The organism is Lentzea nigeriaca (assembly GCF_016907955.1).
Taxonomy (GTDB): Bacteria; Actinomycetota; Actinomycetes; order Mycobacteriales; family Pseudonocardiaceae; genus Lentzea; species Lentzea nigeriaca.
Map to the genome: position 1 here is coordinate 1 of NZ_JAFBCX010000014.1, position 177,908 is coordinate 177,908.

Consider the following 177,908-nt stretch of genomic DNA (forward strand, 5'->3'; position numbering starts at 1 on the left):
TCCTCGCCGTCGCCGGACGCATCATCCACAGCGGACGCCGACATCGACTCCGGCTTCCTCGCGACTGGCCCTACAACCACCTCATCCACACCGCCCACACCGCGCTACAGACCTGACCCAGCACCCCCGACCCCACGACAAGGAACCGGAGAACCGGCGGCCCCAGCGCCGGGAATCACCCCTGCCCAACACAAACGAGCACACCAAACCGACCACCGGCATCTCATCCCGGCGCCAAGTGAAAGATCGAGGCTAGTCCTCCGGGGAGAGGGGAACCGTGCCCGTCCCACGTCGCGAGTCATGACCCCCGCGCGGCGTGGGACGGGCACGGGTTCATCCCGTACCCAGCCGCAGAACCATCTGCGGCACCAGCGTGTTGCCGAGGCACGGGCGCAGGTCCGCGCGCAACGCGGACAGGCCGGCCGGGTCCAGTGCCGGGGTGACGGCGATCCCCATCGTTGCCGCCGTCAACGCCACGCGCTGCATCGCTTGTCCCGCACGGATTTCCGCCGCGGCCCCCTGGTTGAACGTGCACAGCACCACCTCGGCGCCGTCCTTCACGTGCAGCCAGGCGCGTTCCACCTCGGCCGCGCGCGACAGAAGTCCGCGCCAGCAAGCCGCTTCGGGGAACGCCGTCCACGTGCGACGGTTCGTGCGCAACGCGCGCAGCAACGCGAGTACGCCCGGATCGGGCTCCTGGTAGCCGCCGAGCCGCACGGCCGCGGCGGCGTCGTCGGCGCTCGGACCGGGCAGCAGCGTCACCAGCGGACGGATCCCGTGGCCCTGCAACGCAAGCCGCAGGTTGAGCAGGGCGACACCGCAGGCGATCCGGGTGTCCCTGGTGTGCGGGGCGGCGGTGTGCAGCTCTATCTGCTCGGGACGGACCTCGAACCGCACGGCCGGCGCGGAGGCTCTCGCGAGGGTGAGGACGCCGTGAACGTCCTCACCCGCGAGTCCGAGCGAGTCGGGCACGGCGATCGTCATGTTCACACTGTCGGGTCGGGCGCGGGGAACCGTCCACGGCCGAAGGTCCCCACTTCATAGGGCCGTGCGATGGGCGGTCGTCACGGCGCGATGGGCGGTCAGTTCCGTGCGACGGACGAAAATGTGCGAGTCTAGTCTGCGTGTCTGACGCGCTTGGTCGCCGAGGCCTCGACGAGCTGCTCGACGAGGTCCGGGACCGCATGGACGAGATCGTGACCACGCGCGACCACATGCAGGAACTGCTGGGGGCCGTGCTCGCGGTCGCGTCGGGTCTGGAGCTCGATTCGACGTTGCAGCGCATCGTCCAGGCCGCCGTCGACCTCGTCGGCGCCCGCTACGGCGCGCTCGGCGTCCTCGGCACGCGTGACGACCTGGCCGCGTTCGTCTACGTCGGCGTGGACGAGAAGACGCGCGCGGCGATGGGCCACCTGCCGGAGGGCAAGGGCCTGCTCGGACTGCTGATCAAGGACCCCACCCCGCTGCGGCTGCGCGACCTGGCGAAGCACGACATGTCCGTCGGCTTCCCGCCGAACCACCCGCCGATGCACAGCTTCCTGGGCGTGCCCGTACGCGTGCGCGACGAGGTGTTCGGCAACCTCTACATGACCGAGAAGATCGACGCCGCCGAGTTCACCGCGGACGACGAGGCCGTGCTGCAGGCGCTGGCGGCGGCCGCGGGCATCGCGATCGAGAACGCCCGGCTGTTCGAGAAGTCGCGGATGCGCGAGCGGTGGCTCGAGGCCATCGGCGAGGTCAACTCCGAACTGCTGGGCGGCGCGTCCGGCGAGTACGCGCTGCGCCTGATCACCCAGCGCACCGTCGAGCTCGCCAACGCCGACTCGGCGCTCGTCGTGCTCGGCGACGGCCAGCACGAGCCGTTGACGGTGGCGGCGAGCGCGGGCACCAAGATCGACGACTTCAACGCCTCCGACCACGCGGTGGCCGAGGTGATCCGGTCCGGCGTCCCGCTGCTGGTCGACGACCTGGGGTCGGGCTTCGGGCCGGCGCTCGCCGTCCCGCTGCGGTCGGGTCCCGTCGTCACGGGCGCGCTGGTCGTGCTGCGCAGGGGCGGTGAGACGCAGTTCCTGCCCGACCAGGTGCCGGTGCTGGCGTCGTTCGCCGACCAGGCGGCGGTCGCGCTGGAGTTCGCCGAGCAGCAACGCTCGCAGCGCCTGCTCGACGTGCTGGAGGACCGCGACCGCATCGCCCGCGACCTGCACGACCACGTCATCCAGCGACTGTTCGTCACCGGCCTCACGCTGCAGGCGACGATGCGGCGCATCACCGAGCCCGAGATCGCCGCACGCCTGCAGACCGCCGTCGAACAGCTCGACGAGACCGTGCGGGAGATCCGCACGTCCATCTTCGACCTGCACTCGACCGACAACACGTCACTGCGCCGCCGCCTGCTCGACCTCGTGGCGGGCCTGACCGAGTCGACGCACCTGTCGCCGTCCGTGCGGATGTCCGGCACCGTCGACAACTCGGTGCCACCGGAGCTCGCCGAACACGTCGAGGCTGTGGTGCGCGAGGCCGTCACGAACGCCGTCCGGCACGCCGCCGCCACCGAGCTGTCCGTGCTGATCGACGCCGGTGAGGACGTCGTGATCACCGTGCAGGACAACGGGATGGGGATCCCGCCCGACGCGGCGCGCAGCGGCCTGCGCAACCTGGCCCGCCGCGCGGAGAAGTTCGGCGGCACGTTCGCGGTGCGCGGGACCGACGGCGGCGGTGCCTGCGTGGTCTGGCGCGTCCCCCTGAACTGACAGCGCTGAACTAGCGGGGCTTCTCACCGTCCTTGCGGAACTGCGACGCGAACACGGCGGCCTGGGTACGGCGCTGCATGCCGAGCTTCGCGAGCAGGTGCGAGACGTAGTTCTTGACGGTCTTCTCCGCGAGGAACATGCGTTCGGCGATCTGCCGGTTCGTGAGGCCCTCGCCGATGAGGTCGAGGACCGTGCGCTCCTGCTCGCTGAGCATGCGCAGCGGGTCGCCCTCCTCGCGTTCGCGGCGGATGCGGTTCAGCAGGGCCGAGGTCGTGCGGGCGTCGAGCAGCGACTGTCCAGCTGCGACGGTGCGCACGGCGTTGACCAGGTCGGCGCCCAGGATCTGCTTCAGCACGAAGCCGGACGCACCGGCCATGATCGCGTCGAACAGGGCCTCGTCGTCGGCGAAGCTCGTGAGCATCAGGCACTGCAGGCCGGGGATGCGACTACGCAGTTCACGGCACAGCTCGATGCCGTTGCCGTCGGGGAGCCGGATGTCGAGGACCGCCACGTCGGCCTGGGCCGCCGGCACCTTGGCCAGCGCCTCCGTGACCGACGCCGCGTCACCGACCACCTCGAGATCGGACTCCTCGCCGAGCAGGTCCGCGATGCCGCGGCGGACGATCTCGTGGTCGTCGACGAGGAAAACGCGCGTCGCCATTCGGTCACGGTAGCCCAAAGACCCTGACCCGAGGGGACCAACGGCACGCGGCGCGCTACGACGATCGGGCTCACTTTCGCGGAGACGCGAGCGGGGCGCGGCGAAGTCGCCGCGCCCCGTGCCCAGTGGTGTCGTTCAGCCCTGCTTGATGGCCGAGATCTCGAACTCGAGGACGACCTTCTCGCTCACCAGGACGCCGCCGGTCTCCAGCGCGGCGTTCCACGTCACGCCGTAGTCCTTGCGGTTGATGGTGTGCGAGCCCTCGAAGCCCACGCGGGTGTTGCCGAACGGGTCGACGGCCACGCCCTCGAAGGCGAACGGGATGGTGATGCTCTTGGTGACGTCCTTGATGGTGAGGTCACCGGTGATCTCGAAGTTGTCCTCGTCGATCTGCTTCGCGGAGGTCGAGACGAACTTGATCTCCGGGTAGGTCTCGACGTCGAGGAAGTCGTTGGTGGTCAGGTGACCGTCGCGCTGCGCGTTGCGGGTGTCGATGCTCGCGACCTTCAGGGTCACCTCGGCGGTGGTGTTCTCCGGCTTGTCACCGTCGATGTTGATCTTGCCGTCGAACTCGTTGAACGCACCGCGAACCTTGGTGACCATCGCGTGGCGTGCGACGAAACCGATGCGGGAGTGCGAGGCGTCGATGACGTAGGCGCCGGTCAGCTCGGAGAGGTTGGTGGCGGTGGTCATGGTGGTCAGTCCTTCGGTCGGTCGATTTGGTTGAGGTGTCACCTACCCTGCATGAACCTGGATGATGTGTCAACTATTCCCGTATGCTGAACACGTGACACGATGGCTGGAACCTGAGCAGCAGCGGGCGTGGCGGGCCTACGTCCGCATGCAGGGGGAGCTCAACGCGCACTTGAGCAGGCAGATGTCGGTCGACTCGGAGATCTCGATGGCCGACTTCGCCGTGCTGGTGCAGCTCACGGACACGCCGGACGAACGCGTCCGCGTGCTGGAGCTCGCACGGTCCCTGCACTGGGAGAAGAGTCGCATCTCACATCACGTGGCCCGGATGGAGAAGCGCGGTCTGGTGCGCAGGGAGAACTGCCGCAGCGACGGGCGCGGGTCGTTCGTCGTGCTGACCGACCTGGGCCGTTCGGCGATCGAGGCGGCCGCGCCCGCGCACGCCGAGACGGTGCGCGCGCTGGTGTTCGACCAGCTCTCCGACGCCGAGGTCGAGACGTTGCGGGAGATCTCCGAGAAGGTCTTCACCCGCCTAACGACAGGCGAATGTGCGTCGGTAATCGCTCGGTGCGACGCCGACGACCCGATGGAAGTGGTGCCGGAGGAGAGCGGCTGTCCCGAAGCCTGACCTGGCGGCGACGGCGTCGACGTCCAGGTCGGTCTCCTCGAGCAGCCTGCGCGCGTGCAGCACCCGTTGGAGTGAGAGCCACTTGTTCGGGGTGGTGCCGGTCTCCGCGACGAACTTGCGCGCGAACGTCCGTTCGGACATGACGGCGAGCTTCGCCATGGACGCCACGGTGTGGTTGTCTGCGATCGTGTCGAGCACCCGCTCCAGCACCGGTTCGAGGCTGTCGGCGCTGCATTCGGGGATGGGCAGCTCCACGAACTGCCGCTGACCGCCGTCGCGCTGCGGCGCCACGACCATCCTGCGCGCGATCGTGTTGGCGACCTTGGTGCCGAGCTCACGCCGGACGAGGTGCAGGCACGCGTCGATGCCCGCGGCGGTGCCTGCGCTGGTGATGATGTTGCCGTCGTCCACGAACAGCACGTCCGGGTCGAGCTGCGCCTTCGGGAAGCGCTCCCGGAACAGTCGCACCTCACGCCAGTGCGTGGTGCAGCGCCGGTCGTCGAGCAGTCCGGCCGCGCCCAGGATGAACGCCCCGCTGCACACGCTGAGCAGCGTCGCGTCGGTCTCCCGCAGCGCCTTGACCAGCTTCTCCGGGTAGTGGTCGCGGACACGTGCGGCGGGTAGCGCGACGAGGTCGACGCTCTGCAGCGCGTCGAACCCGTGCTCCGGCGTGATCGAGACCCCGCGGATGCTCGTCGTCACCGGCTGGTTCGGGTACTCGCCGCACACGCGGAAGTCGACGAGCGGCACGCCCTCCTCGGTGCGGTCGACGCCGAACACCTCGCAGAGCAGGCCGAACTCGAACGGCGCGACGCCGTCGATCAGGGGAACCGCGACCGATTGCAGCATGGCAGGATTTTAGCTCTCATCGTCAGATCTGCCACTGTTGGCAGGATCTGGCTGGTCGCAAACTTAGTGCCATGACTCTTGCAGTGATCGTCCTAGTCCTCGCAGGCATCTCCGTCTGGCTCGACCGGCACCGCGACCGCAATGCCGGCCTGGCCGGCTCGACCGACGTGACCGACCGCGACCGCATCCGCGTGCGCAACGACCTGCGGTACCTCACTTGAACCGTGTCGGATCAATTTGGGGCTGCGGGCCCGTGTAGCGGGCGACCGGGCGGATGATCTTCGTGTCCTCGGACTGCTCGAGCGCGTTGGCGCACCACCCGATCACCCGGCTGCACGCGAACGTCGGCGTGAACATCTCGCGCGGGATCCCGCACAGCTCCATCACCACGCCGGCGTAGAACTCCACGTTCGCGTACAGCTGCCGGCCGGGCTTGAGCTCGGCCAGCAGTTCGGTGACCCGGCGCTCGACCGTCACGGCGAAGTTCGTCAGCTCGGTGGGGCGTTCGAGCGCGATCTCCTTGAGCAGGCGGGCCCGCGGGTCTTCCGTCTTGTAGACGGCGTGGCCGAACCCCATGATCCGGTCGCCCTGCTCGATGCGCTCCCTGACCCAGGCGTCGATGTTGTCAGGAGAGCCGATGAGGTCGAGCGCCTCCAGCGCCCGGTCCGGTGCGCCGCCGTGCAACGGCCCGGAGAACGTCCCGATCGCCGCCGTCACGGCCGACACGACGTCCGCACCCGCGCTGGCGACGACGCGCGCGGTGAACGTGGACGCGTTGAACCCGTGGTCGATCGTGGCGATCAGGTACTGCTCGACAGCACGGCTCGTCCATGTTGACGGTTCCTGTCCAGTCAACATGTACAACCAGTTCGCCGACGTTGACAAATCAACCCTGGGGCTGACCGGATCAAGTCCGAGCTTGAGCCTGTGCAGCGCCGCGAGGATCGTCGGCGTCATCGCGCTGACCCGGAGCGCGTCCGCCTTCCTGTCGCTCATCGGCGCGTCCCACATCGGCGGCGACGGCAGCATCGACAACGCCGTCCGCAGCCCGGCCAGCGCTGTACAGCCGGAGCGAGCGATCGCGGGCAGCACCTCGCTGATCGTCGCCGGCAGCTGCCGGAGCTCGGCGGTCTGCGCCGCGAACCGGGCGGACTCGTCGGGACCGGGCAGCCGTCCCTCGACGAAGAGGAACCACACGTCCTCGAACGACCGCGTCCTGGCCAGCTCGATCGCGTCGTGCTCGCGGTAGTGGTAGTAGCCCGCGGCACCGTTCACGTCCCCGATCAGGGTCGTGGTGACGACGACGTCCTTAAGCCCTTTGGGTGCATCAATCAACATGTACAACAGGCTCCGTCAACATGTCATGTACAGTCAATGTTGATGGAATCAATGTTGACGACGAATCAAGCTGCCCGTCGCCTGGGCGTCAAACCGGCGACGGTGTACGCCTACGTCAGTCGCGGTCTCCTGACCAGCAAGAAGGTCAACCGCCAGAGCATGTTCGGCGTCGCCGAGGTGGAAGCCCTGGCCCAGCGCACTGGTGCGCGCGGAGCAGTGGCCGCTGTGACCGATCGCATCCGCACGCGCATCTCCCTGCTGGAGGGCGACCGCCTCTACTACCGCGGCCGCTCGGTTCCCCAGCTCTCGAGCACCAAGCGCTTCGAGGACGTTGCCCACTGGCTGTGGACGGAGATCGACACAGTCGGCCTGGAGTTCCCCGAGGGGCAGGAGATCTGGATGGCCCTCCCGGAGAGCGCCACCCTGACCGACCGCATCCGCGTGGCCGTGGCCCTCGCGAGCGCCGGCGACCCGCTCCGCTTCGACCTCGACCGGTCCGTCTCCACGGCCAAGGCCCTGATCGCCGACGTGGTCGAGTCGCTGCCGCTGCTCGGCAAGCCACAGGGCACCGACATCGCCGACCGCCTGTGGGCCCGCCTGTCGCCCCTGCCGCCGGTCCCCGAGGTGCTGAACGCGGCCCTGATCCTGCTGGCCGACCACGACCTGGCCATCTCGACGATGGCCGCCCGCGTGGCCGCCTCCGCCCACGCCCACCCGTACGCGGTGGTGTCGGCAGGCCTGGGCGCCATGGAGGGCCAGCGCCACGGCGCCGCCACGACCATCGCCTACCGCTTCCTGGCACAGGCCGAATCCGACCCGATGGGCGCCGTGGCGGAGCACCTGCGCTCTGGCCAGCCGATCCCGGGGTTCGGCCACCGCGTCTACGAGACGCGCGACCCGCGAGCCGACCACCTGCTGGCGTTGCTGCGCAGCCACGGCGACCTGGTGGCGGACAAGATCATCGCGACGCAGCCGCAGTCGTTTCCGAACATCGACCTGGCGCTCGCGCAGCTGGGGCTGACGTTCAAGATGCCGCCGGACGGGGGCGAGGCGATCTTCTCGATCGCGCGGATCGTGGGGTGGATCGCGCACGCGATGGAGGAGTACCAGGAGCCGGGCCTGCGGTTCCGCGCGCTGGGCGTGTACACGGGCGATCGCCCGTAGCGGACTGCTCCGGCGTCGCTGGCGGGCCACCTGCCCGCACGGTGAGTTCGGGCTGGGCCCGGTTCAGGCTCTGGCCGGCGAGATCGACGACGGCCATCTGCTCGTCGAACAGGGTTTGTCGCAGCCGCAGCCACTTCTCCTGCTGCGGTTCGGTGGCGTTCCGACTTTCGGAAGCGGACCATGGAACGCGTGAGATTGTCCGCTGTGGACAACCTGAAGGTGATCCTCGTGGCGTGGGTCATCGGCGGCCATGCGCTGCTGGGCTACGCCGCCGTCGGTGGCTGGCCCTACGACGAGGTCAACGAGGTCACGTTCCACCCCGGCGTGGAGACCGTGCTGGCGGTGTTGATCGGGCCGTCCGGGTTGTTCTTCATGGGCACGTTCTACTTCATGGCCGGGATCTTCACGCCCGGCTCGATCGAACGCAAAGGGCGTCAGCGGTTCGTCGCGGAGCGGCTGGTGCGGCTGGGCACTCCGTGGGTGGTCAGCGCCGTCGTCATCTGGCCGACGTTCGTGTGGATCGCCTACAACGGGGCCGGGCAGGACGTGAGCTGGTGGGAGGCGTTCACGCACCGGGATCCGTTCCTGGACAGCGGATCGCTGTGGTTCGTGGGCGTGTTGCTGGTGTTCAGCATCGCGATGGCATTTCTGCCGCCCATCAAGGAGCGTGCCATCACCACCGGAACCGTGGTCGGCATGACGGTGCTCGTGGCGGGGACGACTTTCCTGACGCGGCTGGTCTTTCCGGCGCGCAGCGGGCAGGTGGGCGACCTGCACCTGTGGTGGTGGCCGCAGTGTCTCGGCATGTTCCTGCTCGGCGCGATCGGTGGGCGGAAGCTGGCGGAGAGGGTGCCGGACGACATCTACAAGGCGTGTCGCAACGTCGTCATCGCCACGATCGCCGTGTTGCCCTTCGCGGCGGCGTTGCTGGGGGTGCTGGACCTCGCGAAGAACGCCGAGCCGTTCCTCGGGGGCTGGCGGTGGCAGGCGCTGTCGTTGGCGCTCACCGAGGGAATTCTGGTGGTGGCGGGGAGTTTGTGGCTCATCGGGCTCGCGCAGCGCAGGATGACCGGCCAGGGGCCTTTCACCGAGGGGCTGGCGCGGTCCGCGTACGCCGCGTTCATCGTGCAGGGGCCGATTCTGCTCAGCCTCGCGACGGCCGTGCGGCCGCTCGACCTGCCGGCCGAGGTCAAGGCGCCGGTGGTCGGTGGGGGAGCGATCGTCCTGGCGTTCGCGATCGGCTGGGCCGTCACTTCACGCCGAGGCGCTTCAGCACGCTCGTCGTGATGCCCGCCGCGTCGAGGCCGTGGGCGCGCAGGATGCGGGCCCGTGAGTCGTGCGGCAGGAAGCGTGCGGGCAACGCGAAGGTCGCCACGCAGGTGGAACTGCCGGTCAGGGCCTGACCCAGGCGGGAGCCCAGAGCACCTGTCGACGTCGTGTCCTCCACGGCGAGAACCAGGCGGTGCCGGCTGCTGTACTTGACGAGGTGCGGGTCCACGGGAGCGATCCACCGCGGGTCGACCACGTTGACCCGGATGTCGTGCGATTCCAGCTCGACGGCCGCAGCCAGGCACGGACCCGCCAGTGGGCCGACCGCGACCAGCAGCACGTCGGCGTCCGGCACCTCGCGCAGCACGTCGAAGTGGCTCACCCGGCGCAACGCCGGTACGTCGGGGCCGGCCGTGGACTTGGGATAACGCACGACGGTCGGGCCGTCGGACACCGCGACGGCCTCGCGCAGCAACACGGCCAGCGAGGCTGGGTCGCGCGGCGCGGCCAGGCGCAGTCCGGGCACCACGGGAAGGATGGAGGCATCCCACATGCCGTGGTGCGAAGCGCCGTCCGGGCCGGTGACACCAGCTCGGTCCAGCACGAACGTCACGGGTAACCGGTGCAGTGCCACGTCCATCAACAGCTGGTCGAAGGCGCGCGACAGGAACGTCGCGTAGATGGCGACGACCGGGTGCAGGCCGCCCATCGCCATGCCGGCGGCGGACGTCACGGCGTGCTGCTCGGCGATGCCCACGTCGAAGACGCGCGTGGGAAAGCGCTGCGAGAACGGCCGCAACCCCACCGGTTCCAGCATCGCCGCGGTCAGGCAGACGACGTCCGGGCGCTCCGAGCCGATGGCGACGATCCCGTCGGAGAACGCATCGGTCCACGTGCGGTCGCTGGAGGCCCCGGACGCGCCGACCGCGTGCATGCGGTCGGCCTCGTCGGATTCCGCAGGCTCGTAACCCCTGCCCTTCACGGTCTTGCAGTGCACGACGACCGGGCGCCCGAGAGCCTTGGCCTCCCACAGGGCGTTCTCGACGGCGTGCACGTCGTGGCCGTCGACCTCACCGACGTAGGCGAGACCGAGGGCCTCGAACAGACCCCGTGCGGTGCCGGAGAGCAACGAGGCCGCGAAGCCGCCCGCGGTCGGGTCGTAGGAGCGGCCGTTGTCGTTCAGCACCACCACGACCGGCCGGGCGGACCCGCCGATGTTGTTCAACGCCTCCCAGCACATCCCACCGGTCAGGGCGCCGTCGCCGACGATCGCCACGACGCGGCGATCGGCACCGGACAGCTCGAACGCCTTGGCCAGACCGTCCGCATAGGACAGTGCGGTCGAGGCGTGCGAGTTCTCGATGACGTCGTGCGCGGACTCGGCCGCGGACGGGTAGCCGGACAGACCACCGGCCTGGCGTAGCGAGTCGAAGTCGGTGCACCGGCCGGTCAGCATCTTGTGCACGTACGACTGATGACCGGTGTCGAACAGCACGACGTCGACAGGCGAGGAGAACACCCGGTGCACCGCGATCGTCAGCTCGACGACACCCAGGTTCGGGCCGAGGTGCCCGCCGGTCCGGTGCACCCTGGAGATCAGGAACGACCGGATCTCCTCGGCCAGGGGACGCAGTGCCGAGGACGGCAGCGCCCGGACGTCCGCGGGCGAGGTGATGTCAGCCAGCATGGCGCACCGCCGGCGGCAGCGTGAAGGAGATCGTCTCGGTCGCCGTGGTGTACGTGGAGACCGTGATGGAACCCAAGGCCCGCAAGGCGGACACGACCTCGTCCACCAGTTCGGGCGGCGCCGAGGCACCGGCCGACAGGCCGACCGTCGACACCCCGGTGAGCCACGCCGGGTCGATCTCCGACGCGTCGTCGATCAGGTAGGCCGGTGTGCCGCCCCGCGCGGCCAGCTCGACCATCCGCACCGAGTTCGACGAGTTCTTCGAGCCCACCACGAGGACCAGGTCCGACTGCGCCGCGACGTCCCGGATCGCGATCTGCCGGTTCGTCGTCGCGTAACAGATGTCGTCCGACCCCGGCCCGCGCAGCTGGGGGAACTTGCGCCGCAACGCCTCGATCACGTCGGCCGTCTCGTCCACGGCCAGCGTCGTCTGCGTCAGGTACGAGACGGGACCCGTGATGTCGAGGGCCTCGACGTCGGCGACGGTCTCGACGAGCACCATCTGGTCGGGCGCTTCTCCCAGCGTCCCATCGACTTCCTCGTGCCCGGCGTGTCCGATGAGGACGATCGTGTCGCCGCGCTCGGCGAACCTCCTGGCCTCGGCGTGCACCTTCGCCACGAGAGGACAGGTCGCGTCCAGCACCTCCAACGACCTGGACACCGCCTCGGAACGGACAGCGGGAGAGACGCCGTGCGCGGAGAACACGACAGTGGCACCGGCGGGCACCTCGGACAGTTCCTCCACGAACACGGCGCCACGAGCCTCCAGCGACCGCACCACGTGGATGTTGTGCACGATCTGCTTGCGCACGTAGATGGGGCCGCCGCGCTGGTCGAGCAGCCGTTCCACGATCTCGATGGCGCGCTCCACCCCGGCGCAGAACGACCGGGGTGAGGCGAGCAGCACCGAACGCGGCGGGTGTTCCGTCATCAGGTGCCTTTCAGTGGTCTCGATGGGTCACCAGCTGGGCGAGCGTGCCGAGCTCCACCGCCGCACGTGCCGTCGGCGAGGCCTCGCCGAGGTGGACCAGTGCCCGTGTGTGCAGTTCGTCGGCCTGTTCCTGGCTCCACGCCCGCCCACCGGCCGCGTCGACCAGCGAAGCCGCCCGCGCGAGCGTCTCGCCGTTCATCTCGTGGGCGCCGAAGTACAGCGAGGCGAGCTCGGCGGAGGCTGGGACTCCCGCGGTGAGCGCGTGCACGACCGGCAGGGACTTCTTGCGGTTGGCCAGATCCGAGTGGGCGGCCTTGCCGGTCACCAACGGATCACCCCAGATGCCGAGCAGATCGTCCACGTGCTGGAACGCCAGACCCAGCTCGGCACCGTAGCCGCGCATCGCTTCTACCTGCTCGTCGGTGCCGCCGCCGTACAACGCGCCCAGCGCGGCGGAAGCACCCAGCAGCGCGCCGGTCTTGCCGCGCGCCATCTGCTCCACCTCGGACACCTTCACGTCCGACCGCGTCTCGAAGTCGAGATCGAACGCCTGCCCGTCGAGCAACGCCACCACGGCGTCAGCCAGCGTACGGATCGCCTCCAGCGCGCGTGGATGTCCTGATCCGGCCAGGACGTCCACGGCCAACGCCTGCAGCGCGTCGCCGGCCAGGATCGCCGGGCTGACGCCGAACACCGTCCACGCCGTGGCACGGTGTCGCCGGGTCGTGTCGCCGTCCATCACGTCGTCGTGCAGCAACGAGAAGTTGTGGATGAGCTCCACCGCGACCGCCGCAGGGACAGCCGCGGAGGGGGTGCCGCCGACGGCCTCGGCCGCCAGCAGCACCAACGCCGGCCGGATGGCCTTGCCGCCGTTCTCCAGCACCGGGTTGCCGTACTCGTCGCGCCAACCGTGGTGGTACTCGGCGACCGTACGCATCGACAGGGGCAGCTGTTCGACGGCCTTGCGCAGAGCAGGGAGCACCAGGCCCCGGCTCCACGCGAGCACCTCGGCCGCCGGTCTGCCCGCGGCAAGAGGTTCAGTCATCTCCGCGGTCATGGCTTAGAGACCGATCTCCACGTTCTCCAGCACGCCCAGCGCGTCCGGTACCAGCACCGCCGCCGAGTAGTACGTCGACACCAGGTACTTGAGCATCGCGTGCTCGTCGATGCCCATGAACCGCACGTTCAGGCCGGGCTCGTACTCGTCCGGGATGCCGGTCTGGCGCAGGCCGACGACACCCTGCTTCTCCTCGCCCAGGCGCATCGCGAGGATCGACGTGGTGCCGTTCTTGTTGACCGGGATCTTGTCGCACGGCGCGATCGGGACGCCGCGCCACGACTGCAGCGGCTTGCCCTCGACCTCGACCGTCGGCGCGTACAGGCCGCGTGAGTTCAGCTGCCGGCCGAACGCCGCGATCGCCCTGGGGTGCGCCAGGATGAGCTTCGTGTTGCGGCGCCGCGAGATCAGCTCGTCCATGTCGTCCGGCGTCACCGGGCCCGACCTGGTGCTGACCCGCTGCTTGAGGTCGGCGTTGGCGATGAGGCCGAACTCCTTGTTGTTGACGAGCTCGAACTCCTGGCGTTCGCGCAGGGCCTCTATTGTGAGCCGCAACTGGTGTTCAACCTGGTCCATCGGCTGGCTGTAGAGGTCGGCCACGCGTGTGTGGACGCGCAGGATCGTCTGCGCCACCGAGAGTTCGTACTCGCGCGGCCGCAGCTCGTAGTCGACGAACGTGCCGGGCAGCACCGGTTCGCCGTCGTGGCCGGACGCGAGGTGGATCTCCGCCTCGCCGTGCTTGTTCGACGCGGCCGTCGGGTTCGCCAGCTGCTGCGCGATGTGCTCGCGCAGCAGCTCGATCTGCCCGTTGAGCTGCGCGAAGGCCGCCCGCGACAGCACGACGGCCGTCGTCGGGGTCAACGCGCGCGCGGTGAAGCTCCAGTTCTTCTCGGCACCGGACAGGACCGGCTCGTCGCCGATGTACTCGCCGTCCGCGATCGTTCCGAGCGCCACCTCGCCGCCGTACTCGCCGAGGCCGGTCTTGGTGACCTTGCCGTGCGCGATGACGACGATCTGGTCGACGGACTCGCCGCGTTCCGCGATCACCTCGCCCGGCTCGTACTCGCGCTGCTCGAAGCGGTTCGCGACGGCGGTCAGCGCCTCCTCGTCCTCGAACCCGCGCAGCAGCACGAACTCGCACAGCTCCTGCGGCACGACGCGCACCTCGGAACCGACGCTCGTGAACGTGACACGGCCGTCACCGACCGCGTAGCTCAGGCGCCGGTTGACCCGGAACGCGCCACCCTTGGCCTCGACCCAGGGCAACAGTCGCAGCAGCCAGCGGGGCGAGATGCCCTGCATCTGCGGCGCGGACTTGGTGGTCGTCGAGAGGTTGCGGGCTGCGGCGGTGGAAAGGCTCAGCTGCTGCTCGTCCACCCCGGGACCCGGATCGGTAACAGTCACTGTGAATCACGCCAATCTGCTTCAGCGGACCAGGACTGCGGCAGTGCCGAGTCCTGAGGGGGAGTGGAGCGACTTGCGGGTGGGGGTTGGGGAGAAGCTGAACCTGCCGGATCGCTGCGTCCAGAGCAGTTCTCCGGCGAGCCACGACTTCAGCGCTTCGACGTACCGGTGCAGCCCGGCACGCGCCGCCTCGTCGAGGTCGTACTCGGCGGCGATGGACGGCAGCTCGCCGATGATCGAGACGATCTGCCGCAGTCGTGCCGCGATCAGGTCGGCGACGACCGACACCGCCTGCGGAAGCTCGCAGCCGAAGAACCGCTGAACGGCGAGCACCGCGCTGGTGGTACTGATACCGGTGGCGTAGGTGCGGTCGAAGCCGACGATCTCCTGGCGCAACGCGGGCACGTCACCGAACGAGTCGACGAGCGCCCGCATCGTGCTGTTGCGCAACAACTCCGCGGGCAGGTCGGCATCTACCGACTTGCGCACCAGCTTCGCGGACAGTTCTGTGGCGATCGACCGGCGCCGCATCTCCACGAGGTCGATCGGATCGGGCACCCGGCCCTGGGCGGTGTTGTGCAGCTCCCACAACAACGCGTCCAGGTACTCGCCGAGGTGTTCGACGTCATCCGAATCCACAGTGGACCGTGAGACCAGCTCGGCCAGGCCTTTCTCGGCGGGGTTCGGCGACGGGGCCGACCCGGCGGCCACCGACTTGAGCCGGGCGACGAAAGCCTTGCCGCCGCCGACGTCGCGCGTGCGCAGGAAGCCCTCGCGGAACGCGTCGCTCACGTAGAAACCCCACGTGTGCCAGTCGCTGATGTGCTTCAGGTCGTCCAGCGACGCCGTCGGATGGGTCAGCGACGCGAAGCCGCCGTAGTCTGCCGCGTCGTAGAACGCCTCGGTCCAGGGCGCGCCGTTCAGCATGCCCATGTCCCGCACCCACGTCTTGGTGTGCTGACGAATCCGGTCGACGTGCGGGGAGAGCCGCGCGGCGAACGGCATGTCGAACGCTGGAATCTCAGTCACGGGCCACTCCAAGCCACGCGCCGAACGTGCCCAGCCCGGTGGGCCCGCGCAGGATCGTGCGGAAGAACGCGGAGTTGCCCGCGCCACCGTCCACTTTGGTGTAGCGACCGGCGTGCAGGTGCCACTCGTGCCCGCCGGACTGCCAGTCCTGCAGCCCCTTCACGTACTTGAGCACCCGCGCCTGCTCCAGCGGGCCGACACCGCGCTCGGCGAACAACACCGGCAGCTCGGTGAAGACCGTGTTCTCGAACTGGTGCAACCGAGACGTCAGCAGGGTGTTCACGGCTTCGACCGCGGTCTGCGTGTCGTGGCCGAAGAACTTCTCGAACACGAGAACCCCGTTGGAGTTCTCGCCCTCGCGCTGGACCTCCCGCTCGTACGAGAAGATGTCGTTGCGCAGGTGGATGGCATCGGAGAACGTGTCGGAGAGCACCCGCAGCGGCCGGGCGCCCGCGATCGACGCGGGCACCTCCGCCGCTTCCGAGACCTCCACCAGGTTCGCCGACCACGGCGCACCACCGACCTTGCGGCGCATCTCGATGTACTCGATGGGGTTGGCGACGGTGCCCGACGCCATGTTCTTGATTTCCCACATGCACTCGAGCAGCAGGTTGTGGGTGCTCGTGGTGAACCGGCGCCGCCAGTCCTCCGACATCAGCGGAATCGTCCGCCGCCAGAGGTCGACGAGCCCGCGTTCGGTCGGGTTCCGCGGCTCCGGCGTCGGGTCCGTGCCGTTGACCGGCATGAACGCGGGCAACCGGTCGAGGTACGCCTTCGCACCTGTCACGTCCGTGTTCTGCTTGAACTGCGCGAAGAACTCGTCGTCGAAGTAGAAGACCCAGACGTACCAGTCCGTGATGAGGTCGAGGATCTCCGCGGGCGCGTCCGGGTGGGTCCACGCGCACATGAACCCGTAGTCGTCGCCCGCGAGGATCTCGGGAGTCCACACCCCGGTGTCGAGCATCCCCATGTCCCGCGCCCACTGTGTCGAGTGGACGCGGGCGCGCTCGAGGTTCGGGTTCATCCGCGCCGGGTGCGGCACGTAGAACTCCGGCATGGTGAAAGGTGCGGTGGCCATCCTTTCCGGCTAGCCTTCGCGGCCCAGCTCGACGTGCTCCAGCACACCGATCGCGTCCGGCACCATGATGGCGGCCGAGTAGTAGGCGCTGACCAGGTAGTTGATGATCGCCTGGTCGTTGATCCCCATGAACCGCACCGACAGGCCCGGCTGGTACTCGTCCGGGATGCCGGTCTGGTGCAGGCCGATGACGCCCTGGTCCTGCTCGCCGACGCGGATCAGCATGACCGACGACGTACGGGTGTCCGAGACTGGGATCTTGTTGCACGGCAGCACCGGGATGCCCCGCCACGCCGGCACGGACTGCCCGTTGAAGTCGATGTGCTGCGGGTAGATGCCGCGCTTGTTGCACTCGCGGCCGAACGCCGCGATCGTGCGCGGGTGGGCGAGGAAGTAGCCGGGGTCCTTCCACACCACCGAGAGCAGCTCGTCGAAGTCGTCCGGGGTGGGCGGGCCGGACCGGGTGTGGATGCGCTGCTTGAGGTCCGCGTTGTGCAGCAGGCCGAACGACCGGTTGTTGACGATCTCGTGCTCCTGGCGCTCGCGCAGGGCCTCGATCGTGAGCCGCAACTGCTGCTCGACCTGGTCCATCGGGTTGTTGTAGAGGTCCGCGACACGCGTGTGGACCTGCAGCACGGTCTGCGCGACGCTCAGCTCGTACTCGCGCGGCGAGAGCTCGTAGTCGACGAACGTGCCGGGCAGCACGGGCTCGCCGTCGTGGCCGGCCGCCAGACCGATCTCGGCCTCGCCGAAGTCGTTCTGCGGCCTGTTGCGGCTGTTGTAGGCCTGCTGGATGTGCGCGCGCAGGCCGCCGGCCTCGCCGTTGAGGGCCTGGAAGTCCTCCCAGGACAGCGTGAGGACGGTGACCGGGGTGACGGCCTTGGCCGAGTACTCCCACTCGCCCTGCGGCCCGGCCAGCACGGTCTCGCCGAAGTACTCGCCGTCGGCGAGGTTGCCGAGCACGGTCTCGCCGCCGTACTCACCGGTGCCGATCTTGTCGACCTTGCCGTGCGCGATCAGCACGACGGTGTCCTGCGGACGGCCCTTCTCGACGATGAGCTCGCCGATGCCGAACTCCCGCTGCTGGAAGCGCCCGGCCAGCGCGGCGAGGACGTCGTCGTCGTCAAAACCCTTCAGCAGCGACAGCTCGGTGAGCTCCTGGGGCACGACGCGGATGTCCGCGCCGATGTTGGTGAACGAAACGCGTCCGTCGCCCAACGTGTAGGTGAGACGGCGGTTGACGCGGTAGGCACCACCCGCGGCCTGCACCCAGGGCAGCACCTTGAGCAGCCAGCGGGAAGTGATTCCCTGCATCTGCGGCACGGACTTGGTGGTCGTGGCCAGATTACGTGCGGCGGCCGTGCCCAAACTCAGCTGCTGACGGCCCTCATTGAGGTCAGAATCCGTCACAGTCACAACCCACACCCACCAATCTCAATGCGTGCTAATGGACCAATCCGATAAGCCGGAATGGACGTTAGTTCTCGCGATTGAGGACTGTGAAGCGGCCAAAAAGGCGACATTCGGGTGGGTGCCTTACGCCTGCGGAAGCTACGGAGCGTACAACTCCTGCCGTATGCAACCACCTTCGTATTGGCAGGCGGGTGAGCGCATCATATTCGTATCAGTGTGGAATGGCCCACTCGTTTGGCCCAGTAGGATCACTCTTTTGTGGGCATTAGTGGGCCTTGTTCGGATGCTATACATCGCCACTCCGAGTGGATCTGAATCCACTCGAAGCGGTGTGTTTCAGTACCGCGCCACGCGTCTTGCCGCAGGGTGGAGCGAAAGTCCCGATTTTGTACCAAGGACTATTCGTGCTATTACGCGTCGCGGGAGTTCAGGAATGATTCCAGCTGAGTGACGACGAACGCGTGGTCCTCGGCCTGCGGCAGTCCGGAGACACCGACCGTGCCGACCGGCCCGGTACCGCGGACGATGATCGGGAAGACGCCACCGTGCGCCGCGTACAGGTCCGGGTCCAGGCGCGACTCCGCCTCGAACGTCGTGCCCTTCTCGCGGAACGTCTCGCCGACGTAGAACGAGCTGTGTCCGAACACCTCGACCACGCGGGCCTTGCGCTCCAGCCACCTGTCGTTGTTCGGCGCGGTGCCGGGCAGCGAGGCGTGGAAGAGCCTGTGTCCGTTGCGCTGCACCGAGATCGCGATCGGCAGGCCCTGCTCGCGGGCCGCGTCCAGCAGGTGCAGGCCGAGCTCGATCGCGACGTCGTTGCCGAAGCGCGTGAACTGCAGGCGCCGCTCCTGGGCGAGGAGTTCCTCCGAGCTCACAGGGTCACCACCCGGTTCTCGCGCGCGGACGTGAAAGCGGCCTCGATGACCTCGAGCGCGTGCACGCTGCCGTCGGGGTCGACGGGGATCCGGCCGGCCTGCAGCTCGGCGTAGAAGTGCTCGTAGGCGCCGAGCTCGACGGGCACCTCGATCGTCTCGCCGAGGACGCCGAGCTGGCCGCTGCGGGTCTCGTAACCCCAGTTGGGGTCGGTCGGACGGCGGCCCGCGTCGAGCGCGTCCTCCTGCTCGTCCATGCCGTGGATCACGAACGCGCCCTTGCTGCCCAGCACGCGGAACCGCGGTCCGTGGTGGGCGGCGTGCGCGCTGGCCCACAGGTGGGAGCGGACACCGTTGTCGTGCGTCAGCGCCACGAACACGTCGTCGTCCACCTGCACGCCGGGCCTGCGCAGGTCCAGCTCGGCATAGACGTTCGAGACCGGGCCGAAGAGCTGCAACGCCTGGTCGACGAGGTGCGCGCCGAGGTCGTACAGCAGGCCGCCGGCCTCCTCGGGGTCGCCGAACTCGCGCCAGTTGTCCCAGATCTCGGGCACCCAGCGCTCGTACCGAGACTCGAACCGCCGAACCTCGCCCAGGTGGCCGATGATCTTGCGGACGGTGAGGAAGTCGCTGTCCCAGCGGCGGTTCTGGAAGACCGTGAGCGGCACGTTCGCAGCCCGTGCCGCGGCCACGAGGCCCTTCGCCTCGGCGCTGGTGGGCGCGAACGGCTTGTCGACGACGACCGCGACACCCTTGTCGATCGCCCGGCGCGCGTACTCGACGTGCGTGCGGTTCGGCGTGCCGACGACGATCAGGTCGAGGTCCAGGTCGAACAGCTCGTCGGCCGTGACGATCTTCGCGTCCGGGTGCGCGGCACGGGCCTGTGCCTGCCGTTCCGGGTTCGCCGTGACGATCGCGACGAGGTCCATGCCGTCGGTCGAGGAGATGAGCGGGGCGTGGAAGACCCGTCCCGCGATGCCATAGCCCAGCAGTCCGACTCGTGTCATGTCCACGATTAAAGCAACGCTGTTGCATAATCGCCATGTGGACCTCACCTCGCTGCGTTCGCACAACGACCGGACGGTGCTCCGTCTCGTCCGCTCAGGGGCTCTGAGCAGGGCTTCCATCGCCGCCGAAGCCGGGCTGACCCCGCAGGCGGTGTCGAAGATCGTGGCGCGGCTCATCTCGGCAGGGCTGCTGGAGGAGACCGGCGCAGTCCGCGACGGCGGTCGTGGCAAGCCGCGCATGTCGCTCCAGCTGGCCGCGGACGGCGCCTGCGCGTACGGGGCGTACGTCGACCGGGACGAGCTACGGGTGGTGCGGCTCGACCTGACCGGTGAGGTGGTGTCGGCGTCGGTCGTGCCGCTGGCACCGATGTTCACGCCGTCCGACGTCCTGGACGCTCTGGCCGCGTTGGTCGAACCGGGGGAGAAGGTGCTCGGGGTCGGCATCGGGATCGCCGGTCCGCTGGACTTCCGCGACGGCGTGGTGTCACCCAACGGCCTGCCGGGGTGGTCGGCCGTTCCGCTGAAGGCGCTCGCCGAGGAACGGCTCGGGCTGCCGGTCGTGGTGGACAAGGACACCAACGTCGCCGTCCTCGCCGAGGCGTGGCGGGAGTCGTTGGAGGACGCGGCGCTGGTGTTCGTCGGCACCGGTCTGGGCGTCGGGTTGCTGCTGGGCGGGGAGGTGCACCGGGGCGCGCGGTCGGGCGCGGGCGAGTTCGGCCACACGACCATCCAGCTCGACGGGCCGTTGTGCGTGTGCGGGCGGCGCGGATGCGTCGAGGCGGTCCACGCCGCCGCGCACGGCGAGGAGGCCGCTCGGGTGCTCGCCACCGGCGTGCAGAACCTGGTGCAGTTGCTGGACCTGGACCAGATCGTCCTGAGTGGACGGAAGGTGCTCGAGTCGCCTGACCTGTACCTGCGTGCCATGCCCGACGTGCAGGTGAGCATCACGTCGTACGGCGCAGATCTGGTGCCGGTGGGCGCGGGGTTGCTGGTCCTGGGCGAGTTGTTCTAGCGCCTATCATCGGGACGTGGACGTCGAGCACGTCGTCGGAGCGCCGCATCCGAGGTTGCGGCCGTTCGTCACGCGGTACTCCGGGTATCGGATGCGCACCGAACCCGGTGTGCACCGCGGTCTGCCGTCGCGCTCGCTCACGCTCGTCGTCACGATGGACGGCACAGTCGACCTCCTTCAGGGCAAGTTCGCGACGCTGTGCGGCGGCCTGCACGACGAGGCCGTGCTGATCACCCACGACGGGTTCCAGCACGGCGTGCAGTGCTCGCTGACCCCGTTGGGCGCGCGGGCTTTCTTCGGTATGCCCGCCGGGGAACTGGCCGGCACGACCGTGGGCCTCGACGTGCTCGACGCTCCGGCCGGTGAGCTGCGCGAACGACTGCAGGAAGCCACGACGTGGACCGACAGGTTCGCGTGCCTGGACGAGGTGTTCGGCAGGCTGGTCCGGCCGGTGCGGCAGCAGGTCGAGATCGCATGGGCATGGCAGCGGATCGCCGAGGGAGCACCGGTCGGGGAGATCGCCGCCGAGGTCGGGTGGAGCCGCCAGCACCTGAGCGCGCGGTTCGCGGCGGAGTACGGCCTGACGCCCAAGGTGATGGGCCGGGTGATGCGGTTCGAGCGGGCGAACCGCATGCTGCGCGGTGAAACCAGGCCGACCCTGACCGAGGTGGCCGCTGCCTGCGGCTACACCGACCAGGCGCACTTCAACCGGGACTGGCGGGCGCTGTGCGGGGCCACGCCGACCGAGTGGATCGCGACCGAGCTTCCATTCGTACAAGGCGGCGAGGCGGGTGCCGTCGCAGAGTTGTGGCCATGACTACACCTGCACCAACCTGCTGGCCGGGACTGTCCTACGAGGACGCCCCGGCCGCGATCCGGTTCCTGGTAGAGGCTTTCGGCTTCTCCGAGCACCTCGTCGTGCCCGGTGAGGCCGACGGCGAGGTCGTGCACTGCGAGCTGGTCTGGCCGGAGGGCGGCGGCGTGATGCTCGGATCCGCCAAGCGTTCGGTCGGCGAAGTGCTCGCCACGGCTGTCGGCGCGGCGTCCGTGTACGTGGTGACGGATCGGCCGGACGAGATCTACGCGCAATGCATGGCGCGCGGTGCCACCGAGGTCCGTGGCCTGAAGGACGAGGACTACGGCTCGCGCGGCTTCACGGTCGCCGATCCCGAGGGCAACCGCTGGAGTTTCGGCACCTACCGCGGCGCCTGAGCGACGCAACCTTTTCCGAACGGCTGGAGTCTCCTCGGGTGGAGAGGTTCACATCCAGGGGAGGACAGGTGCGCCGAGCGCGCTGTTTGATGATCGCCGTCCTCGCCGCCGGACTGCTCGGTCCGGCGGCGACGGCACAGGTGGAACCGCCCAGAGCCCAGGTGGGGCCGAGCAGTGTCATCACGTTGATCAGCGGTGACAAGGTCGTCGTGAACGAGCGAGGCGAGCTGCTCGGCGTGCAGGGGCGGCCCGGCATGCGGTTCGCCCAGTACGTGCGGGACGGCGACCAGTACGTGGTGCCGGCTGACGCTGTGGACGCGGTGGGGCAGGATCGCGTCGACAAGCGCTTCTTCAACGTCACGGCACTGCACACGTTCGGCTACACCGACGACAAGATCGACAGGATTCCGGTGCTGGACAACGGTTTCCGCGCGGCTGCTGCCATACCGAAGAAGGAAGCCTCGCAGCGGTGGGCGCGGCGGGCGGCCGCGCGGAGTGCCGGAAAGCTGTGGCTGAACGGCAAGGCGAAGATCTCGCTCGACCAGAGCGTGCCGATGGTGGGGGCACCCGCGGCGTGGCAGTCCGGTTTCGACGGCACCGGCGTCACGGTCGCCGTGCTCGACACCGGCTACGACCAGAACCACCCCGAGCTCGCCGGTGCCGTGGCGGTGTCGAAGGACTTCACCCCGGCCGGCATCCAGGACAACATCGGCCACGGCACGCACGTGGCCGCGACGATCGCGGGACGCAGCGACAAGTACTCCGGTGTGGCCAAGGGCGCGAAGCTCGCGGTCGGCCGCGTCTGCGAGGCGGACTGGTGCGACGAGAGCGCGATCCTGGCGGGGATGGACTGGGCCGCGCGCGAGGTCAGGGCCAAGGTCGTCAACATGAGCCTCGGCAGCCGGATGGCGTCCGACGGCACGGATCCCATGTCGGTCAAGGCGAACGAGCTCACGGCCGAGACCGGTGCGCTGTTCGTGGCCGCGGCGGGCAACTCGGGTGACCGCGTCAAGGTCGGCGGACCGGCGGCCGCCGACGCGGCACTCGCGGTGGCGAACCTGACCAAGTCCGGCGTGGTGAACGAATGGTCGTCGCGCGGGCCCAGGGAGCGCGACTTCGCGGTCAAGCCGGACATCGCGGCGCCGGGCACGGACATCGTGGCCGCGCGAGCCGCGGGAACGCTGTGGGACTACTACGTCGACGACCTGCACGCACGGCTGACCGGCACGTCGATGGCCGCGCCGCACGTCGCCGGAGCGGCGGCGATCCTGGCTCAGCGCAACCCTTCCTGGACCGCGGCCGAGCTGAAGGCACACCTGATGGCGACGGTGAAGCCTGTCGCCGACACGCCATCGAGCGTCGGTAGCGGCCTCGTGGACGTGGGCCGTGCGGTGGCGCAGCAGGTGCGCGCGGACGTGGGCAGCCTGTCGTTCGGCTTGCTGGAATGGCCGCACACCAAGACGTTCACGAAGACGATCACCTACTCGAACCCCGGTTCCGAACCCGTTTCGCTTGCGCTGCAGCACAACCTGGGCGCCGACTTCACGGTTCCCGCCTCGGTGACGGTTCCCGCGGGCGGCACGGCGGCGGTCGACGTGGTGCTCGACCCGCGCAAGGGGAACGGCACGTTCTTCGGGCACATCAAGGCTTCCGGCGGCGGTGTCTCGCTGACGACCGCGGTCGGTGCGTACGTGCAGGAGGAGCGCGCCACGCTGACGGTGTCGATGATCGGCCGCGACGGCAAGCCGGTGCCCGACGAGTTCGTCGTGCTCGTCGACATGGCCACGCAGGAAGGGACGGTGCTCGACATCACCGACGGCGCCGGCTCGGCACGGGTCGCGGTGGGCGACTACGCGGTGATCGGCCGGATCGACGAGAAGACGGCGAACTACGCCTGGTTCACGCCGGTGTCGGCGACCGAGGTGGCCGGCCGCGTGTCGCTGACCGCGAACACCACCGTGACCCTGGATGCCAGGCAGGGCAAGGCGTTCGGCGTCGGTCTGCCCGACGACAGGTCCGAGGTGTGGTACCGCAACTCCGACCTGCGCGTGCCGTTGAAGCCCGGCAAGATCAACGGCGTCGCGAGCGTCATCGACGGCCGGGTGCCGATGTACGGCCTGTCGGTCGGCGCGGCGCTGCCTGAGCTGACCTACGACTCGAACCTCAAGGGCGGGCAGCCGCTGATCTCCGTCGCAGGAGGATTGCCGGTCCGGTACTGGGAAGCCAGCACCCGCCTGCCGGCGGGGGACCACCCGCTCGAGGTCGCCGAGCGCGGTTCGGACGTGCGCGGCAAGCTCGCGCTGGTCAGGACCGCGGGCGAGGACCCGTACGAGGTCGCTCGCGCCATGCAGGCAGCGGGCGCGGTCGCCGTGCTGTGGGCAGGTCCGGTGCCGTTCGGGTTCGACGAGCGGTCGGCGATCCCCGTGATCGCGGTGGCGGAACACCTTGTGACCACGACGCCGGCGCGGCTGACGTTGCGCGCCAGCGACGGATCGCCGGTGTCCTACACGTTGTACCAGCAGGACAAGGGCGCGTTTCCGGTCGGAACGCGGCCTATCCGCCGCTGGGAACTGGCCGAGGTCAAGGCGCGCTACTACACGTCGGGTTCCGGTGGCTGGGTCGGGCAACGCAACTACCCGGTCGTGAACGGCGAGGCCAAGCTGAACTCCGGTGCCCTCGACGAGGCCCTGACGGCTCCCGTGCAGCGCACCGAGTACTACTCGGCGGGCAACGGCCTCGGCTGGTTCCACGAGGGCTTCGACGGCGCCACGTCCTACGCGGACCTCAAGGCGGTCACCTACGCACCGGGCAGGAAGTACGAGCGGTCCAACCACCGCGCGGTCGCCTCACCCCGGTTCGGCCGTCCGTCGGAGGTGACCTGGTCGCTCGGTGGCGGCGTCGACAGGACCGGTGGCGTGATCAACGTGCGGATCTCACCGTTCGGTGGATCCACGTGGGTGGAGAACTGGCGGAACAGCGGCTACGGCTCAGTGGAACTGCGGCACAACGACGAGGTGGTGGGCAACGCTCCCTACCGGGAAGGCTCCCTCCCCGCCACCGCTCGGGACGGCCGCTACAAGCTGACGCTGAGCGCGGCTCGTGACACGCCGGAGTTGTCGAAGAACGTCTACGCCACGTGGGGTTTCTCCGGTGCCGCGGACGGCAAGCTGCCGTTGCTGGAAGTCGACTACGCACTGCCGGTCGACCTGCGCAACAGCTGGAAGGCCGGTGTGCCGATGCCGGTGAAGTTCGCCGCGTCGCGTCAGTCCGGTGCCGGCAAGGCAACCATTCGTGAACTGCGCGCGTACGCGTCGTTCGACGACGGTGCCAACTGGGTGCCGGTGAAGTCGATCGTGCCCCCTGGTGGGGCACCTGGGGGTTACGTGTCGCTACGAGTGGTGGCTGAGGACACCGACGGCAACACGGTCGACCAAACGGTCGTGCGGGCCTACCGCCTGCGGGCGTAACCGCACAGCCGATCGGTCGTTGTAACCCCCTGCGGCACCTGCCTTGCTGCGCGAGACGAAGAAGGACGCGGCGTCTCGCGGACCGAGGCAGGTGCTGCCTTTTTCGGTGGCCCGCGTGGCTGCCCTGTGATGGCATTCCGGCCATGGGGACTTTCGAAGATCTGGTGGCCGAGGGGGCCGCGGTACCGCTGGAGGGCTGGGACTTCTCGTGGTTCGCGGGCCGTGCCACCGAGGAGCGGCCGCCGTGGGGCTACGCGTCGTTGATCGCGTCGAGGCTGGCGGCGGTGGAGTCCGCTCTGGATCTGCAGACGGGCGGCGGCGAGGTGACGGCGTCCGCACCGGTCAAACCACCCCTGCTGGCGGCGACGGAGTCGTGGCCGCCGAACGCACTTGTCGCCGCGAGGAACCTGCCCGGCGCGCTCGTCGTGCAGGCACCGGACTCCGGGCCGCTGCCGTTCCACTCCTCGATGTTCGACCTGGTGATCAGCCGGCACCCGGTGGTGACGCCGTGGGCGGAGATCGCGCGGGTGCTCAAGCCCGGCGGGACGTACTTCTCACAGCAGATCGGGGCCGGGACGAACCGCGAGCTCACCGATTTCATGATGGGGCCGCAGCCGGTGAGCGACGCTCGCAGCACCGAGCGGGCGCGGGCGGGTGCCGTCGCCGCCGGGCTGGAGGTGCTGCGGCTGGAGTCCGTCGCGTTGCGGGTGGCGTTCTTCGACGTCGGCGCGGTGGTGCACTTCCTGCGCAAGGTGTTGTGGACCGTGCCTGGGTTCACCGTCGAGGCTTACCGGGACCGGCTCCTGGACCTGCACGAGCACATCCAGGAGCACGGCGAGTTCGTCTCCACCTCGACCCGGTTCCTGATCGAGGCCCGCAGGCCCTAGAGCCCGTTCAGTTGGCGGTAGTGGGAGTGATCTGTAGTCGCTTGGTAACCACAACCAACTCGCGAGCGCGGGACCGTGGGAGCGCGGCCGTCCGGGTGCAAGTACCACTCAGCTCTTGATCGACACGCCCCGACTGCCTCCAACGTGGTCGCCGTGTCGCGTCCACGGGAGGCCTGTTGGTAGTAGGAACATGCCTGTTGATGTTGAGTTGGTGGTACTTGCAGACGTCATCAGAGCCGACGCCGACTTCGATACAAGTGCTAGCGCGGCTGGCGCTCGCGGCGCACCGTGACGCGCTTGCCCTTGATGGTCGCGTCCCGCAGCGACATGATCACGTCGTTCGCCGCCGGGCCCGGCACCTCGACCAGCGAGAACCGGTCCGCGATCTCGATCGCGCCGATGTCGCGGCCCTTCAGCTTCGTCTCGCCGGTGATGGCGCCGACGATGTCCTGCGGGCGGATGCCCGACGAGCGGCCCGCGCCCAGGAACAGCCTCGTCATGCCCTCGGACGGGCCGCGGCGCTCGCGGCGCGGCCCGGCGGGGGCACCGTCGCGGCGCGGGCGGTCCTCGCGCGGACGGACCTCCGGAATCTCCTCCTCGTCCGCGGCGGCGCCGGAGGCCTCGTGGGCGAGCTTCACGGCGGCCAGTGCGATGTCCATGACGTCGAACTCGTCGGCCAGGGTCTCGACGACGACCCGGAAGCGGGAGAGGTCGTCCTCCATCAGCGATTCCTGCAGCGACGAGCGGGTCAGCTCCAGCTGGCGGGCGCGCAGGTCGGCGACCGTCGGCACCTTCTCCATCGGGATCTTGGTCTTGGTGACGCGCTCGATGGTCTTGAGCATCGAGTTCTCGCGCGGCTCGACCAGGGTGATCGCGACGCCCTCGCGGCCGGCGCGGCCGACGCGGCCGATGCGGTGCGTGTAGGCCTCGGGCGCGGACGGCACGTTGTAGTTGACGACGTGCGTGAGCTGCTCGATGTCGAGGCCTCGGGCGGCGACGTCGGTGGCCACCAGCAGATCGGCGGTGCCGCCGCGCAGGCGCGACATCACGCGGTCGCGCTGCTCCTGGCTGATGCCGCCGTGCAGCGACTCGGCGCGGTAGCCGCGGCCGTTCAGCGTCTCGGTGAGCTGGTCCACCTCGTCACGGGTGCGGCAGAAGACGACGGCGGCGGTCGGCGACTCGACGTCCAGCACGCGGCCGAGCGCCGCGGGCTTGTGCTCGCGGCGCACCAGGTACGCGGTCTGCCGGACGCGCGGGGCCTCGCCCGGCTCGGTCTTCTCGCGCTCGATCTGGATCAGCACCGGCTCGCGCAGGTGGCTCTTGGCCATGCGGTCGATGCGCGGCGGCATCGTGGCCGAGAACAGCACCGTCTGCCGCTCGGCCGGGGCCTCGGCGAGGATCGCGTCGATGTCCTCCGCGAAGCCCATGTCGAGCATCTCGTCGGCCTCGTCGAGCACGACGACCTGCAGGTCGCCCAGCGACAGCGTGCCGCGCTGCAGGTGGTCGATCGCGCGGCCGGGGGTCGCGACCACCACGTCGACGCCGCGGGACAGCTCACGCAGCTGACGGCCGATGGGCTGGCCGCCGTAGATCGGCAGCACGCGCGCGCCCATGTGCCTGCCGTAGCGGTGCACCGCCTCCGACACCTGCACCGCCAGCTCACGGGTCGGGGCGAGCACGAGGGCGAGCGGCTTCTCGCCCTTGCCGATCCGGTCGGCGATGCGCTCGAGCAGCGGCAGCGCGAACGCCGCCGTCTTGCCCGTGCCGGTGGCCGCCTGGCCCAGCAGGTCGTTGCCTGCGAGCAGCGGTGGGATCGCTTCGCTCTGGATCGGCGTCGGCTCCTCGTAGCCCAGCGTGGCGAGTGCGTTGAGGATGTCGGGCCGCAGCCCCAGGTCGGCGAAACCGTTGTCGGCGGTGGTCATGACGGATATCTTCCCTCACCGCCCGACATCGCACTCACTCAGACCGGGCTGACCCGCACGTCAGTGCTGCTCGTCACCCCGTTCACGGTCACCGAGAGCCCGATCTGACCTGGCCTGAGCGCGGTCAGCAGCCCCGTGCGGGGATCGAGCCACGCCACGTGCCACGGCCGCACCCGGACAACTCTCCCAACGTGCAGGCCGGGTGACCCACTCCACACCGCGCCCACCAGGTACTTCACCGGCAGCGTCCGCGAGCCATGTTTCAACGTCGCCGCAACCGTTTCCGGCCTGCCGAGCCGCGGGGTGGCCGGAGCGTGCAGCTGGAGCGAGTCCACCTGCGGCCGGATCTCCGCGCCTTCAGACCGCAGCCGGTAACGCCGACGAGGGTCCAGCCGGTGAAGCCTCCTGCTCGACTTGCGCCTTGCCCGAGTTGCCGTTGACCACGTACGGGATGCCGTCCACTGTGGACGCGAAGAAGTCGCCGACGTGACCGCCGATGAATGCCGTGGGTTTGTCGCGTTCGGACAGCAGCTTCTCGAAGTAGGCCGCTTCCATGTGGTTGGGCAGCTGGCTCGTGCACGCGGGAGTGGGGTCGCGCGGAGGGTGGTGCATCATCATGATGGCCTGGCCTTCGGCGGTCTGGAGTGTTTTTCGGAGCATCTCCATCTGGTCGAAGCGGCCGCCTCTGATCGTTCCGGTCGACGAGTGGGTGCCGGTGTGGCCGTTCGGTTCCGGCGAAGCCGAGCCGGTCGCGCGGGCCGAGCCGAAAGTCCACTGTGGAGCGTCCTGGTCGAAGGTGGCGATCAGGTCGTCGGTCACACCGACCGTGACGGCCACCAGGGTTTCCTTGGCCTGGGCTCGATCCCTGATCGTGGTCGCGCCGGGGCCGAGTGCTCTGACTCGCAGGTCCGGTGTGGCCTCGATGACCTGGCGGTGATGTCGGCGTGAGCAGGGGAAACGGGCGCAAGGAGGGCAGCGATGATGATCACCGCAAGTGCACGTCTCGTCACGCACGGGAACCTAGACTGACCTCGTGAAGAATCGCCTGACGGTCTGCTCCTCGCACCTGATCACCCTGCCGAGCGCGCCCCACGGCCCGGTGCGCGCGGCGATCGCGACGGCCCGCGAAGCCGTGGCGGCCTTCGACCCGGAGCTCGTGGTCTTCTTCGGCACCGATCACCGACGGGCGTTCCGCGCGGTCGTCCCCACCTTCGCGGTCGTCCTGGCGGCCACGGCCCAGGGTGACGTGGCCGGCCCCGTCGGCACCTACGACGTGCCCTCCGAACTGGGCCGCGCCCTGGTGGCCAACCTCGTGGCGCACGACTTCGACGTCGCCACGGCGTACGAGGCCGCGCTGGACCACGCGTTCGGCCACACGACCCGCGACCTGCTCGGCGAGATCGACGCCAGACCGGTGCTGCCGATCTTCATCAACTGCGCCTCGCCACCGCACGCGTCCTTCCGCCGCGCGGCGTCGCTGGGACGCCGCGTCGGCGAGTTCTTCGCTGACAAGCGAGTGCTGTACGTGGGCTCGGGCGGCCTGGCACACGACCTCCCCGGCTTCCGCGAGCCCGAGACGGGGGCGGTACTGACGGAAGAAGAGCGCCAGGCGTGGATCAAATCGGTCAACGAACGGGCGCGCGCCGAAGGCACGATCCGCGAACTCGTGCGCACATGGGACGAGTCCTTCCTGGCCGGTGTCGGCGGGACGTCGTGGGACTGGCTCGACGAGATCGGCACTGACCTGGTCGAGCGGGGAGGCAACGGCGCGGCCGAGTGCCTCACCTGGACGGCGGCGTGGGCCGCCGGTGGTCAGGCCCTGACGACCCTCGCGCACGAGTTCGACTCCAACGGCCGCGCCGTCGTGATGTCACAGGCCTTCAAGTAGGCGGCATCTCGACGGTGGAGAGCGCGTCGGCCTCGGCCAGGTACAGGCGGCCGAGGTCGATGAGCAGCGTGCCCAGCTCCCGGTAGCGCTCCGCGCGCTCGACGTCGGGAATCAGCCCGCACGTGCGCAACATATTTTGCGCGAGCACCTCCCCGAACTGTGGATAACTCTTCACCACCTCACGCGAGAGGCGTTGAAGAGATATGCGCAGCAGGTCCTCGGTCAGGATTTCCGCGGCCATGGCAGGATCCCCTCGCTCTCGCGCCAGACGCCGTCGCAGTCCCAGCAGGTCGGCCAGCAGATCTTGTCACGCCACAGGCTGAACTCCTGTGGCACAAAGGGATCGCCGCACAGTGTTTCGACGAGCTGTCCCCTGGTCAGCTCGTCGAGGATGGCATGACGCAGCCCCTCGTGGGGCATCCAACGAAACTTCACAGAATTATTGTGGAACTTGGCCGGCCTCCAAGCTAACGCCCTTTTGGGTCATGTTGCGGTCAAACGTTCTGGAGCACCTCGGAATGGGGCTAACGTCCTCTCCATGCCGAAAAGATTCTCCACTGTGAGGGGCCGTGAGTTCGGTGATGGTCTCCGCACTGCCATCGCCAATACGGGCATGACCTCGCGTGCGATCGCCGAGGTCGTCGGATGGCAAGAGGCAAAGATCTCCGACCTGGTGAACGGCAAGGGCGGCGCGACCGAGCTGGAGCTGGCACTCCTGCTGGGTGCCTGCCGGACACCACCCGCGGAACGCGACCACCTGCTCTCACTCTTTCCCCACGCCAACGCCAAGGGCTGGTGGCAGGAGCACGGCGCCTGCGCGCCGATCAGCCCCCGCACGCTGGTCGAGCACGAGCGCCTGGCCAAGAAGCTGTTCAGCTGGCAGACCATGTTGCTGCACGGCATGTTGCAGATCCCGGAGTACACGCGTGCGGTGATCACTGCGTGCGCGAACGTGTCGGACGACGAGGTCGAGGAGAGGGTCGCAGCGCGAGTCCTGCGGCAGGAGGCTCTCCGCAACAGGATGAAGGCGGTCTTCTACATCCCGGAGTCGGTGCTGGTGAATCCCGTCGGCGGGCCCGAGGTGATCCGAGAGCAGCTGGCTCACCTGGGGAAGCTGGCCACGCGGCCGAACGTCGTCGTCCGGATCGTGTCGCTCACCGCCGGCGCGCATGCAGGAATGGCCGGGTCTTTCGACATGTTGACGTTCGACAGGTACGAGGACGTCGTCTTCCTGGAAAGCGAGAACTCCAGCCTGATCATCGAGGCGCCAGAGCCGGTCAAGGCGTACGGACGCATCGTGGAAGGGCTCGGTCAGGTCGCCTTGAATGCGGAACAATCGAAGGAGCTGATCAAGAAGTTGCTGATGTGAGGAGAAGCCGGTGGCTGAGTGGCGCAAGAGCAGCCGTAGTGCGAACGCCAGTGCCTGCGTCGAGGTCGCTACCGGCATCGGTATCCGCGACAGCAAGGCGCCCGTCGCTCACGTCGAGGTGGGCGCCGCCGCCTGGACCGCCTTCCTGAGCGCGGTGAAGTCGGGCTGAACTACCCCAGGTACGGGGAGAAGTGATCGGCGACGACGTCCGCGATCGCCTCGGCGTCACGGGTGCCGTCGACCTCGATCACTCGGATTCCAACCGAGTGAGCGCTGCGCACCGCGTCCTCGGCGACGAGCCGGTCGCGTTCGAGGCGGTTTCGCTGCCCCAGCTCGGGATCGCTGACCGGAGTGCCCAGCGCTCCGGCTCTGGGCAGCACGCGGATCTGGTGTTCGCGGAACTCCCGCGTCGGCACCATGACGACCATCCGGCGCGGCGCGTCGATGAGCGGTGCCACCAGTTCGGGGCGCAGGCCCCAGCCCTCGGCGAGGATCGGGCGGCCGGACGTGAGGGCACGCAGATCGTCGAGCGCCCATTCGAAGCGGGCCGGGAAGCCGGCCAGGGTGCTCGCGGCCATGTCTTCGGGGGTCGCGAGCACCCACAGTTCGTCCGGTGACTCCGGTAACGGCTGGCCGCTCGCGATGCGGCGGTCGTTGTGGGCGCGGGCGTCGTGGTAGTCGTAGTGGTAGGCCGTGATGCCGTGGCGCAGAGCCAGGATCCGTGCCACCGTCGACTTGCCCGCCCACTGCGCGCCACCGATCCACAGTGCGTTGCGCACGGTCTCGATCATGCGCATCACATTAGGGCGCTGAGGTTCGTTCTGCGGGTGCCGCCGGTTTCGCGAGCCGGTTGCGGACGTGCGCGTCGACGACGTTTCGTTCGAACCATGCAACCGGGCCCCGGACCCCAGCCGGGTCCCGGTCGTTACCATCCGAACCATGACCATGCCCGCGGCGATCGAAGCCGTCCGCGCAGCGTTCGTCGGCCTGACCGCCGGGGAGTTCGAGCTGCCGCCGCGGCAGGCGTTCAGCGAGAGCCGGTCGCTCGTGATGACGGTGCACCACCTGCCGACGGCGTCCACGGCGGTGAAGGTGCTCAGCATCGAGGTCGAGCGCGACCCGGTGATCACCGGCACGGTCGTCTACTCGCACCCTGGCGGGCAGTTCGTCACGGACGCGGTGCCGCTCACGACGTTACGCACCGGCGCTGTCGTCGGTGTGGCAACGGATCTGCTGGCCGACGAGGACGCCTCGCACCTCGCGCTGCTCGGTGCCGGGGCGCAGGCCGCGGACCAGGTGCGGGCCGTGCACGCGGTGCGGCCGTTGAAGAAGCTCGTGGTGCACAACCGCAACGCCGGGAAGGCGGAGGCGTTGCTGGAGAGCCTGAAGGACGAGCTGCCGGACACCGTCATGGACGTGGCGCTGGACGCGGAGGAAGCCGTGCGGGACGCGGACGTCGTGTGCTGTGCGACGGCGTCGACCGTGCCGCTGTTCTCGTGCGACGCGCTGAAGGAACGGGTGCACGTCAACGCGATCGGCTCGTACCGGCCCGCGATGCGGGAGCTGCCGGAGGAGCTGCTCACGTGCGCGGGAGTCGTTGTGGTGGACCAGGTCGAGGCCGCGCTGAGCGAGGCGGGCGAGATCATCCGCGCGGTCAACTCGGGCGTGCTCCGGCTGGAGTCGCTCGTCGAACTCGGTGCGGCGCTGGGGAATCCGCCGTTGCGCGAGGGCCGGACCGTGTTCAAGTCGGTCGGTGTCGCGGTGCAGGACTGGGCGGTGGCAAGGCTTCTGGCGTAGTGCTGCGGCACTGAGCGCTGGACGTGAACCCTTCCGCCGCAGGGGTTCCCGTCCAGCGCCGTGATTCTCCCGGTCAGGCCGGGAGAGACCTCACACCTGCCACTTCTGGTTGGCCGTGCCGCCGCACTCCCAGATCTGGAGTCTCGTGCCGTTGGCCGAGGAGTTCCCCGTGGCGTCGAGGCACTTGTTGGCCTGCGGGTTCACGATGTCCTGAGCCCCGCTGACAGTCCACTTCTGCGCGCCGGTGCCGTTGCAGTCCCACAGCTGGACCTGCGTACCGTTCGCCGTGCCGCCGCCGGAGACGTCCATGCACTTGCCCAGCGCGCGGATCGTGCCGTCACCGGGACGGCTCCACTTCTGGGCCGCGTTGCCGTTGCAGTCGGTGATCTGGATGGGCGTGCCGTTGGCGGTGTTCGCCCCTGCCACGTCGACGCACTTGCCGCCGATGCCGCGGATCTCAGTGCCACCGCTGGGCGGTGGGCTGTCGCCTGAGACGCGGACCCAGTCGATCACGAGCTGCTGCGGGAACGTCGTGCTGCCGTCCGGGTAGCCCGGCCACTCACCACCGACCGCGAGGTTGATGATGATGAAGAACGGCTTGTTGAACACCCACGTCTTGCCGCCGAGGTCCTGCGGCGTCTTGCGGCCGTAGACCTGGCCGTCGACCGACCACACGATCTCACCTGGCCGCCAGTCCACGGCGTAGTTGTGGAAGCCGTCGGCGAGGTTCGGGCCGTTGTAGACCGACTGCAGGCCGCCCGCGCCGCTGTAGCCAGGGCCGTGGATCGTGCCGTACGCGGTGTTCTGCTGGTGTCCCAGGAACTCCATGATGTCGATCTCACCGGAACCCGGCCACGGGTTGCCGCTGTTGATGTCCGCACCCAGCATCCAGAAGGCCGGCCAGATGCCCTTGCCGCGCGGCATCTTCATCCGTGCTTCGAACCGGCCGTAGGTCTGGGTGAACTTGCCCGCGGTGTTGATGCGGGCGGACGTGTACTCGCAACGGCCGTTCCAGCACTGGTAGTTGCCGGGGTTCTCGCGCTTGGCGGTGATCACGAGATTGCCGTTGCCGTCGTGTGCCGCGTTGGAGGTACCCGCCTGGTACCACTGAGACTCGCGGTTGTTGCCGTTGTTGTTGCCCACTTCCATTTGCCACTTGCCGCCGTCGACACCCGTGCCGGCGGGGGCGTTGAACTCGTCGGCCCAGGTCACCGCCGCATTGGCAGGGGGAGCTTGGCTGGTGGTGGCGACGGTGATCCCCGCGGCCACCATCAAGGCAGCGGCGAGGGCCGTCCCGATGCGTCGCTGCATCGAACCGACCTTTCCTGGATCTAGTTGTGCGCCCAGTGGTTCGGAAGTGTTGTCACGCGGTGACTCTCGGTCAACGTGTAAACCTTTTCACGTTGTTGTCAGATGAGAGCGCTCTCATCCGCTGGAGGTTCCGGAAGGCCCAGCGACGGGCCTTCCGGAACATGGAACGTCAGCCCTGCGGCGTGGTGATCACGTTGAAGACCGAACCACCGCTCGCCTGGCGGGCGCTGAGGTCCTCGAGGATCGTCGAGATGGGCGAGTAGTTGTTCAGCTCGCCCGCCTGGCACGCGCCGCTGCGCGACTGCTGGCTGCCCTCGAGGATGCCGAGCGCGGCCTTGTCGACCTGGCTGAACAGCGGGCCACCGCTGTCGCCGGCCCTGGCACACAGGTCGGTGTTGATGCCGACGTCGGTCGAGAGGACCTTGCCACACCGGGTGCCGACGAGGTAGCCCGCACCGGCGCCGCTGTCAACGGAGTCCGGGTAGTTCGCCGCGCTGGAGCCGGAACCCGACGCGCACACGACCATGCCCGCCTTGATCTCGGACAGCGGGGTGACCTTGGTGATCTCCTGGTTCTGCGAGGTCGCCTCCGGACCGCACGGGGTGTCCGCGTCGCTGTCCAGACCGCCGTTGCGGCAGTACTTGAGCACGACGTTGCGGTTGGACTGGCTCTCCAGCCACCTGTTCGCCGTGGCCGCGTCGACGTACTGCACGGCCGCGTAGTCGTACGGGTACGCGTTCTTCTCGATGCCGTGCTGGTTCACGACAGGCTGACGGTTGTGCTGCGTCGGCACGTTGTTCGTCTTGGTCGCCATGCAGTGTCCCGCGGTCAGCACCCACGGCACGCCGGGGAACGCTCCGCCGGTCGTGCGCAGGTTGAAGCCGCTGGTGCAGCCGCCGACGGTGCCGTTGTCCCGCGTCAGGTCCAGCCGCAGGCCACCCCGCATGGGACCGTAGTTCGTGCAGTACAGCGGATGGCAGAAACCCCAGTCGACCGGGTCGGCCGAGTACGGGGTCGGCTTCGTCAGCGTGCGGGTCGTGACCACGCCGGGGTCGGCGTCGAAGGTCCGGTTCTCCGCCTGCGCCTCCGAGGCCACGCCGACCTTGCGCTCCTTGAGCCACGCGCGTTCCCAGACGACGACGCGGTTCTCGGTCTCGCTGACGGCGGGCAGCAGCACCGCGTCCGGTCCGGCACCGACCTGCTTGCTGATCCGGTCGTAGGCCGACCGGAGCGTGGCCAGCGAGTTCCGCACCGTGCGGACCTTGACGTTGGCGCGGTCGGGCATCGCGACGATGTGCCGCTGAGCGGCGGCGGGCTTCGTCATCGCCACGACGAGCTTGCCGCCTGCTTCCTGGTCGAGCCACATGCCGGCGTACTCACCGGCGGCTTCACGCTTCAGCGCCTGCTCGAGCTTGGCCGCGTCGTTCTGGAGCTCCAGCCGGCGCAGTGCCTCCTGCTCGCTGACGTGGTACGTCTTGACCAGGTACGCGATCGACTCCTTGACGGTGCTCGGGTCGATCTCGGTGTGTAACGACGGTCCGGCCGACGCCGGTACCGCTGTGATTGTCGCCGTGACCAGCAGGCCAGCGGCGACAACCCCCAGATTTCTGGCAAACCGCAACGGGTTCTCCTCGTTCGGAATGAGTGACTCGACGTCATTCAAACCCGCGGCGGCGTTTGCGCGTGGTGAGATCCACGAGATCTTCACAAAACCTTCGTCGAACAGCGTCGAACGCCCGCCGGGGGTTGTCTTCTCCTGTCCGGTTTGGACACCGAAATTCGATTGCGCCAGACGGTGCCGGCGGACAGCGTCGTGGTCATGACTCGGGGGATGCTCTGGCTGCTGGCGGTCGCCTGCGGTGCCGCGGTCGGCAACGTCTACTTCCCGCAGGCGGTCACACCGCTGGTGGCCGAGGGTCTGCGGATGGCACCGGACCAGGCGGCTCTGGTCGTCACGGCGGTCCAGATCGGGTACGCGAGCGGGATCTTCCTGCTGGTGCCGCTCGGCGACCGTGTGCCGTACCGGCCGTTGATCGCCACGCTGTTCGCGGTCACGGGTCTGGGCCTGGCGACAGCAGGGCTGGCGCCGTCGTTCGGACCGCTCTTCGCCGCCGGGGTCGCGGTCGGTGTGACCACGGTGATCGCGCCGATCGTCGGGCCGATGGTCGCCGGGATGGTCGCCCCCGACCGCAGGGGTGCGGCCAGCGGGACCATGCTCGCCGGCTCGATCGGCGGGATGCTGCTCGCGCGCACGTTCAGCGGAGTGCTTGGCGAGTGGCTCGACTGGCGGGCGCCGTACCTGGTGGCGTCGGGGCTCGCGGTCGTGATGGCGGTGGCGCTGTGGAGGGCGTTGCCGCGGACCGAGCCGCACACCCGGCAGTCCTATCCGGACTTGCTGCGGGAACCGTTGCGACTGCTGCGAAGTGAACCCGAGCTGCGGCGTTCCTGCTGGTACCAAGCCATGATCTTCGGGGCGTTCAGTGCGGTGTGGGGGAGCGTCGCGTTGCTGCTCACCGGGCCGACGTATGGCTATGGCGCGCAAGCCGTGGGGCTGCTGGCCTTGGTCAACGCCGCGACGATGATCGCGACGCCGATCGCGGGGCGGATCGTGGACCGGCGCGGGTCGGATCCGGTGAACCTCGTGTGCATGCTCGCCGTAATCGGCTCGGCGGCGGTGCTGGCCGTGGGAAACGCCGGTGGGATCGGCGGGCTGGTCGCGCTGGTCGTCGGCACGCTCGTGCTCGACGTCGCGATGCAGTGCGGGATGGTGGCGAACTCGATCCGCATGTACGCGTTGAGCGACACCCATCGCGGCCGCCTCAACACCGCCTACATGACGTGCGGGTATCTCGGTGGCGCGGTCGGGTCGTGGCTCGGCGTGCGCGCATACAGCGAGTTCGGCTGGCGGGGAGTTTGCGCGCTCGTCGCCCTCATGGCGTTCGCGGCCCTCGCGCGGCACGTCGTCAGGCAGCGTGTTGACACGAAGGGCTAATGGCATTAGCTTTTGAGCTATGCCTCCTCGCCCTGGACTCACCACCGCGAAAGTCGTGGACGCCGCGCTGGAGCTGGTCGACGAGCAGGGCGTCGAAGGACTGACGCTCGCCGCCGTCGCCGCTCGCACCGGTGTCGCCACGCCGTCGCTGTACAAGCACGTCGCGAACCTCCAGACCCTCCGCGGCCACGTCGGCGTGCGGGTGCTGGAGGACATGACGGACTGGTTCACGAAGGCCGTGCTCGGGCTGTCGGGCGACGAAGCCGTGGCAGCGCTCATGCACGCGTACCGCGCGTACGCGGCAGAACACCCGAACCGGTACGGGGCCGTGCCGATGGACCCGCTGCACGACGAACTGCAGAAGGCAGCGGGGACGAAGCTCATCGAGGTCATGCTCGCAACGTTGCGGAGCTACGGCCTGGAGGGCTCCGACGCCATCCACGCCACGCGTCGGCTGCGGGTGATCGTGCACGGCTTCGCGTCGATCGAGTCCGGCGGCGGGTTCGGCCTGCCGGAAGGCCTCGACGACACCTACGACCAGCTCGTCCGGATGTATCTCACCGATCTCAGGGGGCAATCATGAAGTGGACGCTCACCACCGCAGGCCTGCTGTTCCTGCTGTACCCGGTGTTCAGACCGTGGGAGGACGAGACGACGACGCAGGGCGCGGCCGCCGCGATGGGGTCGACCGCGTGGGTCGCGTCGCACCTGTTCGCGATGATCGGCTTCATCCTCGTGCCGATCGCGTTGCTGGAGATCCACCGGACGGCCGCGATCACGTTCTGGGTCGGCGCCGGGCTCACGCTGCCGTACTACGGCGCCGAGGACTTCGGCCTGCACGAGATCGCCGCGCAGCCGAACATCCTCGAGCTCGCCGAGGCCGTGCGCTACAACCCGGCCGCTGTCACGACTTTCGCGATCGGCCTGGTCACGATGGGCGTTGCGGCGATCATGGTCGCGATCAGGCTGCGCACGCTGCCCGCGATCCTGTTCGCGGCGGGCTTCGCGTTGTTCCTGCCGCAGTTCTTCACGCCGCCCGCGATCCGGATCGCGCACGGCGTGCTCATGATCGTCGGCTGCGTGTGGCTCGCGTGGGCATCAGCGCGGAGTCAGGCGGAAGACCCGCAGCTCGCGGCCGCCTGACCGCTCGACGTAGTCCTCGAACGCCGGCCAGGCCGCCACCATCTTGCGCCAGGCGGCCTCGCGCTCGGCACCGGCCAGCAGCGTCGCCCGCACGTCGCGGACGTCGCCGCGGACGTTCACCTGGATGTCCGGGTTCTTGAGCAGGTTCGCGGTCCAGGCCGGATGGTGCGGCTTGCCCCAGTTCGAGCCGACGACCAGCATGCCGTCGCCGTCGGCGACGTACTGGACCTGGTTCTCGCGCCGCTCACCGGACTTCGCGCCCGTGGAGATCAGCGTCAGCCCGGTCTGCTTGCTGAACGAGACGGTCATGACCTTGCCGCCGGTCAGCTTGTACAACAGGCGGTCGGTGCCGATCACGGCCTTCTCGAACCAGGACATTCAGAGCGCTCCCGTCGACCTCGCCGCGTGGACGGCGGCGGTTCTGTTGTGCACCCCCAGCTTGCGCATCGCGCCCCGGAGGTAGGCCTTGACGGTTTCGGTGCTCAACCCGAGCTCGGCGGCGATCTCCCGGTTGGACGCACCGACCGCGGCCAGCCGAAGCGTATCGAGTTCGCGTGGCGTCAGTCCCGTCGGGACGGTGACGGGCGCTTCGCCGCCGAGATCCTGGTGGACCTTGCGCAGGCGTTCGCGCAACGCCGGATCGCCGACGAGCCTGGTGACCTCGGCGAGTTCGCGCAGAGCGGCTTGGGTGTGAAGAGAAGGCATGTCCAGGTCCCCTGCGATGCCCTGCGCGACTGCGCCGGCCATCCTGATCGCCCGGTCGCCGACGGTCGTCTGCCCGCGCACGGCGCCGTAGAGCACGCCCTGCACGGTGCCGCGAACCACGACCGGGTAGGCGAACACCGAGGTCAGGCGCTCGTTCACGACCACCATCTGGTCGAACTCGTGGGTGATCGCGCGGGTGGAGGCGTAGTCGTTGACGCGGACCGGCGTGCCCATCGCGACCGCCGTCCCGCCCAGGCCGCGTCCGGCGCCGATCCTCAAGCCGTGCAACGACGTGCCGTGCGTGCCGTGGAAGCTGCTGAGCACCAGGTCGCGGCCGGGCGTGACGGCACCGCCGAACACGACGGGCAACCCGGTGGCACGGCGGAGCATGTCCAGGCGTTGCGGCAACAGCGCCTGAAAACGGTCTGGCAGCACGTGTGGCAGTGTCGCTGACGGGCGCACCCCCGAAAAGGGGTGCACCCCCGTACGGGGGTAGCCCGACGAGCCCCGGCCTCCGCACCCTCTGGGAATGTCCAGTCACGACACCTACCGCGCGGCCCGCGACCTGATGCTCGCCGACCCCGCGTCGTTCCGCTGGCCGAGCTTCGGCAGCAGCTTCAACTGGGCGCACGACTGGTTCGACGTCATCGCCGAGGGCAACACCGCGACGGCGTTGCACATCGTCGAGGAGGACGGGTCCGGGCGCGCCTACACGTTCGACGAGATGCGCCGGCGGTCGAACCGCGTCGCGCGGTGGCTCGCGTGGCACGGCGTCGGCAAGGGCGACAGCGTGATGATCATGCTGGGCAACCAGGTCGAGCTGTGGGAGTCGATGCTCGCGGTGATGAAGCTCGGCGCGGTGATCATGCCGACCACCACCGCGCTCGGGCCCGCGGACCTCGCGGACCGGCTGAAGCGCGGCAACGTCCGGCACGTCATCGCGCGCGCCGCCGACGCTGACAAGTTCGAGGACGGTCCTGTCCTGATCGCGGTCGGTGGCGCCGAGGCGGGCTGGCTGGACTACGCGGAGACCGGCGAGGCGCCCGACAACCCGTTGCCGCACCCGAAGACGAGGGCTGACGACCGGCTGCTGCTGTACTTCACGTCCGGCACGACCAGCCGTCCCAAGCTCGTCGAGCACACCCAGACGTCGTATCCGGTCGGCCACCTCACGACCATGCGCTGGATCGGCGTCAGGCCGGGCGACGTGCACCTCAACATCAGCTCGCCCGGCTGGGCCAAGCACGCCTGGAGTTGCTTCTTCGCGCCGTGGATCGCCGAAGCGACGATCTTCGTCTACAACTACTCGCGGTTCGACGCCGCCGCGTTGCTCGGCCAGATCCGCGACAAGGGCGTCACCACGTTCTGCGCGCCGCCGACCGTGTGGCGAATGCTGATCAAGGCCGACCTGAGCGGTGGACCAGGGGCGCTGCGGGAGGTCGTGGCCGCCGGTGAGCCGCTCAACCCCGAGGTGATCGAGCAGGTCCAGAAGCAGTGGGGCCTCACGCTGCGGGACGGTTTTGGCCAGACCGAGACCACGCTGTCGGTGGGCAACGTTCCTGGCGCACAGGTGAAACCCGGCTCGATGGGAACGCCGCTGCAGGGCGTCCCTGTCGTGCTCGTCGACCCGATCACGGGCGAACTGGCCGAGGAGGGCGAGATCTGCATCGACCTCGCGCAACGGCCGATGTCGCTCATGGTCGGCTACCACGGCGACGAGGAGCGCAACGCCGAGGCGATGGCCGGCGGTTACTACCACACGGGTGACATCGCCGCGCGCGACGAAGACGGCTATCTGTTCTACATAGGACGGACGGACGACGTGTTCAAGGCGTCGGACTACAAGATCTCGCCGTTCGAGCTGGAAAGCGTGCTGATCGAGCACCCGGCGGTGACGGAGGCGGCGGTCGTGCCGGCGCCGGATCCGTTGCGGCTCGCGGTGCCCAAGGCGTACGTGGCGTTGAGCGCCGGCTGGCAGGCGAATCGCGAGACAGCGCTGGCTATCCTGCGGCACGCGCGCGAGAACCTGGCCCCGTACCAGCGGATCCGGCGGCTGGAGTTCGCCGAGCTGCCCAAGACCGTGTCCGGCAAGATCCGCCGCGTCGACCTGCGCGCCCGCGAGGAAGCCGGTGCTCCGGGTGGCGAGTGGCGCGACGAGCAGTTCCCCGAACTGCGCCAGTAGGCCGCTTGCCCATGGTGATCTACTGGTCACATGGTGCGAAAGATCGCTGGTCGTCCGGCGGTGATCACCGGAGCTGCCTCGGGAATTGGCCGCAGCCTCGCGCAACGGCTGTCCCGGCACGGCTCACCGGTGGTCATCGCCGACGTGAACGAAGCAGGGCTGGAGGAGACAGCCAAGTCGCTGCACGGCCCGGTGCTGAGCCGCGTGCTCGACGTGCGGGACGCGGACGACGTGCACCGGTTCGCCGGAGAGGTCCACGACTGGCTGGACCTGCCGATCGCGGCGGTGTTCAACAACGCGGGCGTCGCCACGTCCACGACGGTGCTGAACTCGGTGCCGGAGGACGACTCCTGGCTGTTCGACATCAACTACTGGGGCGTGGTGAACGGCACGAGGGCGTTCCTGCCGCTGCTGCTCGAGCGCAACTACGGCGTCATCGTGAACACCTCCAGCGTGTACGGGCTGGTCGGCATGCCGAAGAACAGCGCGTACTGCGCCGCGAAGTTCGCCGTGCGCGGGTTCACCGACTCGCTGCGGCAGGAGCTGCGCGGCACCGGCGTCTCGGCGGTTACCGTCCACCCCGGCGGCATCAAGACCAACATCGTCCGCAACGCCCGCATCCACGGCGATCCCGACGGCAGGGGCCGATCGCTGGAGCAGATGGCGGAGGACTTCGACAAGGTCGCGCTGACCACATCCGAGAAGGCCGCCGAGATCATCCACCGCGGCGTCGAGGCAGGGAAGGCGCGGATCCTGGTCGGGCCGGACGCGTACCTGTTCGACGCGTTGGCCCGTATCGCCCCGACGCACTACTTCAGCGTGATGGCGCGCCTGTTCGAACGGTGAGGCATGATCTCCGCCGTGGCTTCCTCGGCGGCGGTGGTGCGACGCACTGAGCAGTGGTTCGTGCGGCAGGGTGCGCCGACGATGATCGAGGGCTACGGCTTCCGCTCGCACGTGCTGCCGCGGATGCTGCCCGCGCTGACGTTCGTCGCGGTCGGCAGCCTCGCGTGGCTGGTGCTGCTGCGCTCCACCGGGCTGTCGAAGTGGGTGCTGCTCGGAGTGATCGTCGCGGTGATGGTGTCCGCGTGGATCGTGCTGTCGCTGTTCGTGCGGCGGTTGCCGAGCTTCTCGCGCCAGACGACCGTCGTGCTCCTGGTCGTGTATGCGGCGATGCCGGTGATCGTGCCGTTGCTGCAGTACGTGGTCAACGACGAGATCATCACGCCGGGAGCCGAGAACCCCAAGGCCGAGCTGTGGATCAACGAGCTGTGGTTCATCGCCTTCTTCGGGGTGGCGTTCGTGGCGACGATGCTGGCCACCACCTACGGGCTGGGAGCGCTGCTGAAGGCAGCCATCCGGCACGTGATCGCCGACCTGCGCAACAGCGTGCACCTGCTCGGCCGGGCGTTGCCGCCGATGCTGTTCGTGACGCTGTTCCTGTTCTTCACCGGTGAGCTGTGGCAGGCGATGAACCAGCTGAGGTGGCCGCGGGTCTCGTTGATCGTGCTGATGTTCGCGGCGATCACGGTGCTGGCCGCGGCCGCCCGGCTGCGGGACGAGATCGGGCGGGTGGAACAGGATCTGCGTCCAGAGATCCTGAAGATCGCCTGCAAGGGCACGCCGCTGTCCGCCGTCGAGATCGCGGAACCGTTGCCGCCCAAGCGGTTGAACGGCCGCCAGCTGCGCAACCTGCTGATCATGCTCGCGATCCGGCAGCTCGTGCAGGCCGCGGTGGTCGGGCTCGCGCTCTACTCGTTCTTCGTCGTGCTCGGTCTGATCGTCGCCACGCCGGAGATCGCCGCGCAGTGGATCGGCGGGCAGGTGACGATGTCGGTGATCCCCGGTGTGCCGTCGGCGATGTTGCGCAACGCCACGCTGTTCGCGGCGTTCGGCAGCATGTACTTCTCGGTGATCTCGATGAGCGACGCCGAGCACCGCCAGCGGTTCTTCGCGCCCGTGCTCGAGAAGGTCGAACGGACGCTGGAGGTCCGCGCGGTGTACCTGGAGGTCAGAGAACGGGCTGGGATCTGAGCGCGGCGTCCCGAACGGGCTCAGAACGTCGACCGCGGCGATGAGGTGCTGGCCCGCCCGGTAGTCGTGGACGCGATCAGGCAAGCCCGTCGAGGTCGACGGCGTGTTCGTGGAGGACACGGCGCAGCTCGGCATCGGGCTCGTGCACGATCCGGCCGTACGCGGGCGGCAGCGTCGGGTGCAGGTCGCGCAGGTCGTGGTCGGCGTCCCAGCCCAGCCAGACCTTCTCGTACCAGTCCGGGACGATCTGATGGGCGTGCCCGAAGAGCCGCAGCTTCTCGCGCAGCTCGGCGTCGGTGCGCACGTAGGACAGGTGCCGTAGCCAGATGTCCGCGAGATGGGCCTCGGTGTCGAGGTGGCGCATGTTCGAGAACCGGACGCCCCTGCGGAGCGCGATCGGGGCGGTCAGCTTCTCCGGCGGCTCGACGCGGTGCTCGATCGTCTTCCAGTACGTGAGCAGCCGGACCTCGATCGCGGCGTGCTCGCCCGATTCGCAGAGCTTGGTGAGTTCGCGCAGGTCGTCGTCCAGCAGGATCTCGTCGGAGTCGACGCACAGCGCCCAGTCGCAGTCGTCCAGCGCGTCCAGTCCGGCGTTGCGGGTGTCCTGCTCGCTCTGCCACTCCGCCTCGATGATCTCGACGCGCGGGTCGAGCGGCGGGACGGGCGTGAGCGTCGTCGGTGCACCGGATTGCGCACGGGTGCCGCGCAGCAGCACGAGCCTGTCGACGACCTTCAGCAACTGGCCGATGACAGCGGGCAGGAACCGCCACTCGTTGAGGACCGGAATGGCGGCGCCGAGCTTCATGATGATCACCCTATCCACTGCTACGGTGCGGGAACGAGGTCGGCGCGGACCCGCCGGCCCAGCGTGAGAAGGGTTGGCTCGATGAGCTTGCTGCGCAGTTACGTGTCGGGTCGGTGGCACACGCCTTCCGCGGAAGGCGCGCCGTTGCACGACGCCGTGACGGGCGAGGAGATCGCCCGGATCTCGTCCGCGGGCATCGACATGGGGGCAGCGCTCGACTACGGGCGTTCGGTCGGCGGGCCCGCGCTGCGCGAGCTCACGTTCCACCAGCGCGCGCAGCTGCTGAAGGCTCTCGGCCTGTACCTCAAGGAGCACAAGGCCGAGCTGTACGCCCTGTCCGCGCGCACGGGCGCGACCCGCTCCGACTCGTGGATCGACATCGACGGCGGCTTCGGCGTCCTGCTCGGCTACGCGTCCAAGGCCAAGCGCGAGCTGCCGAACGACCACGTGTTCGTCGACGGCGCCGTGGAACCGTTGGGCCGCGGCGGCACGTTCGTCGGCCAGCACATCTGCACGCCGCTGCGCGGTGTCGCAGTGCAGATCAACGCCTTCAACTTCCCCATGTGGGGCCCTCTGGAGAAGTTCGCGCCCGCGTTCATCGCCGGCGTGCCGTCCCTGATCAAGCCCGCGTCCCAGACCGCCTACGTGACCGAGAAGCTGGTCGAGCTGATGCTCGCCTCCGGCCTGCTGCCCGAGGGCTCGCTGCAGCTGGTCTGCGGCTCGGCCGGTGACCTGCTGGACCACCTGACGCCCCAGGACCTGGTCGGCTTCACGGGTTCGGCCTCCACCGCCCAGCACCTGCGCACGCACCAGGCCGTGATCCGGTCGTCCGTGCGCTTCAACGCCGAGGCCGACTCGCTGAACTGCTCGATCCTCGGCCCGGACGCCGTAGCCGGAACGCCCGAGTTCGACCTGTTCGTCGATCAGTTGGTCACGGAGATGACCACGAAGGCCGGCCAGAAGTGCACGGCGATCCGGCGCGCGCTGGTGCCCGCGTCGCAGATGGACGCGGTCGCCGAGGCCACCGCCGCCCGCCTGGCCGAGGTGGTGATCGGCAACCCCGCCGACAAGTCGGTGAAGATGGGCGCGCTGGCCGGGCTGGAGCAGCGCGAGGAGGTCCTCCGGTCGCTCAAGGCGTTGCGGGAGAGCGCTTCAGTGGTCTACGGCGACGGCCCTCTCTCGCTTGTGGACGCTGACGCCTCGCGCGGCGCGTTCATGTCGCCGATGCTGTTGCGTGCTTCCGCCGATGCCGTGCAGCCGCACGAGGTCGAGGCTTTCGGGCCCGTGTCGACGCTGATGCCGTACTCGTCCGTCGATGACGCCGTTGCGCTGGCAGCTCGTGGGTCCGGGTCGCTGGTCGGGTCGATCGTGTCCGCGGACAGTTCCTTCGTTCGTGACGTCGTGATCGGTGTGGCGCCTTGGCACGGACGGTTGCTCGTGCTGGACCGCGACGACGCCGGTGAGTCGACCGGGCACGGCTCCCCGCTGCCGATGCTGGTGCACGGCGGGCCTGGCCGGGCCGGTGGAGGCGAGGAGATGGGTGGCATGCGCGGCGTGCTGCACCACATGCAGCGCACTGCCGTGCAGGGGTCTCCTCGCACGCTGGCCGCTGTCACGAACCGCTGGGTGACTGGGGCTCCTCGGAACGCGGAATCCGTGCACCCGTTCCGCAAGACGCTGGCCGAGCTGCGGCTGGGCGACACCGTCGTGGCTGGGCCTCGTGAGGTGACTCTCGCCGACATCGAGCACTTCGCGGAGTTCACCGGGGACACGTTCTACGCGCACATGGACGAGGAAGCCGCCGCTGCCAACCCGTTCTTCGGCGGCCGGGTCGCGCACGGGTACCTCGTGGTGTCGTTCGCCGCCGGCTTGTTCGTGTCGCCTGAGCCTGGGCCGGTGCTCGCCAACTACGGGCTCGAGAACCTGCGGTTCCTGACGCCTACTTTCCCGGGGGACTCGTTGACCGTGACGTTGACGGTCAAGCAGATCACACCTCGGGAAGATCAGGAGTACGGCGAGGTGCGGTGGGATGCGGACGTGGCCAACCAGAAGGGGGAGTCGGTGGCTCGGTACGACGTGTTGACGCTGGTGGCCAAGGGCTGAGGCTCGCGCTCGTGCGGGCCTTGCTCGGCTTTGTGCCGCCCGGTCGCGTTCCAGCGTGGTCGCTCGGCAAAAGGCCTATGCGACCACCTACGGAAGGCAACCGAACTAGTAGACCGTCGCCTCTAACCTTTGGTATGGGCGGGTCGTCCGCGTGTCGCGCGGCGTGTCGGCGATGTGATCGTGAGTTGGCGGTAGGTGGCGTGATCAGCAAACGTTTGCCTCGGCTCGCAACTACAACCAACTCAAGATCGCGGACCACACAACTAAGCCGCGACGGCCTACTAGTAGTGCGTCGCGGCTTGGTTGTGCTCCGTTGAGGCGGGCAGGGGGCGGTCTGGTGCTCGTCTCCGAAAGCCCGGATGGTCGCGTTCTCATGCACGTCGCTGCCGAGTTGGCGGTAGAGAAATGCTGACGCAAACGCTCGCTGATCACCCCAGCTGCTGCCAACCGTGCAGCTGGCAGCCATGAGAGCGCGATCTTCATGATCGAAGCGCGGCTGCCCGCCGGGCATCACTCTCACTGTCACACCCCAAGAGATAGCTGCGACACGCTCCTAGCACAAGCTGACCCCTCCGCTGGAACCGGCACCCAACCACCCCAACGGCACCAACAGAAGGCCCTAACGGGGGTCGCGTTTGGGGAGCGGACGGGTTGCTGGGCCTTCCAGGACCTCCCCGTCCACGTCGAAGCGGGAGCCGTGGCACGGGCAGTCCCAGCTGCGTTCGGCTGGGTTGAAGCGGACCAGGCAGCCCAGGTGGGTGCAGCGGAGGGAGACGGCGTGCAGCTGGCCTTCCGGGTCGCGGTAGACGCCGGTTTTGCCCAGGCCGTCGCGGATCACGTGGGCGTGGTCGGGTTGCAGGGACTCGCTGGACGTGGCGTCGGCTGGGAGGACGCGGTCGGCCACGAACTCGGCGGCCACCTCGGCGTTCTTCTTGAGCAGGGTTGGCAGGGAGGTCAGGGAGAGGCGGTGTGGGCTGAAGCGGTCGGCCAGGTCGTTGGGTTTGTCGGTGACCAGGTCGGCCAGCAGGGAGGCGGCGAACGTGCCTGAGGTCAGGCCCCACTTCATGTAGCCCGTGGCGGTGTACAGCGTGTTGTTGCCGGGGGTGTAGGTGCCGATCATCGGCAGGTGGTCGTAGGCCGTGGGGTCCTGGGCGGACCAGCGGTGGGTCACCTCGGCCACCGGCCAGTGGGTACGGGCGAAGTCTTCCAGTTTGCGGAACGGTTCCACCGCGGACTTGCCGGTGGGGTGGCTTTGGCCTGCGATGATCAGGTGGTCGTGGTGAGCGCTGATCGACCAGGACGGGCTGCCGGTGCTGATGGCCAGGGCGGTGGGTGGTGGGGCGGTCAGGCGGGCGGCTATGCAGTAGGCGCGGGTGATTTCCATGCGCGCGAAGTAGAAGCCTCGGTCCAGAACGGGGTAGTGGGTGGCGATGACGATGCGGTCGGCATCGACCTGACCGTCCTCTGTGTACACGTGGTTGCCGCTCACGTCCGTCACGCGGCGGTGTTCCCAGACTTTGCTGCCGTTGCCGTCGATCGCGGCGGCCAGGCCCTGGAGGTACTTCACCGGATGCAGGGCGAGTTGGTCGTCGAGCTTCACGGCGGCGTGCACTTCGAACGGGAGGTCGAGGTCGGTGCTCGCGTACGCGGGGAGGCCTGCGCGGCCGGCGGCTTGGAGTTCGTCCTCTACGGACTGCACTTCGGACTCGGTGTAGGCGTAGGTCACGCCTGGGGCGCGGCGCAGGTCGCAGTCGATGCCCTCCAGTTGCACGAGATCCGCCACCTGCGAGACGGCGCGCTGGGAGGCGGTGGCGTAGTCGGCCGCCGCGGACACGCCGTGGGCCTTGGTGATCTGGGAGTACACAGTGGACTGAAGGGCGGTCACCTTGGCGGTGTTGTTGCCGGAGACACCGGAGGCCACGCGGTCGGCCTCCAGCACCACAACCTTCAAGCCTCGGCGCTTCAACAACAGTGCGGTGGTCAGACCGGTGATGCCGCCGCCGACCACCGCCACGTCGCAGGTGTGCTTGCCGGTCAGCGGTGGACGCGGCGAAGCGGAGAGCGCGGAGAGCCAAAGTGACTGGTCAGCGGTCGTTGTCATGGCGGCTGGATACCCTGCGTCAGTAGCGGGTATGCGGACTGCATGGGTACGCACCGGGTAGTCGTTGTCGGTGGCGGGTTCGGCGGCCTCGGGGTCGTGCGCGGGCTCAAACGCGCGGACGTCGAGGTCACGCTGATCGACCGCACCAACCACCACCTGTTCCAGCCGTTGCTCTACCAGGTGGCGACCGCGTTGCTGCCCGCGGGCGACATCGCGCCGGCGTTCCGGGCGGTGCTGCGCAAGCAGCGCAACGCGAAGGTGCTGCTGGGTGAGGTGACCGGGTTCGACACGGAGAACAAGAGGGTGCACGTCGACCTGCCGGACGGGACCTCGCGGACGGTCGGGTACGACACGCTGGTCGTGGCGGCCGGGGCGCGGGACAGCTACTTCGGGCACGACGACTGGGCCGAGGCCGCGCCGCCGATGAAGACCCTCGAACAGGCCGTCGACCTGCGCTCGCGGCTGCTCAGGGCGTTCGAGACCGCAGCGGCGGCCGATGACGCGAAGGAGTGGCTGTCGTTCGCGATCGTCGGGGCCGGGCCGACCGGGGTCGAGCTGGCTGGGCAGCTCGCCGACCTGGCGCGCAGGGCGTTGAAGGGGCAGTTCCGGGAGATCGACCCGCGGGACATCCGGATCACGCTGCTGGACGCGGTGCCGCACGTGCTGCCGCCGTTCTCCGAGCCGTTGCGCGAGCACACCAGGAAGAAGCTGGAAAGCCTGGGCGTGACGGTCATGACCGGCGCCATGGTCGAGTCGATCGACGACGCCGGGCTCACCACCAAGGACGGCGACCGGGTCCAGGCGCGGACGATCATCTGGGCCGCCGGGGTGCAGGCCTCGCAGCTGGCGCGCAAGCTCGCCGACGCCACCGGGGCCGAGCTCGACCGCAAGGGCCGGATTCTGGTGAATCCCTCGGACTGCAGCGTCACGAACGACATCTACGCGATCGGCGACATGGTCAACCTCGACAACCTGCCGGGTATCGCCGAACCCGCGATCCAGCAGGGTCACCACGTCGCCCGCGTGATCAAGGCACGGCTGAAAGGGCAGCCCACCAAGCCGTTCAAATACCTCGACCTGGGCACGATGGCGACGATTTCGCCTGGTGACGCCGTTGCGGACATCAAGAAGCTGCGCCTGAAGGGCGTCATCGGCAAGGCGGCTTGGGCGGTCGTGCACATCGCGTTCCTCGTCGGCTGGCGCAACCGGGCCGCGGTGCTGGCGCAGTGGACGTGGAACCTCGCCACGGGGCGTCGGGCGCAGCCGATCATCCTGGAGCCGATGCACGCGATAGAGCGAAAATAACCGGCACGTTTAGCGTCCACGAAAGCCGAAGGCCGGGGAAGTGGGCGTATGTCGAACGTGGTGAACCAACTGCCCGTCGAGGTCGTGCGGTGGCCGGTGGACGCGGCGGCACGGGAGGCCTGCCAGCGCAGCGGGACGTTGTGCCTGCTGGTGCTGGAGAAGAACGTGCCGGCGCCCGTCCTCACGGACATGCGGGAGGACTGGGTCCGCGCGCCGGTGCCGCAGCAGGACCTCGCCGTGCGCATCGCGATGTTGCGGGCCCGCGCGGCCCGCTACGCGGTGCCGGAGCTGGACCTGTCCGGCATCCTGCGTTTCCGCACGCGTTCCGTGGTGCTCTCACCGACAGAGCGCGCGCTGGTCGCCGAATTGCTGCGACACTTCCGTTCGCTGACCTCGCGTGAGGACCTGCTGCTCTGCCTGCCCTCCAAGGACGGCGACACGAGCAACGCGCTGCACTTGCACATCATGCGGTTGCGGCGCCGCATCGCCCCGCTCGGCCTGGTGATCAAAACCTTGTGGAACCAGGGATATCAGCTGGGTCCGGCCGGTCCATAGGTTGCCGATGACGGCCGTGGGGTAACCGAGCGGCGTGAACAAGGAGCTGCTGGGCATCTACCTCAACGACCACCTGGCCGGGGCGATGGCGGGCACCGAGCTCGCCCGTCGCATCAGCCGCACGCACCCCGAACTGCGCGTGCTGGCCGACGACGTGGAATCGGACCGGCGCGAGCTGCTCGACGTGATGCGCTCGTTCGACGTCGAGCCGCGCCCGCACAAGGCCGCCATCGGCTGGCTGACCGAGAAGGCGGGCAGGCTGAAGCTCAACGGACGGCTGCTGGGCCGTTCCCCGCTCAGCGACGTCCTCGAGCTGGAGACGTTGCGCATGGGCATCGAGGGCAAGGCCGCGATGTGGCGTGCCCTGCGGACGTTGCCCGGTGCCGACGCCGAGCGCTTCGAGCGGTTGCTGCGCCGGGCGGAGGGCCAGGCCGATCTCGTCGACCAGCACCGCCTGCGCATCACGCCCGGTGCGTTCAACGCGCCGCACACGTCCGGTGTCGACGTCGAGCGCACCTTCACCGTCGCGTCCTCGCCGGAGGGCGTCGTCGAGTACCTGCGCGACTTCTCCCGCACCGAGCAGTGGGATCCGGGCACCGTGACCTGCACGCGTCTCGACGAGGGCCCGGTCGAGGTCGGCTCGCGCTGGCGCAACGTCTCGACGTTCCTCGGCCGCAAGACCGAGCTGGTCTACGAGCTGACCCGCGACGATCCGCAGGGGCTGCAGTTCGTCGGGCGCAACGACACCGCCACCGCGACCGACGACATCTCGATCACCGCGGGACCGGCTCCCGGCACGACCAAGATCGCCTACCACGCGCACCTGGAGTTCAACGGTCTCGCGAAGCTCGGGGCGCCGGTGGCGAAGCTCGCGCTGGAGAAGCTCGGCAACGACACCGAGAAGAGCTTGATCCGCGTACTGGGCGACGTGCGGTAAAGGAAGAGGAAAACCGCAGGTCAGAGTACGTTCCCCGGATCGAAGGCGATCCCTAGACTCCCTCGCGCCGGTTCGTGAGACAGGCATTCCTCCTGTCCGCACCGGCTAGGACACAGAGGGAGAACTGGGGTGTTCGAAAACAACGTCACCAGGCGCGGCTTCGTCACGGGCGCGGCGGCCGTGGCCGGTCTCGCCGGCCTGTCCACCATCGCTCCCGGGCTGGCAGGCGCCGACCCGAAGATCGGCGACCAGCACACCGAGGCGGAGCTGCGGGCCTCCGAGGCCGGCGCGCTGGCGATGATGACGTTCCAGAAGATCGACGGCACGCCGGTCTACTACTGGCGGTCCAACCGGGGCAACACCACCCTGCGCAACTGGCAGTGCACCGACGCGTTCTACAACGCGCTCGTGGCCTGGATCCGGGACCTGCGCTCGCTCTCGTCGAGCTACGGCTCGATCAGCTACATCGTCTCGGCCGGCTTCTACGTCGACAAGCCGGGGCAGCACGGCGCGGGCACCGCGATGGACCTCGACCACGTCCGCTGGTCCGGCGGCAACACCATCTCGCCGCTCGACCAGGCCCACGCGTCGAGCAACGCCGCGATCCGCAAGCGCTACCTCGCGACGGAAGCCGTGTGCCGCCGCCGGTTCCGCTACGTGCTCGACGGCTGGTACAACGCCGACCACCACGACCACATCCACTCCGACTTCGGTGGCATGCCGGTCCGCGTGCTCAAGGACTCCGAGTCCGACACCAAGTTCGTTCAGGCCGTGTGCAACAACTTCCGCGGCTCGGGTCTCGTGATCGACGGCGACTGGGGCACCAACACGCAGAACGCGTTCAACGGCCTCAAGTCGGCGCTCGGCGTGACCGGTGACCCGCACACCAGCTCGTCTGTATGGCAGGCCATGCTGTCGAAGATCGCGACCAAGGGCTTCGCGAACCAGAACATCTGAGTCGAAGCCGTCGAAGCTGTCGATCCAGGAATCCGGTTCCAAACCTGAGGTTCCGTACCCGAACGACGCGGGCGGCACGGACGTCGCTGATGCTGTCACCGAGCATCAGCGACGTCCGTGCTCTCGTTCATCACGCACACCAGCGCGTCGAAGCCCGCCAATGCTTGGAAAACTGCCGCGCCTTCGCATGAACGCCGACGCGGGGCAGGTGACGAGCCACGAAATACTCCTTCGGATGCACGTTCGGTCAAAAGGGAGGATCGCTCTTGCGTCTTCCCGTAAACCTTTACATTCCGTTGCCTTAAGGCTACTGAACATTCTCCTGCGGACGCACGGTTTGTGGGGAACAACCAGTTGTGGAGCCAGCGGAAGACCCCTTGGTCTCCTGTGATGGGGACCAAGGGGCCTCGGCGGCCTGGCTGGTGGGCTATTCGGTCACGGCTTCGGGCACTTCTTCCATGCGAAGTGGTACAGGGTCGAGAAGGAGACGTCCGTCGAGTCCATGGCCATGAAGCTGGTCTTCTTCGGGTCGGACGTGCCCTTGTCCACGCGCAGCTCGGTGTTGATGTTGAAGTTCCGCTTCTCGCCGCACGGGTGGTAGATGATGGAAGCGACATCGGTCTTGTGCGTGACCTGCCAGTTGTCGCTCAGCGCGCCGTTGAACGTCTTGGAGCGCTGGTCGGTGTCCGACATTCCCTGGAAGTAGTAGCTCGCTTTCGTGGTGCCCTTCGCTCCTTTCTGCAGATCGGCGAAGCCTCTGTAGTCGGCCTGCGCGATTCCGTAGGTGAATCCGCCCGGCACGTTGACCTTGAGGTTCAGCTGGCAGTTCTTGCGGAAATCTGTGGGCTTTGCCTGCGGGCCGACCTGGGCAAGGTACTCGCTGTAGGTGACCGTGAAAGCCTTGTTGTCCGGAGAGACGGCGATGGCGGCCGTGCCGAGGCGGCAGCCGGAGCCGTTGATCGTGACGATGTCGATGGTGATCTGTCCCGTCGGGGGCGGATCCGCGGGAGTGGGAATGACGATGGTGGACAGGGCCAGGGCGGCCGCGGCCAACGTGCTAATCATGGGACACCTTTCCGAATGTGCAGGACATGTCGGGCGGCGTGACGAGACCGTATCCGGAAAGGGTGTTAATGAACGTCCGCCAACCAGAGCAAATGTTGCCGCTCTGGCCGTTGTCACTTATTGTGGTCGATTGGTTACCGCATCAAAGGGCAAGTCGAAGCTGCCGTCGGTGAATTGCCACCCGTACCGGCGGAACGCTATTGGGAAACGTAATGGTCCGCGCGGCGGGCCGAATGTAACACGGCTCGAACGGAGTAACCGCAGTCTGGGATCCGGAACCCAATTCGTGAAGCGTCCACAGTTGTGAACCCACGGAAACCCCAAAGGCGCGTCCACCGACGGACGCGCCCTTGTGGGTGAAATTTGAACTGGAGCGGTTTACCTCGTGCCTACCGCTGCGGACCGCCGCCCATGGAGCCGCCGAGTCCGAAGAGAATCCGCTGGATGAGCTCGGGATCGACGTCCGGCTCGTCGCCCAGCGCCTCGGCCGCCGGCGAGCGGCGGGGTTCGCGCCGGGGCAGCGGCACCGCGTTGGCGTTCACGCCGGTGGGCAGCGGCAGCTCGCACCAGATCAGCTTCACGCCGCCACCGAGCTGCAGCTCGCCTGTGCGAAGGTCTGGGGAGGTGGGCGGCATCGTGAACCTGGCCGCTTCGAGCTCGACGACAAGGTAGTCGCCGCTCAATCGCAACCGAAGAGTGATCAACCGCGAGGTCTTGGGGTCCGCGGACTCGATGGCGGCCTCGACCAGGGCGCAGGCCACCGCGGAGCAGTCGTCGATCATGTTGCGCAGTCGCCACTCGCCGAGCGTGAAGCGCACGAACAGATCCGCGCAGTTCACCGCGGTGGGCAACGCGATGAGTGTCAGGTCGTCAACCTGTGCGGTCTGGGCGTTCACCTTTATGCAGCCTCCGTTCGCGTGCGGCGCGCGAGCCAACGACAGTCACCCGAATGGCCGTCGCGGTGAGCGGGAATCTACATGGGTATACGCGGGAAGCAATGCCCTGGTTGACTCACCCGTCAAAAGTCACGACCGGATCACGAGGATACGCCCCGGCGCTCACTGTGTGTAGAGCGCCGGGAGCGCTTGGTGATCAAACTCTGTCAGCATCGCTTCCAGGCGAACTGGTAGCGGGTGTTGACGCTGCCGTCGGTCGAGTCCATCGACACGAACGCCGACTCCTTCGCGGCGTTCGTGAACACGCGGACCTCTGTGTTCACGTTGAGGTTGCGCACCATGCCGCACGGTGCGAAGACGATCTCCGCGACGTCGGTGCTGTCGGTGAACTGCCAGTTGTCGGTCAAGGGGCTGGGGATGTTGTGCGTGCTCTTGCCGGTCGACGACGAGCCGGAGAAGTAGTAGCTGGCGAGTTGCGTGCCCTTCGCGCCTATGGGTAAGTACGCGAACCCACGGTAGTCGGCCTTCGCGATGCCGAAGGTGAACCCCTGCGGGTAGTGCACGCGCAGGTTCAGCTGGCAGTTCTTCCGGAAGTCGGTCGGTGCTGATCCGGCACCGGCCTGTGCGGTGTAGTCGCTGTACGTGACCGTGAATGCCGTGTTGTCGTCCGCCACCGCGACCGCCGCAGTTCCGGCGGGGCAGCCGGAACCGTTGACCGTCACGACGTCGACGGTGATTTTTCCGGGGGGAACGACATCGGCGGTGCTCGGCGCCTCGGGGGCGACGAGGAGCGACAGTGCCAAACTCGTTGCTGCCATCACACTGAGCATGAGGCGCCTTTCATTTCGGGGGATGGATGGCGGCGTGACGGAGACGTTATCTTAAATAGACTTAAGGCGTGGACAGCCGACCGGGCGAACTTAAATATATTTAAAACGGATTAATCGTCTGAACGGTGGATTGGCGACGGCGAGCCGTCGGCTAACTTCGTGTCAGATCGCAAAAACGATCACACAGACCACGTTGAATACGCCGGTCCCCACACCTGGCGCCGAGAGCCCCGGCAGATCCACCTCGTAACACCGGTGTGGGAAGGCGTGCGCGCACTGCTCATCGGGTTCCACCCTCCTGCTCGGAACTCGGTGGTGCGGCAGCGGTGCAGCGCAGCCGGCCGGTGCCCGCCGGCGGCGTCGGACCCGTCCCACGGTCCGCGCCGCCGGCGGTGTTCTTTCCCGGCCCTCACGAGGGCCCTAGTGCCTCCGGAGCCTCATTTGCACGCGTGCCCCGCCCAGTGGCCCGCGGTCGACGTGGAGAGAGCCACCCGTGCTTTCCGCGGCGCGGCGGGCGATGTCGAGCCCCAGCCCGGTGGATCCACCACCGCTGGCGCCGCGCTGCAGCGCGTGCTCGACGTTCGCGATGCCGGGTCCCGCGTCCTCGACGACGAGCGCCACCAGATCGGCCTGGTGCACGAGCGTGACGGCGAACCGCGTGCCCTCCGGGGTGTAGCGGAAGACGTTGCCCAGCAACGCGTCCAGCGCGGCGGTGAGATCCGTGCGGGAGAGCGGCACGTGGGCAGGCCGGTCGGCGCCGCGGATCGTCCACGGCCGTTCCTGGTCGTCGGCGAGCGCGGACCAGAACACCAGCCGGTCGCGCACGACGCCCGCCGCGTCCACACCGGTGTTGTCGGCCTGCAGACCGGACCGGGCGGCCTTGATGATCTCGTCGACCTCCCTCTCCAGCCCCTGGACGGCTTCACGGACCCGATCCGCACCCGGACCCCTTCCGAGGGTGTCCGCGTCCAGCAGCAGCGCTGTGAGGGGCGTTCTGAGGCGGTGCGAGAGATCGGCGACCACCTCGCGCTCGGCGGCGACGAGGTGACGGACGCGCTCGGCCATGGCGTTGAAGGCCTTGCCGACCTCCTTGAGCTCGGGCGGGCCCTTGATCGGCACGTGCACGGAGAGGTCGCCCTGACCCATCCGCCGTGCGCCCTCGGCCAACGTGCGGGTCGCTTTCACGGCCCGCGCACCCAGCCGGTCGGCCACGAGCACCGAGCCGGCGACGAGGCCGACGGCGACGCCCGCCAACGCCCACCACGTGCCGATGACGCCGTGGGTGAGCTGTTCGCGCGGCACGAACGCCTCGACGATCACGATGCCGTTCGCGCTGGTGGCCAGCGGCTGCAGGTAGGCGACGCCGTCGGGCCGTTCGAGAGTGGACGCCTTCGCGAGGTTCTGCGCGTCCTGCAGGTTGGCCGCGGTGATGTGCGAGGTGCCGTAGGTGTTGGGCGCCGGTGTGCTGATGTGCACGGCCAGCCGCTGCTGGCCGCCGTAGCGGGTGCTCCTGATCGCCTGCCGGATCTCCTGCGGTTTGCGGGTGATCAGCAGCGCGGGCGTGAGCGCGTTGGCCTGCTTCTCCGCCTCGCTGAGCGCGCTGTCGTACGCGGCCTTCTTCGTGACCATGGCGAGTGGGATGAGGAAAGCCAGCGCCACCATGCTGGTCGCCGCGAGAGCGACCAGTACCAGTGACCGCCTCATCTCGGCGCGACCAGACGCACGCCGACCCCGCGCACCGTGTGCAGGTAGCGGGGCTGCGCGGCCCGTTCACCGAGCTTGCGGCGCAGCCACGACAGGTGGACGTCGAGCGTCTGGTCGTCGCGGGTGGACGGCCACAGGTTCGCCAGGATCTCGGCGCGCGGAACCACCTCGCCCGATCGTGCGGCCAGATACGAGAGCAACTCGAACTCCTTGTGCGTCAACGTGAGTTCCCGACCGTCCACAGTGGCCCTGCGTTGCTCCACGTCGATCTCGAGGCCGCCGACCACGAGCTTCTTGCTCTCGCGCGCCCTTCTGAGCACGGCCTGGAGGCGCGCGCCGAGGTGCTCGCTGGAGAACGGTTTGACGAGGTAGTCGTCCGCGCCCGCGTTGAGCAGGCGGATGATCTCCTGCTCGTCGTCGCGGGCGGTCGCGATCACCACGGGCGTGTTCGTGACGCCCCGGATCATCCGCAGGGCGTCACCGCCGTCGAGGTCGGGCAGCCCGAGGTCGAGCACCACGACGTCGTAGTTGTTGGCGGTGACTTCGCGCAGAGCCTCGATCGCGAGCGCGACACCGTGCACCATGTGGCCCTGGCCGGTGAGAGCGCGCGTGATCGCCGCTCGCACCACCGGGTCGTCCTCGACCAGCAGTACTGATGCCATGAGCCGCTACAGGAGGGTCGTCGCAGTGAGACGGTCGGTCGGATACCTGGTCGCCTGGGCGTTGGTGACCACGGTCGCCATCGGCCTGTCGTGGTTCGGCCTCCGCACGGCGATGGAACCCGCGCCGGCGGCCGCTGTGGGTCCCACGACGGGGTCGGTTGTGTTGCCGCTGCCGACCGTCACGTTCTCCGTACCGGTGCCCACCACCGCGGCGAGCTCGCCGCCTGTCACGCCCTCGTCGTCCACCAGGCCTCCTGTGGTCAGCTCGTCCGTTCCGGCTCCTCCCAGTAGTACGGATGCGCGTCCCCCCTCGGCTCAACTCCAGGAGGGGGAATGGCAGTCGGACGGCTCCTACGTCCACGCCTTCCACCTGCGGGGCGGTGACGTGGTCGTCCGCTACCGCCCGTCCGGCGTGGAAGCGCTGTCGGCCACCCCTTCCGACGGCTGGTCGGTGGCCGTGGAACAGCCGGGCGGGCCGCTGGTGGTGAACTTCCGCACCACCGAGGGGCGGTTGTCCAGGTTGGAAGCGACCTGGTCCAACGGCCCCACGGCGCGCGTGATCGAGAAATGACCTACAGGCCGATGGCCTTGGCGATCTGCGCGGGCTTGAGCACCCGCAGGATCGCCTCGAACAGGTAGTAGTCGCCGTAGGGCAGCGAGACCTCGACACCGTCCTCGGACGGGCGGTTGCGGGTGCCGCGGGCCATGATCGCTTCGGCGCGCGTCGAGTTCGTGGTGAGGCAGGTGCTCACCAGACCGTCGAGGATCTTGAGTGCGCGCTCGCGGTAACGGCCGTTGCCGGTCGCCTTGGCCAGGTCGAGCAGGCCGCACGCCAGGATCGCGCCCGCGGACGAGTCCTTGACGTCGTTGGCGCCCAACGGAGAGCGGTAGTCCCATACCGGCACGTGGTCCGGTGTGAGAGCGCTCAACGCGAAGTCGGCCATCTTCCGGGCCGTGTCGCGGAACTCGCGCAGGCCCGTGCGGCGGTACATCGTCGTGAAGCCGTAGATGCCCCACGACTGGCCGCGCGACCAGCACGACGTCGGGCTGTAGCCCTGCACGGTGTTCTGGCCGATCGGCGCGCCGGTGTCCGGGTTGAAGTCGAACACGTGCGGGGTCGAGCCGTCCTGCCGCAGGAAGTTCGCCTGCGTCGTTCTGGCATGGGCGATCGCGATGTCGATGAACTTGCGGTCGCCGGTCTGCTCGGTGGCGAACGCGAGCAGGTCCAGGTTCATCATCGTGTCCATGATCACGCGGCCCGCGTTGCCGGGAGTGCCGAGCTTGCCCCACGCGCGGATGAACTTGCCCGTCGGATTCCAGCGCTGGACGAGCGTGTTCGCGGCGTCGATCGCGCCGTCACGCCACTTGGTGTCGCCGGTGAGCCGGTAGGCGGTGACCCAGGACGGGTAGAAGAGGAACCCCAGGTCGTGGTCACGCGGTTCGAGCCGGCGGGGTGCCAGCCTGTCGTTCGCGGCCTCTGCCAGCGTGCGGAACTGTGCGTCGCCGCCGTCGAGGTGCGCGAGCCACAGCGTTCCCGGCCAGAAACCGCCGATCCAGCCGCCGTCGGCGACGTAGGTCCACTTCTCGAACCGGGTGATCTCCGGGAACGACGTGATGCCCGGTGCGACCGCCTTCAGTTTCGCGAGACCGTAGTCCAGCGCTCCGCGGAGTTTGGCTGGGGTGGCCGCGGCTTCCCCCGTACCGATTCCCGCTCCGGTGAGCAGGGGAGTGGCAGCGGCAGACGCCAGAAGGGTGCGTCGAGACAGATTCACGAGACCGTCCAGTCCCTTTCGTGTCCTTGCGCCCGGCGACACCCTGCCAGACCCGATCAAGGCCTGTAAAGAGAAGTCAAAACGATTCTTCGTGATTCACAAGGATGAACAATTCGATAAATCACTGCTGCCAGATTGCGAAGGGCACGTCGATCTCGTCGCGGCTCGTGCCGCCGTGCTCGAACTTGGCGGACGGGTCCGCGATCGGGAACCGCGGCGACGCCGCCACGGCCACGACCGGGCCCGCCTCCGGCTGCGGTAGTCCGAGATCGGCGGCGTGGTGCACGGTTGCCGTGGCGCCCAGAGTCGTTGCCACGCGGTCGAAAACGGCCTCCGTGCGGTCGGCTTTCGGGTACAGCCAGCGCATCCTGCCCGCGCCGCCCGACGGGATCACGCACTCCTCGCGCACGATCTCGTCCCAGGCCAGGACGAGCTCCGGATCCGGATCGACGGGCACCTGGCCGTGATCCGAATGCGCCACCACGGTCCAACCCTGTGCGGCCCAACGGGACGCATGCGCGTCGAGCCGGAGCATGGCCTCGTGCACCGGTTCGTCGTAACCGTTCCGGCGCACGTGGTCGTCGACGTTCACGTACGTCCAGAGGAACCGCGCGTCGGGCAGCGCCCTGTCGAGATCGGCCACGACGTTGGCGACGAGCAGCGGCGGATCCTCCGCCTGGGCGGTGAGTTTGTGCCGAGGGGGCGCGGGTATCCGGTTGCAACCTCGCAGGAGGGCCTGGGCCCAGGTTCCTTCCAGCAGGTCGAGTTCGCGAGCGAGAACGGTGGCACCGTGCCGTTCCAGCACGGTCGGCAGGTCCGAGATCGCGGGCGCGCCGTTGATGGCGTGCACGAGACCGGATCCGTTGCGGTACACCGTTCCCGGCACGCGGTGCACGTCGGCCGGAACACCGGTCAGCGCGGTCAGCAAGGCCGTGGCCGAGGTGGACGGCACGGTGGAGGAGAGCGTGGAGAGGGAGGCCGACAGCCACGATTGTTTGGCCACGTCCGAGGACAGGCCGTCCACTGCCAGGACGATGACGCCACGATCTGCCGATGTGAGGGCGTCGTCGAGCCGGGAAGGGATCTCTGCCAAGGACATCGGGGCACTGTAACGCATCTCATCCGGCGAAGATGCCCTGATCGGGTGCCAAGACTCCCACAATGGTGGCCGATGCGGTAAAGAACTCTTGGTAGAAGGAAGGTGGCGGATGTCGGTCGGTGTTCTGGACGTCGGGTGCTTCAGCGCACACCTGGTGGTCGTGGAACGAGACCTGCTGCGTCCGCTGGTGTCCCACAAGGTCAGGCTGCGCCTGGACCGGGAGCTCGACTCGGAGGGGTTCATCAGCCGCGACGGCATCGCATCGTTGTGCGCCGCCGTGCTGACCGCCCGCAAGAAGGCCGGTGACACGCCCTTCCTCCCGTTCGCGACGTCCTCCGTTCGTGACAGCGCGAACGTCGACGAGGTGATGCGCAAGGTGTACAGACGCACCGGCGTCGAGCTGAAAGTGTTGTCGGGCAAGGAAGAAGCACGCCTTTCGTACACGGCGGCGCGGCACTGGTTCGGCTGGAGTGCCGGTCCGATGGTCGTGCTGGACGTCGGTGGCGGCACCGTCGAGCTGGCAGTGGGTTCAGGGGCAGAACCCGAGCGCGCGGTGTCTTTGCCTTTGGGGGCAAGGACTTTGACCCGCGCCGGGCTGACCGTGCAGGACATGCGCGCCGAGGTGCAGGACCGCATCGCCGAGGCTTTCCCGCGCGATGAGAGCGCTCGCGCCGTCGGCTGCTCGAAGGTGTTCGAGCAACTGGCCCGCCTCGCCGGCGCGCGCAGCGGAACGTACGCGCCGCGTCAGTTGCGGCTCAAGGACTTGGAGAAGTGGATTCCGCGGCTCGCGAAGCTGTCGGTGCGGGAACGGGCGGCACTGCCCGGGATTTCCCGCCACCGGGCCCAGCAGTCGTTGGCGGGCGCGGTGGTCGCGGAAGCGTTGATGCGGGTCTCCGGACACGACGTCGTGGACATCTCGCCGTGGTCCACCAAGGAAGGTCTGCTGCTCGACCTGGTGGAACGCTCGCGCGGCCGGCGAGAGTCAGCCGCCTAGCAGGCGCTCAGGGCCGTGACGGCGTCGTCGACGTCGTTGAACAGGAGCAGCAGCTGGTCGACGGCCGTCATTTCCAAGGGGCGCAACACAACTCTCGTGTCGCTGACGACGCCGAACTTGATGCCGAGCTCGTCGGCCTGGTGCTGGGTCTCGACCAGCGCGCGGATCCCCTCGGACCCGAAGAACCGGACCTCCCGCAGGTCGACGACCAGAGCGGGCGGCTTGCGGTCGAGCAGCTCGGCGAGCCTGTTCGACACCGGAGCGGACGACATCATGTCGATCTCGCCGGTGAGCGCGACGATCGGAATGGACTGGACGTAGGTCGTTCTCTGTCGAAGCTGGTTCATTAGGACTCCCGTCCGCACCGACCGTACGCGCCTTCGGGTGACGACCACAAGCCGGGACGGTTTTCCCCAGGCCATCGCGGGTACACGCCCAATGACCACAAATCCCCTGATAGACGAGGAGGGAACCGTGTCGACCACGGAAACCGGTCACGTCACAGGCACCAAGGACAAGGACTACAACATCCTCTGGTTCACCGAGGCGTGCCTCGACAACGCGCTGCGGCTGGAGACGTTCATCCAGGACGCGGAGCGCGAGGGCGACAACGAGCTCGCGGAGTTCTTCAAGAAGGCGCAGAACGACAGCCGCAAGGGCGCCGAGCAGGGCAAGCGCCTGCTGGCGTCGCGCCTGTCCGGCTGAATCGTCAGCTGAGCAGGAAAGCCTGGGTCAGCAGCATCGCGGCCACCAGCACGGCCAGGACCAGGATGAGCGCGATGAGAACGCGCCCGGTGGTCGCCTTCGGCGGTGTCGGCTCGCGATGCGAAAGACCTGAGGTTTGTCCGGATTCGGGCGGGGTGTCTCCTGGTCGCACCCCGCCACCGGGCTCGAGGCCGGGCGTGCGCTGCGGATCGGGATCAGGCGGTGTGGCTGTCATACGGGCTTAGATACCCGTTCTCAGGACTCCAACTCGGCCCACACGACTTTGCCCCGCGGATCCGGTGTCGTCCCCCAGCGCGCACTCAGCGCCTGCACGAGCTGCATCCCGCGCCCCCGCGCCGAACTCGGGTCCACCGGCCTCACCAGGGGCTGCTTCGACGACTCGTCGTGCACCTCGACCAGCATGCCGCTGTTCCTGCGACTGACGGTGAGTGTGATCAGTCCCTCACCGTGGTCGATCCCGTTCGACACGAGCTCGGTGACGACGAGCTGCGCGTCGTCGGCCAGATCCTCCGACAGCCCCCACGAGGTGGCGGCGTCGCGGACCACCTGACGTGCACGAGCGCACGATCCACCCTCGGCGGTCAAAGTCACCCGCACCTCGGCCAGTGGGTCGTTCAGCACAAGGCGCATCGTCGCACATCCGGCGCGTCGTTCGGATCTTTCAGCCCCCCGGTGGTCGCATGCTTAGACGTCGTGCTGCACGATTTGGGTCGCACGAGTCGGGCGTGGCGGAAGGAACGGCGACGATGGAGCTCAACGTCGGCAGCGAGGTCCAGCGGGGATGGCGAGTGCTCGTCGTCGCAGGTGAGCTGGACATCGACACCGTCCCCGTGCTGTCGGCACGACTGGATGCGGATGTGACCGGGGCGCACGCCGTGCTCGATTTGTCCGGTTTGCAGTTCATGGACTCGACTGGGCTCGCGTTGGTGCTCGACTGGCATCGGCGGTTGGCAGAGGCTGGCGGGCAGCTGCGGATCGCCGGCACTCAGGCGCCGGTCCGGCGGTTGTTCGACCTTGCCGATGTGGCTGGGGTGCTGAGCCTGCACGAGACCGTGGACGCTGCTGTCCAGGCTCCCGTGGACTCGCCTCGCTGACCTCGTCATAGCGTACGCGGGGAGCTTTCGTACGCTCCTGGAGTACGAAAGCTCCCCGCGTACTTTCGCAGCAGCGGCGTCAGGCCTCTGCGGACACCCCCAGGTAGTAGGCGATCAGCCTGATCAGGTGCTCGGTGTCCACCGGCTTGGTCACGTAGTCGGTCGCCCCTGACGCGAGCGACTTCTCGCGGTCGCCCTTCATCGCCTTCGCGGTCACGGCGATGACGGGCAGATCGGCATACCGTTCCATCGCCCGAATGGCTGAAATGGTCGCGTTGCCGTCCAATTCCGGCATCATGATGTCCATCAGGACGATGGCGACGTCGTCGTATTGTTCGAGCGCCCGTACGCCGGTGATTCCGTTGTCGGCGTAAATGGCTTCCAGGCCGTGCAGTTCGAGCACGCTGGTCAGGGCGAAGACGTTGCGCAGGTCGTCGTCGACCACCAGGACCTTTTCGCCGTGGAAGCGGATCGAGCCAGAGGCGGCGAGGACCGGGGCCGGGGTGACGATCGGGGTGGGCTCCGGCAGGACGACGGCGTCGCTCACGACCTTGCCCAGGGGCAGGCAGAGGGTGAAGGTCGAGCCGATGCCCGGTTCGGAGCGGACGCGCAGGGCGCCGTTGAGGAGCTGGGCCAGTTCACGGCTGATCGAGAGGCCCAGGCCGGTGCCGCCGTACTTGCGGGACGTGGTGCCGTCGGCCTGTTGGAAGGCTTCGAAGATGACGGCCAGTTTCTCGGCCGGAATGCCGATGCCCGTGTCGTGGACGTCGAAGGCCACTGTGGACGGATCGTCCATGCGCACGTGCAGGCGGATGCCGCCGTCGTGGGTGAACTTCACCGCGTTGGAGAGCAGGTTGCGCAGGATCTGCTGGAGGCGGTGTTCGTCGGTGCGGAGGGTTTCGGGGACGTTCGGGTCGACGCGGACGGAGAACTCGAGGTTCTTCTCCGCGGTCAGGGGCAGGCAGAGGGTCTCGACGTAGCGGACGAGCTCGTCCACGCGGACCGGGTCCTCGTGCAGGGTCATGTGGCCCGCCTCGACCTTGGTGAGGTCGAGGATGTCGTTGATCAGCTGGAGGAGGTCCGAGCCGGACGAGTGGATCGTGCGGGCGAACTCGACCTGCTTTGCGTTGAGGTTGCCGTCGAGGTTGTCGGCCAGGAGCTTGGCGAGGATCAGCAGGGAGTTCAGCGGGGTCCGCAGTTCGTGGGACATGTTGGCCATGAACTCGGACTTGTACTTCGACGCCGTCTGGAGCTGGCGGGCCCGGTCTTCCAGTTCCTCGGAGCCCGCGCGGAGTTCCGCGGTCAGGCGCTGGGACTCGACCAGCAGGGCGTCGGTGCGGGAGTTGGCGAGCATCGTGTTCACGTTGACGCCGATGGCTTCCTTGAGCTGGTCGAGGAGGTCCAGGTGGACGTCGGTGAAGACGTTCAGGGAGGCCAGCTCGATCACGCCCAGGGTCTCGCCCTGGAAGAGGATCGGCAGTATCACCAGGTTGACCGGGGACGACTCGCCCAGCGAGGACGACACGGTCAGGTAGCCGGGTGGGACCTGGGTGACCAGGATCGTCTTCTTCTCCAGCGCGGACTGGCCCACCAGCGACTCGCCCATGGCCACGCGGGTGGTGCGGGCGGCGTCCAGGCGGAAGCCGTAGGAGGCGGTGAGCTCCAGGGTCTGCTTGGAGTCGTCGTCTTCCTGGACCTGGAAGAACGCGCCGTGGTGAGCGCTGACCAGCGGCGTCAGCTCGCTCATGATCAACGAGGCGAGCGCGCGCAGGTCGCGGTGGCCCTGCATGAGGCCCGAGAGACGGGCCAGGTTGGTCTTGAGCCAGTACTGCTCGCGGTTGGCCCGGGTGGTCTCCTTGAGGTTGGCGATCATCTGGTTGACGTTGTCCTTGAGCTCGGCGAGCTCGCCGGACGCGTCGACGGTGATCTGCCTGGTCAGGTCGCCCGCGGTCACGGCGGTGGCGACGGCGGCGATGGCGCGGACCTGGGTGGTCAGGTTCGAGGCCAGCTGGTTGACGTTGTCGGTCAGCTTCGACCACGTGCCGGCCACACCGTCCACTTCGGCCTGACCACCGAGCTTGCCCTCGGTGCCGACCTCGCGGGCGACACGCGTGACCTCGTCGGCGAACGAGCTGAGTTGGTCGACCATCGTGTTGATCGTGGTCTTCAGCTCGAGGATCTCGCCGCGGGCCGAGACGTCGATCTTCTTCGTCAGGTCGCCCTGGGCCACCGCGGTGGTGACCTGGGCGATGTTGCGGACCTGGTTGGTCAGGTTGTCCGCCATGAAGTTCACCGAGTCGGTGAGGTCCTTCCACGTGCCCGCCACGCCGGACACGCGGGCCTGGCCGCCGAGGATGCCCTCGGTGCCGACCTCGCGGGCCACACGCGTGACCTCGTCACCGAACGCGCGCAGCGTGTCGACCATGCCGTTCAGCGTCTCGGCGAGCGCGGCGACCTCGCCCTTCGCCTCGACGGTGATCTTCTTCGAGAGGTCGCCGTTCGCGACGGCGGTGGCGACGGCGGCGATGTTGCGGACCTGGTTGGTCAGGTTGTCCGCCATCAGGTTGACGTTGTCGGTGAGGTCCTTCCACGTGCCGGCGACGCCCTGCACGCGGGCCTGACCGCCCAGGCGGCCGTCGGTGCCGACCTCGCGGGCGACGCGGGTGACCTCCTCCGCGAACGACGACAGCTGGTCGACCATCGTGTTCAAAGTGGACTTCAGCTCGAGGATCTCGCCACGCGCGTCGACGGTGATCTTCTGCGACAGGTCGCCGTTCGCGACGGCCGTGGCGACGTGGGCGATGTTGCGGACCTGGTTGGTCAGGTTGTTCGCCATGAAGTTGACGTTGTCGGTCAGGTCGCGCCACGTGCCCGCGACGCCGGGGACCTGCGCCTGGCCGCCGAGGCGGCCCTCGGTGCCGACCTCGCGGGCGACGCGGGTGACCTCGTCGGCGAACGACGAGAGCTGGTCGACCATGGTGTTGATGGTGGACTTGAGTTCGAGGATCTCGCCGCGGGCGTCGACGGTGATCTTCTGGGTCAGGTCGCCGCGCGCGACGGCGGTGGTGACCTGGGCGATGTTGCGGACCTGGGTCGTCAGGTTGTTCGCCATGACGTTGACCGACTCGGTCAGGTCGCGCCACGTGCCCGCGACGCCCGGCACCTGCGCCTGACCGCCCAGCCGGCCGTCCGAACCGACCTCGCGGGCGACGCGGGTGACCTCGTCGGCGAAGCTCGACAGCTGGTCGACCATGGTGTTGATGGTGGACTTGAGTTCGAGGATCTCGCCGCGGGCGTCGACGGTGATCTTCTGGGTCAGGTCGCCCTGCGCGACGGCGGTGGTGACCTGGGCGATGTTGCGGACCTGAGTGGTCAGGTTCTCCGCCATGAAGTTCACGTTGTCGGTCAGGTCGCGCCACGTGCCGCCGACGCCGGGCACCTTCGCCTGGCCGCCGAGCTTGCCGTCCGTGCCGACCTCGCGGGCGACGCGGGTCACCTCGTCTGCGAACGACGAGAGCTGGTCGACCATCGTGTTCAGCGTGTTCTTCAGCTCCAGCATCTCGCCGGAGACGTCGACCGTGATCTTCTGGGTGAGGTCGCCGTTCGCCACCGCGGTCGCGACCTGGGCGATGTTGCGGACCTGGTTGGTCAGGTTGTTCGCCATCGAGTTGACGTTGTCGGTCAGGTCGCGCCACGTGCCCGCGACGCCGGGCACCTTCGCCTGGCCGCCCAGGCGGCCGTCGGTGCCGACCTCGCGGGCGACGCGGGTGACCTCGTCGGCGAAGCTCGACAGCTGGTCCACCAGGCCGTTCACGGTCGAACCGAGCGTGGCGAACTCCCCACGCAGCGTCTGGTCCGACATGCGCTTGGTCAGGTCGCCCTCGGCGACGGCGGCGAGCACGCGGCTCAGCTCGGACGTCGGCCGCACCAGGTCCTCGACCAGGCCGTTCACCGAGTCGGCCATCAGCGACCAGCCACCGGCGGTGCCCGCGGGCGCCACCCGTTCGGTGAGCCTGCCCTCCTGGCCGACGGCCTGCCGGACCCGGCCCAGCTCACCGGCGAGCCACTGGTTGCGTTCCGCGATCTCGTTGAACACGTCAGCGAGCGCCGACAACGCCCCGTTCCCCGGCATCACCAACCTGCGGCGGAAGTTGCCGTCACGCAGGTCTCTCATCGCCGAGAGAACCCTTTCGAGGGTCGCGTCCGTCTCTTCGTTGGCCGTGGTCACTCCAAGCCTCCGTGCCTCGGTGGTCGCAGCCAAGCCTGCCACGTTAGGTTGGGAGCGAGGTAACTTGATGCCGCGATGCATGCCAACTACCCGCAGGAGGCCGTGATGATTCGGCCGGCTGCGCTGGACAACAGCGGATGAGCAGCGCCGTGGGCATCGACCTCGACGGCTGGCAGCGCCTGGTGGACGGGCTCCGCGAAGCCGTACTCGTCGTGGACCCGGCCGGACTGGTGCGCGTGCGCAACGCCGCCGCCGCCGACCGGTTCCCCAGGCTGTGTCTCGGCGAGCGCTTCGACGTGCATGTCGCGGGCCGTCAGCACGACCTCGGCGACGGCTGGAGTGCCTGGTACTTCACGGACTCCGCGCTCGACCACGCCCACCTGCGGCTCGCGGGCGGCAGTTCGCGCCAGGACACGCTGAAGACCATCGTGCAGCTCGCCGCCGAGCTGCTGGGCGAGCACTGCGTCGCCGTGGTGCCCGCCACGCGCGATCGCCTGGAGTGGTGGCGGTGCGATGGCGGCGAGCCCACCTTGGTGCGCACGCCGCGCCGGGCCAGCGTGCTGACTGAGGTCCTGACGGGCACTTCGACGCTGACCAGGATCACCTCTTTGGGTGAAGGTAGCTGGGGCGTGCCGGAGGACTTCGGCTGCGCGCTGGCCGTGCCGCTGGGCGTCGGCGGCGCCCTGGTCGTGTTGCGCAGGAGCGAGTTCGCGCCGAACGACGTCGAGCGCGTCCGGCTGTTCGGCAAGCACGCCGCCGTGGCGCTGGAGTCGGCGTCCCGACTTACCGAGCAGCAGCGAACCATCGAGGTGCTGCGCTCGGCGTTGCTGCCGCTGCCGCTGCCCGAGGTGCGCGGGGTGTCGCTGGCGTCGGTGTTCATCCCCGCCCACCAGCGCGCGCTGGTCGGCGGCGACTTCTACGACGTGCACCCGCGCACGGACGGCTCGGCGACGTTCGCCCTCGGCGACGTCTGCGGCCACGGCCTGGAAGCGGCGGTCCACAGTGGACGCGTGCGTCAGTCGCTTCAGGCGCTGTCGCTCGTCGAGACGAACCCGGTGCGGCTGCTGCACCTGCTGAACACCTCGTTGCGCGCCACCGGTTCCAAGCTCTTCACCACGATCGTCGTCGGTGAGCTGGTGCCGCTGTCGTCCGGTGGCGTCAGGCTCTCGCTCGCCTCCGGCGGGCACCCCGCGCCGCTGATCCTGCGCGCGGACGGCACGGTGCAGGACGTCAGCGCGCCGGGAGCGATCGTCGGCATCCTGTCCGACGTCCGGTTCCACGGCGAGCAGGTGACCCTCGCGCCCGGCGACACCCTGGTCCTGTACTCCGACGGCTTCACCGAGGCCCGCGCCCACGCCGACCGCACCGAACTGTTCGGCGAACAACGCCTGCGCGCCGTGCTGAAGGAGTGCAAGGGCCTGTCGGCGGAGGAGATCGCGCGGCACTGCGAGGAAGCCGTGCTGAAGTGGCTCGACCGCGACGACCACGACGACCTGGCGCTGCTGGCCGTTCAGGCGGTGTGAACGGCCGGCAGCGCTGGTTCCTCAGGTCACTGGGTCGGCTCGGCGTGCCAGTGCGAGGCGGAGCTGTTGCTGCAGAACTGGACCCCGATCGGGGTGCCGTTCTTCGACGTGTTGGGAATCAGCGCGACGCACAGGCCGCTGCGCGACTGCAGCCAGAGCCGCCCCGCCGCCGCGTCCGGCGCCCACCGCCAGAGCTCGCTCGACCGTCCGTCGCAGTTCTCCTGCGTGAGCTGGGCGTTCAGTCCGTGCTCCGCCATGCAGAACCCGTGCTCGTGAACCACGAGGGTGAAGAAGCCGTCCGCGGCGGGCCGGACTCCCCAGTGCTGGTTGTGGCTGTTGCTGTCGTGGCCGCAGTCCCACTCGTGCAGGACGCCGCCGGCGATGGCCGAGTGCCCGGCGACGTCGATGCACTTGTCGGTCCGGTCGTTGACGAGGATCTGAAAGTCGGGCTCGCTCGCGTAGGCCGTGGCGGCCAACGAGACGAGGCCGAGCGCCGTCGCCGCCAACGCACTGGCGAACCGAGGAATGGCGCGTCTGGTCATGGTCGTCTCCAAGATCTGATCAAGGTCACCGTGTCCGGTGCCCGCAATCACTGGTGTGGAGCCGACGCTGACAGGCGCCGTCGACAATTCGTCGACAAGCAGCTAGCGCACCCCGTGCGGCCGGAACTGGATGCTGATCCGCGGCCCCACGATCTTCGAGGTCTTCGGGACGGCGTGCTCCCACGTCCGCTGACACGACCCGCCCATCACGAGCAGATCGCCGTGCCCCAACGCGTACTTGTGCGTCTCCCCGCCACCACGCGGACGCAGCAACAACGCCCGTGGCGTGCCTACGGACAGGATGGCGACCATTGTGTCCTCGGTCTGACCACGGCCGATCGTGTCGCCGTGCCAAGCCACGCTGTCCCGCCCGTCGCGGTAGTAGCAAAGCCCCGCAGTGGTGAACGGCTCCTTCAGCTCAGGCAGGTAGTGGGCCGACAGCACGTCACGTGCCGTTGTGAGGACGTCGAACGGCAGCGCGTCCGCGTAGAAGCAGAGCAGGCGCGGCACGTCGACCATGTTGTCGTACATCTGGCGGCGCTCGGCGCTCCACGGCACCTCGGCCACGAGCTGGTCGAACAGGGCGTCCGCACCGGCGAGCCAACCCGGCTGGACGTCGATCCACGCGCCGTGGCCCAGCTCGGTGCGGCGTGGGGCCAGCGGGGCCAGTGCCGGCTCCGCCTCCAGGTCGAACAGTGAACCCTGGCGCATGCGACACAGAATAATCGAACAGGTGTTCTACGGCTACTCGGGTTTCAGGACGGCCCAGACAGCGTCCGCGATGATCTCGCGGGCCTCGTTCAGGTCGAACACGCCGAGCAAGAACCGGCGCACCGACTCGTGTGCCGGTCCCATCACCACGGGTTCCAGGGCCCACGGCGGCACGGAACGCAGCTCGCCGGACACCATGCGCGCGAGGAACCAGGTCAGCACGGGGGCGAACTCCGCCTGCTTGACCGACGGGTCGGCGTGGTCCGGTGCGGCGTAGAGGAAGCGGGCCCTGCTGGGGTTGGCCGTGACCCAGTCGAGGTAGCGCAGCGCCAGGTCGCGTACGACGGTGGAGGCCGGTCTGGAGTCCAGGGCGGGCAGCATCGCGGCCACGCAGCGGGCGTAGCTGTCGGCGTAGAGCTGGGCGAACACGCCCGCGCGGCTGCCGAAGTGGTGGTAGATGCTGCCGTTCGACATGCCGGATCGCTCGGTCAGTGCTGCGATCGTCACGGCGTCGAGGCCGCCCTCTTCGACGAGCTTCAGGGCCGCGTCGAGGAGGGACTGTCGTCGGTCAGCCATGAGGGTTAGAGTACCGCTCTGGAGCGACGCTCCAGAGAAGGGGAGAAGCAATGGCGCTGTCGATTCCCGACCTGCTGCGCGACCGGGTCGCCCGCACGCCCGATGCCGAGGCGATGCGGTATCGCGACGGCGGTGGCTGGGCCTCGCTTACGTGGGCTGAGCTGCAGGAACGTGTTGCGCGACACGCGTTCGGGCTGCGGGCCGCGGGGCTCGGGAAGGGCGATCGGGTCGCCCTGATGGGTGCCACGAACATCGAGTGGATCATCACCGACCTCGCCGTGCTGGCCGCCGGTGGTGCCACCACGACGATCTACCCGAACAGCACCAAGAGCGAGGTCGCGCACATCATCGGCGACTCCGGCAGCCGGATGGTGGTCGTCGGGACGGACGAGCACGCGGAGCTCATGCCGGACGACGTCGAGGTGCTGCGGTTCGGCGCGGTTCCCCAGGCCGACGGCGACTACGACGCGCTGATCGACGCGCTCGGCCCGGACGACCTGGCGACGTTGATCTACACCTCGGGCACGACCGGCACGCCCAAGGGTGTCGAACTCACCCACGACAACTGGCTGACGACGTCGGAAGCCATTGCGTCCCTTGGCATTCTGCAACCCACGGATCTGCACTTCCTGTGGCTGCCGCTGTCGCACGCGTTCGGCAAGGTGCTGACGATGGCCATGATCGCCGCGGGCGTGCCGACCGCTGTGGACGGAAATGTCGAGCGGATCGTGGACAACCTCGGCGAGCTGCGGCCGTCGATCGTGGCCGCCGCACCGCGCATCTTCGAGAAGATCCACGGGCGGATCGTCGCGGGGGCGCGGGAGAAGGGCGGGCTCACCGAGAAGATCTTCAACTGGGCCGACCGCGAGCATGGTCCCGCCACGCGCTGGCTCGCGGATCGCTTGGTGTACAGCAAGTTGCGTGAGCGCGTGGGTGGGCGGATCCGGTACTTCGTGTCGGGGTCGGCGCCGCTCGCGCCGGAGATCGCGGAGTTCTTCGAGCGCGCGGGCATCACGATCCTCGAGGGCTACGGCCTCACCGAGTCGTCGGCGGCGACGTTCTTCAACCGGCCGGGCATGATCAAGATCGGCACGGTCGGGCCGCCGATCCCCGGCATGTCGGTGAAGATCGCGGACGACGGCGAGGTCCTGCTCAAGGGGCCCGGTGTCATGCGCGGCTACCACAACCGGCCGGACGCCACGGCCGAGACGCTGGTCGACGGCTGGCTGCACACCGGCGACATCGGCGAGCTCGACGACGCCGGGCGGTTGAAGATCACCGACCGCAAGAAGGAACTGATCAAGACCTCGGGCGGCAAGTACGTGGCGCCGACCCGGATCGAGAGCATGATCAACGCGGCCTCGCCGTACATCAGCAACGTGATCGTGCACGGTGATCGTCGCAAGTACTGCGTGGCGCTCGTGACGCTCGACCCGGACACCGCCTCGGGTCTGGTCGACGCTGAATCCGAGGTCGGAAGCGCGATCAAGGCGGTCAACGCACAGCTCGCGCGGCACGAGACGATCAAGCGGTTCGCCGTGCTGGAGAAGGACTTCAGCGTCGAGGACGGGTTGCTGACCGCGTCGCTGAAGCCGCGCCGCCGGGAGATCGAGAAGCGCTACGCGGACGTGCTGGACAGCCTGTACTAGGTGGGGGATCGGGGTATCGCTCTGACCGCCCGCGTGCTGTACTCCGATGGTGCCCGGCCGACGTGGCGCAGGCCGGCCCTGCGGCCACGTCGGGCCGATTTCCGGCAGCCCGGGCAACTAGCCGCAGACCGCTCCGCGCGAAGCCGAGCCGACGAGCTTCGCGTACTTGGCGAGCACACCGCGTTCGTACCGCGGGGGCAGCGGCGCCCAGCCCTCGCGCCGGCTTTCCAGGTCCGCGTCGACGTCGAGCGTGCCCGCAGCGACGTTCAGCGTGATCTGGTCGCCGTCGCGCACGAACGCGATGGGGCCGCCGTCGACCGCTTCCGGTGCCACGTGGCCGACGCACAACCCCGTTGTGCCACCCGAGAAGCGGCCGTCGGTGAGCAGCAGGACGTCCTTGCCGAGGCCAGCGCCCTTGATCGCCGCGGTGATGGCGAGCATCTCGCGCATGCCCGGCCCGCCCTTGGGACCCTCGTAGCGGATCACCACGACGTCGCCCGCGGTGATCGTGCCGTCCTCCAGCGCGTCCATCGCGGCGCGCTCGCGGTCGAACACCCGCGCGGTGCCGGTGAAGACGTCCGAGTCGAAGCCGGCCGACTTCACGACGGCGCCGTCCGGGGCGAGGGTTCCGCGCAGGATCGTGATGCCGCCGGTGTGGTGGATGGGTTTGTCGAGCGCGCGCAGGACGAGGCCGTCGGGGTCGGGCGGCGCGATGTCGGCGAGGTTCTCGGCGACGGTGCGGCCGGTGACGGTGAGGCAGTCACCGTGCAGCAGGCCGGCGTCCAGCAGCGCCTTCATCACCACGGGCACGCCGCCGATGCGGTCGACGTCCGTCATCACGTGCCGCCCGAACGGTTTCACGTCCGCGAGGTGCGGCACCCGAGAGCCGATGCGGCTGAAGTCGTCCAGGCTGAGGTCGACACCGGCCTCGTGCGCGATGGCGAGCAGGTGCAGCACGGCGTTGGTGGAGCCGCCGAACGCCATGACGACGGCGATCGCGTTCTCGAACGCCTCGCGCGTCATGATCTGGCGCGCGGTGATGCCCTTGCGGAGCATCTCGACCACGGCCTGGCCCGACCTGCGCGCGAACCCGTCGCGACGGCGGTCCGTGGCCGGGGGAGCGGCGCTGCCCGGCAACGACATGCCCAGGGCCTCTGCCGCGCTGGCCATGGTGTTCGCGGTGTACATGCCACCGCACGCGCCCTCGCCGGGACAGATCGCGCGTTCGATCAGGTCGACGTCCTCGCGGCTCATCAGCCCGCGCGCACAGGCCCCGACCGCCTCGAACGCGTCGATGATCGTGACTTCCTTCTCGGTGCCGTCGGTCAGCGTGACCCGGCCCGGCAGGATCGACCCGGCGTAGAGGAACACGCTCGCGAGGTCGAGGCGCGCCGCCGCCATCAGCATGCCCGGCAACGACTTGTCGCACCCGGCCAGCAACACCGAGCCGTCGAGCCGCTCGGCCTGCATCACCGTCTCGACGCTGTCGGCGATCACCTCACGGGAGACCAGCGAGAAGTGCATGCCCTCGTGGCCCATCGAGATGCCGTCCGACACCGAGATCGTGCCGAACTCCAGCGGATACCCGCCCGCCGCGTGCACCCCGTCCTTCGACGCCTTCGCGAGGCGGTCGAGCGACAGGTTGCACGGTGTGATCTCGTTCCACGACGAGGCCACACCGATCTGCGGCTTCTCCCAGTCCTCGTCACCCATGCCGACGGCCCGGAGCATCCCGCGCGCGGCGGTGCGCTCCAGGCCGTCGGTCACGTCACGGCTGCGTGGCTTCACGTCCGGTGTCTCGGTCATGAACGCACGCTAGCTCTGGATCGACCCGATCACCTGCGGACGCGCGGAAATCGAGGCGGGCGGTGCTCGTCCGCCAGGCCAGACCGATGGGAATCAGCAGAGCCGCGTATGCCGCGATCGGCACCGCGGTCCAGAACGAGAGATGCCGGGCGGCCCTGACGAGCATGAGTGTGATGAAAGCGAGGTTGATGACGCCGACGCCGCCGTAAGCGATGATTATCGCCAAGCGCTGGGCCTTCGGTGCGGTGTGCACATTTGTGGCTCGTTCGCTCGCGGTGACGCCGATCGTGTTCACGTCTCCCGCTCGACGTCACGCGGGTGACCGACGCGCTGAAAGTACGGATGAGGTCAGTGGGTTCGAGTTCGGGAAAACAAGAACGCACCGGGCCCGTCGGGCTCGGTGCTCAGTCCTCGCGGCCACACCGCATCCGTGTCCGGCGCGAAGTCCCGGTACTCCGCCGCTCCACCAGGACCGGTCCACCGGCCATCCACGCCACCACGAGCGCGTGCGCGGGTCCGCCCGCGGTCGGCTCGAGCAGGACGATCACGTGCTGCCGGGGCCGTGGTGCGCTGATCCCCGTCGCCTGGTGGACCGCCTCGACGTCTGGATCGGGCACCGGCGCTACTCCGGTGAGCTGCGCGACGAGGCACGTCTTCTCGTCGCCGATGCCAGGACCCGTGTGGGTGGCCCCTGACGACGACCACCCACACGGCGCTGATCAGGCGGGATTCGCCGCGTGCGTCAGGGTCTCCCAGGCGACGAACAGGTTGTTCGTCCCTTGTGGACGCTGCGCCTCGGTGTAGCGCTGGGTGTTCGCCATCGCGATGCCCAGCCTGGTGTTCAGCGCGTTGAACGACACCTCCGACGTCGGCCCGAGGCTCTGGCTGTACGAGCCGCCGCACAGCCAGGACGGCACCGGTTCACCGTTCTGGTACTTGGTGTGCAGGCCCCACGCGTGCCGCATGCGGTCCTTGATCTCGCCCCAGATGTCCTGGCCCTGGTGCCGCGCGGTCTCGGCGAGGTGCGCGGCGGCGGCGAGGCCGTAGCCGGTGTGCGTGAAGTCCCGGCAGGTCTCCTGGCTGAGGCCGTCGACGAACGTGGACTGGCCCTGCCAGTACGAGATGATCTCGGACCTGGTGTCGATGCCGCTGCCCGGCGGCGTCTTCGGCAGCTCGCCGTCGGTGGAGAGGTAGACGTAGGCGGGGATGCGGGTGCGGAAGATGCTGATCGCCTTGTCGTAGGCGGTGCGGTCCTCCAGGAAGACCGCGATGCCGATCGACGCCTCCATCATGCTGAGTTCCCAGTTGCCGTTGGTGTTCGCGCGGCCGTTCTGGATCTCGGGCAGGTAGACGTTGCGCAGCATCGCGCCGAACCTCGCGCTGTTCGGCCAGTTCCCGTAGACGTGCTTGATGATCTCCGCCGCCTTGGGCCAGCTCGACGCCGACCACGCGGTCTGCAGCGGGGCGTTCGAGTTGGTGTGGTCGGTGATGGTGGCGGACCAGGCGTCCATGATCTGGATGGCCTTGGCCGCATACCTGCTGTCGCGCGTCACGTACCAGGCGAGAGACAGGGTGTAGGCGGCGATGGCGTCTTCGCGTTCGTCGGTGCAGCCGTAGTTCGGGTTGGAGTAGGGGCCGCACTCCACCACGGACCTGGGCTTCGGCGTGCGGTTCAGGTCGGCGTACTTGGACGTCATCATGCGGTCGTAGGCGAGCTTCCACGGCTGCGCGCCGGCCTGGACCTTGGCGCGCATGAAGTCCAGCTGTGGCCGGGACACGACGACTCCCGGGTGGACGAACGTCACCGGCGCTGCCGAGGCGGATCCGGTGACCGGTACGAGTAGCGATGCCAGCAGTGCGATCAGCACCGCGCAGGAACGGGTGACCATGCGGCCAGTGTCAGTGGTCTATACCTTTGCGGTCAATCGTTCCGGCACAAGATTCATGCTGGTGAACAACGAGAATCCCCGGTGCGCGGGAGGTGCACCGGGGATTCTCGCTCGTCAGAACTGGGTCACTCCTTGCACTTCTTGCCGGAGTTCACGCAGTTGACCAGGCGGTTCATGATCTGCTGCGACATCACGTTCGCGAAGTCGTCGTGGTCGGAGAAGGGGTTGTGCGCTTCCTCCGGGAACGAGTCGACCTTGTACTGGCCCTTCAGCTGGACGTCCCTGGGGATGTTGTAGGTCAGGGAGATCCGCAGCTGCGGCACGGCCTTGAAGCCCTTGGGGCACTTGCCGTTCCCGTCCGGGAAGACGATGTGCTCGCGGTGCTTCGCGGAGTCGATGTTCTTGCCGTCCCAGCAGCTCGGGAAGTCGTGGATACGCTTGACCTTGGAGCCCTGCGGGCAGATCGGGTACTTGTTGATCTGCACCTTGTCCTCGAAGCCGGTGCAGGTCCACGAGTCCTTGGCGTTCTTCTTGCCGTTGGCCGTGACCTTCGCGTCGCCGTAGAGGATGCGGAGGAACTTCGGCATCGCGACGACCTTGCCGACCGGGCTGCCGCGGAAGGTCAGGTCCGCGACCTCCGGGCGCTGGATCTCGCCGTCGTTGCCCTCGAGCTCGAGCTTGTCGTTCGCCTCGGGGTTGTTCTTCTTCGCCTTGTCCTCGGTGCCCTCGGCCTGAGCGTTGTCGCTGTTCTCGCTGCCGTTGTCGGCGGCGGACTTGTTGTTCTGCTCCTTGACCTTGCAGGCCGCGAGCGGGTTCAGGTCCGGAGCCTGCTTGCCCTGGCGGCTGAACGCCTGCATGATCCGGTCGAGGATGGCGGCGCGCTTGTCCTTCAGCGGGCCGATGACGGCGTTGTTGACGTCCTGGGCCTTGGTGTTCTCGAGCTTCTTCTCGGCCTCTTCGTCCACCTTGTCGATGTTCTGCAGCTCGCGGTCGATCTCGGCCTGGGCCTTGTCCGGCACGTCCTCCGGCAGCTTGGAGGCGACGTCGGGGCACTCCAGGCGGGCCGCGGCCTTGTCGGCCTTGTCCTTGTCCTTCTGGGCCTTGTCGTCCTTCTTCTTCGGCTGCTGGGCCGCCTTCTCGTCGTCCTTGTCGATGCGGACGACGGGCCAGAAGTACGCGGACTTGTCACCGTTCTTGCAGGTCGTGCCTGCCTTCTGCAGCGACTTGTTGTTGGAGTCCGCGTTCGTGGACAGGTTGCCGACGTAGTCGTGCAGGTGCTGGGCGCCGTTGCGGACGCCGGGCTGCGCGATGAAGTTGTCCGGGTTGAAGTGCTGGTTCTCGTTACGGCCGCAGTCGACCGTGAACGTACCCGTGGTGGCGCCTTGCTCCTGTTTTGGTTTCTTGACGTTCGGCTTCACCTTCGTGATGTCGACGAACTGCGATTTGTCCGCCCCGTCGGCGAGCGCGGCGCCATCAGAAGAACTGATGGCCACCACCGCGGCACCGCCAGCGACCAGGGCCATCGCCGCTGCTGCGGCGGTCAGCCAGATCGTGGATTTCCTACGGTGAAAAGCCATTTGCCACCTCGTGTAGTCCGATAAAACGGCATGGTGAAGCTGACGGCGGTTAGCCGTGTTGTTCGGTTGAACCTCGGTGTGCGGTCAGTACGAACGCGATTTCCGTCGAGTTTTCTGCTTGGATCGGGATATCATTCGCATTCCCACCAGCGCGAGCGCGAGCACCGCTATGGCGCCGAAGAAGACACCGTTGTTGTCACCGAAGACGCCCTGTTCGGAGGTCCGGGTGAACTTGGTGCCCTCCGGCACGGTCGGGATCACACCGTCGGTCGGGTTCGCGGACGCGTCCGCGTTGCTGTTGTTGTCCCCCGTGGGTTCCGGTGCCCCGGACGCCGCCGTCGGGGGAGCGAGCGGCTGTGGGGACTCCAGGCCGGCGAAGTCGACGCGACCGGTCTCCTCGAGCACCTTCATGTGGTCGAAGACGGTGATCATCGCCTGCGTGGAGAGGATGCGGACGAGCTCGTTCTTGGTGCCCGCCCGGATCTGCGCGGCATAGGCGTAGACCTTGCCGTGCGCCGCACGGAGCCGGTTGGCGAACACGGCGTCGAACTCGTCGCCGTTCGCCGCGTCCATCTCGGCCAGCCAGCCCTTTTGCTCGTCGGTCGCCTCGGTGGGCAACGTGTGGCCAAGCAGGACGCCCGCCCGGTTCACCACGTTGTCCAGCAGCGTGTGCCCCTCGATGAGGTGCTTGCAGGCTTCCTGGATCTTCGGCTGGTCGGCCCGCTTGGCCTGGCCCTTCTCGCCTGCGGGCTTCTCCCACAGTCCGGCCTGCTTGACCCGGTCCATGAAGTCCCGGTCGGCAGGTCCGAGCGGACCCCACTGGGTCTGCACGACCTCGTCGCCCGTCCCGCCACTACCGGGCGGCGGGGTCGAGATGGGGGTCGAGGGGTTGGCGGGCTGACCGATCGCGCTCCCGGTGTTGAGCAGCACGGCCAGCACACAGCCGGCCAACGCGACGAGGAGTCGCGTCGGCGTTGCCAAGTCCATGGGGAGTCGCACGATCGGGACTACGGCTCGCAACGGGAGCCCGCCTCAGTTCGAGACCCCGGCGTTATCGAAACGTTATCTAACCCCGCGCAACCTCGGCTCACGCGCGCGACCTAAAGTCCTGAGCATGAGCAAGCGTTTTGTGGCGTTGGGGGATTCGTTCACCGAGGGGGTCGGTGACGAAGACGCTGGTCGTCCCAACGGCGTCCGCGGATGGGCCGATCGCGTCGCCGAGGTCCTGGGTTCCGCCGACCCCGAGTTCACCTATGCCAACCTCGCGGTGCGCGGCCGGTTGCTGCCGCAGGTACTCGACGAGCAGCTGGAACGCGCACTCGACATGAAGCCCGACCTCGTCTCGCTCTATGCGGGCGGGAACGACCTCATGCGGCCGAAGGTGGACATCGACGCGTTGATGCGCCGTTACCGCGCTGCTATCGCACGCACGGTGAAGCAAGGTGCTCGCGTCATCCTCTTCACGGGTGTCGACGGGGTCGACGACCCGGTGTTCCGCAAGATGCGGGGTCGCGTGGCCATCTACAACGAGCATGTGCGGGCGATCGCCGCCGAGCACTCGTGCGTGCTCGTCGACATGTGGTCGATGCGGCAGCTGCGTGACCGTCGGATGTGGTCGCCGGACCGGTTGCACCTGAACGAGCTGGGGCACCACGAGGTCGCCATCTCGGTGCTCGAGGGTCTCGGCGTCGCGCACTCCCTGGAACGGACGGTGCTCGGTGTGGCGCCGCTGGTCGACAGGAAGATCCGGCGGGCGGAGGACTGGCGGTGGGCGCGCGAGCACGTCGTGCCGTGGGTGATGAGGCGGCTGCGCGGTGAGTCGTCCGGTGACGTGATCCGGCCGCGGCGACCGGAGCTGCTGCCGCCCTCCTGAGTAGAACGTGTTCCTCGACAGAGACCGGGCAAACGAGGTAACTGCGCTTTGGTGACGGTGTTCGTCGCTTTCCTTTGCAGATAGAACGTGTTCTAAAAATTGTGTAGGCCACCTGGGTGAATTCGCTGGTAGCAGGCTCGGGCTGAATTGATGCAGTGCCCTAGCGTTCCTCCGCATGCATCGCAGGGTTGCGCTGATCGCGTTCGTGGTCTGCGCGTTGGTCGCGGGGTGCGGAAGCAGGCTCACCGACGAGCAACGCGCGGCACTCGCCGTGCCTCTGGGCGGCGGAGCGGGCACCCAGCAGGGCACGGCGCCGGGTGAGGACGGTGCGGTCGCCGGCACCGACGGCACCGCGGGGCAGCCCGGCGCCACGAACCCGCAGCAGCCGAACCAGCAGCCGAACCCGCCCGGCAGCATCGCCGGCGGCTGTCAGGGCACCGGTGGCGCCACGGACAAGGGCGTCACCGCGGGCGAGATCACCATCGCCAACATCTCCGACATCAGCGGCCCGGTGCCCGGCCTCTTCCAGGCGGCGCAGCAGGGCACGAAGGCGTTCGTCGAGTACTTCAACGCCACGCAGGGCGCGATCTGCGGTCGCAAGCTCAAGCTCGTGTCGTTCGACTCGCGCACCGACAGCGGCGGCGACCAGCAGGCCACCTCCCAGGCGTGCGAGCAGGCGTTCGCGCTCGTCGGCTCGATGTCGGGCTTCGACCAGGGCGGTGGGCCGGCCGCCACCGGGTGCGGCATCCCGGATCTGCGCGCCTCCACGGTCACGGTGCAGCGGCAGCGCACGCCGGTGAGCTTCGGCGTCGCGTCCAACGTGGTGAACCTGGTGTCGTCGGCATACCCGGACCTGATCAAGTCGAGTTTCCCGAACGCCGCGAGCGCCGCGTCGTTCCTCTACCTCAACGTCGACGCGAGCTCCCAGAACGCCCGCAGCATGCAGAAGGCGGCCGAGCAGCGCGGCCTGAAGTTCGTGTACACGCAGGCGATCGACATCGCCGACGTCAACTACGCGCCCTACGTCGCGAAGCTCAAGGAGACGGGCGCGAAGATCGTGTACTGGATGGGGTCGGCGCAGTACGCGGTGCGGTTGCAACAGGCCATGCGGCAGCAGGGTTACACGCCGGAAGCGTTCATCACCGACCCGTCGGCCTACGACGCGCAGTACGTCCGGCAGGGCGGGGCAGCGGTCGACGGCACCGTCGTCTACACCAACGGCGGGATGTTCGAGGAGAACAACCCACAGGTGGCGCTGTACAAGCAGTGGCTGGCGCGGGTGGCGCCCGGCGCGGCGCCCTCCTACTTCGGGATGTTCGCGTGGGCGGCGGCGCGGTTGTTCGTCCAGCTCGCCGCGAAGATCGGGCCGCAGCTGACGCGCAAGGCGATGCTGGACCAGGTCCGCGGGGTGCACGACTTCACCGCGGAGGGAATGGTCGCGCCACAGGACGTCGGAGGTAAGCGGACGTCCGCGTGCATGTCGCTGGTCCGGTTGAAGGGCGGGACGTGGTCGCGGCTCGCACCCGCGTCCGGGTACTCGTGCGGTGCGTTGATCGACACCGGGGTGGGCGGATGACCGCCCTGCTGGCGTACACCATTTTCGGCCTGGTCACGGGAGGCGCGTACGCCGTCGTCGCCGGCGGGCTCGTGCTGACCTACAGCACGTCCAAGGTGTTCAACGTCGGTCACGGCGCGATCGGCATGGTCATGGCGTTCCTCTACTGGGAGCTCGCCGAGAACCGCGGCCTGCCGCAGTGGCTCGCCCTGCTGATCGTCGTCGGCGGGTGCGCGCCGCTGTTCGGGCTGCTGATCGAACGGTTCGTGATGCGCAGGCTAGCGGGAGCGCCGGTCGGCATCACGCTCGTCGCGGGCGTCGGCGTGCTGGTCGGGCTGATCGGTGCGGCGCAGGCGATCTGGCCTCCGCAGGCCCGGCCCGTGCGGCCGTTTCTCGACCAGTACGGCGTCCACATCGGACAGTCGTTCGTCAGCGGGCACGACCTGGTCACGCTGCTGTGCGCGGTGCTCGTCGCGGGCGGGCTGTACATCCTGCTGAACCGGACGCGGACCGGTCTCGCGATGCGGGCGTGCGTCGACGCGCCGGAACTCGCCGCGTTGTACGGCACGCGGCCGTACCGGCTGTCCGCGCTGAGCTGGGCCATCGGGTCGGCCTTGGCGGCGTTGGGCGGCATTCTGCTGACACCGGTGGTGCAGCTCGACTATGTGACGATGACCTTGCTGGTGATCACCGCCTACACCGCGGCGCTGGTCGGTCGGCTGCGCAGTCTGCCGTGGACGTTCGTGGGAGCGCTCGGGCTCGGCCTCGTGCAGTCCTACGCGGTGGCCTATCTGCCGTCCTCGCCGTTCTGGATCGCGTTCCGGGCGGCGATTCCGGCGTTGCTGCTGTTCGTCGTGCTGCTCGCGATGCCGCAGTCACCGTTGCGGATCGGTGGTGTGCGGGGATCGCGCGGGGTGGCGGTGCCGACGGGTCTCGCCACCGGTGTCGGTGCCGCGATTTTCCTGGGCGTGGTCCTCGCGCTGGCGTTGCTCGTGGACGGCGTCGTGGCGGGGCAGCTCGCGCTGGGACTGGTGTTCGGCATCGTGCTGCTGTCGATGGTGCTCCTCACCGGGTACGGCGGAGTGGTGTCGCTCGGGCAGTTCACGTTCGTCGGCGTGGGCGCGGTGACGGTGGCGCGGCTGGGCAGCTCCTCGCCGCTCGCGCTGCTGGCGGGTGCGGCGGTCGCGGCGGCGATCGGTGCGCTGATCGCGTTGACGGTGTTGCGGGTGAGCGGGCTGTACCTGGCGCTGGCCACGCTCGGGTTCGCGCAGCTGATGGACAAGCTCGTGCTGCAGTCGCCCATCGCGTTCGGGGTGCGCGGCAGCCTCCAGGTGCCGAAGCTGGTCGGTTCCCCTGCCGCGCAGCTGATCCTGGCCGCCGGAGTGTTCGCGGTGGTCGGAGCCGGTGTGCTGGCGGTTCGGCGTGGCCGGCTCGGGCGGCGCATGATCGCGGTCAAGGACAGTTCGGCGGCGTGCGCGACGCTCGGCATGAACGTGCGCTGGATCCGGGTCTGGGTGTTCTCGCTGTCGGCGGCGATCGCGGGGCTGGCGGGCGGGCTCTTCGCGCAGCTGCGGGAAACCGTTGCGGCGAGCGACTTCCAGCTGTTCAACAACCTGCCGCTGCTGCTGTTCGCGGTGATCGCAGGGGTCACGTCGGTGTCCGGCGCGGCGCTCGGCGGGCTGCTGCTGATGCTGCTGCCGGTGCTGCAGAGCGGTTTCCCGGCGTTCGCGGGCGCGGCGGTCGTGCTGCTCGGCGTCGCGGCGGCCGGGCTCGCGCGTGATCCCAACGGCCTGGTCAGCTGGTTCTTCCGAGCCTGGTCCTGGCGGCGCGCATGAGCATGTTGCGGGTGGAGGGCGTGACGGTCCGCTTCGGCGAGGTGACCGCGATCGACGACGTGACGCTGTCGGCCTCGCCCGGTGTCACCGGGTTGATCGGTCCCAACGGCGCGGGCAAGACGACGTTGTTCGACGTGATCAGCGGACTGCGCAAGCCCTCCGCTGGTCGGGTACTGCTGGACGACGCCGACATCACGGCGAAAGGGCCGCACCAGCGGTCCCGGCTGGGCGTGGCGCGGACGTTCCAGCGCCTCGAGGTGTTTGGGTCGCTGACCGTGTGGGAGAACGTCGTGGTGGCGCTGGAAAGCCGCCGCAGGTCGTCCCGGCTGGCGTCCGAGCTGCTGGACCGCGTCGGGATCGCGGAGTTCGCCGCGAACCAGGCCGACACCGTGCCGACGGGTGCCGCGCGGCTGCTGGAGCTGGCCCGCGCGCTGGCCACCGATCCTCAGCTGCTGTTGCTCGACGAGCCGTCGTCCGGGCTCGACCGCGCCGAGACCGACGCGTTCGGCGAGCTGCTGCAACAGCTCAGTGCCGAAGGACGCGCCGTCGTGCTGGTCGAGCACGACATGGACCTCGTCATGAACTACTGCGACCACGTGCACGTGCTGAACCTGGGACGGCTTCTCACGTCCGGCACCCCTTCCGAGATCCGCTCGCACGAAGGCGTTCGGGAGGCCTACCTCGGATGATCGACCTGATGGACGTCCACGCCGGGTACGGCAGGATCGAGGTGCTACGCGGAGTCACGCTGAACGTGACGCGCGGCACCGTCACGGCGTTGCTCGGCCCGAACGGCGCCGGCAAGTCGACGCTCGTCAAGGTCCTCAGTGGACAGTTGCGGGCCTCCAGCGGACACGTCCACCTGGGCGGCGTGCACGTCAACGACGCCGCTCCGGACGAGCTGGCCCGCGCGGGCCTGTGCACGATCCCCGAAGGCCGCGCGATCTTCCCGAACCTCACCGTCGCGGAGAACCTGAGACTCATGCGCGGCGACCCCGACGTGGTCTACGAGCGGTTCCCGAAGCTGAGGGCGCGGCACAAGCAGCTCGCGGGCTCGATGTCCGGCGGTGAGCAGCAGATGCTCGCGTTCTCCCGCGCACTGATCACCGACCCGGCGGTGCTGGTGATCGACGAGCTCTCGATGGGGCTCGCGCCGGTGATCGTCGCCGAGCTGTACGAGGTCGTGAAGGAACTGGCCGCGACCGGGGTCACGATGCTGATCGTCGAGCAGTTCGCGGAGACCGCGTCGGCCGTGGCCGACCAGGTCGTCGTGATGGCGCACGGCGAGATCGCCGCGGACGACGACCTCGCTTCCGTCTACTTCGGAGGGACATCGTGAGGTACGCGCTCGTTCTGCTGCTGCTCCTGCTGTCCCCGGCACCGGCTCGGGCAGCCGACATCGGGGGGTTCACGGTGTCGGCCCGCGCGGCACCCGTTTCCGTTCTGCTGCACACCGACCTGCTGCCGGTGCCCGCCGAACCGCAGGGCGAGGTGTACCTCTCGTACACCCAGACCGAGCTCGGTTCCGGCCCGATCGGCCGCTCGCTCGCGAGCTCGCTCTGGCCGGGCGCGGCCGTCGGCACCGGGCTGCCGCAGCTGCTCGGCTTCGCGTATCCGGTGCAGGCCAACGCGGCGCATCCGGGCGGTCCCGCCGACGAGTCGAAGTCGGGCATGCGGGCGTCGGCTGGAGCCGCGAAGGCCGAGTCCTCCGCGGGTGCCAAGCAGGAGGTGCCGTTCCTGCTCACCGCGGACGGCCTCTCCTCGAACAGCGTGAGCTCGGTGTCGGGCACCGAGGCGCGCTCGACCGCCGTGACGTCCGCGCACACGCTGTCGTTGCTCGCCGGGATGATCGTGCTGTCGGGCGTGCGGTTCGAGTCGGTCGCGGTCAGCGACGGCAGCAAGGGAAGCGGCACCAGCACGTTCTCCGTCGCCGAGTTCACCGTGCTGGGTCAGAAGTTCCCGGTGCGCTCACCCGCCGCACCGCCGGACGGCCTGCTGAAAGCGTTGGAACCGTTGGGGATCACGCTGACGTGGCCGACTTCCTCGACCAAGCTCGAAGGAACGTCCGCCACCTCCAGGAGCACCGGGCTGACGCTGACCGTCGACGTGCAGGCGTTGCGCACCAAGCTGGGGCTCGGCGGCATCCTGGACGGCGTCGTGGCACCGTTGCTGCCCAAGGAACTCGTGCCGCTGCTGAACCCGCTGCGCAAGATGGTGGTGATCGTCGGCGACACCGAGGCGGTCGCCAACGCTTCCGCCGCCGAGCCGTTGACGCCGCCGGATGTGCCTGCGCCGCAAGCGCCTCTCGCGCCGCCGCCCGCCGCGGGCGGTCAGTCCCCGCTGCCGGGGTCACCGCCGCTGGCCGGGGTCGTGCCGCCCAAGACCGTGACGCCGGTGGCGTCGGCTCGCGCGAAACCCCGCTCGTTGCTCGACTTCCCGGGCGTGCCGGCCCTGCTGGTGCTCGCCGGACTCGGTGTCGCCGCGGCGGGAGCGTTCGGCATGAAGTCGTTCGGGGCCTTCCTGCTCGGTGGCGCCCCTTGTCCCTCCGGACACCCGACCGGTGTCCCCGACCTGCGCAACGGGTGAAGCCATGACCATGCAGGACCGGCGCCGCGCACGGATGCGCAGCGGGCTCGGGTTCATCGGCACGATGCTGATGACGGCGGGGATCGCGGCGATCCTCTTCGCGTGGTGGGGTGTCGCCCACACCGGGTACGTGTGGGAGCAGATCCCGTACGTGGTCTCGGGCGGGATCCTCGGGGTCGGGCTGATCGGGATCGGTGGGTTCCTGTACTTCGGCTCTTGGCTGGTCAAGCTGCTGGAGGAGCAGCGGCAGACCACGTACGCGTTGCTCCAGCTGCTGGAGGAACGTGACGCGGAGCGGGTGAATCTGGGCTGACGGAAAGAGGGAGCGCTCCCACAACTCACGGTCTGTTCACGCACTTGAACGTGTGGTCCAGACCAGTTAGCGTGCTCGCCATCACGTTCCCCCTGCACGTGAATGGAGCACCATGAAGAGGTTCCGCTGGCAATTCCTGACCCTGGGTCTGGCGATGGCAACCGTGGTCGGAGGCGTTGTCGCCGCCCCAGCGAGCGGCGCGACGGGCGTGACGGCGACGTTCACCAAGACGTCGGAGTGGGGCAGCGGCTACGAGGCCAAGTACACGATCTCCAACGGCGGCTCGTCCGCACTCTCGTCGTGGACCGTCGAGTTCACGCTCCCGAGCGGACAGTCGATCGGGTCGCTGTGGGACGGCAGCTACACCGCGAGCGGACAGAACATCACGGTCCGCAGCACCTGGAACGGCAACGTGCCGGTGGGTGGTTCGGCCAGCTTCGGCTTCGTCGTGAGCGGTTCCGGCGGCAGCCCGTCCAACTGCAAGGTCAACGGCGGATCGTGCGACGGCACCGGGCAGCCCCCGACGACCACGACCACCACCACGACGACGACCACGTCGAACCCGCCGCTGCCCGGCACCGGACGCGGCGCGCCCTACCTGTACCTGGGCTGGGGCAACCCGCAGAGCGCCACGCAGGTCATGAGCTCGACCGGCGTCAAGTGGTTCACCCTCGCGTTCGTGCTGTCCGGCGGCGGATGCGCACCGGCGTGGGACGGCCAGCGTCCGCTCACCGGTGGCGTCGACCAGCAGACGATCAACTCGATCCGTGCGGCCGGCGGTGACATCGTGCCGTCGTTCGGCGGCTGGAGCGGCAACAAGCTCGGGCCGAACTGCTCGACGCCCGAAGCGCTGGCCGGGGCGTACCAGCAGGTGATCAACGCCTACGGGCTCAAGGCGATCGACATCGACATCGAGAACTCCGACGAGTTCGAGAACACGACGGTCCAGGACCGGATCATCACCGCGTTGAAGATCGTCAAGCAGAACAACCCCGGCATCCAGACGATCATCACGTTCGGCACCGGCACCACCGGCCCGAACTTCTACGGTGCCAGGCTGATCGACCAGTCGAAGGCGCTGGGCGCGAACATCGACATCTTCACGATCATGCCGTTCGACTTCGGCAGCTCCAACATCCGCACCGACACCATCGGCGCGGCCACGGGGCTGAAGAACAAGCTGAAGTCGACCTTCGGCTGGAGTGACGCCGAGGCGTTCAAACACGTCGGCATCTCCGGCATGAACGGTCTGTCCGACCAGCGCGAGCTCACCTCCGTGGACGACTGGACCGCGATCCGCGACTGGGCGAAGTCGAACGGCCTCGGCCGGCTCGCCTTCTGGTCGGTGAACCGCGACCGCGGCGGCTGCGACGGACAGGTCGCGGCCAACTGCTCGGGTATCCAGCAGGCGGATCTCGCGTTCACCCGCGTCACCGCCGGTTTCTGAGCGACTGCGAGCCGTCAGCGCCATTTATTCGGTGGCGCTGACGGCTTAGCCTTGTGCCATGCGTCGACGACATTGATCTTCATCTGATCTGACCCGAACCGCTACGGCGTGGGCGTGGTGCACGCACCTCGTGCCCATCTACGCGCTGTACGCGTTGCTCTTCGCCGACAGTGGACTGTCGGACGCGTCGATCTCCGTGCTGCTCGCGATCTGGTCGACCACGGCCGTCGTCTTCGAGGTGCCGTCCGGCGCGATCGCCGACCGATTCTCGCGGCGGAGCTCGTTGATCGCTTCCGGTGTGCTGCAAGCGTTCGCGTATGCCGACTGGGTGCTCTTCCGGTCGTTCTGGGGATTCGCGATCGGCTTCGTGCTGTGGGGTCTCGGCGGAACGCTCACCTCGGGCGCGTTCGAAGCCCTGCTCTACGACGGTTTGGCAGCCAACGGCGACGAGGCCGAGTACGGACGGCTCAACGCCCGTGTCGACACCATCGAGCTGATCGCCCAGGTTCCGGTGGCCGTGGTGGCCACGGCGCTGTTCGCGTTCGGCGGTTATCAGCTGGCCGGCTGGGCTTCCGTCGCGATGTGCCTGCTGTCGTCCGTGATCGCGTTGCGGTTCCCGGAACCTCCGCGCGAATCCGCGGAGCACGAGAGCTACTTCGCGACCCTGCGGACCGGCCTGTGCGCATCGGTGCCGATCAAACGCGCGGTGATCGCGGTGGCGCTGGTGTACGCGATCGACGCGTTCGAGGAGTACTTCACGCTGCTGGCCCAGGACTGGGACGTGCCGACGGTGTGGGTGCCGCTCGCGACGATCGGTGTGCCCTTGCTGGGTGCGGCCGGTGCGTCGCTCGGCGGCAGGTTGCCCTTCCGTGGCTGGGTGCTGTTCGCCTCGGGCGTCGTGCTGATCGTGGCCGCAGCGCTGGCCGTGCCGGTGGCGATCGTCCTGTTGGGACTGTTCTACGGGCTGTACCGGTTCGTGCTGGTGCAGATCGAGACCGAGCTGCAGCACCGGATCGAGTCGGAGGCCCGTGCCACGGTGACCTCGGTCGCGGCGATCGGGTCGGAGTTCGTGGCGTTCGCGGTCTACGGGCTGTGGGTGCTCGGGTCGGCCTTCGCGGTTGGTGCGCTGATCCTGGTGGTGGCGTTCGTGGTCCGGCGTCAATGAGTCAGGGCGCGCCGCAGCGCGAGCGTCCAGAGGCAACCCGCCGCGGCCAGCGCGCCGCCGGTGACGAGGGCGGCCGGGATGCTCGCGTTCGCGACGAGGCCGAGCAGGATCGGTCCACCACCGAGGCCGATGTCGATGAACGCGCTGGCGGTGCCGGACGCGGCACCGCGCTGGTGCGGTGCGGCCGTGGCGAAGACGGCGGCGAAGAACGCCGGGGTGCTGAACGTGACGCCGAGGCCCAGCACGACGCTGCCCGCGATGAGCGTGTGCGGCAGCGCGGTGAGGATCATGCCCAGCGTGATGACGGCCAGGGCGATGGCCCCGAGTTTCAGCGGTGGCAGGCGGTCCGGGATCTTGGCGAACGCCACTCGCGACACGACGACCGTGGTGCCGTAGAGGAACAGCGGGAGGCTGGTGTTCTCGAACCCCTCGTCCTGGGCCCTCAGCGCCGCGAACGCGAGAAAGCCGCCGATCGCCACCAACGAGGTGCAGAGCGCGATGCTCGGCGGGATGGCCGGGCGGTGGATCAGCTTGGTGTTCGTGGTGGTGGGTGTGCCGGTTTCACCCATGAACGCCGAGACGACCGTGGATGCCAGGCAGAGTGCGGCGGCGGCGAGCCAGGCGGTGGGGAACGACCGTTGCGTGAGGACTTCGCCCAGCGGCGGGCCGACGGCCAGGCCCAGGTAGAGGCCGAGCGAGTTGAGGCTGACGGCCTCGCCGAGGCGCTCGGGCGGGGCGATGTCGACGAGGGCGGCGAACCCGGCCACGAAGAACGCGGCCTCGGCGACGCCGAGCAGGAGACGCAGCGCGATGATCGCCGGGAGGTCGGTCGCCAGTGCGGTCAACGCGAGGCTGGTGGCGGCCAGCGCGGTGCCGCCCACGAGCAACGGTCTTCGTCCGATGCGGTCGGTCAGGCGGCCGGCGAACGGGCGCAGCGCCAGCGCGGAGATGGCGAAGGCGCCGAACGCGAGGCCCGCCGCGGCTTTGCTCTCGTGCAGCGGGCCCGTGACGTACAGCGGCAGTGCGTACACCGCGATGCCGATCGCGGTGAAGTAGCCCAGGTCAGCGGCGGTGAGCAGGGCGAAGCGCGGGGTCAGCAGGCGCGCCATCGCACCAGGGTGCGCCCGGACCGTTGATTTCGCTAGCCGGCCTCCGCGAGGAACGTGGCGAAGGACCGCAGACCGGGGTGCAGGACGCGCAGGCCCTCGATGTCGACCGGTGGTTCCGCGTGCCTGCCGAACACCTTGCGCAGCTCCGGATCGTCCACTTCGAACTGCTGGTACGGAACGCCGATCAGCCCGGCTATTTCCACCGGCGTCAGCGCGTCTCCCGCGAGGGACAGCGACGACCCGATGAACCGGCCGGGGTCGGCGAACACCCGAGCGGCGACGGCGCCGATGTCGTCCACCGCGATCAGGTGGTACCGCGCCTCGGGGTGCAGCAGGTGCGTCAGCTGTGTCATGCCGGGGGAGTACAGGCCGTCCATGAACGTCGTCGGCCGCAGCACTGTCGTGGGCACGCCGATGTCCTCGATGTGCCGCTCCACCTCCCACTTGCTGTCGAACGACGCGACGCCCGTCTCGGACGTCGCGGCCACCAGCGACGAGTACACGAGGTGCGGCACGCCCGCAGCGAGAGCGGCGTCGGCGACGTTGCGGCCCCAGCGCGTTTCCACGGCGGGGGAGTAGCCCTGCGGAGAGCGGGGATCGTGCGGCGCCGGCTGCACGCTGAACACGGCGTCGGCGCCGGAGAAGGCCTGGACGAGCGAGTCCCGGGAGTCCTGGTCGCCGACGACCACCGAGGCGCCGTGCACGTCCGCCGCCGGGTTGCGGGTCAGCGCGCGGACGGTCCATCCCGCTGCCACGAGGTGGCGCACGACCGCGCCACCCTGCTTGCCGGTCGCGCCGGTCACCACTGCCGTCTTCAATTCTGCCCCCAGAAGGTTTTCTACGAAACTACATGAAACCGGTTGCGCGCCCCGCTAGGTTGATCAACGACATGCGTTCAACCTCGACAACTCTGATCGCGGCCCTTCTCGTTGCCGCAACCGCTGTTCCCGCCCAGGCCGCGGGAACGACCGTCCGCACCGACACCGGATTCGTGTCGGGAACCGTCATCAACGCACAGCGCACGTTCCAGGGCATCCCGTTCGCCGCGCCGCCGACCGGGGAGAACCGCTGGCGTGACCCGCAGCCCGTGCGGCCCTGGCAGGGCGTTCTCGACGCGACGCGCCCAGGACCTCGCTGCGCGCAGGACGCCGGGCTCGGCAGTCCGGCCAGCGACGCCGAGGACTGCCTGTACCTCAACGTCACCACACCGGCGGGCGCCGTCGACCGGCCGGTCATGGTCTGGCTCCACGGCGGCAGCTTCACCAGCGGCGCCGGATCGGACTACGGCGTGGACCAGTTGGTGCGCAACGGTTCTGTCGTCGTCACCGTCAACTACCGCCTCGGCGCGTTCGGGTACTTCGGGTTCCCGGGGCTGCCCGGCTCCGGCGCGTTCGGGCTGAAGGACCAGCAGCAGGCGCTGGAGTGGGTGCAGCGCAACATCCGGCGGTTCGGCGGCAACCCGCACAACGTCACGCTGTTCGGCGCGTCCGCGGGCGGGCTGTCGACGTGCGCGCAGCTCACCTCACCGCGCACCAGGGACCTCTTCCACCGCGCCATCATCCAAAGTGGACCGTGCCGGCTCGGCATCCCGGTCGGGGAGAACCAGGTCCACCACACCTGGGCGAACCGCGCCGACGTCGAGCAGGCCGGGGCGAAGGCACCGCACGGGTGCGCCGACGTGCAGTGCCTTCGGCATCTGAGCGTCCAGCAGGTCAAGGCGTTGACACCGCTGTTCTCCGCTCCCGCCTACGACACCGACGCGTTGCCGGAGAACCCGATCACGGCACTCCGGGGAGGCCGCTTCCACCGCGTTCCCGTGCTCGCCGGCACCACGCGCGACGAGCTGACGGTGTTCGTGGCGATGTTCTACCCACCGCTCGACGCCAACGGCTACGAGCAGGCACTCACGCAGAGCTTCGGGGCTGCCAAGGCCAAGCAGATCCTCGGCGCCTACCCGGCGAAGGGCGGCGACGAGAGGAAGCAACTCTCGAACGTCCTCACCGCGATGACGTCGGCGTGCACAACGGATGAGCTCAGGACGCAGACCCACGCGTTCGGCTACGAGTTCGCCGAGCCTCGGCCGCCGATGATCTTCCCCGGCATGCCGGAGTTCGACTACGGCGCGTATCACGGGTCGGAGCTGCCGTTCGTGCTGCGGTACGGCGGCGTCACGCTAAGCGACGCGCAGCGGATGCTGTCGGACGAGATGGCGCGGGCGTGGAGCCGGTTCGCGAGGACCGGACAGCCCGGCTGGGCACGCCAGGACGTCCGGCTGTTCGCGACAGAGCCGGTCGCACCGGCGGATCACCGGTGCGACCTCTGGTCCTCTTAGGACAGCACACCCCGCGGCGGGCGCCCGTGCGACTTGCCGGGCGCTCGCACGCCGTTGACCGTCGAGGTGTCGAAGGCGAACGTGATCACCGCGGTGGCGATCGCGTCGGCGTTCACGTCCAGCGCGGTCAGGTTCAGGTTCGACCGGTTGTCGCACGGCTGGTGGTAGCACGAGTCGAACGCGACACCGGCGGTTCCGCCGTACCGTGCGGCCTGCCCAGCCGTCTTCACGCCCTCGGCGCCGGTGAACAGGCCGCCGGCGGGGATGTTGACCGCGATGAACGGGCCGTAGTCCGAACGTCCGGAGAACTCGGTGTCCTCCGACGGCAGCCCGCGGTCGGCGTAGAACTTCTCGAACACGTCCTCGATCTGCGCCGACCCCGGCGGGATGGCGACCGGGGCGGTATGGCTCGAGTCGTCACCGTCGTAGATGCCGTAGAAGTAGTTCGGCGACCCGACCATGTCGAAGTTCAGGTACAGGGCGATCCTGTCCCGCTCCGCCTGGGTCAGCGCGCCGACGTAGTGGTCGGATCCGAGCAGACCGGACTCCTCGGCGCCCCACCACGCGAAGCGGACCTTGGCGTTGGTCCTGACCTTCGACATCTGGATCGCGGTCTCCAGCAACGCCGCCGTGCCGCTGCCGTTGTCGTTGATGCCGGGCCCGTTCTGCACGCTGTCGAGGTGGGCACCGGCCATCACGACGTTGTTCGTGTCGCCGTACTGCGACTCGGCGAGCACGTTCCACGCGGTGCGCGTCTCGGTGGTGACGTCCACCTTCACCCGGACCGTCGGCGAGGGGAGGGCGGCGAGCTGGTTGCCGACGTCGAACGTCGCCGACACGACAGGGATGGTCAGGCCCGTCGCGTCGCCGATCGGGATCACGAGCCCGGTGCGGCCAGGCTGGCCTTCGTTGAACAGCACGACCGCCACCGCTCCCGCCGCCTGCGCGTTGGCCACCTTGATGGTGAAGTTGCAGGTGCCGCGCTGGATCAACGCGATCTTGCCGGGGACGAACCCGGCGAAGTCGGCCGCGTCGCAGCCGCTGGTGCTGCTGGGCGTCGGGGTGGGCGGCAGGACCAGGTCGACCGCCTGAAGGGCGCCGGTGACGTCACCTTCCGCTCTCGGCACGAAGTCGGTGTAGGTGAAGTCGAGATCCCTGCGGTACGACGTGAAGATCGGCGCGAGGACGTCGAGCACCGAGTTGTCCTCGACGTAGGTGAAGTCGAACGGCTGCACGGTCGGTGCGTAACCCGCCGCGTTCAGCCTGCCCACCACGTAGTCGACCGACGCGCGGAAGCCGGGACGTCCTGCCGCGCGGTCGCCGTGGGTGTTCGAGATGGACTGAAGTGCGTCGAGGTGGCGAAGCACGCTGTTCAGCGTGACAGCCTTGGTGAGCTTGGCCGGGGTGTTGTTGGTGGGATCAGCGAGTGCGTGGCCGGTCACGGCGAGTGGCAGTACCAGTGCCAGTGCCGACACGAACGCGAGACGCCTGCGCCGATAGCGTTGGGTCATCGGTATGCCTCCATGCGTACATCGCCGCCGAATGCATCCCCCGACGTACTTCGTCGTCCGATGTGTCCTGTGTTACACCATTTGCCACTGGAGGTGGTTGTTTGTTCCGGTTGCTGGAGACCGCCGTCCGCATCGAGCCGCTGGAGGGTGACGGGCTCACCAACGTCCTGCACCTCGTGACGCTCGCGGACGGGCGCAAAGCCGTGCTGCGGCAACCGAAAGTGGCCCGCGACCTGCCGAAGTTCGTGGTGCCGGGCGCACCGGCGATCCTCGCCCAGAACGCGCGCGGTGACGTGCTGGTCGAGTACGTCGAGGGCAGGACGCTCGCGGAGGCGCTGCCGGTGTCCGACGCGGTGTGGGCGCGCATCGGCAGGGCGTTCCGGGTGATCCACCAGATCGGCCTGCTGCACAACGACGTGAACCTCCACAACATCATCGTCAGCGACGATCGAGCCACGCTGATCGACTGGGACAACCCCGGTCAGGGCAACCCGCTCGACGAGCTCGCCGCGTTCGAGGAACACCTCTACCTGCACGGAGTCGAGCTGCCGCAGTCGTTCTGGACCGGCTACGGGCACAGGCCGGACCCGAACCTGCTGAGGACGCACCGGATCGCGGGGTGCATCGGCTGGCTCGCGAGCGAGGACTGGCAGGAGTGGGAGGACGACGGCACGTTGCCGGAGCGCAAGAAGGAGATGGTCCGGAACTGGCGGAAGCTGCTCGCGCACTGGCTCGCCGACCAGTTCCGGACCGTGTTCCTGGCAAGCGGCGGGTCAGCGGCTGAGGTTGCGGTACTTCAGCACCGACAGCGGCCAGAAGACCGCCACGAACACCGCGGGCCACAGCACGGCCAGTAGCAGCGAGTGCCGCGCCGCCCACGAGTCGCCGCCGACACCGGGGTTGCCGAACAGCTCCCGTGCCGCCGCCACCGTCGACGACAGCGGGTTCCACTCGGACACCGCCCGTAACCAGCCCGGCATCAGCTCCGGCGAGACGAACGTGTTCGCGAACATCGTCAGCGGGAACAGGAACATCCACGACGCCTGCGCCGCCTCCGGCTTGACCAGCAGGCCGAGGTAGATGCCGACCCACACCAGCGCGAACCGCAGCCAGAGGAACAGCGCGAACGCCAGCAGCGCGTCGAGCGGCCCGTCGTGGAACGACCAGCCGATCACCAGCCCGCACAACGCCAGCACCAGCAGTTCCAGCGACGAGTTGACCAGGTCGGCGATGCTGCGCCCGGCCACCACCCCGGTCTGCGACATCGGGGAGGCGCGGAAGCGGTCCGTCACGCCGCGGTCGGCGTCCATCGAGACCATCATCAGCGTGGTGCCGACGCCGAACGCGATGGTCTGGCCGAACATGCCCGGCAGCAGGAACTCGATGTAGTCGCCGCCGCCGAAGACGTTCATCGCGCTGCCGAACACCAGCCCGAAGATCAGCACCGAGATGATCGGGTAGGCCAGGTTCGCGAACACCCTGACCGGTTCGCGCAGCCAGTGGATCAGGTCGCGCTTGGCGACCACCCACGAGTCGATCACGGCGTACCTCATGCGCGCACCTCCGATGCCTTGTGCCCGGTGATGGCCAGGAAGACCTCGTCCAGCGTGGGGCGCCGCAACGCGATGTCCTCGACTTCCACGCCGTGCGAAGCCAGTGCCGACGTCACCCGCGTCAGTGCGGCCACCCGGTCGGTCACCGCCGCGCTCACCCGGAACCCGTCGGGATCCACCTCGGCGTCCGGCCCGAGCACGCCGCGCACGACCGGCAGTTCCTCGGAAGTCCTGACCACGACCTCGATCCGGTCGCCGCCGAGCTTGGACTTGAGCTGGTCCGGCGTTCCCTGCGCGGCCACGCGGCCCGTGTCCAGCACGACGATCTGGTCGGCCAGCTGGTCGGCCTCGTCCAGGTACTGCGTGGTGAGCAGGACCGTGGTGCCCTCGCCGACGACCCGCTTCACCTCGCGCCACACTTCGCCGCGGTTGCGCGGGTCGAGGCCCGTCGTCGGTTCGTCGAGGAACAGCACCGACGGCCGCATGATGAAGCTCGACGCCAGGTCCAGGCGCCGCCGCATGCCGCCCGAGTAGTGCTTGGCGCGCTTGTCCGCGGCGTCGGTGAGACCGAACTGCTCCAGCAGCTCGCCGGCTCGAACCGAGGCCTGGCGCTTCGAGAGGTGGTAGAGCCGCCCCCACATCACCAGGTTCTCCCTGCCGGTCAGCACGTCGTCGACGGTGGACTGCTGACCGTTCAACGCCACCTGGCGGCGCACCTGGGACGCCTCGCGGGCCACGTCGAAGCCCGCCACCTCCGCTCGGCCGCCGTCCAGGCGCAGCAACGTGGCCAGGATCCGCACCGCCGTCGTCTTGCCCGCGCCGTTCGGGCCGAGCAGCCCGCACACCGTTCCCGCCGGCACGGCCAGGTCGAACCGGTCCAGCGCCGCCTTCCTGTCGAACCTCTTCCGCAGGCCTTCCGCGAACACCGCGTGCCCCACGACGTCACCCCCGTGTGTACAAAGTAAGCAGAGTGTACGTTGTACACGGCACTAGGATTCACACGCAAGGAAGCTGTGAACGAGGGGGCTGGGTGAAGCAGGACGACCGGAACCGCAGCGTGCGCCTGTTGTGGGAGCCGGACGCGCAGGTCACGCGGGAGCCGAAAGGCGCCCTGAGCAGGGCGCGCGTGGTCGAGGCCGCCATCAAGGTCGCCGACGCCGAGGGCATCGGAGCGCTGACCATGCGCCGCGTCGCCGAGACCCTGGGCTTCACCACCATGTCGCTGTACCGGCACGTGCCCGGCAAGTCCGAGCTGCTGGACCTCATGGTCGACGCCGTGTGGGGCGAGACCGAGCACACGCCGAGGGGGCCGTGGCGCGCGGGCCTGGAGTTCTACGCGCGGCAGATGTGGTCGATGTACCGCGCCCATCCGTGGCTGCTGCAGCTCACCAACGCGCGGCGGATGCCGGGCCCGAACGCGATGACTCGCCAGGACGCGGCGTTCGCCGCGGTGTCCGAGCTCGGGTTGAAGCCGGAGGAGATCGTGGCCGTCGTGACGACGGTCGGCCAGTTCGTCGCCGGGGTCGGCAGGACGATGGCCGACAGGATCCTCGCCGAACGGGAGACCGGGGTGAGCGAGGAGGACTGGTGGAACGACCGGGACGAGCTCTGGGGGCACTTCACGCCCGAACGGCTGCCGATGATGACGCACATCTGGACCACAGGCGGGTACGAACGGCCGTTGGACGAGTTCGAGTTCGGTCTCGCGCGGGTGCTGGACGGGCTCGAGGTGTTCATCTCCTCCGAGGATCGACCGCTGGTTCGTCGAAAGACGTGTCTGTAGCCATACGAGACGACTTGAGCCGCCGATCGAGTGAAATGCCCAGCTCAGACAGCCCATGAAGGGTAGTTGCGCGGTTACGTAATGCCATTGTTATGAGCAAACAGAATGAACTCGTTCTCGGGCTGAACCAGACACTCCTATCTCCGCGTTTTCCCGTATGACACCGTTTCGCCGCGGGGGTCGAATCGGGACGACGAGGAGGTCGTATGACAGCTGGCGCGCACGACGCGGTCACCCTTGGCTGCTACGCGCTCGGCGTTCTGGACGCGCACGAGAGTCTCGGCGTGGAGCAGCATCTGAGGGGCTGTCCGCCCTGCCGTGCGCAGGTCGCCGACTTCCGCCGGATCCGCATGGTGCTCGACGAGGTGCCTCGTGAGGCATTCCTGCACGAGCTCGAAGCCGACCTGCCCAAGCCGTCGGACCTGGTGCTGCAGCGAGCGCTGCGGCAGATACGGAACGAGTCCGCCATCCCGCAGCCGCGGGTGGCGGATCCGCAGCCGAGAGCCAGCCCGCCGGCGGTGGAGGAGCATCCCGAACCGCAGCACGCCAGGTCCCGGCGCTGGCCGGGCTACCTCGCCGCCGCGGCTGTCGCCGCGGTGGTCGCGTTCGGGGGTGGTGCCGTGTTCATGCAGAACCAGTCACCTGGATCGAGCACGACGGCCACTCCCTACACGGGCGAGGCAACGGCAAGCGGGGGGATCAAGATGGTGGCGGAGATGACGCAGTCGTCGCAGGACCGCTACCTGGTCAAGGCCGAGGTCACCGGCTTGCCGGCCGCGCAGAAGTGCAAGCTGATCGTGGTCGGGGTGGACGGCTCGAAGGCCGAGGTCGACTCGTGGATCTCGTCCGAGAAGGCCAAGGTCGAGGGTGCCAACAGGTCGGGCATGGTGAGTGTCCCGCCGGAGAAGGTGAAGTCGGTCGTGGTCGAGAACGCCGAGGGCAAGACGTTCGTGGCGGCGAACCTGCAGAAGAAGTAGGGGCAGAACGGACAAGGGCCCGGATTTCCCCAAGATGACAGGGGGTAATCCGGGCCCTTCTTACATTGATGTGATTCAGACGCTCTGCAATGTGAGCCATGCTCCCACCACGATCACCATCGCGGCTGTGCCGACGGGTGCGTAATGGGATAGCGCGCGGGTGGCACGGCCGTCCAGGATTTTCTCGACGCGTTCGCGGGCTTTCACCAGCAGCAATCCGACAGCGGTGAGGGTCGCGGCCATGCCGAATCCGTAACCGAGGACCAGCAGGACACCGAACCACGTTCGGCCCAGCGCCATCGCCCCGAGGAGGACGACGAGCGCGGAGGGTGACGGAACCAGTCCATTGGCCGCGCCCATGCCGATCAGGCTTGCCCGGCTGTAGCCGTGCCCGTGCCCGTGCCCATGTCCGTGGCCATGCCCATGACCGTGGCCATGCCCATGACCGTGGCCATGCCCGTGCCCGTGCCCGTGGCCATGCCCGTGGCCGACGCCTGCGAGCGCGGGTTCCTTGGTCGTGGCCGAGCGGAGCAGCATCACGCCGATCACCGTGATCAGTACGCCGCTGACGAGCCCCAGCCAGCGCAGCACCTGCTCACCGGCGAGCGCCGACGATGCGCTGATGATCAGGCCGAGGATCAGTACGCCACCGGTGTGCGTGACGGTCACCGAGGCGCCGACGACGAACGCGTCCCTCGGCCTGCCCTGACGGCCGGCGAGGTACGCGGCGATGAGAGTCTTGCCGTGACCGGGCAACGCCGCGTGCGACGCGCCGAGCGCCAACGACAGCAACAAAGCCAGGAACCCGAGCCACGGAGTGAGCTCGTGGCTGCCCAGGATGTCGTTCAGGGCGGACGCGGTGACGCTCAACGACTGGATGGGGGAGCCCGCGGCCTGCTTCGGCTCGGACCCGCTGCCCGGTTCGGCGGTGAACGTGACCGACCTGACGTCCATCGGGTTGCTGAGCAGGTCTTCCGGGTACGTGCGGAGCTCGTTGCTGATGCTCTCGGTCGGCACCTTCGAGTCGGTCAGCCTGACACCGGTGCCGGCCGCGGTGATCTCCCGCCAGCCGACCCGGTCGACGTTCGACTCGTCGCGGAACTCGAGCCGCGCCGGCCGGTCGAGGTCGACCTTGGCGGTGAACTCGCAGACCAGCCTGGTCGTGCTGAGATCGGCCTGACCGGTCGGGTGCTCCTTGGTGGAACCGGCGAGCGTCCAGGTGATCTGCCGTCCGTCCACTGTGGATCGGTCGGTCCTGGCGACCTCGTCGCACCACTGCTTCGCGTCCCGCGTCTTCAGGTTCTCCTGCAGCGTCGGGATCTCCGCGACGTCGACCACGGATCTGAGATCGATGCGGTCGGGGTGCAGGTGCAGGCCGTGGTAGTGGTTGACGCTGAAGTTGCCCAGCGGGTGGGCGGACGCCTCGCCGTTGATGAAGAAGATGCCCGCCAGCAGCAGGGCCACGATCAGGACGGGACGCACGACCCAGCCCGACAGGCTCACCTGCCGCCTCGCAGCTCCGCGAGCTTGCGGCCGGCCTTCAGCGACTGCAGCGGCGAGAAGTTCGCGTTCAGCCGCAACGCCTGCACCAGCGCCTCCTGCGCCTCGGCCACCCGGCCGAGCGCGGCGAGGATCATGCCGCGGTGGTAGGAGAACGTGGCGTTCTGCCAGCCCAGCGCGTTGGCCTTGTCCGAGTACGCCAGCGCTTCGGCGTCACGGCCGTTCATGTGCAGCGCCCACGCCATCGCGTCGGCCACGAACACGCTCTGCCTGCGGCCCCACTCGGCTTCGGCGCGGCGCAGCGCCTGCATGCCGTCACCACGGTCGGCGGCCACGAGAGCCGCGGCGAGGTCGTCGGAGGCGCCCTGCGACTCCATCAGCCGCTGCTGCTCGGACAGCACGTCGTACTGCCGGGCCGCTTCCTCGGTCCTGCCGTTCGCTTCCAGCAGCTCCGCGTACTCCTGCAGGTACTGGGGCAGCGGTGCGCGGGCCACGAGCCTGCGGTAGGAGTCGAGCGCCACCGGGGCGTCACCCCGTGCCGCCGCGACCTTCGCCATTCCCTGAGTGAGAGTCATGTCGTCTCCTCTCGCCGCCAGTCCCTGCTCGTAGTGCTGTGCGGCTTCGTCGAGCCGGTTGTGGTCGAACGCGAGTTCGCCCAGCCGGTAGCGGCAGAACGCGATTTCCTCTGGTGTCGTGGCAGCGGTCAGCGCCCGCGTCATCGCGTCGCGGGCGCCGTTGACGTCGCCGTGGAGCTCGAGGTGGAAGGAAGCACGGGCGAAGGACGCCGTGTTGGGCTTGAGGTCCAGCATCTTCTGCACCGCGTCCTGGGCGCCCGCGTCGTCGCCGAGCTGCGTCAGCGCGTCGGCCAGAACGCCGTACGCCTCCGCGGACGAGGGCAGCGCGGCGAGGGCCTTCCGCGCCCAGTCGCGGGCGGCGTGGAAGTCGTGGCGAGCGTTGGCCAGCGTGCCCATGCCGACGGCGGCGAGGCCCGTGTCGCCCGCGTTCCTCAGCGCGCCCTCGGCCTTCGCGTAGTACGCGGGGTCGGCCGTGACGCGCGCCAGTTCCACATAGGACGCGCCGAGCTGCGCCCAGGAAGCCTTGTCCTCCGGCAGGGTGTGCAGTCGCTGCTGCAGCTGGTGCACCACGCGGTGCATCTGGTTCTGCTGCGCCACGGCCGGAACAGGTTGCTCGCCTCCGGCCCTGCTGTCGGCAGGACCGGAGGCGGCGAGGTGGACAAGCGCCGCGGTGGCCAGGAGACCCACCGCGACCGCTTGCCTCATCTGGTACTTCACTTCGAGTGCGACCCGTACTTGCGGATCTGCTGCTGACGCTTGCGCCACAACCAGAAGCCCGCGCCGAACACGAACGCCGAGCCCACCGCGGTGGTCATCGCCATCGGGTCCAGGCTGCCGATCTTGCCGACCGGGTTGACCGCGACGCTCGCCGTGGTGCCGGAGGCGTTGACGGCGGTGCCGTTGCGGGGCAGTGCCACGTACGGGAAGTTCGCCTCGAACGGCTGGTCGTTCGCGTCGACCTTGTCACCCGCGGCGAGCGCGTCGACGATCTTGCCGGACGCCGCGGCACCCTCCACCGCCTGCACGGCGATGTCCACCACGTCGTCGGCGAGCCGGCGGCCGTTGGGGAAGCCCTGCGTGTCACCGGCGAGCAGGCCGAGGCGGTTCGGGTTGGGGTTCGGGTCGATCATCAGGTTCAGCCGCAGCATCTCGGCCGGGCGGAACTTCCGCTGGTCGACGTCGGCGTTGTTGACCTGCGAGTTCAGGTCGGCGTTGATCTGGCCGCCCAGCTTCTTCGTGACACCGGTCAGGAAGATCTCGGCCAGGTCGTCGCGCTGGCCCTTCGGCGCCGGGATCTTGTAGATGGCCTCGATCAGCTTCGGCAGCTCCGGGTTCACCACCCGGTCGACGAGCTCCTTCACGCCGGCGTCCTGGTCGGGGCGCAGGCCGTTGAACGCGTCCTTGAGGCCCGCGGGGGCCACGACCTCGTTCACCAGCGGGTTGCCCAGGCGGGAGACCTGCACGAAGTCGCCCTGCGGCTCCGCCTTGCCCGGCGAGAGCTTCAGGCTGCGCCGCTGCGTGGTGCTCCAGATGCCGATGTTCGGGTTGCGGTGCACGTCGTTGCGCAACGCCAGCGCGTGCTTGGGCAGCTGGATCGCGATGGTGTTGACGTTGTAGCCGCGCAGCGTGTCCTGGCCGACCTCGCTCAGGTTGCCGCCGTAGAGCAGGTCGAACACCCGCAGGTCGGCGAAGAACGCGTCCTCGGACGGGCCGACGTAGACCTTGCCGCCACCGGGGATCTGCACGATGGCCTGGTCGCGCAGCTTCTTGAAGTCCGGCATCGACGCCGGCCCGTTGGGTGACGGCGCGACCGGGGCGTTGTTGACCAGCTTGACCTTCTGGCCGTTCTGGTAGATCGCCTCGAGGTCGTAGCGCTGGCGGAACAACAGGTTCTCGTCGTCCAGCGAGTCCACGACGCCGTTGGTGTACAGGAACGTGTTGTTCTTGCGCCGGTCGTCGTTGTGGAACATGAACCGCAGAGTGACGTCGGGCTTCGCGTCGCCGTCGTTGTCGACGTTGAAGTCGTACTGCGCGTCCTCGGCCCACGGGAAGAAGTTGGGGCCGCCGTTGGGTTCCTGGAACCCGGACCAGTTGCCGACCAGGGTCACGGTGTCCTTGTGATCAGGACTCACGAACGCGTAGAGGTCCGTGTTGTCCACGGCCGGGTCGCCCGCGATGAGTGGAGCCTCGCGGTGTGACGAAGCAGTGGCGTTCGTACCGCCGAACATGGCCGCGTTGAGCAGTGTGGCGGCCACCAGCGCGGCCGCAGCCACCTGGCCGCGCCGACCGCTGAGGACGTGCGGTGATGACATTTCCGGTTCTGCCTTTCGGTTTCTTGGACTCAGGCGCTGTGCATCAACAGCGACGGTTCGCTGGAGTGGCTGGGTTGTTCTGTGGTCCACCTCGCTTGGGTGAAGTCGCGGATGCCTTCGACCAACCGGTCGACGTCCCGCTCCGGCCGCACCACCAGGCGCGCGAAGCGGCTGCTCATGCCGAGCTTGTTGCCGCACTCGCGGATGAAGACCTGGTGACGGGACAGCAGGTGGTCGCGCAGCTCGCGGCCGTCCATGCCGCCGCCGAGCTTGACCAGCAGGAAGTTGGCCTGCGACGAGTACACGGTGAGATCGGGGATGCGCGAGAGCTCCATGCCCATGCGGTAGCGGTCGCGGCTCAGCAGACGCAGGCTCTCGGCGTACTCCGCCTCGTGCTCGGCCAGCATGAACACGACGGTTTCCGCCAGGGAGTTGAGATTCCACTTCGGCAGCGTCTGCCGCATCTTCCCGGCGAGACCGGGGTTCGCGACCAGGTAGCCGAACCGGATGCCGTGCAGGCCGAAGTTCTTGCCGAGGCTCTTCAGCACCACGACGTTGGGCCGGATGGACGCCTCGGCCGCGACCGAGGGATTGCGTTCGACCTCGACGAAGTCGACGAACGACTCGTCGACCACGATCAGGTCCAGGTCGGAGAGTTCGTCCATGAACCGGACGATCTCCCGGCGCGGCAGGTAGCCGCCGTCGGGGTTGTTCGGGTTGCAGATGACGGCTGCGCGCGACCCGCGGGTGCGGATGAACTTGATGTACTCGTCGATGTCGAGCTCGAAGTTGTCGCTCTCCTGGAGCAGGAACATGTCGACGCGCTTGTTGCTCTCCATCGGCTGGTCGGTCCACCTGCCGAAGGTGGGGATCGGGATGGCGATGCTCTCGTGGATCCACATGTGGTCCATCCACGTGATGAGCTCGGTCGATCCGTTCGACATGGCGATCGTGGCCGGGTTGAGCCCGAGCACGGCGGAGAGCTGCTGAGCGATCTTGGACGAGTCGCTGGGGTAGAACTTGAGGACCGACTCGAGGTTCTTCGACAGCTCGTCGAACATCTCAGGGGTGGGGAAGTACGGGTTGCACGGGATGCAGAAGTCGACGAGTTCGCCCGCACCGGTCCGCGTCAGCTCGAAATAGGACGGGCTGTGCGCGGTCTGCTGGAAAAGACCCGCCGAGTCCACACCATGGCGCACGCGCTCACTCCGTCCCATCGCTGGCGTTGTTGACACCGGGGCATACGTGCCGGTGTTCATCCCGGTTCACGGGTCAATTTCGGGAAGGTCTCGACGCGGTCACGCGCGCAACCTCGGGCTCGCCCGTCCGTCACGGGTCCTGACTGTCCACAAAGGATTCTTTGGGTCCGACGGCTTCCTGGCAGGTCCCGAGCGGTCGTTCACGGTCGAACGGAAGCGTGGGGTGCCCGGACACGTGAATTCGCCCTCAACGCGGGTTTTTGGACGTTGCCGCTGGTGGGCAGGGGTGTGAAGGTCGATTTCGCGTACCGAGACGGCCGCCACAGCGGCGTCCTGCAAATAATTGTCGGTGTGGCCGGATACCCTGCAGGCAGTCCGCACACGACCAGGGAGAAAGACCCGTGACCGCAGAGACCCTGTACGGGGCCGACGACCTGACGCATCTCGAGGGTCTCGAGGCCGTCCGCAAGCGGCCAGGCATGTACATCGGGTCGACCGACAGCCGGGGCATCAACCACCTCTTCAGCGAGATCGTCGACAACTCCACCGACGAGGGCGTGGCAGGCCACGCCTCGAAGATCGTGGTCACGCTGCACGCCGACGGCAGCGTCCAGGTCGACGACGACGGCCGGGGCATCCCGACCGACGTGCACGCGAAGTCCGGTCTGTCCGGTGTGGAACTCGTCCTCACCAAGCTCCACGCGGGCGGCAAGTTCGGCGGCTCCGGCTACAAGACCTCCGGCGGCCTGCACGGCGTCGGCGCCTCGGCCGTCAACGCCCTCTCCCACCGCTTCGACGTGACGGTGCGGCGTGGCGGCAAGGTGCACGAGATGTCGTTCGCCCACGGCGTGCCCGGCGTCTTCGACGGCCCCGGCCCGAAGGCGAAGTTCACGCGCCAGGGCGGCCTTCAGGTCACCGGCAAGATGAAGCGCAACGAGTCGACCGGCACCTCGATCCGCTACTGGTACGACGCGCGCTACTTCGAGAACGGCGCTTCGCTGGACGTGGAAGCCGTCCGCATGAAGATGCGCAACACGGCGTTCCTCGTGCCCGGCGTCACCTACGTGCTGCGCACAGCGCTGGAAGACACGATCTCCGAAGAGGTCTTCCACTACCCCAACGGCCTGACGGACATGGTCGACTTCCTCGCCCCGGCAGGCGACCGCGCCGTCTCGGGCACCCTGGTCATCACCGGCTCCGGCACCTACTTCGAGAACGCCGCCGACGAGAACGGCGTGATGCGGTCCAAAGTGGAGCGTCAGGCCGAGGTGGAGGTCGCCCTGCGCTGGGGCACCGGCTACGAACGCACCGTCGAGTGCTTCACCAACACCATCCGCAACATGCACGGCGGCACCCACCGCCGCGGCTTCGACCGCGCGGTGCTGAAGGCCGTGCAGGACGCGATCTCCAAGACCCGCGGGCTGCTCAAGCCCAAGGAGGACATGCCGACCCTGGACGACGTGCTGGAAGGCATGACGGCCGTCATCCACGTCCGCGTCCCGGAGCCGCAGTTCACCTCGCAGACCAAGGACGAGCTGTCCACCGCTGGCATCACCAAGGTGCTGCAGGGCATCGTCGACCAGCAGGTCCGGGCGTGGACCGAGGACCGCAAGACCAAGGTCGAAGCGAAGACCGTGCTGCAGAAGGTCGTCGACGCCTCGCGCGTCCGGCTCACGCAGAAGCAGCAGAAGGACGCGGCGCGGCGGAAGACGGCCCTTGAGGGCGCGGCGATGCCCGCCAAGCTCGTCGACTGCCGCACCACAGGTGTTTCGCGTAGCGAGTTGTTTCTCGTGGAAGGCGACAGTGCCCTCGGAAGTGCGAGAATGGCTCGCGTTTCGGAGTATCAGGCGCTGCTTCCGTTGCGCGGCAAGATTTTGAACGTCCAGAAGGCCTCGCTCGCCGACACCCTCCGCAACGCCGAGATCGCCTCCATCGTCCAGGTCCTGGGCGCCGGCACGGGCCGCACGTTCGACATCAGCCAGATGCGGTACGGCCGCGTGATCCTGATGGCCGACGCGGACGTCGACGGCAGCCACATCCGGACGTTGCTGATCACGTTGTTCGCCAAGTACATGCGCCCGGTGATCGAGGACGGCCGGCTTTACGCCGCGATGCCTCCGTTGCACAAGGTGATGACGCGGGGCCGCAACGCCGAGACGCACTTCACCTTCACCCAGCGCGAGATGGAGCAGAAGGTCGCGCAGCTGGAGAAGGCGGGCAAGCAGGTCGTCACGCCGGTGCCGCGGTTCAAGGGCCTGGGCGAGATGGACGCGGACGAGTTGTGGGAGACCACGATGAACCCGGCCACCCGCTCCGTCCGCCGTATCACCATGGACGACGTCGACGCCGCCGAGACCGCGCTGGAACTGCTGATGGGCGAGAAGGTCGAGCCGCGCCGCAACTGGCTCGTCGAGTCCGCCGCACGGGTCGACCAGTCGGCCATCGACCTCTGAGACAGAAAGAGTTACCACAGTGGCACGCCGCAAGGGACCCACGACCAAGGTCGACCCCGCCGCGTTCGACCGGGCCGGTGCGAAGGTTCTCGACAACTCGCTGAAGACCGAGATCGAGGACTCGTACCTGGAGTACGCGTACTCGGTCATCCACTCGCGGGCCCTGCCGGACGCGCGGGACGGCCTCAAGCCGGTGCATCGCCGCATCCTGTTCTCGATGCAGGAGAACGGTCAGCGCCCCAACACCCCGTACGTGAAGTCGTCCCGCGTGGTCGGCGACACAATGGGCAAGTTTCACCCTCACGGTGACACGGCGATCTACGACGCGTTGGTCCGCCTCGCGCAGGACTTCAGCCTCAACGAGCCGTTGATCGACGGGCATGGAAATTTTGGTTCCCCAGACGACGGACCGGCCGCGTCGAGGTACACCGAGTGCCGCATGTCCCCGGTCGCCATGCAGCTCGTCGGCGAGCTCAACGAGGAGACGGTCGACTTCCGGCCGAACTACGACGGCTCGCTCCAGGAGCCGTCGGTGCTTCCCGCGGCGTTCCCGAACCTGCTGGTCAACGGCACGTCCGGCATCGCGGTCGGCATGGCCACGAACATGATTCCGCACAACCTCCGCGAGGTGGTCGGGGCGGCGCGGTGGCTGATCACGCACCCGAACGCCGACCTCGACAAGCTCATGGAGTTCGTGCCGGGGCCCGACCTGCCGACCGGCGGCATCCTGCTGGGCCTCGACGAGGTGCGGAAGGCCTACGAGACCGGCCGCGGTGTGGTTCGCATGCGGGCGAAGGTCGAGATCGGGCCGTTGGAAGGGAGCCGAGGCCGGCAGGCCATCACGGTCACCGAGCTGCCGTACGGCGTGGGGGCCGAGCGGATCGTCGAGAAGATCACCGACGAGGTGAACAAGTCCAAGCGGCTCACCGGCATCGCCGACGTCAAGGACCTCACCGACCGCGAGAACGGCATCCGGCTCGTCATCGAGTGCAAGGTGGGGGTGAACCCGCAGGCGTTGCTCGCGGACCTCTACCGGCTCACGCCGATGGAGCAGTCGTTCGGCATCAACAACCTGGTGCTGGTGGACGGGCAGCCGCAGACGCTCGGCCTCAAGGAGTTGCTGGAGGTCTTCCTCAAGCACCGCTACGAGGTCGTCACGCGGCGCACGAAGTTCCGCCGGCGCAAGCGCGAGGAGCGGTTGCACCTCGTGGAGGGCTTGTTGAAGGCCCTGCTGGACATCGACAAGGTCATCAAGCTGATCCGGGGCAGCGAGAACGCCGCCGCCGCCAAGGACGGCCTGATGAAGCAGTTCAAGCTGTCGGAGATCCAGGCCTCCTACATCCTCGACACGCCGCTGCGCCGCCTCACCAAGTACGACAAGCTCGAGCTCGAGAACGAGCAGGACAAGCTGAACAAGGAGATCGCGGAGCTGACCGCGATCCTCGAGGACGAGGCCGTGCTGAAGAAGCTCGTCTCGACCGAGCTCGCGACCGTCGCCAAGGAACTGGGTGGCGACCGGCGGACGAGCCTCATCGATGGTGACCTCAAGGAGGTGCTGGCGGCGTCCAAGCCCGCCGGTCCGCTGGAGGTCGCGGACGACCCGTGTCAGGTCATCCTCAGCGCCACCGGTCTCGTCGCGCGCACCGCGGCCGAGTCGGAGGAGGTGTCGGAGGGCAAGCGCAGGGCCGGTCGGGTGAAGCACGACGCCGTCGCCGCGGTGGTCCACTCGACCGCGCGCGGGCAGGTCGTGCTGATCACGAACCTCGGCCGCGCGTTCAAGACCGACGTGCTGCCGCTGCCGGTCCTGCCCGAGCAGAGCGGGACGGTGAGTCTGCGCGGTGGCATGGCGGCGAGTGAGCTGGTGTCGCTGGAGAAGGGCGAGAAGGTCGTCGGCATCGCGCCGCTCGACCCGAAGGATTCACCCGGCCTCGCGCTCGGCACCAAGCTCGGCACCGTGAAGGTGTGCGTGCCGGAGTGGCCGGTGCGGTCGGACGAGTTCGAGGTCATCACGCTCAAGGACGGCGACGAGATCGTAGGCGCGACGTGGCTCACCGACGGCAGCGAGACGCTCGCGTTCATCAGCAGTGACTCCTCGCTACTGCGCTACGACGCGAAGCTGGTGCGCCCGCAGGGCCTCAAGGGCGGCGGCATGGCCGGCATCAACCTGGCCGGCGACGCGCACGTGGTGTTCTTCGGGGCCATTCGCACGGACGACGACGAGCACGGCGAGCCGATGGTCGTCACGTCGTCGGGGCAGAGCGTCAAGGTCACGCCGTTCAGCGAGTACCCGGCGAAGGGCCGCGCCACGGGCGGTGTGCGGTCGCAGCGGTTCCTCAAGGGCGAGTCGCACCTGGTGCTGGCGTGGATCGGCAGCAGGCCCGCGGGCGCGGACGACAAGGGCTCGCCGGTCGAGCTGCCCGACGTCGACCAGCGGCGCGACGGCTCCGGCCACGCGCATCCCGGTCCGGACGTCATCGGGCACCTGATCGAGCGCGACTAGGGCCTGTATCGAGGTCCCGTTCGCGCCTGAGGCGTGCCGCCAGGGGCCGCGTCAGGCCCGGCTATCGCGAACATGGACCTCGATACAGGCCCTAGTGCCGTTGGTTCGTCGCCGACGAGGGGCGAGGCTTGGTCTGCTTTCTCGTCGGCGAGCCGACGTCAGGTGGTCAGGCCGCGTGACTCGGTCCGGCGCAGGACTCGGTCGAGTTGCTCGGTGTCCTCGCGTCCTTCCTCGTCGGGGGACGTGAGGGCGAGCATGAAGATGATGATCACGCTGAACCCGGCGCCGCCGATGATCAACGACATGATCAGTTCCTCGGCGTTCTCCGGGATGAGCGCGGTGCTTTGGCTGACCTTGACGCTCATGGCGTGCATGCCGGTGTAATGCATGCCGGTGACGGCGAGTGCCATCACGAGGGAAGCGCCCAGGACGGTCAGTGGACCGCTGACCTCTTTCGTGAACCACAGTGCGGCGGTCGCGGCGACCACGGCGATCGCGATGGAGATCACCACTGTGGTGGTCTTGTAGCTGATTTCGGCGTTGATCACTATCGCCGACATGCCGGTGTAGTGCATACCGGCTACACCCAGCCCGGTGACCAGTCCGCCTGCCGCGAGTGGCCAGAAGCGCTCGTCGTCACGTCTGAGTGCTATGAGCAGGCCGATTCCGACGACCACGATGGCGACCACCATGCTCGACAACGTGATGAGGATGTCGTAGGCGACGTTCGTCCCCATCCAGGTACCGAGCATCGCGGTGAAGTGCATACCCCAGATTCCCAGTCCACCGATCGAGATCGCGGCCACCGTCAGCCACCAGTTCCGCAACGCCCCGCTCGTGTTTCGTGCGCGTTCGCTGCTCAACAGGCCGAGTGCCGAGCCGAGGAACGCAACGAGATACGCGATGATCGGTGTCACTGTCCCCATGTCCATGTGGCATGGAAACATTCCGAATCAATGGAACGCAATACTCATTTCCGGTGAATAGGGGCATTGGATAGATGAAGGTCGGCGGAGGATTTTCGCGTATCCCCGCTCAATGCAAAGGGAAATGGAACTTCGCCCAAATCGGGTGAAGTCCGGAGCGAATTCCAGTCGCCTGTATCTCCTCTGCCTCCCGCGCGTCGGTCCTACCAGGCGTACGTACGGGGCGCGGCATCGGTTTAACGGTTTGACCAGACGTAACCGCTCACGCGGTCGTGAGCTGCCTGCGCATGCGGCCGAAGAGCTTGGCGTTGTTCATGGCGAGCACACCGACGAGCAGGCCGGCCCTGCGGAACTCCGCCACGAACCTGCGGTCGTCAGGAGAGCCGTCGACCACGGTGATCTCGTCCGCGCCTGCCGTCTCGCCCGCGAGCTGCAGGCGCACGCCGTACTGGTCGGACCAGACGTAACCGGACGGCCGGAACGTGTCGAGGGTCGTGCCCGCGAGGAGGTTGCGGACCGCGACGGCCGGTTGTTCGGTGGCGTTGGTCCAGTGCTCGTGGCGGACGTGGCCCGCCGGAGTGCGGTACCTGGCGACATCGCCGACGGCGACCACCGAGGGGATCGCGGTGACGCAGCCGGGGTCGCACAGCACGCCGTTGTCGAGCGGGAGTCCCGAGCCGTGCAGCCAGTCGGTCGCCGGTTCGATGCCGATGCCGACCACCACGACGTCGGCGGGGAGCTGGGTGCCGTCGTCGAGCAGCACGCCGGTGACCTTGGTGCCGGTGTGGGCGAAGCCGGAGACGCCGGTTCCCAGGCGCAGGTCTACGCCGTGGTCGAGGTGCAGGTCGGTGCAGACGGAGGCGAGTTCGCTGCCGAGTGCGCGGGCCAGCGGGGTGGGGGAGGCCTCGACGACGGTCACCGCCAGGCCGAGGTCGCGGCAGGTGGAGGCGACCTCGGCGCCGATCCAGCCCGCGCCGATGACCACGACGCGGGCGCCTGGTCGAAGGTCTGCCCGCAACGCGACGGTGTCGTCGAGGGTGCGCAGGGTGTGCACGCCGGTGAGGTGCTCGGCGCCGGGCAGGGTTCTGGGGTGGCCGCCGGTGGCGATGACGAGGCCGTCGGTGCGGATCTTCTCGCCGGTCGACAGGTGGATCTCGGCGGCGGCGCGGTCGAGGCGTTCCGCGCGGACGCCCAGGCGCCATTCGGCTGACCACCCGTCGAGGTCGCTCTGCTCGGCGAGGGCGAGGTCTTCGGCCGCGAGCGTGCCCGCGAGGAACGCCTTGGACAGCGGCGGGCGGTCGTAGGGCGCGTGGTTCTCCGCGCCGATCACGACGATCCGGCCGTCGAACCCCTGGTTGCGGAGCTGCTGGACGGAGTGGAGGCCGGCCAGCGAGGCGCCTGCCACGACGATCGTTCTCACGCGACGGCCTCGTGGCTCTTGGTGTCGACGTAGATCATGCCGTCCTGGACGACGACCGGGTACGTGCGGACGGGCTTCTTGGCCGGCAGGCACGTCGGGATGCCGGTGCGGAGGTGGAAGCCGGCCGCATGCAGCGGGCATTCGACGAAGCAGCCCTCCAGCCAGCCTTCCGACAGGGAGGCGTCCTGGTGGCTGCAGGTGTCGTCGATGGCGTAGAACTCGCCGTCCGCGTTGAAGACGGCGATGGCCACATCGCCGGATATGCGCACGGACTCGCCGACCGGCAGGTCGTCCACGGCGCAGGCGGTGATCATCTCTAGCCCTCCGTTGCGTATTACGGAACACGGTGTGTAATGCGCAACAGCAGGATGGCTCACGGTGGCGAGGCGCGTCAAGAAGCGTTTCGGCTGATCAAGAAGGGGTGCGGCCGCCGAGCATGCTCCGCTTCGCCGGTGCCGTCACAGGTCAGCTCGACTACGTGCGCCTGGATGGCCCGGTCTGCGCCGAGCTCGCGGACAGACACCCTGCCTGCGGACCTCCACGAGTCTCCGGTGAACACCGGGGGCTCGTTCGCGTTCAGGGCTGTGACCACCCGGAACGTTGCGGTATCGGATGCCTCCGTCCGTGCGACAGGGGCTTGACAACGGCTTCCGCGAGACCCACTGTGATGCCCGCAGTTGCATAATGCGAACAACGTTGCGTATTACGGAACTCGCTCGGAAGGGTTGGCCCGTTGTCACTCTCCGTCTCCACCTCTGTCCTGGATCAGCACCTCGACGATCTCGACCCCGAGGTCGCCACCGCGATCCGTGCCGAGCTGCACCGCCAGCAGTCGACGCTCGAGATGATCGCGTCCGAGAACTTCGCCCCGGTCTCCGTGCTGCAGGCGCAGGGCTCGGTGCTGACGAACAAGTACGCCGAGGGCTATCCGGGACGCCGGTACTACGGCGGGTGCGAGCACGTCGACGTCATCGAGACGCTGGCGATCGAGCGGGTCAAGGCCCTGTTCGGCGCGGAACACGCGAACGTGCAGCCGCACTCGGGCGCGCAGGCCAACGCCGCGGCGATGGCGGCGGTGCTCCAGCCCGGCGACACGATCATGGGCCTCGACCTCGCGCACGGCGGTCACCTGACGCACGGCATGCGGATCAACTTCTCCGGCCGGCTCTACAACGTCGTCGCCTACCACGTGGACCGCGATTCCGGCCGCGTCGACATGGCCGAGGTGGAGCGGCTGGCCGGCGAGACCACCCCGAAGCTGATCATCGCGGGGTGGTCGGCCTACCCGCGGCAGCTGGACTTCGCCGAGTTCCGCCGGATCGCCGACGCGGTCGGCGCGAAGCTCATGGTGGACATGGCGCACTTCGCCGGTCTGGTCGCGGCGGGGCTGCACCCGAGCCCGATCCCGTACGCCGACCTCGTCACCACCACGACGCACAAGACCCTCGGCGGCCCGCGCGGCGGAGTGGTCTTCTGCAAGAAGGAGCTGGCCAAGAAGGTCGACTCCACCGTGTTTCCCGGTCAGCAGGGCGGGCCGTTGCAGCACGTCATCGCGGCCAAGGCGGTGGCGTTCAAGGTCGCGGCAGGCAGTGAGTTCCGCGAGCGGCAGCAGCGCGTTCTCGACGGTGCCAGGATCCTGGCCGAACGGCTGACGCGGCCCGACTGCGCCGCGGCCGGGGTGAAGGTGCTGTCCGGCGGCACCGACGTGCACCTGGTGCTGGTCGACCTGGTCGAATCCTCATTGGACGGACAGCAGGCCGAGGACCGCCTGCACCGCGTCGGGATCACGGTCAACCGCAACGCCGTCCCGTTCGACCCGCGTCCGCCGATGGTCACCTCCGGCCTGCGCGTCGGCACGCCAGCGCTGGCCGCCCGCGGTTTCACGGCCGAGGACTTCGCCGAGGTCGCCGACATCATCGCCGCCGCGCTCAAGCCGGCGTACGACGAGACCGATCTGGCCGCGCGCGTCGCGTCGCTGGCCGAGAAGCACCCCCTCTACCCACACCTCTGAACGAGTCAGGAGAAGCAAGTGGCACACGCGGTGAAAGGTGTCGTGGCGGCGGGGCGCGGAGCAGAGGTCTCGGTCGAGACCATCCTCGTGCCGGACCCCGGACCCGGCGAGGCGCTGGTGAAGGTGCAGGCCTGCGGGGTCTGCCACACCGACCTGCACTACCGGGAGGGCGGGATCAACGACGAGTTCCCGTTCCTGCTCGGGCACGAGGCGGCGGGAGTCGTGGAGGCCGTCGGTGACGGTGTGACCGACCTGGTGCCCGGTGACTTCGTCATTCTCAACTGGCGCGCGGTGTGCGGCTCGTGCCGCTCGTGCCTGCGCGGCCGGCCGCAGTACTGCTTTAACACCCACAACGCTTCCCAGCCCATGACGCTGGCCGACGGCACACCGTTGTCCCCGGCGCTCGGCATCGGCGCGTTCGCGGAGAAGACGCTCGTCCACAGTGGACAGTGCACGAAGGTGAACCCGAAGGCGGCGCCGGAGGTCGCGGGCCTGCTCGGCTGCGGTGTCATGGCGGGCATCGGCGCCGCGATCAACACCGGCGCGGTCACCCGCGGTGACAGCGTGGCGGTGCTCGGCTGCGGTGGTGTCGGTGACGCGGCCATCGCGGGCGCCCGGCTGGCGGGCGCGGGCACGATCATCGCCGTCGACCTGGACCCCGCGAAGCTCGACTGGGCGGAACGGTTCGGAGCCACGCACACCGTCAATGCCCGCGAGCAGGACGTCGTGGAGACGATCCGCGAGCTCACCGAGGGCAACGGTGCCGACGTCGTGATCGACGCGGTCGGCCGCCCCGAGACGTTCCGGCAGGCGTTCTACGCCCGTGACCACGCAGGAACCGCCGTGCTGGTGGGCGTGCCGACGCCGGACATGCAGTTCGAACTGCCGTTGATCGACGTGTTCTCCCGCGGTGGCGCGGTGAAGTCGTCCTGGTACGGCGACTGCCTGCCGAGCCGCGACTTCCCGATGCTCATCGACCTCTACCTGCAGGGCAGGCTCGACCTCGGCGCGTTCGTCTCGGAGACGATCGGTCTGGGGGACGTCGAGAAGGCGTTCGACGACATGCACCACGGCCGCGTGCTGCGTTCCGTGGTCGTGCTGTGAGCGCGCGGATCGAGCACGTCGTCACGTCCGGGACGTTCAGCCTCGACGGTGGAACGTGGGACGTCGACAACAACGTCTGGCTGGTCGGCGACGACTGCGAGGTGCTCGTGATCGACCCGTCGCACAACGCGGAGGCCGTTCTCGGAGTCATCGGCGACCGCGTGGTGACGGCGTTGGTCTGCACGCACGGCCACGACGACCACATCAACGCCGTCGCCGAGGTCGCGGACAAGGTCGGCGCGCCGATTCTGATCCACTCCGCCGACCGTGCACTGTGGACGGCCGTCTACCCGGACCGCGAGCCGGACGTGTGGCTGACCGACGGCGCGACCCTGACCGTCGCGGGCACGACCCTCGAAGTCATCAGCACGCCCGGCCACACCTACGGCGCGATCTCGTTGTACGCACCGGAGCTCGGCGCGGTCTTCACCGGCGACACCCTGTTCCAGGGCGGTCCGGGAGCCACGGGCAGGTCGTACTCGCACTTCCCGACGATCATCGAATCGATCCGCGAGCGGCTGCTGACGTTGCCGCCGGAGACGACCGTCCATACCGGACATGGCCCGACCACCACCATCGGCGCCGAGGTACCCCAGCTCGACGACTGGATCCGGCGCGGTGCCTGAGAAAAGTCACTGGCGGCCCACCGACCACACGGCAGGAGAACTTCCCATGGCAACGCAACCACGCGTTGTGCTCATCGGAGCGGGCATCGTCGGGTGCGCGCTGGCCGACGAGCTGACCGCGCGCGGGTGGACCGACATCACCGTGCTCGAACAGGGACCGCTGTTCGCGACGGGCGGATCCAGCTCGCACGCGCCTGGCCTGGTCTTCCAGACCACCGGCTGCAAGACCATGACGTCGTTCGCCAAGTACACCGTCGAGAAGTACACGGCGCTGACACTCGACGACCAGTGGTGCTTCCAGCAGCTCGGCGGCCTGGAGGTCGCCACCACGCCGGAACGCTGGACAGACCTCAAGCGGCGGCACGGCTGGGCCACGTCATGGGGCGTCGAGGCCTTCCTGCGCGATCCGGAGGAATGCGCGCGGCTGCACCCGTTGCTCGACCCGGCCAAGATCCTCGGCGGCTTCCACATCCCGACCGACGGCCTCGCCAAGCCGTTGCGCGCGGCCGAAGCGCAGGCCCGCCGGGCGATGGAACGCGGAGCGAAGTTCCTGGCACACCACAAGGTCACCGGCATCGAGCGCACCGGCCGCCGGGTGAAGGCCGTCGTCACCGAGCACGACACGTTCGCCGCCGACATCGTCGTGTCCTGCGTCGGCATGTGGGGCCAGCGGATCGGCCGGATGGTCGACCTCGACATCCCGCTGGTCCCGATGGCGCACCAGTACGCGAAGACCGCGCCGCTGCCCGCGCTGAAGGGCGTCAACGACGACCTGTACGAGATGTCGAAGCCGTTGCTGCGCCACCAGGACGCCGACCTCTACTTCCGCGAGCACGTCGACCGCATCGGCATCGGCGCGTACGGCCACCGGCCGATGCCGATCTCGGCGGACGACATCCTCGACTTCGACGTGGCGCCGACCATGCCGTCCGAGATCGCGTTCACCCCCGAGGACTTCGAGACGTCGTGGGACGCCGCCGTCGACCTGCTGCCCGCGCTCGGCGACTCGAAGGTCGAGGAGGGCATCAACGGCCTGTTCTCCTTCACCCCGGACGGCAACCCGCTGCTCGGCGAACATCCCGGCCTGGACGGGTTCTGGGTGGCCGAAGCCGTGTGGATCACGCACTCCGCCGGTGTGGCCAGGGCGATGGCGGAGTGGCTGGTGGACGGGCAGCCGGGCATCGACCTGCACGGTTGCGACCTCAACCGGTTCGAGGACGTGCAGCGCTCGCCCGGCTACGTCCACGAACGCAGCTGCCAGAGCTTCGTCGAGGTCTACGACATCCTGCACCCCCTGCAGCCCGCTCAACGGCCGCGGCCGTTGCGCACCAGCCCGTTCCACGAGCGGCAGGTCGAGCTCGGCGCGGTGTTCCTGGAGGCGTCGGGCTGGGAGCGGCCGCACTGGTACGAGGCCAACGCGAACCTGCCCGAGGTCGCGGAGATCCCGGAACGCAACGAGTGGGCGTCACGGTTCTGGTCGCCGATCGCCGGTGCCGAGGCGCTGGTGGCCCGCAAGCGCGTCGCCATGTTCGACATGACCCCGTTGAAGCGGCTGGAGGTCAGCGGCCCGGAGGCGTTGACGTTCCTGCAGACCATGACCACCAACCAGCTCGACCGCAAGCCGGGCGCGGTGGTCTACACGTTGCTGCTCGACGAGGACGGCGGCGTGCGCAGCGACCTCACGATCGCCCGGCTCGGCGAGAACCGCTTCCAGGTCGGCGCGAACGGGCCGCTCGACCTCGACTGGCTGCGCAGACGCCTGCCTCCCAACGGTGGCGTGCACATCGCCGACATCACACCTGGCACGTGCTGCATCGGCCTGTGGGGACCGGAAGCGCGCAATCTGTTGCAGCCGCTCACGAAGGACGACTTCTCGCACGAGGCGATGGGCTACTTCAAGGCGAAGCAGACCTTCATCGGCGACGTGCCGGTGACCGCGATGCGCCTGTCGTACGTCGGTGAGCTCGGCTGGGAGCTCTACACCACGGCCGACATGGGCCGCCGGTTGTGGGACACGCTCTGGGAAGCGGGCCAGGAGCACGGCGTCATCGCCGCCGGCCGCAGCGCCTTCACCAGCATGCGGCTGGAGAAGGGCTACCGCTCGTGGGGCGCCGACGTCACCACCGAGCACGACCCGTTCGAGGCGGGATTGGGTTTCGCGGTACGCATGAACAAGGGCTACTTCCACGGCCGCAAGGCGCTGGAGGGCCGCGCGGAGGACACGGTCACGCGCAAGCTGAGCTGCCTGACGATCGACGACGACTACCAGGTCGTCATGGGCTCCGAGCCGGTGTTCTTCGATGGCAACGCGGTCGGGTACGTCACCAGCGCGGCACGCGGCTACTCGATCGGCAAGAACATCGCCTATGCCTGGCTGCCCGCCGAGGTCGCGGTGGTGGGAACGCCGGTCGAGATCGAGTACTTCGGTGAGCGCGTCCAGGCCGTCGTGGCCGCCGAACCGCTCTTCGACCCCGAGATGAAGCGAATCCGGTCCTGACGCGCGAACCCTGCTTCTCTGCCGTTTCTCATCACCACGGAGCGACCATGACTGCGACCGAACTCCCGTCCAGCCTGATCCCCACCCTGCCCGGCCACACCTACACCGACCCGACGATCTTCGAGCTCGAGCAGGAGAAGATCTTCGAGGTGATGTGGTTCTGCGCCGTCCGCAGCGCAGATCTACCGGAGGCCGGCAACTTCCGGACCATCCAAATCGGACGCGAGAGCGTGCTCGTGACCCGCTCGCGCGACGGTTCGCTGCGCGCGTTCCTCAACATCTGCCGGCACCGCGGCGCCAAGCTGTGCGTCGAGGAGACCGGCACGGTCAAGCGCAACTTCCAGTGCCCGTACCACGCCTGGACCTACGGCCTGGACGGCAAGCTGGTGGCCGCGCCGAACCTGACCTCGATGCCGGACGTCGACCGTGTCGAGTACGGCCTGAAGACCGTGCACCTGCGAGAGTGGCTCGGTTACGCGTGGCTGTGCCTGGCCGAGGAGCCGCCCTCGTTCGAGGAGACCGTGCAGCGCGACGTCAGGGAGCGGCTCGGCAACCTCGACGCCATCGGCAACTACCAGGTGAGCGAGCTCGATCTCGGCCGGCGGATCACCTACGACGTCAAGGCCAACTGGAAGCTCATCATCGAGAACTTCATGGAGTGCTACCACTGCGCGACGATCCACCCCGAGCTCACCGAGGTCCTGCCGGAGTTCGCGGACGGGTACGCGGCGCAGTACTACGTCGGCCACGGCGCGGTGTTCGGTGAGGAGATCAAGGGCTTCACGATCGACGGCAGCGAGGGCTTCGACACACTGTCCGGAGTGGGCTCCGACCAGGAGCGCCGGTACTACGCGATCACGGTGCGGCCGCAGGTGTTCATCAACCTCGTGCCCGACCACGTGATCATCCACCGGATGTTCCCGCTGGCCGCGGATCGCACGATCGTCGAGTGCGACTGGCTCTACGCCAAGGACGTCGTCGCGACGGGCAAGGACGTCTCGCGGTCCGTGGAGCTCTTCCACCGCGTGAACGAGCAGGACTTCGAGGCGTGCGAACGGTGCCAGCCCGCGATGTCGTCGCGGGCCTACACGCAAGGGGGTGTGCTGGTTCCCTCCGAGCACCACATCGGGGAGTTCCACCGCTGGGTTCAGGAAGTCACCTCGACAAAGGGGTGGTAGCAGCCATGAACGGACGGCTCGCGCGTTCCGCGTCGTCGCGTTCCCAAGGCCTCGCGGCTGTGCGGCGGCCTACTACCTGGAGGCGAACACGTTGGTACCGCTGCGATCCGTGGCCGACGGCTCGAACACGCCGGTCGAGACGGTCGTGATCAGGCCGGAGCGGCCGGCATGAGCTCAGATCAGGGCGCGGATGGCCCGTTCGAACCCGATGACGTGCTGGGCCGCGAGCTCGCCGGCCTTCTTGCCGTCGGCCTCGATGATGGCGGTCAGCAGCGGAACGTGTTCGTCGACATGACCGGCCATTCCGGACAGCCGCGGCAGGAACACGCACCAGATGCGGGTGGCCAGGTTGTCGTAGGAGACCAGGGTGTCCTCGAGGAAGGGGTTGTGCACGCACCGGTAGATCGCGCGGTGCACACCGACGTCGACGCGCAGCAGTTCCGTGTTGTCGCCCGACGGCGTCGTCGTGTCGAGCCGGGAGCGCAGCTCGGTGAGCGAGGCGCGGTCTTCTGCTGTGGCCCGCTCGGCGGCCGCGGCGGCGGCGAGCGGCTCCAGGGTCCTGCGCACCTCGGAGATGTGCGAGAGGTCGGAGATGTTCACGTCGGTGGCGAACGTGCCGCGGCGCGGGAAGGCGACGACGAGCCGTTCCTGCTCCAGCCGTTTCAACGCCTCGCGGATGGGCGTGCGGCCGACGCCGAGCTCGGAGCGCAGGCGGTCCTCGTTGATCGGTTCGCCCGGCTTGATCTCCAGCATCACCAGGCGATCCCGCAGCATGACGTACGCCCGCTCGGTGAGTGAGGCGGCCGCGGGCTCGTCGTTGACCCGAGTGTTCATGTGACCTACTGTACAACGCAGACTGATATACCAGTAGTCGATCAGATGATTTCGCTGGAGGCGTCGCAATGAGCAGCCCGCCCGGAGCACATCTGCCCGAGCACCCGGATTTCCTGTGGGAGAACCCGGAACCGAAGGCCTCCTACGACGTCGTGGTCGTCGGCGGTGGAGGGCACGGCCTCGCCACCGCGTACTACCTCGCCAAGGTCCACGGCATCACGAACGTCGCGGTGCTGGAGAAGGGCTGGCTGGCCGGCGGCAACATGGCCCGCAACACCACGATCATCAGGTCCAACTACCTGTGGGACGAGAGCTCCGGCATCTACGAGCACTCGTTGAAGCTCTGGGAGGGCCTGGAAGAGGATCTGGGCTACCCGATCCTGTTCGACCAGCGCGGTGTGCTGAACCTCGCGCACAGCCTGCAGGACGTCCGTGACAGCGTGCGGCGGGTCAACGCCAACCGGCTCAACGGCATCGACGCCGAATGGGTGGATCCCGCCGGGGTCAAGGAGATCTGCCCGATCGTCAACATCTCGCAGGACGTCCGTTATCCCGTGCTGGGGGCGACGTATCAGCCGCGCGCGGGCATCGCCAAGCACGACTACGTGGCGTGGGGCTACGCGCGCGCCGCACACGCGATGGGTGTCGACCTGATCCAGAACTGCGAGGTCACCGGACTGGAGACCTCCGGCGGCCGGATCACGGCGGTCGAAACGTCACGTGGCCGCATCGCCGCGGGGAAGGTCGCGTTGTGCGCGGCCGGGCACAGCTCGGTGCTCGCGAAGATGGTCGGGCTCAGGCTGCCTTTGGCCTCGCACCCGTTGCAGGCCTTGGTCTCCGAACTGCTGGAGCCCGTGCACCCGACCGTCGTGATGTCCAACGCCGTGCACGTCTACGTCTCCCAGGCGCACAAGGGAGAACTCGTGATGGGCGCCGGGATCGACAGCTACAACGGTTACGGCCAGCGCGGTTCGTTCCACATCATCGAGCAGCAGATGTCGGCGGCGCTGGAGCTGTTCCCGATCTTCGCGCGGGCGCACCTGCTGCGGACGTGGGCGGGCATCGTGGACGTCTCGCCGGACGCGTCGCCGATCGTCGGGCTCACCCCGGTGGGCGGGCTGTATCTCAACTGCGGCTGGGGAACCGGCGGGTTCAAGGCCACGCCCGGTGTCGGCCACTGCTTCGCGCACACCATCGCGAACGACAAGCCGCACCCGTTCAACGAGCCGTTCACCCTCGAGCGCTTCACCACCGGCGCACTCGTCGACGAGCACGGCGCCGCCGCCGTGGCCCACTAGTAGGAGCAGACGATGCAACTCATCCCGTGTCCGTGGTGCGGGCCGCGCGAGGAAGCGGAGTTCCACTACGGCGGCCAGGCCCACGTCGCGTACCCCGAGGACCCGTCGGCGTTGTCGGACGAGGAATGGGCGCAGTACGTGTTCTTCCGCGAGAACCCGAGCGGTCCGTTCGCCGAGCGCTGGAGCCACAGCGCCGGGTGCAGGCGGTGGTTCAACGCCGTCCGCGACACCCGCACCCACGACCTGATCGCGGTATACCGCGCGGGTGAGCCGATGCCCGAGGTGATCTCGTGAACTTCCGCAAGCCCACCGGCGGCGCGATCGACCGGAACACCGTGCTGCGCTTCACCTTCAACGGCCAGTTGCTGACCGGGCACCCCGGCGACACGCTCGCGTCGGCGTTGCTCGCCAACGGCGTGCACGAGGTCGGCAGCAGCGTGAAGCTCGGGCGGCCGCGCGGCATCGTCGCGGCGGGGTCGGAGGACCCGACGTCGCTGGTGCAGATCGAGACGCCGTACTCCGAGCCCATGCTGCTCGCCACGACCGTCGAGCTGTTCGACGGTCTGGAGGCACGTGGTCTGGCAGGTCAGGGGCGACTGTCGCCCGAGCCCGACCCGGCGCGGTACGACGCCAAGCACGAGCACTGCGACGTGCTGGTGGTCGGTGCGGGTCCGGCCGGCCTGGTGGCCGCGCTGACAGCCGCTCGCAGCGGTGCGCGGGTCGTGCTGGTGGACGAGCAGAACCAGGCCGGTGGCGCGCTGCTGGGCGTGGACGAGTACCTCGACGACCGCCCGTCGGCGGAGTGGGTGGCCGACATCGTGGCGGAGCTCAAGACCACGCCGGGCGTGCTGGTGCTCGAGCGCACCACGGCGTTCGGCATGTACCAGGACGGGTTCGTGCTCGCGCTGCAGAAGCGCACCGACCACCTCGGGTTCGCGGCACCCGCTTCGGTTGCGCGGCAACGGGTCTGGCGGATCCGGACCAAGCAGACCGTGCTGGCCACCGGCGCCCACGAACGGCCAGTGGTGTTCGCGAACAACGACCGGCCCGGGATCATGCTGGCGTCTTCGGCTCGCACGTTCCTGCACCGCTACGGCGTGCTGCCGGGCTCGCGTGCGGTCGTGTTCACCACCAACGACAGCGCGTACTGCGCGGCGATCGACCTCGCCGAGTCCGGTGTGGACATTCCGCTGATCGTCGACGCCCGTCCCGAGGCGCCCGCGAGGCTCGCCACCGAGTGCGCGGCCCGTGGCATCGAGGTCCGCGCCGGGCACGTGGTGACCGGAACCGAGGGCTCTTCGCGCGTGACCGACGTGCACGTGGCCCCGCTCGGCGACGGGCACCCGGACACGGTCGTGTGCGACACCCTGCTGGTGTCGGGCGGCTGGAACCCCGTCGTGAGCCTGTTCAGCCAGGCACGCGGAAAGCTGCGCTACGACTCGAGTCTCGGCGCGTTCGTGCCGGGGGAGGAGCTCGCTTCGGTCCGGGTCGCCGGATCCGCCACCGGTGAGCTGGACCTGAACGCGTGTGCGCGGCAGGGCCGGGACGCCGGTGCCGCGGCTGTCGTCGCGGCAGGGTTCACGCCGGGCGGTCAGGTGCCGTTGCCCGTCTCCGACTCGCGGTGCACCCAGCGGACCGGTCTCGTGCTGTGGCGCGTTCCGGGTGATGAGGACGCCAGTTTCGTTGACCTGCAACGGGATGCGACCGTCACCGACGTGCTGCGTGCCACGGGTGCGGGTCTGCGGTCGTTGGAGCACATCAAGCGCTACACGACCATCGGCACCGCGCACGACCAGGGCAAGACGTCCGGCATGATCGCTGCGGGCATCGTCGCCGAGGCGCTGGGCGTCGAACTGGCGGACCAGCGGCCCACGACGTTCCGCCCGCCGTACACCTCGGTGTCCTTCGCGGCACTGGCCGGACGGGACCGCGGCGAGCTGCACGACCCGGTGCGCGTCACGGCGATCCACCGGTGGCACGTGGCGCACGGGGCGTTGTTCGAGAACGTCGCCCAGTGGAAGCGGCCCTGGTACTACCCGCGGGACGGCGAGGACCTGCACGCGGCCGTGCTGCGGGAATGCCGTGCCACGCGCGAGAGCGTCGGCATGATGGACGGCTCGACGCTGGGCAAGATCGACGTGCAGGGCCGTGATGCCGGCAAGTTCCTGGACATGCTCTACACCAACATGATGAGCACGTTGAAGGTCGGCCGGATCCGGTACGGCGTCATGTGCGGCGTCGACGGCATGGTGATCGACGACGGCACGGTGATCCGGGTCGGCGAGGAGCGGTTCCTGGTCACGACGACCACCGGCAACGCCGCCAAGATCCTCGACTGGATGGAGGAGTGGCTGCAGACGGAGTGGCCGCACCTCGACGTGCACTGCACGTCCGTCACCGAGCACTGGGCCACGATCCCGTTGGTGGGTCCGAAGTCCCGTGACGTGCTCGCCGCGGTCGCTCCTTCGCTCGACGTCAGCAACGAGGCGTTCGAGTTCATGACGTGGCACGACACCCGGGTGGCCGGTGTGCCCGCTCGGGTGTGCCGGATCAGCTTCTCCGGTGAGCTGGCGTACGAGATCAACGTGACCGCCTGGCACGGGCTCGCCGTGTGGGAGGCGTTGATGGAGGCGGGATCACCGTACGGGATCACGCCGTACGGCACCGAGACCATGCACGTGCTCCGCGCCGAGAAGGGCTACCCGATCATCGGGCAGGAGACCGACGCCACGGTCACGCCGCAGGACCTCGGCATGTCGTGGGCCGTGTCGAAGAAGAAGCCCGACTTCATCGGCAAGCGCTCGTTCAGCCGTGCGGAAAACCTGCGGACAGACCGCAAGCAGTTGGTGGGGCTTCTGCCGGTGGACCCGAACGTGCTGTTGCCGGAAGGTTCGCAGATCGTCGAGACGGACCGTCTGCCGGAACCGCCTGTGCGGATGCTCGGCCACGTGACGTCCAGCTACCCCAGCGCGGCGCTGGGCCGCACGTTCGCCCTCGCCCTGGTGCGGTCGGGCCACGAACGCGTCGGCGAGACCCTCTACGTGCCGGTCGAGGACGCGCTCGTGCCGGTCACCGTCACCGAATCCGTGCTGTACGACAAGGAAGGAGCCCGTCGTGACGGTTAGCCCCCTCTTCGCCTGGACCGACCGGCTGGCGGCGCTCCCGGTGAACGCCTCGGAGCGGCCGTTCCTCTCGCAGCTCACCGTGCGCGCGTCGGACCCGGCGGCGATCGCGGCGATGGGTGCGGTACTCGGCGTGGGGTTCCCCGCGGTTCCGTGCACTTTCACCGCCGGCTCCGGTGAGTTCGGGGACGTCGAGGTGTTGTGGCTGGGGCCGGACGAGTTCCTCGTCGTGGCGGCTCCCGATCTGCAGATCCCGATCGAGGAGGCGTTGCGTGGCGCGCTCGGCTCTGCACGTGGGTCCGTTGTGGACACTTCGGCTCAGCGGACGACCGTGGTCCTGGAAGGGCCGCACGTCCGGGACGTTCTCGCTCACGGATGTTCCGTGGACCTGCACCCGTCTGCGGCTCCCGCCGGCACTTGCGTGCAGACGCTGCTCGCCAGGACGGGAGTCATCCTGCTGGTGACGGGAGCGGACAGCGTCACGCTGCTGGTGCGGTCGTCGGTCGCCGAGTACCTCGCGGCCTGGCTGAGCGACGCGTGCGTGGAGTACCAGACGTGAGTCTCAGCGTGTTCGACCTGTTCAAGGTCGGAATCGGGCCGTCCAGCTCGCACACGGTCGGCCCGATGCGCGCGGCTTTGTCCTCTGTGGACCAGCCGGGCTCGCGGCACCGGTCGCAGCACTGGAGCTCAACGTCGCCATCCGCACGGTCGAGGTCACAGGGAAGGCGCGGCGCTGACGGGTCTCTGCCGCGGGCCGAAGCGCCGGTTTTCGTTGGCTGACAAGGACTTCAGTCCTTGACCCGCCGGTGGTGCACAGTTAGTGTGAGCTTAATATATCAGACGGCTACCAGGACGAGGAGACCGTCGTGGCGCGACACTTCACCCTGACCCTGAACTGTCCCGAGCGGACGGGCATCGTCCACGCGGTGACCTCGTTCCTGGTCGGCCACGGCTGCGACATCGTGGAGCACCAGCAGTTCGACGACGACGTGCGCAACAGGTTGTTCCTGCGCACCGCCTTCAAGTGCGGCTCCGCCGACGTCGACGACCTCGCCCGCGCGTTCGCCGCGGTGGCGAGCGAGTTCGAGATGGACTTCGACCTGTGGGACGAGCGCCAGCCGCGCGTGCTCGTCATGGTGTCGAAGGCCGGGCACTGCCTGAACGACCTGCTTTTCCGGTGGCGTGCCGGAAGTCTGGGCGGAGAGATCGCCGCGGTCGTGTCGAACCACGAGGACCTGCGGCCGATGGCGGAGGCGGCCGGGCTCGACTTCGTGCACGTGCCCAACACCGCGGACACCAAGCACATCGCCGAGCAGCGCCTGCTGGAGCTCGTCGAGGAGTACCAGATCGATCTGGTGGTGCTGGCGAGGTACATGCAGGTGCTGTCCAACGACCTGTGCGCCAAGCTCGCCGGCCGGGTGATCAACATCCACCACTCGTTCCTGCCGGGCTTCAAGGGCGCCAAGCCGTATCACCAGGCCTACGACCGTGGTGTGAAGTACGTGGGCGCCACGGCGCACTACGTCACGCCCGACCTCGACGAGGGGCCGATCATCGAGCAGGAGGTGCTGCGGGTCGACCACTCCTTCGACCCGCGGGCGCTCACCGCGGCCGGCCGCGACGCCGAGGCGCTCGCGCTGTCGCGTGCCGTGCGCTGGCACTGCGAGCACCGGGTGCTCCTCAACGGCAACAGCACCGTCGTCTTTCGATGACCACTCAAGGCGGAGAATCGCTGCGCGATCAGACCATCGTGGACTTTTCCGTCGGCCTAGCCGCACGAATCCCCGCACCCGGCGTGGCGCCCGCACTGCACGCCGCTCCCGTGCCCGGCGTCGGCCCGGTCACCACGGCGCTGCTGCTCGCCCGCACGATGGAGGCGGCAGGGTCCAGCGTGCTGTGTCCACAATAGACACAACAAGGGATTCTGTTGTGGCACAACGCTAATCTGCGAAAGTCGGGCTAGTGTTGAGCTATGTCATCCCTCACGAGTGAGACCAGGGTGAACCTGAAGTCGGTCACCCCGGACGTGTCCGCCGCGATGCGAGCGCTGCACGTCGCCGCCGCGGACTCGGCGGCCAAGGCCGGCTTGCCCGGTTCGTTGCTGGAGTTGCTGCGCCTGCGCGTCTCGCAGATCAACGGGTGCGAGTTCTGCATCGACCTGCACGCCCGCGACGCGAGGGCCGGTGGCGAGTCGCAGCAGCGCCTCGACGCGCTGGGCGCCTGGCAGGACTCCAGCCTCTTCGACGCGCGGGAGAAGGCCGCCTTCGCGCTGGCGGAGACGATCACCCTCGTGCACGACGACCGGGTGCCGGACGAGGTGTACCGGGCGGCCGCCGCGGAGTTCGGCGAGGCGGCGACGGCCGCGCTCATCTGGGTCTGCACGGTCATCAACGCCTACAACCGCATCGCGATCAGCACCCGCATGGTTCCTCAGCCTGCCCGCTGAGCCGGCGGGTCGAGCGGCGTGCGCAGCCGCTCGACCCGCTCCCGCCACGACGTGAAGTGCCTGCCGCTGCCGGGAGTGGTGCCGCAACCGATGAACGCGGTCACGAGTCGGATGCCGTGCAGTGCGTTGAGCAGCCACACCTCGCGGCCCGCCAGTTCGTCGACGCGACGGGCACGGTGTGCTGTGGGGATTTCCCGTTCGACGGCCAGGTCCAGCACGAGCGCGGCGGTCGTTCCCGGTAGCGCCGGAATGTCCGAGGGCGGTGCGCACAGCACGTCGTCCTCCCACCACAACACCGACGATGTCGCCGCTTCGATCACAACGCCGTCGGCCGTCCGCAACAGCGCCTCCTGCGCTCCGTGTGCCTCCGCTTCGGCACGCAGCCTGGTGAGTGACTGGAGGTCAGGTCCCTTGCAGTGCGGGCGAAGCCGGCGATCGGGCGCGTCCGGCACCCACACGCGCACGTGCTCGCCACGCGCCGGTGCCGGGCGAATCCGCAGCCGCAACGAGGGCGGATCGCCGACGAGTTCGACGCGCGGGAACCACGCGCCCGTGCGCGGCAGCGCGGAGATCGTGTCCCGCCAGAACCGGTCCAGTTCCAGCTGCGTGACGACACCGAGTTCCAGGCAGGACCGGCTGAACCTGCTGACGTGCCGGTCCAGCGACCGCACCGAACCGTCCAACACCAGCCACGAGTCGGCCACGAGCAGGGGAGCGTCTTCCATCTCAGTGCCTCACTTCGCTCAGCCTGGTGCCGTAGGGGGCGTGTTCCAGCCACTCTCCGAACCGGGGCACCACGGACGCCAGCCGTGCCGCCGCCCCGCGCCGCAGCCTGGCCGCCGCGGTGGGCGGTCGCAGGTGCCGCAGGGCCGCGCCCGCGGCGGCGCTGTTGGCCTCCGCCGCCGCATGCCGCGTCGTCGCGAACGCGGCAACGGCTTCCGCGTTCGCCGCGGGGGAATGCCGTCCGGTCGTGATGGCGTCCGCCGCCGCCTGCGCGTCGACGAAGCCGCTGTTCATGCCACGAGCGCCGAACGGCGGGAACAGGTGGGCGGCCTCGCCCACGAGCAGGATCCGGTGGTGCGGGTCGGTGAAGTCGTCGGCGATCAGCTGCAGGAACCGGTAGACGGAGATCGCGGTGATGCGCTCCGTCGGCGTCGGCCCGATCAACGCGGGCAGCCACCGCCGGACCTCCTGCCGTGAGGCGATGACGTCCGCCGAGTCGCCAGCCCTGCTCTGCACGTCGACCTGGAACCCGTTCGCGTAGGGCACGATGAGCACACCACGGCCTTCCGCGGCGGGATGCTCGTAGTGCATCACCCTCGCCAGGTCCGGTGTGCTGTCGGCGACGTCGACGACCACGTGGAAGCCTTCCGCGGCCGTGCCGTTCAACGAGGTTCCCGTGCACCTGCGGACGGTCGACCTCGCGCCGTCGGCTCCCACGACGTGGCTTCCGGACCAGGTCACGCCGTCCGCGGTGGCGACGGTGACGCCACCGGGATGCGTGACGACCTCGGTGACGGGGTGGTTCCACCGCACGTCCACGCCCGCGCGTTCACACGCGTCGAGCAGGACATGTTCGGTCTCGCTCTGCCGCAGGCTGGTGAACGGGGGCAGGCCGCTCGCGGGATCGTGCGGCGGGAACTCCTTCTCGTACACCTGTTTTCCGCGGTAGAGGGTGCGGCGGACGTTCCAGAGCACGCCGCGAGCCGCGAGCTCCGATCCCGCCCCTTGGCTGATGGATTCCAGCAGTGCCAACGACTTCCCGTGCACGTAGAGGGCGCGGCTGCCGGTGCGGTGCCGGTCGACGGGGTCGGCTTCGAGCAGGACGACGGGAACGTCGTGAGCGCGCAGTGCCAGCGCCGCGCAGAGACCGACCGGACCCGCGCCCACGACGATCACCGGGTCAGGCATGGGCCACCGCGCCGTCCCCGGCGGCGATCAACCGGGCGAGCGTCACGCGCTTGATCTTCCACGTCGACGTCCTGGGCAGGTCGTCGAACGCCCACTGCAGCGGTGCCGCCAGGGCGGGGAGATCGGCCGTCGCACGCTCCCAGCGCGTTGGTGCCAGCGGTGCGCCGGTGCGGGTGCACACCACGGGCACCGCGACGCCGTCCGCGCCGGGAACCACGACCACCTCGCGTAGTTCGTCCAGTCGGGACATCAGCACGTCCTCGATCCGCAGGTTGCTGTCCACGTCGTCGATCCGGTCGATCTCGCGGTCGATCAGGTGCAGGCCGCCCCACCAGCTGCGGGAGCCCATGTCGCCCATGCGCCACCAGCGCCCGTTGAGCTGAGCGTCGAACCTGTCCTGGGCGCCCTGGTAGGTGAGGATGCGGCCGCGGGTGTGCGCCTCGATGTGCCCGACCGTCCCGCTCGGCACCGGCACACCGGCGTCGTCGGTGATCCTTACCCTGGTGAAACCGGGAAGGCCGATGCCCACCAGCCGTCCGTTGCCGCGCGCAGCACCTCGTGCGGTGAACACGCGTGCGGCCACCGGGCCGGTCTCGCTCTGGCCGTAGAGCTGCATGAGGTACTTGCCGCGCCGGCGTGACGCGCCGAGCAACCGCTGCACGGTGCGCGGGTGGATGGCGTCGAAGGTGCTGCCGAAGCAGCGGACGTTGCGCAGCGGTGCGCCGGGGGCGTCCGCGAGGTCCTCCCACAGCACGAACGTGTTGGGGTGCGTCTCGACGACACCCGGCTGCCACCGCGCCAGCAGCGGGCCGACCGAGGCCGGTTCGTGGTCCACCAGCAGGAGCAGTCGGCTGCCACCGGAGAGGAATGTGCCGAGCGCGTGGTAGAAGCGCGAGTGGACGAACGACATGCAGAACGCCGCCGTCTCCCCGCGCAGGGGCACCGCCATGATCTTCTGCGGCACCAGCCTGTTCCACAGCGCCCGAGCGCAGTGCACGGCGAGCTTGGGCACGTCGGTGGTGCCGGAGCTGTGCGTGATCATCGCGGGCTCCTCGGGGTGCAGCCGGACCGGTTTCGCTCGTCCGGCCACCTCCAGGCCGTCGAGCGTGACGGCGCCGGGAAAGACCCCGGTGACGAGCACGCGCTTGCTGGTCAGCCCCGCGATGTCCGTGTGCGCCAGCCTTTCCAGCGTCACGTCGTCCGTGACCAGCAACGGCCGGTCGAGCCTGCTCAGCAGGATGCCGGCGGCGGTGGCGTCCAGGCCGGGGGACAGCAGGACGGGCACCGCGCCGATGAGGGACACGGCGCACGCGAGCAGAGCGATGTCCGCGTTGTCGCGCTTGTGGATCGCGACGTGGCTCGCGGGCCTGACCCCGGCGGTCCACAGCTGGTCGGCCAGCCGGTCCACCAGGTCGGCGAGTGAGCGGTAGGTGTGGTTCAGTCCGGCGTCGGGTGCCACGTCCAGCGGACGGTCCAGGACGACCGGCACGGCTCCGTGCCGCGTCGCCGCCTCCCGGAACATCTGTCCGATGTAGAATCCGTTGCCGGAGAAGAGCTTTTGCCGCACGGGAAACTCCTTACCAGGATCCGGTGCGCACGACGTGCCGGCGCAACTTGCCGGTGGCGGTCCTCGGCAGCTGCGGCACCAGCCGCACGGTGCGCGGAACCTTGAACGAGGGAAGCCGGGACCGGGTCCAGGTGATCAGTTCGTCCTCGAGCCCCGGTGTGTCCTGCGCGGGAACGACGAACGCACGCAGCCGTGACGCGTCGTGCTGGTCGAGCACCGCGGCCACGGCGGCCTCGCGCACCAGCGGATGCGCCGCCAGCACGCGCTCGATCTCCAGTGGTGACAGGGAGATCCCGCCGACCATCTCCATGTCGTCGGTGCGGCCGAGGTGGCTCAGCGTGCCGTCGTGGTTCTGCCGCACCCGGTCGTGGGTCGTCAGCCAGCCGTCGACCAGCGTGCTCCCGGTGAGCCCGGGTTGGTTGAGGTAGTGGGAGAACAACGTCGGTCCGCGCACCCACAACTCGCCCTCGTCGACCGGGAAGCCCTGCTCGTCGCGCACCTGGACCTCCCAGCCGGGCACAGGACGGCCCAGCGTGCCGGGCGTGTTGTCGCCGATCCCGTTGGCGCAGAAGGCATGCCCGGCCTCGGTGGAGCCGATCTGATCGAGCACCTCGATGCCCAGCTCGTCGCGCAGCAGTGCGCCGAGCGGCTCCGGCATCGGTTCGCCCGCGGACACCGCGGCGCGCAAGGAAGTCAGCTTCGTCGACGCCAGTGCCGCGTAGGAGGAGGGCACCGAGTAGAGGAGATTCACCCGGTGCCGGACGGTCAGCTCGGCGATTTCCTCCGCGCACGGCCGGTGCGGTGTGAGGACCGCGGACGAGCCCGAGTGCAGCGGGAACACCAGCGCGTTGCCGAACCCGTAGGCCCAGAACATCTTCGACACCGAGAGGGCGACGTCGCCGATGCCGATGCGCAGGACGTCACGTCCCACCGACGTGCCGTACAGCGCGAGGTCCTTGTGCGCGTGGACGACGCCTTTCGGCTGGCCGGTGGTGCCGGACGTGTACTGCACGTAGAGCGGGCTCGTCGGGGCGACGTCGGCGGCGGGTCCTGGCGCGGTCGTCCAGGCCTGGTCGAGCAGGTGGTCGACGTCGATCCAGTTCGGGAACCGTTCCTCCAGGGCCGCGTCCGTCACGCAGGCGCTGGCGTCGCAGTCCGCCAGCAGCAGGTGGTGGTCGGCCGCGGTGAGTTCGGGGTTCGCCAGCACGGCCACCGCGCCGAGGCGGGCGATCGCGAGGAACGCCACGACCCACGCCGGGCCGTCCGGGGCGGCCAGCAGCACGTGGTCGTCGGGCCTGATTCCCCTGTCGTGCAGGACTTTGGCGGCTCTGGCTGCCAGGTCGTGGATTTGGCCGTGCCGCCACACCTCGTCGCCGATCAGGTAGGCGGGGCGGGACGACCAGCCGGCGCGGTCGGCATGCCTCGCCAGGGTCAGGGCCGCGTTGCGGGATCGGGCGGTCGGCCGGTGTGCGGCTGGGTGGTGCGGGGCCGGAGTGTGGAGGTTGTTCATCAGCCCGCCTCCACCTCTGCCGTGCGCGTGACGGCACGGCGGCGGCGTGCGTGCCTGCCCCGCCGGTGGGCGCGTGGCTCCGCGGACAGCACGGCGGCCGGTCGGTGTGCGCCGGAGCTCCAGTACGCCCGCATCGGCGCGGCCAGTTTGAGCAGCATCTCCTGGTACTCCGCCTCGGGGTCGGAGGCCAGCACGATCGCGCCGCCCGCGCCGATGCGCACCCGTCCGGCCGCGAAGACCGCGGCGCGGATGACGATGCTCAGATCGGCGGATCCGTTGCAGCTCAAGAAACCCAGTGCGCCGGAGTACACGCCGCGGGCGGTCGGCTCCAGGTCGTCGATGATCTCCATCGTGCGTTCCTTGGGGGCACCGGTCATCGATCCGCCGGGGAAGCACGCCCGCACGCAGTCCAGCGCGTCGAGGCCCGGCTTCAGGTCGCCCCGGACGGTCGAGACGAGCTGGTGCACGGTTCGGTACGTGCGGGTGCCCATCAGCTCAGGCACCTGCACGGTGCCCACCTGGCACACGCGGCTCAGGTCGTTGCGCAGCAGGTCGACGATCATGAGGTTCTCCGCGCGGGTCTTCGGGTCCTCGGCGAGTGCGTCGCGCAGACCCGTGTCCTGCTCGGGGGTTGTGCCGCGGGCGGCCGTGCCTTTGATCGGTTCGGCCTGCACGACGCCGTCGGGGCTGACGCGCAGGAACCGCTCCGGCGACGAACTGGCCACATCGACCTCGCCGAAGCGCAGGTAGGCGGAGTACGGGGCCGGGTTCACCCTGCGCAGCACGCGGTAGTAGTCGGCCGACGTGCACGTCGCGGGCAGTTCCACCGCCGTCGTCAGGCAGATCTCGTAGCTCTCGCCCGCACGCAGTTGTTCCTGGCACGCAACGACGTCGAGGAGGTAGTCGGTTCCGGAGCGCATCAGCCAGCGCTCGGTGATCTCGACGGCGTCGTCCGCCTCCGGCCACGACCGGACGGGCGGGGTCTCGTGCGACGACAGCGAGGAGAGGAAGTCGGCCGTGGCGTCGAGCCAGGCATTGGCTTCCTTGGTGGACGAAGGCGTGTCCTCGGCCAGACACAGCAGATGTGTTGTGTGCTCCTGATGGTCGATGACGATGACACGGTCGGCGAACAACCACGCCGCGTCCGGGGTGGGACTGCGGTGGGCGGCTTTGCCTCCTAGAGTTGCCTTGAGCTCGTAGCCGAAGTAGCCGACCCACCCGCAGGTGAAGTCGAACGGCAGGTCGGGTTGCTCGTGTGCGCGCTCGGCCAGGCCGCGCCGCAGGTAGGTGAAGATGTCGTCGCGCTGCTTGGTCGTGGTCCGGCCGGGGCGTTCCGCGGTGATCACGCCCGTGCCCACGTCGTAGCTGCAGTACTCGGCGAGCGGGCCGGTGTCGTCGCCCAGGTACGAAAACCGCGCGCCGCGCTCGCTTGCTCCGGCGCCGTCCAGCCAGAACGCGCGGTCCGACGCCGAGTGCAGCTCCGCGAACACCTGCTCGGGATCGAGGACTCCGCGGTACACGGCGGTGTGCAGGCGATGGCCGGTGTGCTGAACAGGTTTGGTCTCGATGGGAGGCGACGGTTTCAGACGCACGGTGACGGACGGGCGGGCCACTTCGGACAGTCGGCGGAAGTTGGCCAGCAGCCGCGTTCCCCACTCGGTCAGGATCGACTCGGGGTGGAACTGCACGCCCCAGCGCGGCCGGGACCGATGTCGAAGCCCCATCAGCACACCGTCCTCGGCCCACGCGGTGGCCTCCAGTTCGGGCGGCAGCGGTTCGGGCACGTACAGCGAGTGGTAGCGCACGGCGGTGAACCCCTGAGGGATGCCGTCGAACAGATCACGGCCGTCGTGCGTGACCACAGTCGGGTGGCCGTGGCGGGCCTTGGGCGCCAACGCCACCCGTGCTCCCGCCTGGAACCCCAGCCCCTGATGACCGAGGCACACCCCGAGCACCGGCAGCACGTCCTGGCCGAGGAACCTGGTCGCCCCGGCGAGGTCCCGGCTCCTGCCCGGCCGTCCGGGGCCGGGCGAGATCACCACGTTGTCCACCTCGTCGAACGACAACCTCAGCAGTTCCGGGTCGTCGTTGCTCAGCACGAGCGGGTCTTGCCCGTTCACGCTCGCGACGAGGTGGAACAGGTTGTAGGTGTACGAGTCGTGGTTGTCGATCAGGAGTGTTCGCACTGAATACGCTCCGGGGTCAGCGGCGACGCGCGTGGGTCGCCGAGGCGGCGTGGTCTGGCAGCGATGCGCTGGGTGTCTTCGACGTCGGGACGTCAGCCCAGTCGGCGTCCGGCCTGGCACTGCTCGGCGCCTCGGTGCTCCCGCGCAGCCACGGGCCGAGCACCCTCATCACCTGCGGCATGAGCACCCAGGTCATCAGGCCCGTCACGCACACGCACAGGACCAACGTGCGCACCAACAGCGGCAGGCCCGTCACGCGCGGGATGACGGTGACGTTGACCAGCAAGACCGCGGGGAACACGCCGATCAACGTCACCAGCGCCGTCTTCCATCGCGGTGGAGGGCTCGGCGGTGCCTGTGCGGCGGGTCGTGGTGGCGGCTGCTCGACTCGGGTGGAGAAGCGCCCGACGTACTCGCGCCACGTCGCGTGAGACCGGGAGCGATCCCACTCCTCGGCGCTCTCCGCGCTGTCGAACCAGCAGATGACCAGCCAGGTCGCCGAATCGCCCGATGCTTTCTCCATTCTGCTGTCGAGATAGCCCTGTGATCTGGAAGCCGCGCTGAGCAGTCCTTTTACCGACGTGGTGAAACTCGCCATCCGGCCAGGTGTCACCCGGTGCGTACTGACAACCGCACATGCTTTTTCGTCGGGCATTGGACCAAATGCCTCCCAGCTGGAAAGCGGCATACACGGATTGATACGGGTGCATGGGAGGGCGGGTTCAACCGAAGTTGTGAACGTTAAACCTCACGCCGAGCACACATCGGTGGGCGCAGTATCGGCAGCCCGCGTGCTGGTGCACACGCTCAGTAGCGATCCGGCATCCGTTCGGGTCCTGTTCCGGAAACGCGGTAAATCAATTTCGGACGAATGCAGTCCGGCCGTGATCGAACTGGCGACGAGGGGTTTGGAGAATATGTGCCGAACGTCGCTTATCGGCCCGTGGATGTGCGACCACATGCGGGGCAACACGAGGATCCCCGGCACCTGGTGACCGCGGCTTCCGTACGCTGGGGCCGTGCGCTCTGACTCGCTGCCGGTCTTCCGGAGGTTCGACCCCGACAGCGAGGGTGCTGCCCTCGCCGACTTCCTCGCCGGCGATGTCTGGCCGTTCCACGCGATCTCGCAAGTGGACCGGTCCGACGTGTACCGCCCCGTCGAGGAAGGCCTCTACGACAACACGTACTGGATCGAGGTCGACGGGGAACGGGCCGGGATCGTCCGGCTCTTCGACCTCGACGACGACACGCCCATGTTCGACCTGAGGATCAGCGCCCCGCACCGCGGGAAGGGCCTCGGCCGGGCGGCCGTGCAATGGCTCACCGACCTGTTGTTCGGCGAGTACCCGCACGTCGAGCGCATCGAAGGCACGACCAGACAGGACAACCTGGCGATGCGGCGCGTGTTCCGGCGCTGCGGCTACGTCAAGGAAGCGCACTACCGGAGGGGGTGGCCGGACGCGTCGGGGCACCGGTACGACTCCGTGAGCTACGCGATCATCCGGCACGACTGGCAGACTGGCGAAACCACCGTGCCGGATTTTCACGACGAATAGCCGGAGCCGGGCTCCTAATCGATCTTGGCGCTCTGCACCTTGGCCTCCGCGATGATCCGCTCGGCCTCGTCCAGCGCCACGTTGCGCAGTTCCGCGAGGGCTCGCATCGCTTCCGCGCGGCGAGCCGACATGGCGAGCCGGAAGTCCTCGCGGATCTCCTCGCGCTTGGCCGCCGCCTCCTCGTCGAGCCTGCGGGCGCGTTGCTCCGCCTCGCCGACGATCATCAACGCCTTCAGCTGCGCGTCCCTGATGACCTCTCGGCGCTCTTCCTCGGCCAGGGCGACCATGCGGGCGAGCCGTTCCGGCAAGCCCTTCGGGTCGATCGGGGTCAGGCAGATGCGGTGCAGGCCGTCCTGCAGGGCGGCGTTCTCCTCCTGGACCGACATCAACCTGGCGGCCAGGGTGTCGGCACGGGCTTCTGACGCGTCCCGGTCCGCAGTCACCAGGCGAAGCTCGGCCTCCAGTTCGGCGACGTAGTCGTCCACCTCGTCGCGGTCGTAGCCGCGCCACCTCAGCCCGAACCACGTGCGCAGCGGTACGAGCTCAGTCCTGCTCTCCACACTCACTTGCCGTCTCCTCTGCCTCCCGCGAGTCAGTCTTGACAGGGTGTACGTACCAGGTGCGGCATCGGTTCTAATGGGTTCACCAGGCACAATGTGTGCGTGAACAACAAACTGTGCCCCTGTGGTACCGGTCAGTCCTATGTGGACTGTTGCGGTGCGCTGCACTCGGGAGCCCGCACCGCGGCCACCGCCGAGCAGCTGATGCGTTCGCGCTACAGCGCTTTCGCGGTGTCCGACGAGGACTACCTGCTGAGGACGTGGGCCGCGAAACACCGTCCCGCGAGCGCGGGGATCGACGCGACCGACCGCTGGTTGAAGCTCGAGATACTGGCGACCGAGAACGGCGGGCTGCTCCAGAACGAGGGTGTGGTCGAATTCCGCGCGCACTACGTCGGGGGCGTCGTGCACGAACGGAGCCGGTTCATCAGAGAGAACGGCCAGTGGGTCTACGCGGAGGCGCTGTGAAGGTCGAAAGCCGGTTCAACGGCCCGCCCGGGATGGGCAACGGCGGCTACTCGGCCGGTCTGCTCGCGGCGCACGTCGGCTCGCCGGTCGTGAGTGTCCGGTTGCGCAAGCCGGTGCCGCTCGACCGCGAGATGGAGGTCCGCGGCGGTGAGCTCTACGACGGCGACACGCTGATCGCGTCCGCCGAGCCGGCCGAGCTCGACCTCGACGTGCCCGCCGCTCCGACGCTGGAGGAGGCGCGGGCGGCCGCCGCGAAGGTGCCGTGGCGCGACAAGCACCCGTTCCCGACGTGCTTCGGGTGCGGTCCCGGCCGGGAGGACGGCATCGCCGCGCTGCTCGGCCCATTGGACGGCCGGAAGGAGTGGGCGGGCGTCTGGCGGCCGGCGGACGTGCTGCCGAACGACGGGACGAACGTCCTGCCGGAGATCGTCTGGGCGGCGTTGGACTGCCCTTCGGCACAGCCCGTAGCGCCCGACGGTGGTCCGGCGTTCGTGCTCGGCACTTTTGTCGCCCGAGTGGAGCAGCCGGTGGAACTGGGCGTGGACCACTTGCTCCTCGCGTGGGAACTTGGCCGGGAAGGTCGCAAGGCCTACTCGGCATCAGCGATCATCGGCCCTCACGGTGTGTGCGGACGAGCGCAGGCCGTGTGGGTATCAATCGGATGAGATCAAATAACCCGACTGGGTGACACGAGTGCGCCGCGTCTTGGTAGCGTGCACGACCGTTGCCCGATTAAGCCGAAAGGGCGAGTGAACGGGATGGCACGGAGGTGATCAGGCGCTTGATGGGCCGACGTGCCGCCGCCCATGGCGACCAGCAAACACAGACCCCCAGTTCGAGCCAGGGCACGAACACGGATCTGTACCCCGTCGAGCAGCCACCGGCAGCAGCGCCGCCGCCGGAGCCATTGCCGCAGAGGACGCCGTTCGCGGCGAACTTCGTCGGCGCGACGCTCGTTGTGTCCGCTCCGGACGGGCCTGGTCAGGCCGCGTCCGGCCTCGCCAGGACCCTTCCGGTCGACCGAGGCCGGACCGTGGTCGTGGTCGACTTCCCCGGAGGGGACCAGAGCACTTTCTGGCCCCATGTCGTGACCGCGCTGAGCGGCCGCGGCCCGATCCGGCTCGCGGTATCGCACGCGGGCACCATGCGTCCCACCGCGCCCGCGCAGTGGCTCGCCGAGCAGCTCCAGGCCGAGGTCGTCGCGCCGGACGGCGTGCTGACCACCGTGCCCGGTGCCGCGTTCGTCGTGGGCACCCAGGGCTACGGCAGCTGGGTGCGGTTCCAGCCGAACGCGTCGCCGATGCCGTTCGGCCGCCGCTTCCCGGTGCCGCAGTGGGAGGCGATGGACCCGAACTCGCCGTGGCCGACCGGCGAGATCGGCATCTCCGAGCCCATTCCGGCCGGGTTGTGGCTGCGCGCTCAGCAGCCGCCGTTCGACCCAGGAGCTCAGGACGCGCGGCCGATCGTGGCGCTGCCGTGCCGCGAGAACGTGCTGACCGTCGTCGTCGGTGGCCCCGGCCAGTCGGCGATCCCGACCGAAGAGGTCTGCCGGCTGCTCACGGCGTTGCCGCAGGCGGCCAGATCGCGCGTGCGGCTCGTTCCGTACGGCATCGACACCGCTCTCGGCCGGTTGGTCGCCGACGAGCTCAACGAGCCGATCGCGATGTTCACCGGCCTGCCGGTCGGCAATCTGCGCTCTGGTGGTCCCGCGGTGGTCGCCGTCGACCCGCGCGGCCAGCAGACGTGGCGGCCGTTCGTGACCGAGGTGCTGTGCACGCCGCACGAGCCCGTGCCCTCGGTGTCCGGCTATCGCGCGCCCGTGCAGGGACTCTCCGAGGTCGAGCCCGGTGTGTTCTCTCTCGGCGATGGTGTTGTGCTCGAGGTCGTGCCCTCGGGTCTGTGGGTGCGTGAGCACGATGAGCCGTACAACGCGTCCGAGGTCCGCTCTCAGCCCGTCGACCCCGAGTGGGCACGTCTGACCGTGGGCACGCCTGGCCGCACCACGCCCGGTGCGGTCGCGGTGCACGGCGCTGCCCTCGTGGAACGCCTCGAGCCCGAAGTGCGCAAGCTGCTGCGTGTGGTGTTCTGCGACGCCACGGTGTCGCCGCCCACCCCGCCGCCGCCTCCCGCTCCTCAGCACGCCGCACCAGCGCACGCCGCGCCTGCTCCGTCGTTCGGCACCCAGACGCCGGTCGCAGCCGCTTTGGGCGCGGCAGCACAGGCGTTGTCGGCGCGCGAGTCGTCCGGCAACGGCACCGGCTTCTTCACCGCCGTCACGCCGGTCGAGCCCGAACCCGCCTACGCCGTCATCCCGCCGTCGGAGACCGCGACCGTCACGGTGTCCGCGAGTGTCGTGGCAGAGGCCGAAGAGGCAGCGTTCCCGTCGTCGGACCCGGACGCGGCCGCCGTGCGGTTCCGCGTGGACGGTCCGTTGCCGACGCAGCCGCTGGCCTCGTGGGAGGTTCCCGCTCAGAGCGACGGTGAGCGCGAGACCATCCTCCCGGACCACACCAGCACGGACCTGGAGCGCGACGCCGTCCGCAGGGCACTGGGCGAGCGCTACGGCGTGCACGCGGCGACCGTCTGCCGTCTGCTCGCCCAGCGTCCCGACGCCGAGGAGGACCCGGCCGCGTTCGAGGCCATGGTCACCGACCTGACCGCGTTGCTGGCGTGCGTGTCGCAGGACGAGGAAATGGTCGTCGACACGCTGCGCATGGGCCGCCTCGGCCGCCTGCGCCCGTACGTCGCGTGCATCGTGTCGGGCCTGAACCGCCTGCCGGTGCACAGCGGCGTGGCCACGGTGTGGGGTGCCAGCGGCCCTACGGGTCCGCGTCGCTACCGCTCCGGCGACGTGCTGGTGGAGCACGGCCTGCTCGACGCCGTCGCCAACCCGAGCCAGCGCGTCGAGGGCGCCACCGAATACCTGCTGTGGTCGGTCACCGGCCGCCGGGTCGAGGTGGCCGACCGCGTCGCCGTGGCCACCGAGGAACGCGTGGTCTTCCCGCCCGGCACGGCGTTCCGCGTGCTGGCGGTCGCCGAGGCCGAGGGTGATCACCCGCAGCAGGTGCTGCTGCAGGAGATGGCCGGCGCCGCGGCGGACCAGGAGATCGCCTCGCTGCGGCCGAGCGTTCTCTCACAGCTCGAACGGGCGGCGGCGAACCTGCGGGTACTGCCGGTCCACCAGGTGTCGGTGGAGGCTTGAGCCCGTATCTCGGCATCCGGTACGCCGAACCCGCGACCGCCCAGTCGCGTTTCGAGTTGCCGGTGGACTCCGATGGCGAGCCCACCGGCGACTTCGGGGACTCGCACACGCTGAACGTGTGGTCCACAGTGGAATCCGGTGCTCCGGTTCTGCTGTGGATCCACGGCGGTGCGAACACCGTTGGCTCGTCGTCACAACCGGAGTACGCGGGTGACGTCCTCGCGAGCCACGGCATCGTGTTCGTCAGCTGCAACTACCGGCTCGCCGTCGACGGTTACGGTGCACTGGAAGGGTTTCCGCACAACCGCGGCCTGCTCGACGTCGTGTCCGCGCTGCGGTGGATCCGGCGCAACATCGCCCGGTACGGCGGAGATCCGGGCAACGTCACGGTCGCCGGGCAGTCGTCGGGAGCGCAGACGGTGGCGAGCCTGATGGTGATGCCCGCGGCGAAAGGCCTGTTCCACAAGGCGATCGCGCACAGCCTGGCCGGGTGTTTCTTCACACCGGAGGAAGCCGTCGAGGTGCAGCGCGCCGCGGAGCCGGACGTCGTGCTGTACCAGCCGATCGTCGACGGCGACTCGCTGCCGCGAACGCCACTGGAAGGCCCGTACGACGTCGACCTGATGGTGTGCCACGCGGCGGACGAGGACCCCGAGCTGTTCCAGAAGCCCACGATGCTGCTGGCGGACGAGCACGGGCGGGCGTTCCGGTCGATCTACGCGAGGACGCCGGCGCATCACGGCGCGGACGTCCCCGCCATGTTCCGCGGTGACATCGCTTCCGCGTGGGCCCGTTTCGCCCGCGACGGTGATCCGGGCTGGCCGCGGGCCGAGCTGAAGCGCTGGGTCAGCTCTGTGTCGTTCAGCTCTGGGTCGTGAGGCCGAGCGTGCCGTCGAGCCGCGGCACGCACGCGCCGTCCCGCTTGTCCACCGCCAGGAACTCGGTGAGGCACCGGCCGATCTGCTCGTGGCCGAGAGCGTTGGGGTGGAACGACTCCTGCAACGCGTGCGAGGCGCGCTTGTCGTTCTTCAAGCCGTCCCAGTCGACCGTCAGGCGGGTGAACCACTCGGTCTCCGGCTTGGCCGCACACGCCTCGTGGCCCTCACCGGCGCGGGACAGGTCGAGGAACCGGGCGTTGACCTTGCCCGCCGCGGTGCGCAGGCCGTTCGACAGCTCCGGCACCGCCTCCTCGACGACCCACTCGAGGTCGGTGGAGCGCAGCGGGCAGCCGGAGAGGTTCTGCAGCGAGCGCGGCATCTTCGGCGTGACCGGCGCCGCGTACGACTGCACGACGAGCTGGTAGTCGGAGTCGAGGTAGCTCGAGTCGCGCATGGTCTGGCGGATGGCGTTGAGGGTGTTCTCGACCTTGGGGATCATCCGCCGCACGCGCTTGGTCCACTCCGGAGCCACGGACGACGTGCAGTCGTTGCGCCTGCCCCACGCCTCGAAGCACTTGTTGAGGATCTCGGAGAAGCGCGGGTCGTCGTTCGCGCCGATCGCCACGACGACCGCCGTGACCCGGTTCGAGCCCGCGATCCTGCGGAGCTGGGGCAGCTGCTCGTTGCGCAGCTTGTCGGAGTTCGCGCCCGAGCACGCCAGGTTGATCTTCTGGTCGGCCTCGACCTGTGTCTTCGTGATCGACGCCACGGTCGAGCGGTGGCACCAGTTGCCGCCGTCCTCGCCGTTGGTGCCGGGCTCGTAGCTGCCGGCGCCCTCGCCGGACATCGTGCTGTCGCCGAGCGCCACGACCGCGGTCCTGGCCTCACGATCGGGCTCGGAGGGCGGCGGGAACGGGTGGTCGCTCACGATCAGCAGGATCGCGAGCAGTCCGATCGCCGCGAGGGTCAGCACTTTCCGCATCGCCGGGCAGTTTACCGATCCGCTCCACCCCGCCCTGGCTGCGCTTCGGGGTGGCCGGATCCGAGGGGGATATGGCGTTGCCGCCACCACCTCGGATGAGGACAGTGGAGGTGTGGGGAATCTGAGGGAAATAGTTGTGGTCGGTTACGACCGCACGGCGTTGCTGGATCTGGCGGGACCCATCGAGGTGTTCCAAGCAGCGAACCACCGGCAGGAGCGGTACCGGGTCACGCTGGCCACGCTCGGCGGCGGCCCGTTCACCGCGACCGCCGGTGTGCGGATCGAGGCAGGAGCGGACCTGCGCACGCTCGACCGCGACATCGACACGCTGCTGGTCGTCGGCGGCTGGGGGTACGACGAGGCCGCGGCCGACGCGGTGCTCACGACCAACCTGCGGCGGCTCGCGCTGCGGTCGCGGCGGGTCGCGGGCGTCTGCACGGGCGCCGTGGTGCTGGCGGGCGCGGGGTTGCTCAAGGGCAAGAAGGCGACCACGCACTGGGCGTTCACCGGCGAGCTGGAGAACCGCGGAGTCGAGGTCGAACCGGACGCGATCTTCGTGTGCGACGGGCAGGTCGCCACGTCCGCCGGCGTGACGGCGGGCATCGACCTCGCGCTCGCGATGGTCGAGCAGGACCACGGTCCCGCGCTCGCCCGCAGGATCGCGCAGTACCTGGTCGTCTTCCTGCAGCGGTCGGGTGGCCAGTCGCAGTTCAGCGTGCACACCCGCTCGAAGCCGGTGCCGGACGGCTCGCTGCGGGCGTTGCTCGACGACATCCACGCCGATCCGACCCGTGAGTGGACGGTGCCCGTGATGGCCCGCAAGGCGATGATGAGCGTGCGGCACTTCGCCCGCGTCTTCTCGCGCAACGTGGGCATCTCACCCGCTCAGTACGTCGAACGAGCCCGCGTCGAAGCCGCAGCCGACCGGCTGGCTTCGAGCGGCGACTCGTTGGAACTCGTGGCCCGCCAGTCGGGGTTCGGCTCGGCCGAGACCCTGCGGCGGGCCTTCCTGCGCGTGCTCGGCGTGTCGCCGGGCAGCTACCGCGCCCGTTTCCGGACCACTGGGGTCGCCTGATGGAAGCCACTTTCGTGCTCTACCCGAACATGACGGCGCTCGACTTCGTCGGCCCGTTCGAGGTGCTCGGCTCGGTGCCGGTCGTCTCGACGCGCTTCGTGGCTGCTTCCCTGGACCCGGTGAAGTCCGACAACGGGCTGTCCGTGGTGCCGACCGACACGTTCTCGTCGCTGAAGTCGACCGACATCGTCGTGGTGCCGGGGTCCGGGCATTGGAAGGAGCTGCTCGCGGACTCCGGCGGCGTCGTCGAATGGCTGCGGGAGGTGCACCCGACGACGAAGTGGACGACATCGGTCTGCACGGGGTCGACGCTGCTCGCGGAGGCCGGCCTGGTGTCGAAGGCGACGACGCACTGGGCGGCGCGCGAGGACCTGTCCGTGCGCGGCGTCGAGGTCTCTACCGATCGGGTCGTGTTCGACGGCAAGGTCGTCAGCGGGGCCGGTGTGTCGGCGGGCATCGACATGGCGTTGCGGCTCGTCGAGGCCGAGTTCGGCGAGATGGTCGCGCAGGCGGTGCAGCTGGGCATCGAGTACGACCCGCAGCCGCCGCGCGCCTACTCCTCGATCCCCTCGTCGGTGGCGGAGGGCCTCAAGGCCGCGTTCGAGTCACGTCAAAGCTGACTGCTTGTGGATGGCCTCGGCCTTCTCGCGTTCACGGGTGGCCCAGAACATCGCCTCGTGGAAGTGGCCGCGGTCGATCTCGGCGACGCGTTCGTAGACGGCTGCGCTGCGGCGGTAGTACGTGAGCCACGTCGTCGGGCTCGCGTCTGGCCGTGGCATCAGGCGGCTCAGCGCCTCGTGTGCCTGCATGAGGGTTTGTGCCGCGTTGGCCGTCTTCCAGTTCATGCGCCCTGTTGTAGGAGAACCGGCTGGTTTGAGGCCAGCCGGTTTCTCGAAATTTCTCGTGGTCTACCTGGTCGGATGGTCTTCGTCGACTTCAGCCGAAAGGTCGTCGATGGTCCGCTGGATGATCTGGCGCGCTGCCTCGCCGTAGCTCGCGATGCCGGCGAGCGAGTCGAACACTTTGCCGTAGAGCGCGATCTCGTGAGGTTCAGTGAGGTTGAGTTCCGCTGAGTACGTCTCGATGGCTACCGAACCCTCGTCGAAGATCCAGAAGCCGTGCCACGGACCGGTCCGGTACGTCGTGCCGAACCCGATGACACCGAGCCTCACGTTCGGCAGGTCGATCGACGACGCCAAGCGTTTGAGCTGGGCGAGCATGCCGCTCGGCGAGCACCAGCGATACAGCAGGGATGCTTCGGTGAGGACGAAATGGAACTGCTTGTCCTCGTGGTGAAGGATCTCCTGGCGTTCCATGCGCACCTGCACCGCAGCGCCCAAGTCGTCCATCGATCCGGCGGTCAGTTCGCCCTGCCCGAGGCATGCCGGCGCGTACTCGGGGACCTGAAGTAGCCCAGGCACGACATCCGGCTCGAAGGCTCGGAAGGAACGAACACCGGCTTGCCGCTCGAGCACCTTGTGCTGCATGCTCGCCATGCCGCCGCTGAGCAGGTCTTGCCAGCCAGCGAGCCGTTCGTCGGGTGCTCCCATACTGCTACTCCATCTCTTCCTCGGCTTCCGGGGTGAGGTCATCGATGACGCGCATGATGATCCGGCGGGCGGCACGGCCGTAGCTGGCGATGCCGGCGAGCGACTCGAAGATCTTGCCGTAGAGCTCGATCTCCTGTGGCTGCGCGAGGTTGAGCTCGGCGGAGAATGTCTCCGCAGTGACGAGATCCTCGTCCAGCAGCCAGAATCCGTGTTTGGGGAAGGCCACTCCATAGGGCGTCTCGAAGCCGATTACTCCGAGTTTCACCGTCGGCAACGTGGAGAGCGACATCAGGCGGTCCAGTTGGCCGAGCATGACCTCCGGCTCGCACAGGCGGTACCGAAGGGCGGCTTCGGTGATGACGAAGTGGAACCGCCGATAAGGCTGATAGAGCACTGCTTGGCGCTGCATGCGGACTTGTACTGCTTCGTCGATGTCGTGATGCAGGCCGAACAGGGGAGCGCCGTGACTGAGGCAAACCCTGGCGTACTCGGGTGTTTGCAGCAGTCCTGGGATGATCATCGACTCGAACACCCGATAGAACCGAACCTTGGCCTCGGTTTCGAGGATCGTGCGTTGGTGGGCGCGCATGCCAGTACCGAAAAGCCGCTGCCAGTCGGCGTGCTGCACTTCAAGCGTGTGCAGAGAAGCAAGTAGTGCCTCGGTCTCGCCCTCGCTTTCGGTGGCCCTTGTCCACTCGCGAACGTCGTGGTCGGTTGGAGTCTGCCTGCCGTTCTCAAGCTTGGAGATCTTTGAAGGTGGCCATGCCAACGACTCCGCGAGTTGCTTACCGCTCAGACCTGCCTGGCGGCGCAACTCGCGGAGTCGCTTGCCCAGCGCGATACGCGCTTCGTGGACGTTAGTCGCCGACGCCCCTGATGGCGTGTTCCGCGACAAAATCACCCCTTCTCCGGGCGTGATGCCACGCGACGTCACGCCAGTAGTTGTGCAAGACGATCTGCTCGTGCTCGTCTTCGATGACCTCAACACCCACGAGGCGATCGTCGGAGTCATCAAAGTGCATCCGCACAAGCCTGCGCGAGTCGAACAGCCAGTAGTCGTGACTGGGCAGGTCCAGTTCTTGCGCCGTGGTGCGGGCGAGGTACCGGATGTCTTCGCCCGCAGCGATGTTGTGCCGTGATGAGAACAGGCCATAGCGGCTGTAGTCGCTGGGCGGAATGCTCACCACGCGCACCCGTTCGAAACGGCGTCCTGCGGCGGTTGCCGTGCTGACGTTGGGCAGCCACCACCCCTCGCGCATCTTGTCGTCGTGTTCACCGGCGAGGAAGTCAGCCACGCGCTCGCCAGCGGCGTTGTACCGGTCTCGAACCTCCAGGCGAAATGCGGTGTGCTCGAAGGTCTTGAAGAGGTCGTCGAACTCCGGGCTGGGATAGCTGTAGTGGGTGCTCAGTGCGCCTCTCCCTGCTCGTTGCGCTGGTAGAAGCGCAGCACGTCTTCCGGTATCTCGATGATTGCCTCGCCGTCCGGGATTGGGCCGACGTCGGCAAGTACCTGAGGATCGGTGACGATCCACCCCTGCGCGATGTACGTCTGCCTGTCCGTGCGGTCTGTCGCGAAAAGTGTCGGCGAGGCACCCCCATCCGACTCGGGGTCCTTGCCGAGGAAGGTAGCGCGCATGATGCCTCCATTTCTCGAACTTGCTAGAAACGGTGGCAGGTTTGGCAACGAACGGTCAATGACCCGGTCAGGTGAGGCCCGACTGCACGGCGAACACGACGAGTTGTGCCCGATCCCGCGCCCCCAACTTGACCATCGCGCGAGAAACGTGCGTCCGCACCGTCGCGGGCGAGATCACCAGCCGCTCAGCGATCTCGTCGTTGGACGCGCCGGACGCGACGTGCCGCATGATCTCCCGTTCGCGCTCGGTCAGCTTGTCGAGGTGCGGCACGGGCCGGGCCGATGCCCCGGAGGCGAACCGGTCGATCACCCGGCGCGTGACGGACGGGGAGAGCAGCGAGCCTCCGTCGGCGACGACGTGGACGGCGCGCAGCAGGTCGGTCGGGTCGGAGTCCTTCACCAGGAAGCCGGACGCGCCGGTCCGCAGGGCCTCGAAGACGTACTCGTCGAGGTCGAACGTCGTGAGCATGACGATCTTCACATCGGCGCAGGCGGGGTCGGCGGAGACGCGGCGCAGCACTTCGAGGCCGTCGAGCAGCGGCATGCGGATGTCGAGGAACACCACGTCCGGCTTCACGGACTGGATCAGCGACAGGGCTTCGCGTCCGTCGGCGGCCTCGCCCGCGAACCGCACGCCGTCCTCGGTCTCGATCAACGTCCGCAGTCCCATCCGGACCAGCGGCTGGTCGTCGGCCACCACCACGCGAATCATGGGGGCAACGGTATCCGGGCGGTCACCTTGAAGCCGTGCGATCCGTCGACTTCGAGCGTGCCGCCCAGCGCCTCGGCCCGTGAGCGCATGCCGGTGATGCCGTGGCCCTCCAGGAACGCGCCCGGTGTGCCGGTGTCGGCGACCTCGACCACCAGCGAACCGCGCACAGTGTAGACGCGGACCGACGCCGTGACGCCGGGGGAGGAGTGGCGCAGCACGTTGGTCAGCGACTCCTGCACGATCCGGTAGACGGCCAGCTGGTGGTTGTCCGGCAGCTCGACCTCGTCGAGCTCGACCGACACCTCGAGCCCTGCCTCGCGCATCCGCGTCGCGAGCGCCGGGATGTCGGCGAGTGAGATCGAGGGCCGCAACGGCGCCGAACCGCGCAGAGTGTCCAATTCGGACCGAAGGCCATCCAGGGCCTCCTTGCTGGTGTCGCGGATCGCCTCCAGGGAGGCACGCGCTTTGGCGGGATCCTTGTCCAGCACATACAACGCGACGCCCGCCTGCATCGCGATCACGGACAGCCCGTGGCCGACGACGTCGTGCACCTCCTGGGCGAGCCGCAGCCGTTCGGAGACGACGGCGTGCTCGCGAGCGTCCACAACGGACCGTCGGCGCAGCTTCATCAGCACGCCGGCCGCGGCGGGCAGCAGGGTCCAGCTCGCCGACCAGGTGACCCACGACGTCAGCGAGTCGTGCCACCACGGGAGGATCACCAGCGCGTACAGCAGGGCGCAGCCGGCGGTCAGCTCGATGGTCGAGTAGGCGGCCATCGCGTACATGGCCGCGACGCCGCTCATCAGGATCGGCCCGAACGGGTAGCCCATGGCCAGGTACACCGCGACGGCGGTGATGGTGATCCCGAACGTCCACAGCGGACGGACCGAGCGGAACAGCAGGCCCGACGCCGCCACCGCGATGAGCAGGTAGGCGAGGACGTCCAGGTTTTCCGCGCCCTGGAAACGTGCGGCGAACCGCGTGCCGACCAGGCCGAAGAACAGCAGCGCCACCGTCAGCGCCACGTCCTGCCACTTAATCCGCATGCCGCTGACGATACGACCGGGGACGTACGCAGATGTGCGTATCTTCATGACGCTCCGCAGCGGACGACCGGGCCGGTCGGCGGGAACACGATTGGACCCATGATCGTGACGACGGAGAAGCTGACGAAGCGCTACGGCGACCGCGCCGTGGTGGACGAGGTCAGTCTGTCCGTGCGGCGGGGCGAGGTCTACGGGTTCCTCGGTCCCAACGGCGCGGGCAAGACGACCACGATCCGCATGCTGCTGGGGCTCGTGAAGCCCACGAGCGGCTCGGCCAGGGTGCTCGGCAAGGCACCGGGCACCCCCGAGGCGTTGCTGAAGGTCGGTTCCCTGATCGAGGGACCCGGTTTCTACCCGTACCTGTCCGGCCGGGACAACCTGCGCGTGCACGCGGCCCGCCGCGGGGTGGACAAGACGCACGTCGAGGCCGCCTTGGAGCAGGTCGACCTCGCGGGCGCCGCGAACGAGAAGTTCCGCCGGTACTCGCTCGGCATGAAGCAACGGCTCGGCGTCGCCGCGGCCCTGCTCGGCCAGCCGGAGCTGCTGATCCTGGACGAGCCGACCAACGGCCTCGACCCGGCGGGCATGGCCGACATGCGCGACCTGGTGCGGGCGCTCGCGGCCCAGGGGCAGACGGTGCTGCTGTCGAGCCACCTGCTCGGCGAGGTCGAGGAGATCTGCGACCGGGTCGGCGTGATCTCGCAGGGCCGGCTGGTCGCCGAGAGCACCGTCGAGCAGCTGCGGGGCGACACCGTGCTGTTGATTCGCGCCGACCCGATCGAGAAGGCGCACGTGCTGATCGAGGGCAGTTCGTTGCACGGCGACGTGCTGCACGTGCGTGAGACGGACGCGGGGTCCTTGGTACGCACGCTGGTCCACGCCGACGTGGACGTGCAGGAGGTCCGGCCGCTGCGCCGGACGTTGGAAGAGGTCTTCCTCGAGATGACGGGAGTGGCGTGATGGGCAGCGTCAAGGCGGAGCTGCTTCGCCTGTGGAAGTGGCCGGCGACGTGGGTGCTGATCGGCGTCTGGCTGGTGATGACGCTGACGTTCGGCTACGTGTTCAACTACCTGGCGTTGAACGGCGGCACCAACGCCCGTGGCGCGTCGCAGCAGCAACTGATCAGCGCGATGCAGCCGGAGAACGTCGGCGCGGCCGTCGTGCGCGGCCTGCCGATGTTCGGTGGCGCGATCATCCTCGTGCTGGCCGCGCTGGCGGTCGGCAGCGGTTACGGCTGGGGCACCTGGAAGACCACGCTCACCGCGGGCCCGCGCCGGGTCTCCGCGATGGCGGGAACGTTGGGAGCGCTCGCGGTCATCGTGGTGCTGCTGGTCGCGCTGACGTTCGTCGTGAACCTCGGCGCGGCGATCACGGTGGCGTCGCTGGAGGGCTGGGACTGGAACCTGCCGGGCATCGGCGTGCTGAAGCCACTGGCCGCGTCACTGCTGATCGCCGCCATGTGGACGGGGTTCGGCGTGTTCCTCGGCGTGATCACCAAGGGCCCCGCGCTGTCCGTCGGCCTCGGGCTGATGTGGGCGATCGTCACCGAGAACCTGTTGCGCGGCGTCGGTTCGCTGCTCGGGCCGGTGGAGGATCTCACCAAGATCCTGCCCGGCGGCTCGGCGGGCAACCTGGCCGGTGCGGTCGGTGGATCCGGTGCGCCCGGCGTCCTGAACGACCTCAGCGGAACCACCGCCGCCCTGTTCCTCGTTGGTTACATCGTGGTGTTCGTGGGGGCGGCGACGGCGTTGAAGGTGCGTCGCGACCTCGTATAGGGCCACGGCGGCCCAGGTGACGGCGAGCACGACCGTGACTCCGGTGGGGTAGTCGCGGTCGTGCAGCCCTGGGTTGACCGGGCCGCTGTGGTCGCGCCACAGCAACGGAACGGCGAGCAGCACGACGATGCCGGAGACCGTCAGGCCGATGCCGATCGAGGCTCGTCTGACGATGAGGCCGGACGCTCCGACGAGCGGGGCGATCAGGAAGTCGTGCAGGACGACACCGCCACCGAGCCACACCAGCAACTCGACGGTGATCTGCGGGAGCAGCAGCCAGGCTCCCCAAGCAGCAAGTCCAACGCCTACGGCTCCCAGGATGACTCTCACCGGACCTCCAGGGACGTGACCCACTTGGTCTGCAGCACACCCGGCCGGTTCGGCGCGATCAGCCGGCACGGATACCCGTGGTCCGGGGTGAGCTCCTCGCCGTCCAGCCGCAGCGCCAGCACCGTCAGCGGATCCCGCGCGAAGGCCTCTGGCAGCGTGGTCGCCCGGTACAGCCCGTCCTTCTCCAGCGACTCGACCCGCACGTCGCCGCCGCTCACCAACTCGGAGATCCGCACGCCGGTCCAGGTGGCGTTCTGGCTCCACCCCTCGACGCACGCGATGGGCAGCTCGACGGTCGTCTGCGGCATGGCTTTGAGCTCTGCCAACGAATAGCTCTTGTCTCCGACCGTCAGCCGCCAGTCCGGCGGCACCACGACGTTCGCGGCTTTCGCCGTCCTGTTCACCGGAAGGTCGCCGTCCGATCGCCATGCCAGCACCGAGATCTTGCGCAGCCACGGCACCGTGACCCCTGCTGTGGCGACGATCGCGACACCGGTCGTCAACGCGGTCGTGCGCAGGAATGCCCGCCGCGACAGGATGGTCTTCTCGGTCGACGCGGGTTCGAGCGAGCGCCGGATGAGCGGGATCTTCACGGCGATGTGCAGCAGCAGGGCGCCGATCGCGATCCACGCCACGGCGTAGTGCGCGGTGGGGAAGTAGAACGACCACGGGTAGTTCTGCGCCGCGTTGAACAGGCCGGTGACCAGCTCGAAGAACGACGCCGCGATCAGCACGAAGATCGAGCCGCGTTCCAGCGCGTGCGGGACGTTCCTGATCAGCGGCCGCTCGAACAGCTTCGGGTAGACGCTCCACAACTTGGCCAGCAGCAACGGGATCGACGCGACCCCGGAGATCACGTGCACCCCTTGGGTGATCCGGTAGAGATCGACCGGGCGGGTCGGCCACGGCCAGCCGTTCTGCACGCCGTGGCTGAGCAGACCGGTGACGAAGCACAGGCCGAACGTGATGCCCAGCCACGTGCCGACCCGGCTGGTCACGCCCTTGTGGTGGGCAGGCGCCCTGAACGTCTTCACAACCGTTCCCAGCAAGCGAACCAGCGACCGGCGCGTTCGGCCTGCCACAGCAGGAAGAACCCGTCCGCCGGCACGGACTCCGCGTCGCTCCACGCCCACGGGAACCACGTGCCCAGCGTGCCTTCCGTGCGCACGCGGGCCTGGCCGATCGTGAGGCCGGAGCCAGGTTGCTCGACCTCGACGACGACGGTTCCGCTGGGGCGCAACAACTGCCTGACGCGGCGCAGGAGTGCGGCCGGGTCGCCGCCGATGCCGATGTTGCCGTCGGCGAGCAGCACGTGGTGCCAGCGCCCTTCGCCGGGCAGCAGGTCGAACACGCTGCGGCGGATCGCGACGCCGCCGCGTTCGGTGGTGCGCCGGATCGCGACCGGGGAGACGTCGACGCCGAGAGCCTGGACGCCGCGGGCGAGGAGGGCGGCGACGAGACGGCCGGGGCCGCAGCCGACGTCGAGCGTGGGGCCGGTGCAGGCGTCGAGGAGGACCTCGTCGCCTCCGTCGGCGTCGGCCTGCCAGCGGGCCACGGAGAGCTCGCGGGGAGTGGTTCCGGCGAGGTCGAGCCAGCTGGGGGTGCCCTGGAGGGCGTGGTCGAACATCATCGGGTCACGGCCGCGATCTCGGTCAGCGTCGCGGCGAACCGTCCGCACGGCACCTGGGCCGCCACCGTGCGAGCATCCGTCATCGTGTCCACATCGGACAGAACCGGCAACCTCCGCGTCCTCAACCCCTGAAGCGCGTCCAACGTCCGCGCACCCGTGTCCGCCCGCGACATCGGCACGTCCCGCAACACCGAGGCGCGCAACGGATCGCGCAAGCCCAAAGCCCACCAGCCGCCGTCGAGCGCGAGCCCGAGCGCCGCCTCCTCGAACTCCGCGCAGGACGCCAGCAGCGAGGGCGTCACCTGCGGCGTGTCCATCCCGATCTGCAGCACCGGCATCCCGAACCGCGCGACGTCGGCGTGCGCGTGCGCCAGCCGGCCCGCGAACGTCTCGCCGCGCTGCGGGATCACGACGCACTGCGCCAGCGCGTTGCGCACGTCGTCGCGCCGCACCACACCGGCCAGCGCCACCACCGGCACCGCACCGGGCGTGGCCAGCGCGGCGTCGATCGTGTCGAGCAACGACGCCGCCGCCACGTCCGCGGCCTCCTCCGGTGTCAGCGGCGGGCACAGGCGCGTCTTCACCTGGCCGGGGACCGGTGACTTGGCCGTGATCAGCAGACAGAACCTCACCGCAGCACTCCCGCCATGTCCCGCGCCGCCCGCAACGTGCCGCGCACAGAACCCGACACCTTCGACCGCGTCCCCGCCGCCCGCGGCCCGTAGGTCACGTCGACCTCGCGCACCCGCCAGCCGGCCGACGCGGCGCGGACCAGGAGTTCCAGCGGATAGCCGAACGCGCGGTCCCGCACGTCCAGCGCCAGCAGGTCCGAGCGGCGGCACACCCGCAGCGGCGCGATGTCGTGCACGTCGAGGCCTCGGCGACGCAACAAAGAAGCGATCACGGCGTTGCCCGCCCGCGCGTGCCAGGGCCACACCCCGGAGCTGACCGGCACCCGGCGGCCCACCACCAGGTCGGCGTCGTCCAGCAGAGCCGCCATCGCGGGCAGTTCGGCGAGGCTCAACGAGCCGTCGGCGTCCGCGAACGCCACCAGGTCGGACGTGGCCGCGAGCAGACCGGTGTGCACGGCGGCGCCGTAGCCGCGGCGTGGCTCGTGCACGACCAGCGCGCCACAGGCCTCGGCCACGGCGGGGGAACCATCGACAGACCCGTTGTCCACGACGATCGCGCGGCAGCCGGGAGGCAGGGCGGCGAGGACCGCGGGCAGTGCGGCGGCCTCGTCCAGGCAGGGGAGCACTACATCCATGCGTCCACCCTGGACCATCGGAAAGTGTTGTGGTGCTTACGGAATTGTGACGCACGAAAGAGTTCTTACGATTGTCTTGCGTGGCCTGCGGACGCCCGCGAGACCCTCTAGGTTGGGCGCGGTGCGTATGGTGTCGCTTGCCCCGCGGTTCGCCGCGAGACGCCCTGCCGGGCCGGTCGCGGCGCTGACCGCCGCCGGGCTGCTCGTCACGGCCGCCGTCATCGTCGGGCTGATCGTCAACGCCCACGACCCAGGTCTCCTGTTCGCCTCCGCGGCACCACTTTTCGGTGACTGGAAGCCGCACGTCGGCCCTGGCACGCCCGCGGCGCTCCTGATCGCTTTCCTCGTCGTCGCCAAGGGACCCGAGCTCGCCCGGCACCGGTTCGCGCTGCCGATCGCCTACGTGACAGCGACGCTGTGGACGTTCTCGCTCGCGATGATCGACGGCTGGGACAGGTTCGTCACCAGGCTCACGACCGTGGACGAGTACCTGCACGAGGTTCCCGGCGTCACCGACATCCCCGCGATGCTCCGCGGGTTCACGGAACGAATCCTGGACTTCCAGCCGGACTCGTGGACCACGCACGTCTCCGGGCACCCACCGGGCGCACTGCTCACGTTCGTCGCACTGGACCGCATCGGGCTCGGCGGCGGCGCGGCGGCGTCGATCGTCTGCGTCCTGGTCGGGTCGCTCGCCGTCGTCGCGATTCCCAAGGCCCTCAACAACAACGCGGTGTTGCCGTTCCTCGTGCTGTTCCCCGGCGCGGTCTGGGTCGGGGCGTCGGCGGACGGCATGTTCATGGGCGTCGCGGCCGTTGGGATCTACCTGCTCACCAGGTGCCCGCTGCTGGGCGGCGTCGTGCTGGGCTGGTGCGTCTTCCTGTCGTACGGCCTGGTGCTGCTCGCCCCGCTCGCGATCGTCGCGGCCGGCAGGAGGATCGGCTGGGCCGTCGCGGGCGCGCTCGCGGTCGTGGTGGCGTTCGCGGTGAGCGGCTTCTGGTGGCTCGACGGCTACGAGCTCGTCAAAGTGCGCTACTACCAGGGCATCGGCGACATCAGGCCGTACTGGTACTGGGTGTGGGCCAACCTCGCGGCACTGGCGCTCGTCATCGGTCCGGCCGGAATCAGGGGCCTGCGCAAGGACAAGTGGGTCGTCGCGGCAGCGATCGCGATCCTGGTCGCCGACCTGTCCGGCCTGAGCAAGGCCGAGACCGAACGGATCTGGCTGCCGTTCGCCGTCTGGCTCCTCGCCGGCACCGCCAAGCTCGACAAGCGGTGGCTCACCGCCCAGGCCGTCACGGCCCTGGCGGTGAACCACCTGGTGCTCACGAACTGGTGACCGGCTCCCGCTGCTCCGCGAAGGCGAACTCCCGCACACCGTCGGCGAACCCGACCTGAGCCTCGAAACCCAGCACGTCCAACGCCTTCGCGGGCGACGCGACCACGTGCCGCACGTCGCCGGGCCGTGCCCCGCCGACGATCTCCGGCGTCGGCCCTTCACACGCGTCGGCCAGCGCGAACGCCAGCTCACCGATCGTGTGCGGCGAGCCGGAGCACACGTTCACCGCCTCGAACCCCGGCCGCGGCGACGCCAGCGCCAGCACGTTGGCCCGCGCCACGTCCGTCACGTGGACGAAGTCGCGCCGCTGCCTGCCGTCCTCCATCACGCGCGGAGCCACGCCGTTCTGCAGTGCCGAGCGGAAGATCGAGGCGACACCGGCGTACGGGGTGTCGCGGGGCATCCGCGGGCCGTAGACGTTGTGGTACCGCAACGCCCACACGCTGCCGCCCGTCTGCCGTGCCCACGCCGCCGCCAGGTGCTCCTGCGCCAGCTTCGTCGCGGCGTAGGTGCTGCGCGGCTCCAGCGGAGCGTCCTCGGGCACCAGCTCCGACACGACGAAGTCACCGCAGAAGCACCGCGGCTCGTAGATTCCCCCGGCAAGGTCGCCGGGTGACCGCTCGGCTCGCACGACGCCGTGCGACAGGCACCGGTACCGCCCTTCGCCGTAGACGACCATCGACGACGCGAGGACCAGCCGCGACACCCCGGCCCGGTACATCTCGGCCAGCAGCACGGCCGTGCCGAGGTCGTTGTGCCGCGCGTACGAAGGCGCGTCGAACGGGTCGACGCCGTGGCCGACCATCGCCGCCTGGTGGCACACAGCGTCCACAGTGGACAAAAGGGGGCGAAGCACGTCGGGTGACGTGACGTCGCCGATGACAAGTTTGTGGTCGAGTGTCGGAACCATGCCGTGCGCCTCGGGCAGCAACGCGTCGAGCAGCACGCAGTCGTGACCCTGTGCGGCCAGCTCGTCCGCGACGTGCGACCCGATGAACCCGGCCCCGCCGGTGATCAGTACTCGCATCCCTCGACCGTAGGACCGCACACGGCAAAGCCGCGCTCCCGCGGCCGATGACGTCAGGACTTCGTAATAGCCGGCAACTCGACCACGAACCGCGCCCCGCGCGGGAAACGGTCCTCCACCCATACCCGGCCGCGGTGGCGGTGCACGTGCTCGCGGACCAGCGCCAGCCCGAGCCCGCTACCCGTGTCGTCACCGCGGCTGCCGGGTCTCCCGCGCGCGAACCGTTCGAAGATCTGCTCCCGCAACGCCTCCGGCACTCCCGGACCGTCGTCCTCGACCTCGACGCGCGCCACCTCGCCGTCCTGCCGCACCGCCACGAAGATCGCGCCGCCCGCGTGCCGTTCGGCGTTCTCCATCAGGTTGGCCAGCACGCGGTCGAGTCGCCGCCGGTCGCCGCGCACCCGTACCGGGGTCGCCGACACCGGCACCGCCCGCCAGCGCGTGGCGATCACGTTGCGCACCAACGCGCTCAGCTCGAGCTCCTCGGGTTCGTAGTCGTCGGTCTGGTCGGCACGGGAGATCTCCAGCAGGTCCACGACCATTCGGGCGAACCTGTCCACCTCCGAGGTGAGCAGTTCCAGGGCGGTGCCGGCGGTTCCCGGCAGGTGCTCGCGACGCCGGCGGAGCACCGCGCCCGCGTTGACCATCGTCGTCAACGGCGAGCGCAGCTCGTGCGACACGTCCGAGGCGAACCGGGCGTCCCGCAACGCCCGTTGCTCCAACGCGTGCGCCGTCGAGTTGAACTTCGCCGCCAGCGCCGCCAGGTCCGGGTCGTCCTGGTCGGGCAACCGGGCGCCGAGATCACCGCCGGCGATCCTCCCGGCGGCGGAGCTGAGCTCCGCCAGGGGTTTCAGCGCGCGTTTCGACGCCCACGAACCCAGCGCGGCCCCGAGCAGCGCCGACGCGATCGTGCCCGCGATCAGCACCCCGCCGAGGAACCCGAACGTGCGATCGAGCTGCTGCAACGGGAACAGCTCCACGTAGACGGCATCACCCGCCACGCGCCGCGTCACGGCGATGACGGGCCGGCCGTCCACGGTGATCCGCTCCTGGCCGGGCGGGTGCCGCACGAGGTCCGGCGGCAGCTGCGACGGCTCGACCGCACGGCCCGCCGTCACCATGCCCGCGGGGCTGAGCACGAGGATCGACGAGTCGGGGCCGGTGGTGAGGCCGGTGAGCAGTTCGTCGAGTCCCGGTGAGGACAGCGACCTCTCGACCAGCCGCACGTTGACCTCGGCCTGCCGCGTCGCGCTCACCTCTCGCTGCCGCAGCATGTAGCCGGAGGCGAGGTTCCACGTCGCGATCGCCAGCACGCTCGTCACGACCAGCAGCCCGAAGCCGAACGACAGCGTCACCCGGCAGCGCAACGTGAGTCTCACGAGCGGATCCGATACCCGGCACCGCGCACGGTGAGCACCAGAACCGGGTCGTCCGGATTGGCCTCCACCTTGCGGCGCAGCCTCCTTATGTGCACGTCGAGCAGCCGGGTGTCACCAAAGTAGTCATATCCCCAAACCTTTTGCAGCAACTGTTCTCTGGTGACGATTCGGCCGCCCGCACCAGCGAGTTCCAGCAGCAGTCGGAATTCGGTGCGGGTGAGATGAACCCGTTCGCCCGCTCGGTGTACGAGCCCTTCCTGCGGACGGATTTCCAGATCGCCTATTCGAACCGTGTCCCGGGTGGGACCGCGTCTTCGCAACAACGCGCGGATCCGTGCCGCGAGAACGCTTGCCATCAACGGTTTCGTGACGTAGTCGTCCGCTCCCGCCTCGAGTCCGGCGATCACGTCGTGCGCGTCCGTTCGCGCTGTCACGACGATGATCGGCAGGTCACCGCGTGACCTGAGGGTCCGCACCACCTCCAGCCCGTCGATGCCGGGCAGCGTGAGGTCGACCAGGACCACGTCGAACCGTTCCGTCTCCAGACGCCGTAATGCCTCTTCACCCGAACCCGCCTCGTCAACCGTGAAATCCTCGTCGGACAACGCGAGGCTCAGCGCCTGCCGGATTCGCTCGTCGTCTTCGACCAGCAGGACCTGTACGCACACAACGACTCCACTGTGTGAGAGCCGCGGCGACGGCGCCTCACACAGTGGAGTGAAAGTCGATCAAAAGCAAGATTGCTTCGGTTCAGAATGCGGTCAGCGTGATTTTGGCCGAACGCGGGTTGGGTTCGTGGACAAGCGACTCGAAGGCGCCGACGTCATCGAACGCGAACCCGTACGCCTTCCCGTCGACCATGTTGGCGTGCACGATCTTCGAGTAGTGGTTGGTGGTCGAGCGGGTGTAGAACTGGCTCGCGTCGTAGGTCGGCTGGGTGTGCAGGTAGCCGAGCGTCGAGCGGTTGAGCGCGGCGCACAGCGACCGCGAGATCGCGCCGACGTCGTTGTTCGGCGCTGCGAGCCTGCCGTCGCAGTTGAGGACGTCCCGCGTCGACGGCTGCTGGAACGACGCGACCTGCTGGCCCGCGGTGTTGGTGAAGGTGAGGACGCCACCGCTGGTGCGGCCGGTGAACTTGCGGTTCGGCTCGTTCTGGTACGGGACAACGGTCAACGGCGTGTTCGCGTACGTCGACCACGCGCTGCTGACGTAGTTCTGGAAGTACGAGCTCGAGAACACGCCCGCGTCGAGCCCCTTGCTGGGGTTCAGGACGCGCAGCCGCGTGCCGTCGGACCGCGTGTGGACCAGCCGTGCCCAGTCGCCGCCGAGCTGCTGGTGCTGGTCGAAGACGCGGTTGCGGCCACCCGAGACGAGCTGGCCGGTCCGCTTGGTGGCGCCCGCCTGCGACGTCGCCTCGACCGCGTGCGGCACCGAGAACATGTCGACCTGGGAGCTGTTCAACCACAACCCGCCGCCGTTGTAGGTGAACTCGCTCCAGTCGAACAGGATGTCGCGGTTGGGATCGCCCGCCGCCCAGGGCGCGGGCTGCACGAGTCCGTTCGGCACCAGGCCGAACTTCAGCTTGTCCCGGAAGGACATGTAGAGCCGGCCGCCGGCGAGGTTGATCGGGATCTGCAGGGTCCGGCTGCCGCCGTTGCCGGGGCCGGGGATCGAGACGTCCGGCGCGGGCGACGGTGGGACCGTGCCGCCGGACCAGGGGGTGAACTGGCCGCTCGCGTTGACGTAGCCGAGCCTGCCGTTCATCTCGCCCGTGATGTACAGGAACACCGCGTCGCCACGGCCGGAGTTGTTCGTGACGGTGAGCGGGAGCAGGTTCGGTGGAGCCGCGTGTGCGGGTGGGGACAACGTTGTCAGCCCAAGCAGGGCCGATGTCGCGAGCAGCAGGAGCTTGCGCATCGACTATCTCCTCACTGAGACAGGGGTCGTGAGAGCGCTCTCATACTCGGCGTGATCGCGTTGATATGTCAAGAATGGTTCTCATGCGCGCGCTTACCGTGGATCTTGCACAACCCGGATCGCTGTCGTTGACCGAACTGCCCGATCCGGTGCCGGGACCGGAGGACCTGCTGGTGGAGGGGCTGGCCATCGGGATCTGCGGAACCGACCGCGAGATCGTGCGCGGCGAGTTCGGTACCGGCGGGACTCTCGTGATCGGACACGAGTCGCTGGGCAGGGTGATCAGCGGCCCCGGGTTCGAGCCGGGCTCGCTGGTGGCCGGCGTGGTGCGGCGTCCGGACCCGGTGCCGTGCGTGGCGTGCTCGCGTGGAGAGTTCGACCTGTGCCGCAACGGTCAGTACACCGAGCGCGGGATCACCGGCCTCGACGGCTACGGCTCGACGTTGTGGACAGTGCCTGCCACCTATGCCGTCGGTGTCAGCTCTTCGACGGGCGTGCTCGTGGAACCGGCCTCGGTGGTCGTGAAGGCGTGGGAGCGGCTGGATCAGCTGGCGTTGTTCCCGTTCGAGAGCGTGCTGATCACCGGTGCGGGGCCGATCGGGCTGCTGGCGGCCTTGATCGGGGTGCAGCGCGGGCTGGACGTCCACGTGTTCGACCTGGCGGTGGACGGCCCGAAGCCCGAGCTGGTGGAGTCGCTCGGCGCGACCTACCACCGCAAGCTGCCCGATCATCCGGTCGTGATCGAGGCGACCGGGGCGCCGTCGCTGGTGGCTCGGCTGCTCGGGCGTGATCTGGTGTGCCTGACCGGAGTGCCGTCCACTGAGGTCGTGCCGGTCGACCTCGGCCAGGCGAACCGGGATCTGGTGCTGCGCAACGGGATCGTGTTCGGAACGGTCAACTCCAACGTCCGGCACTACCGCGAGGCCGCGGCCGTGCTGGACCGGGCGGACGACGACTGGTTGTCCGCGATGATCACTCGGCGAGTTCCGCTGGAGTCCTATGTGGAGGCGTTCGAGCAGCGGCCGGGAGATGTGAAAGTGGTGCTCGAGCTGTGAGCACCGCGTGAGAGCCTCGGCCTCCTAGGATGCGAGGCGTGGAACTGCGTCAACTCCGGTACTTCCTCCCGGTCGCAGAAGAGCTGCACTTCGGCCGGGCGGCGGCGCGCCTGCTGATCGCGGGGCCGTCGTTGTCGCAGCAGATCAAAGCGCTGGAACGGGATCTCGGTGTGCCGCTGTTCGCCCGCGACCGCCGCACCGTCGCCCTCACCGCCGCCGGTGCCGCGCTGGTGCCGGAGGTGCGGGCGTTGCTGGAGCGGGCCGACGAGCTGCGGCGGCACGCGCGCCAGCTGTCCGGGTCGCGGCCGGTACGGATCGGGGCGAGATCCTGCACGTCGACGGCGGCCAGAGCGCGGGGCACTGACATGGCCCTCACCGACGTCATGAACCGGTGGAAGGACGCCGTGGACGCGCACGAACCGGAGCGCGTGGCCGCGAACTTCACCGAGGACGCGATTTTCCAGGGACTCAAGCCCTACGGAGTCGGGCGGGAAGCAATTGCCCGGTACTACGATTCTCAGCCCTTCGGACTGAAAGCGGAGTACGAGATTCTCGAAACGCGGCAGATCGCCGAGAACGTGGTGCTCGGCTATCTGGAGGTCGATTTCTCGTTTGTCGACCGGCCGACGATCACCGTGAACCTGAGCGTGCTGGTCAGGGGAGACCTGATAGCGCACTACCAGGTCTCCCGCCTCGGCTGGTAGAGCGTGGCAGTCGCGCTTCCCAACTGCACGGTTGGCAGCAGTTGGGTGATCAGAAAACGTTTGCGTCAGCATTTCTCTACCGCCATCTCGGCAGCGACGTGCATGAGCGCGACCATCCGGGCTTTCGGTGACGAGCACCCTGCCCGACTCAACGGAGCACAACCAAGCCGCGACACGCTACTGGTGCCTGCGCGGCTCCCGGCCGAACGGCGACTTCGGCCGTTCGAGCTCGGGAGCCGCCGGGATCGGCATGGTCACCGCGTTGCCCGCCGTGATCGTGATCGGCTCGCCGTGGTGCTTCGTCCTGAGCTCGGTGCCGTCCACGATCCGGTAGGTGGCCTCGGTCGCGCACACGTCGATGGCGATCCTGGTGCCCCGGAAGGCCATCCGGAACGAGAACCGGGTGAGCGACTCCGGCAGCCGCGGCGCGAAGGCCAGCTCGCCGCCGTGGTCGCGCATGCCGCCGAACCCGGCCACCAACGCCATCCACGCCCCCGCGAGCGATGCCATGTGCAGGCCGTTGTTGACGTTGCTGTGCAGGTCGTGCAGGTCGGTGAACGCGGCCTCGACGAGGTAGTCGAACGCCAGCCCGAGGTGGCCGACCTCCGCTGCCAGCACGGCCTGGGTGCCCGCCGACAACGACGAGTCCCGGACGGTCCTGGCCTCGTAGTAGGCGAAGTTGCGGGCCTTCTCCTCCGCCGTGAACGCGTCACCGCGCACGTGCATCGCGAGCACGAGGTCCGCCTGCTTCACCACCTGGCGGCGGTACAGGTCGAAGTACGGGAAGTGCAGCAGCAGTGGGTACTTCTCCTCCGGGGTGTTGTCGAAATCCCACTCCGCGTGCTTGGTCCAGTTGTCCGCCTGCGGATGCACCTCGAGCATCTCGTCGTAGGGAACCGCCATCTCGTCGGCGGCGCGGCGCCAGGCCGTGATCTCGTCCTCGGTGGCGTTCGCCTTGTCCGGGTGGCGTTCCGCCGCGTCGGCGGCGGCGCGCAGGTTCTGCTGGGCGATCAGGTTGGTGTAGACGTTGTTGTCGACGATCGCCGAGTACTCGTCCGGGCCCGTCACGCCGTCGATGCGGAAGCCGTCGTGCCGGTCGTGGTGGCCGAGCGAGCACCACAACCGCGCGGTCTCCACGAGGATCTCCGTCGCCTGGTCGCGGTCGAAGTCCTCGTCGTTGGTGGCGTTGAGGTACTGCTGGGTGGCGTAGGCGACGTCGCCGGAGACGTGGAACGCGGCCGTTCCCGCCGGCCAGTACGCGCTGCACTCGGCGCCGTTGATCGAACGCCACGGGAACGCGGCGCCCTTGAGCCCCAGCACCTGCGCGCGGTCCCTGGCCTTGTCCAATGTGGAGTGACGCCACCGCAGCGCGTCGCGGGCCGCGTCGGGCAGGGTGTAGGTGAGCACCGGCAGCACGAACATCTCGGTGTCCCAGAAGGCGTGGCCGTCGTAGCCGGGGCCGGTGAGACCTTTTCCCGGAATGGCACGGGTTTCGCCGCGGGCACCGGCCTGCAGGATGTGGAACAACGCGAACCTGATCGCCTGCTGCAGCTCGTCGTCGCCCTCGATCTCGATGTCGGCGACCTGCCAGAAGTCGTCGAGGAAGTCCCGCTGCTCCCGGAGAAGCCCCTCCCACCCGGTCTGCAGCGCCCCGGCCAGAGCCGCTTCGACCTGCGCGCGCAGTGCGGGCGTGGAGCGCTTGCCGGACCAGCCGTAACCGAGGTACTTGTTCATCTTCAGGCAGGAGCCCCCTGCGACGTCGACGGCCGCGGTGAAGCGCGCGAGATCGGCTTCGGCGCGGATGTCCGTGCGGACGTCGACACCTCCCTCGATGTCGATCTCGTGGTCCATCGCGGCGGCCATGCGCAGGCCGGACACCTTGGTGTGGTGGCACAGCACCGCCCGCGTCTTCTCGGCCATCGTGAAGTCGTCGACCAGCGGCGACTCCAGGGCTGCCGCGACGCGGGGGTCGTTGGTGCGGTGGATGGTCGGCTCGTTGGCCAGCAGGTCGGACTGGATGACGAGCTGCACGTCGTCCATCGGCTCGACCTCGTACCGGATGGCGGCGACCGCGCGCTGCGTGAACGACACGAGCCGCTCACTGCGCACGATCACCCGGCGGCCGGTCGGCGACTCCCAGAGCGTGCGGCGGCGCAGCGTGCCGGAGCGGAAGTCGAGAGCGCGTTCGTGCTCGATCGCGTTGCCGTAGCGCATGTCCAGCGGCTCGTCCTCGACCAGCAGCCGGATGATCTTGCCGTCGGTCACGTTCACGACGGTCTGGCCGGCCTCGGGATAGCCGTAGCCCGCTTCCCCGTACGGCAGCTGGTGTTCCTCGTAGTAGCCGTTGAGGTACGTGCCGGGAAGACCGCGCGGCTCGCCCTCGTCGAGGGTGCCGCGCATGCCGATGTGGCCGTTGGACAACGCGAACGTCGACTCGGTGCGGTGCAGCTGGTCCACGGCGAGGCCCTGCCAGCGCAGCTGCCACGGTTCGATCGCGTAGCTCATGAGAGCAGCTCGTCGAGCTCGTTGACGACCACGTCGGCGCCGTTCGTCCTGAGCGCCTCCGCCTGGTTGCCGCGGTCCACGCCGACGACGAACCCGAAGCCGCCCTTGTGCCCGGCCGCGACACCCGCGAGCGCGTCCTCGTAGACGGCGGCGTTGTCCGGTGCGGTCTTGAGCCTTCTGGCGCCCTCGATGAACGAGTCCGGTTCCGGCTTGCCGTGCAGGTTCGACGCGACGATCACGTTGCCGTCCACCAAAGCGTCGACGTAGTCCAGCAGGTTGCCCGCGCGCAGCACGCGCATGGCGTTGGCCGACGACGTGACCACGCCGATGGGCACACCGGCCTCGCGTGCGGCCTGGAGGTAGCGGACCGAACCGGGGTAGGGCGTGATGCCCTCCTCGTCGATGATCTGGTTGACCAGGTCGTTCTTCTGGTCGCCGATCCGGCGGATCTCGTCCTCCGGCGGCGTGAGGCCGCGGGAGGCGAGGAAGCTGCGGACGCCGTCGTAGCGCGGCTTGCCGTCGACGTAGGCGAGGTAGTCCTGCTCGTCGAACGGCTGGCCCATGCTCTCGAACGTCTGCTTCCACGCCTTGCGGTGCAGGACCGCCGTGCTGGTGAGCACGCCGTCGAGGTCGAACAGCAACGCCGTGATCTTCTCCGGGATGCCGAGGCTCATGCTTCGATCATGCACCCGACTCGTCGTCCTCGCCGCTCTCCGGCCGTTCCTCCTTGAGCCGGTCCTCGAGAGGCCGCGGGTGGGCCTGCTCGTACTCGGTCATCCCGTACTTGTCCGACTCCGCCCAGCCCTCCTCGGGCTCGGTCTCCAGCGGGTCGTGCTTGATGTTGTCCTCGTCGAGGGCCTCGAAGTCCTCGGTGTCCTCGGAGATGTACGCGCCACGTTCTTCGCTCATGTCCTGGGCAATACCCAGTTCGGCCCTATCCGATGCTTTGGCCGACGAGCGAGCCGATGCCGTACGTGACACCCATGGCGATCAGTCCACCCACGACGTTGCGGACGATCGCGCGCTTTGGGGGCGCTCCGCTCAGCCTGGCGCTGACGTAGCCGGTCAGCGCCAGGGTGGCGACCGCGGCGACGACGGTGATCGGGACGCGGAGGCTGGTGGGGCTCAGGATGATCGCGGCGAGCGGGAGCAGTGCGCCGACGGTGAACGAGATGAAGCTCGCGATGGCGGCGCCCCACGGGTCGGTGAGCTCGTCCGGGTCGATGCCGAGCTCCGCCTCGGCGTGCGCGGCCAGGGCGTCGTGCTGGGTGAGCTGCTGGGCGACCTCGTGCGCGGTCTCCGGGTCGAGGCCCTTCTCCTGGTAGATGTCGGCGAGCTCCTTGAGCTCCTCCTCCGGCATCTCCTTGAGCTCCTGACGTTCCTTGGCGAGCAGGGCGCGTTCTGCGTCGCGCTGGCTGCTGACGGAGACGTACTCGCCGGACGCCATGGACATCGCGCCCGCGAAGAGCCCCGCCAGTCCGGCGATGAGGATCTGGGCCTTGTCCGTGGTCGCACCGGCGACACCTACTACGAGGCTGGCCGTGGAGACGATGCCGTCGTTCGCGCCGAGAACACCCGCGCGCAGCCAGTTCATCCGATCGCCGGTGACGTCGTCGTGGGGCTCGTCGTGCGTCATTTCCGCAGGCTAACCTGGAGATCATGCTTTCGTGGCAGACCACGCCGCTGCGGTTGGTGGATGTCCCGGTGCCCTCACCCGCGCCGGGGGAGCTGCTGGTGCGGGTGCTCGCCTGCGGGGTGTGCCGGACCGATCTGCACGTGGTGGACGGGGATCTGCCCGTGCACCGGCCATCGGTCGTGCCGGGCCATCAGGTCGTGGGTGAGGTCGTGGTCGCGGCCGGCGACTTCGTCGTCGGTGAGCGCGTTGGAATCGCCTGGTTGCGGCACACGTGCGAGTCTTGCCGGTTCTGTTTGCGCGGTGACGAGAACCTGTGCCCGTCGTCGCTGTACACGGGTGGGACGCTGACGGTGGTTATGCGTCATTTGCGGTCGTTCCTGCTGCTTATGCGCTTCGGCTGCCTGCGGGATATTCGAACGAGACTTTGGCGCCGTTGTTGTGTGCGGGGATCATCGGATATCGGGCGTTGAAGCGTGCCTGTGTTCCTGACAGTGGGCGGTTGGGGATCTACGGGTTCGGCGGGTCTGCCCATCTGGCGGCGCAGGTGGCCATCGCCCGCGGGTACGAGGTGCACGTGGTGACCCGGTCCGCAGCCGCTCGTGAGCTGGCCATTTCTTTGGGGGCGGCCTCGGCTTCCGCTGACGTTCCTCCGGTGCTGCTGGACTCGGCGGTGCTGTTCGCGCCGGTCGGGACGCTGGTGCCGCCCGCATTGGAGGCGCTGGACCGGGGTGGGACGCTGGCGATCGCCGGGATCCACCTGTCCGACGTGCCGACGCTGTCGTACTCGCGGCACCTGTTCCAGGAGCGGCAGGTCCGGTCGATCACGGCGAACACGCGGGCCGACGCCGCCGAGTTCCTGTCGTTCTGCGACTCGCACCGGCTGTCGGTGGCCGTTCAGCCGTATCCCTTGGCCGAGGCGAACCTGGCCCTGTCGGACCTCCGCGCGGGCCGGGTAACGGGTGCGGCTGTGCTGGTCGGGTGATGTTTCGCCTGGTCAGGGCGTGAGTCTTCGGTTTTTGTCAGACCTGCGTGGCACCATGTCGAACAGATGTTCGTGCGTGCTATGGGAGGTCAGGTTCCGATGCAGATCGATCCGAGTCGCTGGCCGGGCCGCGTGGTGCCGTCGACCGACTCCGACGTGGACACCGCTGTCGAGTCCCTGTGCGTGCGAGCTTCGTGGCCGGACGCCGACCGCCGGTGGATCCGCCGCCTCCTGGAGCCGTGGTTCAAGGCGGGCTGGAGCGTCGATGCCCTGCTGGTGGCCGTCGACACCCGCCCGGATGGCACGCGCCAGGGCAGGCCTCGCTCGCGCGCGCAGGTGGCCCACGAGTTCCTGCGTGCCCGCCTGATGGTGTGGACGGCGGACGGTGCCCGCCTCGCCCGCCCACCCTTAACGGGCATGTCGCTCGGCGAGTGGTTCCGCGTGAACCGCCGCAACGCCGCCCTGAACGCCCCGCGCCGCGGCGGCGCCCTCGGCACCGAGGGTGAGCGCGCACGTGCGGAGTCGCGTGCCCTGGCCCACCGCCGGGACCCGGTCGAACGCAGCCGCGAGAAGGGCCGCCGCCGGCAGGAGGTGCTCGACAGCCTGCTGGTGCCGGGGCAGGAGGCGCCGTCGTTCGCGGACTCGTGGCGGCTGGTGGCGGAGCTCATTCCGGTGCCGCGGGTGTGTTCGGCGTGCGGTCACGTGCGGAACGAGGTGTCGCGGCCGGCGCATCGCGTCGCTTAGAGGCCTTCGATCAGCGACAGGGCTGCGCTCGGCGTGTGGTCACGACCGAACCGAGTTTCGCGTGCTGCTCATCGTGTGGCACATGCCGTCTTACCTGCGTCTTCGGTGAACGGTGATTGAACCGGGCACAGGGCGGGAACACGTGACGAGTTTCCCGTTGCCTGATGAAGGGCCCGACATGCTCGAAGTGACGCCGATGGCTGCCGAGGTCATCAACGAGCTGACGTCGCAGTCAGCCGCCACCGACGACGGCGTCGGCCTGCGCTTCGCACTGGCCGCCGACCACAACAGCCAAGCAGCCCTGGAACTGTCCCTCAGCGAAGCCGCCGACGGTGATCAGGTGGTCACGGCCGACGCGGGCGCCAAGGTCATCATGGAACCGGCCGCGGCGCAGTACCTGGACGACAAGGTGCTGGACGTGCGCCAGGACGCGGAGGGCAACCCGGCCTTCGCCATCGCGCGTCAGGATCCGGCGACGTAACCCGTGCCGCTTCCGGCGCGGACGGTGCGTCGCGCCGGAAGCACCACCGGTGCCCAGAACGCCCCCTCCCCGAACGGCGGGGAGAGGGCGTCGGAAGCGGGTGATCAGCCCTCGATGCGACGGATGGTGCTGATCGGGCCGATCGAGTCGATGTCGGCGATCCGAACCGGCACACCCTCGGTCGACGCGTGCACCGCGCGGATGCCGTCCACCGCCATGGCCACGTGGGACTGGCTGGAGTAGTAGACGATGATGTCGCCGGCCTTGACCTCGCTACGGCTGACAGGGCGACCGACGGCCGCCTGGGCGTAGCTGGTGCGGCCGATGGACACGCCCGCGTAGCGGTACGCGGCCTGGATCAGTGACGAGCAGTCCCAGCTGTCCGGGCCGTTGGAGCCGTAGACGTACGGCTTGCCGCGCTGTGCGAGGGCGAACTCCAGGGCCTTGCCCGCGGTGCCGGCCGGGACCGAGATGTTCGACATGTCGCCGTTCTGGGCGAGCTGGTTGCGGACCGACTGGCTCAGCGACCGGTACTGGGCCTGCGCGTCCGCGAGCTGCTTGTCGAGGTCGGCCTTCTTCTGCTCGATCTCGCCGAGCAGCTTCTTGGACGCCTCGGTGGCCTCGTTGGCCGTCTTCGTCGCGGCGTCCGCGGCGTTGACGGCGTCGGTGAGTCCCTTCAGGGCCTCTGCGTTGTCGGTCGCCAGGATGTTGATGGCCGACATGCGGTTGAGGAAGTCCTGCTGGGAGTCGCTGACGAGCAGCGCGGAGATCTGGTTGAAGCGTGCGCCCTGGAACGTGGACTCCGTGAGGACGTCCACCTGGCCGCGGAGGGAGTCCTCGGCCTTCTGCGCGTTGGCCAGGTCGGCCTTGGCCTTGTCCAGTTCAGCCTGCTTGGCCGCGAGGTCGCCCTGGGCCTTCAGGTGGTCCTGGTTGAGCTTGGACGCCTGCTCGGACAGCTCGTTGTACTTCTTGAGCGCGTCGGACGGCGAAGGCTGTGCGGTGGCCGGGGTCGTGGGCAGAGCAGCGGCGACGACGGCAGCCGTCGCGACGAACGCTCCACGCACTGCACGGCGTGAGGGTTGCGACACCACGTCGCGGGTCCTCCTTCTTCCTGGCAGCCGCCCTCGCGACAACTACTGCGCGTGGGCGGCAACCTTGGCGTGTGCCCCGAGTGGGTTAACTGCTGGGCCGAAGGTCTCGGACAGGTTACGGAATGACCTTGTGTTCGTCCACCACCGGATCCTCACCAGTTCACCGGACGCACGCTCTCACAGTCGTCTACGTCGGTTTATCGCGGGGTAGGAGAGAATGGTCACCCGACAACCCGGCGGATCACCGAAATAGGACCGATCGAATCGATGTTCGCAACCTTCACCGGGATGCCCTCGGTGGACGCGTGCACCGCACGAACGCTGTCCACGGCCATCGCGACGTGCGATTGTCCCGAGTAGTAAATGATCAGGTCACCGGGCGCGACCTCGTTGCGGCCCACCGCCCGGCCGATCTTCGCCTGGTCGTAGGTGACGCGGGGGATGGACACCCCGGCGGCCCGGTACGAGGCCTGCGTGAGCGACGAGCAGTCCCACGAGTCGGGCCCGTTCGAACCGAACACGTACGGCTTGCCCTGCTGGCTCAGCGCGAAGTCCAGCGCCTTTCCCGCCGCGCCGGCGGGCGCGTTCACGGTGACCTTGGGACCGGTGGTCGCGAGCGTCTGCTTCTGCGGCGCGGACAACGACTGGTACTTGGTGCGCGCGGCCGCCACCTGCTGGTCCATCTCCGCCTTGCGGGCGGACACGTCCGTGACGAGCTTCTCCGCCGCGGCGGCCGCGGCCGTGGCGTCCGAGCGGGCCTTCTGCGCGGCGTTCAGCTTGGCGTTCATGCGCGCCACAGCGGCGTTGTGGTCGGAGGCGATGATGTTCATCGCCTGCATCCGCTCCAGGAAGTCCTGCTGGGACGTCGAGGTCAGGAACGCCGACAGGTTGCCGAGACGAGCACCCTCGAACGAGGCCGTGGTCAGCACGTCGACCTGGCCGCGGTACTGCTCGGACTCGGCCAGCGCCTTCTTCTCCGCCTCCGTCGCGAGGCCCACGATGGTCTTGGCCTTCGTGAGGTCGCCCTGGGCCTTGAGGTGGTCCTGGGTGAGCTTCTCGGCGTGGTGCGTCAGCTCGGTGTACGTCTTGAGCGCCTCGTCGGCCGGTTGCGCGTGCGCCGTTGGCATCGATACCACCGTCGCGGCGACCACGGCGGCCATAGCGGTTGTCCTTGCAGCACGTCGGCCGGGCACGCGGCCTCCTCGGAGAGTCGGGAACAACTTCTGAGGAGGCGTACGGCCGAACAGCCGACGGGGTTCAGCGGCTGAGCAACCCGGTCGTCCTTGAGGTCGCGGGCCGAACCCGGCTTTCTCACCCGATCAGGCGGCCCGGCGTGCCTCGATCGAGGCACGGCAGGCGGCGATCAGCCGGGCGGTGGCGGCGCTGCCCCCGCGCCCACAGCGGGGGCAGCGCATCGCGACCTCACCGGAGAGCTCGTCGACCACCACGCCCAGCTCGGCGTCGCAGTCGCGACACCAGAATCCGGTCGCGCGGCGATGGCGATATCGCGTGACCGGGTTGACGTGCACGGGAGACGAGACGCACTGGTGGATCCATCTCCCGTGCACATGACAGGTCAGGCGGTCGTCGGGCGCCAGCACGCCGTCGTCCTCGGCGAGGTCTTCCTCGACCAGCGTCGCGATGAGGTTGGCGATCATGGCGTCCTCCGGTCCGAAGTCCTGTCTCTGCTAACTCGTCGAAGGAACGAGCTCGGAATCGACACGGGACGCCAGCTTCTTCAGCGCCCATGCGCACCCGAGTCCCACCGACGTGAGAGCGAGCCAAGGCACCCATGGCACACCCGCGCGCGCGGCGGCGTCGAACGCGATTCCGGTGAGCAGATTGCCGAGCAGGATCCCGACGCCCACGACCGTGTTGTAGAGGCCGTAGTGGGTGGCCACGAGCCGGTCACCCGACAGCGAGACGATCTTGTCCATCTCGAACGGGAACACCACCATCGTGCCCAGCGCGAGCAGCGCCGCGCACAGGATCAGCCCGGTCCAGCCGCCGAAAAGCGCAGGCAGGAACGCCAGGCCGAGCACCAGCATGCCGACCGCCAGCGACCGATCAGGGCCGAAGCGCGTCCGCGCCCACGCTGTGACCCGCAGCTGGCCGACGACCGCCAGCACGCCCGACACCGCGAACAACACGGCCGTCAGGACCGCCGACCCCGAGGCCAGCGGCAGCGCCAGGTAGACCTGGAACGACAGCACGTAGGACCCGGTCATGGCCAGCGCAAACAGCACGAACCGCCGGTTGCCCGCGACGACCCGCCAGTCCGCGAGCACGGAGTCCCCGGACGGTGTGCCGGTCCGCGTCGGCAACGACCGCCACTGCAGCACGGTCAGCACCAGGAACACGAAGGCCGCCACCAGGCATGTCAGCCGGAAGTCCACCGCGGTCAGCGCGAGCCCGATCAGCGGGCCCACCAGGATTCCGGTCTGGTAGAAGACGTTGAACAACGCGAACGCCTCGACCCGCCGTTCGCGCGCATCCGCCGCCACATACGCGCGCACGGCGGGGTTGAACAACGCCCCGGCGAACCCGGTGGCCGCCGAAGCGATCACCAGCGCGGGCAGTCCGTCGACGAGCCCGAGCAACGCGAACCCGCCGGTCCGCAGTGCGCAGCCCGCCACGATCAACGGCTTGTACCCCAGGCGGTCGGCCAGCGTGCCGCCGATCAGGAACATGCCCTGCTGCGCGAAGTTCCGCACTCCCAGCACGAGTCCGACGGCCCATCCGGCCAGCGCGAGCGTCACGGACAGGTGCGAGGCGAGGTACGGCATCAGCATGTAGAAGCCGACATTGATGGTGAACTGGTTGAGCAGCAACAACTGCACGCTGCGGTCGAACGAGCGGAACTGCGTGATCACGCCGTCACCGCCAGCGGGTCCACAATGGACCGACACCTGGTCCACGACAGGACTTCCCGCTCGCCCAACGAGGAGATCTCCAACGGGTCCGCCGCCGGAACCACGTCCAGCAACCCGTGCGCGGCGCAGTACTCGTCGCTGAACACCGTGTCGAAGTACCGCTGCGGCCCGTCCGGGAACACGGCGGCGATCCGCGTGCCGGCCGGAGAGGTCCGCGCCAGCCAGGACGCCACGAGCGCCACGGCACCGACACTCCAGCCACCGCTCGCGTAGTGCCGCGCGGCCAGCGTCCGGCACGCCCACACGGCCTCGCCGGGGTTCACCCAGTGCACCTGGTCGAACGCCGGGTAGTCCACGTTGCGCGGGAAGATGCTCGACCCGAGCCCTCTCATCAACCGGGTCCGCGCGGGCTGACCGAAGATCGTCGAGCCGATCGTGTCGACGCCGACCAGCCGCAACGACGGGAAGTGCCGGCGCAGCACCGACGCCACGCCTGCGGAGTGCCCGCCGGTGCCCACGGCGCACACCAGCACGTCGACATGGCCGAGTTGGGTGGCCAGCTCGTGCGCGAGAGGTGCGTATCCGGCCACGTTGTCCGGGTTGTTGTACTGGTCGGGGCAGTAGGCGCCGGGCAGGGAAGCCATCAGCTCCGCCACCCGGGAACGCCGCGCCTCCTGCCAGCCTCCGGTCGGATGCGGGCATTCGACGAGGTCCACGGTGGCGCCGTAGGCACGCAGCATCCGCCGGATGATCGGTTCGAGGCCGGGATCGGTCACCAGCGTGACGGGAATGCCGTGCACGACCCCGGCGAGCGCCAGGCCGAGGCCGAGCGTGCCGCTGGTCGACTCGACGATGTGGCCGCCGGGAAGGAGATCACCGCGTTCGAGTGCGCGGCCGATCATGTGCAGGGCGGCGCGGTCTTTCATGCCACCACCGGGATTGGCGCTCTCGAGCTTCGCCCAGAAACCGGACGAGGACGTGCGGGAGAGCTCGTCGATCCACAGCACGGGCGTGTTGCCGACGATGCCCGCGGGCGTGTTGCGGTCCAGAACGGGAACAGACATGGGGATTCCCTCGGTGAAGATGGGGGACAGGCCGGTTCGAAGGCGTGCGTCAGCGCGGCAGGACCGCGAGAGTCCTGCCACGGCACGCGAAAAGTCGATCGGCCTACGTTCGGGAGATGCCCAGGTCGTGCAGCAGTGTGCGTCCCGAGCGGGAGTGCTCGGTGCGTGCAGGACGCGACTGCGCGGTGGCGGTGGGACGCGGGACGACCGCGACGTCCACGTCGGGCGCGGTCAGCGAGGCGGCGTTCGCCTGAACGGCTGCCTGGGCGGGCACGGCCGCCGACAGGTGATGGGTGTCGCCGTGGTGGCAGAACTCCCCGGAGATGCCGGGCGTGAACGCGCCGTGGTGGGCGGGCTCCGGCGGGCAGGCCGGGTGAAGCGCCAAAACAGCGAACAGCGCGAGCGCGATGGCGACGGCAGTACGACGCACCGTCGTCAGTTCGTTCCGCACGGTGACCAACCTACCGGTGTGGCGGATCTTGTAAAGACTCCTGTTAGGTTAGGTAAGGCTAATCTCAGGAGGTGTACAGGTGCGCAGGACAGTCGCCGTGGTTCTGCTGCTCGGCCTTGTAGCCGGGTGCGGGGGGAACGCTCCAACCGGGCAGGCTGGTGGCCAGTGGTCGTTCAAGGACGACCGCGGCAAGGAGGTCACCGCGCCGAAGCGGCCGGAACGCGTTGTGGCGCAGGTGTCCGCGGCAGGTGCGCTCAAGGACTACGGGATCAACGTCGTCGGCACTTTCGGACCGCTCAAGCGGCAGGACGGGAGTACCGACCCCGAGGCGGGCAGCATCGACCCGAGTCAGGTCACCGACATCACCGGACCCGGTTACGGCGAGATCGACTTCGAGAAGTTCGCCGCGCTGAACGCCGACCTGGTCGTCGCGGGTTACTACCCGGAGGTCACCGGGCTCTGGCACCTCACGGCCGAGTTCGAGGAGAAGGTGCTCAAGATCGCCCCGACCGTCGGCATCGGGCAGTCGAAGATCCAGCTGCCGGACGGCATCAAGCGCTTCCGAGAGCTCGCGAAGGCACTCGGCGCCGACACCGAGTCGGCGAAGGTGAAGGCCGACGAGGAGGCGTTCACCAAGGCCGCCGAACGGCTCAAGGCCGTCGGCGCGAAGATGACGGCGGCGAACCAGAAGATCCAGGTCGTCGGCGCGGACCCCAAGCTCTTCTACGTCGCCGTGCCCGCCCGCAACCCGGATCTCGACTGGTACGCCAAGGAACTGGGGCTCCCGCTGCTCACGCCGGACAAGCCCGACACCGAGGGCGGCGGCTACTTCCAGTCGCTGTCGTGGGAGAACTCCGGCACCTACAAAGAGCACGTGATCATGTGGGACACGCGTCAGCACGTGCTCGACCCCGAGCAGATGAAGGAGGGCCACCCGGTCTTCCAGGCGCTGCCCGCCGTGCAGGCGGGCCGGTTCGTGCAGTGGAACGCGGTGGCACCGCTGAGCTTCGCCTCCTACGCCGAGATCATGAACAAATTGGCTGACCAGCTCGAACAGGTGTTGGCACGATGAGCGGGTGCTGACGCTCCTGAAGGAGAACGGCCCGTTGCGCGTGCTCAGCACCGCACGGGTCGTTTCCGTCGTGGGGGACGCGCTCAGCCTGGTCACGCTGATGCTGCACGTGCAGTCCGTGCTGGGGAAGGCCATCGCGGTGGCCGCGCTGCTGCTCGTGGGCGACTTCGCGCCGTCGTTGCTCAGCCCGCTGACCGGTGTCATCAGCGACAGGTTCGACCGGCGCACCGTCATGATCGCCTGCGAGATCGCGCAGGGCGTGCTGCTGGCCGTCATCGCGTTCACCCTGCCGCCGTTGCCGATCCTGCTCGCGCTGGTCGGCCTCCGCGCCGTGCTCGGGCAGATCTTCATCCCGGCCTCGCGGGCGGCCGTGCCGAGCCTCGTGGCCGAGAAGGACCTCGGGCAGGCGAACACCGTGCTTGGCCTCGGCACCAACAGCGCCGACGTGATCGGGCCGTTCCTCGCCGCCGCCCTGCTGACCTTCATGGACACCAGGGGTGTGCTGCTCGTCGACGCGGTGAGCTTCGGCCTGTCCGCGTTGTTGTTGCTGCGGCTGCCGAGACTGGTGGTGCCGGCCGAACCGGGGGAGTCCGTGTTCGCCGACGCGAAGGAAGGCCTGGGGGAGATCTGGCGTAACCGGGCACTGCGGATCATCTTCGTGGGCTTCTGCGGTGTCGTCGCGTGCACGGCGATCGACGACGTCGCGGTGCTGCAGCTGACCGTGGTGGTGTTCGGCGCGTCCGAGAGCGTGGCGGGCGTCATCCTCGGCGCGGTGGGCATCGGTCTGCTGACCGGGTACGCGTTGCTGGCCAGGGGATCCGCTCGGGTCGGCATGGTCGCGTTGCTCGTCGCCGGGTTCGCGATCAGCAGCGCCGGCAACCTGTTCACCGGTCTGGCGTGGGGCGTGGCATCGGCCTTCGCGTTGCAGGCGGTGCGCGGGCTGGGGATCGCGGCGATGGACGTCGCGCACAGCACGTTGATCCAGCGGCTCACCCCCGGTGATCGAACAGGCAGGGTGTTCGGCAACTTCTACGGCGGAATCGGTGTGGCGGCGGCGGTTTCGTACATCGGCGGCGGTCTGCTGCTGGACGCGGTGGGCCCGGAGCTGACGTTCGTCCTCAGCGGCGGTGCGGGTGTGCTGGTCGCGGGGTGGGTGGTTGCCGCTTCACGCGCAAGAGGTGTTGAGTGGGAATCAGCCTCTTGAGGGGAGAAGGCGATGTGGGGGAAACGCATTGCTGTTGTTGTCATCTCATTGTTGTTAGCCGGAACGATGCCGGCGGTCGCGTACGCGGCCACCGGGGTCGTGCCCGCGTCGACGTCGTGGGTGTCCGCTGACCGCGGCTGGGTGCTGGGCGTCGACACGCTCTGCCCGACCGCGAAGTGCACACAGCTCGTCCGCACGCTGGACGGCGGTAAGTCGTGGACCCGCGTGAAGACCCCGCCGCTGTCGGTTCCGGAGACCGAGCGGCTGCGGGTGCTGTTCGCGAACGACACCACGGGCATGGTGACCGATGGCGAGCAGCTGTTCGTCACCAGCAACGGCGGCACCCGCTGGGAACCGTCGGGGATCAAGGGAACCGTTGGGGCCCTGGGGTTCGACAGCTCCGGGTTTCTCGCGGTGATCTACGACGGCACGTCCAGCGGGCTGTTCCACCGCGAGCTGTGGTTCGGTTCCTGGCAGCCGGTGCCGGGCGTCGAGGTGAAGGGCCTGTCGTACGGGGAGATCGCCGCGGGCCAGGTCTCGTTGTCGCGGTTCGGTGAGCAGAACCGGTACTGGACCCGGTCACCGGCGGGCTGGACGGAGGAGCCTGCGCCGTGCGACGTCTTCTCGGCCACCCGGCTCGCCGTCGTCGGCACCGACCGGTACGCGTTGTGCAGCTTCGATCCAGGCTTCGGGAACATGACGAAGGAGCTGCGCAAGTCCGAGGGCGGGCAGTTCAAGACGATCAGCGTGCCGCCCAGCGCGGGCATCACGACGGGCTTCGCGATCTCACCGGAGGCTGCGCTCGTCGCCGCGACCGGGCGCGACTGGTCGTTCGTCCACCGCGGCCTCGGCGAGAAGTGGGACACGCCGCTCACGCTCGGCGGACCGCCGTTCGAGGACCTGGCGTTCTCCGACGCCCGGCACGCCACGCTGGTGCGCGGCGGTCCCGGCCAGGAGTTCGCCGAGGTGTATCGGACCGATGACGCAGGGTTGAACTGGAAGCTCCTGCGGATCTGGTTACTCTGAAGATCGTGGAGCCTTGGGAACACGGCATGCTCGACGTCGGGGACGGCAACCAGGTCTACTGGGAAGTCGTCGGCAACCCGGACGGCAAGCCTGCCGTGTTCCTCCACGGCGGTCCCGGTGCCCCGGCGAACGGTGCCCGCAGGGCGCTCGACACGGAGAAGTTCCGGCTGGTGATCTTCCACCAGCGCGGCTGCGGAAAGAGCACGCCGCACGCGAGCGACCCGGCCGCGGACATGAGCGTCAACACGACCGCCCACCTCATCGCCGACATGGAGAAGCTCCGCGAGCACCTCGGCATCGAGAAGTGGCTGGTGTTCGGCGGTTCCTGGGGCGTGACGCTCGGTGTCGCCTACGCGCTGCGCCACCCGGAGCGCGTCTCCGAGATGATCCTCATCTCGGTCACCCTCGCGTCCGCCCGTGAGATCGATTGGCTGTACAAGGGCGTTTCCCGGTTCTTCCCGGAGGCGTGGGAGAGGTTCAGCGCGCACGTCGGCCACGCGCCGGACGTGGTGCGCGCGTACGCCGACGTGATGGAGAACCCGGATCGCGCGGTCCGCGAGCAGGCCGCCGCCGAGTGGTGCCGGTGGGAGGACACCGTGCTGTCGCTGGAGGATTTCGGAAGGCCGAACCTGTTCAGCGACCGGGCGGACGACGACGCGATCGCCATGGTGCGCATCATCGCGCACTACTACGCGAACCTGGGTTTCCACGAGGACGGCCAACTGCTGCGCGACGCGGGCGAGCTCGCGGGCATCCCGGCCGCGCTGATCCACGGCCGACGGGACCTGAGCTGTCCTGCCGACACCGCCTACGCGCTGGCACAGGCGTGGCCGGACGCCGAACTGGCCCTGGTGGACGACAGCGGCCACAAGGGCAGCCCCGCGCTCACCGAGGCGGTGCAGGCCGCGATGAGGAGGTTCTCCCCGTGACGCAACGGAAACCGCCCGGCATGGGCTTCGAGTCGTGGATCGACAAGCAGATCCGCGAAGCCGAGGAACGCGGTGAGTTCGACGGCCTGCCGAGCGCCGGAAAACCGTTGCCCGGCGCGGGCGAGCCGCTCGAAGAGGACTGGTGGCTCAAGAAGAAGGTCCGGGAGGAAGAGGGCACGGCAGGGTTGCCCCCTTCCCTGGTGTTGCGCAAGGAGGCCGAGACCGCCAAGGCGCGTGCCCTGGCGGCCGCGACCGACGGCGAGGCGCGCGCGATCATCGAGGCGATGAACGCGAAGATCCTCGACGCGTTGCGCAAACCGTTGTCCGGTCCGCCTTTGAACCTCATGCCGTTCGACGTGGAGAAGCTGGTGCGTGAGCGGAAGGGGACCTCGCGCACCGACCGGTGATCAGCTCGCGTTGACGTCGATGCAGGAGTAGAACGCGTTCGACGTGTCGCCGATGTTCCAGATGGCGAGCACCTTGTGCTTGCCTGCGGACCCCAGGTTGACCTTGTGCGAGACGGTGGCCGGCGGGACCTGGTTGTTGCCGCTGAACGTCGCAACCTTGCGGCCGTCGACGAAGTACTCGTAGTCACGAGTGCGGTGGCGTGCGGTGAACGTCCAGTTGAACGTGGCCGTGCGGCCGACGCTCGTGACCTTCCAGCCCTTGTTGTCGTCGTTGAGGACGGCGAACTGCGACAGGTTGGCGTTGCAGCTGCGCAGGCCCTTCGGGCCCTCGACCGACTGCGGTTCGTACTGGATGGCACCGCAGTTCAGGGCCCTGTTGCTGGCGCACTGGGCCTGACGGCTGGCAGGCGAGGACACGTAACCGTGGGCGAACGCCGTGCCGGTGGGGAGAGCCACGAGGACCAACGGTGCAGCCAGAACACCTGCCACAGCGGCAGCAAGCCTGGGTCGATTCTTCATGTGACTTCCTTTGCCTTGATGTTGCTTGCATGCGTGACATCGCGGCGGCGGTTGAAGGTCTAGACCATACCGCGCGTAATCGTGGCGCCACAAGGTGTGTCTGACAGTTCCGGACCGAAAACCCGTTGCGGGCGCTCGGCACCGGATGTGAGGTTGATCAACCACCAACGACCGGAGGGACCCCTGTGCCGCTGCCCACCCCGACGCTGCACACCGATCGCCTGAGGCTGCGTCCCTTCACCGAGGCCGACGCGGACGCCCTCTTCGCCTTGCACAGCAAGGCTCACGTGCTGCGCTATTGGGACTCCCCGCCTTGGGGCGACCGTGCGCGCGCCGAGCGTTTCGTCGTGACGTGCCGACAGTTGGCGGACGAGGGCACCGGCGCACGGCTGGCCATCGACCGCGTTTCCGATGGTGCGTTCATCGGCTGGTGCAGCTTCGCCCGGTGGAATCCGGACTTCCGCAGCGCGGGGCTGGGGTACATCCTCGACGACGCGGCCTGGGGCCAGGGCTACGCGACGGAGGCCGCGCACGCTGTCCTGCGGTGGGCGTACGAGACGCTGGACCTGAACCGGGTCCAGGCCGAGGTCGACACGCGCAACGCGGCGTCGGCCCGCGTCCTGGAGAAGCTCGGGTTCCTGCGGGAGGGGACGATGCGGGAGGACTGCGTCGTGAACGGCGACGTGTCGGACTCGTGGGTGTACGGGCTGCTCAGGCGGGACTGGCGGCCTTCGCCAGAAAAGGCGTTGGCGGCTCGCGAAGGTCGCTGCTAGGTTTCCGGCTGCCGTGCGAGAGACCGAGGAGGTGGTACCCGTGAACATGTCGACATGGGTGCTCCCCTCAGGGGTCACGGTCGGGCGATAGGTCGTCCGGGAGCGCCGTTCAGAGCACTCCCGAAAGGCACGACCGTGCGATTCACTTCCGAACAGCGCTTCGACGACGGCGTTCTCGAGCGCGAGTTCACCCTCGGAGACGATATTCCCGGCATCCTGTGGACGCCCGCCTCCGCGACCGCGGCCTCACCCGCCCGGTTGATCCTGGCCGGTCATCCCGGCGGGCTGCCCATGATGTACCCCCGGCTGGTGGCGAGGGCCCGGCACGCCGCGGCGGAGGGGTACGCCTCGGCCAGCATCGAACTTCCCTGGAGCGGTGACCGGCCCCGTTCCGCCGACGCGGACGAGGCGCGCGCCGAGTTGCGGGCGGCGGTGCGGGCCGGTGAGCCCGTCAGCGACGACGTCGTCGACCGGCTCGTCCTCCCGCTGGTCGAGCAGTCGGTCCCGGAGTGGCGGGCCGCGCTGGACGATCTCCTCGCGCTGCCCGAGATCTGTGGGCCTGCCGGGTTCGCGGGCGGGGTGATCGCCATCGGCGTCCGGCTGGCGGCGGTCGAGCCGCGCATCGCGGCGGCGGTGCTGTTCGCCGGGAGCTACGTGCCGCGCCGCATGTTCGAGGAGGCGCGGCAGGTCACCATTCCGCTGCACGTTCTGCTGCAGTGGGACGACGAGGGGAACGACCGGCAGATGGCACTGGACCTGTTCGACGCCTTCGGCTCCGCCGAGAAGACGTTGCAGGCCAACATGGGCGGGCACACCGGAGTCCCGCAGTTCGCGGCGGACAACGCGAACCGGTTCTTCGACCGGCATCTGAAGTGAGAAAGTTGTCTCAGTTCTAGCTCCAACGCCGTGTAGTTAGGCGTTCGCGGTGACCGTCAAGGTTCTGGTGGGGCGAGGACGTCGATGCTGATAGTGGCGTTGTAGGTGGTGCGGTC

Annotated in this window: 173 protein-coding genes and 2 pseudogenes; 83 read left to right on the forward strand and 92 right to left on the reverse strand. The window is 68.7% G+C overall.

Annotated elements, in window-relative coordinates:
- Nucleotides 1–333: 333 nt before the first annotated feature.
- Complete coding sequence (locus JOD27_RS34365) at nucleotides 334–984, reverse strand: hypothetical protein (protein ID WP_204766498.1); 651 nt, start codon at nucleotides 982–984, stop codon at nucleotides 334–336.
- 200 nt (nucleotides 985–1,184) lie between these two features.
- On the opposite strand from JOD27_RS34365, the gene JOD27_RS34370 reads away from it, so the two are divergent.
- Nucleotides 1,185–2,750, forward strand: coding sequence for a GAF domain-containing sensor histidine kinase (locus JOD27_RS34370; RefSeq protein ID WP_204766649.1), 1,566 nt, complete (start codon nucleotides 1,185–1,187; stop codon nucleotides 2,748–2,750).
- A gap of 10 nt (nucleotides 2,751–2,760) precedes the next feature.
- Here JOD27_RS34370 and JOD27_RS34375 read toward each other — a convergent pair whose 3' ends face one another.
- Together JOD27_RS34375 and JOD27_RS34380 are read right to left on the reverse strand one after the other, a co-directional pair.
- Nucleotides 2,761–3,411 (reverse strand): response regulator transcription factor, encoded by a 651-nt coding sequence (locus JOD27_RS34375; protein ID WP_204766499.1) that lies wholly within the window; start codon nucleotides 3,409–3,411, stop codon nucleotides 2,761–2,763.
- A 135-nt stretch (nucleotides 3,412–3,546) separates the two neighbouring features.
- Complete coding sequence (locus tag JOD27_RS34380) at nucleotides 3,547–4,104, reverse strand: YceI family protein (protein WP_204766500.1); 558 nt, start codon at nucleotides 4,102–4,104, stop codon at nucleotides 3,547–3,549.
- Nucleotides 4,105–4,198: 94 nt separating this feature from the next.
- Here JOD27_RS34380 and JOD27_RS34385 point away from each other — a divergent pair, with 94 nt between their 5' ends.
- Nucleotides 4,199–4,732 (forward strand): MarR family winged helix-turn-helix transcriptional regulator, encoded by a 534-nt coding sequence (locus tag JOD27_RS34385; protein WP_204766501.1) that lies wholly within the window; start codon nucleotides 4,199–4,201, stop codon nucleotides 4,730–4,732.
- Here JOD27_RS34385 and JOD27_RS34390 read toward each other — a convergent pair.
- Entirely contained in the window at nucleotides 4,637–5,581 is a 945-nt protein-coding gene (locus JOD27_RS34390) for a GlxA family transcriptional regulator (protein ID WP_204766502.1), read from the reverse strand. The genes JOD27_RS34385 and JOD27_RS34390 overlap by 96 nt on opposite strands.
- Before the next feature lie 71 nt (nucleotides 5,582–5,652).
- Here JOD27_RS34390 and JOD27_RS34395 point away from each other — a divergent pair, with 71 nt between their 5' ends.
- Nucleotides 5,653–5,802, forward strand: a complete 150-nt coding sequence (locus tag JOD27_RS34395) for a hypothetical protein (protein ID WP_204766503.1) — start codon at nucleotides 5,653–5,655, stop codon at nucleotides 5,800–5,802.
- On the opposite strand, the gene JOD27_RS34400 is transcribed toward JOD27_RS34395, so the two are convergent.
- Nucleotides 5,795–6,919, reverse strand: a complete 1,125-nt coding sequence (locus JOD27_RS34400; protein ID WP_204766504.1) for a citrate synthase/methylcitrate synthase — start codon at nucleotides 6,917–6,919, stop codon at nucleotides 5,795–5,797. The two genes, JOD27_RS34395 and JOD27_RS34400, sit on opposite strands and share 8 nt — an antisense overlap.
- A gap of 42 nt (nucleotides 6,920–6,961) precedes the next feature.
- Here JOD27_RS34400 and JOD27_RS34405 point away from each other — a divergent pair, with 42 nt between their 5' ends.
- Both JOD27_RS34405 and JOD27_RS34410 read left to right on the forward strand, forming a co-directional pair.
- Entirely contained in the window at nucleotides 6,962–8,083 is a 1,122-nt protein-coding gene (locus JOD27_RS34405) for a citrate synthase (RefSeq protein WP_239570276.1), read from the forward strand.
- A 189-nt stretch (nucleotides 8,084–8,272) separates the two neighbouring features.
- Nucleotides 8,273–9,370, forward strand: coding sequence for an acyltransferase family protein (locus JOD27_RS34410; protein ID WP_204766506.1), 1,098 nt, complete (start codon nucleotides 8,273–8,275; stop codon nucleotides 9,368–9,370).
- On the opposite strand, the gene JOD27_RS34415 is transcribed toward JOD27_RS34410, so the two are convergent.
- The 9 genes from JOD27_RS34415 to JOD27_RS34455 form a co-directional block, all read right to left on the reverse strand.
- On the reverse strand, nucleotides 9,333–11,039 hold the full coding sequence (locus tag JOD27_RS34415; protein ID WP_204766507.1) for a 1-deoxy-D-xylulose-5-phosphate synthase: 1,707 nt from the start codon (nucleotides 11,037–11,039) through the stop codon (nucleotides 9,333–9,335). The two genes, JOD27_RS34410 and JOD27_RS34415, sit on opposite strands and share 38 nt — an antisense overlap.
- A complete protein-coding gene (locus JOD27_RS34420) occupies nucleotides 11,029–11,970 on the reverse strand; it encodes a 4-hydroxy-3-methylbut-2-enyl diphosphate reductase (protein ID WP_204766508.1) in 942 nt (313 codons plus the stop codon). Before JOD27_RS34420 ends, JOD27_RS34415 begins: the two co-directional genes overlap by 11 nt.
- Nucleotides 11,971–11,980: 10 nt before the next feature.
- Nucleotides 11,981–13,015 (reverse strand): family 2 encapsulin nanocompartment cargo protein polyprenyl transferase, encoded by a 1,035-nt coding sequence (locus JOD27_RS34425; RefSeq protein WP_204766509.1) that lies wholly within the window; start codon nucleotides 13,013–13,015, stop codon nucleotides 11,981–11,983.
- Between the two features lie 15 nt (nucleotides 13,016–13,030).
- A complete protein-coding gene (locus JOD27_RS34430) occupies nucleotides 13,031–14,431 on the reverse strand; it encodes a family 2B encapsulin nanocompartment shell protein (protein ID WP_372441776.1) in 1,401 nt (466 codons plus the stop codon).
- Nucleotides 14,432–14,452: 21 nt separating this feature from the next.
- Complete coding sequence (locus JOD27_RS34435; protein WP_204766510.1) at nucleotides 14,453–15,460, reverse strand: terpene synthase family protein; 1,008 nt, start codon at nucleotides 15,458–15,460, stop codon at nucleotides 14,453–14,455.
- Entirely contained in the window at nucleotides 15,453–16,538 is a 1,086-nt protein-coding gene (locus JOD27_RS34440; RefSeq protein WP_204766511.1) for a terpene synthase family protein, read from the reverse strand. Before JOD27_RS34440 ends, JOD27_RS34435 begins: the two co-directional genes overlap by 8 nt.
- A 9-nt stretch (nucleotides 16,539–16,547) precedes the next feature.
- The gene (locus tag JOD27_RS34445) at nucleotides 16,548–17,954 is read right to left on the reverse strand and encodes a family 2B encapsulin nanocompartment shell protein (protein WP_204766512.1); all 1,407 of its coding nucleotides are present in this window, start codon (nucleotides 17,952–17,954) and stop codon (nucleotides 16,548–16,550) included.
- A gap of 407 nt (nucleotides 17,955–18,361) precedes the next feature.
- Complete coding sequence (locus JOD27_RS34450) at nucleotides 18,362–18,826, reverse strand: heme-degrading domain-containing protein (protein WP_204766513.1); 465 nt, start codon at nucleotides 18,824–18,826, stop codon at nucleotides 18,362–18,364.
- Nucleotides 18,823–19,830: a Gfo/Idh/MocA family protein gene (locus tag JOD27_RS34455; RefSeq protein WP_204766514.1), complete on the reverse strand. Its 1,008-nt coding sequence runs from the start codon at nucleotides 19,828–19,830 to the stop codon at nucleotides 18,823–18,825. The genes JOD27_RS34450 and JOD27_RS34455 overlap by 4 nt, the downstream gene beginning before the upstream one ends.
- Before the next feature lie 37 nt (nucleotides 19,831–19,867).
- Between JOD27_RS34455 and JOD27_RS34460 the strand changes: the two genes are divergently transcribed.
- From JOD27_RS34460 to JOD27_RS34480, 5 genes are all read left to right on the forward strand, one after another.
- Complete coding sequence (locus tag JOD27_RS34460; RefSeq protein ID WP_307830492.1) at nucleotides 19,868–20,842, forward strand: ROK family transcriptional regulator; 975 nt, start codon at nucleotides 19,868–19,870, stop codon at nucleotides 20,840–20,842.
- Between the two features lie 16 nt (nucleotides 20,843–20,858).
- Nucleotides 20,859–21,659 carry a helix-turn-helix domain-containing protein gene (locus JOD27_RS34465; protein ID WP_307830493.1) on the forward strand — a complete coding sequence of 267 codons (801 nt, stop codon included), beginning with the start codon at nucleotides 20,859–20,861 and terminating at the stop codon, nucleotides 21,657–21,659.
- A complete protein-coding gene (locus JOD27_RS34470; RefSeq protein ID WP_204766516.1) occupies nucleotides 21,656–22,054 on the forward strand; it encodes a VOC family protein in 399 nt (132 codons plus the stop codon). The genes JOD27_RS34465 and JOD27_RS34470 overlap by 4 nt, the downstream gene beginning before the upstream one ends.
- A gap of 68 nt (nucleotides 22,055–22,122) precedes the next feature.
- Nucleotides 22,123–25,521, forward strand: coding sequence for a S8 family serine peptidase (locus JOD27_RS34475; protein WP_204766517.1), 3,399 nt, complete (start codon nucleotides 22,123–22,125; stop codon nucleotides 25,519–25,521).
- Nucleotides 25,522–25,664: 143 nt separating this feature from the next.
- Entirely contained in the window at nucleotides 25,665–26,408 is a 744-nt protein-coding gene (locus JOD27_RS34480) for a methyltransferase domain-containing protein (protein WP_204766518.1), read from the forward strand.
- Between the two features lie 260 nt (nucleotides 26,409–26,668).
- Here JOD27_RS34480 and JOD27_RS34485 read toward each other — a convergent pair whose 3' ends face one another.
- The 3 genes from JOD27_RS34485 to JOD27_RS34495 are packed head-to-tail and all read right to left on the reverse strand — an operon-like array spanning nucleotide 26,669 to nucleotide 29,167.
- Nucleotides 26,669–28,330, reverse strand: a complete 1,662-nt coding sequence (locus JOD27_RS34485; protein WP_204766519.1) for a DEAD/DEAH box helicase — start codon at nucleotides 28,328–28,330, stop codon at nucleotides 26,669–26,671.
- Nucleotides 28,331–28,368: 38 nt separating this feature from the next.
- A complete protein-coding gene (locus JOD27_RS34490; RefSeq protein WP_204766520.1) occupies nucleotides 28,369–28,665 on the reverse strand; it encodes a hypothetical protein in 297 nt (98 codons plus the stop codon).
- Nucleotides 28,666–28,687: 22 nt separating this feature from the next.
- On the reverse strand, nucleotides 28,688–29,167 hold the full coding sequence (locus tag JOD27_RS34495; protein WP_204766521.1) for a metallophosphoesterase family protein: 480 nt from the start codon (nucleotides 29,165–29,167) through the stop codon (nucleotides 28,688–28,690).
- A gap of 196 nt (nucleotides 29,168–29,363) precedes the next feature.
- On the opposite strand from JOD27_RS34495, the gene JOD27_RS34500 reads away from it, so the two are divergent.
- A complete protein-coding gene (locus JOD27_RS34500) occupies nucleotides 29,364–30,218 on the forward strand; it encodes a DODA-type extradiol aromatic ring-opening family dioxygenase (protein ID WP_204766522.1) in 855 nt (284 codons plus the stop codon).
- On the opposite strand, the gene JOD27_RS34505 is transcribed toward JOD27_RS34500, so the two are convergent.
- Together JOD27_RS34505 and JOD27_RS34510 are read right to left on the reverse strand one after the other, a co-directional pair.
- The gene (locus JOD27_RS34505) at nucleotides 30,211–30,459 is read right to left on the reverse strand and encodes a hypothetical protein (protein WP_204766523.1); all 249 of its coding nucleotides are present in this window, start codon (nucleotides 30,457–30,459) and stop codon (nucleotides 30,211–30,213) included. The genes JOD27_RS34500 and JOD27_RS34505 overlap by 8 nt on opposite strands.
- Nucleotides 30,441–30,653, reverse strand: coding sequence for an HC3 family zinc finger protein (locus JOD27_RS34510; protein ID WP_307830494.1), 213 nt, complete (start codon nucleotides 30,651–30,653; stop codon nucleotides 30,441–30,443). The genes JOD27_RS34505 and JOD27_RS34510 overlap by 19 nt, the downstream gene beginning before the upstream one ends.
- Nucleotides 30,654–30,756: 103 nt before the next feature.
- On the opposite strand from JOD27_RS34510, the gene JOD27_RS34515 reads away from it, so the two are divergent.
- Complete coding sequence (locus tag JOD27_RS34515) at nucleotides 30,757–31,587, forward strand: DUF5753 domain-containing protein (RefSeq protein WP_204766524.1); 831 nt, start codon at nucleotides 30,757–30,759, stop codon at nucleotides 31,585–31,587.
- 10 nt (nucleotides 31,588–31,597) lie between these two features.
- Nucleotides 31,598–31,756 carry a DUF397 domain-containing protein gene (locus JOD27_RS34520; protein WP_204766525.1) on the forward strand — a complete coding sequence of 53 codons (159 nt, stop codon included), beginning with the start codon at nucleotides 31,598–31,600 and terminating at the stop codon, nucleotides 31,754–31,756.
- Between the two features lies 1 nt (nucleotide 31,757).
- On the opposite strand, the gene JOD27_RS34525 is transcribed toward JOD27_RS34520, so the two are convergent.
- A complete protein-coding gene (locus tag JOD27_RS34525) occupies nucleotides 31,758–32,378 on the reverse strand; it encodes a hypothetical protein (RefSeq protein WP_307830495.1) in 621 nt (206 codons plus the stop codon).
- 148 nt (nucleotides 32,379–32,526) lie between these two features.
- Between JOD27_RS34525 and JOD27_RS34530 the strand changes: the two genes are divergently transcribed.
- Complete coding sequence (locus JOD27_RS34530; RefSeq protein WP_204766527.1) at nucleotides 32,527–33,384, forward strand: ornithine cyclodeaminase family protein; 858 nt, start codon at nucleotides 32,527–32,529, stop codon at nucleotides 33,382–33,384.
- Between the two features lie 90 nt (nucleotides 33,385–33,474).
- Here JOD27_RS34530 and JOD27_RS34535 read toward each other — a convergent pair whose 3' ends face one another.
- Both JOD27_RS34535 and JOD27_RS34540 read right to left on the reverse strand, forming a co-directional pair.
- Nucleotides 33,475–34,695: an RICIN domain-containing protein gene (locus JOD27_RS34535; protein WP_204766528.1), complete on the reverse strand. Its 1,221-nt coding sequence runs from the start codon at nucleotides 34,693–34,695 to the stop codon at nucleotides 33,475–33,477.
- 169 nt (nucleotides 34,696–34,864) lie between these two features.
- Nucleotides 34,865–36,316: a trypsin-like serine protease gene (locus JOD27_RS34540; RefSeq protein ID WP_204766529.1), complete on the reverse strand. Its 1,452-nt coding sequence runs from the start codon at nucleotides 36,314–36,316 to the stop codon at nucleotides 34,865–34,867.
- A gap of 198 nt (nucleotides 36,317–36,514) precedes the next feature.
- Between JOD27_RS34540 and JOD27_RS34545 the strand changes: the two genes are divergently transcribed.
- The 3 genes from JOD27_RS34545 to JOD27_RS34555 are packed head-to-tail and all read left to right on the forward strand — an operon-like array spanning nucleotide 36,515 to nucleotide 38,830.
- The gene (locus tag JOD27_RS34545) at nucleotides 36,515–37,687 is read left to right on the forward strand and encodes an MFS transporter (protein ID WP_204766530.1); all 1,173 of its coding nucleotides are present in this window, start codon (nucleotides 36,515–36,517) and stop codon (nucleotides 37,685–37,687) included.
- Nucleotides 37,688–37,706: 19 nt separating this feature from the next.
- A complete protein-coding gene (locus tag JOD27_RS34550) occupies nucleotides 37,707–38,270 on the forward strand; it encodes a TetR/AcrR family transcriptional regulator (protein WP_204766531.1) in 564 nt (187 codons plus the stop codon).
- Nucleotides 38,267–38,830 carry a hypothetical protein gene (locus JOD27_RS34555; protein WP_204766532.1) on the forward strand — a complete coding sequence of 188 codons (564 nt, stop codon included), beginning with the start codon at nucleotides 38,267–38,269 and terminating at the stop codon, nucleotides 38,828–38,830. Before JOD27_RS34550 ends, JOD27_RS34555 begins: the two co-directional genes overlap by 4 nt.
- On the opposite strand, the gene JOD27_RS34560 is transcribed toward JOD27_RS34555, so the two are convergent.
- Together JOD27_RS34560 and JOD27_RS34565 are read right to left on the reverse strand one after the other, a co-directional pair.
- Complete coding sequence (locus JOD27_RS34560; protein WP_204766533.1) at nucleotides 38,786–39,208, reverse strand: nitroreductase family deazaflavin-dependent oxidoreductase; 423 nt, start codon at nucleotides 39,206–39,208, stop codon at nucleotides 38,786–38,788. The genes JOD27_RS34555 and JOD27_RS34560 overlap by 45 nt on opposite strands.
- Nucleotides 39,209–39,970, reverse strand: coding sequence for a LuxR C-terminal-related transcriptional regulator (locus JOD27_RS34565; RefSeq protein ID WP_204766534.1), 762 nt, complete (start codon nucleotides 39,968–39,970; stop codon nucleotides 39,209–39,211).
- A 94-nt stretch (nucleotides 39,971–40,064) separates the two neighbouring features.
- Here JOD27_RS34565 and JOD27_RS34570 point away from each other — a divergent pair, with 94 nt between their 5' ends.
- Genes JOD27_RS34570 through JOD27_RS34580 form a run of 3 tightly spaced genes read left to right on the forward strand, consistent with a single transcriptional unit; the run spans nucleotide 40,065 to nucleotide 43,751 of the window.
- The gene (locus tag JOD27_RS34570) at nucleotides 40,065–41,717 is read left to right on the forward strand and encodes an AMP-binding protein (protein ID WP_204766535.1); all 1,653 of its coding nucleotides are present in this window, start codon (nucleotides 40,065–40,067) and stop codon (nucleotides 41,715–41,717) included.
- Nucleotides 41,718–41,747: 30 nt separating this feature from the next.
- The gene (locus JOD27_RS34575) at nucleotides 41,748–42,563 is read left to right on the forward strand and encodes an SDR family NAD(P)-dependent oxidoreductase (RefSeq protein WP_204766536.1); all 816 of its coding nucleotides are present in this window, start codon (nucleotides 41,748–41,750) and stop codon (nucleotides 42,561–42,563) included.
- Between the two features lie 3 nt (nucleotides 42,564–42,566).
- Nucleotides 42,567–43,751 carry a hypothetical protein gene (locus tag JOD27_RS34580; protein WP_204766537.1) on the forward strand — a complete coding sequence of 395 codons (1,185 nt, stop codon included), beginning with the start codon at nucleotides 42,567–42,569 and terminating at the stop codon, nucleotides 43,749–43,751.
- 76 nt (nucleotides 43,752–43,827) lie between these two features.
- On the opposite strand, the gene JOD27_RS34585 is transcribed toward JOD27_RS34580, so the two are convergent.
- Complete coding sequence (locus tag JOD27_RS34585; protein ID WP_204766538.1) at nucleotides 43,828–44,556, reverse strand: glycosyltransferase family protein; 729 nt, start codon at nucleotides 44,554–44,556, stop codon at nucleotides 43,828–43,830.
- Nucleotides 44,557–44,637: 81 nt separating this feature from the next.
- Between JOD27_RS34585 and paaZ the strand changes: the two genes are divergently transcribed.
- A complete protein-coding gene (paaZ, locus tag JOD27_RS34590) occupies nucleotides 44,638–46,659 on the forward strand; it encodes a phenylacetic acid degradation bifunctional protein PaaZ (RefSeq protein WP_204766539.1) in 2,022 nt (673 codons plus the stop codon).
- Nucleotides 46,660–47,278: 619 nt separating this feature from the next.
- On the opposite strand, the gene JOD27_RS45425 is transcribed toward paaZ, so the two are convergent.
- On the reverse strand, nucleotides 47,279–48,760 hold the full coding sequence (locus JOD27_RS45425; protein WP_239570281.1) for an FAD-dependent oxidoreductase: 1,482 nt from the start codon (nucleotides 48,758–48,760) through the stop codon (nucleotides 47,279–47,281).
- Nucleotides 48,761–48,802: 42 nt separating this feature from the next.
- On the opposite strand from JOD27_RS45425, the gene JOD27_RS34600 reads away from it, so the two are divergent.
- The 4 genes from JOD27_RS34600 (at nucleotide 48,803) to JOD27_RS45430 (ending at nucleotide 52,514) form a co-directional block, all read left to right on the forward strand.
- Nucleotides 48,803–50,065: an NAD(P)/FAD-dependent oxidoreductase gene (locus JOD27_RS34600; protein WP_204766540.1), complete on the forward strand. Its 1,263-nt coding sequence runs from the start codon at nucleotides 48,803–48,805 to the stop codon at nucleotides 50,063–50,065.
- A 48-nt stretch (nucleotides 50,066–50,113) separates the two neighbouring features.
- Complete coding sequence (locus JOD27_RS34605) at nucleotides 50,114–50,620, forward strand: helix-turn-helix domain-containing protein (protein WP_204766541.1); 507 nt, start codon at nucleotides 50,114–50,116, stop codon at nucleotides 50,618–50,620.
- Nucleotides 50,621–50,654: 34 nt separating this feature from the next.
- Nucleotides 50,655–51,557 (forward strand): SRPBCC family protein, encoded by a 903-nt coding sequence (locus tag JOD27_RS46940; protein ID WP_307830496.1) that lies wholly within the window; start codon nucleotides 50,655–50,657, stop codon nucleotides 51,555–51,557.
- 129 nt (nucleotides 51,558–51,686) lie between these two features.
- Nucleotides 51,687–52,514 (forward strand): extensin family protein, encoded by an 828-nt coding sequence (locus JOD27_RS45430; RefSeq protein ID WP_204766542.1) that lies wholly within the window; start codon nucleotides 51,687–51,689, stop codon nucleotides 52,512–52,514.
- Between the two features lie 435 nt (nucleotides 52,515–52,949).
- Here the strand turns inward: JOD27_RS45430 and JOD27_RS34620 are convergent, their stop codons facing one another.
- From JOD27_RS34620 to JOD27_RS34640, 5 genes are all read right to left on the reverse strand, one after another.
- Nucleotides 52,950–53,579, reverse strand: a complete 630-nt coding sequence (locus JOD27_RS34620; RefSeq protein ID WP_204766543.1) for a DUF4360 domain-containing protein — start codon at nucleotides 53,577–53,579, stop codon at nucleotides 52,950–52,952.
- A 389-nt stretch (nucleotides 53,580–53,968) separates the two neighbouring features.
- On the reverse strand, nucleotides 53,969–54,475 hold the full coding sequence (locus tag JOD27_RS34625) for a histidine kinase (protein WP_109636464.1): 507 nt from the start codon (nucleotides 54,473–54,475) through the stop codon (nucleotides 53,969–53,971).
- Between the two features lie 206 nt (nucleotides 54,476–54,681).
- Complete coding sequence (locus JOD27_RS34630; protein ID WP_204766544.1) at nucleotides 54,682–55,305, reverse strand: DUF4360 domain-containing protein; 624 nt, start codon at nucleotides 55,303–55,305, stop codon at nucleotides 54,682–54,684.
- 420 nt (nucleotides 55,306–55,725) lie between these two features.
- Nucleotides 55,726–57,009: a HAMP domain-containing sensor histidine kinase gene (locus JOD27_RS34635; RefSeq protein ID WP_204766545.1), complete on the reverse strand. Its 1,284-nt coding sequence runs from the start codon at nucleotides 57,007–57,009 to the stop codon at nucleotides 55,726–55,728.
- The gene (locus JOD27_RS34640) at nucleotides 57,006–57,671 is read right to left on the reverse strand and encodes a response regulator transcription factor (RefSeq protein WP_204766546.1); all 666 of its coding nucleotides are present in this window, start codon (nucleotides 57,669–57,671) and stop codon (nucleotides 57,006–57,008) included. The genes JOD27_RS34635 and JOD27_RS34640 overlap by 4 nt, the downstream gene beginning before the upstream one ends.
- Before the next feature lie 25 nt (nucleotides 57,672–57,696).
- Between JOD27_RS34640 and JOD27_RS34645 the strand changes: the two genes are divergently transcribed.
- Nucleotides 57,697–58,242, forward strand: a complete 546-nt coding sequence (locus JOD27_RS34645; protein WP_204766547.1) for a hypothetical protein — start codon at nucleotides 57,697–57,699, stop codon at nucleotides 58,240–58,242.
- 1 nt (nucleotide 58,243) lies between these two features.
- Here the strand turns inward: JOD27_RS34645 and JOD27_RS34650 are convergent, their stop codons facing one another.
- Nucleotides 58,244–59,443 (reverse strand): glycoside hydrolase family 88 protein, encoded by a 1,200-nt coding sequence (locus tag JOD27_RS34650; protein WP_204766548.1) that lies wholly within the window; start codon nucleotides 59,441–59,443, stop codon nucleotides 58,244–58,246.
- Between the two features lie 121 nt (nucleotides 59,444–59,564).
- On the reverse strand, nucleotides 59,565–60,542 hold the full coding sequence (locus tag JOD27_RS34655; RefSeq protein WP_204766549.1) for a hypothetical protein: 978 nt from the start codon (nucleotides 60,540–60,542) through the stop codon (nucleotides 59,565–59,567).
- Between the two features lie 109 nt (nucleotides 60,543–60,651).
- Between JOD27_RS34655 and JOD27_RS34660 the strand changes: the two genes are divergently transcribed.
- Nucleotides 60,652–61,536: a Ppx/GppA phosphatase family protein gene (locus tag JOD27_RS34660; RefSeq protein ID WP_204766550.1), complete on the forward strand. Its 885-nt coding sequence runs from the start codon at nucleotides 60,652–60,654 to the stop codon at nucleotides 61,534–61,536.
- On the opposite strand, the gene JOD27_RS34665 is transcribed toward JOD27_RS34660, so the two are convergent.
- Nucleotides 61,533–61,883: an STAS domain-containing protein gene (locus tag JOD27_RS34665; RefSeq protein ID WP_204766551.1), complete on the reverse strand. Its 351-nt coding sequence runs from the start codon at nucleotides 61,881–61,883 to the stop codon at nucleotides 61,533–61,535. The two genes, JOD27_RS34660 and JOD27_RS34665, sit on opposite strands and share 4 nt — an antisense overlap.
- Before the next feature lie 127 nt (nucleotides 61,884–62,010).
- Here JOD27_RS34665 and JOD27_RS34670 point away from each other — a divergent pair, with 127 nt between their 5' ends.
- The gene (locus JOD27_RS34670; protein ID WP_204766552.1) at nucleotides 62,011–62,241 is read left to right on the forward strand and encodes a hypothetical protein; all 231 of its coding nucleotides are present in this window, start codon (nucleotides 62,011–62,013) and stop codon (nucleotides 62,239–62,241) included.
- 4 nt (nucleotides 62,242–62,245) lie between these two features.
- On the opposite strand, the gene JOD27_RS34675 is transcribed toward JOD27_RS34670, so the two are convergent.
- Together JOD27_RS34675 and JOD27_RS34680 are read right to left on the reverse strand one after the other, a co-directional pair.
- Nucleotides 62,246–62,476 carry a DUF6480 family protein gene (locus tag JOD27_RS34675; protein WP_204766553.1) on the reverse strand — a complete coding sequence of 77 codons (231 nt, stop codon included), beginning with the start codon at nucleotides 62,474–62,476 and terminating at the stop codon, nucleotides 62,246–62,248.
- Between the two features lie 20 nt (nucleotides 62,477–62,496).
- On the reverse strand, nucleotides 62,497–62,892 hold the full coding sequence (locus JOD27_RS34680) for an ATP-binding protein (RefSeq protein ID WP_239570286.1): 396 nt from the start codon (nucleotides 62,890–62,892) through the stop codon (nucleotides 62,497–62,499).
- 95 nt (nucleotides 62,893–62,987) lie between these two features.
- Here JOD27_RS34680 and JOD27_RS34685 point away from each other — a divergent pair, with 95 nt between their 5' ends.
- A complete protein-coding gene (locus JOD27_RS34685; protein WP_307830497.1) occupies nucleotides 62,988–63,356 on the forward strand; it encodes an STAS domain-containing protein in 369 nt (122 codons plus the stop codon).
- 79 nt (nucleotides 63,357–63,435) lie between these two features.
- Here the strand turns inward: JOD27_RS34685 and JOD27_RS34690 are convergent, their stop codons facing one another.
- Entirely contained in the window at nucleotides 63,436–67,530 is a 4,095-nt protein-coding gene (locus tag JOD27_RS34690; protein WP_239570288.1) for a hybrid sensor histidine kinase/response regulator, read from the reverse strand.
- 191 nt (nucleotides 67,531–67,721) lie between these two features.
- Between JOD27_RS34690 and JOD27_RS34695 the strand changes: the two genes are divergently transcribed.
- Nucleotides 67,722–69,107 carry a PP2C family protein-serine/threonine phosphatase gene (locus tag JOD27_RS34695; RefSeq protein ID WP_204766555.1) on the forward strand — a complete coding sequence of 462 codons (1,386 nt, stop codon included), beginning with the start codon at nucleotides 67,722–67,724 and terminating at the stop codon, nucleotides 69,105–69,107.
- 26 nt (nucleotides 69,108–69,133) lie between these two features.
- On the opposite strand, the gene JOD27_RS34700 is transcribed toward JOD27_RS34695, so the two are convergent.
- From JOD27_RS34700 to JOD27_RS34710, 3 genes are all read right to left on the reverse strand, one after another.
- On the reverse strand, nucleotides 69,134–69,649 hold the full coding sequence (locus JOD27_RS34700) for an RICIN domain-containing protein (RefSeq protein WP_204766556.1): 516 nt from the start codon (nucleotides 69,647–69,649) through the stop codon (nucleotides 69,134–69,136).
- Nucleotides 69,650–69,751: 102 nt separating this feature from the next.
- The gene (locus tag JOD27_RS34705) at nucleotides 69,752–70,360 is read right to left on the reverse strand and encodes an alpha-ketoglutarate-dependent dioxygenase AlkB (RefSeq protein ID WP_204766557.1); all 609 of its coding nucleotides are present in this window, start codon (nucleotides 70,358–70,360) and stop codon (nucleotides 69,752–69,754) included.
- 33 nt (nucleotides 70,361–70,393) lie between these two features.
- Nucleotides 70,394–70,936, reverse strand: a complete 543-nt coding sequence (locus tag JOD27_RS34710) for a TetR/AcrR family transcriptional regulator (protein ID WP_204766558.1) — start codon at nucleotides 70,934–70,936, stop codon at nucleotides 70,394–70,396.
- A 50-nt stretch (nucleotides 70,937–70,986) separates the two neighbouring features.
- Here JOD27_RS34710 and JOD27_RS34715 point away from each other — a divergent pair, with 50 nt between their 5' ends.
- A complete protein-coding gene (locus JOD27_RS34715) occupies nucleotides 70,987–72,585 on the forward strand; it encodes an AMP-dependent synthetase/ligase (protein ID WP_204766559.1) in 1,599 nt (532 codons plus the stop codon).
- Between the two features lie 117 nt (nucleotides 72,586–72,702).
- Here JOD27_RS34715 and ilvD read toward each other — a convergent pair whose 3' ends face one another.
- Together ilvD and JOD27_RS34725 are read right to left on the reverse strand one after the other, a co-directional pair.
- Nucleotides 72,703–74,391, reverse strand: coding sequence for a dihydroxy-acid dehydratase (gene ilvD / locus JOD27_RS34720; protein ID WP_204766560.1), 1,689 nt, complete (start codon nucleotides 74,389–74,391; stop codon nucleotides 72,703–72,705).
- On the reverse strand, nucleotides 74,354–74,686 hold the full coding sequence (locus JOD27_RS34725) for a hypothetical protein (RefSeq protein WP_204766561.1): 333 nt from the start codon (nucleotides 74,684–74,686) through the stop codon (nucleotides 74,354–74,356). The genes ilvD and JOD27_RS34725 overlap by 38 nt, the downstream gene beginning before the upstream one ends.
- Nucleotides 74,687–74,897: 211 nt before the next feature.
- Between JOD27_RS34725 and JOD27_RS34730 the strand changes: the two genes are divergently transcribed.
- Complete coding sequence (locus tag JOD27_RS34730; protein ID WP_204766562.1) at nucleotides 74,898–75,086, forward strand: hypothetical protein; 189 nt, start codon at nucleotides 74,898–74,900, stop codon at nucleotides 75,084–75,086.
- 24 nt (nucleotides 75,087–75,110) lie between these two features.
- On the opposite strand, the gene JOD27_RS34735 is transcribed toward JOD27_RS34730, so the two are convergent.
- From JOD27_RS34735 to JOD27_RS34745, 3 genes are all read right to left on the reverse strand, one after another.
- On the reverse strand, nucleotides 75,111–76,280 hold the full coding sequence (locus JOD27_RS34735) for an alginate lyase family protein (protein WP_204766563.1): 1,170 nt from the start codon (nucleotides 76,278–76,280) through the stop codon (nucleotides 75,111–75,113).
- A gap of 125 nt (nucleotides 76,281–76,405) precedes the next feature.
- Nucleotides 76,406–77,857 (reverse strand): DUF1996 domain-containing protein, encoded by a 1,452-nt coding sequence (locus JOD27_RS34740; protein ID WP_204766564.1) that lies wholly within the window; start codon nucleotides 77,855–77,857, stop codon nucleotides 76,406–76,408.
- Nucleotides 77,858–77,941: 84 nt separating this feature from the next.
- On the reverse strand, nucleotides 77,942–78,844 hold the full coding sequence (locus JOD27_RS34745; RefSeq protein WP_204766565.1) for a DUF4142 domain-containing protein: 903 nt from the start codon (nucleotides 78,842–78,844) through the stop codon (nucleotides 77,942–77,944).
- A 127-nt stretch (nucleotides 78,845–78,971) separates the two neighbouring features.
- Here JOD27_RS34745 and JOD27_RS34750 point away from each other — a divergent pair, with 127 nt between their 5' ends.
- From JOD27_RS34750 to JOD27_RS34790, 9 genes are all read left to right on the forward strand, one after another.
- Nucleotides 78,972–79,730, forward strand: coding sequence for an SGNH/GDSL hydrolase family protein (locus JOD27_RS34750; protein WP_204766566.1), 759 nt, complete (start codon nucleotides 78,972–78,974; stop codon nucleotides 79,728–79,730).
- Between the two features lie 175 nt (nucleotides 79,731–79,905).
- The gene (locus JOD27_RS34755) at nucleotides 79,906–81,306 is read left to right on the forward strand and encodes an ABC transporter substrate-binding protein (protein WP_204766567.1); all 1,401 of its coding nucleotides are present in this window, start codon (nucleotides 79,906–79,908) and stop codon (nucleotides 81,304–81,306) included.
- The gene (locus tag JOD27_RS34760; RefSeq protein WP_204766568.1) at nucleotides 81,303–83,120 is read left to right on the forward strand and encodes an ABC transporter permease; all 1,818 of its coding nucleotides are present in this window, start codon (nucleotides 81,303–81,305) and stop codon (nucleotides 83,118–83,120) included. Before JOD27_RS34755 ends, JOD27_RS34760 begins: the two co-directional genes overlap by 4 nt.
- Nucleotides 83,117–83,809 (forward strand): ABC transporter ATP-binding protein, encoded by a 693-nt coding sequence (locus tag JOD27_RS34765; RefSeq protein ID WP_204766657.1) that lies wholly within the window; start codon nucleotides 83,117–83,119, stop codon nucleotides 83,807–83,809. The genes JOD27_RS34760 and JOD27_RS34765 overlap by 4 nt, the downstream gene beginning before the upstream one ends.
- Nucleotides 83,806–84,459 carry an ABC transporter ATP-binding protein gene (locus JOD27_RS34770; RefSeq protein WP_204766569.1) on the forward strand — a complete coding sequence of 218 codons (654 nt, stop codon included), beginning with the start codon at nucleotides 83,806–83,808 and terminating at the stop codon, nucleotides 84,457–84,459. Before JOD27_RS34765 ends, JOD27_RS34770 begins: the two co-directional genes overlap by 4 nt.
- The gene (locus JOD27_RS34775; protein ID WP_204766570.1) at nucleotides 84,456–85,706 is read left to right on the forward strand and encodes a choice-of-anchor P family protein; all 1,251 of its coding nucleotides are present in this window, start codon (nucleotides 84,456–84,458) and stop codon (nucleotides 85,704–85,706) included. The genes JOD27_RS34770 and JOD27_RS34775 overlap by 4 nt, the downstream gene beginning before the upstream one ends.
- Before the next feature lie 4 nt (nucleotides 85,707–85,710).
- Nucleotides 85,711–86,019, forward strand: a complete 309-nt coding sequence (locus JOD27_RS34780) for a hypothetical protein (RefSeq protein ID WP_204766571.1) — start codon at nucleotides 85,711–85,713, stop codon at nucleotides 86,017–86,019.
- Nucleotides 86,020–86,131: 112 nt separating this feature from the next.
- Nucleotides 86,132–87,466, forward strand: coding sequence for a cellulose binding domain-containing protein (locus JOD27_RS34785; protein ID WP_204766572.1), 1,335 nt, complete (start codon nucleotides 86,132–86,134; stop codon nucleotides 87,464–87,466).
- A 130-nt stretch (nucleotides 87,467–87,596) separates the two neighbouring features.
- The gene (locus JOD27_RS34790) at nucleotides 87,597–88,631 is read left to right on the forward strand and encodes an MFS transporter (protein WP_204766573.1); all 1,035 of its coding nucleotides are present in this window, start codon (nucleotides 87,597–87,599) and stop codon (nucleotides 88,629–88,631) included.
- Here the strand turns inward: JOD27_RS34790 and JOD27_RS34795 are convergent.
- Complete coding sequence (locus tag JOD27_RS34795; RefSeq protein ID WP_204766574.1) at nucleotides 88,625–89,740, reverse strand: MFS transporter; 1,116 nt, start codon at nucleotides 89,738–89,740, stop codon at nucleotides 88,625–88,627. The two genes, JOD27_RS34790 and JOD27_RS34795, sit on opposite strands and share 7 nt — an antisense overlap.
- Nucleotides 89,741–89,772: 32 nt before the next feature.
- Nucleotides 89,773–90,558 (reverse strand): NmrA/HSCARG family protein, encoded by a 786-nt coding sequence (locus tag JOD27_RS34800; protein ID WP_204766575.1) that lies wholly within the window; start codon nucleotides 90,556–90,558, stop codon nucleotides 89,773–89,775.
- A gap of 71 nt (nucleotides 90,559–90,629) precedes the next feature.
- Here JOD27_RS34800 and JOD27_RS34805 point away from each other — a divergent pair, with 71 nt between their 5' ends.
- Nucleotides 90,630–92,072: a carboxylesterase/lipase family protein gene (locus JOD27_RS34805; RefSeq protein WP_204766576.1), complete on the forward strand. Its 1,443-nt coding sequence runs from the start codon at nucleotides 90,630–90,632 to the stop codon at nucleotides 92,070–92,072.
- On the opposite strand, the gene JOD27_RS34810 is transcribed toward JOD27_RS34805, so the two are convergent.
- Nucleotides 92,069–93,583 carry a M28 family metallopeptidase gene (locus JOD27_RS34810; RefSeq protein ID WP_204766577.1) on the reverse strand — a complete coding sequence of 505 codons (1,515 nt, stop codon included), beginning with the start codon at nucleotides 93,581–93,583 and terminating at the stop codon, nucleotides 92,069–92,071. The genes JOD27_RS34805 and JOD27_RS34810 overlap by 4 nt on opposite strands.
- A 101-nt stretch (nucleotides 93,584–93,684) precedes the next feature.
- Between JOD27_RS34810 and JOD27_RS34815 the strand changes: the two genes are divergently transcribed.
- Nucleotides 93,685–94,440 (forward strand): lipopolysaccharide core heptose(II) kinase RfaY, encoded by a 756-nt coding sequence (locus JOD27_RS34815; RefSeq protein ID WP_204766578.1) that lies wholly within the window; start codon nucleotides 93,685–93,687, stop codon nucleotides 94,438–94,440.
- Here the strand turns inward: JOD27_RS34815 and JOD27_RS34820 are convergent.
- Nucleotides 94,357–95,136, reverse strand: coding sequence for an ABC transporter permease (locus tag JOD27_RS34820; protein WP_204766579.1), 780 nt, complete (start codon nucleotides 95,134–95,136; stop codon nucleotides 94,357–94,359). The genes JOD27_RS34815 and JOD27_RS34820 overlap by 84 nt on opposite strands.
- Entirely contained in the window at nucleotides 95,133–96,074 is a 942-nt protein-coding gene (locus tag JOD27_RS34825) for an ATP-binding cassette domain-containing protein (protein WP_204766580.1), read from the reverse strand. The genes JOD27_RS34820 and JOD27_RS34825 overlap by 4 nt, the downstream gene beginning before the upstream one ends.
- A 92-nt stretch (nucleotides 96,075–96,166) precedes the next feature.
- Here JOD27_RS34825 and JOD27_RS34830 point away from each other — a divergent pair, with 92 nt between their 5' ends.
- The gene (locus JOD27_RS34830; protein ID WP_204766581.1) at nucleotides 96,167–96,919 is read left to right on the forward strand and encodes a TetR/AcrR family transcriptional regulator; all 753 of its coding nucleotides are present in this window, start codon (nucleotides 96,167–96,169) and stop codon (nucleotides 96,917–96,919) included.
- A 206-nt stretch (nucleotides 96,920–97,125) separates the two neighbouring features.
- Nucleotides 97,126–97,896, forward strand: a complete 771-nt coding sequence (locus tag JOD27_RS34835) for an anti-sigma factor family protein (RefSeq protein WP_204766582.1) — start codon at nucleotides 97,126–97,128, stop codon at nucleotides 97,894–97,896.
- 75 nt (nucleotides 97,897–97,971) lie between these two features.
- Here JOD27_RS34835 and JOD27_RS34840 read toward each other — a convergent pair whose 3' ends face one another.
- The 4 genes from JOD27_RS34840 to JOD27_RS34855 are packed head-to-tail and all read right to left on the reverse strand — an operon-like array spanning nucleotide 97,972 to nucleotide 103,482.
- Entirely contained in the window at nucleotides 97,972–99,399 is a 1,428-nt protein-coding gene (locus JOD27_RS34840; RefSeq protein ID WP_307830498.1) for a nickel/cobalt transporter, read from the reverse strand.
- Nucleotides 99,396–100,676: a tetratricopeptide repeat protein gene (locus JOD27_RS34845; protein WP_204766583.1), complete on the reverse strand. Its 1,281-nt coding sequence runs from the start codon at nucleotides 100,674–100,676 to the stop codon at nucleotides 99,396–99,398. The genes JOD27_RS34840 and JOD27_RS34845 overlap by 4 nt, the downstream gene beginning before the upstream one ends.
- Nucleotides 100,677–100,684: 8 nt before the next feature.
- Nucleotides 100,685–102,283 carry a DUF4331 domain-containing protein gene (locus JOD27_RS34850; protein ID WP_204766584.1) on the reverse strand — a complete coding sequence of 533 codons (1,599 nt, stop codon included), beginning with the start codon at nucleotides 102,281–102,283 and terminating at the stop codon, nucleotides 100,685–100,687.
- A 29-nt stretch (nucleotides 102,284–102,312) separates the two neighbouring features.
- On the reverse strand, nucleotides 102,313–103,482 hold the full coding sequence (locus JOD27_RS34855; protein WP_204766585.1) for a pyridoxal phosphate-dependent aminotransferase: 1,170 nt from the start codon (nucleotides 103,480–103,482) through the stop codon (nucleotides 102,313–102,315).
- Between the two features lie 401 nt (nucleotides 103,483–103,883).
- Between JOD27_RS34855 and JOD27_RS34860 the strand changes: the two genes are divergently transcribed.
- Both JOD27_RS34860 and JOD27_RS34865 read left to right on the forward strand, forming a co-directional pair.
- Nucleotides 103,884–105,935 carry a DNA gyrase/topoisomerase IV subunit B gene (locus JOD27_RS34860; protein ID WP_204766586.1) on the forward strand — a complete coding sequence of 684 codons (2,052 nt, stop codon included), beginning with the start codon at nucleotides 103,884–103,886 and terminating at the stop codon, nucleotides 105,933–105,935.
- A gap of 19 nt (nucleotides 105,936–105,954) precedes the next feature.
- Nucleotides 105,955–108,435, forward strand: coding sequence for a DNA gyrase/topoisomerase IV subunit A (locus tag JOD27_RS34865; protein ID WP_204766587.1), 2,481 nt, complete (start codon nucleotides 105,955–105,957; stop codon nucleotides 108,433–108,435).
- 158 nt (nucleotides 108,436–108,593) lie between these two features.
- Here JOD27_RS34865 and JOD27_RS34870 read toward each other — a convergent pair whose 3' ends face one another.
- The 3 genes from JOD27_RS34870 to JOD27_RS34880 all read right to left on the reverse strand — a co-directional run bounded on the left by JOD27_RS34870 (nucleotide 108,594) and on the right by JOD27_RS34880 (nucleotide 111,095).
- Nucleotides 108,594–109,361, reverse strand: a complete 768-nt coding sequence (locus tag JOD27_RS34870) for an MHYT domain-containing protein (protein WP_204766588.1) — start codon at nucleotides 109,359–109,361, stop codon at nucleotides 108,594–108,596.
- 262 nt (nucleotides 109,362–109,623) lie between these two features.
- Nucleotides 109,624–110,781 carry an NAD(P)/FAD-dependent oxidoreductase gene (locus JOD27_RS34875; protein ID WP_204766589.1) on the reverse strand — a complete coding sequence of 386 codons (1,158 nt, stop codon included), beginning with the start codon at nucleotides 110,779–110,781 and terminating at the stop codon, nucleotides 109,624–109,626.
- Nucleotides 110,778–111,095 carry a bifunctional 3-phenylpropionate/cinnamic acid dioxygenase ferredoxin subunit gene (locus tag JOD27_RS34880; RefSeq protein ID WP_204766590.1) on the reverse strand — a complete coding sequence of 106 codons (318 nt, stop codon included), beginning with the start codon at nucleotides 111,093–111,095 and terminating at the stop codon, nucleotides 110,778–110,780. Before JOD27_RS34880 ends, JOD27_RS34875 begins: the two co-directional genes overlap by 4 nt.
- A gap of 419 nt (nucleotides 111,096–111,514) precedes the next feature.
- On the opposite strand from JOD27_RS34880, the gene glyA reads away from it, so the two are divergent.
- From glyA to JOD27_RS34905, 5 genes are read left to right on the forward strand one after another with little or no spacing between them, the layout of a single operon-like run.
- On the forward strand, nucleotides 111,515–112,792 hold the full coding sequence (glyA, locus tag JOD27_RS34885; RefSeq protein WP_275591880.1) for a serine hydroxymethyltransferase: 1,278 nt from the start codon (nucleotides 111,515–111,517) through the stop codon (nucleotides 112,790–112,792).
- Between the two features lie 18 nt (nucleotides 112,793–112,810).
- The gene (locus tag JOD27_RS34890) at nucleotides 112,811–113,896 is read left to right on the forward strand and encodes an S-(hydroxymethyl)mycothiol dehydrogenase (protein ID WP_204766591.1); all 1,086 of its coding nucleotides are present in this window, start codon (nucleotides 112,811–112,813) and stop codon (nucleotides 113,894–113,896) included.
- Nucleotides 113,893–114,522: an MBL fold metallo-hydrolase gene (locus JOD27_RS34895; protein ID WP_204766592.1), complete on the forward strand. Its 630-nt coding sequence runs from the start codon at nucleotides 113,893–113,895 to the stop codon at nucleotides 114,520–114,522. Before JOD27_RS34890 ends, JOD27_RS34895 begins: the two co-directional genes overlap by 4 nt.
- Nucleotides 114,523–114,568: 46 nt before the next feature.
- The gene (locus tag JOD27_RS34900; protein WP_204766593.1) at nucleotides 114,569–117,019 is read left to right on the forward strand and encodes a GcvT family protein; all 2,451 of its coding nucleotides are present in this window, start codon (nucleotides 114,569–114,571) and stop codon (nucleotides 117,017–117,019) included.
- Between the two features lie 47 nt (nucleotides 117,020–117,066).
- Complete coding sequence (locus JOD27_RS34905) at nucleotides 117,067–118,197, forward strand: aromatic ring-hydroxylating oxygenase subunit alpha (RefSeq protein ID WP_204766594.1); 1,131 nt, start codon at nucleotides 117,067–117,069, stop codon at nucleotides 118,195–118,197.
- A gap of 174 nt (nucleotides 118,198–118,371) precedes the next feature.
- On the opposite strand, the gene JOD27_RS34910 is transcribed toward JOD27_RS34905, so the two are convergent.
- Nucleotides 118,372–119,031 (reverse strand): GntR family transcriptional regulator, encoded by a 660-nt coding sequence (locus tag JOD27_RS34910; protein ID WP_204766595.1) that lies wholly within the window; start codon nucleotides 119,029–119,031, stop codon nucleotides 118,372–118,374.
- A 68-nt stretch (nucleotides 119,032–119,099) separates the two neighbouring features.
- Here JOD27_RS34910 and JOD27_RS34915 point away from each other — a divergent pair, with 68 nt between their 5' ends.
- From JOD27_RS34915 to JOD27_RS34950, 8 genes and pseudogenes are all read left to right on the forward strand, one after another.
- On the forward strand, nucleotides 119,100–120,329 hold the full coding sequence (locus tag JOD27_RS34915; protein WP_204766596.1) for a sarcosine oxidase subunit beta family protein: 1,230 nt from the start codon (nucleotides 119,100–119,102) through the stop codon (nucleotides 120,327–120,329).
- Between the two features lie 12 nt (nucleotides 120,330–120,341).
- Nucleotides 120,342–120,623 carry a sarcosine oxidase subunit delta gene (locus tag JOD27_RS34920; protein ID WP_204766597.1) on the forward strand — a complete coding sequence of 94 codons (282 nt, stop codon included), beginning with the start codon at nucleotides 120,342–120,344 and terminating at the stop codon, nucleotides 120,621–120,623.
- Nucleotides 120,620–123,454 (forward strand): 2Fe-2S iron-sulfur cluster-binding protein, encoded by a 2,835-nt coding sequence (locus tag JOD27_RS34925; protein ID WP_204766598.1) that lies wholly within the window; start codon nucleotides 120,620–120,622, stop codon nucleotides 123,452–123,454. The genes JOD27_RS34920 and JOD27_RS34925 overlap by 4 nt, the downstream gene beginning before the upstream one ends.
- Nucleotides 123,444–124,010, forward strand: coding sequence for a sarcosine oxidase subunit gamma (locus JOD27_RS34930; RefSeq protein ID WP_204766599.1), 567 nt, complete (start codon nucleotides 123,444–123,446; stop codon nucleotides 124,008–124,010). The genes JOD27_RS34925 and JOD27_RS34930 overlap by 11 nt, the downstream gene beginning before the upstream one ends.
- Nucleotides 124,007–124,102 (forward strand): annotated as a pseudogene (locus JOD27_RS34935) (serine dehydratase beta chain); the annotation flags it as partial. The gene JOD27_RS34930 and the pseudogene JOD27_RS34935, both read left to right, overlap by 4 nt.
- Nucleotides 124,103–124,317: 215 nt before the next feature.
- The gene (gene purU, locus JOD27_RS34940) at nucleotides 124,318–125,163 is read left to right on the forward strand and encodes a formyltetrahydrofolate deformylase (protein WP_204766600.1); all 846 of its coding nucleotides are present in this window, start codon (nucleotides 124,318–124,320) and stop codon (nucleotides 125,161–125,163) included.
- Nucleotides 125,160–125,360 carry a hypothetical protein gene (locus tag JOD27_RS34945; protein ID WP_204766601.1) on the forward strand — a complete coding sequence of 67 codons (201 nt, stop codon included), beginning with the start codon at nucleotides 125,160–125,162 and terminating at the stop codon, nucleotides 125,358–125,360. The genes purU and JOD27_RS34945 overlap by 4 nt, the downstream gene beginning before the upstream one ends.
- Before the next feature lie 63 nt (nucleotides 125,361–125,423).
- The gene (locus tag JOD27_RS34950) at nucleotides 125,424–125,897 is read left to right on the forward strand and encodes a carboxymuconolactone decarboxylase family protein (protein ID WP_204766602.1); all 474 of its coding nucleotides are present in this window, start codon (nucleotides 125,424–125,426) and stop codon (nucleotides 125,895–125,897) included.
- Here the strand turns inward: JOD27_RS34950 and JOD27_RS34955 are convergent.
- Genes JOD27_RS34955 through JOD27_RS34980 form a run of 6 tightly spaced genes read right to left on the reverse strand, consistent with a single transcriptional unit; the run spans nucleotide 125,882 to nucleotide 133,759 of the window.
- Nucleotides 125,882–126,622, reverse strand: a complete 741-nt coding sequence (locus JOD27_RS34955; RefSeq protein ID WP_204766603.1) for an aminotransferase class IV — start codon at nucleotides 126,620–126,622, stop codon at nucleotides 125,882–125,884. The genes JOD27_RS34950 and JOD27_RS34955 overlap by 16 nt on opposite strands.
- 1 nt (nucleotide 126,623) lies before the next feature.
- Nucleotides 126,624–127,808, reverse strand: coding sequence for an FAD-dependent monooxygenase (locus JOD27_RS34960; protein ID WP_204766604.1), 1,185 nt, complete (start codon nucleotides 127,806–127,808; stop codon nucleotides 126,624–126,626).
- Nucleotides 127,801–129,375 carry an AMP-binding protein gene (locus tag JOD27_RS34965; RefSeq protein WP_307830499.1) on the reverse strand — a complete coding sequence of 525 codons (1,575 nt, stop codon included), beginning with the start codon at nucleotides 129,373–129,375 and terminating at the stop codon, nucleotides 127,801–127,803. The genes JOD27_RS34960 and JOD27_RS34965 overlap by 8 nt, the downstream gene beginning before the upstream one ends.
- A 10-nt stretch (nucleotides 129,376–129,385) precedes the next feature.
- A complete protein-coding gene (locus JOD27_RS34970; RefSeq protein WP_204766605.1) occupies nucleotides 129,386–130,885 on the reverse strand; it encodes an AMP-binding protein in 1,500 nt (499 codons plus the stop codon).
- A complete protein-coding gene (gene pabB, locus JOD27_RS34975; RefSeq protein WP_204766606.1) occupies nucleotides 130,885–133,071 on the reverse strand; it encodes an aminodeoxychorismate synthase component I in 2,187 nt (728 codons plus the stop codon). The genes JOD27_RS34970 and pabB overlap by 1 nt, the downstream gene beginning before the upstream one ends.
- Before the next feature lie 16 nt (nucleotides 133,072–133,087).
- Nucleotides 133,088–133,759 carry an antibiotic biosynthesis monooxygenase gene (locus tag JOD27_RS34980; protein ID WP_372441778.1) on the reverse strand — a complete coding sequence of 224 codons (672 nt, stop codon included), beginning with the start codon at nucleotides 133,757–133,759 and terminating at the stop codon, nucleotides 133,088–133,090.
- Between the two features lie 331 nt (nucleotides 133,760–134,090).
- Between JOD27_RS34980 and JOD27_RS34985 the strand changes: the two genes are divergently transcribed.
- Nucleotides 134,091–134,627, forward strand: a complete 537-nt coding sequence (locus tag JOD27_RS34985) for a GNAT family N-acetyltransferase (protein ID WP_307830500.1) — start codon at nucleotides 134,091–134,093, stop codon at nucleotides 134,625–134,627.
- A gap of 14 nt (nucleotides 134,628–134,641) precedes the next feature.
- On the opposite strand, the gene JOD27_RS34990 is transcribed toward JOD27_RS34985, so the two are convergent.
- Entirely contained in the window at nucleotides 134,642–135,193 is a 552-nt protein-coding gene (locus tag JOD27_RS34990) for a DivIVA domain-containing protein (RefSeq protein ID WP_204766608.1), read from the reverse strand.
- Nucleotides 135,194–135,283: 90 nt separating this feature from the next.
- Here JOD27_RS34990 and JOD27_RS34995 point away from each other — a divergent pair, with 90 nt between their 5' ends.
- From JOD27_RS34995 to JOD27_RS35010, 4 genes are all read left to right on the forward strand, one after another.
- The gene (locus JOD27_RS34995) at nucleotides 135,284–135,655 is read left to right on the forward strand and encodes a YchJ family protein (protein WP_372441779.1); all 372 of its coding nucleotides are present in this window, start codon (nucleotides 135,284–135,286) and stop codon (nucleotides 135,653–135,655) included.
- Complete coding sequence (locus JOD27_RS35000; RefSeq protein WP_204766609.1) at nucleotides 135,652–136,320, forward strand: hypothetical protein; 669 nt, start codon at nucleotides 135,652–135,654, stop codon at nucleotides 136,318–136,320. The genes JOD27_RS34995 and JOD27_RS35000 overlap by 4 nt, the downstream gene beginning before the upstream one ends.
- 119 nt (nucleotides 136,321–136,439) lie before the next feature.
- Complete coding sequence (locus tag JOD27_RS35005; RefSeq protein ID WP_204766610.1) at nucleotides 136,440–138,857, forward strand: hypothetical protein; 2,418 nt, start codon at nucleotides 136,440–136,442, stop codon at nucleotides 138,855–138,857.
- Nucleotides 138,854–139,735, forward strand: coding sequence for a carboxylesterase family protein (locus tag JOD27_RS35010; protein ID WP_204766611.1), 882 nt, complete (start codon nucleotides 138,854–138,856; stop codon nucleotides 139,733–139,735). Before JOD27_RS35005 ends, JOD27_RS35010 begins: the two co-directional genes overlap by 4 nt.
- On the opposite strand, the gene JOD27_RS35015 is transcribed toward JOD27_RS35010, so the two are convergent.
- Nucleotides 139,719–140,717 carry a GDSL-type esterase/lipase family protein gene (locus JOD27_RS35015; protein WP_204766612.1) on the reverse strand — a complete coding sequence of 333 codons (999 nt, stop codon included), beginning with the start codon at nucleotides 140,715–140,717 and terminating at the stop codon, nucleotides 139,719–139,721. The two genes, JOD27_RS35010 and JOD27_RS35015, sit on opposite strands and share 17 nt — an antisense overlap.
- A 136-nt stretch (nucleotides 140,718–140,853) precedes the next feature.
- On the opposite strand from JOD27_RS35015, the gene JOD27_RS35020 reads away from it, so the two are divergent.
- On the forward strand, nucleotides 140,854–141,792 hold the full coding sequence (locus tag JOD27_RS35020) for a GlxA family transcriptional regulator (protein ID WP_204766613.1): 939 nt from the start codon (nucleotides 140,854–140,856) through the stop codon (nucleotides 141,790–141,792).
- On the forward strand, nucleotides 141,792–142,412 hold the full coding sequence (locus JOD27_RS35025; RefSeq protein ID WP_204766614.1) for a DJ-1/PfpI family protein: 621 nt from the start codon (nucleotides 141,792–141,794) through the stop codon (nucleotides 142,410–142,412). Before JOD27_RS35020 ends, JOD27_RS35025 begins: the two co-directional genes overlap by 1 nt.
- On the opposite strand, the gene JOD27_RS35030 is transcribed toward JOD27_RS35025, so the two are convergent.
- The 7 genes from JOD27_RS35030 to JOD27_RS35060 all read right to left on the reverse strand — a co-directional run bounded on the left by JOD27_RS35030 (nucleotide 142,398) and on the right by JOD27_RS35060 (nucleotide 146,736).
- The gene (locus JOD27_RS35030) at nucleotides 142,398–142,637 is read right to left on the reverse strand and encodes an AMED_5909 family protein (RefSeq protein ID WP_204766615.1); all 240 of its coding nucleotides are present in this window, start codon (nucleotides 142,635–142,637) and stop codon (nucleotides 142,398–142,400) included. The genes JOD27_RS35025 and JOD27_RS35030 overlap by 15 nt on opposite strands.
- A 63-nt stretch (nucleotides 142,638–142,700) precedes the next feature.
- Nucleotides 142,701–143,342: a DUF5753 domain-containing protein gene (locus tag JOD27_RS35035; protein WP_204766616.1), complete on the reverse strand. Its 642-nt coding sequence runs from the start codon at nucleotides 143,340–143,342 to the stop codon at nucleotides 142,701–142,703.
- A gap of 4 nt (nucleotides 143,343–143,346) precedes the next feature.
- The gene (locus JOD27_RS35040; RefSeq protein ID WP_307830502.1) at nucleotides 143,347–144,276 is read right to left on the reverse strand and encodes a helix-turn-helix domain-containing protein; all 930 of its coding nucleotides are present in this window, start codon (nucleotides 144,274–144,276) and stop codon (nucleotides 143,347–143,349) included.
- On the reverse strand, nucleotides 144,200–144,751 hold the full coding sequence (locus JOD27_RS35045; protein ID WP_204766663.1) for a DUF6879 family protein: 552 nt from the start codon (nucleotides 144,749–144,751) through the stop codon (nucleotides 144,200–144,202). The genes JOD27_RS35040 and JOD27_RS35045 overlap by 77 nt, the downstream gene beginning before the upstream one ends.
- Nucleotides 144,748–144,978 (reverse strand): hypothetical protein, encoded by a 231-nt coding sequence (locus JOD27_RS35050; RefSeq protein WP_204766617.1) that lies wholly within the window; start codon nucleotides 144,976–144,978, stop codon nucleotides 144,748–144,750. Before JOD27_RS35050 ends, JOD27_RS35045 begins: the two co-directional genes overlap by 4 nt.
- A gap of 67 nt (nucleotides 144,979–145,045) precedes the next feature.
- The gene (locus JOD27_RS35055; RefSeq protein WP_204766618.1) at nucleotides 145,046–145,690 is read right to left on the reverse strand and encodes a response regulator; all 645 of its coding nucleotides are present in this window, start codon (nucleotides 145,688–145,690) and stop codon (nucleotides 145,046–145,048) included.
- On the reverse strand, nucleotides 145,687–146,736 hold the full coding sequence (locus JOD27_RS35060; RefSeq protein ID WP_204766619.1) for a sensor histidine kinase: 1,050 nt from the start codon (nucleotides 146,734–146,736) through the stop codon (nucleotides 145,687–145,689). Before JOD27_RS35060 ends, JOD27_RS35055 begins: the two co-directional genes overlap by 4 nt.
- A 99-nt stretch (nucleotides 146,737–146,835) precedes the next feature.
- Here JOD27_RS35060 and JOD27_RS35065 point away from each other — a divergent pair, with 99 nt between their 5' ends.
- Both JOD27_RS35065 and JOD27_RS35070 read left to right on the forward strand, forming a co-directional pair.
- Complete coding sequence (locus tag JOD27_RS35065) at nucleotides 146,836–147,696, forward strand: ABC transporter ATP-binding protein (protein WP_204766620.1); 861 nt, start codon at nucleotides 146,836–146,838, stop codon at nucleotides 147,694–147,696.
- Entirely contained in the window at nucleotides 147,696–148,511 is an 816-nt protein-coding gene (locus tag JOD27_RS35070; RefSeq protein WP_204766621.1) for an ABC-2 transporter permease, read from the forward strand. Before JOD27_RS35065 ends, JOD27_RS35070 begins: the two co-directional genes overlap by 1 nt.
- Nucleotides 148,512–148,837: 326 nt before the next feature.
- On the opposite strand, the gene JOD27_RS35075 is transcribed toward JOD27_RS35070, so the two are convergent.
- Genes JOD27_RS35075 through JOD27_RS35090 form a run of 4 tightly spaced genes read right to left on the reverse strand, consistent with a single transcriptional unit; the run spans nucleotide 148,838 to nucleotide 151,738 of the window.
- Nucleotides 148,838–149,875 (reverse strand): molybdopterin-dependent oxidoreductase, encoded by a 1,038-nt coding sequence (locus JOD27_RS35075; RefSeq protein WP_307830504.1) that lies wholly within the window; start codon nucleotides 149,873–149,875, stop codon nucleotides 148,838–148,840.
- Nucleotides 149,872–150,471, reverse strand: a complete 600-nt coding sequence (locus JOD27_RS35080; protein ID WP_204766623.1) for a class I SAM-dependent methyltransferase — start codon at nucleotides 150,469–150,471, stop codon at nucleotides 149,872–149,874. Before JOD27_RS35080 ends, JOD27_RS35075 begins: the two co-directional genes overlap by 4 nt.
- Nucleotides 150,468–151,103 carry a TIGR04282 family arsenosugar biosynthesis glycosyltransferase gene (locus JOD27_RS35085; RefSeq protein ID WP_204766624.1) on the reverse strand — a complete coding sequence of 212 codons (636 nt, stop codon included), beginning with the start codon at nucleotides 151,101–151,103 and terminating at the stop codon, nucleotides 150,468–150,470. The genes JOD27_RS35080 and JOD27_RS35085 overlap by 4 nt, the downstream gene beginning before the upstream one ends.
- On the reverse strand, nucleotides 151,100–151,738 hold the full coding sequence (locus JOD27_RS35090; RefSeq protein WP_204766625.1) for a glycosyltransferase family 2 protein: 639 nt from the start codon (nucleotides 151,736–151,738) through the stop codon (nucleotides 151,100–151,102). The genes JOD27_RS35085 and JOD27_RS35090 overlap by 4 nt, the downstream gene beginning before the upstream one ends.
- 127 nt (nucleotides 151,739–151,865) lie before the next feature.
- On the opposite strand from JOD27_RS35090, the gene JOD27_RS35095 reads away from it, so the two are divergent.
- On the forward strand, nucleotides 151,866–153,077 hold the full coding sequence (locus JOD27_RS35095; protein WP_239570378.1) for a hypothetical protein: 1,212 nt from the start codon (nucleotides 151,866–151,868) through the stop codon (nucleotides 153,075–153,077).
- Here the strand turns inward: JOD27_RS35095 and JOD27_RS35100 are convergent.
- The 4 genes from JOD27_RS35100 to JOD27_RS35115 form a co-directional block, all read right to left on the reverse strand.
- On the reverse strand, nucleotides 153,064–154,104 hold the full coding sequence (locus tag JOD27_RS35100) for an NAD-dependent epimerase/dehydratase family protein (RefSeq protein ID WP_204766626.1): 1,041 nt from the start codon (nucleotides 154,102–154,104) through the stop codon (nucleotides 153,064–153,066). The genes JOD27_RS35095 and JOD27_RS35100 overlap by 14 nt on opposite strands.
- A 53-nt stretch (nucleotides 154,105–154,157) precedes the next feature.
- On the reverse strand, nucleotides 154,158–155,483 hold the full coding sequence (locus tag JOD27_RS35105; protein ID WP_204766627.1) for a sensor histidine kinase: 1,326 nt from the start codon (nucleotides 155,481–155,483) through the stop codon (nucleotides 154,158–154,160).
- Nucleotides 155,480–156,151: a response regulator transcription factor gene (locus tag JOD27_RS35110; protein ID WP_204766628.1), complete on the reverse strand. Its 672-nt coding sequence runs from the start codon at nucleotides 156,149–156,151 to the stop codon at nucleotides 155,480–155,482. The genes JOD27_RS35105 and JOD27_RS35110 overlap by 4 nt, the downstream gene beginning before the upstream one ends.
- 82 nt (nucleotides 156,152–156,233) lie before the next feature.
- A complete protein-coding gene (locus JOD27_RS35115; protein WP_204766629.1) occupies nucleotides 156,234–157,400 on the reverse strand; it encodes a beta-1,3-glucanase family protein in 1,167 nt (388 codons plus the stop codon).
- An 83-nt stretch (nucleotides 157,401–157,483) separates the two neighbouring features.
- On the opposite strand from JOD27_RS35115, the gene JOD27_RS35120 reads away from it, so the two are divergent.
- Both JOD27_RS35120 and JOD27_RS47285 read left to right on the forward strand, forming a co-directional pair.
- Complete coding sequence (locus JOD27_RS35120) at nucleotides 157,484–158,455, forward strand: alcohol dehydrogenase catalytic domain-containing protein (RefSeq protein ID WP_204766630.1); 972 nt, start codon at nucleotides 157,484–157,486, stop codon at nucleotides 158,453–158,455.
- A 38-nt stretch (nucleotides 158,456–158,493) separates the two neighbouring features.
- Nucleotides 158,494–159,159 (forward strand): LysR family transcriptional regulator, encoded by a 666-nt coding sequence (locus tag JOD27_RS47285; protein ID WP_372441780.1) that lies wholly within the window; start codon nucleotides 158,494–158,496, stop codon nucleotides 159,157–159,159.
- Between the two features lie 177 nt (nucleotides 159,160–159,336).
- On the opposite strand, the gene JOD27_RS35135 is transcribed toward JOD27_RS47285, so the two are convergent.
- From JOD27_RS35135 to JOD27_RS35150, 4 genes are read right to left on the reverse strand one after another with little or no spacing between them, the layout of a single operon-like run.
- Entirely contained in the window at nucleotides 159,337–161,664 is a 2,328-nt protein-coding gene (locus JOD27_RS35135) for a glycoside hydrolase family 65 protein (RefSeq protein WP_204766631.1), read from the reverse strand.
- A complete protein-coding gene (locus tag JOD27_RS35140) occupies nucleotides 161,661–162,338 on the reverse strand; it encodes an HAD family hydrolase (RefSeq protein ID WP_204766632.1) in 678 nt (225 codons plus the stop codon). Before JOD27_RS35140 ends, JOD27_RS35135 begins: the two co-directional genes overlap by 4 nt.
- A gap of 7 nt (nucleotides 162,339–162,345) precedes the next feature.
- Entirely contained in the window at nucleotides 162,346–162,573 is a 228-nt protein-coding gene (locus JOD27_RS35145) for a hypothetical protein (RefSeq protein ID WP_204766633.1), read from the reverse strand.
- A 25-nt stretch (nucleotides 162,574–162,598) separates the two neighbouring features.
- Nucleotides 162,599–163,300 carry a VIT1/CCC1 transporter family protein gene (locus tag JOD27_RS35150; RefSeq protein WP_204766634.1) on the reverse strand — a complete coding sequence of 234 codons (702 nt, stop codon included), beginning with the start codon at nucleotides 163,298–163,300 and terminating at the stop codon, nucleotides 162,599–162,601.
- A 23-nt stretch (nucleotides 163,301–163,323) separates the two neighbouring features.
- On the opposite strand from JOD27_RS35150, the pseudogene JOD27_RS46945 reads away from it, so the two are divergent.
- The 4 genes and pseudogenes from JOD27_RS46945 to JOD27_RS35165 form a co-directional block, all read left to right on the forward strand.
- Nucleotides 163,324–163,596: pseudogene (locus tag JOD27_RS46945) on the forward strand (alcohol dehydrogenase catalytic domain-containing protein); the annotation flags it as partial.
- Between the two features lie 17 nt (nucleotides 163,597–163,613).
- Complete coding sequence (locus tag JOD27_RS35155; RefSeq protein WP_307830505.1) at nucleotides 163,614–164,282, forward strand: zinc-binding alcohol dehydrogenase family protein; 669 nt, start codon at nucleotides 163,614–163,616, stop codon at nucleotides 164,280–164,282.
- Nucleotides 164,283–164,381: 99 nt separating this feature from the next.
- On the forward strand, nucleotides 164,382–165,026 hold the full coding sequence (locus tag JOD27_RS35160; RefSeq protein WP_204766635.1) for a hypothetical protein: 645 nt from the start codon (nucleotides 164,382–164,384) through the stop codon (nucleotides 165,024–165,026).
- Between the two features lie 178 nt (nucleotides 165,027–165,204).
- Complete coding sequence (locus tag JOD27_RS35165) at nucleotides 165,205–165,507, forward strand: iron-sulfur cluster biosynthesis protein (protein ID WP_204766636.1); 303 nt, start codon at nucleotides 165,205–165,207, stop codon at nucleotides 165,505–165,507.
- 104 nt (nucleotides 165,508–165,611) lie between these two features.
- Here the strand turns inward: JOD27_RS35165 and JOD27_RS35170 are convergent, their stop codons facing one another.
- From JOD27_RS35170 to JOD27_RS35195, 6 genes are all read right to left on the reverse strand, one after another.
- Nucleotides 165,612–166,571 (reverse strand): C40 family peptidase, encoded by a 960-nt coding sequence (locus tag JOD27_RS35170; RefSeq protein ID WP_307830506.1) that lies wholly within the window; start codon nucleotides 166,569–166,571, stop codon nucleotides 165,612–165,614.
- A gap of 248 nt (nucleotides 166,572–166,819) precedes the next feature.
- Entirely contained in the window at nucleotides 166,820–167,758 is a 939-nt protein-coding gene (locus JOD27_RS35175) for a C40 family peptidase (RefSeq protein WP_204766638.1), read from the reverse strand.
- 159 nt (nucleotides 167,759–167,917) lie between these two features.
- The gene (locus JOD27_RS35180) at nucleotides 167,918–168,256 is read right to left on the reverse strand and encodes a hypothetical protein (protein WP_204766639.1); all 339 of its coding nucleotides are present in this window, start codon (nucleotides 168,254–168,256) and stop codon (nucleotides 167,918–167,920) included.
- 30 nt (nucleotides 168,257–168,286) lie between these two features.
- Nucleotides 168,287–169,471: an MFS transporter gene (locus tag JOD27_RS35185; RefSeq protein ID WP_307830507.1), complete on the reverse strand. Its 1,185-nt coding sequence runs from the start codon at nucleotides 169,469–169,471 to the stop codon at nucleotides 168,287–168,289.
- Nucleotides 169,468–170,535, reverse strand: a complete 1,068-nt coding sequence (locus tag JOD27_RS35190) for a PLP-dependent cysteine synthase family protein (RefSeq protein ID WP_204766640.1) — start codon at nucleotides 170,533–170,535, stop codon at nucleotides 169,468–169,470. The genes JOD27_RS35185 and JOD27_RS35190 overlap by 4 nt, the downstream gene beginning before the upstream one ends.
- A gap of 103 nt (nucleotides 170,536–170,638) precedes the next feature.
- Nucleotides 170,639–170,986 (reverse strand): hypothetical protein, encoded by a 348-nt coding sequence (locus tag JOD27_RS35195; RefSeq protein ID WP_204766641.1) that lies wholly within the window; start codon nucleotides 170,984–170,986, stop codon nucleotides 170,639–170,641.
- A gap of 79 nt (nucleotides 170,987–171,065) precedes the next feature.
- Between JOD27_RS35195 and JOD27_RS35200 the strand changes: the two genes are divergently transcribed.
- From JOD27_RS35200 to JOD27_RS35220, 5 genes are all read left to right on the forward strand, one after another.
- Complete coding sequence (locus JOD27_RS35200; protein WP_204766642.1) at nucleotides 171,066–172,058, forward strand: ABC transporter substrate-binding protein; 993 nt, start codon at nucleotides 171,066–171,068, stop codon at nucleotides 172,056–172,058.
- Between the two features lie 4 nt (nucleotides 172,059–172,062).
- Nucleotides 172,063–173,262 (forward strand): MFS transporter, encoded by a 1,200-nt coding sequence (locus tag JOD27_RS35205; RefSeq protein WP_204766643.1) that lies wholly within the window; start codon nucleotides 172,063–172,065, stop codon nucleotides 173,260–173,262.
- A gap of 66 nt (nucleotides 173,263–173,328) precedes the next feature.
- Nucleotides 173,329–174,288, forward strand: coding sequence for a hypothetical protein (locus JOD27_RS35210; protein ID WP_204766644.1), 960 nt, complete (start codon nucleotides 173,329–173,331; stop codon nucleotides 174,286–174,288).
- 5 nt (nucleotides 174,289–174,293) lie between these two features.
- Nucleotides 174,294–175,217: a prolyl aminopeptidase gene (gene pip, locus JOD27_RS35215; RefSeq protein ID WP_307830508.1), complete on the forward strand. Its 924-nt coding sequence runs from the start codon at nucleotides 174,294–174,296 to the stop codon at nucleotides 175,215–175,217.
- Nucleotides 175,214–175,624 carry a DnaJ family domain-containing protein gene (locus JOD27_RS35220; RefSeq protein ID WP_204766645.1) on the forward strand — a complete coding sequence of 137 codons (411 nt, stop codon included), beginning with the start codon at nucleotides 175,214–175,216 and terminating at the stop codon, nucleotides 175,622–175,624. The genes pip and JOD27_RS35220 overlap by 4 nt, the downstream gene beginning before the upstream one ends.
- On the opposite strand, the gene JOD27_RS35225 is transcribed toward JOD27_RS35220, so the two are convergent.
- The gene (locus JOD27_RS35225) at nucleotides 175,625–176,143 is read right to left on the reverse strand and encodes a lytic polysaccharide monooxygenase auxiliary activity family 9 protein (protein ID WP_204766646.1); all 519 of its coding nucleotides are present in this window, start codon (nucleotides 176,141–176,143) and stop codon (nucleotides 175,625–175,627) included.
- A 185-nt stretch (nucleotides 176,144–176,328) separates the two neighbouring features.
- Between JOD27_RS35225 and JOD27_RS35230 the strand changes: the two genes are divergently transcribed.
- Both JOD27_RS35230 and JOD27_RS35235 read left to right on the forward strand, forming a co-directional pair.
- On the forward strand, nucleotides 176,329–176,916 hold the full coding sequence (locus JOD27_RS35230) for a GNAT family N-acetyltransferase (protein WP_204766647.1): 588 nt from the start codon (nucleotides 176,329–176,331) through the stop codon (nucleotides 176,914–176,916).
- A gap of 135 nt (nucleotides 176,917–177,051) precedes the next feature.
- Nucleotides 177,052–177,792, forward strand: a complete 741-nt coding sequence (locus JOD27_RS35235) for a dienelactone hydrolase family protein (protein ID WP_204766648.1) — start codon at nucleotides 177,052–177,054, stop codon at nucleotides 177,790–177,792.
- Nucleotides 177,793–177,908: the final 116 nt, after the last annotated feature.

Bases quoted from the DNA above. Each gene is read 5' to 3' on its own strand.
- JOD27_RS34365 (WP_204766498.1), bottom strand. From the start codon at position 984: ATGACGATCGCCGTGCCCGACTCGCTCGGACTCGCGGGTGAGGACGTT.
- JOD27_RS34370 (WP_204766649.1), top strand. From the start codon at position 1,185: ATGGACGAGATCGTGACCACGCGCGACCACATGCAGGAACTGCTGGGG.
- JOD27_RS34375 (WP_204766499.1), bottom strand. From the start codon at position 3,411: ATGGCGACGCGCGTTTTCCTCGTCGACGACCACGAGATCGTCCGCCGC.
- JOD27_RS34380 (WP_204766500.1), bottom strand. From the start codon at position 4,104: ATGACCACCGCCACCAACCTCTCCGAGCTGACCGGCGCCTACGTCATC.
- JOD27_RS34390 (WP_204766502.1), bottom strand. From the start codon at position 5,581: ATGCTGCAATCGGTCGCGGTTCCCCTGATCGACGGCGTCGCGCCGTTC.
- JOD27_RS34395 (WP_204766503.1), top strand. From the start codon at position 5,653: ATGACTCTTGCAGTGATCGTCCTAGTCCTCGCAGGCATCTCCGTCTGG.
- JOD27_RS34400 (WP_204766504.1), bottom strand. From the start codon at position 6,919: ATGTTGATTGATGCACCCAAAGGGCTTAAGGACGTCGTCGTCACCACG.
- JOD27_RS34405 (WP_239570276.1), top strand. From the start codon at position 6,962: ATGGAATCAATGTTGACGACGAATCAAGCTGCCCGTCGCCTGGGCGTC.
- JOD27_RS34415 (WP_204766507.1), bottom strand. From the start codon at position 11,039: ATGCTGGCTGACATCACCTCGCCCGCGGACGTCCGGGCGCTGCCGTCC.
- JOD27_RS34420 (WP_204766508.1), bottom strand. From the start codon at position 11,970: ATGACGGAACACCCGCCGCGTTCGGTGCTGCTCGCCTCACCCCGGTCG.
- JOD27_RS34425 (WP_204766509.1), bottom strand. From the start codon at position 13,015: ATGACTGAACCTCTTGCCGCGGGCAGACCGGCGGCCGAGGTGCTCGCG.
- JOD27_RS34440 (WP_204766511.1), bottom strand. From the start codon at position 16,538: ATGGCCACCGCACCTTTCACCATGCCGGAGTTCTACGTGCCGCACCCG.
- JOD27_RS34455 (WP_204766514.1), bottom strand. From the start codon at position 19,830: ATGACACGAGTCGGACTGCTGGGCTATGGCATCGCGGGACGGGTCTTC.
- JOD27_RS34470 (WP_204766516.1), top strand. From the start codon at position 21,656: ATGACTACACCTGCACCAACCTGCTGGCCGGGACTGTCCTACGAGGAC.
- JOD27_RS34480 (WP_204766518.1), top strand. From the start codon at position 25,665: ATGGGGACTTTCGAAGATCTGGTGGCCGAGGGGGCCGCGGTACCGCTG.
- JOD27_RS34485 (WP_204766519.1), bottom strand. From the start codon at position 28,330: ATGACCACCGCCGACAACGGTTTCGCCGACCTGGGGCTGCGGCCCGAC.
- JOD27_RS34505 (WP_204766523.1), bottom strand. From the start codon at position 30,459: ATGGCCGCGGAAATCCTGACCGAGGACCTGCTGCGCATATCTCTTCAA.
- JOD27_RS34515 (WP_204766524.1), top strand. From the start codon at position 30,757: ATGCCGAAAAGATTCTCCACTGTGAGGGGCCGTGAGTTCGGTGATGGT.
- JOD27_RS34525 (WP_307830495.1), bottom strand. From the start codon at position 32,378: ATGATCGAGACCGTGCGCAACGCACTGTGGATCGGTGGCGCGCAGTGG.
- JOD27_RS34530 (WP_204766527.1), top strand. From the start codon at position 32,527: ATGACCATGCCCGCGGCGATCGAAGCCGTCCGCGCAGCGTTCGTCGGC.
- JOD27_RS34535 (WP_204766528.1), bottom strand. From the start codon at position 34,695: ATGCAGCGACGCATCGGGACGGCCCTCGCCGCTGCCTTGATGGTGGCC.
- JOD27_RS34545 (WP_204766530.1), top strand. From the start codon at position 36,515: ATGACTCGGGGGATGCTCTGGCTGCTGGCGGTCGCCTGCGGTGCCGCG.
- JOD27_RS34550 (WP_204766531.1), top strand. From the start codon at position 37,707: ATGCCTCCTCGCCCTGGACTCACCACCGCGAAAGTCGTGGACGCCGCG.
- JOD27_RS34555 (WP_204766532.1), top strand. From the start codon at position 38,267: ATGAAGTGGACGCTCACCACCGCAGGCCTGCTGTTCCTGCTGTACCCG.
- JOD27_RS34560 (WP_204766533.1), bottom strand. From the start codon at position 39,208: ATGTCCTGGTTCGAGAAGGCCGTGATCGGCACCGACCGCCTGTTGTAC.
- JOD27_RS34570 (WP_204766535.1), top strand. From the start codon at position 40,065: ATGTCCAGTCACGACACCTACCGCGCGGCCCGCGACCTGATGCTCGCC.
- JOD27_RS34575 (WP_204766536.1), top strand. From the start codon at position 41,748: ATGGTGCGAAAGATCGCTGGTCGTCCGGCGGTGATCACCGGAGCTGCC.
- JOD27_RS34580 (WP_204766537.1), top strand. From the start codon at position 42,567: ATGATCTCCGCCGTGGCTTCCTCGGCGGCGGTGGTGCGACGCACTGAG.
- JOD27_RS34585 (WP_204766538.1), bottom strand. From the start codon at position 44,556: ATGAAGCTCGGCGCCGCCATTCCGGTCCTCAACGAGTGGCGGTTCCTG.
- paaZ (WP_204766539.1), top strand. From the start codon at position 44,638: ATGAGCTTGCTGCGCAGTTACGTGTCGGGTCGGTGGCACACGCCTTCC.
- JOD27_RS45425 (WP_239570281.1), bottom strand. From the start codon at position 48,760: ATGACAACGACCGCTGACCAGTCACTTTGGCTCTCCGCGCTCTCCGCT.
- JOD27_RS34600 (WP_204766540.1), top strand. From the start codon at position 48,803: ATGGGTACGCACCGGGTAGTCGTTGTCGGTGGCGGGTTCGGCGGCCTC.
- JOD27_RS34605 (WP_204766541.1), top strand. From the start codon at position 50,114: ATGTCGAACGTGGTGAACCAACTGCCCGTCGAGGTCGTGCGGTGGCCG.
- JOD27_RS34620 (WP_204766543.1), bottom strand. From the start codon at position 53,579: ATGATTAGCACGTTGGCCGCGGCCGCCCTGGCCCTGTCCACCATCGTC.
- JOD27_RS34630 (WP_204766544.1), bottom strand. From the start codon at position 55,305: ATGCTCAGTGTGATGGCAGCAACGAGTTTGGCACTGTCGCTCCTCGTC.
- JOD27_RS34635 (WP_204766545.1), bottom strand. From the start codon at position 57,009: ATGAGGCGGTCACTGGTACTGGTCGCTCTCGCGGCGACCAGCATGGTG.
- JOD27_RS34640 (WP_204766546.1), bottom strand. From the start codon at position 57,671: ATGGCATCAGTACTGCTGGTCGAGGACGACCCGGTGGTGCGAGCGGCG.
- JOD27_RS34655 (WP_204766549.1), bottom strand. From the start codon at position 60,542: ATGTCCTTGGCAGAGATCCCTTCCCGGCTCGACGACGCCCTCACATCG.
- JOD27_RS34660 (WP_204766550.1), top strand. From the start codon at position 60,652: ATGTCGGTCGGTGTTCTGGACGTCGGGTGCTTCAGCGCACACCTGGTG.
- JOD27_RS34665 (WP_204766551.1), bottom strand. From the start codon at position 61,883: ATGAACCAGCTTCGACAGAGAACGACCTACGTCCAGTCCATTCCGATC.
- JOD27_RS34675 (WP_204766553.1), bottom strand. From the start codon at position 62,476: ATGACAGCCACACCGCCTGATCCCGATCCGCAGCGCACGCCCGGCCTC.
- JOD27_RS34680 (WP_239570286.1), bottom strand. From the start codon at position 62,892: ATGCGCCTTGTGCTGAACGACCCACTGGCCGAGGTGCGGGTGACTTTG.
- JOD27_RS34690 (WP_239570288.1), bottom strand. From the start codon at position 67,530: ATGAGAGACCTGCGTGACGGCAACTTCCGCCGCAGGTTGGTGATGCCG.
- JOD27_RS34695 (WP_204766555.1), top strand. From the start codon at position 67,722: ATGAGCAGCGCCGTGGGCATCGACCTCGACGGCTGGCAGCGCCTGGTG.
- JOD27_RS34700 (WP_204766556.1), bottom strand. From the start codon at position 69,649: ATGACCAGACGCGCCATTCCTCGGTTCGCCAGTGCGTTGGCGGCGACG.
- JOD27_RS34705 (WP_204766557.1), bottom strand. From the start codon at position 70,360: ATGCGCCAGGGTTCACTGTTCGACCTGGAGGCGGAGCCGGCACTGGCC.
- JOD27_RS34710 (WP_204766558.1), bottom strand. From the start codon at position 70,936: ATGGCTGACCGACGACAGTCCCTCCTCGACGCGGCCCTGAAGCTCGTC.
- JOD27_RS34715 (WP_204766559.1), top strand. From the start codon at position 70,987: ATGGCGCTGTCGATTCCCGACCTGCTGCGCGACCGGGTCGCCCGCACG.
- ilvD (WP_204766560.1), bottom strand. From the start codon at position 74,391: ATGACCGAGACACCGGACGTGAAGCCACGCAGCCGTGACGTGACCGAC.
- JOD27_RS34735 (WP_204766563.1), bottom strand. From the start codon at position 76,280: ATGGTCACCCGTTCCTGCGCGGTGCTGATCGCACTGCTGGCATCGCTA.
- JOD27_RS34740 (WP_204766564.1), bottom strand. From the start codon at position 77,857: ATGGCTTTTCACCGTAGGAAATCCACGATCTGGCTGACCGCCGCAGCA.
- JOD27_RS34745 (WP_204766565.1), bottom strand. From the start codon at position 78,844: ATGGACTTGGCAACGCCGACGCGACTCCTCGTCGCGTTGGCCGGCTGT.
- JOD27_RS34750 (WP_204766566.1), top strand. From the start codon at position 78,972: ATGAGCAAGCGTTTTGTGGCGTTGGGGGATTCGTTCACCGAGGGGGTC.
- JOD27_RS34755 (WP_204766567.1), top strand. From the start codon at position 79,906: ATGCATCGCAGGGTTGCGCTGATCGCGTTCGTGGTCTGCGCGTTGGTC.
- JOD27_RS34760 (WP_204766568.1), top strand. From the start codon at position 81,303: ATGACCGCCCTGCTGGCGTACACCATTTTCGGCCTGGTCACGGGAGGC.
- JOD27_RS34765 (WP_204766657.1), top strand. From the start codon at position 83,117: ATGAGCATGTTGCGGGTGGAGGGCGTGACGGTCCGCTTCGGCGAGGTG.
- JOD27_RS34770 (WP_204766569.1), top strand. From the start codon at position 83,806: ATGATCGACCTGATGGACGTCCACGCCGGGTACGGCAGGATCGAGGTG.
- JOD27_RS34780 (WP_204766571.1), top strand. From the start codon at position 85,711: ATGACCATGCAGGACCGGCGCCGCGCACGGATGCGCAGCGGGCTCGGG.
- JOD27_RS34785 (WP_204766572.1), top strand. From the start codon at position 86,132: ATGAAGAGGTTCCGCTGGCAATTCCTGACCCTGGGTCTGGCGATGGCA.
- JOD27_RS34795 (WP_204766574.1), bottom strand. From the start codon at position 89,740: ATGGCGCGCCTGCTGACCCCGCGCTTCGCCCTGCTCACCGCCGCTGAC.
- JOD27_RS34805 (WP_204766576.1), top strand. From the start codon at position 90,630: ATGCGTTCAACCTCGACAACTCTGATCGCGGCCCTTCTCGTTGCCGCA.
- JOD27_RS34810 (WP_204766577.1), bottom strand. From the start codon at position 93,583: ATGACCCAACGCTATCGGCGCAGGCGTCTCGCGTTCGTGTCGGCACTG.
- JOD27_RS34820 (WP_204766579.1), bottom strand. From the start codon at position 95,136: ATGAGGTACGCCGTGATCGACTCGTGGGTGGTCGCCAAGCGCGACCTG.
- JOD27_RS34835 (WP_204766582.1), top strand. From the start codon at position 97,126: ATGACAGCTGGCGCGCACGACGCGGTCACCCTTGGCTGCTACGCGCTC.
- JOD27_RS34845 (WP_204766583.1), bottom strand. From the start codon at position 100,676: ATGAGGCAAGCGGTCGCGGTGGGTCTCCTGGCCACCGCGGCGCTTGTC.
- JOD27_RS34850 (WP_204766584.1), bottom strand. From the start codon at position 102,283: ATGTCATCACCGCACGTCCTCAGCGGTCGGCGCGGCCAGGTGGCTGCG.
- JOD27_RS34870 (WP_204766588.1), bottom strand. From the start codon at position 109,361: ATGGGGACAGTGACACCGATCATCGCGTATCTCGTTGCGTTCCTCGGC.
- JOD27_RS34880 (WP_204766590.1), bottom strand. From the start codon at position 111,095: ATGATCACCGCCTGCGCCGTGGACGACCTGCCGGTCGGCGAGTCCGTG.
- JOD27_RS34900 (WP_204766593.1), top strand. From the start codon at position 114,569: ATGGCAACGCAACCACGCGTTGTGCTCATCGGAGCGGGCATCGTCGGG.
- JOD27_RS34905 (WP_204766594.1), top strand. From the start codon at position 117,067: ATGACTGCGACCGAACTCCCGTCCAGCCTGATCCCCACCCTGCCCGGC.
- JOD27_RS34910 (WP_204766595.1), bottom strand. From the start codon at position 119,031: ATGAACACTCGGGTCAACGACGAGCCCGCGGCCGCCTCACTCACCGAG.
- JOD27_RS34915 (WP_204766596.1), top strand. From the start codon at position 119,100: ATGAGCAGCCCGCCCGGAGCACATCTGCCCGAGCACCCGGATTTCCTG.
- JOD27_RS34920 (WP_204766597.1), top strand. From the start codon at position 120,342: ATGCAACTCATCCCGTGTCCGTGGTGCGGGCCGCGCGAGGAAGCGGAG.
- JOD27_RS34945 (WP_204766601.1), top strand. From the start codon at position 125,160: ATGACCACTCAAGGCGGAGAATCGCTGCGCGATCAGACCATCGTGGAC.
- JOD27_RS34950 (WP_204766602.1), top strand. From the start codon at position 125,424: ATGTCATCCCTCACGAGTGAGACCAGGGTGAACCTGAAGTCGGTCACC.
- JOD27_RS34955 (WP_204766603.1), bottom strand. From the start codon at position 126,622: ATGGAAGACGCTCCCCTGCTCGTGGCCGACTCGTGGCTGGTGTTGGAC.
- JOD27_RS34960 (WP_204766604.1), bottom strand. From the start codon at position 127,808: ATGCCTGACCCGGTGATCGTCGTGGGCGCGGGTCCGGTCGGTCTCTGC.
- JOD27_RS34970 (WP_204766605.1), bottom strand. From the start codon at position 130,885: ATGAACAACCTCCACACTCCGGCCCCGCACCACCCAGCCGCACACCGG.
- JOD27_RS34980 (WP_372441778.1), bottom strand. From the start codon at position 133,759: ATGCCGCTTTCCAGCTGGGAGGCATTTGGTCCAATGCCCGACGAAAAA.
- JOD27_RS35005 (WP_204766610.1), top strand. From the start codon at position 136,440: ATGGGCCGACGTGCCGCCGCCCATGGCGACCAGCAAACACAGACCCCC.
- JOD27_RS35015 (WP_204766612.1), bottom strand. From the start codon at position 140,717: ATGCGGAAAGTGCTGACCCTCGCGGCGATCGGACTGCTCGCGATCCTG.
- JOD27_RS35025 (WP_204766614.1), top strand. From the start codon at position 141,792: ATGGAAGCCACTTTCGTGCTCTACCCGAACATGACGGCGCTCGACTTC.
- JOD27_RS35030 (WP_204766615.1), bottom strand. From the start codon at position 142,637: ATGAACTGGAAGACGGCCAACGCGGCACAAACCCTCATGCAGGCACAC.
- JOD27_RS35035 (WP_204766616.1), bottom strand. From the start codon at position 143,342: ATGGGAGCACCCGACGAACGGCTCGCTGGCTGGCAAGACCTGCTCAGC.
- JOD27_RS35050 (WP_204766617.1), bottom strand. From the start codon at position 144,978: ATGCGCGCTACCTTCCTCGGCAAGGACCCCGAGTCGGATGGGGGTGCC.
- JOD27_RS35055 (WP_204766618.1), bottom strand. From the start codon at position 145,690: ATGATTCGCGTGGTGGTGGCCGACGACCAGCCGCTGGTCCGGATGGGA.
- JOD27_RS35060 (WP_204766619.1), bottom strand. From the start codon at position 146,736: ATGCGGATTAAGTGGCAGGACGTGGCGCTGACGGTGGCGCTGCTGTTC.
- JOD27_RS35065 (WP_204766620.1), top strand. From the start codon at position 146,836: ATGATCGTGACGACGGAGAAGCTGACGAAGCGCTACGGCGACCGCGCC.
- JOD27_RS35070 (WP_204766621.1), top strand. From the start codon at position 147,696: ATGGGCAGCGTCAAGGCGGAGCTGCTTCGCCTGTGGAAGTGGCCGGCG.
- JOD27_RS35080 (WP_204766623.1), bottom strand. From the start codon at position 150,471: ATGATGTTCGACCACGCCCTCCAGGGCACCCCCAGCTGGCTCGACCTC.
- JOD27_RS35090 (WP_204766625.1), bottom strand. From the start codon at position 151,738: ATGGATGTAGTGCTCCCCTGCCTGGACGAGGCCGCCGCACTGCCCGCG.
- JOD27_RS35095 (WP_239570378.1), top strand. From the start codon at position 151,866: ATGGTGTCGCTTGCCCCGCGGTTCGCCGCGAGACGCCCTGCCGGGCCG.
- JOD27_RS35100 (WP_204766626.1), bottom strand. From the start codon at position 154,104: ATGCGAGTACTGATCACCGGCGGGGCCGGGTTCATCGGGTCGCACGTC.
- JOD27_RS35115 (WP_204766629.1), bottom strand. From the start codon at position 157,400: ATGCGCAAGCTCCTGCTGCTCGCGACATCGGCCCTGCTTGGGCTGACA.
- JOD27_RS35120 (WP_204766630.1), top strand. From the start codon at position 157,484: ATGCGCGCGCTTACCGTGGATCTTGCACAACCCGGATCGCTGTCGTTG.
- JOD27_RS35135 (WP_204766631.1), bottom strand. From the start codon at position 161,664: ATGAGCTACGCGATCGAACCGTGGCAGCTGCGCTGGCAGGGCCTCGCC.
- JOD27_RS35140 (WP_204766632.1), bottom strand. From the start codon at position 162,338: ATGAGCCTCGGCATCCCGGAGAAGATCACGGCGTTGCTGTTCGACCTC.
- JOD27_RS35145 (WP_204766633.1), bottom strand. From the start codon at position 162,573: ATGAGCGAAGAACGTGGCGCGTACATCTCCGAGGACACCGAGGACTTC.
- JOD27_RS35150 (WP_204766634.1), bottom strand. From the start codon at position 163,300: ATGACGCACGACGAGCCCCACGACGACGTCACCGGCGATCGGATGAAC.
- JOD27_RS35160 (WP_204766635.1), top strand. From the start codon at position 164,382: ATGCAGATCGATCCGAGTCGCTGGCCGGGCCGCGTGGTGCCGTCGACC.
- JOD27_RS35165 (WP_204766636.1), top strand. From the start codon at position 165,205: ATGCTCGAAGTGACGCCGATGGCTGCCGAGGTCATCAACGAGCTGACG.
- JOD27_RS35175 (WP_204766638.1), bottom strand. From the start codon at position 167,758: ATGGCCGCCGTGGTCGCCGCGACGGTGGTATCGATGCCAACGGCGCAC.
- JOD27_RS35180 (WP_204766639.1), bottom strand. From the start codon at position 168,256: ATGATCGCCAACCTCATCGCGACGCTGGTCGAGGAAGACCTCGCCGAG.
- JOD27_RS35190 (WP_204766640.1), bottom strand. From the start codon at position 170,535: ATGTCTGTTCCCGTTCTGGACCGCAACACGCCCGCGGGCATCGTCGGC.
- JOD27_RS35210 (WP_204766644.1), top strand. From the start codon at position 173,329: ATGCCGGCGGTCGCGTACGCGGCCACCGGGGTCGTGCCCGCGTCGACG.
- JOD27_RS35225 (WP_204766646.1), bottom strand. From the start codon at position 176,143: ATGAAGAATCGACCCAGGCTTGCTGCCGCTGTGGCAGGTGTTCTGGCT.